Raw genomic sequence first — 227630 nt, 5'->3', positions numbered from 1 at the left:
CGACCAGGGCGTCTGGGGTGTTCCCGATGGCGTTTTCCCAGTCTATCCGTGCGCGCTGGGTGGCCAGGTTCACGCTGGCGCCGCTCACGCCAGGGACGGCGGACAAAGCGTTCTCCACGCGCCTGACGCAGGATGCGCAGCTCATGCCTTCGATGGCCAGTTCAATGCGGTGGCGGGGGAGTGCGGAATTCATGGGCGGCTCGGTTATGGAAGTCCTCGATGTGGGCAGTATTGACCTTCCCATGATGGCAAGGTCAATGGGTTCGAGTGATTTTCGTCGTATTGACCTTACCACGATGGCAAGGTGTAAGCTGCAGTCGTTCCTCGGGCAGTTCGGATTCGCCCGCTTTATTGAAGGAGTCATCATGGTGTTGCAATATCACGTACCGGACATGTCCTGCGACCATTGCGTCAAGGTTATCGGCGAGGCAGTCAGCCAGGCCGTTGAAGGCGCGACCGTGCAGGCCGACTTGCGCAGTCATACAGTGAGGGTCGCGGGCACGGAGGACAAAACCGCCGTGGAGGCGGCGATCCGGAGTGCGGGCTACACCCCGGCAGCGGTATAGTCGCCTGGCTTGCGCCTTGCCGTGGTCGTACCTGTTATCACAGTGGTGCGACAGTATCCGGGGCCCAATTGGCTAGGGCTATCGATTGATAAGAATAATTAAATTGGATATATCGATAGCAAATATTTATTATTCACATATGGCGATGACGCCGCAACCGATTGGAGAATCCCCGATGCTGCAAGCCCGCGAAGGACAACGTGTCCCGAACGTCACTTTCCCCGTCCGCGAGAACAACACCTGGAAGCAGGTTTCGTCGGATGACATCTTCAAGAACAAAACCGTTGTTGTCTTTTCGCTGCCCGGCGCCTTCACGCCGACCTGCTCTTCCACGCACCTGCCGCGCTACAACGAGCTGGCGCCGGCGTTCTTTGCCAACGGCGTGGACAGCATCGTCTGCGTTTCCGTCAACGACACTTTCGTGATGAACGAATGGGCCAAGGACCAGGAATCGGCGAATATCACCTTGCTGCCCGACGGCAATGGCGATTTCACCGACGGCATGGGCATGCTGGTCGACAAGCGCGACCTGGGCTTCGGCAAGCGCAGCTGGCGCTATTCCATGCTGGTGCGCGATGGCGTGGTCGAAAAGATGTTCATCGAACCGGAGAAGGAAGGCGATCCTTTCGAAGTCTCCGATGCCGACACGATGTTGAACTACCTCGCGCCCGAGGCCCGCAAGCCTGACCAGGTCGTCGTGTTTTCCAAGCCGGGGTGCCCGTTCTGCATCGAGGCCAAGGCTCTGCTGGAGAGCAAGGGCTACGCACCCATCGAGATTCCGCTCGAGAACAAGGTGCGCGGCCGGGTCATCGGCGCCGTGTCCGGCCAGTCCACCGCTCCGCAAGTGTTCATCAACGGCGCGCTGGTCGGCGGCCTGGAAGCGCTGCAGGCGCGCTTCGCCTGAGGCGCCGGCGTCCGCCATCCTGCCCGGGCGCCGTGCTCCCGGGCAGGGCACACAGTCCACAACGAGCCGTCCACGACAGCAAGTCCACAACGAGCACGAGTACCCGCGTTCGAGCACCAATAAGGGATTAAGCATGAAAACCTTGCATACCGATGTCGCCGTGATTGGCGCCGGCACTGCCGGCCTGGGCGCCTATCGCGCCGCCGTGGCCGCCGGCAAGCGCGCCGTCATCGTCGAAGGCGGGCAATACGGCACCACCTGCGCCCGCGTCGGCTGCATGCCCTCGAAGCTGCTCATCGCCGCCGCCGAGGCGGCGCACGCCGCCGCGCATGGCGCCCCCTTCGGCGTCCACCTGGATGGCAAGGTGCGCGTGGACGGACGCGAGGTCATGGACCGTGTCAAGCGCGAACGCGACCGCTTCGTGGGCTTCGTTCTGGAAGGCGTGGAAAACATCCCGGCCGAGGACAAGCTGCGCGGCTATGCAAGCTTCGTCTCCGATACGGTTCTGCGCGTGGGCGACCATACCGAAATCCATGCCAAGAGCGTCGTGATCGCCACCGGTTCGACGCCGGCGGTGCCGCCGCCGTTCCAGGCCCTGGGAGACCGCCTGGTCGTCAATGACGATGTGTTTTATTGGGATGACCTGCCGCGCAGCGTGGCCGTGTTCGGGCCCGGCGTGATCGGATTGGAGCTGGGGCAGTCGCTGGCGCGGCTGGGCGTGCGCGTGCGCGTCTTCGGCGTCAGCGGCAGCGTGGGCGGCATCACCGACCCGGTGGTGCGGCGCAGCGCGAAGAAGGCCTTCCAGGATGAGTTCTACCTGGATCCGGATGCGCGCGTGCTGGAAACGACGCGCGAGGGCGACCAGGTCCGCGTGCGTTACGTGGCCCTGGACAACACCGAGCGCACCGAGCATTTCGACTATGTGCTGGTGGCGACCGGCCGCCGTCCCAACCTGGGCGGGCTGGCCTTGCAGAACACCAGCCTGAAGCTGAGCCCGGCCGGGGTGCCGGAGTTCGACCGCTACACCATGCAGGCGGGCCGCTCATCCATTTTCGTGGCGGGCGACGCCAACAACGAATTGCCGCTGCTGCATGAAGCCTCGGACGAAGGCCGCATCGCGGGCGACAACGCCGCGCGCTTTCCGGACGTCCGTCCGGGACGGCGGCGCGCGCCGATGGCGGTGGTGTTTTCCGACCCTCAGATCGCGATAGTTGGAACGCCATTCAACCGCCTGCCCGAAGGCACGTTCGTGACCGGAGAAGTCGACTTCGCCAACCAGGGCCGTTCCCGCGTGATGCTGAAGAACAAGGGCCGCCTGCACGTGTACGCCGACCGTGCCACGGGCCGTTTCCTGGGCGCGGAAATGGTGGGCCCGAGCGTCGAGCACCTGGCGCACCTGCTGGCCTGGGCGTTGCAGCAGGAGCTGACCGTGGCGCGCATGCTGGAGATGCCGTTCTACCACCCCGTGGTGGAGGAAGGGCTGCGGACGGCGCTGCGCGATGCCGATGCGCAGGTGCGCGAGGGCGGTGTCGCGCTGGGTGCGGCCGCGTAGCCTGGCTGGCGTGGCGGCGTGCCGGCCCCGGCCGCGGCGGGCACGCCGGATGGCCCGCCGGCTGCCTCGAGCGGCGGCCGCATGCCGCCGCGGCAGGGCAGCCGCATGGGCGGGGCGAGCAGGCAATGTCAGAACCGGACGCCAAAAACAAAGCGCTGCCGGCGGCAGCGCTTTGGGTCGGGTACGGCGGCGAGCCGTCGATGTCAGGCGCGGCGACGCGTAAACATGCCGACCACGAAGAGCACAATGATGGCACCGACGACGGCGGCAATCCATCCTGCCGGCTCTCCGGGCCCGTACCAGCCCAATGTACGGCCGATGAAACCCGCCACCACGGCACCGACGATGCCTAGGATGGATGTCAGGATAATGCCCATGGATTGGTCGCCTGGCATGAGCGCACGCGCAATCAGCCCGACGATGAAACCCACGATGATCATGATGATGATGTCCATATGGTGCTCCTTTCGTGTACGCGTCAAAGGGAAAACAACAGGGGCATCATAGCGGCGGGGGACAGGGCCGGCGGTCCGGGGCGTGTAACAACTATTTGCCCTGTTGTTTTAACGCCGCGTACCCTCGATGAGTTTCCGCAGCGCATCAACAATTTGCTCCGTGGACCCGCTGTCCGACAGCAGCAGGCGGGCCTGGCCGCCGCGATCGAATACGTAAACCCCCCGGCTGTGCGTAACGTTGTAGTTCTCCGGCGAGGCGCCCGGCGCGGGCTTGTCGATCTGGTACGAGACGCGGTAGCGCCGCGCCAGGTCGGCGATCTGCCGTTCCGTACCGGTCAAGCCGATGGCATTGTTGTTGAACGCGTTCACATAAGCTTGCAATAGGTCGGGGGTGTCGCGATGCGGGTCCACGCTGACGAACAGGATCCGCACATCGCTGGCCGCGTCACCCAGGCGGGACAGTACGTCGGTGAGCTGCGCCATGGTGGTCGGGCAGACGTCAGGGCAACTGGCATAGCCGAAAAAGAGCAATACCGTCTTGCCCCTGACGTCGTCCTGCGTGACGGTGCGGCCATTGGCGCCCGACAGGCTGAACTTCAGGTCGGGCAGATGGTTGCGCACGTCATAGAAGGCGGGCGCCGCGGCGGCGACGTTGAGCGTCGCCGCCAGCGCCAGCCCGGCCATGGCGGCGAGCAGGCGGGTGCCGTACAGTGCCGCGAAGGGCCGGAGTATGCGGGCTGGCATGGCGTCAGTCCTGCAGGGTCGTCATGCCGCTATGGCGCAGCAGTGCGTCGATGCGCGGTTCGCGGCCGCGGAACGCCTTGAAGGAATCCGCCGCGGGACGGGCACCGCCCACCGCCAGGATCTCCCGCCGGAAGCGATCGCCCGTGGCCGCGTCCAGCGTGCCCCGCCCGGCGTCGGCTTGTGCGGACGCGGCTTCCTCGAAGGCCTCGTAGGCGTCCGCCGACAACACTTCGGCCCACTTGTAGCTGTAGTAGCCCGCACCGTAGCCGCCGGCGAACAGGTGCGAAAAGCTGTGCGGCATGCGGTGCCACGCCGGGGGCGTGAATACGGCAACCTCGCGGCGCACCTGCGCAAGCAGGTCCAGCACCGCCTGTATGCCGGCGCCTTCGCCACGGTCGTGCAGTAGCATGTCGAACAGCGCGAACTCGATCTGGCGCACGGTCTGCATGCCGCTCTGGAAATTGCGGGCGGCCAGCAGTTTGTCGAAAAGGGCGCGCGGCAGGGGTTCGCCGCTGTCGACATGCGCGGACAGGCGCTGCACCACCGGCCATTCCCAGCAGAAGTTTTCCATGAACTGCGAGGGCAGTTCGATGGCGTCCCACTCGACGCTCGCGAAGGCGGCCGCGCCGGGTTCGTCGACTTCGGAGAGCAGGGCATGCAGCGCATGGCCGGTTTCATGGAACAACGTGATCACGTCGTCATGGGTGAGCAGGGCCGCCTTGCCACCGTTGGGCCGCGAGAAGTTGCATGTCAGGTAGACGACCGGCGTATGCAGCGTGCCCGATGCCAGGCGGCGGCTGCGCTCGCTGTCGACCCAGGCGCCGCCCTGCTTGCCGGCGCGCGCGTAGAGATCCAGGTACAGGTAACCCACCAGTTCGCCGTCGGGCCGTTCCACGCGCACGCCTCGTACGTCCGCGTGCCAGGCCGATACCGGGAACTCGCGCAGCCGTACCGTGAACAGGGTCTCGATCACTTCGAACAGGCCCGCCAGGACGCGCGGCTCCGTGAAGTACTGCTTGATTTCGTCCTCCGAGTAGGCGTAGCGCGCTTCGCGCAGGCGCTCGGACGCATAGGCGATGTCCCAGGGTTGCAGGTCGTCCAGGCCCAGTTCCTGCCTGGCGTAGTCGCGCAATTGCGCCAGGTCGCGTTCGGCGTAGGGTTTGGCGCGGCCGGCCAGGTCGCGCAGGAAGCCGATCACCTGTTCGGCGCTGCGGGCCATGCGGGTCTGCAGGCGAAGTTCGGCGAAGTTGCGAAAGCCCAGCAGCCGCGATTCTTCCGCCCGCAGGGCAAGCAGCTCCTCGATCAGCGGCGAATTGTCGAAGCGGTCGTCGCCCTGTTCGGACGCCACGGTGCCGTAGGCGCGATACATCGCCTCGCGCAGCGTGCGATCCTGCGCGTATTGCATGACAGGCAGATAGCAGGGCATCTTCAGCGTCAACTGCCATCCCTGCTTGCCGGCCGCCTCCGCCGCCTGGCGTGCGGCGTCCTTCACGTCGGCGGGAACGCCGCGCAGCCGGGTTTCGTCTTCGATCACCAGGGACCAGGCGTCGATGGCGTCCAGGACGTTCTCGGAGAACTTCTGCGATGTCTGGGCCTCGCGGTCCGAGATCTCCGCGTAGCGCTCGCGCGCCTGGCCTTGCAACTCCACGCCGCTGAGACGGAAATCGCGCAATGCCAGCTCGACGATGCGTTGCCGCACCGGACTCCATTGCGCGAAGGCGGGCGTGGCGCGCAGCCGCTGGTACTGCTGGTACAGCCCTTCGTGCAGGCCCACCCAGGTCGAGAACTCCGTCACCTTGGGCAGCGCGGCGTTATAGGCCTCGCGCAGCTCCGGCGTGTTGACCACCGCGTTCAGGTGGCCGGCCACCGACCAGGCTCGCCACAGGCGCTCGGAGGTCGCATCCAGCGGCTCCACGACCGCCTCCCAGGTGGCGGGCAGCGCCGGGTCCGCGGCACGGTCCACCGCCTGGCGCGCCGTGGCCAGCAGGGCGTCCATGGCGGGCACGACGTGCTCCGGCTTGATGGCGGCGTAGTCGACCAGGTCTTCCACGGGGGCGAGTAGCGGATTGACGCTCATATTGGGCTCGATCAGAAAAACAACGATGCAGTTTAGATGGAGTCGCAGGCCGAAGGTTGCAAGGCCGCCTGCGCGGCAGTGTGGCGGTCGGTGATCCTGCAATGGCGCGGCGCCTCCGTGCGGGGAGCGTGGCGACAAGGCTCCCAACCACGCCGGTGCGCCTGCCGCGTCGATCCATCCCTGCAAGCCGGGGGATGAGGCGCCTCCGGTGCCGCGTTCGGCGCCGGGAGTGGCGCCGGTCAGCGCAGGCGTTCGGCTGCTTCGACCGTATTGACCAGCAGCATGGCGATGGTCATGGGGCCGACCCCGCCCGGCACCGGTGTGATGGCACCCGCCACCTGGACGGCGGAATCGAAGTCCACGTCGCCGCGCAGCTTGCCGTCCTCGCCGCGGTTGATGCCGACGTCGATCACCACGGCGCCCGGCTTGATCATGTCGCCGGTGACGATGCCCGGCTTGCCGGTCGCCACGACCAGCACGTCGGCGCGCCGCGTCTGCGCGCGCAGGTCGCGCGTCTTGGAGTTGCACAGCGTCACGGTGGCGCCGGCCGCCAGCAGCAGCATGGCCATGGGCTTGCCGACAATATTGCTGGCGCCGACGATGACGGCCTCGGCGCCGCGCAGCGGCACCCGTTCGGATTCCAGCATCTTCATGACGCCATATGGCGTGCAGGGGCGGAACAAGGGCTGCCCCGTCATCAGCAGGCCGGCATTGCTGATATGAAAGCCGTCGACGTCTTTCTCCGGCGCGATGGCTTCGATCACCTTGTGCGCGTCCATGTGCGACGGCAGGGGCAATTGCACCAGGATGCCGTGTATGGTGGGGTCGCCGTTCAACACCGCGATGCGCTGCAGCAGTTCGGCCTCGCTCATGGTGGCCGGATACTGTTCCTTCACGGAATGCAGGCCGGCCTTTTCGCAGGCCATCACCTTGTTGCGCACATAGACCTGGGACGCCGGGTTGTCCCCGACCAGGACCACGGCCAGGCCCGGGCGCACCCCTTGCTTCGCCAGTTCGACCACGCGGCGCGCGACGTCGTCGCGGATGCGCAGGGACAGCGCCGAACCATCGATAATGCGTGCGGTCATGCGTGCGCCTCGGGTTTGGCCAGGGCCACCTTCATCAGGTCGGCCACGGTCGTGACTTCCAGCTTCTCCATGATATTGGCGCGGTGCGCTTCCACGGTCTTGATGCTGATTCCAAGGTCGTCGGCGATCTGCTTGTTCAGGCGGCCGGCGACGATACGCTCCAGGACCTGCTGCTCGCGCGCGGTCAGGCGCGCCAGCATGGCCTCGTGGTCGCGTTGGGCCTGGAACTTGGACACGCGCTGCGTGGCCTGCTCCAGCATGCGGGCGACGATCTCGCGCAGGTCGGATTCGTTGAAGGGCTTTTCCAGGAAATCGATGGCGCCTTTCTTCATGGTGGTCACCGCCATGGGCACGTCGCCGTGGCCGGTGATGAACACGATGGGCAAGGGCGCCTTGCGCGCGATCAGCTGTTCCTGCAGTTCCAGGCCCGTCATGCCGGGCATGCGGACATCCGCGATGAGCACGCCGACCTGGTTGGGGTCGTAGTCCTCAAGGAAGCTTTCCGCGCTGGCATAGGCGCGCACGCGGTATCCGTTGGCCTCCAGCAGCCAGCGCAGCGAATCGCGCACCGCTTCGTCGTCATCGACTATGAATACCGTGCTCGACGGATTGGGGGTGTTCATGCGTGAAGCTCCTCGGACTGGTCAGTCTGCGACTGCGCTTGTGGCGCCGCGCAAGGCAGGGTGAAGCGGAAGATCGTGCCGCCTGCCGGGTTGGGATCCGCCCACAGGCGGCCGTGGTGCGACTCGATAATGGTACGGCAGATGTTCAGCCCCATGCCCAGACCCTGGGCCTTGGTGCTGAAAAACGGTTCGAACAGGCGCTCGGGATCGGCCAGGCCATGGCCGCGGTCCACGACGGCGACTTCGATATGTTGGTCATGCAGGATGACGGCGACCTTGAGCTCATCGGAGTCGCTGCCGTCCATCGCTTCCAACCCATTCTTCAGCAGGTTCAGCAGTACCTGCTCGATCAGGATGGGATCGGCCAGCACGTCGGGCGCGTTGGACGGCACGAAGCGTTCGATGCGTATGCGGCGCTTGCGCGCGTCGATGTCGGCGAAGCCGATGGCGTTGTCGACGATGCCGGCGATGGCCACGCGCTGGCGGCGCGGCTCGCTGCGCTTCACGAATTCGCGGATGCGGCTGATGATCTTGCCGGCGCGCTCGGCCTGGGCCGCGGCCTTCTCCAGCGCGGGCAGCAGCATCCGCGGGTTGGTATGGCCCGCCTTGACCAGCGCCACGGCGCCCATGCTGTAGTTGGAGATCGCGGTCAGCGGCTGGTTCAGCTCATGCGCCAGGGAAGAGGCCATTTCCCCCATGGTGGTCAGGCGGCTGGTCAGCTGGATCTTTTCCTGCTGGACGCGGGAAGCTTCTTCGTGCTGGCGCCGCTCGGTGATGTCGCGCGCGACCTGCAGGCGCACGCGCCGGCCATCGGTCCAGGCCAGCATGCGGTGGTGCACCTCGAACCAGCGCTGCACCGACGGCGAGAACACCTCGACCGACTCGTCGGTGAAGCGGCCGCGCCGGCCGGCCAGCAGTTCGTCGTGGCCGCCCGTCTGGGCGCCGAAGACGCGCCGGTACGTGCGGTTGGCGAACAGCAGCTCCAGCCCGTCGTGCGTATCGGCCGTCACGGAGATTGCGTCGTCCAGGCCTTCCAGCACCGTCATGAAGCGTTCGTGCGCCGCGGTCAGGGCTTCGCGGATGCGCTTGGGCTCGGTGATGTCGGTCATCGACGTCATCCAGCCGATCTGGTTGCCGTTCGGGTCCAGCAGCGGCGACACATACATGCGCGCCGTGAAGCGGGATCCGTCGCGCCGCTGGGCCTCGACCTCGAGGCCGCTGCTGGGCGTCTTGCCGGACATCAGGATGTCGAGGGTATGCTGGTGCTGGTCGTGCCGGCCCGGGACCCAGTACGGAAAGGGCGGGCTGCGGCCGAGCAGGTCGGCCTCGTTCCATCCGATCATGCGACAGAAGGCCGGGTTCACATAGGCGATGCGGCCTTCCATGTCGAGCACCCGCATGCCGGTGGACATGGAGTTTTCCATGGCGCGCCGAAAGCCGGTTTCGGCGATTAGAGCGGCCTCGGCATGCGAGCGGAAGCGCGTGTACCGCCACAGCATGAGCAGGCTGATGACGATGACGCAGGACAGCGCCAGCACGACCCATATCAGGCGCTGCTGCCGCATCTCCTGATCGATCGTCACGAACATGACGCTATCGTCGTGGATGCGTTGCAGCCAGAAGAATACGCCCATTACACATATATAGAGTATGAGCACCAGGACCGGCGTCAGCCAATACAGGCCGCGTCTGCGCAGTCGGGCATGGTCGTGGAACGGCGTGGGTATGTTCGACTTGGGTGCGCTTGCCATGGCTATGTCGCTAAGACTCCGCGCATTTTAGTCCCTGTTTCGTTTGGCGATATTTTCATAATATGAAATGCCGTACCGCAACATGAAATTTATCTTGCTACGGGTTACGCTTGTTTCCTAGAATGCGCCGCATAAGTTGCCCTGGCCAACCGCCGACCCCTGGGATCGCAGGGAATCCGGTTTTCTGCGGGCGTTTTTCCGTGCCCGCCGCGCCTGCACAGGCGCACGGCTACAACCTTCTCCGGAGACACACGATGTCTGCTAATCCCCTGCCTGGCGCCTACACGGCAGCCAACGATGAAGACACCCTTGAGACCCAGGAGTGGCTCGAAGCGCTGGCGGCAGTGCTCGATCGCGAAGGTCCCGAACGTGCCCATTATCTGCTGGAACGGTTGATCGACGAGGCGCGCCGCTCGGGCGCCCATATCCCGTTCTCGCCCAATACCGCGTATGTAAACACGATTCCGCCCGGCCTGGAGCCGGCGCATCCGGGCAACCTGGAACTGGAATCGCGCATCCGCGCCTATGTGCGTTGGAACGCCATGGCCATGGTGGTGCGCGCCAACCGCCATTCGCCTCCGGACGGCGGCGACCTGGGCGGCCATATCGCCTCCTTCGCTTCGCTGGCCACCATGATAGGCACCGGCCAGAATCACTTCTGGCACGCCGAGAGCGAAGGCCACGGCGGCGACCTGGTGTACTTCCAGGGCCACTCGTCGCCCGGCGTCTACGCGCGCGCCTTCCTGGAAGGCCGCATCACCGCCGAACAGATGGATCACTTCCGCCAGGAAGTGGATGGCAAGGGGCTGTCGTCCTATCCGCATCCCAAGCTGATGCCGGAGTTCTGGCAATTCCCGACGGTGTCCATGGGCCTGGGCCCGATCACCGCCATCTACCAGGCGCGCTTCCTGAAGTACCTGCATGCCCGCGGCATCGCCGATACGTCCAACCGCAAGGTATGGGTCTTCTGCGGCGACGGCGAAATGGACGAGCCCGAATCTCTGGGCGCGATCGCCCTGGCCGCGCGCGAAAAGCTCGACAACCTGATCTTCGTCATCAACTGCAACCTGCAACGCCTGGACGGCCCGGTGCGCGGCAACGGCAAGATCATCCAGGAACTGGAAGGCGACTTCCGCGGCAGCGGCTGGAACGTCATCAAGCTGATCTGGGGCGGCTATTGGGATCCGCTGCTGGCCCATGACAAGGAAGGCATCCTGCGCCGCGTGATGGAAGAGACCGTCGACGGCGAATACCAGGCCTACAAGGCCAATGACGGCAAGTTCGTGCGCGAGAATTTTTTCGGCAAGCATCCCAAGCTGCTGGAAATGGTCGCCCGCATGAGCGACGAGGACGTGTGGCGCCTGAACCGTGGCGGCCACGATCCGCACAAGGTGTACGCGGCGTTCGACTCGGCGGCCAACCACAAGGGCCAGCCCACCGTCATCCTGGCCAAGACCATCAAGGGTTATGGCATGGGCAAGGTCGGCCAGGCCAAGAACCCCACGCACCAGCAGAAGAAGCTGGACGTGCAGGCCGTGCGTGAATTCCGCGACCGCTTCGGCATTCCGATTCCCGACGACAAGCTCGAGGAACTGCCGTTCTTCAAGCCGGCCGAGGACTCGGCGGAGATGAAGTACCTGCACGAGCGCCGCCAGGCCCTGGGCGGATACCTGCCCAAGCGCCGCACCAAGGCCGACGAGCAGTTGAAGGCCCCGGCGCTGGACGTCTTCAAGCCGGTGCTGGAGCCGACTGGTGAAGGCCGCGAAATCTCCACCACGCAGGCTTTCGTGCGTTCGCTGAACCAGATCCTGCGCGACAAGCAGCTGGCGCCGCGCGTGGTGCCTATCCTGGCCGACGAGTCGCGCACTTTCGGCATGGAAGGCCTGTTCCGCCAGATCGGCATCTATGCGCCGGAAGGCCAGAAGTACACCCCGGTCGACAAGGACCAGGTCATGTACTACAAGGAGTCGGCCGACGGCCAACTGCTGCAGGAAGGCATCAACGAGGCGGGCGCCATGAGCTCGTGGATCGCGGCGGCGACGTCGTATTCCACGAACAACCGCATCATGATCCCGTTCTATGTGTACTACTCGATGTTCGGTTTCCAGCGCATCGGGGACCTGGCCTGGCTGGCCGGCGACATGCAGGCGCGCGGCTTCCTGATCGGCGGAACGGCCGGCCGGACCACGCTGAACGGCGAGGGCCTGCAGCACGAGGACGGCCACAGCCACCTGATGGCCGCGACCATCCCGAACTGCCTGCCCTACGACCCGACCTACGCGCACGAAGTCGCGGTGATCATCCAGGACGGCCTGCGCCGCATGGTCGAGAACCAGGAGAACGTGTACTACTACCTGACCGTGATGAACGAGAACTACCCGCACCCGGGCCTGAATCCGGGCGACGAGGAAGGCATCGTGCGCGGCATGTACAAGCTGAAGACCGTGGGCAAGGGCAAGCTGCGCGTGCAACTGATGGGCTCGGGCACCATCCTGCGCGAAGTGCAGGCCGCCCAGGATCTGCTGGACGCCGACTGGGGCGTGGCGTCGGACGTGTGGAGCGTGACCAGCTTCACGCTGCTGCGCCGCGACGGCATGGACGCCGAGCGCCACAACCTGCTGCATCCGGAGGCCAAAAAGCCGCTGGTGCCGTATGTCACGCAGCAACTGGAGAAGACGCAGGGCCCGATCATCGCGTCGACCGACTATATGAAGCTGTTCGCCGACCAGATCCGGCCATACGTGCCCAAGGGCCGCGAATACCGGGTGCTGGGCACGGATGGTTTCGGCCGCTCCGATTTCCGCTACAAACTGCGCGAGCATTTCGAGATCGACCGCCACTTCGTCGTGGTGGCCGCCCTGAAGGCGCTTGCGGACGAAGGCGCCGTGCCGGTGTCCAAGGTGGCCGAGGCCATCAAGAAGTACGGCATCAATCCCGACAAAGCCAACCCGCAATACGCCTGAGGCCCGAACGACATGAGCAATATGGTGGATATCAAGGTACCCGATATCGGCGACTTCAAGGAGGTCGAAGTCATTGAAGTGCTGGTGGCCGAAGGCGACACGATCCAGGCCGAACAAAGCCTGATCACCGTCGAGTCGGACAAGGCTTCGATGGAGATACCGGCCTCCGAAGGCGGGGTGGTGAAGTCGCTCAAGGTGAAGGTGGGCGACAAGGTGTCGATGGGCATGACCATCCTGCAAGTGGAAGCGGGCGAGGGCGCCGCGGCGCCCGCCGCCGCGCCGGCGCAGCAGGAGCAAAAGCCTGCGGCGCAGGCCCAGCCCGCGCAGGCGGCCGCGCAGCCGGCCGCCAAGGCGCAGCCCCAACCCGCGCAAGCCCCGGCCCCGCAGGGCGGCGGCGAGGCCACCATCGATGTCCCGGACATCGGCGACTTCAAGGAAGTCGAGGTCATCGAGGTCATGGTGAAGGTGGGCGACACCATCCAGGCGGAACAAAGCCTGATCACCGTGGAGTCGGACAAGGCGTCCATGGAGATCCCGGCTGCGCAGGGCGGCGTCATCAAGGAAGTGCGCGTAAAGGTGGGCGACAAGGTATCCAAGGGCACGCCGCTGGTCGTGGTCGAAGGCGGCGCGGCACCCAGCGCGCCGGCGCCGCAGCAGGCTGCGCCGGCACCATCGCAGCAGGAGGCCGCGCCTGCACCATCGCAGCCGCAGGCCGCAGCAACTCCCGCCGCCGCCTCGCGTCCCGCGCCGGCCGCCGCGCTGCCCGAAGCCGAGCTCAAGCCCGGCCAATTGCCGCATGCCTCGCCTTCGGTGCGCAAGTTCGCGCGCGAACTCGGCGTGGATCTCAAGCGCGTGCAGGGCAGCGGCGCCAAGGGCCGCATCACCCAGGACGACGTGCGCAACTTCGTCAAGCAGTCCCTGGCGGGCGGTGCGCCCGCCGCTCCGGGCGCGGGCGCCGCGGGCAATGTCGGTGGCCTGAACGTGCTGGCCTGGCCGCAGGTGGACTTCGCCAAGTTCGGGCCGATCGAGGCCAAGCCCCTGTCGCGCATCAAGAAGATCTCCGGCGCGAACCTGCATCGCAACTGGGTCATGATCCCGCACGTCACCAACAACGACGAGGCGGACATCACGGACCTGGAAGCGCTGCGTGTCACGTTGAACAAGGAGAACGAGAAGTCCGGCGTCAAGGTGACGATGCTGGCCTTCCTGATCAAGGCCGTGGTTGCGGCGCTGAAGAAGTATCCCGAGTTCAATGCGTCGCTGGACGGCGACAACCTGGTGCTCAAGCAGTACTACCACATCGGTTTCGCCGCCGACACGCCGAACGGCCTGGTCGTGCCGGTCATCCGGGACGCCGACAAGAAGGGCATCCTGCAGATCGCGCAGGAGACCTCCGACATGGCGAAGAAGGCGCGCGACGGCAAGTTGTCCCCGGCCGAAATGCAGGGCGGCTGCTTCTCGATTTCCTCGCTGGGGGGCATCGGCGGCACGCACTTCACGCCCATCATCAATGCGCCGGAAGTCGCCATCCTGGGCGTCTCCCGCTCCGAGCACAAGCCGGTATGGGACGGCAAGCAGTTCGTGCCGCGCCTGAAGCTGCCGCTGTCGCTGTCGTACGACCATCGCGTGATCGATGGCGCCGCCGCGGCCCGCTTCAACGCCTATCTGGGCGCCTTGCTGGCCGACTTCCGCCGCATCGCGCTGTAATCGGGGATCGACATGAGCAATACGGTGGAAATCAAGGTACCCGATATCGGCGACTTCAAGGAAGTGGAAGTCATCGAGGTGCTCGTGGCGCCCGGCGACACGATCAAGGCCGAACAGAGCCTGATCACGGTGGAGTCGGACAAGGCATCGATGGAAATTCCCGCTTCGCAAGGCGGGGTGGTGAAGTCGGTGAAGGTCAAGGTGGGCGACAAGGTCGCGATGGGTTCGGCCATTGTCGAAGTGGAAGCAGTGGAAGGCGGCGCGGCGCAGGCTGCGTCAGCGCCCGCCGGGGCGGCCTCCGGTGCCGGGGCCGCGCCTGCCGCGGCTTCGTCTGGCCAGGCCGCGCCAGCCGCTGCGCCCGCGCAGAAAGCCCCATCCCCGCCGCCCGCCGCCGGTGCTGCCACTGCCGCGCAGAGCGCCCCCGCGCCCAAGGCCGCCTCCTACCAGGGCAGCGCAGACCTGGAGTGCGACATGCTGGTGCTGGGCGCCGGCCCAGGCGGCTATTCCGCCGCCTTCCGCGCCGCGGACCTGGGCATGAAGACGGTCCTGGTGGAGCGCTATTCGACGCTGGGCGGTGTCTGCCTGAACGTTGGCTGCATTCCGTCCAAGGCGTTGCTGCACGTGGCCGCCGTGATGGAAGAAGCCAAGGCCCTGGCCGACCACGGCATCACCTTCGGCGAACCGAAGATCGACCTGGACAAGCTGCGCAGCTTCAAGGACAGCGTGGTGGGCAAGCTGACCGGCGGGCTGGCCGGCATGGCGAAGATGCGCAAGGTAACGGTGGTCACCGGCGTGGGCGAGTTCGCCGACCCCAACCACCTGAGCGTAAAAGCCGCCGACGGCAAGACGCAGACCATCCGCTTCAAGCACGCCATCATCGCGGCCGGCAGCCAGGCGGTGCGCCTGCCCTTTATGCCGGACGACGAACGGGTGGTCGATTCCACCGGCGCGTTGCTGCTGCGTAGCATCCCGAAGAAAATGCTTATCGTGGGCGGCGGCATCATCGGCCTGGAAATGGGCACGGTGTATTCCGCGCTGGGCGCGCGCCTGGACGTGGTGGAAATGCTGGATGGCCTGATGCAGGGCGCCGACCGCGACCTGGTGAAGGTGTGGCAGAAGATGAATGCGCCGCGCTTCGACAACATCATGCTGAAGACCAAGACCGTGGCAGCGGAAGCGCGCAAGGACGGCATCTACGTGACGTTCGAAGGCGAAGGCGCACCCAAGGAACCCCAACGCTACGACCTCGTCCTGCAGGCGGTGGGCCGTTCGCCCAACGGCAAGAAGATCGGGGCCGACAAGGCGGGTATCGCCGTCACGGAGCGCGGCTATATCGAGGTCGACAAGCAGATGCGCACGAATGTGCCGCACATCTTCGCGATCGGCGATATCGTGGGCAACCCGATGCTGGCGCACAAGGCGGTGCATGAAGGCCACGTGGCGGCGGAAGCGGCGTCCGGCGAGAAGTCGTTCTTCGACGCGCGCGTGATTCCGGCGGTGGCCTACACGGATCCGGAAGTGGCGTGGGTCGGGCTGACGGAAGACGAGGCGAAGAAGCAGGGCGTGAAGATCGAGAAGGGGGTGTTCCCCTGGGCGGCCTCGGGCCGCGCCATCGCCAACGGCCGCGACGAGGGCTTCACCAAGCTGATCTTCGACGCGGAGAACCATCGCATCCTGGGCGGCGGGATCGTCGGTACCCACGCCGGCGACCTGATCAGCGAGCTCGCGCTGGCGGTGGAGATGGGAGCGGATGTCGTCGATATCGCCAAGACCATCCACCCGCACCCGACCTTGGGGGAATCGGTGGGGATGGCTGCGGAAGTGGCCGAGGGCGTCTGCACGGACCTGCCGCCGGTACGCAGGAAGTAAGGAACTACAGGACGTTGCGCAAGAGTGAAAAGCGGCCCTCAGGGGCCGCTTCGGTTTTGTACGAGGCAGATGCGCCGGAGCGGCAAGCTGGGCCTCAGGCCTTATGGCAACAGGCCCCCCAGTTGATTGAGCGTCTCCTGCGTGCCGACTGTACCGCAGACGTCTGGGTTGAGCCCGACGCATTGGACGCTACAGTCGAGAGACGCATCCTGCATTTTTGCTTCCAGCAGCCATGATCCGAACCCACCGTCCACCAGATGATCCTCCAGCGTCATGATGCGGGAACGGGCACGCAGTTGGGCAGCCTGCGCAGCCTTGGATGCCATGGACCATAGGGGTAAGGTGTATACACTGTCCCCGGCGTGCTCCGGGTGCTTGATCCATTCCATGGCCAGCGCCAGGGCAGCGCCGGTAGTGAGGATCGCCTTGTCGTGCTGGCCGTCCCGGATCTTTGTCCACTCTCCAGGAGCGACCGCGGGCGGGGCTTCATGAAAGCAAGGTTCCCCCGTCTTGCCCAATCTCAAATAAGAAGGGCCTGGATGGGCCACCAAGTACCGCAGGCAGGCGCGAACTTCCATCGGATCCCCAGGCGCCGCAATCAACATGTTGGGGAACGTCCGCACCAGGGCGTAATCCTGTACGGCATGGTGGGAATACCCCAGGGCGCCATAGGCGAGCCCGCCACCGACGGAAACCACCGTGACTGGCAGGCCGTGGTACGCGACATCATTGCGGATCTGCTCTGCGCATCGAAAGAGCGGAAAGTTCGCAATCGAATATGTGAAGACGTGGTAGCCCTCGGACGCCATTCCGGCCGCCAAACCAGTCATGTTCTGCTCGGCGACGCCTGCGTTGATAAAGCGGTCCGGAAACTCGTCGGCGAATGGCTCGACCACCGAATAGCCCAGATCTCCAACAACCAGGGCGATCTGCGGATGGACCCGAGCCAGCTCGGCAAGTTCATGCATGAAGGTATTACGCATCGCCGAGTTCCTTGAGCGCTTGTTCCAACTGCTCGGCCGACGGAGATTTGTAGTGCCATGCCACGCTGTCTTCCATGAAACTGACGCCCTTGCCCTTGGTTGTGTTCGCTATCAGGACGTTGGGCTTTCCCGCCTTCCACGGCGTGGACGACAGTGATCTATAAAGGGCGTCATGGTCATGTCCGTCCAGTTCCTGCACAGCGCAGCCGAACGCCGCAAACTTGTCCATCAGCGGTTCGATCCGCAGCGTCTTCTCCACCGTGGTCAAACTCTGCAGTTTGTTGTAATCCACGATAGCGACCAAGTTGTCCAATCCATGATGGGCCGCAAACATCACGGCCTCCCAATTCGAGCCTTCATCGAGTTCGCCGTCGCTCAACTGCACGAAGGTACGCCATGACTGTTGCCGTCGCTTGGCCGCCAGGGCCTTTCCAACCCCGAAGGGCAGGCCGTGGCCCAGCGATCCTGTTGAGAATTCGACACCCGCAACCTTGTGGCTGATGTGGTTCATGAGGATCGAATGATCCTTCCCATAGGTCTGCAACGCCTCATGCGAGATGAAGCCTCGCTCCGCAAGCGCTGCATAGACCGCGACGCAAGCGTGCCCTTTGCTGAGAATGAATCGATCGCGCTCGGGCCAGCCGGGGTGGCCAGGGTCCAGCCGCATAATGCGGCCGTAGAGAACGGCCAGGATGTCGCAGATCGACAGAGCCGACCCGATGTGCGACGCTTTGGCCATGTGGACCATGCGCAGCGCGTGGGTCCGCATGCGCGTGGCCAGAGCCTGTGTTTGCTCGATACTCACTGCAGAGTCTCCAGCCTGCGGATCAGCGGGCGATGAGCGTCGCGGTGCACGAACGCGTAACCGGTTTCCACCGTTTCGTCGGTCACCTGCTCGATATGGCGCACACCCGTCGAACCGATCGCGTAGCATACATATCCCAGTTGCGCGAAGAAGCCCAGCACGTCATTGGGGTGGTATCCGAACGGCTTTGCCCACTTTCGCAGCAGTTCCGTGAAGACGACCGGTCGTGCCTGTGCGAGTGTCCGGCTTGCGCCCTGGAATACCAGAAGCTCCGCTCCCTCGACGTCGCATTTGATGAAGTCCGGCTGCAACCGTTGATTGGCGCACCATTGATCAAGCGTTAACGTCAGTCCGACGACGACGTCGGCATTCTTTGCGCCTGACACATTGCTCAGGGAGGCATTCACGCTGCCTGCCGGCGGCATGAAGAAATCGAAGCTGCCGCACTTGTCAGAGAGCCCGTAGTTGTAGCAGCGTACCTGATCTCCGACGTTGTTCAGCGCGACGTTGCGCTGTAGGAAGGCATGACTGACGGGCATCGGCTCGAAGGCATGGACCATGGCCATGGGAAGGCGCTTTGCAAACCGTATCGCATACCAGCCGATGTTTGAGCCGACGTCGAGGACGGCCTCCGCGCCATCGCTCAGCAGGTCCATGATCCGGGTCTCTTCCGGCTCATATCGCCCGAAATTCATCACTTCGATGGGAAGTACGCGTGCCTCGCCGGGCGGGGCATACAGCCAAACGTCCTCTTCGCCCACGCGGAAGCAGATGCCTTCCGCAGTGATGCGGATCTCCCGTACGTCGGTGCTGCGCGCGATGTCGACGTAGTCGAAAAGGGAGCGATGCATGGCCAGCGCCAGCTCGATAAAGTCCGGCTTGCTCAGGACCCCTTCGGCGTACTGGTCCTTCAGACTTTGGAGGGTGGCTCTCATGCGTTGTAAACCTCGATCATCCGTCGAAAGCCTTCGGCGGGACCAATATCGGCCCGCCAGCCCAACGCGGCCAGGCGTCCGACGTCGGGGATCAGCCGGCTGAATGTGCTGGCTAGATAACTGCTGGTTCCGTTGTCCTTCGGTTGGTGCAGGTACTCGACTTCAAGCTTCTTTTCCGGATAGAGCCCCACCAGTAGATGGGCCAGTTCTTTCACCGTAAGTTGGCCCTGGGGATTGGCGACGTTGTAAGGCGTAGCCGGTGATCCCTTCAGCAGCACGGTGAAGAATCCGGCGACGGCATCGGAGGCATAGCAGAAAGCACGTTGTGCGCTGCCGTCGCTACTCATGACGATGTTCTTGCCCTGGATTACGTTGAAGGCAAAGTCTGAGAAGACGCGCCCGTCATCGGGCTGCAGGCCCGGCCCGTAGGTATGGAACGGGCGGACGATGAAAGTAGGAAGCCCATGCTGGCGATGCCAGGCGACGCACAGTGTCTCGCCCAGACGCTTGCTTTCGGCGTAGCAAGCGCGCACCGTGGCAGGATCGAGTGTGCCGTACCGGTCTTCGGTCAATGCCTGCGTGTCGTGCACGTTTCCGTATACCTCGCTGCTGCTCACATAGAGCAGGCCGCGTGGATCAGTGCAGTTCTGCAATGCCTGTAGCAAGCCCGCTGTGCCGACGGTATTGGGCATCAGCGTGCCGACCGGATCGCTGCCGTAGAATCGAGGACTGGCTTGGCTGGCGGCATGAAGGACATAGTGGCAAGGCCCTAGATCCGGTGTGGCGATCCGATTCAGGTCCCACTGCATCCACTCGAGATGCCGGTGCCTTGCGATGTCCGGCATGCGGCCCTGGGCACGATCGACATTACGCACCAGGCACAGGACCCGTACAGGTTGGTCCACTTTGCCGGCTGCTTCCAGCGCTAGCAGACAACGTACCAGGTAGCCGCCAAGAAAGCCGCCCGCGCCCGTAACTGCGATTCTCAGCCCGCTGAGTTTGTGCCAGGGCAAGTCGCGGGATAGCACCGCGGCCACATCCTCGGTAAGGATGGCGTGGGGGAAAGGACGAGGCATCAGAATCCCACGCCGAAGAATTCCTGCACCTTCTGCACCATGTATTCCAGGTGTGCTTCCTGCAAGCCCGGGAAGACACCGAGCCAAAAGGTCTGGTTCATTACGATATCGGTATTTGTCAGCTCCCCGCTAATCCGGTAGTTCCTGCCGATCATATAAGGCTGGCGCGTCAGATTGCCCGCAAAGAGCAATCTGGTGCCGATGTTGCGCTGATTGAGATAGTCCAGGAGATCGACACGCTCGACCTCCGCGGATTCCTTGAGGACTATCGGAAAGCCGAACCACGACGGTTCGGAATGTAGGGTAGCTTCGGGCAACTGCAGGAATTCTTCACAAGACCGCAGACGTTCCTTCAGATAATCGAAATTCGCCTTGCGGGCAGCGATGAAGTCGTCCAGGCGATCCAGCTGCGCCAGCGCGCAAGCGGCCTGCATGTCGGTGATCTTGAGGTTGTACCCGAGATGGCTGTAGGTGTACTTATGATCGTAGCCCTGGGGCAGATCTCCCATTTTCCATTGGAAGCGCCTGCCGCAGGTATTGTCCTTGCCCGGGGGACAGTAGCAGTCGCGTCCCCAGTCCCGGAAGGACTCCGCAATCCGCTTGAGTTCCGGATCGTTGGTGAATACCGCGCCTCCTTCCCCCATCGTTATATGGTGTGCCGGATAAAAGCTGAGGGTGCCGATGTCACCGAAGGTGCCGACCTTTTTCCCCCGGTAGGTCGACCCGAGCGCGTCGCAGCAATCCTCCACCAGCCACAGCCCGTATTTCCTGCACAGCGCCGTGACGACATCAAGATTGAACGGGTTGCCCAGTGAGTGGGCCAGCATGATGGCCTTGGTCCGTGGACCGATGGCTGCCTCTATCTTGTTCGCATCGATATTGTGCGTGGCGAGGTCTACGTCCACAAATACGGGTACGGCGCCGAATTGCAGAATAGGGTTGACCGTGGTCGGAAAGCCGGCGGCCACACCGATGACCTCGTCACCGGGCTTGATCGCTCGTTCCCCCAGCCGCGCCGAGGTCAATGTGGAGAACGCCACCAAATTGGCGGAAGAGCCCGAATTGACGGTGATCAGGTGCTCGACGCCCAGGAACTGCGCCAGGCGCTGTTCGAACAAGGCATTGAAGCGGCCCGTGGTCAGCCAGCCATCCAGGGAGGCTTCGACCATCAGCTCCAGCTCCTTGCCACCAATCACCTTGCCGGATACCGGGACTGGAGACGTGCCTGGTACAAAGGGGGCCGGCGCATGCGCAAGCTCTGCGTATTGGTGTACCAGCTTCTGGATCTGGCCACGAAGCTTGTCGAGTTGCGGGTTGAAGGTAATGGTCGCGTTCATGGATCAGATGGATTGGTATTGCGAGATCTGCTCGAGGCAGAAGGTGCGCATGTCGCGGCCGTCGAGCCAGGCCTTATGCCACCGAATCGTCTCGGCAAGCGCGGTATCGAGAGACCAGCGCGGCAACCATTGCAGGCGTTGGCGCGCTTTCGAAATGTCCAGCTTCAGGGAGGCTGCCTCATGAGGGTGGTCGCCCGGCTGCATGGTCCAGCGGGCACCTGTGCCCCACTGCTGACACATGCGGTCCACTATCCATTGGACCGAGCGCGTATCTTCATCCCTTGGGCCGAAATTCCAGCCCTCGGCGACGGCATGTCCCTGCTCATACAGCCGCTGCGCCAGCAGCAGATAACCGGACAGCGGCTCCAGTACGTGTTGCCAGGGTCTCACCGCATTAGGACTGCGTATGAGAACCGGCTGAGCGTTTTCGAGCGCACGCAGGATATCCGGGACCAGGCGGGCCGCAGCCCAGTCACCCCCGCCGATCACATTTCCTGCCCGCGCCGTCGCCAAGGAGATGCCTTCGCGTGCCAGGAAGGATCTTCGATATGCCGCGCTGGCGAGTTCAGCGCAGCCCTTGCTGCTGGAATAGGGATCGTGCCCACCCATGGGGTCGCTCTCACGGTAGCCCCAAACCCACTCCTGGTTTTCGTAGCACTTGTCCGTTGTCACGTTGACGACGGCACGGACTGTCCGTGCGCGCCGGGCGGCTTCCAGAACATGCACGGTACCCATGATATTGGTCGCATAAGTCGCGATCGGATCTTCGTAGGACGCGCGCACCAGTGACTGGGCCGCCATGTGAATGACGATCTCCGGACGGAAGGCGGTCATCGTGGCCTCCACGATTCCGTAATCCCGGATGTCCCCGAATCGGCCCTGCGTTGCCTCGGCCACCCGTGCCGCGGTGTATAGGTTCGGTTCCGTGGGCGGCGCAAGCGATAGGCCCATGATGTCGGCACCCATGGATTGCAGCCACAGGGTCAGCCAACTGCCTTTGAAGCCGGTATGTCCGGTCAGCAGGACCTTCTTGCCTTGCCAGAATGCCTGATCAATGGCCATCTCAGTTCCAGCTTTTCCAGGGTGCCTTGCCGCTTGCCCACAGTTCCTCCAGCAGATTCTTGTCTCGCAGTGTGTCCATGGGCTGCCAGAAGCCATGATGCTCATAGGCCATCAGCTGGTTTTCCTCGGCCAACTGCATCAGCGGTCCCTCCTCCCATACTGTGTCGTCGCCGTGCAGCAGTGAGAGCACCTTCGGCGACAGGACGAAAAAGCCGCCGTTGATCATCGCACCGTCACCTTTCGGCTTTTCCTGGAAACGGCGGATCCGGCCTTCCTGAATGTCCAGGGCTCCAAAGCGGCCAGGTGGGTAGGTGGCCGTCAGCGTCGCGGCTTTTCCGTGAGCTTTATGAAAAGCGATGGTTGCGCCGATGTCGAGATTGCTCACCCCGTCCCCGTAGGTGAAGCAGAAGGCTTCTTCCTCTTTCACATAATGAGCGACCCTGGCCAGGCGGCCGCCGGTCATGGAGCCGTCGCCGGTATCGACCAGCGTCACTGTCCACGGCTCCGCTCGCATCTGATGAAAGTGCGTCGTGTTCGACTTCATGTCGAACGTGATGTCCGACATGTGAAGAAAGTAGTTGGAGAAGTACTCCTTGATCATGTATCCCTTGTGGCCACAGCATATGATGAAGTCCTGTATGCCGTGATGGGAATACATCTTCATGATGTGCCATAGGATTGGCTTCCCGCCGATTTCCACCATCGGTTTCGGTCTCACCAACGTCTCTTCGCTTAAGCGGGTGCCAAGACCCCCAGCCAGGATGACGGCTTTCATTGGACTGCAAGCCTCAATAGGTTTTTGCGTGCAAGAAGGGAAGCATTCCCACTATCTGCGGGCATTCCAGCATCACAGCTGGATGTACGAAATCCATGGCTCGAAGGGGAAGCGCCGTATCTCATATTTGCCGATCCCCACCACTTCCTGCAGTGCAGCCGTTTCTCCCGGAAAGGACTCGCAGTTCAGTTCGTCGAACGCAATGATGGCTCCCCTCGGCATCCTGGGCATGAACAGTTCCAGGGCCTTCTTGGTTGGCTCATACAGGTCGAAATCCAGGTAGAGCAGCGACACGACGATGTGCGGATTCGCTTCGAGGTACGCCGGCGCCGTTACATTGAAGTCGCCCTTGACGAGTTCGATGTTCTTGATATGAGACAAGTGCCGTTCGTTGTTGTATTTTTCTACCGACAGGCTGATGTCTTCGAGAGTGCTGCCTTTCAAGTCGCCCGTCGCGCTGACCCTCACGCCTGCGTTGTCCTTCGCCTCGTCGACACTGGGAAATCCTTCGAACGTGTCGAAGCCGACAATCTTCCTGTTGTAGTTGACGGGTTCATGAATGTTGGACAGCTGGGCCCAGGTAAAAAGCCCGGCGCCGTTGAAGACGCCACACTCGACGATGATCCCGTTGACCGGAAGGATCTTTTCGAAAATCCTCTCCTTTGCGATGAACCGGGCCATCGAGCGCTTGCTTATGAATCGGGGGAAGGATTCGAGCTTGTCCAGAATGGAGATGTCGGCACTCTGGAAGGCCTCTTCTGCCAAGCTGTAGACAGTCATGTCTTTGCTGCTATGCCGTCCCGAATGGGCATCCTTCGGCAATTTTGAATCTTCGGTGTGGCTCATTTGATCGCTCGACTTTACATGGTCAGGAGGCTGCGGCAGGTCGCGGCGTCGTTCGTCGTTCAGCCCGCTTTGGACGGATTCCGGGCGATCCGCACGATCGACTCATCGGCGCCGACAGCGCCCAATTTCTTTACCAGGGATGCCGAGAAAGTCGGAATCCTCGTGAACTCGGGGAACTTCATCAAGGCGCGCACATATCGATCGAGATGATCCTTGCCGTGGCCAAGGACGAACGGAATCTGTGCCAGCGCACGACCTGCAGTCGATTCCAGCATCTTCGCCAGATGGTCTGGCTGGCTCGCTAGCAATTCCTTGATCATGTCTATGACGCCGCCGTACATGTAGTCGTCGGGATATTCCCAGTGGATCTTGTTGAAGACCCGGTGCGTCACTACGTGGGTATTGGTATAGATCGTCGGGTGGTTCAGCAATGCCTTGCTGGTAATCCACATGGGGGAATACAGATGGCGGCCTATCTGCCTCCTGTACCCCGCGAGATCGATAACATCACGCCTCAATATCCAACGGGAAAATACGTGGCCATGCCAGAAGAGGGTGCGCAGAGACTCCGGACCGGCGGGGAAGCGGCGGAAATGATGTTGCTGCTCGGCCTTGTCTGGCAGCGGAAGAAGCAGGTGATCGGGCACGAGGCCGCCCTCGGCGTTGATTTGCCTTAGCGGAGACAGGATGAAGCCCACGTTCGGATCGCATCGCACGCTCTCGCGAATGACACTGACCGCCTGCGGCATAAGCCAGTCGTCGTCGGTAAGGGTGATCACCCATTCGCCGCTGGCCTTCTCGAATATGAACGCCATGTTCAACTCGGCGCCGACATTCTCGTCTTGCCTGTAGGCCTTGATGCGCGGATCCTTGAACTCCGCCAGAACGTCCTGGGTATGGTCGGGCGAGGCATTGTCGCTGACAATGATCTCCAGCTCATCGCAATCGACGGCCAGGATGCTATAGAGGCAGCGACGCAGATCGTCGGCCCGATTGTAGGATGGCACCACGACCGACACGAATGGCCTTTTCCCGCCCATAGGCGAACGTTTGGTCGCCTGACTGTCGGCCTTGCTGCTCGGGACATCGGACCCTGGTGGCACCCTGGGTGACGCGGTATGCGTTGGGTCGCGTTCTTGCGAAGATGGAACGGCCATGGCCGGACGGGGCAAGGCCTGCTGTGTTGGTTCCATAGCGGCAGCCTTCGACTCGCGCTCCTGTTCCCCGCTCTTAGGTAGCTGTGCAGCGAGATAGGCGTCTGCCGAGCTTTCTCCCGTAGCCTGCAAAACGCGGTGGGCCAGGTCGGTAGCGCGATAAGCGCCGTGAAGGATCAAAGCAAGTTTTGCACGCTGGTTGTTGTCAAGTGCTTTGATGCGCTGCTCGTCGGGCACGAAAACGGCGTCGCAGCTTAGCAGTTGGGATTGGACATCGCCGTACACTCTTCTGAGTGTCGGATCCGAGAAGAGGCTTCCCATCCGCTGGTTCTCCAGTCGAAGCAAGCGGAATCCGTATCGGGCCAGTTCCCTGCCAAGATCGGCCAGTTCGCTTTGTCCATTGAAGACGTCCGTGAATAGAACCCTGGCATGGACGATCAGGAGATTGGGCAGCAATCGTTCGGCGCCTTGCAGGAGCTTTACGTTGTCGTGCGATTCACTCAGAACCAGCCAGTCCAGCGTATCCAGGCCGTCAATGCGGTCCAGTCGGATGGTCGCGATGGGTAACTTGGCCAGCACAGTGGCGGCCTGTTGCATGAAGGTCTGCTGCCTGGCGGGGAGCAGGGGCTCCAGCGTCCCGGTCAATTCCGTGTCGAGGCATGTATAAAGCACGCCCGGCTCGCCGTCGCCGAGGGCGACGTGCGGCTGATGGTGGTGCAGGAGTTTGTCCGCCTTGAGCCGGGATACCTCCTGCAGCCTGCTGGCCGGATCGATGACAACGATGGTCAACGCTCCCGCCTGATTCAGTGTCTGCATTGCAGGCGCCGTGGCAAGGATTCCGCCATGATCCAGCGCAATAATCTTGCCCTGGATGCCGAAGTGAAAGTCGCCCCCTTCCTGTGTTTCCTGAAGCGAGGCATCGAAGTCGGGCTGCACTATTTCCATCGGCGCGTCCTCATCCTCGAACCACGGCTTGCCTTCGGCGGTGAAGGCCAGCGCGGCAGGATGCTTTCCGGAGCAATATCGCTGCCATATCGCACGCAGGGCATTGGCGAGGTTCCGCGCGAAACGAGGTCCGTCGCACACGGCAGACTGCAGCAGGATCTGGCGTAGGTGGGCCCGTATCGTGGACAAGCTATCCAGGTCGCCCACCAGCTCGAGCGCGCGTTGGCGATATTCGTCCCAGTCCTTGGCGACCAGTTCGGGCATGCCGGCGTTGACCAGGTGCGTGGCCGAATGACGGCCGGCGAAGGTAGGGCCGGGCAGGGTCACGACCGGCACGCCCATCAGCATGGCTTCGCAGGTCGTGAGGCCGCCAGAGTAGGGCCAAGGATCCAATGCGACGTCCACATCGTTGTAGCGCTCGAACACCTCGTAATGCGGCGAATGGCCTTCCAGTCGGATGCGATCTCCGGCAATCCCGTGGTCGGCGAAGATGCCGCGTATCCGTTCGCAGACTTCAGGGCTTTCGTAGGATCCGCCTTTCAGGAACAACTTCGAGCCAGGCACGGCGCTGAGCAGGCGCGCCCATTCGGCAAGCAAAACGCCGTTTATTTTTGTCGGGTTGTTGAAGCATCCGAAAGTGATATGGCCGTTGCGCCGCGCGGGCAGCGGACCGACGTCAGGCACCCGCGCCGGCGGCATATAGCAGATGTAGTCGTCCGGCATGCGGATCAATTTCTCGGTGTAGAGATGATCGCTTCCCGGCGGCGACTCGATGGCGTCGCTCAGCAGGTAATCGATGGCTTCCACGCCGGTCGTGTTGATCAGGCCGCCGACCCATTTCACTTGCACCGGCGCCGGCTGCAGCGTCATCGTCCGTATGCGGTTGCCGGCGTTATGGCCGGACAGGTCTATAAGAATGTCGATGCGGTCTTCCATCACCCGCTGCGCCAGCTGCTCGACGGTAAGGGTTGCAATGGGCGTCCATTGCTTGGCAACCCTCATCAGCCGACGCGTGACGCTGTCCACTACGTTGTTCGTGGTGTATGCATAAATCTCGATGCCGAGCTTGACCAGGTGCTCGAGCGCGGGCGTGGTCATGGCACCAACGGGATGCTGGCGAAAGCCGTCCGAATACATCCCTACACGCAATATCCGCCCGGGCGACAGATCGGCCGGAATTGGCCGCTTGCCCGTCTTGGGCGGCGCAAAGCGCGCACTCCAATCCTTGCACGCGTTGAGGATATCCTCGGCCGTCCGGTCCGGCATATAGTGAAGCAGCGTCAGCCGATTGGATAGCGGCACGGGGTCCGTGGCGGTCAACGATGCGGCTTTGCGATAGCATGCTTCCGCCTCGTCCAGATCGCCAAGGTCTCGGTTGATATTGCCCAGGTCGTTCCAATGGGTCCAGCCGTTCCTGGGGTCTTGCTGGATCAGCTTCTGGCAGATGACCGCGGCCTGGTCGAAACGCCGCAGGCGGGTCAGCAGTTGGACCTTGCGGGACAGCGCGGCGACATCGTTGGGCTTCTGTTCGAGCACGCGGTCCGCATAGGTAAGCGCGACTTCGTTCTCGTCGCTGCGGAACAGAATATCGGCCATGCCCTGGTTGGCTTCCGCAGCATCGTTATCCAGCGTAAGCGCGTGTTCGAAGTGATTCTTGGCCAGCCTGTCGTTGCCGGCGCTTGCCTCGAGTTGACCGAGCAATATCCATGAGCCGGCATCCTCGGGCGCCAGATCGGTCGCCTTTTGCAGCGCCTCGCGACCTTCATCCAGTTCGCCGGTCTTGCGCAGCAGCGCGCCCAGCTCCTTCCACCCCGTCGGTTCCCAGGGCAGGCGGCGGGTGCGCGCCCGCGCCTGCTGCAGGGCCATACGCTGCGCGGCGACGGCGGATACTTGGTTGCGTAGCGGGGGAAGCGAGGATTTTGCCATGGTGCCCGGCGGAGGTGTAGAGGTTCGCAGGTAGCTTACCTGCGAGGCCGGTGCTGCAATCGAGCAGTGAAACCGTGAAATTCGCCCCAGTTCGCCAAAAATGACAAACCCCTGGCAAAGGCCAGGGGTTTGTCCGGAAGGCGGGCCTCGCGGCCCGCTTCCATGCCCTTTTGGGGATCTACCGTGCGGCGATTAACGCAGCAGCGACAGAACCGTTTGCGGGACTTGGTTGGCTTGCGCCAGAACCGAGGTACCAGCCTGTTGCAGGATCTGGGCACGGGTCATGTTCGACACTTCGGTCGCGTAGTCGGCGTCTTGAATACGCGAACGGGCGTCGGACAGGTTGTTGACCGTGTTGTTCAGGTTCGCAATCGTTGACTCGAACCGGTTCTGGATCGCACCCAGGTCGCTGCGCAGCGAGTCGACGTCGGACAGGGCCTTGTCGATGGCGGCCAGCGGATCGGTCGTGGAGGCGTAGATCGGCTTGCTGGTATCGATCGTGAACTCGGCGGTGGCGCCCGCGGCCGTAGTGCCCGCAGCTGCGTCGGTCACCTTGACGTCGGCGGCGAAGTACGCCGTCGCGCCGGCGGCGTCGGTACCAACAACGAACCAGTTACCGTTCTCGTCCTGCAGAACGTCAGCGGCAGCGAAACCGGTGGTGCCGGCGGAGTCCGTAACCGTGACGTCGCCAGCGGTGACAGCGGCGCTGGAGCCAGTGTTGTCGAGACCCGACACCGAAGCGGCGGTGCTGCTGCCGTAGCTGGTGGTCGCGCCCTTCGGGCCGTTCAGGCTGAGGCTGTCCAGGCCCAGGGTGCCGGCATCGATCTTCTTCAGATTGATGTCGATGGTCTGGTTGTCGTTGGCGCCAACCTGGATGGACAGGCTGGTGTCCTTGGCCAGGACGTTCACGCCGTTGAACTGGGTCTGGGCCGAAACGCGGGTGATTTCGTCCAGGCGCTGGTTCACTTCAGCCTGGATCGAATCCAGGTCGGACTGCGAGTTCGTGCCGTTCTGGGCTTGAACCGTCAGTTCGCGGATGCGCTGCAGGTTGTTGTTGATTTCGTTCAGGGCGCCTTCGGTGGTCTGCGCGAGCGAGATACCGTCGTTGGCGTTACGGGCAGCCTGGGTCAGGCCGTTGACGTTCGCCGTGAAGCGGTTGGCGATGGCTTGGCCAGCGGCGTCGTCCTTGGCGCTGTTGATGCGCAGGCCGGAGGACAGGCGCTCGATCGCGGAGCCCAGAGCGGACTGCGACGTGTTCAGGTTGTTCTGAGCAACCAGCGAGAGGTAGTTGGTGTTGATGACTGCAGCCATGAATAGCTCCCAAGAGAGAAAGGCTTCTTCAAACCGGGCAGCTATGCCGCCCTGCGGTACGGATCCACCTGAAACGAGGCGTCAGGTGCACCGCTGCCTGGGTAACGGCAAGCTGGCCTAAACCTTTAGGGGGAGGGGGTGCGAAAAGTTTGCGGCGTCGGGGCGGCGCCCCGGTCAGGCGGCGTAGGCCGTGCGGAAATCTTCGGGGGCCTGGTGCCAGGCGCCATCCTTGAGGCGGGCGCGCAGGCGGGCCATGGCCTGCGAGCGCAACTGGCATACGCGCGCCTCGGTCACGCCCATGACGGCGCCGACTTCCTTCAGGTTCAGTCCCTGCTCATAGCACAGGGACAGCAACAGCTTTTCGCGGTCGGGCAGGGCGCCGATGGCGTCGATCAGCGCATGGCGGAAGTCCTGCGCCAGCAGGTTGTCCAGCGGGTTGCCGGTCGAACTGGTCTCGGAATTCGTGCCGGCCCAGTCGGCGTCGCGGGTCTCGCTGCCGTTTTCGGCGCCGAAATCCTCGTAATGCACGATCTGGGCACCCTGGGCGTCATATAGCAACTGGTGGTATTCCGGCAGGGAGACATCCAGGTGGGCGGCGATTTCGGCTTCGGTGGGCGGGCGCATCAATTGTTGCGCCAATTGGGCTACCGCCTGGTCGATGCGCTTGGCCTTGCTGCGCACGCTGCGCGGCAGCCAGTCTTGGTTGCGCAGTTCATCCAGCATCGCCCCGCGGATGCGCGACGTGGCATAGGTCTCGAACTGCGCATCGGCCACCTCCTGGTAGCGGCGCGCGGCGTCCAGCAGCCCGATCATGCCCGCCTGGATCAGGTCGTCCAGCTCGACGCTCGCCGGCAGGCGTGCCAGGAGCTGCAAGGCGAGCTTGCGCACCAGCGGGGCGTAATCGGCCAAACGGTCTTCTGAAAGAGGCATCGCAGTCGAGCGTGGAGGTTGGTCAGTTGGCCATCGGCCGGTGTTGCCTGGAGACGACAGTGGGACATTGCAACGACCCGGGCCTCTACAGGGGATCCGGGAGGCGGCGATTTCCGTCTTCAGGGTCCAATTGTGGGTAATTCACGCCGTTTCATTGGCACAAAGACACAACCTTTTAAATGCTTGTTTACGGAATTGCCATAAACTAGCGAAGTTCTTTGTTGCTATATATGTCGTTTAGGTGCGATATTTGACCTTAGACAAACATTTGTCATGTTTGACATACAAAATGACATTGCACATGGTAAATTGTATGACTTCTGGGAACAAAAGATACATTTCGACATTTTCCAGCAGTAATGGTTGACCAGCGTGGTCCCCAGACCGTCCAGGACAGTCCTAAAGATAGTGAACAAGGGAATGCAATGAACCAGCCTCCAAACTCTTTGCTCGCTGACATCCGCGAAGTCAACCTGTCCTATCTGCTGCTTGCGCAGCGGATGCTGCGCGACGATTACGCCGCCTCGATGTTCCGCCTGGGATTCAGCGAACAGGTCGCGGACATCCTGCTGCGCCTTTCGCCGGCCCAGCTTGTCAAGCTGGCCAGCTCCAGTTCGCTGCTGTGCCGCTTCCGCTTCGATGACTACAGCCTGCTGTCCGCGCTGACGCACGATGTGCTGGGCGGTGCGCTGCAACAGGCCCATGCCACCATCCTGCTCGCCAAGCAGCCCGTCGAACAGCTCGCGTGACTTTACCTGCATCTGCATAGGCTCATGGCTATCAAAAGCGTATCCCAAGAAGCCGACGAGATCCTGCTGGCGAGCGCCATGATCGGTCTCGGCGCCCGGCTCCAGGTCCTGGAATCGGAAACCAGCCTGAGCCACGACCGGCTGGCGCGGCTGTATCGCGAAATCCGCGGCTGCTCGCCACCGAAGGGCATGCTGCCTTTTTCGGTGGACTGGTTCATGACCTGGCTGCCGAATATCCACTCGTCCCTGTTCTACAACGTCTACAAGTTCCTGAACGAGAACACGGGCAGCAAGGGCGTGCGGGCGATCATCGACGCATATCGCCTGTACCTCGAACACGCCGGCGTGGCCGACCTGGACCAGAGCGAGCCGGTGCTGAGCTTCACGCGCGCCTGGATGCTGGTGCGCTTTTTCGACGGCAAGATGCTCCAGCTGTCGGAATGCCGCCAATGCGGCGGCCATTTCATCGCCCACGCGCACGATCCGCGCGCCGACTTCGTCTGCGCGATCTGCCGCCCGCCACCCCGCGCGGGCAAGACGCGCGCCGCCGCCAAGGAGCGTGCCGGCCGCCGTGCCGCCGCCGCGCCCGCGGCCGCGCTCCCGGTCTGACCGTCCGGACTCGATAACTCCAAAAAGCCACTGAAAACCCCCCGTAAACCACGCTTTCGTGCCGGGTGTATGGGGGGATCATGGGCGTTGGGTAAAACGTCTACGCTTGGCAGGGGCCTGATGTGTTGATTGTCATTGGTTACTTGGTGGTTATCGTGTCCGTCGTCGGGAGCTTCATTGCCCTGGGCGGACACATGGGCGCGCTGTACCAACCGTTCGAATTCACCTTGATCGCCGGTGCGGCCGCGGGTGCCTTCCTGGCGGGCAACAGCCGCAAGTCGCTCCAGCTGGTGAAGGTGGCGGTGCCCAACGCGCTGCGCGGCGGGCGCTACGGCAAGGACGTGTACATGGAACTCATGTCCTTGATGTACGTGATCCTGAACAAGGCACGCCGCGAGGGCCTGATGGCCATCGAATCGCACATCGAGGATCCCGCCTCCAGCCCGATCTTCACCGAGTGTCCGCGCATCATGAAGGACCAGAAGCTGATGGAGTTCATCACCGACTACCTGCGCATCATGATCAGCGGCAACATGAGTTCGTTCGAGATCGAAACGCTCATGGACGAGGAAATCGAAACCTTCCGGCATGAGCGCCAGGTGCCGGTGCAGGCCTTGCAGAACGTGGCCGACGCGATGCCGGCCTTCGGTATCGTGGCCGCGGTGCTGGGCGTGATCAAGGCGCTGGCGGCGGTGGACCAGCCGCCCGCCGTGTTGGGTGACCTGATCTCCAAGGCCATGGTGGGAACCTTCCTGGGCATCCTGCTGGCCTATGGCTTCGTTTCGCCGCTGGCTTCGCGCGTCGACCGCCAGACCAGCGAGGCCGTCAAGATCCTGGAATGCATCAAGACCACGCTGCTGGCCAGCATGAACGGCTACCCCCCGCAACTGGCGGTGGAGTTCGGCCGCAAGGTGCTGTTCTCCGGGGTGCGTCCGTCGTTCGCCGAACTGGAAGAGCACGTGCGCCAGGCCAAGACGCAAACGAGCGGCAAGGCCTGACGGAGGGTTCTGCGCATGGCGCCCGTCAACAACCACCGCGTGGTGATCCGCCGCAAGAAGGCGGCGCACGGCGGCTCGCACGGCGGCAGCTGGAAGATCGCCTACGCCGACTTCATCACCGCCATGATGGCGTTCTTCCTGGTCATGTGGCTGATCAGTGTCGTGCCGCGCGAGGAGCTCAAGGGCATCGCCGAGTACTTCCGCATGCCGCTGCGGGTCGCCCTGACGGGCGGGCCCAACAGTTCGGCGGAGACCAGCGCCATTCCCGGCGGAGGCGCCGATCCCCTGCGCAGCGAGGGCGATGTGCGGCGCGCCGACGGCAACCGCGTCCAGGCGCAGGTGCCGAACGAGGCCGAGCGGCGTGACCAGCGGCGCCTGGAGGATCTGAAGAAGCGCCTGGACAACCTGATCGAAAGCAGCCCGGTGCTGAAGAATTTCCGGCCGCAGCTGCTCATCGACATGACCACCGAAGGCTTGCGCATCCAGATCATCGACAAAGAGAACCGGCCCATGTTCGCCACGGGATCGGCCGAGGTGCGGCCCTACATGCGCGACATCCTGCGCGAGCTGGGCCCGGTGCTGAACGAGCTGCCCAACAAGATCAGTATTTCCGGCCACACCGACGCCAGCCAGTATGCGCGGGGAGAGCGCGCCTACAGCAATTGGGAGTTGTCGGCCGACCGCGCCAATGCGTCGCGCCAGGAACTGGTGGCCGGCGGCATGGCGGAAAACAAGGTTTCCCGGGTGGTGGGGTTGTCATCGAGCGCAAGCCTGATTAAGGATGACCCTTATGCTGCCGTTAACAGACGTATCAGCCTGGTGGTCTTGAACCGGGCCACGCAGGAGCGGCTGGATCGTGAAAGCGCGGCGGCGGCGGATATCACCGGCCGGGATGCGCGCCAGATCGGCGAGACGCTGGTGCGCCCGACAACAGCGGGGCAGGCAGCCGCGACGCCGGGCGCCAGCGCGCCCGCCGCCGCGCAGGCCCAATCCGCACAATAGGAGCTATGGACGATGACGGCGACGATACTGGTCGCGGACGATTCCGCGACGATGCGCATGATCGTGCAGGCCACCCTGACGGGCGCCGGCTGGACCGTGCTGGCCGCCGGCAACGGCAAGGATGCCCTGGCGCTCGCGCTGGAGCAGGCCGTGCCGGTGGACCTGGTGGTCAGCGACTGGAACATGCCCATCATGGGCGGCTTGGACCTGATACGGGGCTTGCGCGACGCCGACCGCTACCAGGACGTGCCGGTGCTGGTACTGACGACGGAAGACGATGTCGAAAGCAAGACCGCGGCGCGCGATCTGGGCGTGTGCGGCTGGTTGCAGAAGCCGGTGGATCCGGACCTGCTGATCGAAATGGCGTCCGAGCTGTTGGGCCAGCCCGGCGAGCAGGCGCGTTGAGAAGAAGAACGTCATGAGCGGTCTTGACCTGAGCCAGTTTTACGAGACGTTCTTCGATGAGGCGGACGAGCTGCTCGCCCAGATGGAGCAATTGCTGCTCGACCTGGACGCGGGCGCGCCGGACATCGAGCAGCTGAACGCCATTTTCCGTGCCGCCCATTCGATCAAGGGCGGGGCGGCCACTTTCGGCTGTTTCACCCAGCTGGCCGAGACGACCCATCTACTTGAAAACCTGCTCGATGCCATACGCCGCGGCGAAATGGCGTTGCGCACGGACATGATCGACATCTTTCTGGAAACCAAGGACGTGCTGAAAAGCCAATTGGACGCCTACCGCGCCTCCGAGGAGCCTGACGCCGCCGCCTACGAGCGCATATGCGAGGTGCTGCGGCAACTGGCGCTGGAGCACAAGGCCCAGCAGGAAGGCGGCACCCCAGCGCCAGCCGCGGCGCCTGCGCCTGCCGCCGCGCCTGCGGCCGCCCAGTCCGCGCCCGTACTCACGCCTGCACCCGCTGCACCTGCGGCCGTCCCGGACGGCGCGGCGCAGGATGGCCTGCCGCTGCGCGTGCGCATCAATCGCGTGTCCGCCAAGGACGGCCAGTCCCTGCTGGAAGAGATGGGCAACCTGGGCCAGGTACTGGCCAGCGACCCCAGCGGCGGCGGCCTGACGGTATGGCTGGAAAGCACCTGCTCGCCCGACGATATCGAGGCGGTGTGCTGCTTCATCGTGGACGCCGACCAGATCTCCATTGCACGCGAAGCGGCGCCGGCTGCCGAAACGCGTGACGTCGACGCCTTTGCCCAGGCCGCGGCCGAGTTCGCCGCCCAGGCCCAGGCCGCGCCCGCCGCCGCGCCGGCGCCGGCCGCGCCGCCTCCCGTGGCCGTCGCTCCCCCGGCACCGGCCGCCGAGCCGGCCAGGCCGGCGGGCGAGTCCGGCGCACCGGCACGCGCCGCCCGCCCCGGCGGCGGGGCCAGCGCGGACAAGGAATCCACCTCCATCCGCGTCGGCGTGGAGAAGGTCGACCAGATCATCAACCTGGTCGGCGAACTGGTGATCACCCAGGCCATGCTGGCGCAAACGGCGTCCACGCTGGACCCGGTGCTGCACGATCGGTTGCTCAACGGCATGGAGCAGCTGGAGCGCAATGCGCGGGACCTGCAGGAAGCCGTGATGTCCATCCGCATGATGCCCATGGACTATGTATTCAGCCGCTTCCCGCGCCTGGTGCGCGACCTGGCCGGCAAGATGGGCAAGCAGATCGAGCTGCAGACCTACGGCCGCGCGACGGAGCTGGACAAGAGCCTGATCGAGCGCATCATCGATCCGCTCACTCACCTGGTGCGCAACAGCCTGGACCATGGCATCGAGACGCCCGAAAAGCGGATCGCGGCGGGCAAGGAGCCCGTCGGCCAGCTGGTGCTGTCGGCGCAGCACAGCGGCGGCAACATCGTCATCGAAGTCAGCGACGACGGTGGCGGCCTGAACCGCGACCGCATTCTGAAGAAGGCCATCCAGCAGGGCATCGCGGTCAGCGAAAACGCCAGCGACGACGAAGTGTGGCAACTGATCTTCGCGCCTGGCTTCTCGACGGCCGAGCAAATCACGGATATCTCCGGCCGGGGCGTGGGCATGGACGTTGTCCGGCGCAATATCCAGGACATGGGCGGGCACGTGCAACTATCGTCCAATCCCGGCCGCGGCACCACGACCCGCATCGTGCTGCCGCTGACGCTGGCCATCCTGGACGGCATGTCGGTGCGCGTGGGCGACGAGACCTTCATCCTGCCTCTGAACCACGTGACCGAGTCTCTGCAGCCGACCAACGAACAGATCTATTCCGTGGCGGGCAACGAACGCGTGATGCATGTGCGCGGGGAATATCTGCCGCTGGTCGAGATGCACCGTGTGTTCTCGGTGCGCAATGCCCAGCTGGATCCCACTCAGGCGATCGCCGTCATCATGCAGGCGGAGGACCGGCGCTTCGCGCTGCTGGTCGACCATCTGGTGGGACAGCACCAGGTGGTGGTGAAGAATCTTGAATCGAACTACCGCAAGGTGCCGGGCGTGTCGGCCGCGACGATCATGGGCGATGGTAGCGTGGCGCTGATCATCGACGTGTTCGCCCTGGCCAGGGCCAACCGCGAGAAGTGGACCCAGCCCGAAGCGGTTCTGAATTGACGGAGAAAACAGCTATGGCAGCCAAACCCCAAGCCCAAGGCGCTCGTGCCGAGGATGTGGGCCGCGAATTCCTCGTCTTCACGCTCGGCGAAGAAGAGTACGGCATCGATATCCTCAAAGTGCAGGAAATCCGCGGCTACGACGCCGGCGGCGTCACGCGCATCGCCAACGTGCCTTCGTTCATCAAGGGCGTGACGAATCTGCGCGGGATCATCGTTCCCATCGTCGACCTGCGCATCAAGTTCAACCTTGGCAAGGTCGAATACAACGAGCAGACCGTCGTGATCATCCTGAACCTCGATCGCCGCGTGGTCGGCATCGTGGTGGACGGCGTGTCGGACGTGCTGATGCTGGGGGCCGCGCAGGTGCGGCCCGCGCCCGAGTTCGGCGCGACCCTGTCCACGGAGTACCTGACGGGCCTGGGCACCATCGACGACCGCATGCTGATCCTGGTGGATATCGAGAAGCTGATGACCAGCGACGAAATGGCGCTGGTCGAGAAAGTCGCCAGCTGAGCGACCCGCAAAGGGGAATGGGCGGAGGCCAACCTGTCCAATCGTAGGGAAGGATGTATGGGCCGTTTTTTTGCGAATATGACAATTCGCGCCAGCTTGCTGTGGGTGTTGGTCTTTTTCTCGGCGATGCTGGCCTTGGGCGCGGTGCTGGGCGTGGTGTCGCTGAAAGTCGGCGATACCGCCATGCGCGATATGCGCCGCAGCCAGGCCGTCAGCAATGCGCTGGACGAAATGGTCCGCGACTACAAGAATGCAATGATCGGCCTGGGCCGCGCCGCGGCGCTGCATCTGAACGACGTTATCAAGCAGGTCGGGCAACCCGGTATTCCGCAGCCAGGTCTGGGCGGCCCCGCCAGGAGCCTCGTCGATTTCGCGCGTATATCCTATGACAAGGCGATGGCCGATTTCAAGCGGTACCAGAACCTGCCCAAGCCGCCAGGACTGGAAAGCGAGTTCAAGGAAATCGATGACGCTTTCCTGGCCCTGATGCAGCAGGGGCTGCGGGTCATGTTCGACGACCTCGCCAGGGCCGACATACCGGCGTACCAGACGCATGCGCAGGTGGTGTCCGACGTGATGGACGATCGCCTGTCGCTCGCGATCGGCCAATACATGGCCTGGCGCATGCGTACCAACGACGCCGCCTTCGACCAGGCCGAACACCGCTTCGGCCTGGTGCTGACGGCCGTCGCGGCCGGCGGCGTCCTGGCCCTGCTGCTGGTGCTGGCCACCTATGTCTTCCTGCGTCGCCGCGTGGTGCGGCCGCTGGCGGGCGCCGCCGCGCACTTCGACCGCATCGCGGCCGGCGACCTGACCCAGCATGTGGACGTGCAATCGACCAATGAAATCGGCGTCCTGTACGCGGCCATGAAGCGCATGCAGGAATCCCTGACGCGCACCGTGTCGGCGGTACGCCGTGGCGTGGACGAAATCAATATCGGCGCGCGCGAAATTTCGGCGGGCAACACCGACTTGTCCAGCCGAACCGAGCAGCAGGCCGCGTCGCTGGAAGAAACCGCCGCGTCGATGGAAGAACTGGCCTCGACGGTGAAGCAGAACGCCGAGAACGCGCGCCAGGCCAACCAGTTGGCGGGCAGCGCTTCCGACGTGGCTGAGCGCGGCGGTTCGGCGGTGGCCGAAGTCGTGAGCACGATGCAGGAGATCTCCGGCAGCTCGCGCAAGATCTCGGAAATCGTCAGCGTGATCGACGGCATCGCCTTCCAGACCAATATCCTGGCGCTGAACGCGGCGGTGGAAGCGGCGCGCGCCGGCGAACAGGGCAAGGGCTTCGCGGTGGTGGCCGGGGAAGTGCGCTCGCTGGCGCAGCGCAGCGCGCAGGCGGCCAAGGAAATCAAGGCGCTGATCGAGGATTCCGTGAGCAAGGTCGGCGCGGGTTCGCAGCAGGTGGAGCGGGCCGGCGCGACGATGCAGGAAATCGTGGCCTCGGTGAAGCGGGTGACGGACATCATGGGCGAGATTTCGGCCGCATCGGAAGAACAGTCCAGCGGCATCGACCAGGTCAACCGCGCGGTCTCGCAGATGGACGAGGTGACGCAGCAGAACGCGGCGCTGGTGGAAGAGGCGGCCGCGGCGGCCGGCTCGCTGCAGGAGCAGGCCCAGCGCCTGGCCGAAGCCGTCGCCGTCTTCAAGATCAACGAAGGGCAGGTCATCGACGTGCCGGCGCAGCAATTGTCCGGTTCGCTCCTGGCGCGCGCGCCTATGCTTGCGGCCCAGGCCGCCTGAGAGGAAAAACGTGGCCACGGCGACGGCATCCGCGAACCCGGTCGAACGGCAATTCGAGTTCCGAGAGACCGACTTTTCGCGCGTGCGCAATATGATCCACGCCCGCGCCGGCATCTCGCTGGGCACCCACAAGCGGGAGATGGTCTACAGCCGTCTGGCCAGGCGGCTGCGCGCCCTGGGCCGCGTGGACTTCAGCAGCTATCTGGACCAGCTCGAATCCCGGCCGGACGACCCCGAATGGGAAGATTTCGTCAACGCGCTGACTACCAACCTGACCGCCTTCTTTCGCGAGTCGCACCATTTCCCCATCCTGGCCAAGTTCGCCGCCGCGCGGCCGCAGCCGGTGTCCATATGGTGCTGTGCCGCCTCGACAGGCGAGGAGCCGTACTCGATTGCCATCACGCTGATGGAGGCGCTGGGCGCGCGGGCCGCCACCAGCGCGACCGTACTGGCCACCGACATCGACACGAATGTGCTGCAGCGTGCCCGCACCGCTGTCTATCCTTACGAGCGCGTCGCCAAGGTCGAGGAGGCCCGGCTCAAGCGCTTTTTCCTGAAGGGCAAGGGCGCCGCGGCGGGACAGGTGCGGGTCCGGCCCGAAGTTGCCGGCATGGTGCGCTTCGACACCCTGAACCTGCTCGCGCCCAGTTGGCCGATCCAAGAGAAGTTCGACGCCATCTTCTGCCGCAACGTCATGATCTATTTCGACAAACCGACGCAGGCGCGGATCCTGGAGCGCTTTGCGCCGTTGTTGAAACCCGGTGGCCTGCTGTTTGCCGGCCACTCCGAAAACTTCAGCTATATCAGTCGCGATTTCCGGCTGCGCGGGCAGACAGTCTATGAATGCCTGGGGAGACCGTAAGGGCGCGCCCCATCGGCAAACGACATGCAGAAAAAAATAACGGTTCTATGCGTCGACGATTCCGCGCTGGTGCGCGGCCTGATGACGGAGATCATCAACAGCCAGCCGGACATGACGGTCGTCGCGACCGCGCCCGATCCGCTGGTTGCGCGCGAACTCATCAAGAAGCACAACCCGGACGTGCTGACGCTGGATGTCGAAATGCCGCGCATGGACGGCCTGGACTTCCTGGAAAAGCTGATGCGGCTGCGTCCGATGCCGGTCCTGATGGTGTCGTCGCTGACCGAACGTGGCTCCGAGATCACCTTGCGGGCGCTGGAGCTGGGCGCCGTCGACTTCGTCACCAAGCCCAAGCTGGGCATCCGTGATGGACTGCTCGAGTACACCGAGCTCATTACCGACAAGCTCCGTGCCGCCGCGCGGGCCCGTCCACGCGCGCTGGCGCCGGCCGCGCCGTCCCGGCAGGTGCTGCGTTCGCCGCTGTCCAGTTCGGAGAAGCTGGTGATCATCGGCGCTTCCACGGGCGGCACCGAAGCCATACGGCATGTACTGCAGCCCATGCCGCCAGACAGCCCGGCCATTCTGATCACGCAACACATGCCGGCGGGCTTTACCCGTTCGTTCGCCCAACGCCTGGATTCCCTCTGCAGCCTGACCGTGCGCGAGGCCACGCACGGCGAGCGGGTGCTTCCCGGCCACGTCTACCTGGCGCCGGGGGGCGACTACCACATGCGCCTGAGCCGCAGCGGCGCCAACTATGTGGTGGAACTGGACGCGTCGGAGCCGGTGAACCGCCACCGGCCGTCCGTCGATGTACTGTTCCATTCGGCCGCGGTCAGCGCCGGCCAGAACGCCATCGGTGTGATCCTGACCGGCATGGGCAAGGACGGCGCGGCGGGCTTGCTGGAAATGAAGCGGGCCGGCGCACGGACCCTGGCGCAGGACGAGGCCAGCTGCGTCGTGTTCGGCATGCCGCGCGAGGCGATCGCGCTGGGCGGAGCCGATGAAATCGTATCGCTGGACGGGATGAGCGAACGCATATTGGCCAACGCGGGAGACCGGGGTCACCGCGTGTGATGCCGGGCCGCGAAGCGCCCGGACGAATATTTATCTTTTGGAGTCGATGAGATGGTTGACAAAAATTTGAAGATTCTGGTGGTGGACGACTTTCCGACCATGCGTCGCATCGTCCGCAACCTGCTGAAGGAACTCGGGTTCGAAAACGTGGACGAGGCCGAGGACGGCCAGATGGCGCTGGACAAGCTGCGCACGGGAGGCTTCCAGTTCGTGGTATCGGACTGGAACATGCCCAACCTGGACGGCCTCTCGATGCTGCAGCAGATCCGCGCCGACGCCAACCTGTCCAAGCTGCCTGTCCTCATGGTGACGGCCGAGGCGAAGAAAGAAAACATCGTCGCGGCGGCCCAGGCCGGCGCCAGCGGTTATGTCGTCAAGCCTTTCACCGCAGCCACGCTCGAGGAAAAGCTGAACAAGATCTTCGAAAAACTCGGCAGCTGAGGGCAAGGCCATGGAGACCACGCAGAACCCGAACGGCGATCCCGGCGAGCTGATCCAACGCATCGCGTCGCTGACGCGGATGCTGCGCGACAGTATGCGCGAACTGGGCCTGGACCAGGCCATCAAGGACGCCGCGCAGGCGATCCCCGACGCGCGCGACCGTTTGCGCTACGTCGCCCAGATGACCGAGCAGGCCGCCCATCGCGTGCTCAACGCCATCGACCAGACCCAGCCTATCCAGGAAGAAATGTCCAAGCAGGCGCAGGCGCTGGACCACCGCTGGCGCGAGTGGTTCGACCAGCCCCTGGAACTGGCCGAGGCCCGCGAACTGGTGCAGGACACCCGCGGCTTCCTGCAGGCCGTCCCGCGCAACACGCAGGCGACGCAATCCAAGCTGCTCGAAATCATGATGGCGCAGGATTTCCAGGACCTCACCGGCCAGGTCATCATGAAGATGATGGACGTCGTCGGCGCCATCGAAAAGGAACTGCTCCAGGTCCTCATCGACAGCGTTCCCACCGAGCGCAGGGACGAAGCCAATTCCCTGCTCAACGGCCCCCAGGTGAACCCCACCGGCAAAGTGGACGTCGTCACCAGCCAGGACCAGGTCGACGACCTGCTGTCCAGCCTGGGCTTCTAGCAGCACCCAAACGGGGCGACCAGCAACCGGCCCGCGCCCCGCAATAATCTTCCAGGCCGCCCGTGCCTCCGGACGTCGGGAAAATCTGCCGATGCCCGCAATGTCACGGCCCGCGGGGCCGCGACTTTGCCACGCGCCGTGCGCCACGCGGGGTCCGCAGTCTACCCGGACCGCCACACCGTTGGACGTTGGAAAGTCTGCCGATGCCCGCAAAGTCACGGCCCGCGGGGTCCGCGACTTTGCTACGCGCCCTGCGCCCGCAGCGGCCGATGGAAGGCCCACGGCCACCGATATTTCCACGCGCCCTCAACATCCGCAGCACCGCAGCGGCACCACTACCCAGTACGCTGGTTCTGAAGCGCCACAAGGCCTCGAGCAACGTATGCCGATGGGCGGCCCCCGCGGGCCGTTCATCGGCGGGCGGGCCCAGACCTTCCATCAGCACGCCCCGCACAACGCAGCGGCAAGAACCCAGACGGTGGCAGCACCCGTGAATGAGAGACGCCGCAGGCCGGCGGGGTAGTCGCCTGCCGGGGACGGCGCGTAAGGGAAGAGCGAGCTGGCGCGAAGGGAAGCGAGCCGCACGGGTATGAACAAGAACCCCGCCGCGCAGCGGCCGCTGGACGAGCGTGCGTAGCGGTGTCCGGCGCCCCGCGGCGCCGGACCGACCGCCCGCGACGGCACCGGCAGGCGACTGCCCCGCCGGCCGTCCAAGAAACCAGCCGTCCCAGAAGCCAGACATCCCAGAAACCACACTCCCCAGAAACCACACTCCCCAGAAACCACACTCCCCAGGAACCGCCAGTCCCCAACCCGCCGGAAGACCTCCCACCACACCCCGAAAAGCGACGCTTTACCCGGTCTGATCGCGCATTCGCTTTCAGGCGCTTTTCCTACAATTCCGTGGGCACGTCCACGTCCGGATAAGCGTCAAGCATGGCCGAAGAAAGCGATCTCGAAAAAACCGAAGCTGCCTCACCGAGGCGCCTGGAAAAGGCGCGCGAGGAAGGGCAGGTTCCCCGTTCCCGTGAACTGAGCACATTCCTCGTGCTCGCCACCGGCGTTGCCGCCCTCTGGGGCGGGGGCGCCTACATGTATGCCACCCTCGATGGCGTCATGCGCAACTCCCTGGGCTTCGACCCCAAAGTCGCCCGCGACTCCAGCTACATGCTCGTCGGCGCCGCCGAAAGCGGCTGGCACGGGCTGCTCGCCCTGCTGCCCGTCCTCGGCCTGCTCGCCGTCGCCGGCATCTTCGCCGCCATGGCCCTGGGCGGCCTCGTCTGGTCCGGAAAACCGCTGGAATTCCAGCTCTCCAAGCTGAACCCCCTGTCCGGCATCGGCCGCATGTTCTCCTGGCAGACCGTCGTCGAGCTCATCAAGGCCGTCGCCAAGGCCCTGCTCGTCGGCTCCGTGGCCGCGGGCGCCATCTGGCACTACCACGACGACATGATCGGCATCATGCATGCCTCGCCCTCGGCCGCCCTCGCCACCATGCTCAACATCGTCGCCATGTGCTGCGCCATGGCCGTGGGTGCGCTCCTCCTGGTCGCCATGCTCGACGTCCCCTGGCAAATGTTCAGCCATGCCAAAAAACTTCGCATGAGCAAGGAAGACGTGCGCCAGGAATTCAAGGAAAGCGAAGGCGACCCCATGGTCAAGGCGCGCATGCGCCAACTCCAGCGCCAACTGGCGCGACGCCGCATGATGGCCGAGGTTCCCAAGGCCGACGTCGTCGTCACCAACCCCACCCATTACGCGGTCGCCCTGCGCTATACCGAAGGCGACATGTCCGCGCCCCGGGTCATCGCCAAAGGCATGGGCGAAATCGCCGCCCGCATCCGCGAACTGGCGCAGGAACACCGCGTCCCGATGTTGGAGGCGCCGCCTCTCGCGCGCGCCCTTTACCGCCATGTCGAGCTGGGACAGGAAATCCCCGCCGCACTGTATACCGCCGTCGCCGAAGTCCTGGCATGGGTTTTCCAGCTGCGGGCCTGGCGCCCGGGCTGGGCAGAACCGGTGCCGCCAGCCGACTTGCCGGTGCCCCAGGCGCTGGACCCGCACGCGGCCGCCATGGCCGCTCAAGGAGCTTAAGGAATGGGCGCGCTGATCGCCATGTTCAAGAACAACGGCGCGGCCCACGCGCGTCTTCTCGCCGGGCCGATACTGATCGTCATGGTCCTGGGGATGATGATCCTCCCCTTGCCGGCGTTCATCCTCGACCTGTTCTTTACCTTCAATATTGCATTGGCGATCATGATCCTGCTGGTCGCCATGTTCACGCGCAAGCCGCTCGATTTTGCCGCCTTCCCGTCGGTGCTGCTGTTCGCGACGCTGCTGCGCCTGTCGCTGAACGTGGCTTCCACGCGCGTCGTTCTACTGAACGGCCACACCGGCCCCGACGCGGCGGGCAAGGTCATCGAGGCCTTCGGCCACTTCCTGGTGGGCGGCAATTTCGCCGTCGGCATCATCCTGTTCGTGATCCTGACGATCATCAACTTCATCGTCATCACCAAGGGCGCCGGCCGTATCGCCGAAGTCGGGGCGCGGTTCACCCTGGACGCCATGCCCGGCAAACAGATGGCCATCGACGCGGACCTGAACGCGGGCCTGATCCGCGAGGACGAGGCCCGGCGCCGGCGCGGCGAAGTGGCGCAGGAAGCCGACTTCTTCGGTTCCATGGACGGCGCCAGCAAGTTCGTCCGCGGCGACGCCGTGGCCGGCCTGCTCATCATGGCGCTCAACATCATCGGCGGCCTGATCGTCGGCGTGGCGCAGCACGGTCTCTCGGTCGGCGAATCGGCCCGCGTGTACACGCTCCTGACCATCGGCGACGGCCTGGTCGCGCAGATTCCGGCGCTGGTCATCTCCACCGCCGCCGGTGTCGTGGTGTCGCGCGTGTCGAACGACCAGGACATCGGCCAGCAGATGATCGGCCAGCTGTTCTCGAATCCCAGCGTCCTGTTCCTTACCGCTGGCATCATCGGCGTGATCGGCCTGATCCCCAATATGCCGCACCTCGCGTTTCTGGCGCTGGCCGCGATGTTCGGCGGCGGCGGCTGGCTGTTGCACAAGAAACAGACGCGCACGGCGGTGGAGCAGACCCGGCAGCCTTCGGCCGCGCAGGAGCAGGCCAAGATCGCCGCGGCGGAGGCCAGTTGGGAAGACGTCTCCATGGTCGACCAGCTGGGCCTGGAAGTCGGATATCGGTTGATCCCCCTGGTGGACCATTCGCAGAATGGCGAGCTGCTGCATCGCGTGCGCAGCCTGCGCAAGAAGTTCGCGCAGGATGTGGGTTTCCTGCCGCCGGTGGTACATATCCGGGACAACCTGGAGCTCAAGCCCAACGACTATGTCATCCTGCTGTCCGGGGTGGAAGTGGGACGCGGCGTCGCCATGCCGGGCCAATGGCTGGCCATCGATCCGGGCGGCGTCACGGTCAAGCTCAAGGGCACGCCGACCACCGATCCGGCCTTCGGCCTGCCCGCCATATGGGTGGAAGCCGGACTGCGCGACCAGGCGCAGGTGGCCGGCTACACCGTGGTCGACGCCAGCACCGTGGTCGCCACACACCTGAACCACCTGATGCACCGCCATGGCGCTCAGTTGCTCGGTCGCCAGGAAGTCCAGCAATTGCTGGACCGCATCGGCCGCGACGCGCCCAAGCTGGTCGAGGACCTGGTGCCCAAGACCTTGTCCCTGACGGTGCTGCAGAAGGTGTTGCAAGGCCTGTTGGCCGAGGAAGTGCCGATCCGCGACATGCGCTCCATTGTGGATACGCTGTCCGAGCACGGCCCGCGCCTGGCCGCGCTGAACGCCACCGCGGGCGGACAGCCCGATGTCAACGAACTGATCGCCCTGGTGCGCCGCGCGCTGGGCCGCGCCATCACGCAGCAGTGGTTCCCGGGCGACGGGGAAGTCCGGGTCATCGCGCTGGATGTGAAGCTGGAACGCGTACTGTCGCAGGCCATCTCCACCAGCGGCGTGCTGGAGCCGGGCCTGGCGGATACCCTGCTGCGCGAGACCCGCGCCGCCGTCACGCGCCAGGAGGCGCAGGGCAATGCCCCGGTGCTTGTCGTGGCCCCGGTGCTGCGGCCGCCGCTTTCACGCTTCCTGCGCCACCACGTGCCCCAGTTGGGCGTCCTGGCGAATACGGAGATTCCAGATGAACGCATTGTGCGCGTTACCGCGCTGATCGGGGGCCAGGCTTGAAGATCACCCGTTTTTTCGCGGCGACGCACCGCGAAGTGTTGCGCGAAGTACGCCTTGTGCTGGGGCCCGACGCCCTGATCATTTCCAGCCGCAGCATCGATGGCGGCGTCGAGGTCATGGCCACGGACCCGTCGGCCATCGATGACGAAGGCCGTATCCGCGTCTCGCAGCCCGAAGCAGTCGAGGTCGCCACCGCGCCCCGGGCGCAGCCGGAGACCGTGGTCCGGACCGCGGCTGCCGTGGCCCCGCCGGCTGCGATGGCGCCGGCGGCCCCGCCCGCGCCGGCTCCCGTGGCGCGCGGCGCCTTGCACGGCGCGTCCCCGCCGCCTCCCCGCTATGTGCCCGACGATGCGGCGCTGGCCCTGGTGGACGAGGACAGCAGCCAGTACCAGCCGGCCGGCGCGGCAACCCCCGATGCAGCACAGGTCACCGAAGCCCTCAATGCGCTGCGCGGTGCGCTCGAAACGCGTATCGACGGACTGATGTGGGGCAAGGGCCTTAGCCGCGAACCGGTCCCCACGACCCTGTTCCGCACGCTGCTGGAGGCCGGCTTCAGCGCCAATCTGGTGCGTGCGATGTTGTCGCGCCTGCCGCCACGCCTGAGTTTCGCCGCCGCCCTGAGCTGGGCACGCAATGAACTGATTGCCCACCTGCCGGTTATCGGCGGTGAAGATGAACTGCTGGGCAACGGCGGCGTCTTCGCCCTGGTCGGCCCGACGGGCGTGGGCAAAACCACGACGCTGGCCAAGCTGGCCGCGCGCTGCGTCGAACGCGTGGGACGCGAGCAGGTCGCCATGCTGACCACGGACAATTTCCGTATCGGCGCGCACGAACAATTGCAGATTTACGGGCGCCTGATGGGCGTACCGACGCGGTCGGTGCGCGACGTCGACCAATTGCGCACCACGCTGGCCGAACTGGGCACGCGCAAGATCGTCCTTATCGATACCACCGGTATCAGCCAGCGCGATCGCCATGTCGCCGAGCAGGCCGCGATGCTGTGCGGCGCCGGCCGGCCGGTGCAACGCCTGGTCGTCCTGAACGCCGCCAGCCAGGGCGACACCCTGGACGAGGTGGCCCACGCCTATCGCAATGGCGCGGACGAGGATGTGCGCGGCTGCATCATCACCAAACTCGACGAGGCCTCGCGCTATGCGGCCGCGCTGGATACCGCGATCCGCCACCGCCTGCCGATCCATTATGTGTCGCGGGGCCAGCGCGTGCCCGAGCACCTGGACGTGCCGAGCGCCGCCGAACTGGTCGATGGTGCCTTCTCCTGTCTGCGGCGGCCGGCGCTCTACACGCCCAGCGAGGCCGACCTGGCCGCGCTGTGGTCGGCTTCGCGCGACGAGGCCGGCGGCTTGTCCATGGACCCGGTGCGGCGTCGCCAACTGCTTGCGTCCGCGGTGCTCAGGCCCCAGGGCAGCGATGCGGATACGGAACGCGATATGGACGCCGCGCTGGCGTGGATCAATACCGATCCGGCCTGCGTGCAGGCGCGCGAGCTCTGGCGCGGCTATGGCGGTGACCAGCCGCTGGCCACCGCGGCCCTGGCCCGTGCGCCGCTGGACATGGTAAGGACGGAGTTTCCGGCCACTTGCGCGCGTCATCTTCTGGCGATACACGGCCAGGTCGCGATGAGCGGGCAGGGCATGCCGGGCGGTACGCTGATGGCTTCTCTGCTGATGAGCGATCGCGGCGCGGCGCTGGCCGCGCCGGTGCAGCAGCTGGCGCTCGAGCATGGCATGGTGTCCAGCCTGGAATCCGGTGGCGCGGCGCGCGCCAACGTGGCGGACGCCCTGGCCGGGCGGGCCGCATGGCTGGCGCAGGCGCTCAAGCCGCTGCCCACCGTGCACCTGCTGGCCGCCGGTACCGCCGCGCTGTGGCAATCCCTGTCGGCGCAAGGCATGGCGTGGATGTCCCGCTGCACCGGCGCCCTGCGGGTGATCCAGGACGAGACCCCTACCACCTTGCAGGCGGTCGGCAAGACGCTCGGTTATGTGCCCGTCGGGGAAGCCGGCGACATGGTCGGCCTGAGCCAGGTCGTGGGGGACGCGGTCGTGCCGCTGCGCCTGTGGGCGGCAGGCACGGAAGTGGTCCTGGCCGGCCGCGGCGTCGACGCGGCGCCGGTGCGCCTGGTCTGCGCCAAGCTGATCGACCCCAGCGGCCGGGTCGTGCAGCAGTTGTACGGCCTGACCAACGTCGGCGTGGCCCAGGCCGATGCCGCCGCGGTGTCGCGCTGGCTGGTGTTGCACGACCACGCCAAAAGCACATTCCGCTACATGGCGCATGCCTGGCAGCCCTTGGCAGGGGGCTGCACCGGCGACGACTCCATGCTGCGCCAGTTGCTGATGGCGGGCCAGTTGGGCGCCGCCTGCTGGCAATTGGCCCACGCGCCCTCGGCCGCCGTTATGCGGCGCCTGCTGCAAAGCCTGATGGGACCCGAACGCAAGCTGCCCGCCCGGCTGGTGCCGCCGGCTTTGCTGCGCTTCTTCGCGATGGTGGAAATGGCGGGCTAGGGCTGCACCCGGAGGCGGCGGACCGGCGATGGCGCGGTCCGCATGTAAAGGGCCACGAAACGTGGCCCTTTTCCTTGGGTCCACCCGCGATGCGGGTGTGTGCAGGCGCGCCCTGGAAGGGGACGCCCCGTATGCGGCTTCAAGTCGCGACGATGGTCTTGCCCGAGCCGCCGCCCTGGCGCGAGCGGCCGTTGGCATCGTACAGGTTCGCGCGCTTGGTCAGCGCCTGCAGCGCGTCGAGCGCTTCCTCGGTGTAGCGCAGGTGCATGTCGATCAGCGCGCCGTTGCGGTCGTTGATGCCGGCCGCCGCCGCGCAGCGATCCAGCAACTGCGCCCAGATGCGCCCGACGTCCGGATCGCGTTCCGCGGCCTGGGTGGTGCCGCCGTGGCCCGGCGGCAGGCCCATTTCCGCCAGCAGCGCGTCGCGCCGTTCGCTCAGGGCTTGCAGCCGGCTGGCAATGCCGTGCTTGGATTCGGTAATCGCGTTCAGGGCCTGGAAGGATTGACGCTCCGTCAGGGCTACCGTTTCGGATCCCAGGAGTTCCGTGAATTCGACGACGAGCGCATCCTCTTCCAGCAGGCATTCATAGAGTTTTTCTGCGCTATTCATGATGGTCCGGATGAAATACGTGGAAGGACTCGGGTTACGGCTTGCGTTCGGAAAGGGCGCGGGCGGCCGCGGAAAGATGCTGGAACCGGCCCGACATGGCGGCGGTCCCGGCACGGCTACTTCAACAGTTCCTGGGCGCTGGCGATCAGCCCATCGGCGATGCGGGTGGGATCGATCTTGATCTGCCCCGAGGCGATGGCGTCGCGGATGGCGGCCACCTTGGCGGTATCGATGTCCGAACCGCCGCTCTGCATATCCAGCAGCTTGCGCGAGACCGGGCTCAAGTCCACCTGGGCGCTGCTCGACGCCGCGCCCCCGCCGCCGCCGTAGGCTTGGCCCAACGCGGTGCGCGTGCTGGCGGACTCGGCGGGCGTGGTCGTGGGCCGGGCGGTCGAGGTATTGATCTTCACGGTCGAAATCCCGCGGAGCGGGCTCCTGGCTGGGCAGGCGAAGCCGCCTGCTGATGCCTGTGTAACGGCAGAAAATCCCCGAACTTTAGGGGGGCTTCCGGGGTGTTATGAGCTTGTAACATCTGGGGCGTAAGGGCTCAAGAGGGGCCGGTTACAGGGGGACTTCCACCGTGCCGCGCGACTGCAGGATGCCGCTGACGATCTGCCCCGAGGAGGTCTTGACCTCCACCATGGCGCCCGGCGAGGCATTGCTCAAGACCTGGCCTTCGCTGCTGACGACGAACCCGGGCCCCCGCGCCATGATGCGCACCGTCTGGCCGCGCTGGACGGAACCGGCGCTGCGCAGGGTCGACGCGCGGATGGCCTGCCCCATGCCGATGCGGTTGCTGGCGGTCATGCCGACCACCGTCTGCGGATCGGTGATGGCGCCGGCCGGCAGGTTGATCAGGTCGCCGTCGCGCGGCGCCAGGTCGGTCAGCTCGATGGTCTCGCCGGCATTGATGGGGCGGGCCGCCACGTAGTATTGGCCGGGCAGGCTGACCGTGGCCTGGACATACACGTTCCAGGGGCGTGGCGCGGAACAGCGCACGCCCACGCTCATGCGCGTGCGCGGCCGTACCTGCCCAGCGATGGATGCCGACAGCGCCTCGCAGGCCGGCAGGCGGTCGGTATGCACCTCGTCCATCTGGATATTCGGTTGTCCCGGCAGGGAAGACAACTGCTGGCGCAGATAGTCCTCGGCGACCTGCTGGACGGCAGCGGGGTCCTGCGGGGCGTCGGCCGCGCCGCCGGCGCGCGCCTGGGCGTAGGCCTGCTGGGTCGGGGCGCCGAGGGCGGCCAGTGCCAGGGCCAGGGCAGGATAAAGAGAGCGTCGCGTCATGGAAGATCCCGCGGCAGGCCGCAAGGCATGGAAGATGGGGAGATTGTAGAAGCGCGCGGCGGCAAGCAATACGCGAATTGGCGGAGGAATGGCCGGTTATTTGGATGATTGTGGCCGACGCCCCGCACCTATGATTCCCGTCATGCAGAAATCCCCCACCACGCCGTGCCGACTGTGTCGGCTTGCCGCCCCGCGACAGGGCGGGTACAGGCTTGCCGCCCCGGGATGGGGCGCGTACAGGATACGACCCGCATGATAGATCGTCTCAGCCAGGATATCGGCTTCTTCCAGCAATCGCTCGGCCTGCGCGCGCAGCGCCAGGAAGTGCTGTCGGCCAATATCGCCAATGCCGATACGCCCAACTACAAGGCGCGCGATTTCGATTTCAGCGCGGCGCTGCAGAACGCGATGGGCTCGTCCATGAACCTGCCGGCCGTGAACCTCGCCTTGACTTCGCCGCGGCACATTCCCGCGCAGGGGCAGGGGCAGCCGACCGTCGACCTGCTGTACCGCGAGCCCTACCAGGCCAGCCTGGACGGCAATACGGTGGATATGGACGCCGAGCGCGTGCGCTTTGCCGACAACACGCTGCACTACCAGAGCTCCATGACAGTCCTCAGCGCCAAGCTCAAGGACATGTTGACGGCCATTTCCCAATAACGCGCGGACCAGGAAAACCATGGGATTGTTGAGCATCTTCGATATCGCGGGCTCCGCCCTGACGGCGCAGTCGCAGCGCATGAACGTGGCCGCCAGCAACCTGGCCAACGCGGACAGCGTGGCCGGGCCGGACGGCCAGGCCTACCGCGCCCGCCAGGTCGTGTTCCAGGTCAATCCGCCTGCCGGACAGCCGGCCGGCGCGGAGGTCGGTGGCGTGCGCGTGGCCGGCATCATCCAGGACAACGCGCCGATGAAGCGCATGTACGACCCCAGCCACCCGCTGGCCGACGCCCAGGGCTACATCACCATGCCCAACGTCGACCCCGTGGCGGAAACCGTGAACATGATTTCGGCGTCGCGTTCGTACCAGGCCAATGTGGAGGTGTTGAACACCGCCAAGGCCCTGATGCAGCGAACGCTGTCCATCGGCCAGTAGGCCGTGACCCCACGCCGATCCACGGACACCGGAGCCATCGATGACCACTACCAGCAACGTCAATAACAACAACCCCGCTTTCGGCGCATCCGGCAATTCCTCGGGTACGCCCGGCGCGTCCAGCGCCCAGTCCCTGCAGGACCAGTTCCTGACGCTGCTGGTCGCGCAGATGAACAACCAGGATCCCCTCAACCCGATGGACAACTACCAGCTGACCTCGCAGCTGGCGCAGATTTCCACCGTGCAGGGCGTGCAGGATCTGAAGAATGTCCTGCAGACCATCAGCGGCCAGGTCGACGTGTCGCAATCCATGGATGCCGTGTCGATGATCGGCAAGCATGTCCTGATCCCCGGCTCCACGCTGAAGATGGACACGGACGCCACCGGCACGCGCGTCACGACGCCGATCGGCATCGACCTGCAGGGCGACGCCAACAAGGTCGTCGTGAAGATCAGCGACAGTTCGGGGCGCGTGGTCCGCACCATGGATCTCGGCGCCCAGGACGCGGGCATCCTGACCCCCAGCTGGGATGGCAAGGACGACACCGGCAACGCCATGCCGGACGGCTCCTACACCATCGCGGTGGCGGCGACGGACGCCAACAACAACGCGGTCACGGCCGAGGCGCTGACCTACGGCAAGGTCGACGGCGTGGCGTATTCGACGCAAGGCGTACGACTGGATCTGGGCCTGGCCGGCCAGGTCAGCATACTGGATGTGCGCAAGGTATTGGGCAGCTGACGCGGTAGGGATGCCGCCCCTGAGTCGGCGCTTCGATCAACTGACTGGATAAGAGAGAAAACGAATGGGTTTCGGACAAGGATTGAGCGGCCTGGACGCCGCCTCGCAGAATCTGGACGTGATTGGCAACAACATCGCCAACGCGAACACGGTGGGCTTCAAGGCGGCCACGGCGACGTTCGCCGACATCTACGCCACGTCCCGCGTGGGCCTGGGCGTGAAGGTCGCGTCGATCGACCAGCGCTTCACCGTCGGCAATGTCTCGTCGACCGGCGGGCAGTACGACATCGCCATCGACGGAGCCAATGGCTTCTTCCGCCTGGTCGATGCCAGCGGCGCCGTCACCTACACCCGCAACGGCCAGTTCGGCATCGACAACCAGAACAACATCGTCAACGCCGCCGGCCAGCAGCTGACCGGCTATGGCCCCGGCGGCATCGGTACCGCCCCGGTTCCGCTGAGCCTGCCCACCGCGAATATCCCGCCGCAGGCCACCAACAACTCCGGGTTCGTCGCGAACCTGGATGCCAACGCGCCGGTGGTCACCACCATGCCGTTCGATCCGACGCAGACGGCCACCTACACGATCTCGCAGCCGATGACGGTGTACGACTCGCTGGGCAACGCGCACCAGCTGACGCAGTACTTCGCCAAGCGCCCGGCCAACGGCGCGGGCGAGAGCGTATACGACGTCTATTACACCCTGGACGGCGCCAACATGACGCCGGCGACCTCGCAGATGACCTTCGACCCGTCCGGCCGGCTGACCAGCGCAGCCACCGTGCCGCTGAGCTTCGCCAACCCGGGCGGCGCGACGTCGCCCGCGGCGCCGCTGAACATGGTCATGGACTACACGGGCACCACACAGTTCGGCGGCGACTTCAAGGCCGACTTCACGCCCAACGGCAATACGTCCGGCGAGTTCACGAACATCTCCTTCGGCAAGGACGGCAGCATCATCGCCAACTACACCAACGGCAAGACGCAGACCGTCGGTACGGTGGCGCTGGCCGACTTCAACAACGTGCAAGGCCTGCAGCCCATCGGCGACAACGCCTGGGTCGAGACCTCGGCATCCGGCCAGGCCGTGCTGGGCCAGCCCGGCACCAACGGCCTGGCGAACCTGCAGGGCCAGGCGGTGGAGGAATCCAACGTCAACCTCAGCACCGAACTGGTCAATATGATCGTCGCGCAGCGCACCTACCAGGCCAACACGCAGACGATCAAGACGCAGGACCAGGTGTTGCAGTCGCTGCTGAATATCCAGTAATAAGAGCCGCCAGGATACGCGCGCATGGACCGAGTCATCTATACCGCCATGAACGGCGCTGCCCGCATCAGCGAGCAGCAGTCCGTGTTGACCAACAACATGGCGAACGTCAACACGCCGGGCTTTCGGGCGCAGATCGCGCTCTATCGCTCGGTGCCGGTGAACGACGGCACCAGCCTGCCCACGCGCGTATCCACTGTGGCTTCCACGCCCGGCAACGATTTCCAGATGGGTTCGATGGCAACCACCGGGCGCAACCTGGACGTGGCCGTGACGGACAACGGCTGGATCGCCGTGCAGACCCCGCAGGGTGAGGCCTATACCCGCGCGGGGGACTTGCAGGTGGGCGTGAACGGCCTGCTGCAGACCGCGCAGGGCATGCCGGTGCTGTCGAACCAGAATGCCCCCATCGACGTGCCGCCGCAGGCGTCGCTGACCATCGCGTCGGACGGCACCATCACCGCCATCGGCGCGGGCGACCCGCCCAATACGGTGCTGAACCTGGGCGTACTGAAACTGGTCAGCCCGCCGCTGCCGTCCCTGGTGCACGGCGATGACGGCGTATTCCGCCGCGTCGCGGCCAACGGCCAGCCGGCGCCGCCCATGCCCGCCGATCCGACGCTGCGCGTCATGCCCGGCGTGCTGGAGGGCAGCAACGCCAACGCCGCGGCGTCCATGGTCGGCATGATCGAGAACTCGCGCCGCTTCGAAATGCAGATGCAGGTCATCCGCGACGCGCAGTCGAACGAGGACAAGGCCAACACCATCCTCTCGACCGTTTCCTAACCAAACATCGTGACGCGGCCCGGCCGCGCGCAGGAGCCCTTACCGCCATGCTACGTTCGCTCTGGATCGCCAAGACCGGCCTGGAAGGCCAGCAGACTTCCCTGGACGTCATTTCAAACAACCTGGCCAACGTCAACACCAATGGCTTCAAGCGCGGCCGCGCGGTGTTCCAGGATCTGATGTACCAGACGCTGCGCCAGCCCGGCGCGCAGGTCGGCGACGCCAACCAGTTGCCGTCGGGCCTGCAGCTGGGTACCGGTACGCGCGTGGCGGCCACCGAGCGCCTGCACACCGAGGGCAACCTGACCAGCACCGGCGACCCGATGAGCATCGCCATCCAGGGCCAGGGCTTCCTGCAGATCCAGCTGCCCGACGGCACCGACGCGTATACCCGTGACGGCGCCCTGGGCCTGGACCAGAACGGCCAGCTGACCACCGCCGGCGGCTATATCGTGCAGCCGCCGATCAACGTGCCGAACAACGCACTGACGCTGACCATCGGCAAGGACGGCACGGTGTCGGTGACCCAGCCCGCCGCGCCGGGCACCAGCGTGCAGATCGGCCAGTTGCAGTTGGCCAACTTCATCAATCCCAACGGCCTGCAGGCCGTGGGCGATAACCTTTACCTGGAAACGGACGCCTCGGGCGCGCCGAATATCGGCCAGCCCACCGTGGACGGCCTGGGCAGCATCCTGCAGCAGTACGTCGAAACGTCCAACGTCAACGTGGCCGAGGAACTGGTGAACATGATCACCACCCAGCGCGCCTACGAAATGAACAGCAAGGCGGTCGAGACATCGGACCAGATGCTCGCCCGCCTTACCCAGCTTTGACCCCGGCTTTGATCCCAGCCTTGATGAGCGTTGCCATGCGCGTCCTGCCTTTCCTCTGTTCCGTTTTGCTGGTCGCCGGACTGGCAGGCTGCGCACTCATCCCGCCCGAGCCGGTGGTGCTCGGGCCGACGTCGGCCTTGCCGCCGCCGCAGCCGGTGCTGGCGCCCGCGCCCGACGGCTCCATCTACCAGCCCACGGTCTACGGCAACTATCCGCTGTTCGAGGACCGGCGCCCGCGCAATGTCGGCGACATCGTCACCGTGGTCCTGGAAGAGCGCACCAACGCCGCCAAGAACGTCGCCACGGACACCAGCCGCACGTCCAGCACGCAGAACAGCATCGCTGCCTCGCCCGGCTTCATGAGCAGCTGGTTCAACGCCAAGCTCGACACCGAAACGTCGGGCAGCAACGTCACCAAGGGATCGGGCGACAGCAGCGCCAACAATACCTTCACCGGTACGCTGACGACCACGGTCATCGGTGTGCTGCCCAACGGCAACTTGCAGGTGGCCGGGGAGAAGCAGATCGCCATCAACCGCGGCAGCGAGTACATCCGCTTTTCAGGCGTGGTGGACCCGCGCTCGGTCACGGGCCTGAACACCGTGTCTTCCACCCAGGTCGCCGACGCCCGCATCGAATACCGCAGCAAGGGCATCATGGACGAGGTGCAGACCATGGGCTGGCTGCAGCGCTTCTTCCTGATTGCGAGCCCGTTCTGACATGAAGCATTCCACCGCCTATCCCGCGACGTTCCGCCTGCTGGGCAAGGCGCTGCTGGCGGCCGCCTTGCTGGCCGGCGCGGCCGCCGCCCACGCCGAGCGGCTCAAGGACCTGGCCTCCATCCAGGGCGTGCGCGGCAACCAGTTGATCGGCTATGGACTGGTCGTGGGCCTGGACGGCACGGGCGACCAGGTGCGGCAGACGCCCTTCACGCAGCAGAGCGTGACCAACATGCTGTCGCAGCTGGGCGTGACCATCCCGTCCAACAGCAATATGCAGTTGAAGAACGTGGCCGCCGTCATGGTCACGATGACCCTGCCGCCGTTCACGCGTCCCGGCCAGACCCTGGATGTGGTGGTGTCCTCCATGGGCAACGCCAAGAGCCTGCGCGGCGGCACCTTGCTGTTGACCCCGATGAAGGGGGCCGACGGCCAGGTCTATGCCCTGGCCCAGGGCAACTTGCTGGTGGGCGGGGCAGGGGCTTCGGCCGGCGGTTCGAGCGTGGCGATCAACCAGCTGAATGGCGGGCGCATCAGCAACGGCGCGGTCGTCGAGCGGGCCGTGCCGACCACCTTCGCGCGCAACGGCAACGTGTTCCTGGAGCTGAACGAGCTGGATTTCGGTACGGCGCAGAATGTTGCGGCGGCCTTGAACCGGCATTTCGGCGGCGGTGTCGCGCAGGTCGTGGACGGCCGCGTGATCCGCGTGCAGGCGCCGGTCGAGCCGGCGGCGCAGGCCGCCTTCCTGTCCCAGATGGAGAATCTCCAGGTCACGCGCGCTCCGGCGTCCGCCAAGGTCATCATCAATGCCCGCACCGGGTCGGTGGTCATGAACCGCACCGTCATGCTGGAAGAGTCCGCGGTGGCCCACGGCAGCCTGTCCGTCGTCATCAACCAGACCAACGCCGTGTCGCAGCCGAATACGCCGTTCGGCGGCGGCCAGACCGTGGTGGTGCCGAATACGCAGATCGATGTGCGCCAGCAGAACGGTTCCCTGCAGCATCTGCGCACCAGCGCGAACCTGGCCGACGTGGTGCGCGCGTTGAACGCGCTGGGCGCCACCCCGCAGGACCTGCTGGCGATCCTGCAGGCCATGCAGACCGCCGGCGCGCTGCGCGCGGAACTCGAGATCATCTAAATGGCTCTGGGATCCTCCCTCGCGTCGGGCACCGGGCAGGCGTCGATCTTCGACTTCGGCGCGCTGTCCACGCTGCACCACGACGTGACGAACCAGCCCGCGTCGGCGCAGAAGCAGGCGGAGGTCGCGCGCCAGTTCGAGGCCGTGTACATCCAGATGATGCTAAAGCAGATGCGCCAGGCCACGCTCAAGAGCGGCCTGCTGGATTCCAACGAGTCGCGCATGGTGCAGTCCATGGGCGATGAGCAGCTGGCCCTGCAACTGGCCAACCCCGGGATAGGGCTGGCCCAGGCGCTGCTCAAGCAGATGCAGGCCAACCAGCCGGGCGGCGCGGACGGCGACGGCGGGGCGGACGGGTCGACGGCGGGCCCGGGGCAACAGGCGCTCGACCTGGCGGGGCACACCTTGCGCGGCGGCCCGCCGCCCACGGAAATCACCGCCTTGCTGCGGGTGCTCAACCGCAACCGCGCCTCGGACCGCGCCCTGGCGGCCGCCGAAGGCGCGCCGGACCATGTGGTGGATTTCGTCTCCCAGATGGCCTCGGCCGCCAAGTCGGCCGAGCGCCAGAGCGGCGTGCCGGCCCGCCTGATCCTGGGGCAGGCGGCCCTGGAGTCCGGCTGGGGCCAGCGCGAGATCCGCTATCCGGACGGCCGCACCAGTTACAACCTTTTCGGCATCAAGGCGGGCGACAGCTGGAAGGGCAAGGTCGTCAACGTCATGACGACCGAATACGAGAACGGCGTGCCGCGCAAGGTAATGCAGCCATTCCGGGCCTACAACTCCTACGAGGAGTCGTTTGCCGACTATGCGCGGCTGCTGGGCGACAGCCCGCGCTACGAGGCGGTGGCCCTGGCGCGCGACGAATTCGAGGCCGCCCGCCGCATCCAGGCCGCCGGCTATGCCACCGATCCCCGTTACGCCGACAAGCTGATCGGCATCATGGGGCAGTTGCGCAGTTCGGCATTCGAAGGCAGCGCCGAGCCCTGACCGGGCAACGCTAAATTTCGCTGGGAAGTTGCCGTTAAGCCACTATCCAGACGTTTCGATAACGGTTAACCAAGAGGCATCCCGATCATGAGTTTGTACGGCCTGGGCCTGAGCGGCCTGAACGCGGCGCAAGCGGGGTTGACCACCACCGGCCACAACATCGACAACTCCGCGACCGACGGTTACACCCGCCAGCGCGTGCTGACGTCCACGGCCGGGGCCACCGCGACGGCCGCCGGATTCTATGGCCGCGGCATCCAGGTCGACACGGTCCAGCGCCAGTACGACAGCTTCCTGTACAAGCAGCTGGTCACCGCCCAGAGCAGCAGCGCGTCCTATTCGACCTACCTGGACCAGGTCTCGCAGATCGACAACATGCTGGGCAGCGAGACGGTCGGGATCTCGCCGGCGCTGGCCAGCTTCTTTTCCAGCCTGAACGCGGTGGCCAGTTCGCCGGCCGATGCCGCGACCCGCCAGGACCTGATCGGCAAGGGCCAGGCGCTGGTGTCGCAGATCACCTCCGCCTACCAGGACCTGCAGACCCAGCGTGACGGGCTGAACAGCCAGATCAGCTCGGCCGTGGGCCAGGTGAACGGCTACCTGAACCAGATCAACATGCTGAACCAGGAGATCGTGGTCGCGCGCGCCCAGGGCAATGGCAATGCGCCGAACGACCTGCTGGACCAGCGCGACCAGGTGCTGTCGCAGCTTTCGCAGACGGTCGGCATCCGCTACACCCAGCAGGGCGATATGGTCAGCGTGTCGCTGGCGTCCGGCCAGGCGCTGCTGTCGGGCACCACGGTGTACAGCCTGCAGGCCGTTCCATCAGCCGCCGATCCGTCCCGCACGGTGGTGGCGTACAACCTGCCGTCCGGACCGGGCGGTGCCACCACCCCGGTACCCCTGCCGGATTCGCAGATCACCACCGGCACGCTGGGGGGACTGCTGCAGTTCCGTAGCCAGTCGCTGGACGTACTGCAGAACCAGCTGGGGCAGATGGCCGTCGGGCTGGCCGTCACGTTCAATGCACAGCACACCCAGGGCGTAGACCTGCAGGGCAATCCGGGAACGGATTTCTTTTCGCTTTCGACGCCCACGGCCCTGACCGGCGCAGCCAACACCGGCACCGGCACCATAACGGCCGCGTACACGAACGTCAGCCAGCTCACCGCCAGCGATTACTCCATCACGTTTACCGGCGGCCAGTACGTGGCGACACGCCTGTCGGACAACACCACCTATACCTCCACCGGTACGCCGCCCACCCTGGCCTTCGATGGCTTGACGCTGAACTTCAGCGGTACCCCGGCCGAAGGCGATACCTGGACCTTGCAGCCGACGCGCAATGCGGCGCGCGACCTGGCCATGGCGATCTCCGATCCTTCGAAGATCGCCGCATCCAGCACGACCGATCCCGGCACCGCCAACGGCAAGAATGCCCTGGCCCTGGCGCAGTTGCAGACCTCCCGCAACCTGTCGGGCGGCACGCTCAGCGTGACCGACCTGTACGCCCAGATCGTCAACACGGTGGGCCAGCAGACCGCCAGCGCCAAGGCCAATGACAAGGCCCAGAGCACGGTGGTCAGCCAGCGCCAGGCGGCCAATGCGTCCGTGGCGGGTGTGAACCTGAACGAAGAGTACGTCAATCTTTCGCAGTACATGGAGCAGTACCAGGCCGCGTCCAAGATCATCGAGGTGGCCGGCACCGTGTTCGACACCTTGCTGGGCCTGAAGTAAACGGCGGCCCCTGCGTTCGCCATCGCACGACACGAGACATTCCGGAGCAACACAGCATGATTCGCCTGAGCACCTCGACGATCTACCAGAGTGGCCTGAACGGCATTTTGAGGAATGAGTCGGACGTCCTGTCGCTGCAGCAGCAGCTCAGTTCCGGCCGGCGCGTCGTCACGCCCTCGGACGATCCGCTGGCGGCCGGACAAGCCATCACGTCCAGCACCAACCTGTCGATGACGAACACCTATGCCAGCAACCGCGAGGCGGCCAACCGCTCGCTGGGGCTGGAATCGAACGCCCTTTCATCGGTGGTTTCCAGCCTGACCGACGTGCTGACCCGCGTCGTCCAGGCCGGCAACGGGACGATGGCCGATACGGACCGCAATACGCTGGCCACCGTGCTGTCGAACTCCCGCGACGCTTTGCTCGGACTGGCCAACAGCACCGACGGCAATGGGCAATACCTGTTCTCCGGCACCACCGGCGACGCGGCGGCCTACGTCAAGGACCCGGTATCGGGGCAGATCACCTACAACGGCAGCACCGGCCAGCGCCTGATCCAGGTCGAGCAGACGCGCCAGATGCCTGGCTCGGATATCGGTTCGGATATCTTCAACCGCGCGACGCCGGGCACCAGCGCCTATGTCGCGTCGGCCACCGGCACGCCGGCCGGCACCGCGCGCTTCGGGACGCCCACCGTGACGCCAGGCGGCGCCAATGTGGGGGATGATTTCCAGATCCAGTTTGCCGTCGACGGCGCCGGCGCGATCACCTACACCGTTACGAACCTCACGACCCCTGGCCCCGCGCCGACGCCCGTGCCTTATCAGGACGGCACGCCGATCGACATGGGCGGCGTGTCGGTCACGTTCACGGGCACGCCCGCCAACGGCGACACGTTCCAGGTGGAAACCGCGCAGAGCGCGGATCTCGATATGTTCGGCACGCTGGATTCGCTGATCAGCGCCTTGCAGCAGCCGGTGCAGGACGATCCCAACGCCGCCGCGAACCTGACCAACCTGCTGGCGACCGCGGGCAAAAAACTTTCCATCAACCTGGACAACGTCTCGACGGTGCAGGCCTCGGTCGGCGCGCGCCAGAATGAACTGGACGCGCTGGACGCCACGGGCGACCAACGCTTCCTGACCGACAAGAACACGCTGAGCAACCTGACGCAGATCGATTATTACTCCGTGGTGTCCGCCATGAGCATGCAGCAACTCGCGCTGCAGGCCTCCATGGCGGCCTTCTCGGCGATCAAGGGCACCAGTCTGTTCAGCATGAAATAGTAGTCAACCCATTCGGCATGTCCTTTCGCGGGGATGCCGGCTCGCTGGATCAAGATCGATGTTTGCCAATATGAAGGTCCGTACTTCCGTCATCCTGCTGCTGCTGCTGTATCTGGCGGCCATGCTGGTGTCCAATGCCGTGTCCTGGGTGGGGCTGCAGTCCAGCAACAACAAGCTCGACGCGGTCAACAACGTCTACAGCGACCAGGTCACCAACCTGTACGCCGCTTATGGCCAGGTGCTGCGCGCACGCCAGGTGTTGAACAATTCCAGCGAGATGTTGCAGAGCAACCGCATCGACGAGGCGATGAGCAACGTGACGCGCGCCGCCGGATTCAAGGCCGATGCCGACAAGCGCATGGACCTGTTCGCTCGCGCGCCCAAGCTGCCCGATACGGTCGAGATGGCGCAGACCATCCAGCGGAACTACAAGACCTATGCCGACCTGATCGACACGCAGCTGAACGCGTTGCGCGCCCGGTCGATCGAGGACTTCAACCGCTCGGCGCGGCCCTCGTCGGCCGCCAACCTGGAGCTGGACAAGTCCATGCAGGCCATGCTGGCGTACCTGGACAAGGCCACCGACAATATGGTGGACGCGGGCCACAAGGACTTTGAGCTTGCGCGCATGGTCACCGTGGTGATGGTGATCCTGGCCGTCGTGCTCAGCATCGCCTGCTGGCTGGTCTTGAGCCGCATGGTCCTGCGGCCGCTGCGCGAGGCAGGGGTGCATTTCGATCGCATCGCGGCCGGCGACCTGACCCAGCATGTGGACGTGCGGTCGACCAACGAAATCGGCATCCTGTACGCGGCGGTCAAGCGCATGCAGGAATCCCTGAGCCGCACCGTGTCGACGGTACGCCGCGGCGTGGATGAAATCAACGTCGGTTCCCGCGAGATCTCGGCCGGCAACACCGACCTGTCCAGCCGCACGGAACAGCAGGCCTCGTCGCTGCAGGAAACCGCCGCGTCGATGGAAGAACTGGCCTCGACGGTGAAGCAGAACGCCGAGAACGCGCGCCAGGCCAACCAGTTGGCGGCGAGCGCCTCGGATGTGGCCGAGCGCGGGGGTTCGGCGGTGGCCGAAGTCGTGAACACGATGCAGGAGATCTCCGGCAGCTCGCGCAAGATTTCGGAAATCGTCAGCGTGATCGACGGCATCGCCTTCCAGACCAATATCCTGGCGCTGAACGCGGCGGTGGAAGCGGCGCGCGCCGGCGAACAGGGCAAGGGCTTCGCGGTGGTGGCCGGGGAAGTGCGCTCGCTGGCGCAGCGCAGCGCGCAGGCGGCCAAGGAAATCAAGGCGCTGATCGAGGATTCGGTCAGCAAGGTCGGCGCGGGTTCGCAGCAGGTGGAGCGGGCCGGCGCGACGATGCAGGAAATCGTGGCCTCGGTGAAGCGGGTGACCGACATCATGGGCGAGATTTCGGCCGCGTCGGAAGAACAGTCCAGCGGCATCGACCAGGTCAACCGCGCGGTCTCGCAGATGGACGAGGTGACGCAGCAGAACGCGGCGCTAGTGGAAGAGGCAGCCGCGGCGGCCGGCTCCCTGCAGGAACAGGCGCAGCGCCTGGCCGAGGCCGTCGCCGTCTTCAAGCTGAACGAGGGCAGGGTGATCGACGTGCCGGCCCGCGAACTCGCTTCGACCAGCGTGCCACGTGTGGCGGCGCGTCCCGCGGAGAGCGCGGCGCCCGCCAAGCCGGCACGGCGCCTGGATCACGCCAGCGCGTCGGCTCCGGCCGCGGCGCGTGCCGCGGCCCGGCCCGCCACGCCGACGCCCGCCGCGCCATCGGCCACCCCCGCCGAAACCGGACGCGCGCCCGCGGCCAATGACGCGGCGCCCGTCCGTGCGGTCCGTCCCGCGCGCGCGCCTGCCGCCGCCTCCCCCGCGCCGGTCCGGCCCCGCGCCGTCGCCGGCGGGGCCGCGGTCCTGAACGACGACGACTGGGAATCCTTCTAGGACCGCCATGGCTTTCCTATCGCGACTTTCGCAACGATGCAGCCCTGGCCTGCTGGCCAGCCTGGCCGGCGCGCTCCTCCTGACGGGCTGCGCGGGACAGAATTTCAGCAGCGACCAGTTGGCCAGCCTGCAACCCGGCCGCAGCACGATGGCCGACGCGGTGCAGGCCTTGCAGGCCGTGCCGCAGCAGGTGTTGCCGCAGTCCGATGGGTCGACCGTTGCCTTGTGGCACTTCAAGGTGTCCGTGGTGACGGACGCGATCTACTACCGCAAAGAGGCGATCCTGCAATTCGGCCCGGACGGCCGTCTGGCACGGGTCCTCGATACCACCAATGTGCCGCTGTCGGGCGCCACCCGGCAGAAACTGCTGGGCGCCGCCTCCATTCCGCAGGAAACCCCGGCGCCCGGCGAAGCGCCGCAAGCCGTGCCGGCTGGGGCAACGGCGATTCCGCTGCCGTTGCCTTAGCGCGGCACACGCAGGCCGTGCATGCCGCCCCGGAAGGGACCGGCCCGGTCATTTTCGATACGAATTACAGGATAGTCTGGAGGCCCCATGGATACCACCATCAACGAGACGAGCCGCAACGCCAAGGCCAGCCGACGCAAGGCCGCCCGGCCGCCCAAGGTAAAACGCAAGTTCTCGGTACGCGATACGCGCGTCGGGACGCTGCTCATGCTCGTCCTCAGCATCTTCGCGCTGCTGATCATCGCGGTCGGCGGGATGGCGGCCTATTTCCTGAACCAGAACTATCGGGCCGTCATCGAACTGGGCGCGCTGACCGATCGCGCGACCCAGGTCCAGGTTATCAACGCCAATATGCTGCGCGCCCGCGTCGCCCTGCTGGTGTCGGCCCGCGACCTGCAGGAAGCCAGCGCGCCCAATGTGGCCGCCGACGCCGCAGCGACGGCGAAGAAGGATGCCGCCGACTCCCTGAAGGCCGCCAACGACCTGCTGAGCGCCGTGCGCAGCAGCTTCGGCGACTTCCAGAAGAATATGCTGGAAGACGATACCGGCCGCCAGTTGTCGATGAACCTGGTGCGTCGCTACCGCTCCTATATCGATGACGGCGTCGATACGATGGTGGAAGCCCTGCGCAGCCAGGACTACAGCACCTTCTACATGGTCAATACGGAGTACGGTACGCCGCGCAGCGCCGCCTTCGTCGACGCCATCGAGGACTTCTCCAAGTACATCAAGACGTCCCAGACCGAAACGGCGGCCCAGGCCAAGCAGAACCTGGATATGGCGCTGATCGCCGTCGTCGTCGCCGTGGGCCTGGCCATCGTGCTGATGATCCTGGCACGCATCGTGTTCGGCCGCATGGTGGTGCGTCCGCTGGTCGAGGCTGGACAGCACTTCGACAAGATCGCCAACGGCGACCTGACGCAGCGCGTCGATATCCGTTCGCACAACGAGATCGGCGTCCTGTATGGAGCGGTCAAGCGCATGCAGGAATCGTTGACGCGCACCGTGTCGACGGTACGCCGCGGCGTGGATGAAATCAACGTCGGTTCCCGCGAGATCTCGGCCGGCAATACCGACCTGTCCAGCCGCACGGAACAGCAGGCCGCGTCGCTGGAAGAAACCGCCGCGTCGATGGAAGAACTGGCCTCGACGGTGAAGCAGAACGCCGAGAACGCGCGCCAGGCCAACCAGTTGGCGGCGAGCGCCTCGGATGTGGCCGAGCGCGGGGGTTCGGCGGTGGCCGAAGTCGTGAACACGATGCAGGAGATCTCCGGCAGCTCGCGCAAGATTTCGGAAATCGTCAGCGTGATCGACGGCATCGCCTTCCAGACCAATATCCTGGCGCTGAACGCGGCGGTGGAAGCGGCGCGCGCCGGCGAACAGGGCAAGGGTTTCGCGGTGGTGGCCGGGGAAGTGCGCTCGCTGGCGCAGCGCAGCGCGCAGGCGGCCAAGGAAATCAAGGCGCTGATCGAGGATTCCGTGAGCAAGGTCGGCGCGGGTTCGCAGCAGGTGGAGCGGGCCGGCGCGACGATGCAGGAAATCGTGGCCTCGGTGAAGCGGGTGACGGACATCATGGGCGAGATTTCGGCCGCATCGGAAGAACAGTCCAGCGGCATCGACCAGGTCAACCGCGCGGTCTCGCAGATGGACGAGGTGACGCAGCAGAACGCGGCGCTGGTGGAAGAGGCGGCCGCGGCGGCTGGCTCGCTGCAGGAACAGGCCCAACGCCTGGCCGAAGCCGTCGCCGTCTTCAAGATCAACGAAGGGCAGGTCATCGACGTGCCGGCGCAGCAGTTGTCCGGCGCCTATGCACCGATGGTCACGCAATAGGTACAAGAACAAGAAAACGGCGGGTTTGCCCGCCCAGCTTCAATGCTGCAACGCTGTGCGCAACGCCGCCAGTCGCAACGTCCGGATCTCCAAGCCGTAGCGGAGCCGGACAATGCAGCGGGTAAGGCAGCACCTGCAACGCAGCACCCGTATCGCGGCGCCGCTTTTTGAAAGCGCAATGCCGGGACGACCGCCACCTCAGAGAGGTGGCGTTTTTTTTGCACGATGACGCGCGTGCTCAAGGACGCTGGCGTGCCAGGCAGCGGCGCGCAGCGTCAATGCGTTGATGACGGCCAGCTATTGGGAGATTGGTCGCCGGATCGTCGAAGCCGAGCAAAAAGGCAGGCGGCGGGCCGGTTACGGCGAGCAGTTTATGGAGCGGTTGTCCGCCGATCTGACGGCCCGATTTGGGCGTGGTTCGGCGTCAACAACCGGGAAAGCATGCGGCGTTTCTTCCTCGCCTGCCCTCAGCCCCACATTTCCCAGACACTGTCTGGGAAATTGGGAAACGAGCCGCCCGCTGAGAGATCCCAGACAGTGTCTGGGAAATTGAGCCTGTCCGAATTGGCCCAGGTCTTCACTCTGCCGTGGTCGGCCTATGTCCGGCTGTTGTCGGTCAAGGATGACCATGCCCGCCAGTTCTACGAAGCCGAAGCACTGCGTGGTGGCTGGAGCGTGCGTCAGCTCGACCGACAGATCGGCAGTCAGTTCTACGAACGCACGTGCTTTTCCAAGGACAAAGCGGCGATGCTGGTCAAGGGTTGTTCACCTTCGTCGGGCGGCAGCGCCGGTTGCGCATCGACCAGACCTGGTATCGGGTGGATCTGTTGTTCTTCCATCGCAAGCTGCGTTGCCTGGTCATCATCGACCTGAAGCTAGGCAGCCTGACCCATGCCGACGTGGGGCAAATGCATATGTACTGCAACCATGCCAAGGAGCATTGGGCCTACCCGGATGAGAATCCGCCGGTGGGGCTGATCCTGTGTGCCGACAAAGGCCATGCCTTGGCGCGGTACGCGTTGGACGGCTTGCCGACCAAGGTGATGGCGTCCAACTATCGGATGGTGCTGCCGGACGCCGAGTTGTTGCAAAAAGAGCTGGAGCACACGCGCCGTCTGCTGGAAGCTCGCGGGGCTCTTTCGCTCAAGGACGACAAGCCGTAGTTGTTACGTCCCGGCGCTTGTTTCGCTGTCAGCCTCTCGGCTACGCCCCTGCGCCTCAGGCGGAGATCTACTGTCTCAGGTCCCCGCCAGCACATTGGCGATCCGGCCCATCGTATTCACGGTCTCTTCGAAGAACGCCGACAGGAAGCCCGTACTTTGCGGCAGGGCAACCGCCAGCAGTACTACCCCGGTCAGCAGGGTGATGGGAAAGCCCACCGCGAACACCGACAACTGCGGCGCGGCGCGGTTCAGGATGCCCATCACCAGGTGTATCGTCAGCAGCGCCGCGATCAGCGGCAAGGCCAGCAGCAGGCCGGAGGAGAAAATCTTGCTGCCCAGTTGCGCCACCATCGCCCAGCCCTCGGGATTCAGCACGGGCGTGCCGATCGGCAGGATGGTGAATGTCTTCATCAGCAGCGCCAGCATCATCAGGTGTCCATTCACGCTCAGGAAGACCAGCATCGCCAGGATGTTGAACAGCCGCGCCAGCACTTCGGTGTTGGCCTGCGTCGTCGGGTCGAAAATCGTCGCCAGGGACAGGCCCATCTGCAGCCCGATGAAGTCGCCCGCCGTCTGCACGGCGGCGAAGCAGAGTCGCATGCAGAAGCCCATCGCAATGCCGATGAATATCTGCTGCGCCAGTATCCACAGTCCCTGGTAGGAATCCGGCGGCACCGCCGGCATGGGGGGCAGGGAAGGCGCGATGGCGACCGCCAGGACGGCGGCCAGGCCGATCTTGGCCAGTGCGGGCGCCGAGGACTCACCAAAAACCGGCGCGACGCCGATCAGCGCCAGCAGCCGCGCGAACGGCCACAGGAAAGCCGTGATCCAGGCATGCCACTGGTCCAGCGTGAAGTTGATCATGTCCCTGGCCCGCGACGTCCGTCAGGACACCATGGTCGGTATCTGCTCCATGATCTGCCGGATGTAATCGACCATCATCCCGATCAGCCATGGTCCCAGCAGCACCAGCGTGGCCGCCACGGCCAGCAGCTTGGGTATGAAGGACAAGGTCATTTCATTGATCTGCGTGGCGGCCTGGAAGACGCTGATCAGCAGGCCCACCAGCAGCGTGACGAGCAGCAGCGGGCCGGCCACGATCAGTACCATGCGCATGGCCTGGTACGTCAGCGTCATTACGGTTTCGGCATCCATGGTCGCGCTCCGGTCACTGGTAGAAACTGCGGGCCAGCGAACCCAGCAGCATGTGCCAGCCATCGGCCAGCACGAACAGCATCAGCTTGAAGGGCAGCGACACCGATATCGGTGGAACCATCATCATGCCCAGGCCCATGAGCACGCTCGCCACCACCAGGTCGATGATGAGGAAGGGAATGAAGATGGTGAAACCGATCTGGAACGCCGTCTTCAGCTCGCTGGTGATGAAGGCCGGGATCAGCACCTTCATCGGCACCGCGGCCGAGCTTTCCATAGGCGGCTGGTTCGTCAGGTTCGCGAACAGCGACAGATCGCTTTCGCGGGTCTGGTGCAGCATGAAGGTCCGCAACGGTTCGGAGCCCCGCTCGATGGCGGTTTCGAACGAGATCGTGCCGTTCGACAGCGGCTGGTAGGCGTCCTTGTAGATCTGGTCGAACACGGGCGACATGGTGTACGCCGTGAGGAACAGCGCCAGGCCCACCAGCACCATGTTGGGCGGCGTGGTGGGCGTGCCCAGCGCGCTGCGCATCAGGCCCAGAACGATGATGATGCGCGTGAACCCCGTCATCATCAGCAGCGCCGCCGGGATGAACGTCAGCGACGTCAGCATCAGCAGCGTCTGCACGCTCAGCGAATAGGTCTCCGCGCCGTTGGGACCGGGCGTGGTGGTCAGCGCGGGCAGCGTAGCCTGCGCCAGCGTGGCCGCCGGCAGGCAGGCGAGGCAGAACAGGGCGGCGATGGCGGCGGTGCGGCGCATGGCGCTGGAGCAGCCGGTCCATCGGCTAAAGAAACGTGTCATGGGTACATCCATCCGCGGCGGCGTTCAGCCGCGCCGCAGGGCCTGGCCGAGCCGGGCCGCGAACGTCCCGGCCAGGGGGCCGGGCGTCTGCGCCACCACGGGCTCGCCGGGAGGCAGGGTATGCAGCAGGTTCATCTGCCCTGGGGTCACGCCGACCAGCAGCCGGGCGTTTTCAACTTCGACCAGCACGATGCGCTGGCGGGGGCCCACGTTCAGGCTGTGGACCACGCGCAAGGCGCCGCCCTGTGCCCGGCCGGCCAGCCCGGCCCGGCGCGCGATCCATCCGCACAGCAGGATCGCGCCGATGACGACGATCAGGCCCAGGAATACGCGCAAGGGAGCGGCGTCGGCCATGGTCGTGTCAGCGGCGGCTGTTGAGCCGGTTGATCCGTTCGGAAGGCGTGATGATGTCGGTCAGCCGGATGCCATACTTGTCGTCCACCACCACGACTTCGCCCTGGGCGATCAGGTAGCCGTTCACGAAGATGTCCATCGGTTCACCGGCCAGGCCGTCGAGCTCGACCACGGAGCCCTGGCCCAGCTGCAGCAGGTTCTTGATGGTCAGGCGGGTACGGCCCAGCTCGACCGTCAACTGGACCGGTACGTCCATGATGAGGTCGATATCCGCGTTCGATTTCTCGCTTGAACCGGCCAGTTGCTTGAACACGGAAGCGCCGGCCGGCTTGGCCGCGGGCGCGGCGGCAGTTGCCGGGGCCGCGGGGGCGGCCGCGGTCTGTTCGGCCAGGGCATCGGCCCAGTCGTCGGCCGGCTTCAGGCCGTCGGCCTGCGTGGGCGGCGCCGCGCGTGATTGCTCGGCCAGCGCGTCGGCCCAGTCGTCGCTCGCGCTGGACGATGCGGCAGCTTTGTTTTGATCGGGCCGCTCGGCGTTCTGATCAGTCATGGTCGGGGGCCTCGTTCTCGGGATCCACAGGGGTAAGCAGTTGCTGTACGCGCAGTGCGTACTGGTTATTGAAGACGCCGTATCCGCATTCCATGACCGGAACGGAATCGACGTTGGCGATGACCGTCTCCGGCACTTCGACCGGCAGCACGTCGCCCACCTTCAGGTTCATCAGTTGGCGGATCGACGAGGGGATGCGTGCGAATTCGCATATCAGTTCGACGTCGGCGCTGCGGATCTGGCGCGTAAGCTGGCGCGCCCAGCGCTGGTCGACCGCTTCCAGCGTGGTTTCCTGCAAGGGTCGCGTCAGGATGTCCCGCACCGGCTCGATCATGGAGTAGGGCAGGCAAATGTTCAGGTCCCCACCCGTGGCGCCGAATTCGATGTGGAAAGGCGTGACCACGACGATTTCGTTCGACCCCGTGATGCTGGCGAACTTGGTGTGCATCTCCGAGCGCACGTATTCGAACTCGACCGGGTAGACCGCTTCCCATGACCGGCCATAGCTTTCCAGCGTCAGGTTCAGCAGCCGGCGGATGATGCGCTGTTCGGTGGTCGTGAAGTCGCGGCCTTCCACGCGCGTGTGGTAGCGGCCGTCGCCGCCGAACAGGCTGTCGATCACCAGGAAGACGAGGTTCGGGTCGTAGCTGAACAGGGCGGTGCCGCGTAGCGGCTTCATCTGCACCATGTTCAGGTTGCTGGGGACCGGCAGGTTGCGCTCGAAATCCGAGTACTTCAGGATGCGGATCGACCCGACCGTGATGTCGGCGTTACGGCGCATGAAGTTCAGCAGCACGTTGCGCATGTGGCGCGCGAACCGCTCGTTGATGAGCTCCAGCGTCTGCATGCGGCGGCGCACGACGCGCTCGGGAGAGCTCAGGTCGTACGTGCGTACGCCGTCCGCGCTTTCCTGGCTGGGCCCCTTGCCGTCGCTTTCGCCGGTGACGCCCGCCAGCAGGGCGTCTACCTCGTCCTGCGATAGGAACGCCTCGTAAGCCATGCTTATTGCACCACGAATTCGGTGAACAGCACGTCGGTGACGTATTGCCCGTCAGGCAGCGGCGAGAACGGCTTGTTGGCGGTCTTCATGATGGCCGCGGCCAGGTCGACCTTCCCTTGCGGGGTCTGGACGCTTTCCGGCGTCTGCGCCGACAGCAGCATCAGGATGCGGCTGCGCACTTCGGGCATGTATTTTTCCAGCCGCTGGCGCGACTGCTCGTCGGCCACGCGCAGCGTCAGGGCCAGATGCACGATGCGCTCGCGGTCGGCGCTCTGCAGCGTGACGGTGAAAGGCGTGATCGGGATGAAGATGGGCGCAGGCACCGCTTGCGGAACGGCCGGCGGCGCGACGAAGGTCGTCGGCGTCGCGCCCGCCGGCGGCTGCGGCTGCCCCACGTTGATCTGCACGGCGGAATTGGCGGCCGTGCGTTGCGAACGCGTCGTGATCATCCAGGTCGTCGCGACACTGGCGGCGGCAACGATCAGGAGAACCAGCAGGCCGATGATCGGGCGCAGAAAGCGCGACGAGCCGCCGGTACGCATCGGCAGGGTGCTGCGCGTCGGCAAAGTGGGGTTTTTGGTTGTCGCCATCTCGGATGGGTGGTGGTTTACCGGGGAAACGGATATCGATTGTGCGTAGGCATTTTGCCTGACTTACGCAGGCGCAAGGGGCGGGAAAAACAGGGCGAAAACTGGGTATCTCCAGCTATTGCCGGGCGGCATCGCCGGGCCGCCCGGGCACCCTTGCGGCGCCGTCGGCGCGCGGCGCTGCCGCGGACCGTGCGTCGTCATGCGAAGGTGTCCACGATGCCGGCGCCGGCACGTCGCGTCGGCACGGCGATCTGCACCACGTCGCCGGCCGTATCGGCCGAGGCGTTCGCCGTCTGGCCGCCGCCTTGCCCGGATGCGTGCTCATTACCCTGTTGCATGCCGCCAAAACCGGCCTGGGCGCCCTGGTCGCTGACCGATGTCTGCCCCAGCGAGATGCCGGCCTGCGCCAGGGTCTGCTGCAACTGGGGCAGGGCCGACTCCAGGGCCTGGCGCACGGCCGCATGGGCGGACACGAAGGAAGCCTGGGCGACGCCGTCCGTGATCTTGATCGTGACCTGCAGCGGGCCGAGGTCGGGCGGGTCCAGCCTGAGCTGTGCGGTCTGGGCGTCCTCGCCCGCGCGGTGCGTCAGGGTGACGAGTTGGCCGCCCAGTTCAGCGCCCCACTGCGGCTGTCCGACCGGCGTGCGGATGGCGGGCGCGGAGGCCGGTCCGCCGGTGGACGCGGCCGGGGCCTGCCATGCGCCGGCGAGGGCCTGCGCCATGTCGCTCGGGGCCACCGGGGCCGTATCGGGCCGGCTGCTCGCGAAGCTGGTATCGGCCACGGCATCCTTGTCGGCGGACAAGGCCTTGGGCGTGTCGACCGGGGTGTGGGACCCGGACGCCTGTGCGCGCGCGTCCGGCCGGCTGTCCGTCCCGGTGCGCGTGTCGACCATGGCCGCGCGCGCGGATACGGCCTCTTCGTCCTGCCGCGCCGCGTTGCGCGCATCGACGGCGGACGGGGCGGCGGTGTCGTGCGTAGCGCCAGCGGGGTGTGCGGACGCCGCTGGGGCGGCGCCTGGCGTCCCGGCGCCAGGGAGCGCTGCCGGCAGGCCGTTCGCGGCGACCTGTGAGGATGCGCGGGCGCCGTCGGTGGACGCCGAAGCTGCCTGGGACGCATCGCCCGGGGTGGCGGGCAGGAGCGCGGCCGGCGTGGTTGCCGAGGTGCCGCCCGCCGCGGCCGGTTGGCCCGGCAGCGGCTGGCCCGCCCCGCTGGCATCGCCTGTCGTGGATGGCGGTGTTGCTGCAGATCCGCCGCCTTGCAACTCTGCCGCCATGGTCGCCAGGGCCAACGCCTGTTGCGCCAGAGTCAGTTCGGCGGGCGTGGCGGCCGCGACGCCGGTCTTGTCGTCGTGCTTGCCGTCCGCCGTGGCGCCGCCATCGGCATCCGCGACGGGATCGGCGGCGCCGGCCGCCGGGGGAGACGCGGGCGCGCCCGTACCCGCCGATGTGGCGGCGGCGTCCTGGCCGGCGCGCTGGCGCGCCATGATGTCGGAGAAACGTGATGCATCGTCGCCGTCGCGCGACGCGCCCGCTTCAGGCGCGGACGCGCCGGACGGCCGCCCGGCAGGGGCGGGGGCTGCAACAGCCAGCATGGCAAGGGGCGAGGTCATGGTGAGCTTCCTGTTTCCTGTGCGGGGTCAGTGCAGCCCCGTTGCGCCCCGTACCAGGCGGGCGGAGTATTCGTCGTTGAGCCGTTGTTCGCGCCGGGCGTCCTGGCGCGCCAGTTCGCGGTTCTGCCGCTGCGCCAGCGCATCGAAGGAATTGAGCTTGCGGCGCTCCTCCTGCCAGCGCACCTTGCCCTGCGCCAGGTGCGAGTCGGCCTGTTCGAGCACCGCGCGTTGCTGGTCGATGGCGTCGTCCAGCGTCGCGATGAAGCGCTGGTAGTTGTGGCAGTCGGCCGCGGACATACCGCTTACCATCGCATGCTGCAGGCGCTGCAGGTAGTCTGCCCGGTAGTCATGCAGCATGGCCAACTGGCGTTCGGCGTCGTTGCGGACGGTATGCAGGGTGCCCAGGCGCCGGGCAGCCTCGTCGGTCTGATCCTTGGCCAGCCCGATCAACGTATCCAGGGGAAGTTGGCTAGGCATGCGGTTCACCTGTGTGGAGCGTGGATTGCAATTGGGCGATGGCCGTGGCGTAGTCCACCTTCTCGCCCACGTTCTGTTGCAGGAAGGCTTCCAGGCGCGGATAGCGCGCGATCGCATCATCCAGCGCCAGGTCATGGCCGGGGGCGTAGGCACCCACGGCGATCAGGTCGCGATTGCGCTGGTAGCGCGACACCACCTGCTTGAAGCGACGTACCGTGGCGAATTGCTCCGGCGTGATCAGCGAGGTCATGGCGCGCGAGATCGACGCCTCGATGTCGATGGCGGGGTAATGGCCCGCCTCGGCCAGATGGCGGGACAGTACGACGTGCCCGTCCAGGATCGCGCGGGCAGAGTCGGCGATGGGATCCTGCTGGTCGTCGCCTTCGGCCAGCACCGTATAGAAACCGGTGATCGAGCCCGCCTTGCCGTTGGGACCGGGCGCCCCGTTGCCGGCCCGTTCCACCAGCGCGGGCAGGCGCGCGAACACGGAAGGCGGATAGCCCTTGGTGGCGGGCGGCTCGCCGATGGCCAGGGCGATTTCCCGCTGCGCCATGGCATAGCGCGTCAGCGAATCCATGATCAGCAGGACATCCAGGCCCTGGTCGCGGAAGTGCTCGGCCACGCGCGTCGCGTAGGCGGCGCCCTGCAGGCGCAGCAGCGGCGATACGTCGGCCGGCGCGGCCACCACCACCGATCGCGCCAGGCCCTCCGGGCCCAGGTTGTGTTCGATGAATTCCTTGACTTCGCGTCCCCGTTCGCCGATCAGGCCGACCACGATGACATCGGCCTTGGTATAGCGGGCCATCATGCCCAGCAGCACGCTCTTGCCGACGCCCGATCCGGCGAACAGGCCCATGCGCTGGCCGCGTCCCACGGTCAACAGGCCATTGATGGCGCGCACGCCGACATCCAGCACCGTATCGATGGGGGCGCGCTGCAAGGGATTGATCGGCAGGGCCGATAGCGGCGCCTGGTCCGCGCCTTCCAGCGGGCCCAGATCGTCCAGCGGCCGGCCGCCCCCATCCAGCACGCGCCCGAGCAGGGCGTTGCCGACGGGAAGGTGGCGGCCCAGCGCCGGCTTGGCGTTGCCGTTCAGGATGGCCTTGCGGGGCAGGGGAATCGGACGCTGCAGCGGCGGTTCCCCCGGCACGACGCGGGCGCCGGGCGGCAGTCCGGAGATATCCGATTGCGGCATCAGGTACAGCGTATGGCCGTCGAAACCGACGACTTCGGCGTCGGCCCAGTGATCGTGTCCCGGCGCGATCTCGATACGGCACACCGCGCCCACGGGCAGGCGCAGTCCGGTGGCCTGCAACACCAGTCCGGTGGCGCGGGTGATGCGGCCGGTCGCCAGCCAGGGGTCCGTGGAACTGGCGCGTATCGAGCCGATCTGCAACTGCGTGACCCAGCGGTCCACAACCGGCACGGCCGGAAGGGCGGGGATGGCAGGGGCCGAGGTATCGGCGGTCATGGCTGCACGCTCACTCGGCGTCCTCCAGCGGCATGTCGCGTCCCAGCGAGGCGGCCACGCGGCGCCAGCGGGTCTGCAACGTCGCGTCGATCTCGCCGAACGAGGTTTCCGCGCGGCAGCCGCCGCGCATGATGGATTCGTCCGCCAGCACGCGCCAGGGCGCGCCCTTGAGGTCCTCGGCCAGATGCAGCCGGACCAGCTCCAGGTCCAGGGGATGCAGCCACAGGCGCAGGGGCGCCCCCGCCGTGGGGTTCATATGAAGGACTTCGCGCACGGCGGTAAGCAGCGCTTCGGGCTGCATCGCCACCGTGGTGCGCACCACCTGCCGCGCGATATCCAGGGCCAGGGTCAACAGCGCCTGGCCGGTTTTTTCTTCGAGCTGCGTCAGCGATGCGGCCGTGGCCTGCGCCAGGGCGCGCAATTGCGCGGCTTCCTCGGCGCCCTGCTGGCGCGCCTGCGCCAGCCCTTCGGCGTATCCGGCCGTCCGGCCTTGCTCCAGCCCTTCGTCGTAGCCGCGCGCGCGGCCTTCGGCGACGCCCAGGTCGTAGCCTTCGGCACGGCCTTCGGAAACGCCTTGCGCATGGCCCGCGCGGCGGGCCTCCTCCAGCACGACCTGCGGATCGGGCCCCGGTTGCGGCGCCTCTTCCTGTTCCTGCACGCTGGCGTCCTGTTCCTCGAACGACGCCATGCGCCAGCGACGCCAGGTCGCGGCGCTGGGCATCGACGCCGGAACGGCGCGGCGTTCAGACATACGCGTCGTCCCCCGGGCCGCCCAGCACGATCTGCCCGCTTTCGGCCAGGCGGCGGGCCACCAGCAGGATCTTCTTCTGCTCGGCTTCCACCTTCGACATGCGGATGGGGCCCTGGGCCTCCAGGTCCTCGCGCAGCATCTCGGCCGCGCGGCTGGACATATTGCGCAGGAACTTGTCGCGCAACTCCTCGACGGCGCCCTTCAGTGCGACCATCAGGGTGTCGTTGTCGACTTCCTTCAGTATGAGCTGGATGCCGCGATCCTCGACTTCGAGCAGGTTCTCGAACACGAACATTTCGTCGACGATCTTCTGCGCCAGGTCCGCATCGCGTTCGCGCAGGCTGGTCACGACGTTTTCCTCGTCCGCCGAGTTCATCATGTTGAGGATTTCGGCCGCCGTGCGCACGCCGCCCATCTTGCTGCGCTTGGCGCCCTGGCCGGCCAGCACCGCGTTCAGCGTCTCGGTCAGTTCCGACAGGGCCGCGGGCTGCACGCCGCCGAAGGTGGCGATGCGCAGCATCACGTCGTTGCGCAGGCGCTCGGTCAGGCGGGTCAGCACGGCCGCGGCGCGGTCGCGCTCCAGGTGCACCAGGATGGTGGCGATGATCTGCGGATGCTCGTCTCCGATGAGTTCGGCGACGATGTGGGGATCCAGCCAGTTCAGCGCGTCGATGCCGCTGCCGCCATCGCCGGCTTCCAGGATGTCCTCGATCAGGCCTGCCGCGCGGTCGCTGCCCAGGGCTTTCGTCAGGACGGAACGGATGTAGTCGTCCGAGCCCAGCGTCACGGCGATGAACTGGTCGGCCTCCTGGCGGAATTCTTCCAGTACGTCGCCGACGTCTTCGCGTGTCACCTGCTTGAGGGTGGCCATGGCCGCGCCCACCTGCTGCACCTCGCGGGCGGTCAGGTAGCGGAACACCTCGGCTGCGGCGTCCTCGCCCAGGGACATCAGCAATACCGCGGCGCGGGTCATGCCGTCGATGGGTTTATCACTTGCCATCTTTGCTCATCCAGGTACGCAACACCATGGCGACCGCGCGCGGATCCTTGGTCGCCATATCGCGCGCGCGCTTCATGTTGTCGTCGAAACGGTCCAGTTCCTTGGCGCGCGCCTGTTCCTGAGCCTCCCGCAACGCTTGCTGGCGCTCCAGTTCGGCGACTTCGGGGTCGACCACCGGGTTCATATAGCGCTGGAAGATCGGGCGCACCAGGGAGCGCCACACCCACAGCGCGGCCACGGCGATCACGAGCCAGCCGAAGATGGTCTTGGCCAGGGCGATGTTGTCCGGATCCTTCCACCACGGCGTGCTGGGTTCGCTGTCGTTGAACTGGCTATTGACCACGTTCAGCGAATCGCCGCGCGTTTCGGAATAGCCCATCGCTTCCTTGACCAGGGTCGTCAGCTTGTTCAACTGCTCGGGCGGCATGGCCTTGGCTTCGCCGTCCTTGTCCTGCAGGTAGTTGATGACGACGGCGACCGACAGGCGCTTGACCGCGCCGACCGGTTGCTTGACATGGCTGATGGTGCGGTCGACTTCGTAATTCGTCGTGGCTTCGCGACGCGTGGACGCAGGACCCTGCTGGACGGCCGCCTGGGCGGCCTGCTGGCCGTTTTGCTGTCCGTTTGGTCCGGCCGGGGGGGGCGCGGCCTGGCCGGGGGCGGGCTGCACCGCCGGCGGGTTGGCGATCGGCGCCTGCGCGGTCGCCGGGGGCTGGTTGCTCAATGCGCCCGGCACGCCTTGCGCCGGGTTGATGCCAAGCTGCTGCGAATCGTTGGTTTGCTGGCTGCGCACCGCCGATTGGCCCGGTTCCTGATTAGGACGGTAGACCTCGGAGGTCTCCTCGCGCCGGGAGAAGTCCACGTCGGCGCTGGCCTGGGCGTGGACGTTGCCCGGGCCGACCAGGGGATTGAGGATGGCCAGGATGCGTTCCACGGTGCGCTGTTCGGTCTCGCGCACGAAACGCATCTGGTCGGCGTCCATGCCGCGGCCTTCGCCCGACGGCGACGACAGCAGGCGACCGTTCTGGTCGACGATGGACACATTGGTAATGGTCAGGTCCGGTACGCTGGAAGCGACCAGCCAGGAAATCGCCGACACCTGGGAGTCGCCGATGCTGCGGCCCGGGTACAGCGTCAGGATGACCGAAGCAGTCGGCGGACGGCGGTCGCGCACGAACAGGGTCTGGCGCGGCAGGGCCAGGTGTACCCGGGCGTGCTGCACCGCGTTCATCGATTCGATGGAACGGGCAAGTTCGCCTTCCAGCCCGCGCTGGTAATTGATCTGTTCGGTGAACTGGCTGGCGCCGAAGCGCGCGTTGTCCATCAGCTCGAAGCCGACCGAGCCGCCACGCGGCAGCCCCTGGCCTGCCAGTTGCAGCCGCGCGTCGTAGACTTTCTCGCCCGGAACCAGGATGGCCGTGCCGGTTTCGTTGAACCGGTAGGGCACGTTCATCTGGTTGAGCGCGGCGACGATGGCGCCGCCGTCCCGGTCGTCCAGATTGGAGAACAGCACCTTATAGTTGGGATCGCGTCCCCACATCACCGCGGCGATGACAATGGCGACCACCGCCGCGGCCGTGCCGATCAGCAGCGGTTTCGGGACGGTGCGCAGCCTTTCCAGCATCGGAAACCGCGCGAGCAAGGACGAAGTGAGGGTGGCCTGCTGATTCATCGGCTGCCCCTGCTCGGCGAACGTCGCGAGTTCCGGGGATCTAGAGTGGAGGTGGGCAAGTTACACATGCAACGTGCTTCGGGTATCGGAGCGTGGATTATGGCGGCGTGGCTGCGCATCCCAAGCGCCGAAAAACCTGGGTTTTTGGCGTCATTTGCCTTTTATGTTTTCCCGGATACAGGGGTCGAGCCTCAAGCAGCCGAAATGTCGGGTTTTTTGCCGTCATTTGTTCCGTATGGTCCCAGGCGCATGGCGGTAGTCTCTCGTGGCGGCGAAAAACGCGATTCGAGAATAGGAAAGACTTGCTATGGCAATATCCGGACTGGCTGGTATAGAAGGCATGCTCGAGCAGATGCGCTCGGTGGTGCGTGCGGCAGAGGGCGGCGGCCCGGATGGCGTGGGCGGCGCGATGCCGGCCGGTGAAGGTTTCGCCGCGGAGCTCCAGCGCTCGCTCAGGCGGGTGTCCGGGGCGCAGAATGCCGCGGTGGCGCAGGCCAAGGCCTTCGAACTCGGTGCACCCAATGTTTCCCTGAACGACGTCATTGTCGATATGCAAAAGGCCAACGTCGGTTTTCAGACCGCGGTGCAGGTGCGCAATCGTCTGGTCGCGGCGTACAGGGAAATCTCGTCCCTGTCGGTGTGAGTCTTGCCGGTTTTGTGCAAGAATCCTGCCCGTGCGGCACGCTTCGGACTAATTCCGTTATCGCCGTCCACGGTGTGCGATGCTTGACACTCTTACATTGCTTGTCGTAGCCGTAATCCAGTTTGAGATCATCGGGGTCGTGCTGCTGACGACGTGGTTCATCTCCCGGCGTGCCCGTGGCGCGTTGGGGGGCGGCGGAGCCGTGGCCCTCGTGGCCGCGTTGTGCCTGTTGCCGGCCTGGTATGTGTGGGACGCCGGAATCGCGCAGATCGCGGGCTTTCATTGGATACTTCTCGCGCTTATCGTGCTGGTGCCCACCGGGCTGCTGCTGTTCCTGGCCTTGCACCTGGTGCGCTCGGAAGCCATCCTGCGTGCGGTCCGCATCACGCGCAGCGGCCAGAGCGTGTTGGGCCTGTCCCAGGTCGCCGACTCGGAAGCCCTGGAAGAAGACCTGCGCCAGGCCATGCAGGAGTCGGGCCAGCTCTACGTTCATTACCAACCCATCTATAGCGCGGGCACGCGCAGCCTGGTCGGTTTCGAAGCCCTGCTGCGCTGGAACCATCCGCATCGCGGCCTCGTCGCGCCCATGCAGTTCATCCCGCTGGCCGAGCAGACCGAACTGATCGTGCCGCTGGGCGCCTGGGTATTGGAAACGGCATGCGCCGAGGCCGCCAGCTGGCCGGAACCCTGGTATCTGTCGGTGAACCTGTCGCCGGTCCAACTGGAGAAGATCCACCTGGTGCGCGATGTACGCAACGTGCTGGAACGTACCGGCCTGGCGGCCGAGCGGCTGGAGTTGGAAATTACGGAAGGCGTGCTGGTCGCTGCCGAAGGCGGTGAAATATCGCGCTTGGCGGAGTTACGGCGGGCTGGCGTGCGTATTGCCATCGACGATTTCGGCACCGGCTACTCCAGCCTGGGCTACCTGCGGCAACTGCCCTTCGACACCATAAAGATCGACCGTTCCTTCGTGCGCAACCTGGAAAGCGACTCCAGCGCCCAGGCCATCGTCGGCACCATCGTGGAGCTGTCGCGCAGGTTGGAGCGGGAAATCGTCGCGGAGGGCGTGGAGACGGAAGGGCAGTACGCCATTCTCAATGCCCTGCAATGCCACCGCGTGCAGGGCTGGCTGCTCGGCAAGCCCATGCCGCCCGAAGAGATCGCGGTGCACTACTTTCCTTCGCCGGCCGAAAAGGCCGAGGGACGGGACCTGCCCTGGGTCGATAACGCCGGGGCGGAGTAGCAGGAGGCGTGGTCGGGTTGAACAGCCCGGTCGGAGTGGCCGGGCGCCCGCTTCAGCCGGCGGTGCGGATCTTCTCCAGGCGCCAGACCACCTGTTGCAACCACGCTTCCTGGCGTCCGCTCAGGGCCGGGAAGACCGCACCGATGTGCGTGAGCGGATCCTGTCCGCCCAGTCCGGGCCTGGCCGCGGCCGGCACCGGTACGGACGACACGGCCGCGTCCGTACCGGTCGCGATGTCGGCGGATGGGGCAGCCTCTTGCGGTTCCAGGGGCTGCCCGGACAGCGGGATCACCGTGCGGATCTGCAGATCGGTGGTGATGTTGCCGAAGTCGCCGAAATCCAGGTAGACCTCTTTCATGATGGTCTGCGCGGGCGGAAGCTCAAGTGCCGGACGGTTCACCCGCAGCCCGATGCCTTCCACGGAAATGTCGCGGATCGCGAACAGGATGGGCTTGACCGCCGCATCCGGCCGCCACTGGCCGGCGCAACGCACGGCCGTGCCCACGATAGAGGCCCGGAACAGTTTGCGGCGCTGGATGCGCGTGACGCGCTCCGGCAAGGGGGATACGAAAGCGGCGCTGCCGTCGTCGAAGCGCACCAGCTCCGGCCGCGGCACGCGGAAATGGATCTGTACGCCGCCATAGCCGTTGCCATGGAACTGGAGCACCATGCCGACGCGCAGTCCGCGGCTGTCGTTGGTGGCGAAGTCCGATCCCGCGAAATCGCGCGGGCGCCAGAAAAAATGCCCCGTCTGCTTGTCGATGCCAAGCACCAATACCGCGGTTTCGCGGTCGGCGGCATCGCGGACCAGCACTTGGCAGTCCTGGTGGGTCAGTTCGAAAACGGCGGAACGGACTTCCTCCGGCCGCGTCAACAGGAAGTCCGAGTCGGGCTCTTTCAAGGGCATGGCGATTCCAGGATTCAGCGAAGATTTTCCGGCGAGGGCTCGCGCGCCGGGTCCGCGGACCCGGCTTCCAGCCGGTAGAGCCATGCCAGCAGCTCCGCCACCGCCAGGTAGAGCTGCGGCGGAATGTGGGCGTCCAGGTCGACCTGCATCAACAGTCCGACGAGCTCCGGCGACTGATGCACGTACATACCGTTCTCGCGGGCGGTACGGATGATCGTCTCGGCCAGGGTGCCGTAGCCCTTGGCGACAACGCGCGGGGCGGTTTCGCCTTCCTCATACGACAGGGCGACGGCCGCGTGGCGTGCCGGCTCATGCCCGGGCGCCGGCGTGGTGGCGGTCATGGGATCGGCTCCAGTGCCGGTGCATGCGCGCTGACGGTCAACTGTGAGAGTTCCAGCCCGGCCGCCTGCAGGCGTTGGCGCAAGGCTGCGCCGCCCGCGGCGATCTCGCTTTCGCCCTCGGGAGCCACGATCTGCAGCCCCAGCGTCTGCCCCGACAAGGACAGGCGCGCCTCCACCGTACCGAGGCGGGGCATGGTCAGGACCAGGCGCGTCGCCCAGGCGGCCGGGGCTTCCGGCGCGGTCGCCTGCCCCGGTTCGCGCGGCTCGCGCCGGATTTCCCACCACATATCGGTGCCCGGCCAGGCCGTGCCCTCCCAGGCCAGGGTCTGGTTGGCCAGCACTTCGAGCTGCTGGCGCACCAGCAGCGCCGCATCGGGATGGATACCCGGCGGCGGAGCGGGGGGCGTGGCGGGCATCGATGCCGACCAGGTCGGTGCCGTGCCGGTGGACGGCAGCCCGTCGGCCTGCGCCATCAGCGGCGCGGCCTGCGTCGGCAGATTGAAGCGGGGGTTGTCCGCCAGGATGGATTGCTTGGGCACCGGCGTGTTGATGGGCGGGGCCTGCGATGCGTCGAGGCGTGCCTGCGGTTCCGCGCGCACTTGGCCTGCGCTGCGTTGCCCGTAGGCGACGTCGCTCAGGTGCGATTCGTAAAACAGGCCGCTGCCTTCGATGGCCTGTCTCAGTGCCTGTGCCAACGCGCCGGCTTGCGGCGTGCCGGGCTGCAACGCCGCTGCGCTGGCCGCCGCGGCGGCTTGCGATGCGTTGCCCGGTTGCCCTGCGCCGGTGCGTGCTGCCGAGGGGTCCGCGCCTTCGGGCAGCGTGGCGCCCGGAGCCTGCGCGGGGGCCGCGGCGCCCTTGGCCTGGCCGGCCGCGCCGCCGGCACCGGCCGATGCACCGTGCTGCCCCAGGTCGGGTTGCGCGCCGTCGTCCGCGCCGGGTCCCTGAATGGCACGCGGTTCGCCCGCTTGCGGGCCGGGGGCCGCGCCGCGCGCCGGGGCACCGGCGGCGCCGTCCTGCGCACCGTCCGGATCTCCCGCGCCTGCCCAGAGAGGCGCCTTGCCGGCCAGCGCGGGCGCGGTATCGGGATACTGGGCGAGCAGGGTCAGGATGACGCGGGCCGTCTGGCCCAGCGTGGTGGGCGCCGAGGGGGTGGTATCGGTGCTGACGAAGCGGCTGCGCAGCGCCGCCGCCAGTTCGGCCTGCTGCGCGGCTTCGCGCAGGGCCGCGCGGTCCTGGATGCTGAGGTTTTCCAGCAAGTCGGCGCCGCGGCCTTGCGGGCCCGGACGCAGCCCGTCCGATCGGCCGGGCGGTATCACCGCGTCCTGGCGTGTCGCGGCGTTGGAGCCGCCGTGTTGCGCGAGCTGCGTCCCCAGCACGGCGTCCAGCCGCTGCACCAGCAGCGAGCTGAGCGCGGTAGGCCCTACGCCGCTCATTTATGCACCCCTGGCGCTTGCGCGGGCGGGGGTTCTCATGCCGCCGGGACCTTGAACCCGTACGTGTTCAGCAGCGCCTGCTGCCGCTTCATGCGGCCAAGGAGCTCGCCCATGCGGGCCAGTTCCGGAATGGCCAGGTCCCGCGTATTGGCGTCGTTCTCCAGGATCTGCACCAGCAGATCGTGCTTCTGGCGGCGTTCCATATCGTCCAGCGGTTCGGTCACGCCGATGGTGCGCAGGCGCTCGACGATTTCACAATAGGTCTGGCCGAACTTCAGCACACCGGTCCAGTCCTGCGCGCGGGCGGCATTCAGCATTGCCGCGGTAACCGCGACGATCTCGCGATAAAGCTCAAGAATGATTTGCGAGGACTGGGACGTCATAAGAGGCCTTGTAGGCGCGGAAAATGTGGGTTGTGTCCGGTTGCTCTCAGGACCGGACGGCGTCGCCGGGGCGATCCACGGACGTCTGCCACGCTTCCTGGAGCTCGGCGAGCAGGGTATCCGCCGTTTGCAGCAGCGCGGCATCCCCTTTCAGGTTCGCGGTCACCAGGAGGCGGAGCATATAGTCGTACAGGCTGTTCAGGTTGCCGGCGATTTCACCGCCGGCTTCCAGGTCGAGCGCCTGCTTCAGGCCTTCGTCGATCAGGCGGGCGGCCTTGCTGATCGCCGCTGCGCGCCCTTGGACATTGCCCTGTTCGATATGGATGCGAGCCTGCCCGATGGCGGCACGCGCCGCGGTATAGAGCAGGGTGATGAGTCTTTCCGCACTGGCGCTCATGACCTGCGTTTCGATGCCGACATCGGCATAGGAACGCACGGAGTAAGCGTTGTCGGGACGGCGCGATGCGTAGGCCATTATTTGCTGTTCGAGAGCGAGGCGAACTGTTGCGTCAGGTACGTACTGGTGCTGTTCATCTGGGCGACGAAGGCGTCCAGTTGCACGAACTGCGCGCGAATGTTGGCGATATCGGCGTCGATACGGTCGGACGTCCGGTCGTAGGTATCCTGCAGGGTGTCCACGGTGGCATTCAGGCCGTCGATGCGCGTCTGGATCAGCCCCTTGGAGCCGGTGATCCCATTGATGGCGTTGCTTACGTTGGTGCCCAGCGCGGTCAGGATATCCTCGACGTCCTGCGGATTCGTCTTCAGGGAATCGTTCAGCGAATGCAGGTGGTTGCTGTCGATCGTGCCGACGTTCAGATCCAGGGTGCCGTCCGTCGGGTCGGTTGTGATGCCCAGGTCCTGGATGGTTTTCAGGGTCGACGCGCCGGTGGACAGCACGCGCAGGGCGCCGGAAAGCGTGGAGGTGATCGAGCGCGTCGCGCTGTCACCGGTCAGCGGCGAGCCCTTCTCCGTGTCGGCATCGTAGGCGGTCAGCGATTTGACCAGGTTCTGCAGGGTGTTGTAAGCGCCGACGAACGTCTGCACGGCCGTCGATATGCCGGACGTGTCGGAGGCCACCGTGAAGGACTGCGTGCCGGTCGTGATCTGGTTCAGCGTGATCGTCACATTGTCGATGATGCCGTCCACCGTGTTCGACTGGCTGGTCACCGCGACGTCGTTGATCGTCAGCTTCGCGTTGGCGGCGGCCTGGGTCTGCGTCAGCGGGCTGCCGGGCACCGAGCTGTCGTAGCCGACGACGCCCTGGATGGCCGAATTGCTGGAGGTGATCTTCGTGACTGCCGCATCGGTGCCGGTATCGCTGGCCGTAAGGATCAGATAGCTCTGCCCGCTGCCGTTATTGACGATGCTGGCGCTGACGCCAATGTCGTCGCTGGCATTGATGGCCTTGGCGATCCCGTTGAGCGAGGTGTCATTGCCGACATCCACCGTCTTGGTGGTGCCGTCGGCCAGCGTCACCGTGATATTGCCGCCGCCGCCCATGGACGCCGTGCGGTCGGCGATCACGCCGGACTTCAATTGTTGCGAGGTGGCCAGCGCGTCGACCTTGACGTTATAGGTGGCCGGCGTCGCGCCCGTCTGGGTGCTGACGGAAAACTCCGTGGCGCCGCCATTTACGGTGGCCTTCGTCACGTTGTAGGTCTTGGAATCAGCCAGGGCCTTGGCCGCGGTCTGCAGCGTGTCCACGGCTGACTTCAGCGTGCCGTAGGCGGAAATCTGCGTCTTGACGTTGGTCTGCTGCGTCTGGATGAGCGTCAGCTGCTGCTTTTCATTGGCCGCGAGGCTGTCCAGGATGCCCTGCAGATCGAGCTTGGAGCCCGATCCGAGCGAGGTAATGGGGGGCAGAGTAGAGGTAGCCATCGTGTTTTTCCTGATTTCCGTATTCTGTCAAAGGCGGCGCTGGCCCGATACGTCGGGCAAGCGTCATAAGGCGGCGTTGTTCGGCGCTTTTCAACCACGCGGTCGCGCGGTGGGTCAGGCGCTGGTTTCGACGCCGCCGCCCTGCAGTTTGGTGATCATTTTGGCGATGTTCAGCACCGTTTCGCTGGGAATGGTGCGGATGACGTCCCCGGATTTCGTATCCTTGATGGAAATCACCACGCGCTGGGTATCGGGATCGATATCGAACTGCATCTGGGTGGACCAGGCCTCCATCTGCTCGTTAATCTTCTTCAGCGCGCGCTCCAGGGGCAGTTCCTGCCCGGGCGTGGACTGCTGCGAGGACCCATCCGCCCCCGCGCCATGGGCGCCGGCGCCTCGCTGGGCGTCCCCGGTCGGAGTGACAAGTACGGCGGCGTCGGGCACCGGAGCCGGGTTCACCTCGAAGGGCTGAACCGGAAGGGCCGCGGGGGCGATAGGGCTGACAGCCATATGGGCTCCACTTTCAGTGCGTCGACGACGCAGGTTTCCTGGGTTTGCAACTCCGTAACGGCACGCCGGGCGAAAACTTTAGGATTGCGCCGCCATCGCCTCGGGGGCGCCACCGCCGCAGTCGGAACCGACGGCCTCGGCGCGTTAGAATCCGGCTTGCCTCAGTTTCATCGCTCGCCATGTCTCCCCATACCAAGCCGGACGCCGCCGCCACGCTTTCCCAGTGGTTGGCGTACCTGGAATCGCTGCACCCCAAGACCATCGACCTGGGCCTGGGCCGGGTCCGCCAGGTGGCGGCAAGGCTGGGACTGACGCTGGACTGCGTCAAGATCGTCGTCGGCGGCACCAACGGCAAAGGCTCGACCTGCGCCATGCTGGAGGCCATCCTGTTGGCCGCCGGCTTCAAGGTCGGCCTTTACACCTCCCCGCACCTGATCGATTTCAACGAGCGGATAAGAGTCAACGGCGAACTGGCGTCCGACGCCGCCCTGGTTGCCCAGTTCCAGGCCGTCGAGAGCGCGCGAGGAGATGTATCGCTGACATATTTCGAATTCACCACGCTGGCGGCCCTGCGCCTGTTCGCCGGCGCCGGGCTGGACGCCGTCGTCCTGGAGGTGGGATTGGGCGGCCGGCTGGACGCGGTGAATATCGTCGACGCCGATTGCGCGATCGTCACCAGCGTCGACCTGGACCATATGGACTGGCTGGGCGACACCCGCGAGAAGATCGGCTATGAAAAAGCCCACATCTATCGCCCGGGCCGGCCGGCCATCTGCGCCGACCCCGTGCCGCCGCAAAGCCTGCTCGACCATGCCGCCGCGATCGGTGCGGACCTGTGGCTTTTCGGCCGCGACTACAACTATTCGGGCGATCGCCAGCAGTGGGGCTACGGCGGCCGCAACCAGCGCCGCGCCGCGCTGGCCTACCCAGCGCTGCGCGGCGCCAACCAGTTGCTCAACGCTTCCGCCGCGCTGGCCGCCCTGGAGGCCCTGCGCGATCGCCTGCCGGTCCCGCAGCAGGCGGTGCGCCAGGGGCTGTCGCAGGCCACGCTGCCGGGCCGGTTCCAGATCCTGCCCGGGCAGCCGACCGTCATTCTGGACGTCGGCCACAACCCCCATGCCGCCGCGGTCCTGGCGCAGAACCTCGACAACATGGGGTTCCACCCCTATACGCACGCGGTGTTCGGCATGCTTTCCGACAAGGACATCGCGGGCGTGGTGGCCAAGCTCGGCAGCCGTATCGACAACTGGTACTGCGCCGGCCTGCCGGGTCCGCGTGGCGGACCGGGGGAAGCCCTGGCCGGCCAGGTGCGTGCGGCGCTGCCGAACACCGCGCCGGGTGCGGATGCACCCCTCGTTTCCGCCTATGCGGACCCGGGCCAGGCGTACGCGGCGGCGCGCGCCCGGGCCGGGGAGAATGATAGAATCGTGGTGTTCGGATCGTTCCTCACCGTTGCCGCCGTGCTCCAGTCGTTGGGGCGTAAATCCTGATCGCGGTATGCATCGACGTCACACTGTGTCCAGCGTCATAGCGACTGTGCCAAGCGTCAGGCCGTGCCAAGTGCCATAACGCGCCGGGCGGTGGCGGACGCGATGCTGTTCTGGCAGTTCACCTGGGTCTCAAACGCGCATCGGCGCGCCGGCTGCAAGGAATTCGTGCTTCATGGGTTTGTTTAATCGGAAAGATTCCGCGCCCGATACGCCGACGGGCCGGCCGCGTCCATCCGTGTCCAGCGAGGCCCAGGCCGTGGAACTGCGTGCGCGGGCCCGGCGCCGGCTGGCCGGGGCGGTGGCGCTGGTCCTCGCGGCGGTCATCATCCTGCCCATGGTCCTCGACTCCGAACCTACCCGGGTGAGCGACGACATCCCCATCCGCATTCCGGATCGCAATTCGCCGTACCAGCCGTCCGTATCGGAGCCGCAGCAGGCGCCGGCGGCTGCCGATCCAGGCGCGCAGTCCGGGGCAACTGCGGGCGTCGCCGGTCCGGTGGCCGTTGCGCCGCAACCGCCTGCCAGCGGTACGCCGGCGCCCGGCCCGGATACCGGCAAACCGGCGCCGGCCAAGCCGGAAAGCGGCCGCGCGGGCGATCCCGCCCATGCCGACCCTGCCCGGCCCGAATCGCCGCCACGGACGGAAACCCGTAGCGAGCCTGCCCGGACGGAGACGCGTCCGGAGAGCCGTGCGGAAACCAAGCCGGAGACCAAGCCCGCGGCCAAACCGGAACCGGGTCCGCGCAGCGACGACGGCAGCCGTGCCCTCGCCCTGCTGGAAGGCCGCAACGTTGCCGCGTCCCCGGCGAAACCTGCTGCCGACACCCGCGCCGCGGCGGATGCCAAGGGCAACTTCGTATTGCAGATCGCGGCCTATACCACCCAGGCGGACGCCCAGGCGCGCCGGGACAAGCTGCACGGTGCCGGCGTCACCAATGCCTTCGTGCAGGAGGCCAGCGTCGGCGGCAAGCATCAGTATCGTCTGCGGGTCGGGCCTTTCCCATCCCGCGAGGCGGCCCAGGCGGCCCAGGCGAGGCTGCGTACGCTGGGCTACGACAACGGTTTCATTGCCGCGCAGTGACCGGGTTCGATTTCGTCGTGTTGGCGGTCATCGCCGTCTCCGGACTTCTCGGGCTGGTGCGTGGCTTGTTGAAGGAGGTGCTGTCCCTGCTCGCCTATGTGCTGGCTTTCGTGGCGGCGATCTGGTGGGGTCCCACGGTCTATGGCTGGTTGACGACCTGGATCGAAACCACCGTCCTGCGCATGGGGGTGGCTTATGCGGCCGTCTTCCTGATCGTATTGCTGGGGGTCGGGCTGGTGAACATGACCCTGGCCGCGCTCATCCGGACCACGGGCCTGTCGCCCGCCGACCATGGGCTGGGCGGGCTGTTCGGGCTGGTGCGCGGCACGCTGATAGTGCTGGTGCTGGTCGCCGTCGCGGGCTATACCCCGCTGCCCCAGGAAGCCTGGTGGCGTGACGCGATGTTTTCCCATACGGCCACAGAAGCCGTCAAACATACCAAAGTGTGGCTGCCGCCATCGCTGGCGTCATTGCTGCCGTATTGAGCGCAGTCGGATTTGAACGCAGTCGGATACAGGAAATTGCCATGTGTGGAATCGTAGGGGTCGTGGGGCGCGGGCCGGTGAACCAGCTGCTCTATGACAGTCTGCTGCTTTTGCAGCATCGGGGCCAGGATGCCGCGGGCATCGCCACCGAGCAGGGCAGCCAGTTCAACCTGTACAAGGCACATGGCCTGGTGCGGGACGTGTTCCGCACGCGGAACATGCGCGCCTTGCCGGGCACCAGCGGCGTGGCCCAGGTGCGGTATCCCACGGCGGGCTCCAGCGCGAGCGAAGAAGAGGCGCAGCCCTTCTACGTGAATGCGCCGTTCGGCATCATGATGGCCCACAACGGCAACCTCACGAATTGGCGCGAGCTGCGCGAGTCGCTGTTTCGCGTCGACCGCCGCCATATCAACACGAATTCGGATTCGGAAGTCCTCCTCAACGTCCTGGCCCACGAGCTGCAATCGTCGGCCAACGGCGTCTCGCTGGACGACGACGCCATTTTTCGCGCCGTCTCCGCGGTGCATCGCCGTGTGCGCGGCGCGTATGCCGTGGTCGCGCAGATCGCCGGTTACGGCCTGCTGGCGTTCCGCGATCCCTACGGTATCCGCCCCCTCTGTATCGGCAGGCAGGATACCGACCAGGGCACGGAGTGGATGGTGGCCTCGGAATCCGTGGCGCTGGAAGGCAGCGGCTTCAACTTCGTGCGCGACGTCGCCCCGGGCGAGGCCATATTCGTCGACCTGGACGGCCGCTTCGTCAGCCGCCAGTGCGCGGACAACGCGCAGCTGGTGCCGTGCATCTTCGAATATGTCTATTTCGCGCGGCCCGATTCGCTGATGGACGGGGTGTCGGTCTACGATGCCCGGTTGCGCATGGGGGAATACCTGGCCGACAAGGTCGCGCGCGGCATGCGCCTGGGCGACATCGACGTGGTCATGCCCATTCCCGATTCCTCCCGGCCGGCCGCCATGCAGCTGGCCGCGCGCCTGAACCTGGATTACCGCGAAGGGCTCATCAAGAACCGCTACGTGGGCCGCACCTTCATCATGCCGGGCCAGGCGGTACGCAAGAAATCGGTACGGCAGAAGCTGAACGCCATCGGCCGCGAATTCAAGGGCAAGAACGTGCTGCTGGTGGACGACTCCATCGTGCGCGGCACGACCAGCCGGGAAATCGTCGACATGGCGCGCGCCGCCGGCGCCAACAAGGTGTTCTTCGCCTCGGCCGCGCCACCGGTCCGATTCCCGAACGTCTACGGCATCGACATGCCGACCCAGCGCGAATTGATCGCCACCGGTCGCAGCGATGCCGAGATCGCGCAGACTATCGGCGCCGATGCATTGATCTACCAGGACCTGCAGGATATGCAGCAGGCAGTGCGCGACCTGAACCCGGCGATGAGCCGCTTCGAGGCTTCCTGCTTCGACGGCGACTACATCACCGGGGACATCACGCCGGAATACCTGGAGCGCCTCGGCCAGAGCCGCGGCGAACCGGATGAAGAGCAGCGCGGCGGGCTGCAGTTCAACATGGGCTACGCCGCCAACGACGCGTAATTGCCGGTGGACTGACTTGTCCAGGGGCCCGGCTTCATGCCGGGCCTTTGCCATTCAAGCCAGGCATGCAGGGGAAAGGGGCAGTTCGAGCGGGCGGGGCGGTCCTGCGCGGATGCGCAGAACGCGCTCAAGCGTGCTTGAATAGGCCCCGCAAGGCCAGCAACAGCAGGATCGCGAAGAGCGCCAGGCTCCACACCGCGTATTCCACACCGAGCACCTTCACCACCGCGTCCATGCAGGTCGCGTAGATGCCGAATACCGACGGCACGGCGCCGTCCAGTCCCGTCGCCGAGATGAATTTATCTGCGAAGGTCTGGTCGCACGACAGCAGCTTGGCGGCGACCGTGTACTGGTAATAGGCCGCGGCCACGCCGCTGGCGGCCAGCAGGAGCACCAGCACGGCGCCGACACGACGCAGCAGTGGCGGCGCCCACGCCGTCAGCAGGCAGATGGCCGCGATGGCCAGGTAGACCAATCGTTGCAGCACGCACCATGCGCACGGCTGCATGTCGAACACATACTGTGAAACCAGGGCGACTCCGACCGCGCCCAAGGCCAGGATGGCGACCAGGACGAGCGTGCGTTGCAGGGTGGACATCATGAGGCGGCGATCCTGTATCGGGAAAAAGGTGCGAGGGACCGCAGCCATCAAGGCGCGCGCGGTACCGGAATGTGGTTCATCGCTTCGACCAGGACGCTCAGCAGGAGTTCATGCGCGCCGTCCCAGACGATCTGTACGCCGAGGCACAGCATCACGAAGGCCGATAGCCGCATGAAGACGGTGGTGCCGTTCTCGCCCAGCTTGTAGAGGAATTGCGCGGCGAAGCGCAGGCATACATAGAGCGTGAGCGAAGTCACCAGGATGCCGGGCAGGGAACCGGCCAGCTTGACGAGGCTGATGAGATGGTCTTCTTCGCGCAGCGACGCGCCGACCGTGATGGCGGCCGCGATGGAGCCCGGGCCGCAGCTGATGGGAAAGGTCAGCGGGTAGAAGGCGCGCGCCTTGGCCATCTCGGGCGTGAAGGATTCGGCCATTCTTGCCGCACGCTCGGCGCCGGCGTCGGGCGAATTGACCAGCCGCCAGGCGCTGGCGATCACCAGCACGCCGCCGCCCACGCGCACGATGGCCAGCGACAGGCCGAAGAAACTCAGCAACACGTTGCCCGCCACCATGGCGATGGTGAGCATCACGCCCACGTTCAGGGCCACGCGCTTGGCCAGGGCAAGCCGCGTGGCGCCGGAGGCGCCTTCGGTCAAGGTCCAGAATATGGGGGCAACCGCGGGAGGATTCAGGAAGGGCAGCAGCGTGGCGAGCGCGAACAGGAAGCTTCGGCCGAAGATCAGCAGATATTCGTGCAGCAACATGGGGACGTGTGCCTTGACCGGCGGACGGAAAAACCGATTGTAAGCGTGCCGCAATATCTGCGGCTACGCGCTTGCGACTCGGGTACTGGTCCGAGCCATCGGCTCAAGCCGCGACGCGTTGCCCGGTATCGCCGGCCAGCGCATCGAGGATCGCGCGCTCGAACTGCATCTGCGAACGAGGCCGCTCCAGCGCCTGTCCTTCGATAATGAAGACGTCCTCGACCCGATCGCCCAGCGTCATGATCTTGGCCATCTGCAGATTGACGCCGTGCGCGACGAAGACCCGGGCCAAGGCGTGCAGCAGCCCGGACCGGTCCGTCGCCGTCACCGACAGGCGCCACGACTTGCTGCGTTCGTCGGGTTGCAGTTCGGCTTGCGGCGGAACCGGGAACACCCGGGACATGCGCGACTGGCGCGGGCGGCCGTAGGCGCCGACCGGCGTGCTGCCCGCCTCGCCGCGGGCCTGCGGGTCCTTCAGGCGCTGCGCCAGTTCATGTTCCACCAGCGCGGCCTGTGCGCGCAGGTCGCTGGCGCCTTCGGGCAGCAGCACGATAAAGCTGTCCAGGGCCCAGCCGTGGCGCGTGGTATGGATGCGGGCGTCCTGGATGCCCAGCGCCTTGGCGTCGAAATAACCGCAGATGGCGGCGAACAAGTCGGGCACGTCCCGCGTGTACACCATCACCTGCAGGCCTTCTCCCTGTTCGGTGGGGCGCGCCTTGACGACCGGCTGCGGCGGCGCGGGCCGGTGGTACAGGTGCCGCGTGTGCCAGGCAATGTCCGACGCATCGTGGCGCAGGAAGTAGGCGACGTCGAGCTGCCGCCAGAAAGATTCGCGCGCATCGTCGCGCAGGCCGGCCAGCCGTGTGAGCCGGGCCGCCTCGGCCTTGCGGTGATTGAGCACCGTGTCCGCGTCGTGGTGCGCGCCGCCCAGCGCGCCCAGCGTCAGGCGGTAGAGGTCTTCCAGCAGTTTGCCTTTCCAGGCGTTCCACACCTTGGGGCTCGTGCCGCGGATATCGGCCACCGTCAGCAGGTAGAGCGCTGTCAGGTGCCGTTCGTCCTTGACCGTATCGGCGAACTCGCGCACCACGTCGGGATCCGACAGGTCGCGCTTCTGCGCCACGGTGGACATCAGCAGATGCTGGCGTACCAGGAATTCGACGAGCTCCGCGTCTTCCGGCGCCAGGCCATGGTCCTGCGAGAACTTGCGCACCTCGCGCGCGCCCAGCTCGGAGTGGTCGCCACCCCGCCCTTTGGCGATGTCGTGGAAGAGGGCGGCGACGTACAGCAGCCAGTGCCGGTCCAGTTCGGAGATCAACTGGCTTGCCAGCGGATATTCCTGCGCGTGCTCCGGCATGGTGAAGCGCCGCAGATTGCGGATTACCGTGAGCGTGTGCTGGTCGACCGTATAGACATGGAAAAGGTCGTGCTGCATCTGGCCTACGATGCGGCGGAACACCGGCAGATAGCGCGGGAGGATGTTCAGCATGGTCATGCGCCGCAGTTCGTGAACGATGCCGGTGGGCTGTTGCAGGATCTGCAGGAACAGCCGGCGGTTGACCGGATTGCGGCGGAATTGCGCGTCGATGCGATGGCGCGCGTGCCAGATCGCGCGTAGCGTGCGGGCCGACATCCCGCTCAGGTGCGGATGCTGCTGCATCGTCAGGAAGGCGCGCAGCAGCAGCGTCGGATTGCGCTCGAAGCCGTCGTCCCGGATGATGTCCAGGCGGTCGTGCAGGCTGCGGAAATCGTCGTCGATGACGCGGGCGTCGGATGCCGGCCGCGGGAACAGCCGTTCCTCGATGTTCTGCACCAGGATGGAGTTGAGCTGCGTGACCAGGCGCGCCGCCCAGTAGTAACGCTGCATCATCAGTTCGCTGGCGCGTCGCGTCGCGGTGGCCTTGATGCCATAGACCTCGGCCAGCGCCGGCTGCAGGTCGAACAGCACGCGGTCCTCGCGCCGCTTGGACATCAGGTGCAGTTCGATGCGCAGCCGCTTGAACGCCTGTTCGGCGCGCCGCAGGCCGCGCGCCTCGGACGCCGTCAACAGCCCCGCCTTGGCGATCTTGCGCCAACTGTCGCCGAAGCCGGCCGCGCGCGCCATCCACATGATGACCTGCAGGTCGCGCAGGCCGCCGGGAGACTCCTTGCAGTTCGGCTCCAGGGCGTAAGGGGTGTCCTGGTAGCGGGCGTGGCGTTGCTGCATTTCCACCCGCTTGGCGCGGAAGAACGGCGCCGGATCGAGGCGCGCGCGCATGGCCGTATCGAAGGCCTTCATCAGGGTGCGGTTGCCGGCCAGCCAGCGCGATTCCAGCAATGCGGTCTCGACCGTGATGTCCGCATCGGCCTCGCGTTCGCATTCGGCGATGGTGCGCACGCTGTGGCCAGGTTCCAGGCCCAGGTCCCACAGCGCGGCGACCAGCCTTTCGATGGCGCCTTCGTCCTCGGCGGAGGGGGCGTGCGGCAGCAGGATCAGCAGGTCGACGTCGGAATGCGGGTAGAGTTCGCCGCGTCCGTATCCGCCCACGGCCGCCAGCGCGGCGCCGGCCGGCAGGGGACAATGCCGGACCAGTTCGCGCAGCGTCTGGTCCGTGATCCTGCGCAGCTCGTGCAGCAGGGGATCGGGGCGCTCATGCTCGCGAAAGGCCGCCAGCGCAGCCAGGCGCTTTTCACGCAGGCGCGCACGCAGCGAGGGCAGGTCCGCGGAATTCATGTCGCTTGCGCTGGTCGGGGGCGAGGTCGCCGGCAGGGCGCTCAAGCCGCGGGCACGGCGATGTTTTCGGTCACGAAGGCGGGCGGCGCCGGCATGTTGGGCGACACCGTCAATACCTCGTAGCCGGTTTCGGTGACCAGCACGGTGTGCTCCCATTGCGCCGACAGGCTGTGGTCGCGCGTGACCACCGTCCAGCCGTCCGACAACTGGCGGATCTCACGGCGGCCGGCGTTGATCATGGGCTCGATGGTGAAGATCATGCCGGGGACCAGTTTCACGCCTGTGTCCGGCTTGCCGTAATGCAGGACCTGCGGGTCCTCATGGAAGCGCCGGCCGACGCCATGGCCGCAGAATTCGCGTACCACGGAAAAGCCGTTGCCCTCGGCGTGCTTCTGGATGGCATGGCCCACGTCGCCGAGCGTCGCGCCGGCGCGCACCTGCCGGATGCCCAGCCACATGCATTCGTAGGTGACGTCGGTCAGGCGGCGCGCCAGGATGGACGGCTCCCCCACATAGAACATGCGGCTGGTGTCGCCGAACCAGCCGTCCTTGATGATCGTGACGTCGATATTCAAAACGTCCCCGTTTTTCAGGACCTTGTCGCCCGGGATGCCGTGGCAGACCTGATGGTTCACCGAGGTGCAGATGGCGCCCGGAAACGGCGGGTATCCCGGCGGCGCGTAGCCCACGGTCGCCGACTTGACCTGCAGTTCGCTGGTCAGGTAGTCGAGGGCGAGGCGATCGAGTTCGCCGGTGGTGACCCCCGGCTTGACGAACGGCGTCAGGTAGTCCAGTACGCGTGCGGCGTCCTGGCAGGCCAGGCGCATGCGGTCGAGATCGGCGGGGTCGGTGACTATGCCCATGTATCAGCTTGAGAAGTGGGTCGGAAAAATAGTAGAATTATAGGCTTCCCTGGAAAAGCAGGGGAGCTGCCCCGGCCTTTACCGGTTCGGGGTCGCTGGTTTGATGGTTTGTGTGGTCGGTTTGTTCAGCCGCTTTTTCAAGTGTGTTCTTCAAATCGATTGTCCAAGTCGTAAGCCAGGCCAAGGCCAAGGCCAGATTAGGTCAAGTCGTTTTTAAATCGCGTGCTACGCCACCCAGGGTGTCGACGGCGATGTTCGGCGGGCTGCCACAGTGAGAGTGCAGGGTGCACGTTATCGCACCTTTTGCGCGATCGGGGTGGAAGTCGCCGGTGCCGTGCGATGCAGGCGTAGCGCAAGACCCAACCCTCGGAGAATACTATGTCCCTGATGCGCGAAATGCTCGAAGCCGGTGTCCACTTCGGCCACCAGACCCGTTACTGGAACCCGAAGATGGCGCCGTTCATCTTCGGTCAGCGTAACAAGATTCACATCATCAACCTCGAACAGACCGTCAACAAGTACGTCGAGGCCACCAAGTTCATCAAGCAGATCGCCGCCCGCGGCGGTTCCATCCTCTTCGTCGGCACCAAGCGCGCGGCGCGCGAGCTCATCGCTGCCGAAGCCGCCCGTGCCGGCATGCCCTACGTCGATGCCCGCTGGCTCGGCGGCATGCTGACCAACTTCAAGACGGTCAAGACGTCCATCAAGCGCCTGAAGGACATGGAAGCCGTCGTCGCCGAAGGCGGCGCCGAGCGCATGATCAAGAAGGAAGGCCTGCTGTTCCAGCGCGAACTGGAAAAGCTGAACAAGGCCATGGGCGGAATCAAGGACATGAACGGCCTGCCCGATGCCCTGTTCGTCATCGACGTCGGCTACCACAAGATCGCCATCGCCGAGGCCCGCAAGCTGGGTATCCCGATCGTGGCCGTGGTCGATACCAACCACTCGCCGGACGGCATCGATTACGTCATCCCGGGCAACGATGACTCGGCCAAGGCCATCGCGCTGTACGCCAAGGGCGTCGCCGACGCGGTGCTGGAAGGCCGCGAGCAGAACCTGAACGGCCTGGTGGAAGAGCCCGGCGAAGGCCACGAGGAATTCGTGGAAGTGCAGGACGGACAGGCCTGATTCCGGCCTTCCTATCCTGCCCGGTGGTGTCCGTAACCGTTGCCCGACACAGTCGGCTGCAACGGCGTCGGGCAGGATATCCCCGCCTCGCCTGAGCTGCCTGGCCCGGGATCGGCGCCACGGCGCGGCCCGGGGGGGGCATGCAGGTGCTTCCCGTATCGAAACGACATGCCCCGGCTTGCCGGGGCGTGCTTTAGCAAGAAATGGAGCGAACATGGCTGAAATTACCGCCTCGATGGTCAAGGAACTGCGCGAAAAGACCGACGCGCCCATGATGGAATGCAAGAAGGCGCTGACCGAAGCCCAGGGCGATCTGGCTCGCGCCGAGGAAATCCTGCGCGTGAAGCTGGGCAACAAGGCCAGCAAGGCTGCCGCCCGCGTCACGGCCGAGGGCCTGATCGGCCTGTACATCGCCCCCGACGCCAAGCAGGGCGCCGTGGTCGAAGTCAACTGCGAAACGGATTTCGTGGCGAAGAACGACGACTTCGTCGCCTTCGTCAACAAGCTGGCCGAACTGGTCGCCACCAAGAATCCGGCCGACGTGGCCGCGCTGTCCGAGCTGCCCCTGCAAGAAGGCACGGTCGAAACGACGCGTACCGCATTGATCGGCAAGATTGGCGAAAATATCTCGGTGCGTCGCTTCCAGCGCATGGAAACCGCCAACAAACTGGCCAGCTATGTGCACGGCGGCAAGATCGGCGTACTGGTCGATTTCAACGGCCCGGACACGGTAGGCAAGGACCTGGCCATGCACATCGCCGCGACCAAGCCCAAGGCCCTGAGCGCCGAAGGCGTGGCGGCCGCCGATATCGCTGCCGAGCGCTCCGTTGCGGAACAGAAGGCCGCCGAATCGGGCAAGCCGGCCGAAATCGTCGCCAAGATGGTCGAAGGCTCGGTACAGAAATTCCTGAAGGAAGTCACCCTGCTGTCGCAGCCCTTCGTCAAGAATGATAAACAGTCGGTTGAGCAGATGCTGAAGGCCGAAGGCGCCGGCATTGCCCGCTTCGCGCTGTTCATAGTCGGCGAAGGGATCGAAAAGAAGACCAGCGATTTCGCCGCGGAAGTGGCGGCAGCCGCCGCCGGCCGCGCCTGAGCACCGCTTCTTTCGTCCGCGTTTCAGCTTTTTTATTACAGGCCGGCCGTAGACCGGCCTGTTTCTTGTCTTACACTTCCGTCGGATCGTTTCTAGGGGATATCGCCTATGGCCAGCAGATCGTATAAGCGGGTTCTTCTCAAACTGTCCGGCGAAGCCCTGATGGGTGACGATGCCTTCGGGATCAACCGCGCCACCATTGCGCGCATGACCGAGGAAATCGCTGAAATCGTCGAACTGGGCGTGGAGCTGGCCATCGTCATCGGCGGCGGGAATATTTTCCGCGGCGTCGCGCCGGGCGCGCAAGGCATGGATCGGGCCACGGCCGATTACATGGGCATGATGGCCACCATCATGAACGCGCTTGCCCTGCAGGATGCCTTGAAACACCGCAGCGTCGATACGCGCGTGCAGTCGGCGCTGAATATCGAGCAGGTCGTCGAACCCTATATCCGCCCGAAGGCCCTGCGCTATCTGGAAGAGGGCAAGGTCGTGATTTTCGCGGCCGGTACCGGCAACCCGTTCTTCACCACAGACACGGCGGCCGCCTTGCGCGGGGCGGAAATCGGCGCGGAGATCGTCCTCAAGGCAACCAAGGTCGACGGCATCTACAGCGCCGACCCCAACAAGGATCCGACCGCCACGCGCTACGCCCGCATCAGCTTCGACGAGGTCATCGTGCGCCGCCTCGAAGTCATGGATGCCACCGCGTTCGCGCTGTGCCGCGATCAGAAACTGCCCATCAAGGTGTTTTCCATCAACAAGTCCGGGGCGTTGAAGCGCGCGGTCACGGGCGAAGATGAAGGTACCCTGGTACACGTTTGAATCGAAGGAGTCGCAATGAGCGTCGCAGACATCAAGAAATCGGCCGAGTCCCGGATGGACAAGTCCATCGAAACGCTCAAGGTCAATCTGTCCAAGATCCGCACCGGCCGTGCGCATACCGGTATCCTGGACCACGTCCAGGTCGAATACTACGGTTCGCCCGTGCCGATCAGCCAGGTTGCCAACGTCAACCTGGTCGATGCGCGCACCATCAGCGTGCAGCCGTATGAAAAGAACATGGCAGGCCCGATCGAAAAGGCTATCCGTGAATCCGACCTGGGCCTGAACCCTGTATCCATGGGCGAGACCATCCGCGTGCCGATGCCGGCGTTGACGGAAGAGCGCCGCCGCGACCTGACCAAGGTCGTGAAGAACGAAGGGGAAGACGCCAAGATCGCCGTGCGCAACCTGCGCCGCGAGGCCAACGAAGGCCTGAAGAAACTCGTCAAGGACAAATCCATCTCCGAAGACGACGAGCGCCGCGCCCAGGACGACATCCAGAAACTCACCGATCGCCGCGTGGCCGACATCGACAAGATGATCGCCCAGAAAGAAGCGGAGATCATGACCGTCTAGCGCGGAGCCCGCGACGCACCCATCCTCATGACTATCAGTTCCACGCAGGCCATTCCGCAGACGTCCGCCATTCCCGAGCACGTTGCCATCATCATGGATGGCAACGGCCGCTGGGCCACGCGGCGACACCTGCCGCGCACCGCCGGCCATGCCAAGGGCGTGCAGGCGGTGCGGCGGGTGGTGGAGGCCTGCGGACGCCGCGGCGTGCGCTACCTGACGCTGTTCGCGTTCAGTTCGGAGAACTGGCGCCGTCCGGCCGAGGAAGTCTCGCTGCTCATGCGCTTGTTCGTGCAGGCGCTGGAGCGGGAGGTCGGCAAGCTGGATGGGCAGGGCGTACGGCTGCGCGTGATCGGCGACCTCAGCCCCTTCGAACCGCGCCTGCGGGATCTCATCGAACAGGCCCAGGCGCGCACGGCGCACAATGACCGCCTGCACCTGTCCGTATGCGCCAACTATGGCGGCCGCTGGGACATCCTGCAGGCGACGCGCCGCATGCTGGCCGACAATCCGGGCCTGGTACAGACGCCGGAACGCATCGACGAAGCCACGTTGAGCCGGTATCTTTCCATGGCATGGGCGCCCGAGCCGGATCTTTTCATCCGCACCGGCGGCGAGCAGCGCATATCGAACTACCTCATCTGGCAGTTGGCCTATACCGAACTGTTCTTCACCGATCGTTATTGGCCGGATTTCGGTGCTCAGGAACTCGAGGAAGCCTTCGAGTGGTATCGGACGCGCGAGCGGCGCTTCGGTCGTACCAGCGCCCAGGTCGACGCCGCGGACAAACGCTAGCGTCCGCGCATCGAGCGCCGGCCCTACACAAGGAGAGTGCATGCTGCGCCAGCGTATCGTCACCGCCGTCATCCTGCTGCTGGTGCTGGCCGCCGCGATGGCTGCGCCCACCCCATGGCCCTTCATGGTCCTGCTCGCCGTGGCCACGGCCTGCGCCGGCTGGGAGTGGACGCGGCTGACGCTGCCGGCGGGGCGGGGCGCGACAGGCGCCGTCGCCATCGGCGTAATGCTGGGCGTGGCGGCGCTGTGCCTGACGGCATGGTGGTCGAACGCCGGCCCGGCGGCGACGCTCTCCCAGGCGGCCATGTTCAAGGTCGTCGTGCCGGTGGCTGCGCTGTTATGGATCTTCGGCGCCAGCACGGCGGTCGTGCGCGGCCGCGCGGACGCGGCGCCGGCCAGCGCGGCCTTGACGCTGTTCTCGATTCCGGCACTGCTGGCGGCATGGTCGGTGCTGGCGCTGCTGTTCATGACCCAGGGCGCCATATTCGTTCTGTCGCTGCTGGCCCTGGTCTGGGCCGCGGACATTGCCGCGTATTTCTGCGGGCGCGCATTCGGGCGGCGCAAGCTGGCGCCCCGGGTCAGTCCGGGCAAGACCATCGAAGGCGCGCTCGGCGGTATCGCCGCGGCGGTGCTGTGGATCGGCGTCAGCAGCATGTGGCCGGGGACTTTCGGCCATGCGCTGGTGGAGCGCTGGACGATCTGGGGCGCGCTGCCCATCGCCGCGCTGCTGGCCGTATTGTCCATCGTGGGCGACCTGTTCGAATCGCTGCTCAAGCGACGTGCGGGCCGCAAGGATTCCAGCGCGCTGTTGCCCGGCCACGGCGGCGTCTACGATCGCATCGATGCGATCCTCCCGGTCGCCCCGGTGGCCTTGATCTTGAGCGGAGTGCTGTTTTGAGGGCGTTTCAGCGTATTGCCGTGCTCGGTTCCACGGGCTCCGTCGGGGAGAGCACGCTCGACGTCATCGCGCGCCATCCGGACCGGCTCGGCGTATTCGCCTTGTCGGCGAACACCCGCATGGAAAAGCTGGCCGCGCAGGCGCAGGCCAGTGGCGCCCGCGTCGTGGTCGTGCCGGACGCCGACGCCGCCTCGCGCTTTCGGGTCGCCTGGGCCGGTACCGCGTCCTCGCCCGAAATCCGCGTCGGCGCCGCCGCGCTGGCCGACACCGCCGCTGACGCCGGTTGCGACACCGTCATGGCGGCCATAGTCGGCGCCGCCGGGCTGCCTTCGGCGCTCGCCGCCGCGCGCGCCGGCAAGCGTGTCCTGCTGGCGAACAAGGAAGCCCTGGTCGCCGCCGGCTCGCTCTTCATGGCCGCGGTGCGCGACCATGGGGCGGAACTGCTGCCCATCGACAGCGAGCACAACGCCATATTCCAGTGCCTGCCGCACGGCGACCGCGCCGCGGCGCCGACGCGTCCCGCGGCAGGCGTGCGAAGACTGATACTTACCGCTTCGGGCGGCCCGTTCCGGGATCGTGACCCCGAGGATCTGCACAGTGTCACGCCGGCCCAGGCCTGCGCCCATCCGAACTGGAGCATGGGGCGCAAGATCTCGGTCGACTCGGCCACCATGCTCAACAAAGGCCTGGAAGTCATCGAGGCGCACTGGCTGTTCGCCATGCCGCCCGATCGCATCGAAGTCCTGGTGCACCCGCAGAGCGTGGTGCATTCCATGGTGGAGTACGACGACGGCTCCGTGCTGGCTCAGCTGGGCTTGCCCGATATGCGCACACCCATCGCGTACGGCCTGGGCTTCCCGGACCGGCTGGCCAGCGGCGTCGGACTGCTAGACCTGGCGCGCTGGGGGCGGCTCGATTTCGAAAAGCCGGACCTGCGCCGCTTTCCCTGCCTGGCGCTGGCATTCGATGCCTTGTCGGCCGGGCAGGGCGCCTGCATCGCCTTGAACGCCGCCAACGAGATCGCGGTGGAAGCCTTCCTGCAGGGCGCCTTGCCGTACACACGTATCGCCGCAGTCACCGCGGCGACGCTGGAGTGGCATGCCGGTCTTCCATCTGTTACGCTGAACGGCCTCGACGACGTCCTCGCGCAGGACGCCGCGGCGCGCGCCCACGCGGCTCGCGCCGTCCTTGCGGACCGGTAGCCGTCGCGCGGCGTCCGCAGGCCGCCCGGATGCCGCCTCCCGGTGCGGGTCCCCGATCACACCCTAGGTAGTCGATTCATGCTTTTTACGCTGCTTGCCTTCGCTGTCGCGCTGGGCATCCTCATTACCTTCCATGAGCTCGGTCACTATTGGGCCGCACGGCTGTGCGGCGTACGGGTGGTGCGGTTTTCCATCGGTTTCGGCAAGGTGCTGCTGCGCCGCGTGGATCGGCAAGGCACGGAATGGGCCGTATCGGCGATCCCGCTGGGCGGTTACGTGAAGATGCAGGACGATGCCCCGGCCGGTGCATCGACGGCCGAGAAGGCGGCATCCTTCAACAGCCAGCCGGTACGCAACCGTATCCTTATTGTCGCCGCCGGCCCCGTCTTCAATCTGATCCTGGCGGTGCTGCTGTATGCCGGCCTGAACCTGGCCGGCGTGGAAGAACCTGCGGCCCTGCTGGCGCAGCCGACGGTCGATACGCCGGCCGCGCGCGCCGGCTTCCAGGCGGGCGACCGCATCGTGGCCATCGATGGCGAGCCGGTCTCGTCCTGGAACGACGCCCGCTGGCTGCTCATGGACCATATTTCCGGCGGCGGACGCGTCGATATCGACGTCCAGGCCGCACAGGGCGGAACGCACGAGCGCGTCCTCACGCTGGGCCAGAACAGCCTCGATCCGGCCCAGGGCGACCCCCTCGCCGTCGCCGGCCTGCGGCTCCAGGAGCCCAAGCCCGTAGTGCGCGGCGTCGTGTCCGGCAGCGCCGGCGAGCAGGCCGGCCTGCGCAACGGGGATGTCATCCTGGCCGTGGGAGACCAGCCGGCCCAGGATGTCAGCACAGTAGTCCAGACTGTGCAGCAGCATGCCGGGCTGCCGCTTCCCATGCTGGTGCGGCGCGACGGCGCAGCCGTCACGCTGACCGTGACCCCGAAGGCGGAACGCGCGGAAGGCGGCGGTACGGTCGGCCGCATCGGCGTGCAACTGGGCGGCGACGTGCCCATGGTGACGGTGCGCTATGGCCTGGGCGAAAGCCTGTGGCGCGGCGCGACCCGCACCGCCGATACGGCCTGGTTCTCGCTGCGCATGATGGGCCGCATGATTACCGGCGCGGTTTCCTGGCGCAATATCAGCGGTCCGGTCACCATCGCCGATTACGCCGGCCAGACCGCGAGGGTGGGATTGGCGGCCTACATCGCCTATCTTGCCCTTATCAGCATCAGTCTGGGCGTTTTGAATCTGCTGCCCATTCCCATGCTGGATGGCGGACACCTGCTGTACTATCTGATCGAAATCGTGCGCGGCAGCCCGCCGCCTTCCCGCTGGCTCGACTTCGGGCAGCGTGCCGGCCTGGGTCTGCTGGCCGGTCTGATGGGGCTGGCGCTCTTCAACGATTTTGTCCGGCTTTTCACTTAGGCGGCTTTTGCCTTTCACTTAGGCGGGTTCTGTCTTAAAATCCTCCGCCATTTGCACCACCAAGGATCCCCCAGGATGTTTTTCCGCTGGATGTTGAAGCCCAAGAAGGGTATGTGGGCGGGCCTTCTAGCCATGCTGCTGTTGCCGGCGCTGGCTCACGCCTTCGAACCCTTCGTCGTGAAAGACATTCGCGTGGAAGGTATCCAGCGCATCGATGCGGGTACCGTCTTCGGCTATCTTCCTGTAAAGGTGGGGGATACGTTTACCGAGGAAATGGCCACCGAGGCGGTGCGCCGTTTGTACGGCAGCGGCTTTTTCAGTGACGTTCGCATCGAGACGAACAACAATGTCGTCGTCGTCGTGGTGCAGGAACGTGCGACCATCGCGTCGATCACCTTCAACGGCATGCGCGAGTTCGACAGCAAGGCCATCACGGACTCGCTGCGCAATGTCGGCTTCGCTGAAGGGCGGATCTTCGACCGTTCCATGCTGGAGCGCGCGGAACTCGAGCTCAAGCAGCAGTACATGTCCAAGGGCAAGTACGGGGTGGAAGTCACCTCCACCGTGACGCCGCTGCCGCGCAACCGGGTGGGTATCAGCTTCGACGTCTTCGAAGGCGACGTGGCACGCATCCGCGAAATCCATTTCGTCGGCAACAAGGCATTTTCCGAAAGCGAACTGCTGGATCAGGTCCAGCTGACGACGCCCGGGTGGCTGACCTGGTACACCGATACCGACAAGTACTCCCGCGAGAAGCTGGAAGGCGACGTCGAACGCATCCGGTCGTTCTACCTGGACCGCGGCTATCTGGAAGTGGTGGTGGAACCGCCGCAGGTGACCATCTCGCCGGATCGCAAGGACATCTACATTACCTACACGCTGCATGAGGGCGAGCCCTACAAGGTGCGCAGCGTCAAGCTGGCGGGCAACCTGCTGGGCCTGGATACCGAAATCAACCGGCTGGTGCAGGTCAAGCCGGGCGAAACGTTCTCGGCGGCCAAGACCAATGACAGCGCCAAGGCCATCACGGATTATCTGGGCGAACTGGGCTATGCCTTCGCCAACGTCAATCCGAACCCGCAGCTCGATCGCGCCACGCACGAGGCCGATCTGACCTTCTACATCGACCCGAGCCGGCGTGTGTACGTGCGCCGTATCCAGATCGGCGGCAACACCCGCACCCGCGACGAAGTCATCCGCCGCGAAATGCGCCAGGAAGAGGCCGCGTGGTATGACGCCGGCGACATCAAGATGTCCCGCGACCGTATCGACCGGCTGGGCTATTTCAACGATGTCAACGTAAAGACCGACCCCGTGCCCGGCTCGCCGGACCAGGTCGACGTCAATGTCGACGTCAAGGAAAAGCCCACCGGCATGGTCAACCTGGGTGTCGGTTACGGTTCCACCGACCGCGCCATCCTGTCGGCCGGCATCAGCGAGGACAACGTCTTCGGCAGCGGGACCAACCTGACGCTGCAGTTGAATACCAGCAAGACCAACCGCGCCGCCGTGCTGTCGCACACGGATCCCTACTGGACCAAGGACGGCATCAGCCGTACCACTTCGTTGTACTACCGCCAGACGGAGCCGTTCATCGACAACGACGGCGAGTACAAAGTGAAGACCATGGGTCTGGGCATGAACTTCGGCGTGCCCATCTCGGAATACGACCGCATCACCCTGGGCGGCTCCTTCGAGCGCAACCAGGTCGACCTGCAGAGCGATTCCCCGCTGGCCTACCAGCAGTTCGTCCAGCAGTACGGCGATGCGACCAACGCGTTCATCTTCACGACCGGCTGGAACAAGGACACCCGCGACAGCGCGCTGGCGCCGACCAAGGGTTCGTTCACCAAGCTGCAGGGCAATGTGTCGACCATGGACCTGCAGTACACCATGCTGTCGGCCCAGCACCAGATCTTCCTGCCCTTGAGCCGCAACTACACCCTGGCCCTGAACGGCATGATGGATTGGGGCCATAGTTACGGCAGCAAGGACTTCCCGGTGATCAAGGACGTCTATGCCGGCGGTATCGGTTCGGTGCGTGGCTACGCGGGTTCGTCGCTGGGTCCGCGCGACCTGACGACCGGCGATTACCTGGGCGGTGCGCGCCGTATCGTGGCCAATGCACAGCTGTACCTGCCGTTCCCCGGCGCCACCAAGGACCGCACCCTGCGCTGGTTCGTGTTCACCGACGCCGGGCGCGTGCAGCCGGGCAATGGCATGACCTGCACCGGCGGCAAGGGTGGGGACGAGGTCGAGGATCCGTGCGGATGGCGCTATTCGGCCGGTATCGGCCTGTCGTGGCAGTCCCCCCTGGGACCGCTGCAGCTATCCTATGCCAAACCGCTCAATGCCAAGTCGGGTGACGACTCGCAAAGCTTCCAGTTCCAGATCGGCACTGGTTTCTAAACGGCCGGCAAAGGTGGCGGGATGTTTCCGCCCGCCTTTGACGTCCGGCGTTTAGTGGCACAATAACGTTTTGCTTTGACCTTATCGGAAGGTGAAATTTTCATGATGTCTATTTTCGTACGCAATCTGTCCCGCTCATCGCGCACGGCATCCGTCAAGCTGACGACTGTGCTGGCGCTGGCGGGCGCGCTGCTGTTGGGCGCGGCATACGCGGCCCCGGCAACGGCGCAAGGGACGAAAATCGGCTTCGTCAATACCGAGCGGATTCTGCGCGAGTCCGGTCCGGCCAAGGCGGCGCAAGCCAAGATCGAAGCGGAATTCAAGCAGCGTGACGCAGAACTCCAGCGTCTGGCGACCAGCCTGCGTGCCCAGGCCGAGAAGTTCGACAAGGACGCGCCCGTGTTGTCAGAGTCCGATCGCATGAAGCGCCAGCGCGACCTGAGCAGCATGGACACCGACCTCCAGCGTCGTCGCCGCGAATTCCAGGAAGACTTCAACCGTCGCCGCAACGAAGAGTTCTCGGCCATCGTGCAGAAGGCCAACGCGGCCATCAAGAACATCGCCGAAAAAGAGAACTACGATCTGATTCTGCAGGATGCGGTCACCGTCAGCCCGCGCGTGGACATCACCGACAAGGTGATCCAGGCATTGGGCAAGTAAGCGTCACCCATGCCGGTCCTGCTGGATCCAACTCGTGCGCCGTTGCTTGACGAGCTTTTAGCGGACACCGATACACAGGGCCTGAATTGGCAGATCAGCGCGCCGCCTGGCGGCGCGCTCCCCCGGATTCAAGGGTTGGGCACGCTTGCATCCGCCGGGCCCGGCGAACTCAGTTTCCTGTCCAATCCGCGGTACCAGAGCCAGCTCTCTGCCACCCAGGCCGGCGCGGTCATCGTGGCGCCGGAGGTGGAGCAGGCACTGGCGGCCCAGGCGCCGCCTCCCGCGTTCGCCCGCGTCGTCGCCGCGAATCCCTACCTGCTGTATGCGCGCATAGCCCAGTGGTTCGATCGGGCGCGTCGTCCCTCCCTGCCGCCGGGTGTGCATCCGTCCGCGGTGGTCGCGGACGATGCGGTGGTGGAAGCCGGGGCCAGCGTCGGTCCGCATTGCGTGGTGGAGTCGGGCGCCCGTATCGGGCGCGGAACCGTGGTGGGGCCGGGCTGCGTCATCGGTCGGGGCTCGTCCCTGGGGCCGGACGGTGTGCTGCACGCCCGGGTAACGTTGTATGCAGGCGTAACGGTGGGGGCGCGTGCCATCATCCATTCCGGCGCCGTGCTGGGCGCCGATGGCTTCGGCTTCGCGCCGGATCCCGTGCTGGGCAAGGGCGCCTGGGGCAAGATTCCGCAATTCGGCGGAGTGACGGTAGGCGATGACGTCGAAATCGGCGCCAATACCACCATCGACCGTGGCGCCCTGGAGGACACCCTGATCGGCAATGGGGTCAAGCTGGACAACCAGATCATGGTGGCGCACAACGTCCGGATCGGCGCGCATACCGCCGTCGCGGCCTGCGTGGGCATTGCCGGTTCGACGACCATAGGCGAACGCTGCACCATAGGCGGGGCTTCTATGCTGTCCGGACACCTCACGCTGGTGGACGACGTGCATATTTCCGGTGGCACGGCCATTACGTCGAATATCTCGGCGCCCGGCCGTTACACCGGCGTGTTCCCCTACGCGGAACATGGCGACTGGCAGCGTAACGCCGCTGTCATCCAACAGTTGGGCCAATTGCGCCGCCGTGTGCGCGCGCTCGAACAGGAATAAGGCGGTAGGCCCCACGGTGGCGGGGGTGGTTACGCCAGAGAATTTGCAATGCAGGAACACACTCATGGAATTGGACATTAAGGGGATCCTGGCTCGTTTGCCGCATCGATATCCGATGCTGCTGATCGACCGCGTGATCGACATCCAGCCGGGCAAGTCCATCGTCGCCCTCAAGAACGTATCGATCAACGAACCGTTCTTCACGGGACACTTTCCGCATCACCCGGTCATGCCGGGGGTTCTGATCCTGGAAGCCATGGCCCAGGCCGCGGCGCTGTTCTCGTTTTCGGACGAGGCGGCTCTGAAGAACGAGGAATCGTCCACGGTGTATTACTTCGTGGGCATCGATGGCGCGCGTTTCCGTCGTCCCGTCGTGCCGGGAGACCAGTTACGCATCGAAGTCGACGCGGAACGGTTGAGCCGCACCATCTGCAAGTATGCCGGCCGTGCCGTCGTCGATGGCCAGCTCGTCGCCGAAGCCAAACTCATGTGTGCCATCCGCAGCCTGGAAGCATAAATGACCGGTCACATCCATCCCACCGCCCTGGTCGATCCGGCCGCAGAGATCGACAGCTCCGTCGTCATCGGACCGTACAGCATCGTCGGACCCCAGGTCCGCATTGGCGCGGGGACCGAGATCGGACCGCATTGCGTCATTGACGGTGTCACGACCATCGGTCGCGACAACCGTTTCTACCGCTATTGCTCCATCGGCGGCATGCCGCAGGACAAGAAGTACAGCGGCGAGCCCACCCGCCTGGAGATCGGCGACCGCAATACCGTGCGGGAGTTCACCACCTTCAATACGGGCACGGTGCAGGACGGGGGCGTGACCACGCTGGGCAATGACAACTGGATCATGGCCTATGTTCACATCGCGCACGATTGCCATGTGGGCAATAACACCATCCTGGCCAACGGGGTGCAACTGGGCGGCCATGTTTCCGTGGGCGACTGGGCGATCCTGGGCGGGCTGACCGGCGTGCATCAGTTCAGCACCGTCGGCGCGCACAGCATGACGGGCGGCAACAGCTCGCTGATGCAGGATACGCCCCCCTATGTCCTGGCCGCGGGCAATCCCTGCCGGCCGGTGGGCATCAATATCGAGGGCCTGAAGCGCAGGGGCTTTTCGCCGGCGGTGATTTCCGCGCTGCGCGACGCGTACAAGGCCATCTACCGCCGCGGCTTGTCCCTGGACGAGGCCCGTGCGGAACTGCGCGAGCGCCAGCGCACCGAACCGGAAACCCAGGAGGTGCTGCAGGTATTGCTGGACTTCCTCGACAAATCCCGCCGCGGCATCATCCGGCCGTGAGCAGGCGTATCGGCATGGTCGCCGGCGAGCCCTCCGGGGATCTGCTGGCCGGCCGCATCATCCAGGGTTTGCGGGAGCAGGACGCCTCGACGTCCTGCTACGGGATAGGCGGGCCGCACATGCAGGCCCAGGGCTGCGAAAGCTGGCACCCCATGCATGCCTTGACCGTGTTCGGCTACGTGGACGCGCTCAAGCGTATCCCCAGCCTGTTGGCCATCTACGGCGACGTAAAGAAGCGCATGCTGGCCGAGCCACCCTCGGTTTTCGTCGGCATCGACGCGCCCGACTTCAACCTGAAGCTGGAACTGCAACTGCGCCAGGCGGGCATTCCGACCGTGCACTTCGTCGGTCCCTCCATCTGGGCCTGGCGCTACGATCGCATCCACAAGATCCGGCAGGCCGTATCGCACATGCTGGTGCTGTTTCCTTTCGAGGTCGATATCTACCGGAAGGAAGGCATCCCGGTGACCTACGTGGGCCATCCCCTGGCCGCTGCCATTCCCATGGAACCGGACCGCGCCGCCGCGCGCGCGCGCCTGGGGCTGGATCGCGATGCCCGCGTGCTGGCCATGCTGCCGGGCAGCCGGTCGTCGGAGATACGCATCCTGGCGCCACGCTTCCTGGCCGCCGTCCAGCAACTGCAGCATCGCGACCCCGACCTGCAATGCGTCGTGCCCATGGTGAACGCGACGCGCCGCGCGGAATTCGAAGCCATCCTGCGTCAGCACCCCGTGCGCAACCTGCGCATCGTCACGGCCGATGACGTCGCCCCGCCCGAGCGCGGCCCCGCCGTTCCGGTGGCCTGGAGCGTGATGGAAGCCGCCACCGCGGTGCTGGTGGCCAGCGGCACCGCGACGCTCGAGACCGCGCTCTACAAGCGCCCCATGGTTATCTCTTATGTATTGACGCCCTGGATGCGCCGTATCATGTCGTGGAAATCGGGCCAGCAGCGTCCCTATCTGCCGTGGGTGGGGCTGCCCAACGTGCTGTTGCGCGACTTTGCCGTTCCCGAACTGCTGCAGGAAGACGCCACGCCGGACAAGCTGGCCGAGGCGACCTGGCGCGCACTCACGGACGACGCCAACGCCGCGCGGATCGAGGCGCGTTTCAAGGGCCTGCATGCGGATCTCCTGCGCGACACGCCGGCCTTGGCCGCGCAGGTCATAAGCGAGGTGGCGGGTGGAGCAAGTTGACATGTTCGGCGATGAGGGCCTGGCGGACGTCGTCATTGCCGGCGTCGACGAAGCGGGACGGGGCCCCCTGGCGGGCGCCGTCTATGCCGCCGCGGTAATACTGGACCCGGGCCGTCCCGTCGGTGGGCTGGCGGATTCCAAGGTATTGACTGCGCCGCGGCGCGAAGAGCTGGCGCTCCAGATCCAGGAAACGGCCTTGGCCTGGTGCGTCGCCCACGCCAGCGTGGACGAGATCGACACATTGAACATCCTGCGCGCAACGCTGCTCGCCATGCAGCGCGCCGTGCGCGGGCTGGGGCTCAAGCCCGGCCTCGCGCTGGTGGACGGCAACCAGGCGCCCAAGCTGTCCTGCGGGGTAAAGACGATCGTGCAGGGCGATGCGCTGGTGCCATCGATATCCGCAGCGTCGATCCTGGCCAAGACCGCACGGGACGCGGACCTGGTGCGCCTGCACGGCATTTATCCCCATTACGGTTTCGACCAGCATAAGGGCTATGGCACCCTGATGCACCTGGAACGCCTGCGCGAACACGGCCCATGCCCGGAACATCGGCGCAGCTTTTCGCCGGTGCGGGACATGTTGATCGTTCCATGAAACACATCGCTTCGCGCGATAACCCGCTGTTCAAGGCATTGCATCGGGTCGCCGCGGCGGCGGGCCGGCGCGAGGCGCAGGTGTTGCTGGATGGCGTGCACCTGTGCCAGGCCTGGCTGGCGCGGCACGGCCCGCCGGTGCGGGCGCTGTTCGATGCTGCCCGGTTGGACCATCCCGAAATCGCGGCCCTGGTTCGCGCTGTGCCGGACGGGGTCTGCACCAGCCTGGATACGCGGCTGCTCCACGGGCTGGCCAGCGTGGAAAGCGACCAGGGCGTGGTTTTCCTGGTGCAGCCGCCGCAGCCCGTGCTGCCCGATCGCATCGACGAAAACTGCCTGTTGCTGGACCGCGTGCAGGATCCCGGCAACGTCGGCACCTTGCTGCGCACCTGCGCAGCCGCCGGCATCCGGCGCGTGCTGTTGTCCGAAGGCTGCGCCGCGGCCTGGTCGCCCAAGGTGCTGCGCAGCGCCCAGGGTGCGCATTTCGCCTTGGCCCTGCACGAACGCGTGGCCTTGCAGCCGGCCTTGGTGCGGCTCGACGTCCCGCTGGTCGCGACGGCCCTGGAGGATGCGGTGTCGCTCTACGACGCCGAGCTGCCTCCGCGCTGCGCGTGGGTGTTCGGCCATGAAGGGCAGGGCGTGTCCGCTGAACTGTTGCGCGCGGCGGCGCTGCGTGTGCGCATTCCGCACGATACCGCCGCCGTGGAATCGCTCAACGTCGCCGCGGCGACCGCAATCTGCCTGTTCGAGCATCGGCGCCGATGCATGAAGGGCGAGGCCGCCTCGACAGCCAGGACGACCTGACAGCAGTCCGGTGCCTGTCGCCGGGACGAGGCGGCGCGCGCGGCGCCTCCCCGCGAGTCGCCGGCGTCAGTACGCGCCAGGGTCCAGTCCCACTTCCTGCAGGACCGTCGTGGAGATCTCTTCGATGGATTTGGTCGTCGTGGATAGCCACTCGATGCCTTCGCGGCGCATCAGGCGTTCCGCCTCCGCAACCTCGTACCGGCATTGCTCCAGCGAGGCATATCGGCTGTTGGGACGGCGCTCGTTGCGCACTTCGGCCAGGCGGTCGGGCTGTATCGACAGGCCGAACAGCTTGTCGCGGTGGGGCACCAGGGTGGACGGCAGGACGCCGCGTTCGAAATCGTCCGGCACCAGGGGAAAATTGGCGGCTTTGACGGCGTATTGCATGGCGAGGTACAGGCTGGTCGGCGTCTTGCCGCAGCGCGATACCCCCACCAGGATGACATCCGCCTGGCCCAGGTTTGTAACGAACTGGCCGTCGTCATGGGACAGGCTGAAGTTGATCGCGTCGATACGATTGCGATATTTCTCGCTGTTGGCCGCCATATGGGAACGGCCGATGGAATGGCTGGACTTCAGGCCGAGCTCCTGCTCGATATGGCTGACGAAGGTCCCGAACAGGTCCAGGAAAATCCCGTTGGCCTGCCGCACCCTTGCCATGATCTCCGGATGCACCAGGGTGCTGAAGACGATGGGCTGCATACCCGTCTCGGCCGCATTGCGGTCGATGCGCAAGGCCGCTTCTTCCGCCTTCTGCAAGGTGTCGACGAAGGGCAGCCGGATCTGGCGGAAGTTTACGTTTTCGAACTGCGCCAGAACCGAATGGCTGAAGGTTTCGGCCGTGATGCCGGTGCTGTCCGAAACGATGTAAACCGTCCGTTCGATAGGGGATGTCATATGTAAAAAATTCCGACGAGGCTGGAGGGGAGGCGGAGCCGACCGGGTACAATCAGCCCCCGATAAGTCACCCCAATGCGGTCCCAAGGCCAGTTTGGCCAGCGCGCACGACGTGCCCTGACCAAACTCGCTTTCTTTCCATTGTAAAAGGTGACTTCAATGTCGTACGTCGTTTCGTTCGAGCAGCTCCGCATGGCGGACGTGGACTCGGTAGGAGGCAAGAACGCATCACTTGGAGAAATGATCAGCCAGCTGTCCGGCGCCGGTGTACGGGTGCCTGGCGGCTTCGCGACCACGGCCCAGGCCTTCCGCGATTTCCTGAAATCGTCGGGCCTGGACAAGCGCATCGCCGATCGCCTCGCTACTCTCAATCCTGAAGATGTACGTGAACTGGCCGCCGCGGGTGCCGAAATCCGCCAATGGCTGGTCGATGCGCCGTTCTCGCCGGAGTTCGAGCAGGAAATCCGTACTGCCTTTGCCAAGCTGGATGCGGATGGCAAGGGTTCGTTCGCCGTGCGTTCGTCGGCGACCGCCGAAGACCTGCCCGATGCCTCTTTCGCCGGCCAGCAGGAAACCTTCCTCAACGTGGTCGGCGTCGACGACGTGCTGGACAAGATCCGCCACGTTTTTGCCTCGCTCTACAACGACCGCGCCATTTCCTACCGCGTGCACAAGGGCTATGCCCACGCCGAGGTGGCCTTGTCCGCCGGCGTGCAGCGCATGGTGCGCTCGGACAAGGGCAGCGCCGGGGTGATGTTCACCATCGACACCGAATCCGGGTTCAAGGACGTGGTTTTCATCACCTCCTCGTACGGCCTGGGCGAAACGGTGGTGCAAGGGGCCGTCAATCCGGACGAGTTCTACGTCTTCAAGCCGACGCTCGAACAGGGCCACTACCCCATCGTGGGGCGCCGTATCGGTTCCAAGCTCATCAAGATGGAGTTCGACCCCGAGCGTCCGCAGGGCCGCGCGGTCCGTACCGTCGATGTGCCGGTGTCCGAGCGCAACCGCTACTCCTTGACCGACGACGAGGTCATCGAGCTGGCACGCTACGCCGTCATCATCGAAAAGCACTACGGCCGCCCCATGGACATCGAATGGGGCCGTGACGGCGTCGACGGCAAGCTGTACATCCTGCAGGCCCGTCCGGAGACCGTGAAGTCCCAGCAGAACAGCAACGACGTCCAGCAGCGCTACCGCCTGAAGGCCACCGGCCGCGTGATCGTGACCGGCCGTGCGATCGGCCAGAAGATCGGCTCGGGCCGGGTGCGCATCGTCGGCGACGTCTCCGAGATGGACAAGGTACAGGCGGGCGACGTCCTGGTCACCGATATGACCGATCCCAACTGGGAGCCGGTGATGAAGCGGGCGGCGGCGATCGTCACGAACCGCGGGGGCCGTACCTGCCACGCCGCCATCATCGCGCGCGAGCTGGGCATTCCGGCCGTGGTGGGCTGCGCGACCGCCACGGACGACCTGAAGGAAGGCCAGGCGGTCACCGTGTCCTGCGCCGAAGGCGACGAAGGCCGCATCTATGACGGCCTGATCGAAACCGAAGTCGAGGAAGTGCGCCGCGGCGAGATGCCGCCCATCGACGTGAAGATCATGATGAACGTCGGCAACCCGCAGCTGGCTTTCGACTTCGCGCAGATTCCGAACGAAGGCGTGGGGCTGGCGCGGCTGGAATTCATCATCAACAACAACATCGGCATCCATCCCAAGGCCGTGCTCGACTATCCCAATGTGGACCCCGAGCTGAAGAAGGCGGTGGAGTCGGCGGCGCGCGGCTATGCCAGCCCGCGTGCGTTCTTCGTCGAAAAACTGGCCGAAGGCATCGGTACCATCGCGGCGGCGTTCTGGCCCAAGCCGGTCATCGTCCGCCTGTCCGACTTCAAGTCGAACGAATACCGCAAGTTGGTCGGCGGGTCGCGCTACGAGCCGGAAGAGGAAAACCCCATGCTGGGTTTCCGTGGCGCGTCGCGCTATATCGCCGCCGAATTCGACGACTGCTTCCGCATGGAATGCGAGGCATTGAAGCGCGTGCGCGGGGATATGGGGCTGAGCAACGTGGAAATCATGGTGCCCTTCGTCCGCACGCTGAACCAGGCGGCGCGCGTGGTCGAGCTGCTGGGCAAGAACGGCCTGGTGCGCGGCAAGGACGGCCTGAAGCTCATCATGATGTGCGAGGTTCCCTCCAACGCGATCCTCGCCGAAGCCTTCCTGGAGTACTTCGACGGCTTCTCGATCGGCTCCAACGACATGACGCAACTGACGCTGGGGCTGGACCGCGATTCCGGCATGGAACTGCTCGCGGCCGATTTCGACGAGCGCGACGAGGCGGTGAAGTTCATGCTGCGCCGTGCCATCCAGGCTTGCCTGGCCAAGGGCAAGTATGTCGGCATCTGCGGGCAGGGGCCCAGCGACCATCCGGATTTCGCCCAGTGGCTCAAGGACGAGGGCATCCTGTCCATGTCCTTGAACCCCGACACGGTGGTCGACACCTGGCAGCGCCTGGCGGTTTGAGCCGCCGGTTGTCCGGCATGCTGGACAACCGGCCGCTGTCGTAGCGGGATGTCGTGACGAAGGCCGCGCCGCAAGGCGCGGCCTTTGTTCATGGGTAGCGGCGTAACGCCGCCTCCCGGGGGCGCTTGCGTCCAATTTTCAGTAATACCGGAACCGAGGATCGAGTACAGGCACTAGTCCGTGCGCTGTTTCTTGCATACCCGCCGCCACCGCTCCGGTGATGGCATTGATCCAGGACTTTCCGGCAATGTGCAGTCCCGAGACCATCCGACCCGCGCGGGCGTTGCCGCGCTTCGTGCGCCGCTCGATATTCAGCGCGCTGCTTTGTCCCACGGTGTTGAATGCCAACCCGGCGGCCGATGCCTTCCGCACAGGCGAGTATCGGGCGATGTGGGGGCTCGACATGATTCATGCGGCGGACGCCTATGCCCTGGGCTATACCGGCAAGGGCGTGCGCGTGGGCGTGGTGGATGACGGTAGCGTCCTGGATCATCGGGAGTTCGCGGGACGCACGATGCCGCGACGCGATGGCGTGTCCCAGGCCGGCAAACAGACGGGTGCGGTCGGGGATCACAGCACCAACGTCGCGGGTTTCATCGCGGCGGCAAGGGATGGCCGCGGCATGCACGGCGTGGCGTATGAGGCAAAGCTGGCGCCGCTTCTGGGTTGGACCAGCGAACCCCCGGCGTTCGCCACCGATCGCGCCTTGCGCGAAGCCGTCGACATCGGCGCCAGGGTGATCAATGGCAGCTATGCGCCGCCGGTATATCCGTCGCGAGAGACCGAAGACGGCGAAGTCAATCCCGCCTACGCGCCGCAGTCATTGCAGGCCCTGTTCTACGATCCGGTTGCGGGAAAGCTGCAGTTTTTTTCCGATGAGGCGGCGGCGCTGCGCCATGCCGCCCGCCATGACGTGGTCACGGTCTATGCGGCGGGCAACGAATATGGCGAGCACCCCGTCGCCGCGTCCCACCCGGGGGGCCATGGCTTGCTGCCGTATATCCGGCCCGGGAACCACGATGCCGGCGTTTATCGCATCGTCGAAGGCGCGCTCACCCCGGATGAACTGGGCAGTGACCTGTATGGCGTCGATGGCTATCCGGCTGTCGACCGGCGGGACGACCGCTTGCGGGCTCTGGACTACAGCGACTTGCAAGGCAGCCTGGTCGTGGTGGTGGCGGTAGGCCACGATAAACGGATCAGCTCGTACAGCAACCGTTGTGGCGTTGCATGGCAGTGGTGTATCGCCGCGCCGGGGGGCGATGTCCCGGTCGATGGCCAGACCTCCGGAGCAGCCTATTTGCGCACCACGACTCCGGATGGCGACTATGGCGTGGACGGCATGGCCGGCACGTCGTTCGCGGCTCCCATGGTTGCCGGGTCGGCGGCCGTACTGCGCCAGGCCTTCCCCTACATGACGGCCCGCCAGGTCATCGAAGTAATCCTGACGTCGGCGGACCGATCGGGACATTTGGCCGACCGGGCCGTGTACGGGCGGGGTTTGCTCGACCTGGGACGCGCGGCGCGCGGCCCCGTCGAATTCGGTGCTCCCGGGTTCGCGCCGGTGTTCGATGTGGACACCCGCGGCCACGATTCGTGGTGGCGCAATGACATCGGCGGCAGTGGGGGCTTGACCAAGCGCGGCGATGGCACGCTGGTCCTCACGGGCAACAACAGCTATACAGGGCGAACCGCCGTCAAGGGCGGCACGCTGGCCGTTCCGGGCTCGATCGCGCAGTCGGCACTGGTCGTCGAGCGTGCCGGCACCCTGACCGGCACGGGCAGGGTCGGATCGACGGAGATCTCGGGCACGGTGGCGCCCGGCGAGCCCGGCCGGCCGCTGCGCGTGGCGGGCGACTATGTGCAGCGCAAGGAAGGCGTGTACCGCGTCCGGATCAGCGACGACGGCCAATCTTCAGACCGGATCGAGGCCAGCGGGACGGCCCGCGTGGAGAGCGGCACGCTGCAGGTGCAGAATCTCGGTCCCCAGGCAGTCAATCGCGAGTACACGGTGCTGCGGGCGGAAGGCGGGGTGCAGGGGCGGTTCGCGGCGGTCGCCGATCCTTATGTGTTCCTGGATATCGAGCAAGGGGTGCGGACGGATGATGCCACCCGGTATGGCTTGCGGGTTGCCCGCAATGCCACGCCGTTCGCGGCGCCCGCCGCAACGGCCAACCAGCGTGCGGTCGCGGGCGCCCTGGACACCGCGGCCGCCGGTCTGGCGCCGTACGACGCGGTCGTCATGGCGACCTCCGTTCAAGGGCTCGGGCCGCAGTTCGACCGCTGGTCCGGCGAAGCACATGCCAGCACGCTCGGCGTCTTGTCGGGGCAGGCGGTCCAGGTGCGCGACGCCGCGCTGCTGCGTGCGCGCAGCATGCAGGCCGATGGCGGCGTGCTGGCGCCCGCCGGACAGGCCGTGGTTCGAGACCAGCCGGGCAAGGCGCTGTGGGCCCAGTACACCGGATCGCTGGACCGGCAATCGGGTGACGGGAACGCCGCCGCGGTCCGGGCCGCGAGTTCCGGAATCCTGTTTGGCACCGACCTGGCCCCGTCGCCGGACATGGGCCTGGGCATGCTGGCCGGCTTCGGCAGTGGCCACGTGGACGTGGATGCCCGGCGCAGCAAGTCCAAGGTCGATAGCTATGTACTGGGCGGCTATGGCTGGCGCCGAGTGCAGGCCGTGCGGCTGCGCTACGGTGCTTCGTATAGCTGGCACTCCGTGTCCGCCCGGCGCGATACCGGCGGGTTCGGCAGCGCGCAAGGGCGCTACAAGGCCGGGACCGGACAGGTGTTCGCGGAGGCGGGGCTGCCAGGGCAATGGGGAGGCGTGACCCTGGAACCCTATGCCGGCCTGGCCTACGTCGATACACGGCGCCGCGCCTTCACGGAGTCGGGCAAGGCGGGCTTGCGCGTGGGCTCGGGCACGCAGCAGCTGGGCTTTACCACACTGGGGGTCCGCGGGTCCAGGCAGGCGGAACTGCAGGACGGCACCCGCTTGGGCTTGATTGCCGGCGCCGGCTGGCGCCATGCCTATGGCGATACCCGCCCCGGCGTCCGAATGCGCTTTGCGCAGGGCGAGGGTTTCGATATACAGGGCGTCGCCGTGGCGCGCGACGCCCTGCTGCTGACCTTGGGCACGACCCTGCAGTCCAAGGACACCATGCGGTTGGGCCTGGCCTACGACGGGCAACTGGCCAAGGGCGCGCGTTCGCATGCCGTCAGAATGAACGCGAGCTGGGCGTTTTGAGCCTTCCCCGGACAGCGCAGGGTTTTTGCCTGGCGCTAGGCGTTGCCGGCCTTGCCTTCGCGGGCCAGCAGCTCGAGCTTGCGCGCCAGGCCCCAGCGGTAGCCCGACGGCGCGCCATCGGTTCTGACCACCCTGTGGCACGGGATGGCCAGGGCAATGGCGTTGCTGCCGCACGCACGGGCCACCGCCCGCACCGCCGTCGGAGCCCCTATCCTGCGGGCAATCTCCGCATAGGTCGCGGTGCTGCCGGCGGGGATCTCCTGCAGGGCCTGCCACACCCGCTGCTGGAAGGCCGTGCCACGTACGTCCAGGGGCAGGCATAAGCCCACCCGGGGGTCTTCCACGAAACCGACCACGGCGGCGACCCAGCGTTCGAACTGTTCGTCGCCGCCTTCGAGGCGTGCCTGCGCGAACCGGTCCTGCAGATCATGCAGCAGCGACTGCGGATCGTCGCCCAGCGAGATCTCGCACACGCCCTTGTCCGTGGCCGCGACCAGCAGGGCGCCCAGCGAGCACTGCGCCAGCGCGAAACGGATGCGCACGCCCGCGCCGTGCCGGCGGAATTCCGTCGGGGTCATGCCGAGGATGCCGGTCGCCGTCTCGTAGAAGCGTCCGCTCGAATTGAAGCCGGCTTCATACATCGCGTCCGTGACATTCCGAGCCCGGTCCAGTTCGCGGCGGGCGCGCGAGGCCCGCACCGCCTTGGCGTAGGCCTTGGGGGTGATGCCGGTCAGGGCCTTGAAAACACGGTGGAAATGGAACCGGCTCAGTCCCGCCTGGTCCGCCAGCGTGGCCAGGTCGAAAGCCTCGCCCGATTCGATGGCGCGGCACGCCTGTTCCACCAGGGCGGCGTGCGCGCTGGCGGATGGGGCCGGGAGGCTGATCGTGTGCTTCATCGCGCGAAGTTCCAGAACCGGAAGCTCCATCATCGTACCTTCCATCGGTGTACCCCCAATCGTCGTACCCTGATACGGCGCGCGACAGGCGCCGCGCAATGCATGTATGGTGGCAGCTTGCGTGGGCAGGGGCACTCCGGTTATTGCGATATCGCGGCCGCGCCGCTAAGGCTCACGCACAGCCCGTGGCGATGGCGCGGTGCCCGAGGGCCCGCCCGATACCGGGGCATACTCATCCAGGAAGCGCCGCAGCAGGCCCGCGGCGTGCGGCGTGGGACGGACGCCGCGCACCAGCGCGGCGACATCCAGGTTTTCGCGGGCGTAGGCGTCGGCGTAGCGTTGCAGGTGGGCGCGGACGAACTCCGGGGAAAATTCGGGATGGAACTGGGTGGTCACGATATTTTCGCCGATGCGCAGCATCTGGTGGGGATCCATGGCGGACCTGGCCAGCACCACCGCGCCCGGCGGCGGCGACATGACGGACTGGGCATGCATCGTCTGCGCCGGGAAGTCGCGCGGCACGCCGGCCAGCAGGGGATCATCGCCGAGGTGCTCGACGGCATGCGTGCCGATCTCGCGGCCGGCCGGGTTGTAGCCGACCAGTCCGCCCAGGGCATGCGCCAGCAACTGGTGCCCATAGCAGATGCCGAACATGGGCAAGCGGTGTGCGGCGGCATCGCGCAGCCATTGTGCGGCCTGCTCGCTCCACGGTTCGCGGTCGGTGACCATGGAGGGCGACCCCGTGATGAAGGCCGCCCGGTATAGATCCGGGGCGGCGGGTTGTTCGCCCAGGAAGACCGGCACCGCCTGGACATCGCGGGCGCTCAGGCCCGCCGTCCGGCAGATGAAGTCGACATAGCTGCCGTAGGCAGCCCTGAGGCTCTCCTCAGGGTCGCCGGTATGCAGGATGAGTATGGGAAGATCGGTGGCAGTCATGGAAGGTCTACAGCGGCACGATGCACGGCTTTGACGATGATAATGCAGCGTCGCGGCCGACCGTTGAACAAGTGTTGGTCCGTACCGCTGTGTTGCGGCGCCGGCGTGGGCGGTGGCCCGGGAGGGCGGGCGCGCCCGATTCCTGCCCAAGCCCGTACAATCGGTCCCCATAACACTAAAAGGCGCACGAGATGTGGATATGGTTCGGTCTGGCCGTCCTGGCCCTTATCGGCGAGGTCGCCACGGGGACGTTCTACCTGCTGCTCGTGGCTGTCGGCCTCGCGGCGGGTGGGCTGGCTGCCGTGGCGGGCGTGGGAATCGAAACCGAACTGGCCATTTGCGGCGTGGTGGTGGTGGCCGGGCTGCTGGTCCTGCGCGCGACGGGCGTGCTGAAAAAGCGCGGAATCGATTCGGCGCGCAATGCCGACGTCAACCTGGATATCGGACAGGTCGTGACGGTCGACGATTGGGGCGGCGCGCATACGGCACGGGTGTGGTACCGCGGCGCCAGCTGGGAGGTTGCGCTGGCGCCCGGGGCCGAGCCCGTCGCAGGAGAACACGTCATCACCGAAATCCGCGGCAGCCAATTGATCGTGACGCCGCGTCGCCCCGTGCACCCTCCGCGCTGAACCCGCTCCTTCCACCGCTTGCCCGCGCGATTGCGCATCGATCGATACACATTACAAGGCGCTGCCATGCTGGATTCATCCACTATCGTTTTGATCGTCGTCGTCGTCCTCGCGATACTCATCGTCGTCAAGTCCATTGCCATCGTGCCGCAGCAGCATGCCTGGGTGGTGGAGCGCCTGGGCAAGTTCGACCGCGTCTTGTCGCCGGGAGCCGGCTTCGTCATTCCGTTCATTGAGCGCGTCGCGTACAAGCATTCGCTGAAGGAAATTCCGCTGGACGTGCCGAGCCAGGTCTGCATTACCCGGGACAACACGCAGCTGCAGGTGGATGGCGTGCTGTACTTCCAGGTTACCGATCCCATGCGGGCGTCGTATGGCTCGTCCAACTACATTTCCGCCATCACGCAGCTTTCCCAGACGACGCTGCGCTCGGTGATCGGCAAGCTGGAACTGGACCGGACCTTCGAAGAGCGGGCGTTCATCAATACCACCATCGTGGCGTCGCTTGACGAAGCGGCGCTGAATTGGGGCGTGAAGGTGCTGCGCTACGAAATCAAGGATCTGACGCCGCCGGCGGAGATCCTGCGCGCCATGCAGGCCCAGATCACCGCCGAGCGGGAGAAGCGTGCCCTCATCGCGGCATCGGAAGGACGCCGGCAGGAACAGATCAACATCGCCACCGGCCAGCGCGAGGCCTTCATCGCACGTTCGGAAGGGGAGAAGCAGGCTCAGATCAACCAGGCCCAGGGCGAAGCCGCCGCCGTGCTGGCGATTGCCGAGGCCACGGCGCGAGCCGTCACCCAGGTTGCCGAATCAATACGCCAGCCGGGCGGCATGGAAGCCGTCAACCTGCGCGTTGCCGAACGCTATGTCGATGCCTTCGGCAACGTTGCCAAGGAGGGCAACACGCTGATCCTGCCGGCCAACCTGGCCGATGTAGGCAGCCTGATCGCCTCCGCCATGTCCATCGTGAAGTCGTCCTCGAAGTAGGGCGCCCGCGCCCTGTGTGACCCGGGAGCCTATCTCCGGCGCAACCGTCGATGCCTGCTGCCATCGTCCTGCTCGCTGTCACCGCGCTGGCCAACCTGCTGATGCTGGCTGTGCTGGGCTCGCTCGCGCGCAGCGGCATCGCCGGCATACGCGAATGCATACGCGGCGCGGTGCTGGTCTTCGTTTCACTGGTGCTGTTCGCCGGCCAGGTGGTGCTGCATCCTGTCCTGGGCGTCCTGGCCGCCAATCTGCTGATGGCCATCGGCACGGCGTATTACCTTGCCGCGGTGCTGCGCTTTTTCGGCAGGCCGGTGCCGCTGGCATGGCTGGCGCTGGCCGTGGGCGCCCAGACCCTCGTCATCGTGCTGTTCTGGCATGTATGGCCGGACACCGACATGCGGATCGCCGCCGTGTCGGTGTTGCAGGCGATCTTCACGGGCGCGACCGCGGTGGTGATCCATCGCTACCGTCCCCGGGAGCGCGCGGCGTATCCATACCTGTTCGCGCTTGCCGTCGCGGGCTTCGAGTCCGCGGGCCATGCGCTGCGGGCCCTGGTCTACGCCATGCGGTGGGAAAGCATGCCGAGCCTGGCACAGGCCACGCCGGCGCATATCGTGTTCCTGTCCATCGGTGTGCTGGCGGTGCCGAGCCTGATACTCGGCATGATCGTCATGGTCCACGACCGCATGCTGGCAGAGCGCGAGAGCGAAGCCAATATCGACTCGTTGACCGGCGTGCTGGCGCGCAAGGCCTGGTGGCTGCTGGCCGACCGGACGGTGGCCCGCGCCGTGCGCGGGGATCAGCGCTTGTCGCTCCTGATGGTGGATATCGACCGTTTCAAGGACGTCAACGACACCCACGGCCACGCGGTGGGCGACGCGGTGCTGCAGCACTTCGGCAAGGTGGCCACGTCCGTCCTGCGCCAGGAAGACATCCTGGGGCGGCTCGGCGGCGAGGAGTTCGCGGTGCTGTTTCCCGACACGCGCATCGACGCGGCGGCGTTCGCGACCAATCGCCTGCTGGGCGCGGTACGCGGGACGGCCTGCGTCACCGGCCAGCGCACGATCTCGTATACCTTCAGCGGCGGGCTGGTCGAATGGGACGGCGAGGAAAGCGCCGAAGCCCTGGCCCAGCGGGCGGATCGCGCCCTGTATGCCGCCAAGCAGGACGGTCGCGATCGCGTGGCGGTGCAGTACTGAGAACGCGCTACTCGCCGCGCCGGGATGCGCGCGTGTCGTGCTTCATGATGCGTTCCTTTTCCCGCGCCCAGTCCTTGTCGCGCGCGGTGTCCCGCTTGTCGTGCAGCTTCTTGCCGCGTCCCAGGGCGAAGTCGAGTTTGACCCTGCCGTCCTTGTAGTGGAGGTTCAGGGGGACGAGGGTGTAGCCGCGCTGTTCGACCTTGCCGATCAGCTTGCTGATTTCTTCCGCGTGCAGCAGCAGCTTGCGGGTGCGCGTCGCATCGGGATGGATGTGCGTGGAGGCAGTCGGCAGCGGACTGACGTGCATGCCCACGATCCAGAGCGCGCCATCGCGCACGATGACGAAGCTTTCCTTGAGTTGGACGCGGCCCTCGCGTATGGCCTTCACTTCCCAGCCCTGCAAGACCAGCCCGGCCTCGAAGCGGTCTTCGATGAAGTACTCGTGGGACGCCTTGCGATTGTCGATAATGCTCATGTGGTTTCCGCCAGCTCCCCGCCAGCTTGCGCGCCAGGCGGCGCTGTGTTTGGCCCTGCGGCGTACCCCGGAGTCCTGCACGCGGAACGCGTCGCGTGGAGCCGGCCCGGACTGGATGCCATGCCCACGGAATGCCATGCCCTGGGGTACAAGTGCCGGCTGCGGAAGGTGCCGCTTGCGCGTAGCCGGTAAAATCCTAGCATTCTAGCTATTTGCGACCACTGATGCACAAAGTCCAGCGTTCCGTCCTTGTTCCCTACAGCGACGCGCAGATGTTCGACCTGGTGGCCGGTGTCGAGCATTATCCCGAGTTCATGCCATGGTGCGGCGGCGCGGAAGTGCGCTCGCGGGACGAACATGGCATGCAGGCGTCCATCACCATCAGTTTCGCTGGCATGAAACAGCGCTTCACCACACGCAACACCCACGTGTTTCCCAGTCGTATCGACCTGGAACTGGTGGACGGGCCGTTTTCCACGCTGGTGGGCCATTGGCACTTCCAGGCGCTGGCGCCGGATGCCTGCAAGGTGCTGTTCACCATGGAGTATGAATTCTCCAACCGGGCGCTGGAGGCCCTGGTGGGCCCGGTGTTCAATCGCATCGCCACCAGTTTCATCGATTCGTTCACCAAGCGCGCCCAGGCGGTATATGGGGAATGAGGCCGCCGGCACCGTGGCTGTGTCGGTATGCCATGCGCGGCCTCATGAAGCCTGGCTCCGTGAAGTGACGCTGCCATGCGGGGCCACCGCTGCGGATGCCGTCGCGGCCAGCGGATTCGCCGAGGCCTTTCCCGGCCTGGACCCGTGGCAGGCCGGCGTCGGCGTGTTCGGGCGCGCCGTGGCGCCGGGCCATGTGCTGCGTGACGGCGACCGTGTCGAGATCTACCGGCCGCTGGCCTTCGATCCCATGGAGTCGCGGCGGCGCCGGGCCGCCCATCGGGCGCGCGCCGTGCCGGGGCCCCGCCCGCCGCGCACGCCCAAGGCGCCCCGCTGAAGGCAGGCCTCTTGAAGGGGCCTTTTGGAGACGCGCCCGCTCAGAGAGGCCCCTGAAGCGACTGGGTGAAGGCACCTGTTGCAAGCACCTCGTTGCAAGCAGCCGTTGAAGACCTCTGCGGACCGCCAACGGAAAGGGCTGGCTTGTCATGCTGTTTCCGTTTACGTTAACGTAAAGCGCGGGCACGCCCGCAACCGGACAGGAGACAGCAGACATGGACGTGGAACTGAGCGAGGAACAGCGGGCCTTTGCGCAGGCTGCGCGCGAATTCGCGCAAGGGGAGCTGGCGCCCCATGCGGCGCACTGGGATGCGCAGGGCATCTTTCCCCGGGATGCCTTTACGCGAGCGGGGGAATTGGGTTTCTGCGGGCTGTACGCGCCGCAGGACATCGGTGGCCTGGGGCTGCCGCGCATCGACGCGACGCTGGTGTTCGAAGAGATGGCGGCCGTCGACCCGTCGACCACGGCCTTCCTGACGATCCACAACATGGCGGCGTGGATGGTCGGCACCTGGGCGCAGCCCGCGCTGCGCGCGGAATGGGGCCCGCTGCTGTGCGCGGGCAGCCGGCTGGCGTCGTACTGCCTGACGGAGCCGGGTTCCGGTTCGGATGCCGCGTCGCTGCGCACGCGCGCCGACGAAGCAGGCGCGGAGTATGTACTGAATGGATCCAAGGCCTTTATCTCCGGCGGCGGCGATACCGACCTGCTTATCGTCATGGCGCGTACCGGCGGAGGGGGCGCGGGGGGCGTCAGCGCCTTCGCGGTGCCGGCCGACAGTCCGGGCATCACTTACGGCCGCAAGGAAGAGAAGATGGGCTGGAACAGCCAGTCGACACGGGCCATCGCGTTCGAGAACGTGCGCGTGCCGGCCGCCAATATGCTGGGCGAGCCGGGTCAGGGTTTCAAGATCGCCATGCGCGGGCTGGACGGCGGCCGCATCAATATCGCCACGTGCTCGGTGGGGGCCGCCCAGGGCGCCCTGGACGCCGCGCGCCAGTATATGCGCGAGCGCCGCCAGTTCGGCGCGCCGCTCGCCGATTTCCAGGCGCTGCAGTTCAAGCTGGCCGATATGGCGACCCACCTGGTGGCGGCGCGCCAGATGGTGCGCCTGGCGGCCTGCAAGCTGGATGGCGGCGCCCCCGACGCCAGCGCCTACTGCGCAATGGCCAAGCGCTTCGCCACGGACATGGGCTTCCAGATATGCCTGGATGCGCAACAGATCCATGGCGGCTACGGCTATTTGAAGGACTATCCATTGGAGCGGCTCGTGCGCGATACTCGCGTCCATCAGATCCTGGAGGGCACCAACGAGATCATGCGTGTGATCGTGGCTCGCCAGCTGTTGGAGAAGGGAGCGGACCTACGATGAACGAGCCGGTGCTTTTCGAGGAACGGGCTGCCCAAAATGGCATGCGCCTGGCGATTGCGACGCTGAATGCGCCGCAGATGCTCAATGGACTTTCGCTGGAAATGGCGCACCGCCTCGACGAGCGGCTGGTGAAGTGGGCGGACGACCCGGCGATCGCGGTGGTGGTATTGCAAGGCGCCGGCGACAAGGCATTCTGCGCCGGCGGCGACTTGCAAGGCCTGTATCGCAGCATGCGTGAGTCCCCCAAAGGAGACGCCTGGGCCAATCGCTATGCGCGCGAGTTCTTCGAGGTGGAGTACCGCCTGGATTACCGCATCCACACCTATCCGAAGCCCGTACTGTGCTGGGGGCATGGATTCGTCATGGGCGGCGGCATCGGGTTGATGATGGGCGCCAGCCACCGCGTCGTGGACGAGACATCCAAGCTGGCGATGCCGGAAATCACCATCGGGCTTTTTCCCGATGTCGGCGGCAGCTGGCTGCTCAACAACATGCCGGGCAGTACGGGCGTGTTCCTGGCGCTGACCGGGGCACAGCTCAACACATCCGATGCCTTCTATGCCGGCCTGGCGGATTTCCGCCTGCGTGCGGCGGATTGGCCCAGGCTGATGGACGCCTTGCTGGCGCAGCCCTGGGCCGGCAGTACCGGCGCGATAGGCGGCGAAGAAAAAGGTCCTGCCTTCGCGCCGCGGTCCATGAACGACGGCCTGCTGCGCCAGGCCCTGCTGGCCATGGAACCGGCGGATGTGCTGGAGCCGGGGCCGCTGCGGCAGCACGCCTTCCAGATCAACAACCTCTGCGCTGGCACGCAGCTGGAGGAGATCTACGCCGATGTGGCGGCCTTGAAGGATCATGCCGATCCCTGGCTGTCCAAGGCGGCGCGCACGATGCTGGCCGGCTCCCCGGGTACGGCGCGGCTGGCGTTCACGCTGTTGCAACGTATGCGCCAGCGTTCGCTGGAAGACGTTTTCCGTGCCGAATACATCGCCGCGCTTCATGCGGCGGCGCACGGCGATTTCGCCGAAGGGATACGCGCCTTGCTGATCGACCGGGACCGGCAGCCGCGCTGGAACCCGGCCACGCTGGAAGAGGCCAGCCGGGACTGGGTACAGAAATTCCTCGTGGAGCCGTGGCCGCCGGAGCAGCCGCATCCCCTGGCGGACCTCGGCGCGGTGTAGTACCGGCCGCCGCGCCCGGCGGGGCTTCGCAAGGCTATCCAACGATCAAGGAGACAGCAATGAACAGGATCGCGTTCATCGGCTTGGGGAACATGGGTGCGCCCATGGCCCTGAACCTGGCCAAGGCCGGCCACGCGCTGGTGGTGTACGACCTGCTTCCCGCCGGGGTGGCGCAATTGACGACGGCCGGCGCGCAGTCCGCGGGCTCGGCCAAGGAGGCCGTGGCGGGCGCGGACATCGTGATCACCATGCTGCCGGCCAGTCAGCACGTGGAAGGGCTGTACCTGGGCGAAGACCTGCTGGCGCACATCGATCCGAAGGCGCTGGTGATCGACTGCAGCACGATTGCGCCGGAGGCCGCGCGCAAGGTTGCGGCCGCGGCCCAGGCGCGCGGCATATCCATGCTGGACGCGCCCGTGTCCGGCGGCACGGCGGGCGCGGCCGCCGGCACGCTGACTTTCATCGTGGGCGGCGATGCGGGCGCGCTCGCGCGCGGCAGGCCGGTGCTGGAGCAGATGGGCAGGAATGTGTTCCATGCCGGGCCCGCCGGCTCGGGGCAGGTGGCGAAGATCTGCAACAACATGCTCCTGGGCGTCCTGATGGCGGGGACGGCGGAGGCGCTGGCCCTGGGGGTCGCCAACGGCCTGGATCCCAAGGTGCTGTCGGAAATCATCGCCAAGAGCTCGGGCCGCAACTGGGCGACGGAAGTCTACAACCCGTGGCCAGGCGTGATGGACAACGTGCCGGCCTCGAGGGGCTATGCGGGAGGATTCGGGACCGACCTGATGCTCAAGGATCTCGGCCTGGCTTCCGAGGCGGCGGTGGCGACGCGCTCGTCGACGCCGCTGGGGGCGCTGGCGCGGAATCTCTACGCCATGCATAGCGCCGGCGGCCATGGCAAGCTGGATTTCTCCAGCATCGTGCGGCTGTTCAAGGGTGGGGATTAAGGCGCTGCCGGGATGGCGTAGTATCTCGGGCGTCCATGCGATTCGAGATTCCAATGCCGGCTCCAGAACATCACCGCATACACCGTAGTGGCTGGTTGCGCGCCGCCGTGCTGGGCGCGAACGACGGCATCGTCTCCACGGCCAGCCTGATCGCCGGAGTCGCCGCGGCGCAGTCCAGCCACGGCGCGATATTGACCGCCGGGCTGGCCGGATTGGCGGCCGGGGCGCTGTCGATGGCGGCCGGCGAATATGTATCGGTCAAATCACAAGCCGATGTAGAGCGCGCGGACTTGAAGCTGGAACAGTATTCTTTGAAGCGCAACTCCGCGGATGAGCTGCAGGAGCTGACGCAGATCTACGTCCGGCGCGGGCTCGATCCGGCGCTGGCCAAACAGGTGGCCCGGGCATTGACCGCGCATGACGCCCTGGACGCGCATGCGCGCGACGAGCTCGGCATATCGACGCAGACGCGGGCCAGGCCCTTGCAGGCGGCCGTCGCGTCGGCCATGAGTTTCGCCGTGGGTGCGGCCTTGCCGCTGTTGCTGGCCTTGCTGGCGCCCGGGTCGGCGATCCAGATCCCGCTGGTGGCGGCGGGTTCCATCGCCTGCCTGGCCTTGCTCGGTGCCGTCGCCGCGTGGGCGGGGGGCGCGCCGAAGACGGCGGCGATGCTGCGTGTGTCGACGCTGGGCGCGCTTGCGATGGCATTGACGGCCGCCGTCGGAGCCCTGTTCGGGGCGGCCGTTTGATAGCGGGGCGGCGGGCATCTGTCTCCCTATATCCTATTTTGCTCGATATTGGGGAATACACCCAGTGACAGGCTGACAGCGTCCTTCCAGAATACGCGCCACATCGTGATTTGCCCAAGAAGCCGGTGATGCACGATAGGCCACGGAATATCCTTCCGCACGGCTGTCGGTGCCGTGCCGCTCAACCCTAGCGGAGATTGCTCGCATGAATTTGCTCCAACGCCTTACCCCTGTCGCGCTCGCACTGGGTGCGCTTACTTTGGCGGGCGCGGTGCATGCCGCCGATACCATCAAGATCGGCATTCCCCAGCCCATGACGGGTCCCAACACGCAGTATGGCGACCAGATCCAGGCTGGCGCCCTGACGGCGATCGAAACCATCAACGCCAAGGGCGGCGTGAAGGGCAAACAACTCGAACCCATCCTGATCGACGACGGCTGCGAACCGAAGCAGGCCGTCCCGGCGGCCAACCGGGTCGTCAATTCGGGCGCCAAGTTCGCGGTGGCGCATGCCTGCTCGGGCGTGACGGTGCCGGCGGTCAATGTCTACGAACAGGAACATATCGTCGCCATCACCCCGGGGGCGACCTCGCCGCTGGTGACCGACACCATCAAACCGCATTACTTCTTCCGCACCATCGGGCGCGACGACCAGCAGGGCCCTTACGCGGCGAACTATATCGCCAAGACGGTCAAGCCCAAGAAAGTCGCCGTACTGCATGACAAGCAGACCTATGGTTCCGGCGTGGCGACGCAGGTGCGCGATACCCTGAAGAAAGATGGCGTCAACGTGGTGCTTTTCGAAGGCATCAACGTCGGCGACAGCGACTATTCGGCGGTGATCACCAAGCTGAAGTCGGCGGGCGTGGACTTCGTCTATTTCGGCGGCTACCACCCCGAACTGGGCCTGCTGCTGCGCCAGTCCCGCGAACAGGGCCTGAAAGTGCAGTTCATGGGCCCTGAAGGCACGGCCAACCAGGATCTGGTGGCGATCGCCGGTCCCGCCATCGAAGGCCTGCTCGTGACGCTTCCGTCGGACTTCACCAAGCTGCCCGGCAACGAGGGCATCGTAAAGGCCTTCAAGGACAAGAAGCGCGACCCGGACGGCGCCTTCCAGATGCCGGCCTACGCCGCGGTGCAGATCCTGGCGGACAGCATCACCGCCGTGGGCGAAGACCCCAAAAAGGTCGCCGACTATATGCATCAACACTCTTTCAACACTGCCATCGGCAAGGTCGAATACGATGCGAAGGGCGACCTGAAGAACTTCGAGTTCGCCGTGTTCAAGTGGGACAAGGACGGCAAGAAGACGCAGCTGTAATGGTGCGCCCCGTTTTGCAGCGGGGTTCCATCCGAACGCCCAGGTTTCCGGCTCCGGGTCGTATTACCGGGGCCGGAACTATTTGGAGCCTGAATAAGATATGTCTGACCTTCTTCCGCAATTGACGCAACAGTTCTTCAATGGACTGTCGCTGGGCGCGATCTACGCCTTGATCGCGATCGGGTACACGATGGTGTACGGCATCATCGGCATGATCAATTTCGCCCACGGCGAAATCTATATGATCGGCGCCTATGTGGGGCTGGTGACGCTGACGGCGATCGGCACGCAGAGCGGTTTGCCGGTGCCGCTGATCGTGGCCGCCATGTTGATCGTCGCGATGGCGGTGACCGGTGTGTACGGCTTTACCGTGGAGCGCGTGGCGTATCGCCCCCTGCGCGGCAGCCCGCGGCTGGTCGCGTTGATCTCGGCGATCGGCATGTCCATCTTCCTGCAGAACTGGGTGGCCCTGGGGCAGGGCGCGCGCGATATGGCGGTGCCCAACATCATGAGCGGCGCCATCAGTTTCGGCATGGGCAGCAACTTCGACGTGACGGTGCCGTATTCGCGCATCATGATCATCGTCGTCACGGTCGTCCTGATGATCGCGCTGTCGCTGTTCATCAAGTACTCACGCATGGGCCGTGCCTCCCGCGCCTGCTCGCAGGACATGCACATGGCCAATCTGCTGGGCATCGATACCAACCGCGTCATCTCGTTCACCTTCGTGCTCGGCGCGGTGCTGGCCGCGGTCGGGGGCGTGCTGATCGCCTTGACCATCGGCAAGCTGAACCCCTTCATCGGCTTCATCGTGGGCATCAAGGCCTTCACGGCGGCGGTGCTCGGCGGCATAGGCAGCATTCCGGGTGCGATGCTGGGCGGGGCGCTGCTGGGCCTGGTGGAGACCTTCGCCGCTGCCTATATTTCTTCGCAGTACAAGGACATCGTCGCCTTCCTGCTGCTTGTGTTGATCCTCCTTTTCCGGCCCACCGGTCTGTTGGGTAAACCCGAGGTGGAAAAAGTCTGATGGCGAACCAAATCAAGAATGCATTCATCGCCGCCATATTGACGGCGTTCATCGTGACGCCGGTCTTCGGCCTGCAACTGGTGCGCCAGGGGGCGCGCACGCTGATGGACCCGCATTGGAGCAATGTGCTCATCGCCATGGCGGTCGTCTTCGTCGGGCAGTTGTTCCAGCCCTGGCTGGCGCTGCCGTTCAAGCGCATGAAGTCCGCGCTGCCCACGCTGCCCGCCGCGCCGGTGCAGCACCACAAGTGGCTGATCGTGCTGGTCGTGGCGGTGGCCGTGCTGTGGCCGTTCTTCAGCGATCGCGGGTCGGTGGACATCGCCACGCTGGTGCTGATCTACGTCATGCTGGGCCTGGGCCTGAATATCGTCGTGGGGTTCGCGGGCCTGCTGGACCTGGGGTTCGTCGGCTTCTATGCCGTAGGCGCCTATACCTACGCCCTGCTGTATCACTGGGGCGGCTGGAGCTTCTGGGAAGCCCTGCCTTTTTCCGGCGCGATGTCGGCGCTGTTCGGTTTCCTGCTGGGTTTCCCGGTGCTGCGTTTGCGCGGCGATTACCTGGCTATCGTGACCCTGGGTTTCGGCGAGATCATCCGCCTGTTGCTGATCAACCTGAACTGGCTGACCGGCGGTCCGGACGGCATTTCCGGCATACCCAAGCCTACGGTGTTCGGATTCGAGATGACCCGCACCGCCAGTGTGGAGGGGCAACGGACCTTTCACGAACTGCTGGGCCTGACGTTCCAGAACCAGCACGTCATCATCTACCTGTACCTGATGGCCTTGATGCTGGCCCTGATCACGCTGTTCGTGTCGACCCGGCTCAAGCGCATGCCCGTCGGTCGCGCCTGGGAGGCCTTGCGCGAGGATGAAATCGCGTGCCGGTCGCTGGGGCTGAACCCGACCCGCATCAAGTTGTCGGCCTTCACGCTGGGCGCCATGTTCGCCGGTTTCGGCGGCGCCTTTTTCGCGGCGCGCCAGGGCCTGGTCAACCCCGAATCGTTCACCTTCATCGAGTCCGCGCTCATCCTGGCCATCGTGGTCCTGGGCGGCATGGGCTCGCAGGTGGGCGTGATCCTCGCCGCCATCCTGCTCACGGTCCTGCCGGAAGTGGCGCGGGAGTTCGCCGAATACCGCATGCTGATGTTCGGGCTGGTCATGGTGCTGATGATGATGTGGCGGCCGCAGGGCCTGCTGCCGATGAAGCGTCCTCATGTGGAGCTGGACAAATGAGCGACGTCCTGTTGAAGGTATCCGGACTGTGCATGCGGTTCGGCGGCCTGCTGGCCGTGGACCATGTCGAATTCGACGTCAAGAGCGACGAAGTGTTCGCCATCATCGGGCCCAATGGCGCGGGCAAGACTACCGTCTTCAATTGCGTGGGCGGCTTCTACAAGCCCACGGCCGGCGAGATCACCATGGACGGGCGCGGCATCACCGGCCTGCCCAGCCACGGCGTGGCGCGCCATGGCCTGGTGCGCACGTTCCAGAACGTGCGGCTCTTCAAGCAATTGACAGTGCTCGAGAACCTGCTGGTGGCGCAGCACACCCAGGTCGATACGCGGCTGTTGTCCGGGTTGTTGAAGCTGAAATCCTATCGGCAGTCCGAGGCCGACGCACTCGCCCGCGCCGCGCAGTGGCTGGACTTCATGGGCCTGCGGCAGTACGCCAACCGCGAGGCCGGCAACCTGGCCTACGGCCATCAGCGCCGCCTGGAAATTGCCCGCTGCATGATTACCAAGCCGCGGCTGCTCATGCTGGATGAGCCGGCCGCTGGCCTGAATCCCCAGGAAAAGCAGGACCTGCAGCGCCTGATCGACCGCCTGCGCCGTGAATTCGGCGTGGCGGTGCTGCTCATCGAGCACGACATGAGTCTGATCATGGGCATCTCCGACCGCATTCTGGTCATGGAGCATGGCAAGCCCATCATGACAGGCACGCCGCAGGCGGTGCGCAGCGATGAGCGCGTCATCAAGGCGTACCTGGGAGAAGAATAATGCTGAAGCTGGAGAACGTGCACACCTATTACGGCGCCATCCAGGCGCTCAACGGTGTGTCGGTGGAAATCAACAAAGGCGAGATCGTCACCTTGATCGGCGCCAACGGCGCGGGCAAGACCACCTTGCTGATGACGGTCTGCGGCAACCCGCGCGCGCGCTCGGGCACGATCACGTTCGAAGGCCAGGACATCACGAACCAGCACACGCATCACATCATGCGCAGCGGTGTCGCGATTTCCCCGGAAGGACGCCGGGTCTTCAAGGACCTGACGGTGGCGGAAAACCTGATGATGGGCGGTTTCTTCGCCAGCCGGGCGGAGGTGCAAGCCGGACTGGAGCATGTGTACGGCCTGTTCCCGCGCCTGAAGGAGCGGGCCGACCAGCGCGCAGGCACCATGTCCGGCGGGGAACAACAGATGCTGGCCATCGGCCGGGCGCTGATGACGCGCCCACGCCTGCTGCTGCTCGACGAGCCCACGCTGGGCCTGGCGCCGCTGATCATCGCGCAGATCTTCGACATCATCCGCACCATACGCGACCAGGGCGTGACCGTCTTCCTGGTCGAGCAGAACGCCAACAAGGCCCTGCAGGTGGCAGATCGCGGCTATGTGCTCGAGAACGGCAGGGTAGTGCTGCAGGACACCGGCGCCAACCTGCTCGTGAACCCGGATGTCCGCAAGGCGTACCTGGGTGGGTGAGGTGGCCCGCATGCCGCTGCATGCATGCGGCTGCGCCGCTGGAGCCCCGCGGTCATGAGACCGGCCTCCGGGCTATCGTCATGCGGCTGGGGCGTTCGCGTCGGGTCATGAGGCCGCGCGGGCGGCCTGGGCCTAGGCGGCCGCGGATGCCGGCAGGCAGTCGGCCTGGTAGCGCTGGATCACCGCCAGGGCCAGCGCGTCGATGGAATCCGTCAGGACCACGTCGAATTCCGGACGGCGGTCGTGCGGAATGGCCAGGGGCAGTTCCGTGCATCCCAGCACGACTGCCACGGCTCCACGCGAAGCCAGCAAGCGCACGCCGGCCGCGGCCGGTTCGTAGGCTTCGGCCAGCCTGTTCGCCTTGACGGCCAGAATGGATGCGGTGCAATACGCCGCGATTTCGTCTTCCGTCGGCACCACGCATTCGTAGCCGTGCTGCGCCAGGTGCCGTTGGTACAGGCCCAGGCGCAGGGTCGCCTCGGTGCCCATCAGTCCGATCCGTCCGCTGTGTATGCCGCGGCGGCGCAGGTCTTCCACGACGGACTCCACGATATGCAGCACCGGCGCGCGCGAGGCCTTGGCCATGGCCTCGTACCAGAGATGCGCGGTGTTGCAGGGCACCGCGATCAGGCGCGCGCCGCTCGTGTTGAGGAACTCCACGCCGTGCAACAGGTAGGGCAGCGGATCCTCGCCGCCGCGCGTGGCGGCCGTGCGGTCCGGCACCCGTGGGTCGTTCAGCAACAGGGCGGGGATGTGGTCCTGGTCGCGGTCGGCGGGGGTCAGGGCGGACAGGCGCAGCGCGAAGGCGGCGCCGGCCATCGGGCCCATGCCGCCCAGGATGCCCAGATAGCAGCCAGGATGCCGGTAATTCACGCAATCACTCCGTGGTTCGGGTAGGGGTCAGGACCATGCCGGGGCGCGCCGTGCCGGCCGCGCCGTCCTGCCACACCCGGCGCCCGTTGACCCAGACGCCCTGGATGCCCTGACTGATCTGTATCGGATCCTCGAAGGTGGCGCGGTCGGCCACGCGGTCGGGATCGAACAGGACCAGATCCGCATAATAGCCCGGCTGCAGCAATCCACGCTCCGCCAGGCCATAGTTGCGGGCGGCCAGTCCCGTCATCTTGTGCACGGCCTGCTCCAGCGACAGCACCTCCTGCTCGCGCACCAGGGTGCGCAGGACATTGGTGAACGTGCCCCACTGGCGCGGATGCGGATGCGGATCGAAGGGCAAGCCATCCGAACCCACCATGGCCAGGGGATGGGCCATGATGCGGCGCACGTCCTGTTCGTCGAGCAGGAAGTAGATCGCGCCGGCGGGCGATAGGGTCTGCAGGGTTTCCTCGTCGCCCAGGCCGAGTTCGCGCATGACATCGGCGAAGTCGCGTCCCTTGGCCTGCGGGTATCCCTTGGACCACGTAATCATCGCGCGCCGCGAAATGCGCACGCGGTCCAGCCGCAGCATGGTGGAGGTGGCCGGATACGGATGGCAGTCCAGGCAGACCGGCTGCATGCCGCTGGCGCGTTCGATCATGGCCAGTGTTTCGGCCGAGCGGCCATGGTTCTTCCCGCCGGCCAGCTTGTGGTGCGAAAACACCACCAGGCAATCCAGCGCGCGGCCGATGTCCAGGGCCTCCTGCATGGCGGGCACGATGTGGTCGGCCTCGTCGCGCAGATGGGTGGCGTACAGGCCGCCGCGCGCGCGGATGGGCGCGCCCACGTCGATGATTTCCTGGGTCGGAGCGTGCGCGGCCGGCGGGTAGAAGGTGCCGGTGGACATGCCGAAGGCGCCCGCCTGCATCGCTTCCTCCATCAGGTCGCGCATGGCGGCGATTTCCTCGGCGGTGGCGGGGCGCTGCGTGTCGGCCATCGCCGCCACCCGCAGGGTGGTATGCCCCACCAGCGGAATGACATTGACGGCCGGCGGAGCGGCGCGCAAGGCGTCCAGCCAGGCGGCGAAGCTGCGGAAACGGAACAGCGACGGCGGCCCCAGCAAATCCAGGGGCTGCGGGACCTGTTCGCGAACCAGGGGCGCCAGGCTCACCCCGCAATTGCCGGTCACCACGGTAGTGATACCTTGCGAGACCTTCGGCGTCATATCCGGGTGGGCCAGCAGGTAGCCGTCATCGTGGGTATGCGAGTCGATGAAGCCCGGCGCCAGCACCTGACCCCGCGCGTCCAGGACGGGAAGGTCCGGATGCTCGAAGCGGCCGATGCCGGCGATGCGGTCGCCAGCGATGGCGACGTCGGCCGCGTAGCGAGACTTGCCGCTGCCGTCGATGACGGTGGCGTTGCGCAGGATCAGGTCGGGCTGCATATCAATCCAGTTTTTCGATCTTGGCCGTTTCGATGATATCGCGCCATTTGGCGGTTTCGCGGTCGATCAGCTTCCTGAAATCGGCGGGACTGCCGCCGGCCGGTTCGGCGCCCAGGGTGGCCAGGCCCTCGCGGACTTCGGGAGCCTTCAAGGCCTGCGCGATGTCGGCGTTGATCTTCTGGACCACGTCCTGGGGCGTGCCGCGCGGCGCGACGACGCCGCCCCAGGCCACGGTCTCGTAGCCTTTCAGGCCGGATTCGTCCAGCGTCGGGATGTCGGGAAACAGGGCCAGCCGCTTCAGGCTGCTCACGCCCAGCGCGCGCACCTTGCCGCTCTTCACCAGGGGACCGGCTTCGGACGAATTGGCGAACAGGTAGTCGATACGTCCGCCCAGCAGGTCCTGGATGGCCGCGGGGCCGCCGTTGTAGGGAATGAACATGACATCGATCTTCGCCATGCTCTTGAAGAGTTCGCCGCCCATGTGGCCGGTGGTGCCGACGCCCGGGGCGCCGTACGACAGCCGGCCCGGGTTCTTGCGCGCGAGGGCGATCAGGTCCGCCACGCTGTGGGCTTGGGAATCGGCCGGCACAATCAGCACGTTGTACAGGTCGAACATGTGGATCACGGGCTCCAGGTCCTGGTCCACGTCGTAGGGCAGCTTCTTGAATAAGGAGCGGTTCACGGCCAGGGTATTGATGTTCCCGTAGCCGATGGTGTAGCCGTCCGCCGGCGCCCGCTTGATCACATTGATGCCGATGTTGCCGGCCGCGCCGGGGCGGTTTTCCACCACCACCGTGCCGCCTGTCTGCTTGGCCAATTGCGTGGTGACCAGGCGCGACAGCACGTCGGGCGAACCGCCCGCGGCGGACGGCACGACGAACGTCACCGGCCGCTGGGGCCAGTCCGATGCGGCGAGCGCGCTGCCTGCCAGGGTGGTGATGACCGCGGCGGCGGCCCATCGGCGAAACTGCTTGAATGTGGACATTGTCCATCCCCTTGTGTGATATGGGCCGCGCGGGGCGGCCCGAAGCCGGATCGTCCCGCCGTGGCGCCGCGCAGCGCATGCGGGCCATGCGCTGCGTGTGCCGCATGTGCCCGACGTGCCGATGTGCGCCATGTGCCGCCTCGGACAGGACCGGACAGCACACTAACACCGCCGTCGCGCGCCCCGCATATCAAAAAATATGGAAAACCTATAATCCCGTGTTATCCAAGGGCAAGGCCAGGAGCCACCAACGGCATGCGGGAAGAGGGGATGACGCAAGGCGGATTGGCGTCGCGGGTCGCGGATGCGGGACAGCGGCCGCCGCTTAATCTTCGCCAGATCGAGGTGTTCCGGGCGATCATGCTGTCGGGGTCCATCAGCGGCGCGGGGCGCATGCTGCATGTGTCCCAGCCGGCTGTCAGCCGGGTGCTCAGCCTGATGGAAAGCCGGCTGCGCTATGCCTTGTTCGACCGGTCGCGCAGCCGCCTGACCCCCACGGCGGAGGCGCGTCGCCTGTATGCCGAGGTCGAGCAGGTCTACAGCGGCATCCACCGCGTCAACGAGCTGGCCAGCAGCCTGGGAGAGTCGGGCGCCGGCATGCTGCGCGTGGTGTCCAGCGCCAGTTTCGGCCAGCGCATGATTCCCTGTGCCTTGCGCGAACTGCGGGCGCTGCGCGAGCAGGTCCGTGTGGATTACCGCAGCGCGACCTTCGACGAGCTGGCCGGGCACTTTCTGGGGGGGCATGCCGATATCGCGGTGTCCATGCAGCCGCCCGACCATCCCAATCTGGTCGCGGTGGAGCTGGGCCGGGTCGACGTGGTGTGCATCATGCCGCCGGACCATGCCCTGGCCACGCGTCCCGCCGTGCGGCCCGAGGATTTCGCCTCGGTGGCATGGGTGGGCTATCCGGCAGCTACGCCGCTGGGAAAGGTACTCGCGGCGTTTTTCGGTGCGACGGCACCCCAGCCCGCGGCTGTCGAGGTGCATTCGCCTGTGACGGCCGCCGCCTTCGTCCAGCAGGGCCTGGGCGCGGCCTTTGTGGATGCCTGGTGTGTCGACCCGGACCTGCGCCGCTCCATTGTGGTGCGCCCGATCGAGCCGGCGGCGCAGACCGGCATCTGGGCCACGTACTCGGCGCTGCAGCCGCTGCCGCTGATGGCGCGCCGCTTCCTGGAGGTTTTGCGCAAGGTCATCGAAGACGAGCCGGCGCCCGTGTTCGGGCTCCCGTCCTGAGCCTTGCGGCCGCGCGGCCCGCACGGGCGGCGGCGGATCCCGTTACGTCCTGATGCCTTGCGCACCGGTGCGCCGGTGTACAGTTTGCGCAGAAGTCGGTCGCCACGCGGGCCCGCAGGGGGATACTTGCAGGGGGAGCCACGCCATGACGCACTACGAATTGATCGGTTCGCGCGGTTGCGGTTCCGCCATTGTCGAGGCGGCCCTGCGCCTGGCGGGGTTGGATACCCACTTGACCGACCTGCCTTATCTGAAGCCGGGGCCCGGACGCGACCGGTTGCTCCGGCTCAATCCATTGGGCCAGGTTCCCACGCTGATACTTCCGGGTGGCGCCGTGCTGACGGAAAGCGCGGCGATGATTCTGCACCTGAACGATGTCGCCCCGCATGCCAACCTGGCGCCGGCGCCGGGCAGCTTCCAGCGGGTACGCTTTTTCGAGCTGTTGGTGCGCCTGACATCGGCGGTGTATCCGACCTTCACGTATGGCGATGAGCCGGAGCGCTGGACCGGGCCCGGCGATGCCGCGCGACGCCTGCGGGCGGCCACGGACGAACGCCGCGAAACGCTCTGGCGCAGCATCGATCAGCAGGTCGGAGCGCCGCACGTGCTGGGAGACCAGTTCAGCGCGCTGGACCTGTATGTGGCTGTCATGACGCGGTGGCGGCCGCGCCGGGCGTGGTTCGACCAGCACTGCCCGCGGCTGGCGGCGGTGGCGGAGCAGGCAGCCGGCCATCGCCAGGTGCGCGATGTGCTCCATCGGCATTTCTCCGGCGCTGGGGATTGAGGCGAGGTTGCCTTGGCGCGACGCAAGCGCGCCGCAGGGCGTATCCGACGTGGGCGCCAGGCAGGCCCCAGCCGCTCGCATCCAGGCGCCGCGCTCAGCGCCTGACGAAGGTGCCCAGCCGGTTTTCGTCCAGCAGCTCCACCGTCAAGGCGCAGGCATTGCCCGATGCGGCGACGATGAAATCCACGGCTGAAACCGATCCTTCGTTGGCGTTCTCGCCGTGCATGTCCATGACGAAGCGGTTGCCGTCCCAATGCCGCAAGGGGTATCGGGTTTGCTTCGGTCCCAGGACCAGCGCCAGGCCGCCGTTGTCCGCGACCACGGTGGCGTCGCCGAAATAGTCGTTGGCGTAGCGCCCCGCATAGGCATCGGCGTTCGCGGCAGGCGTCGGCTGCGCGGGCGGCGTCCTGCCCGCCAGGCTGCCGGAGGGGTCGGCAAAATGCGCGAAGACCTCGCCATAAGCGGCGCGCCAATCCCGGGTGATCGCGCCGAACTGGACCAGGTCGTTGAACTGCGCGATCAGCGTTTCGGGAACGCCGATGGGGGCGGCATTGGTCAGGACCACGATGCCTACGCCCGCCGAGGGAATGACGGCGAAGGCGGTGGCGGCGCCCAGCGCGAAGGCGCCGGAATGGCTGATTTCCGTGCGGCCGGACGGCTGCACGCCGACATTGAAGCCATAGCCGTAGAAACCGGCGCGGGCGTTCGGCGAGGCGGCGGGCGCCGATATCATTTGGGGTGTCATGGCGGCCAGCAGGGCGGCCGGCGCGACGATCTCGCGTCCGTCGACGCTACCTTGCCCCAGCAGCATGGCGAGCCATTTGGCCATATCGTTCGCGCTGGAGCTGACCCCGCCGGCGGGCGACTGCGCGTCCGGCTGGCGCTGGTACTTCGCCTGGTAGACGCCGCCGCTTTTGACATGGCCGTACGCCCGATTGGCGCGGCCCGCGAAATCCTCGAAGCGCGAACTGGTGGACGTCATCTGCAACGGGGCGTAGAGCGCCTGCTCGGACAAGGTGGCCCAGTCGCTTCCCGATGCGAGCGCCACGGCCTCGGCCGCAGCGGTCACGCCGAAGTTGGTATAGGCATAGGTCGCGCGGAACGGGGCCAGGGGCAGGAATCGCAGCCGTTGCAGGATCTCCGGCCGGCCATAGCCCAGGTCTTCCAGATCGTCGCCTGCATGGTCCGGCAGGCCGGAGCGATGCGCATAGAGATCCGCCAGCGTCAGGTTGTGCGTGACCCACGAGTCCGCCAGGGCGAAGCCCCGCATGGAACGGATGACGGGCTGGTCCCAGCCGACCGCGCGGATGCCCACCTGGCGCGCCACCACGGTGGCGCCCACCGACTTGGACAGCGACGCCAACTGGAAGACCGTATCGGCGTCCACCGGCGCGTCTTCGCCCGTCTTGCGCACACCCAGGCCCTTGGCGTATGCAACCCTGCCATCGCGCACCACGGCGATGGACATGCCCGGGATGCCGGTCTTGTCCATCAGGTCCTGGGCCAGCGCGTCCAGGCTCGCCACGGCGGCGTCGATCTGGCCGGGGGGAATGGGCAAGGCCGAGACTTCATTTGGCGGTATCGAAGCGGCGGGCGGGTCCGCCATTGCCGCAGCAGCGGCAAGCGCGCATACGATCGCCGACGTGAAGCGGGTCCAGCGTTCTGCCATGATGCGGCTCCGGTGTCCAGGGAACTGGGACGATGCGCCAGGCAAGCAGCCTGGACCGAGGCGCGATCCGCCCCGTGCGCCACCATATCGTTGCCGGCCGCGCTCCACAAGGCCTATTGCGGCCGAGTGCGATGCCGGCGTCGTTTCCCCCGCGACGTGGGCGCCTTAAGTGGGAAGCGGCCTCACGCCAGGCAAGCCCGGATGGTGGCCAAGGGCGCACACCGCCAGCTCACCCCGACAGGCGATCCAGCCGCAGGCGCGCGCGTCCGTCCGTCAGCCGTCGCATCGCGGCATAGGCGGTGCCGATCGCGGCCATGGCGCTGGCCCCGGCCAGCAGGAACATGATGAGGATCTGGTACTTCACGGCCTCCACGGGATCCATGCCGGCGATGATCTGGCCGGTCATGATGCCGGGCAGGGTAATGATGCCGGCCGCCGACATCTGGTTGATGGTCGGCACGATGCCGCGCCTGACGGAGGCGCGCAGCAGCGGCGAGAAGGCTTCGTAGGCGGTCGCCCCCAGTGCCAGTCGCGCCTCGATGCCGGCCTTGTCGCGGCGTACGCCCGAAAGCATGCCGTCCAGCGCCAGGCTGGCGGCGTTCAGGACGCTGCCCAGCACGATGCCTACCAGGGAAATCACGTAGCGCGGGTCATACCACGGGTCAGGCCGCAGCGCCGTATGCAGGATGAACAAGGCGGTGACCACGGTTGCCGTGCCCACCGTCAGCGCGCCCACCCACGCATTGCCATGGCCGCGCAAGCGCGCCTGTGGCCGGGCGGCCACTTCGCGCGCGGCCAGGGCCATCATCAGCGCCACCAGGGCGGCCGTGATCCAGGGTGTGTCATGGATGAATACCAGGCGCAGCAGGTGGCCGACCAACAGGAGCTGGGCCACGGTGCGCGCCGCGGCCCACACGATCTGCCGCTCCATCCGCAGCCGCAGCAGCAGCGATACCAGGGCGCTGAGCGCCACCAGGCAGGCCGCGATGGCAAGGTCGGAGGCATCCAGCCGTATGGCGTTCATGGATTCTCCCGGGTGCCCGCCTGGCTTGGGCCGCCCACGATCGCCTGGAGCGGCCCGCCCCGCACCGCTTCCTCCAGCCTTCCCTCGACGATGTGAAAGGTGCGATGGGCCAGGCGGCGGGCCTGCGCGGCGGCATGGGTGACGATGAGCGCGCTGGTTCCGGCGTCCAGGCGGGCCTGCAGTTCGGCCTCCACGCGGGCGGTCGCGTCCTCGTCCAGCGCCGCCGTGGGTTCGTCCAGCAGCAGGACGGCCGGCTCGTTCAGCAGGGCGCGCACCAGTCCCATGCGCTGCCGTTCGCCGGTGGACAGTTCGTGCACCTGGCAGCCCATCAGGCGCGCGGGCAGGCTCAGGCGTTCCATGAGGGCCAGGGCGTCCCCCATGCGGGCGCTGGTGGATGCGGGAAAGTGGGGCGCCACGCGGTCGTCCCACCAGCCGGCTTCCGCCTGGCAATACACCACCTGACGCCGCCAGGCCGGGCCGGACATGCCGCTGCGGGGCCGGCCGTCCAGCCGGACTTCCCCGGCCCCCGGGTCCAGGTCGGCCACCTGCCGGAGCAGCAGCGACTTGCCGGCGCCGGATGGTCCCATGATGGCCACGCATTCGCCCGCCGCCAATGTCAGGTCAACGGGCCGCAGCCCCGCTGGCGCTATGCCTTCCAGCGCGAGGCGCGCGGAAGGCGTGCAGGCCATACAGGGAGCAGAAAGCGGCGCGTGCGCGATACGTTTAAGATATTGGGTCATCCGGTCCGATATATTGGGCAGATCAATTGATCCTGTCTACGTGGCGGGCCAGGGGAGCACAGGCCGCTTTCTTTGTCTGGAGACGTCTTCGGACCGGCATCGCTCCGCATCGCTTTTCATCATGACCTCCTCATCGACCAACCCGGCCGCCATCGGTTCCCGCGCGGCGCCGGCGGCACGACCCGCCCCGCAGTTGACCCGCGGAACAGCGGGTTATCGCAACGCCAACTGGGCCTTGTTCGCCGCGGGTTTTTCCACCTTTTCGCTGATGTACTGCGTGCAGCCGCTGCTGCCGCTGTTCGCCGAGCACTTCGGCGTATCGCCCACCCAGAGCAGCCTGTCGCTGTCGCTCACCACGGGTTCGCTGGCGCTGGCGATATTCGCGGTGGGATTCTGGTCCGGCCGGCTGCCGCGCAAACGCATTATGGCGGTGTCGTTGTTCGCTTCGGGCCTGTTGACCCTGGCGGCGGGGCTGACTCCGGATTGGCATGCGCTGCTCGTCGTCCGCGCCTTGCAGGGCCTGGCGCTGGGCGGCGTGCCGGCTGTCGCCATGGCGTATCTGGCCGAAGAGGTGGCCCCGTCGGACCTCGGTTTCGCAATGGGGCTTTATATCGGGGGCAGCGCCTTCGGCGGCATGGCCGGCCGCGTCATGGCGGGGCTGGTCGCCGACCATGCCGACTGGCGCATCGCGATGGTGGTGGTCGGCCTGGTCGGCATCGCGGCCGCCGTGCTATTCGTGTTGCGCCTGCCGCCGTCGCGCCATTTCACGCCCCGGCGCGGCGGCGGGTGGCAGGCGGCGCGCGAAGGCATCGCCACGCATCTGGTCGACGTCAACCTGCTTTCGCTGTTCACGCTGGGCTTCCTGCTCATGGGCGGCTTTGTCACCATCTACAACTATGCCGGCTTCCGCCTGCTGGCGCCGCCGTACAGCTTGAGCCAGTCGGTGATCAGCGCGATCTTTACCGTGTATGTGGTCGGGATATTCGCCTCCGCGCTGTTCGGCCGCCTGGCCGATCGGCATGGCCGTGGGGCGATGCTATGCCTGGGGGTGGCGACCATGCTCGGCGGGACGCTGCTGACGCTGTCGTCGATGCTGGCCCTCGTGGTCGGCGGCGTGGTGCTGGCCACCTTCGGTTTCTTCGCCGCGCATTCGGTGGCGAGCGGCTGGGTGGGGCAACTCGCGCGCGGCCACAAGGCGCAGGCGGCGTCGCTGTACCTGCTGGCGTACTACCTGGGGTCCAGTGTGCTGGGCTCGCTGGGCGGCAAGTGCTGGGAAGCCGGCGGCTGGAACGGCGTGGCGGGCCTGATCGGTACGCTGCTGGTGCTGGGGCTGGCCCTGGCGTGGCGGCTGCATGTGGTCACGGGCGGGTCCAGACGCCAGAAGGCCGGGAGCGCCTAGGGCGGACGGCGCGGGCCGGCGTCGGGCAGGCGCGTTTTCAGGATGGCCGTGCGCGGCGTCCACGTATGGTTTCGTGCAGCGCGATGGTCAGTCCGCCGGAGACGATGACGGCCGCGCCGATGTAGGCGACCGCATCCGGGGCTTCCTTCCAGAACACCCAGCCCAGCAGCGTGGCCCATACCAGCCCGGTGTAGTCGAAGGGCGCGACCACGGAAGCGGGCGCGATACGGAAGGCCTGCGTGATCAGCGTCAAGCCCAGGGTGCTGAACAGGGCCACGCCGGCGAAGAAAGGCCAATGCCCGGCTTGCGGCGTATGCCAGAACCACGGCAGCGTGACGGCGCTGCAAAGGCATTGCGCCACGACGATATACAGGCCGGTCGTCAGCACGCTTTCCCCGGGGCCGATCCGGCGCGCCGTCACCATCATCACGGCGTAGAGCATCGCCGTGACCAGGGGCAGCAGGGCGGCGGGCTGGAAGCTGGCCGTGCCGGGCCGCACGATCAGCACCACGCCCAGGAAACCCAGCACGATGGCTCCCCAGCGCAGTGCATCGACACGTTCCTTGAGGACGAAGACCGACAGCAGGGTGACGCACAGCGGCGCGGCAAACGAGATGGCCGTGGCTTCCGCGAAGGGCAGGTAGCGCAGGCTCGAATAGAACGCCGTGGCCGAGACCACGTTGATGGCTCCGCGCAGCAGGTGCAGCCCGGGATGGCGGCTGCGCAGCGCGCGGCGGCTGCCGAGCAGGCATACCAGCGCCACGACGAAGGGCAGGGCGATCGCCGCGCGCATGAACAGGATCTGGGTCGGGGGATAGGTTCCGCCCAGCCATTTCGCGATGGCGTCGCTGATCGTCAGGCACAACATGCCGAACACGATGCAGACGATTCCGGCGCCCGTGGCGGAACGGGGCGCTTCGGCGGCGGACATACCGGGGGCCCGTTCAGGAAGCCGCGGTGGCGCGCCAGGCGGCCCACGCGACCATGGCCCACGCCACGAGGAAAGCGGCGCCCCCCAGCGGCGTAATGGCGCCCAGCCAACGCGTGTTGGTGGCAGACAACAAATACAGGCTGCCGCTGAAGACCACGATGCCGCCGAACATGACCCAGCCGGCGGCGCTCCACAACGGCGAACCGAAGCGCTGGCTCAGCGCGGCGAGCGCGAGCAGGCCCAGGGCGTGGGCGATCTGGTACGTCACCGCGGTCTGCCAGACCGCGAGCATGTCGGCGGACAGCACGCGCTTGAGCCCGTGCGCGCCGAAGGCGCCCGCGCCCACCGCGAACAACATATTGAGTGCGCCTAGAAAAACGAATACCCGGTCAGTCATTGCAGGCCCTTTCACGGACAACGAGCACATCGCCCGCCGGTATTAGACACCAGCCCGCGGTCGCATCCCCGCGCGATGGCGTTGAACCCAGCCGCGTTTGATATGCGCAACGGCGCAGCGGGATGATGACAAGTGGCTGAAAGCTGTTTAGATTATCGGCACATATGGCAAGACCCGGTTTCATAAGCACACGATTGCATCACGACTACCGCAACGGCACATGAGGACAAACGGCAACGCGGATAACGGGCGTCTGCGCATCGCTTTGCTGGTCGACCGGTTCGGCCGGCACTTCGGCGGCGCGGAAGCTTATGGTGTGGAGCTGGTGCGGGAGCTCGCGCAGCGGCACGACGTCACGGTGATCGCGCGCGACTACGCCTGCGACCTGCAATTGCCCTATCTGCCGATACGCGTCTCGCGCTTGCCGGGGTGGCTGCGCCTGCTGTACTTCGCCTGGCGCGCGCGCCGCCTGACGCGGGGGCGTTTCGATATCGTGCATTCCCACGTTTCGGCCGGGGTGGGTAACGTACAGGTCGTCCATGTGACGCCGGTGCGCTACAAGCGCTTGAACGGCGCGGGCGCGGCGAAGCGTTTTTTTGCCTGGCTCAGCCCACGGATCGCCACCTATTTGTGCCTGGAGCGGCAGCGGGTCCGCGCTGTGCCGGGGCGGGGCCCCGGCCTGGTGGCCGTATCCGGGCTTATCGCGCAGCAGATGCGCGACAGTTACGGCAGCGACCTGGCCATCGATGTCATTCCGCCCGGCGTATGCCCCGCGGGTCCGCCGGATCCAGACCGGCGCCGCGCGACGCGGCGCAGGCTGGGTTGGGACGACGACACCATCGGATGCCTGCTGGTGGCGCGCAACCCGCTGCGCAAGGGGCTGGCGGCGTTGCTGGACGCGCTGGACGCATTGCCGCAGGCTTACCGGCTGCTGGTCGTGGGTACCGCGGAGGATGCGGCGCGCGCGGCCTGCGCGGCACGCGTCTCCGAGGGACGCGTCGTCCTGCTGGGACCGACCCCGGACGTCGCCACCTACTACGAGGCCGCCGACCTCTACGTGCATCCGACCCTGGGCGACAGCTTCGGCATGGGGCCGCTGGAAGCCATGGCGCATCGGCTGCCGGTGGTGTTGAGCGGCGCGGCGTACTGCGGCTTCGCGGCTTATCTGCGCCACGAGGAAGATGCGCTCATCCTCGACGATCCCCGCGACGGCGCCGCGCTGGCGCGGGCCCTGCATCGCCTGGCCACGGACCCGGCGCTACGCGACAAACTGGTGCGCCGCGGCGCGGAAGTGGTCGGCCGCCACAGCTGGAAGGCGATCGCCGAGCACTATGAGGCGCTCTACGCGAATATCCTGCGCAGGCAGCGAGGCCGCCGCCGGGCGGTCAACCATTAGGCACGTTGTGCAGCGAGCGCAGTTTGCGCAGTTCCGGGTACCACCACATCCACAGGGCGGCCACGACGATGGTGCCCACCCCGCCCACCACCACGGCCGGCACGGCGCCTGTCGCGGCGGCCATGACGCCCGCGCGGAATTCACCCAGCTGGTTCGACGTGCCGACGAAAAGCGTGTTGATGGCGCTGACCCGCCCCAGCATCTCGTTGGGCGTATTCAGCTGGACCAGCGATGAACGCACCACCACGCTGATCGCGTCGGCCGCGCCCAGCACCACCAGCGCCGCCACCGATACGGGTATGGACCGCGAATAGCCGAATACCACCGTCGCCAATCCGAAGACGAAAAGCGCGCCGAACAGCGTCATGCCGATATTGCCGGTCAGGTTCTTGCGCCCGAGGACCAGCGCCATGGCGACGGCGCCGCAGGCGGGCGCCGCCCGCAGGGCGCCCAGCGCCCACGGCCCGGCCTGCAGGATGTCCTTGGCGAAGACCGGCAGCAGCGCCGTGGCGCCGCCCAGCAGCACGGCGAACAAGTCGAGCGAGAGCGTACCCAGCAGGATGCGGCGGCTGGCAATGAAGGTGAAACCGGCGAACAAGGTGCGCCAGGTGGTCGGTTCCTTGCGGGCCGGCGCGCCTTCGGTCTTCATGCTCAGCATGGAATACAGGCCGGCCAGATAGCACGCCGCCGCCAGCGCATATACCCATCCCGCGCCCAGGCCATAGCCGACGCCGCCGAGCGCCGGGCCGGCGATCTGCGCGACCTGGTTCGAAGACGTGGACATGGCCGTGGCGCGTGGAATCAGGTGGCGCGGCACGACCGCCGGGATCAGGGCGGGCAAGGTCGGCGCCTCGAATGCGCGTGCCGAACTGATGATGATGATCGCCGCGTACACGATCAACTGGTCGGCATGGCCGGTCAGCGACACGGCGGCCAGCACGCCGGCCGCCACCGCCTCCAGCCCCATGCATACGGCGACGATCTTGCGCCGGTCGTAGCGGTCGGCGACATGGCCCACCAGCAACGTCAGCACCAGCATGGGGCCGAACTGCGCCAGTCCGATCAACCCCAGGTCCAGCGCGCTGCCGGTCAGCGCGTAGATCTGCCAGCCGACGGCAACGGAGACGATCTGGTATGCGAGGGAAGCGGCGAAACGCGCCAGGAGAAAGTGGGCGAAGGCCGGCCGGGTGGCTAGACGGTCGGCACTGTCGGGCGTGGCCATTGGAGCTGGATCGCTCTTGAGTCGGGAGGAAGCGGCAGATCGTAAACCAAAATCGGCATGCCGTCGTGGCGGCCTGGCCGGTGTTCAGCCCGCTGTCAAGCGGCCGCGGTGGACGCTCGTCCGCGCGCGTGATACCGTGCGCACGCCTTCGAGGGCGCTCCTCCGCGCGAAGGTTGCCATCGTCGTTTTTGCCTGTGGGAGCGGGGCATGTACCCGATTTTGTTTTCCAAGCGCGCAAGCCGGCCATCCGACGGCCGCGGCCCCAACCGTTGGGATTGGGCCTTGTTGCCGCTGGTGCTCGGTGTCCTGGCCGCACTGGCTTTCGGCGCGTCGCAAATGGCAAAGCCCTTCGCCGTGGGGACGCCGCTGCCGATCTCGCTGGACCCCACCTACCTGCCGTATTACCTGCTGCGTACGACGCTGCGCATGTTCATGGCGCTGGCCGCCTCGTTGCTGTTCAGCTTCGTTTTCGCCGCCGTTGCCTCGAAATCGCGCATCGCCGAAAAAGTGCTGGTGCCCATGGTGGACATCCTCCAGTCGATACCCATCCTGGGTTTCCTGTCCATTACCGTCACCGGCTTCATCGCGCTTTTTCCGGGCAGCCTGCTGGGCGTCGAATGCGCCGCCATCTTCGCCATCTTCACGTCACAGGCCTGGAACATGGCGCTCAGCCTGTACCAGTCGATGCGTACCGTGCCGTCGGAGTTGAACGAGGCCGCGCGGGTGTTCCGGCTGAACGCCTGGCAGCGCTTCTGGCGCCTGGAATTGCCGTATGCCACGCCCGCGCTGCTATGGAACATGATGCTGTCGATGTCCGGCGGCTGGTTCTTCGTGGTGGCCTCCGAAGCCATCACGGTGGCCAACCAGGACATCAAGCTGCCGGGCATTGGCTCGTACATCGCGGTGGCGATCGACCAGCAGAATGTCGCGGCCATCGTCTATGCCATCATCGCCATGGCCATCGGCATCCTGCTGTATGACCAGCTTTTCTTCCGGCCCTTGCTGGCCTGGGCCGACAAATTCCGCTTCGAGGATACCCAGGGCAATACCGCGCAGCAGTCCTGGCTGCTGGACTGGCTGCGCCGGGGCCGGCTCACCCGCGCAGGCAGCGAAACCCTGGCGCGATGGGGGCAGGGCGCGCTGGGCTGGTTTCGCAGCGCCTACGACGGCACGTCGGTACGCGCCCGCGTGCGCGGCCCCAATCCGCATATCGAGCGCGTCTTCGATGCCTTCCTGGCTGCCCTGGCGCTGATCGCCGTATGGCGGCTGGCCATTTTCGTCCACACGGAGGTAGGCTGGGCCGAGGTGCTGCGCGTATTCGGGCTGGGATTGATCACCCTGACGCGCGTGCTGGTGCTGATCGCGCTGGCGTCCCTGGTGTGGGTGCCCGTCGGCATCGCCATCGGCCTGCGGCCGCGCTGGTCTCAGCGTATCCAGGCCCTCGCGCAATTGCTGGCGGCCTTTCCGGCCAACCTGCTGTTCCCGCTGGCCGTCATGGCCATCGTTGCCCTGCACCTGGATCCGGAAATCTGGCTCAGCCCGCTGATCATCTTCGGCACGCAGTGGTATATCTTGTTCAACGTGGTGGCGGGCGCGACCACCATTCCCAGCGAGTTGCGCTACGCCGCCGACAACCTCGGCCTGAAGGGCTGGCTGAAGTGGAAGCGCTTCTATCTGCCCGCGGTCTTCCCCAGCTTCGTCACCGGTGCGATCACCGCCAGCGGCGGATCCTGGAATGCCAGCATCGTCGCCGAGGTCGTCACCTGGGGCAAGACGACGCTGACCGCCACGGGCCTGGGCGGCTACATCGCGGCAATGACTTCGCAGGGCGATTTCCCGCGCATCGCGCTGGGCATAGGCGTCATGTGCGTTTTCGTGATGGGCTTGAACCGGTTCTTGTGGCGCCGCCTGTATGTACTGGCCGAAAAGTGGAGTAGATAGCGATGATGGCCGAGAACAATCTCCTGGACCTGCGCGGCGTCAGCAAGATGTTCCGCACCGCCGACGGCGCGGCGCGTTCGGTGCTGGAGCACGTGGACTTCCATTTGCGCGAGGGCGAAATCGTCGCCTTGCTGGGCAAGTCCGGCTCCGGCAAGTCCACCTTGCTGCGCATCATGGCGGGCCTGATTCCGGCGGACCACGGCACCATACGCTATCGCGGCCAGCCCTTGTACGGGCCGGCCGCCGGCATCGCCATGGTGTTCCAGTCCTTCGCGCTGTTTCCCTGGCTGACGGTGCGACAGAACGTCGCCCTGGGCCTGGAGGCGCAGGGCGTTCCCACCGCCGAGCGCGAACAGCGCGCCGAGGCCGCGCTGGAGCTCATCGGCCTGGCCGGCTTCGGCGGCGCGCTGCCGCGCGAACTGTCCGGCGGCATGCGGCAGCGCGTGGGCATTGCCCGCGCCCTGGCGACCAATCCCGATGTCCTGTTGATGGACGAGGCTTTCTCGGCGCTGGACGTGCTGACCGGCGAATCGCTGCGCGACGACATGCTGGAGCTCTGGGAAGAACGCCGCATCGGCACGCGCGGCATCCTCGTGGTTTCCCACAACATCGAGGAAGCGGTCATGATGGCCGACCGTATCCTTATCTTCGCCAGCGACCCGGGCCGGGTGCGCGATGAAATCCGCGTGACCTTGCCGCGCCCGCGCAATGCGGATTCCGCGGAAGTGCGCGCGCTGGTCGACCAGGTCTATTCAATGATGACGGCCAAGCCGGCGCCGGCCAGCGCGCCGGGCGCGCCGGCCCCGGCGGTGCACCAGGCCTACCGCCTGCCGGACGCCAATGTGGGCACGATGGAAGCAGTGCTGGAGCTGCTCGCCGAACCGCCCTTGAACGGGCGCGCCGATCTGCCGCGCCTGGCCGAGGAAGCCGGCTTGCCCGACGAGGAGCTTTTCCCCGCCTACGAAGCGCTGGGACTGCTGGGCCTGGCGGTGGTCGAACAGGGCGATATCGCGCTGACCGTGGTGGGCCGTCGCTACGCGGCGGCCGAACAGCAGGAGCGCCAGGAGATTTTCGGGCGGCAATTGCTGGCCCATATTCCGCTGGCGGCGAATATCTGCCATTCGCTGCGCCAGGAGTCCACCGGCGAACTGCCCGACACGCAGTTCCTCGACATGCTGGAGGAATTCCTGAAGGCGGACGAGGCCGAGCGCGTCCTGAAGGTCGCCGTCGAATGGGGCCGTTACGGCGAAGTCTACGGCTACGACTACCACACCGGGCGGTTGCACCTGCCCTCCGTGCCGGCGGAATGACATCGGGAAGGCCCGCGTTCCGCCGTGCCGACGGAACGACCTCAGGACGGCCGGCGGTCCGCCATCCCTGTCGCGGCCTCCCCGGCGTCCGGCACCAGCCGTATCCGCGTGATCTCGGAAGGGGCGCCGACCCGCTTGGGCGGCCCCCAGTAGCCCGTGCCGCGGCTGGTATAGACCCACAGCCGGCCCATCCGTTTCAATCCCGCGGTGAAAGGCTGTTGCAGGCGCACGAAAAAATTCCAGGGAAGGAACTGGCCGCCATGCGTGTGGCCGGACAACTGCAGCGTATAGCCGGCGGCCTCGGCGGCCACGGCCGTGCGCGGCTGGTGCGCCAGCAGAATGCGTACGGTGGCGTCCGCCGGGGCGCCCAGCAGCGCGCCGCGAGGGTCGCTGCGTTGCTCCGGATCGAACTGTCCCGCCGTGAAATCGGTGACACCGGCCAGTACCAGCCGCGCGCCGCCATGCGCGATGACGACGTGCCGGTTGGACAATACCTGCAGGCCCAGCCGCTCGAACTCGGCGACCCATTCGCGCGCGCCGGAGTAGTACTCGTGGTTGCCGGTCACCAGATAGGCGCCATGGCGCCCGGCCAGCTGCCCGAGCGGCTCGGTGTGGCGGGAAAGCTGGTCGACGGGACCGTCCACGACGTCGCCCGTTACCGCCACCACGTCGGCGTCGAGCCCATTGACGGCGTCGACGATGGCCTGGACGTAGGGGCGCCGGATCGTGGGGCCGACATGCACGTCGCTGATCTGGGCGATGGTGAAGCCCGACAGGGCCTGCGGCAGGCCCGCGATGGGGACGTCCACGGTTACGATGGGCGCGCGGCGCCGCGCGTTGAACAAGCCCAGCAGCGTGATCAGCAGGGCCAGTACGGGGACGGCCATGGCCGACACGCCGTGCAAGGCAGCCGTGTCATGCGACAGGCCGGCGACGGCGTCGACCGCCCACACCGCGAACAGCAGCAGGTCGCGCAGGACGGTCAGCACCAGCAGGGACGAGAAAAAACCCATCGCCAGCAGGCCCGTCCAGGCAACCAGGCGGGGATACGACGGCGCCAGCTGGCGCGCGCGGACGCCCAGGGGGATCAGTACGCAGGATGCCGCCAGATACAGGACGGCCGCCCAGCGCACGGCGGCATGGACCGGGGCATCCGGGATGAGGCGTAAGGCGATATAGAGATGAAGCAGAATGCCAATGGCAAGGAAGCGGGTAATGATGGGAGCACGACGCATGCGGATCTCCGCCGATTTGAAAAATAACCGGCGCGCCCCCATTATGGGACATGGCGGCGCGCCGGGGGCGGCGTCGCCGCTGAGCCGGCCCGCGCCGGCATCCCGCATCGCCAACGGACGACAACCTTGAAAGACATCGAGTCCCTGCTGCTGGCCTATGGTCCGCTGCTGGTTTTCCTGAACGTATTGCTGGAGCAGGCGGGCCTGCCGATTCCAGCCTATCCCATCCTCATCATCGCCGGGGCACTGGTCGTCCATGGCGACCTGTCGTGGGAACTGACCTTGTTGGCGGCGGTACTGGCCTGCCTGATCGCCGACGCCGGCTGGTATGCCGGCGGCAAGCGCTTCGGCGCGGGGCTGCTCAATACGGTGTGCCGGGTGTCGATTTCGCGCGATTCCTGCATACGCCAGACGCAGGCGCTGTATTGGCGGACGGGTCCGCGCATCCTGCTGGTGGCCAAGTTCCTGCCTGGCGCCAGCGCGCTGTCCACGGTGATGTCGGGCTTCGCCGGCCTGCGGTGGCGCACCTTCGTCGCCTATGACGCCGCCGGCGCGGCCATCTGGGCCGGTTCCGCCCTGATCATCGGCGTGGCCTTCAACGACATGGTGGGCGATGTGCTGGATATGGTCGCCGTATACGGCGGCTACGGCCTGCTGGCCGTGGGGGTGCTGCTGGTCCTGTACCTGGCGTATCGCTGGATCCGGCGCAAGCGCACCATCCGGCGCTTCAGCCACGTGCGGCGCGTTACGCTGGATGAGCTCGACGAACTGTGCGCGCAGGGCTGCGAGGTGGTGTTGCTGGATGTGCGGGCGAGCAGCGCCGATCCGCTGCCGGGCGCCATATCGGTCGACCCGCGCGGCGTCATCGGCACGCCGCCGTTCCAATGGCCGCTGGACACGCCCATCATCGTGTACTGCGCGTGCCCGGAAGAAATCTCCGCCGCGGTGCTTGCCGATCGCCTGCTGAAGGCAGGCTACCGCAATGTTTCCGCGTTGGCCGGTGGCTATGACGGCTGGGTGGCGCGCATGCAGGCCACCGCTGCAAGGGGTTGATCCGCATGCCGCGTCCGCCGCGCGCCGCCGGCGAGCCGCCCTCGCTGCAGAGCCGCCGCGACATCGATGGCTCGATCGCCGAGTTCCTGGACGTCCTGTGGCTGGAAGACGGATTGTCGAAGAACACGCTGGGGGCGTACCGCAACGACCTGGCGGGCTTCGACGTCTGGCTGAAGGAGCGGGAAGGGCGCCGCATTTCGGAGGCGCGCACCGGCGATATCGAAGCCTGGTTCGCCGCCGTGCATGGCGACACGCGGCCGACCACCGCCAATCGGCGCCTGTCCGCGCTGCGGCGGTATTTCCAGTGGGCGCTGCGCGAGCGGCGCATCGGCCACGATCCCTGCCTGTCGGTACGCTCGGCGCGCCAGCCGCTGCGCATGCCCAAGACGCTGTCGGAGGCGCAGGTGGACGCGCTGCTGCGCGCGCCGCGCGTCGAGACTGAACTGGGCCTGCGCGACAAGGCCATGCTGGAAACGCTCTACGCGACCGGGCTGCGGGTATCCGAACTGGTGAACCTGGCGGCGCTCGATGTCAGCCTGAACGAGGGCGTGGTGCGGGTGGTGGGCGGCAAGGGCGGCAAGGACCGCCTGGTGCCGCTGGGCGCGGAAGCCGCGCACTGGATCGACCGCTACGTCAAGCAGGCGCGCCCCCTGTTGCTGGCCGGGCGGTTGTCCGATGCGCTGTTCGTCACCGTGCGCGGCGAAGGGATGCACCGCCAGACATTCTGGCTGATGGTGGGGCGCTACGCCAAAGAGGCCGACATCCATGCCCCGATCTCGCCGCATGTGTTGCGCCATGCCTTCGCGACGCACCTGGTGAACCATGGCGCCGACCTGCGCGTGGTGCAAATGCTTTTGGGTCACGCGGACATCTCCACCACGCAGATATACACCCATGTGGCGCGCGAGCGGTTGAAGACCTTGCATGCGCGGCATCATCCGCGCGGCTGACACCACGGCAGCGCTTGCCCGTGCCGCCATCGCGCGGTGCCGCACCCGGAGGCGTCCGGCCTTCGCGGCGGCCGATATCAGCGCGTCTTGCGAAACGTCAGGTTCACGCGGGTGGCGCCCGTGGCCGGGTGATGGCCGTCGCGCAGCGGCGCCACGCCGTGGAAGGCCAGGCGCGAAGGGCCGCCCCAGACCGCGATGTCGCCATGCTGCAGCGGGAACCGGCGGGTGGGGTCGCTGCGCTGGCCTCCGCCGAACAGGAATACGGCGGGCAGGCCCAGCGAGATCGATACGATGGGCGCGCGCAGGTCCAGTTCGTCTTTATCCTGGTGGAGTGTCAGGCGGGCGCCGGGCCGGTAGAGATTGATCAGGCAGGCCTGCGGGGCGAAATCGGGATAGCCGGCACCGGCCGCGGCCTCGCGCGCCAGCGTGGCGAAGCATGCCGGCATGGCGGGCCAGGGCTTGCCGCTGATGGGATCCTCGGCGCCGTAACGGTATCCGCGGCGATCCGATATCCAGCCCTGCGCACCGCAGTTGGTCATGGCCACCGACATGCGCTTGCCGCCGGGGGTTTCCAGGTGCCGGAAAGGCGCCGCGGCGGCGATGGACCGGACCTCGGCGAGCAGCTCGCCGGCGCGGGCGCAGGCAAAGCGGCGCAGCAGCACGGCGCCCGGCGCGATCGTCTCGGTCCAGGGCGTTTCCTGGTCCGGATCGCCGAACAGGTCGCCGGATGCCCGGGCGGAAAAGGGGTCGGTGGACATGGCACGATTGTATGTCGCGGGCCGAATGCGGGCCGCGCCGCAGTCCGCACCTGCGGCCCGCACCCGCGGCGCGGCCCGCCGGCCGGCTGTCCACGCCCCCCCGGCGGCGGTGGGCAGCCCGACCGGCCATGACAGCCGGGCGCGCCTGTACCGCGCGCCGCGGAGTTAAAATGCAGCCTCCCTAGCTTCGCCGATCACGATGGACCACACACCCGAATTCCCCGAACGACTCACCAGCGGCTATCAGGCCTTTCTTTCCGGACGTTTCCACAGCGAACGCAGTCGGTTCCGGCGGCTGGCCGAACTGGGCCAAAGCCCGGAGATCATGGTCATCGGCTGCTGCGATTCACGCGTGGCGCCGGAATTGATCTTCGACGCGGGTCCCGGGGAGATGTTCGTGTTGCGCAATGTGGCGGCGCTGGTGCCGCCCTATGAACCGGATTCCCACTACCACGGGACGAGTTCGGCGATCGAGTTCGCGGTAAACGGCTTGAACGTGCGCCACATCGTCGTCATGGGCCATGCGTCCTGCGGCGGCATCCGCTCGTACTACGACGATGCCGAACCGCTGGCCAAGGGCGATTTCATCGGCAAGTGGATGTCCCAGATCAACGATACGGCCCAGCGCCTGAAGCTGCCCGGCGTTGACCCGCAGGCCGACCTGCGCCGCCTTGAGCTGAGCGTGGTCGAGCACAGCCTGAAGAACCTGATGACCTTTCCCTATATCCGCCAGCGCGTGGAGCAGGGACAACTGCAGTTGCACGGCGCCTATTTCGGCGTCGCCACCGGGCTGCTTTTCGTTCGCGACCCCGTATCGGGCGATTTCGTGCCGGTCGGCGAAGGTCCGGGCGAGGACATCGTCGACTGACGGAACCGGCGCCTGCCGTCGCCCCGCTGGGGCGGCGGGCATCCTGCCACGGGCCCGGGCATCCCACCGCTTTGGGAGACAGCATGTCGCAGCCTATCGTTCCACCGCGTCGCCGTGTGCTGCGCGCCATCGGCGCAGCCGCCGGCGCGGCCTTGGCCCCCGCCCGCCGGGTGCGCGCGCAACCGGCGCCCCTGCGGGTTGGCGTGATCGCCAGCGTCGCCAACGAAGCCACCGAAATCGCCATCGACCAGGCGCGCAAGGAAGGCGTCAACGCGCGGCTGGTGGAGTTCAGCGACTGGGTGATGCCCAACGTGGCGGTGGCCGACGGCTCCATCGAGGCCAATTTCTTCCAGCACGAGCCTTTCCTGGCGCTCTTCAATCGCACGCGCGGCGCAAGCCTGGTCCCCATCGCCTACGGTTATTCGACGACGATCGGCCTGTTCTCCAAGAAGCTCAAGCGGGGCGACGCCATCCCGCCAGGGGCGGCCATCGGCATACCGGCCGACCCGGTCAATACCGGCCGCGCCTTGCTGCTCCTGCAATCCATGGGGCTGATCGAGCTGAAGGACGGCGTCGCCGAGCGCGCGACCCTGCTGGACGTGCGGGCGAATCCACGCGACCTGAAGTTCGTCGCCATCGAAGGTTCGCAGGCCGCGCGCACCTTCGACGATGTGACCGCGTCGGTGACCTACACCACGTTCGCGAAGCACGGGGGGCTGGACGAAAAGGACGGACTCGCCTTCGACAACGGGGATCCGGCCAATGTGCGCAGATATGCCATCCGCTGGGTGGCCGCGCCCGAACATGCGCAGGACGCGCGCTTGTTGAAGCTTATCGCGGTGTACCAGGGTTCGCCGGAGGTCAAGGCGACGCTGCGCCGCCTCTATGGCGACCTGATCGATTTTCCCTGGTGAGGCCTCGCCGCGCCGGACTGCTGCACGTGAACGCGTCTCGCCTCGTTGGCGGCCGGGCTACTCCGCCGGCATTTCGCCCTCCGCCGAGAACAGGTCCCACACCGCGGTGAACAGGGCGGCGATCAGCGGGCCGATCACGAAGCCGTTCAGTCCGAACAGGGCCATGCCGCCCAGCGTGGAGATCAGCACGACATAGTCGGGGAGTTTCGTGTCCTTGCCCACAAGGATGGGGCGCATGATGTTGTCCACCATGCCGATCACCAGCACGCAGAACGCGATCAGCGCCACCCCCTGCCATAGCGCGCCGGTTACCAGGAAGTACACCGCGACCGGGACCCAGATGATGGCCGCGCCCACCGCGGGCAGGAGCGACAGGAACCCCATCAGCACGCCCCACAGCAGCGAGCCCTGGATACCCAGGAACCAGAACGCCAGGCCGCCCAGCAGCCCCTGCGTGGCGGCCACCGCCACGTTGCCCTTTACCGTGGCGCGGATCACGGTCGTGAACTTGCGCGTCAGGTGCTGCTTGTAGGCTTCGCTCAGCGGGATCGCGCGGCTTACGCTGCGCGACAGCGCCGGCCCGTCGCGCAGCAGGAAAAACAGCAGGTACAGCATGACGCCGAAGCTGATGACGAACTGGAAGGTGTCCTGGCCGATGCTGAATGCCTGTGTCGCGAGGAACTGGCTGCCCTGGACCGCGCCGGCGGACAGTTTCTGCTGCAGGCTGCGTATGTCGCCGACGTCGAATCGATCCAGCAGCGAATGTACGGAGGGGGGCAGGGCGTTTATGACCCGCTCGAAATACAGGCCGAAGTTCAGTTCGCCGGAACGGATCTGCTGGTATAGCGCCGTGCCTTCCTGCACCAGCGAGCCCGTGATCACGATCACCGGTACGATGGCGATCACGACGCACAGCAGCAAGGTAATCAGCGCGGCCAGGTTGCGGCGCTTGCCCATGCGAGCCAGCAGGCGGCGGTGCAGGGGCGCGAAGATGATGGCCAGGATGGTGCCCCAGAACACCGCGCCGTAGAATGGCCACAGGATCCACCCGAATGCGATCGATACGACGATCAGCAGGAACAGGAAGGTCCGGTAGTGCAGATTCGAATTGCTCATATGTGGTTCCCGCGAGGAAGCGAACGGCCCGGAGGGCGGGCGCAATGCGCATGATGCCATTGTCGCCGGTCCTCGGGGTCGGAGCAGGGCGGCTCTCCCCGGCGCGCCGCGCGGTCGTGCCGACGCCGGTGTCGGGGCGGCCGGTAGCGCTGGGCGACGCCCGGACGGGAGCGAGACCGCGGGCCCGGCCCGCCATTCATGCCAGGTGGAGGCAAAGCCATGACCGATTCCGTCGACCTGAAGGGCATAGGGCTGAAGGTCACATTCCCGCGCCTGAAAATACTGGACCTCTTTCGCAACAGCGAGCAGCGCCACCTTAGCGCCGAAGACGTCTACCGCCATCTGATGCACGAAGGCGTCGAAATGGGCCTGGCGACCGTCTATCGGGTGCTGACGCAGTTCGAGCAGGCCGGACTGCTCAAGCGCAGCCAGCTGGGCGGCAACAAGGCGGTGTTCGAATTGAACGACGGCGAACGCCACCATGGCCATCTGGTCAGCACCCCGACGGGCGACGTCAAGGAGTTCTATGACCCCGATATCGAGCGGCGGCTGCGCCAGATCGCCGACGATATGGGCTTCAGCCTGACCGAGTACACCATCACCATCTTCGCCACGCCCAAATAGCGGCACGGCGGCCTTTCACGTCCGGGGCCGCTAGCGCGTCGCCGCGGCCGTCTGGAAAAAGCGCGTAAGCAAAGGCGTATCGTCGTCGCTGCGGTGGGCCAGCAGCACCTGGCTAGCGGCGTCCTGCGTGTCCAGCGGCCGGTACACCACGCCGGGTATACCCGTCTTGGCATAGGTTTCCGGTAAAACGGAAACGCCCATGCCGGCCGCCACCAGCCCGATGATGGTCGCGCCTTCCCGCGCTTCCTGGCCCAGTTGCAGGGCGAAGCCGGCCCGGCTGGCCAGCACGCCCACATGCTCGAACAAGCCGCAGCCCAGGCCGCGCGGGAACAGGATGAAGGCCTCGGTCGACAGCGCCGCCATGGGCAAGGGCGTGTGTTTCTGGGCCAGGCGGTGTGTGGCCGGCAGGACCGCCACCAGGCGGTCGCTCCATAGGGTCAAGACGCGGATATTGGGAGGCGGACAGAACAGGATCGAAGGGCGCAGGAAGCCCACGTCGATGGTTTTGTCCATCAGCGCCTGCAACTGCAGGCCCGTCGACATATGCAGCAGGTCGACCTTGGCCGAAGGATGCTTGCTGCGGAACGCCTGCACGATCTGCGGAAATGCCTCGAACATCGGCACGGAGGCCGTGAAGGCCACGCGGATCTCGCCCGCTTCCCCTTGTACGGCCTGGCGCACCACATCGCCGGCGCGTTCCAGGTGTTGCAGGGCGCGCCGCGCCTGGTCCAGGAACAGGGTGCCGGCTTCCGTCAGTTGCACACGGCGCTTGGTCCGGTGCAGCAGGGCGGCGCCCAACTCGTCTTCCAGCGATTTCACCTGGGTGCTCAATGGCGGCTGGCTGATATGCAGCCGGCGGGCAGCCGCGCTGAAGCTGAGCTCCTCGGCGACCGCCACGAAGTAGCGGAGTTGGCGGAAATCCATACTTATCTGGAAAACGAATGAATAAACAATGGAAAAAGTATTGGACGGTATGACTAAGGGTAAACCATTATAGAGCCCGAAACATTACGTCTTTTTTTGTAATCCACAGGAGACCAGAATGCGAGCCTACAGCGCGCTTTCCAAATTGATACGCGGCTTCGGCCTGGCGGCCAGCCTGGCCGCGGTCGTCGCGCCCGGGGCCAGTCATGCGCAGGCGGACTATCCGTCCAAACCCATCAAAATCGTCGTCCCATACGCGCCGGGCGGCGGCGTGGATATCGTGACCCGCCTGGTCACCCAGAAAATGGGCGAGACGCTGAAGCAAAGCATTATCGTTGACAACCGTCCGGGCGGCGCGACGAATATCGGCATGGACATCGTTGCCCGCGCGCCGGGCGATGGCTACACCCTGCTGACCTCGTCCAATACCCTGGCAAGCAACGCGGCGCTGTTCACGCACCTGAATTTCGATCCCGCCAAGGACCTGATTCCCGTCGGCGCCATCGGCTACGCGCCCTTGGTCGTGGTCGTGCCGGCGACCTCCGATTTCAAGACGCTGCAGGACTTGATCGCCTATGGCAAGGCCAACCCGGACAAGCTGACCTACGCGTCGGCCGGCAACGGCAGCTCGGGCCACCTGGCCAGCGAGCTGCTCAAGGACGAAGCCAAGTTCAACGCGCTTCACGTCCCGTACAAGGGCGGCGCGCCGGCGATCACCGACCTGCTGGGCGGCCGCATTTCGTTCATGTCGATCAACCCGCTCGAAGTCATCGCCCATATCAAGGCGGGCAAGATGGTCCCGCTGGCCGTGATGGACAGCAAGCCTGCCGCGATGTTGCCCGGTGTTCCGACGGTGGCCTCCCTCGGCCTCCCGGGCGCCGCGGCGACCGTATGGTGGGGCCTGAACGTCCCGAAGGGCACGCCGCCCGAGGTCATCGCCAAGCTGAATGACGCGCTGAACAAGGCCCTGGCCGATCCGGCCGTGCAGGCGCGGCTGTCCGAACTGGGCGCGGTGTCGACGCCGGGCAGCGCCGACGATTTCGGCAAGTTCGTGCAGGCCGAGACCGTCAAGTGGGCTCGCGTCATCAAGACGGCCAACATACAGGCCGACTGATACAGCGCTGCCGCCGCTGCGTTGCCGTGGCGGCAGATTCCCGCAGTGTCGTATCGCGAACGGGCGGCCCAGGCCGCCCGTTCGCTTTCGGCGTTCGCTTTCGGCGTTCGCTTTCATCCCTCGGCTGTCCATCGGCGGCCCGCGCCGCGTGCAACGGCGTCGCCCCGTGGCCGGTCCCTCTGTGGAACCGGGACGATCTCGCGTACCGGGCGCATGCCCCCGGCAGGGACAACTCTTATATAATACATAAGACGTAAATGCCCGTTCCGGGCCCTGGCGCCGGGCCAGCGACGCAACTATCTACAAGGACACCTTCGGCATGAAGCCCGCAGCGAATCCTGCAGTGCAAGCGGCGGAGCCGCCCCTAGCCGATCCCCCGACCCTGGGGCAGTTATTCATGGGTTTCTTCGTGCTGGGCATGACGGCCTTCGGCGGCGCCTTGCCGCTCGCGCGCCGCATGATGGTGGAAAAGCACCGCTGGATATCGGGCGAGGAATTCACCACGCTGCTGGGCCTGTGCCAGTTCCTGCCGGGCGGCAACATCATCAACCTGTCGGTGGCCATCGGCATGCGCTTTCGCGGGGTGACGGGCGCGGTGACCGCGATGATGGGCTTTGTGCTGGTGCCCACCATCGTCGTCATCATGCTGGGCGTGGTGTACGAACACTACCAGCATGATCCCTATGTCCGGCACCTGTTCGCGGGCCTGGCTGCTGCGGCGGCGGGCCTGCTCATATCGCTGGCGTTGAAGATCGGCGCGCCACTCTTGAAGAACGCCGGGGGAATCCTCGTGGCGGTGCTGTGTTTCGTCGCGATTGCCGTGCTCAGGCTGCCCCTGCTGCCGACCATGCTGGTGCTGACGCCGATCAGTATCCTGTTGACCTGGAGGGCGCGCCGATGATTCCGACCCTTATCGCGCTGGCGATCCTGTTCTCGCAGTTGTCGCTGCTGGCCTTCGGCGGCGGCAACACCATCCTGCCGGAAATGCAGCGGCAGGTGGTCGACGTCCACCAGTGGATGACCGCCGAAAGTTTCACGTCGCTGTTCGCGCTGGCGCAGGCCGCGCCGGGGCCGAACCTGATGATCGTGCCGCTGATCGGCTGGCACATCGCCGGGTGGCAGGGCATGCTGGTAAGCAGCTTCGCGAAATTCGGGCCGTCGTCGCTGGTCACCATCCTGGTCCTGCGCCTGTGGGACCGCTTCAAGGACAAGCCGTGGCGCGCGGTGGCGCAACAAGGGATTTTTCCTGTCACCGTCGGCCTAGTGGCGGCCAGTGCGGCGCTGATCACGGAGGCTTCCGTGGACGGATGGCTGCTGGGTGCGATCGCCGCGGCGGTGGCCGTGCTGGGCTGGCGCACCCGCCTGCATCCCTTGTGGCTGCTGCTGGGTGGCGCCGTCGTGGGCCTCGTCGGCTTCGGGCATCCCTAGGTCACCATCCCGACGCGCGGGCAATACGCTTCCAGGGAGTCCAGCGGCATGTCGTAAAATCGGACGGCTGGCATATGCCTGTCCGCCGCTTTTCTTGAGCGCTGATTCCTCGCAGCCCTGTGGTATCCCATGTCATCGCCTTTGACCGCCGACCAGCTCGATGCCTTGCGCGAGCAGGGATTCGTGGTGGCCCGCGCTTTTGCCCCGGCCGTCCTCTGCGACACCTTGCGCGCGCTCGCCTTGCGACATCTCGAACAGGCGGTCGCTCCCGTCGAATACGAGGCAGACCTGGCCTATCCCGGCGCACCACCGTCGCGGCAGGCGGCGGGCGGCGCAACGGTAAGGCGGCTGCTTGACGCCTATGCGCGTGATCCGGCCTTTGCGGACTGGGCGGCCGCACCCGCTGTCGCCGCGTCCTTGCAATCCTATTTCGGCGAAGCCGTTATCCTCTCGCGCGCGCACCATAACTGCGTCATGACGAAGCACCCCCGCTTCGGCAGCCTGACGGGCTGGCATCGGGATATCCGGTATTGGTCGTTCGATCGCGAGGAACTGGTGTCGACCTGGCTGGCCCTGGGCCGCGAGACCAACCACAACGGCGGCCTGTGGCTGGTGCCCGGCTCGCACAGGATGGATCTGCCGGCGGACCGCTTCGATGCCGCGCAGTTCCTGCGCGAGGACGTGCCGGAGAATGCGGCGCTGATCGGCACGGCCGTCTCGCCGGTGCTGGAACCGGGCGATGTTTTGTTTTTCCACTGCCGCACCCTGCATGCCGCCAGCCGCAACCATGGCGAGCAGGTCAAGCTGTCCGTCGTGCACACCTACCACGGCGCCGGCACGCATCCACGGCCGGGGACCCGCTCGGCCAGCAAGCCCGAGGTGCCGGTGAGTCTCGCGACCGGATGAAACCTAATCCACCGTGGCCGGTCAGAAAGGTATTCGGTCACGAGTGCACAACCATGGTTTCAGACGACGAAAAGCAGGGCAGCGCCACTCCGCCGGAGATGACCGGCTTGTTTCCCGCTACCGGCAGGCGTCTGTCCGCCTGGCAATTGATCCGCCCTTACTGGTTCTCCGTGGATCGCCACAAGGCGCGTGGACTGCTGGCGCTGGTGCTGGCCCTGAACCTGGCCATCGTGTACCTGAACGTCCGGATCAACGTCTGGTACGCCACTTTCTATGACGCCCTGGAGAAGCACAACCTGCCGGCGTTCACGCATCTGATTTTGGTTTTTACCCTGCTGGCGTTCATTCTGATCGCGTTGAGTACCGCGCGTACCTATTTTCGCCAGATGCTGGAATTCCGCTGGCGGCAATGGCTGACCGACGTCTACCTGGAGCAGTGGCTGCGCAGCCGGTCGTATTACCGCATGGAGCGCGACCATGTGGTCGACAACCCGGACCAGCGTATCGCCGAGGACCTGGGCGGCATGGCGACCAACACGCTCGCCCTGTCGATCGACCTGATCTCCACCATCGTGACGCTGTTCTCGTTCGTGACGATATTGTGGACACTGTCGGGCGCCATCAGCTTTGCCGTGTTCGGCCATTCCGTCACCATACCCGGGTATATGGTCTGGGCCGCCTTGCTGTACGCCCTGCTGGGCTCCTGGGTCATACACAAGGTCAGCAAGGGCTTGGTGAGCGTGGGATATCGGCAGCAGAAGGTGGAAGCCGATTTCCGCGTGCTGCTGGTGCGGTTGCGCGAGAACGCCGAGCAGATCGCCTTCTATGATGGAGGGGCGGCCGAAGGGCGGCGCGCCCGCGCGGCCTTCGGCGCGGTGCGCCAGAACTGGCGCGAAGTCATGCGCTATACCAAGCGGCTGGTATTCGCGAGCTCCATCTATGGGCAGGCCGCGCTTATTTTCCCCCTGGTCGCGGCCGCTCCGCGCTATTTCGCCAGCGCCTTCACGATCGGCGTGCTGATGCAACTGGTCAATGCCTTCGGCCAGGTCAGCGACGCCTGTTCCTGGTTCATCAACAGCTATGCCACGCTGGCGAACTGGCGCGCCACCATCAACCGCCTGCGCGAATTCAGCATGCGCATGGCGCAGGGCGAACCGGACCGCCTGACGCGTGTGCAGGGCCCCGAAGTCGCCGCCGACAATCTGCGGGTGTTCCGGCCCGACGGGGCGGCACTGCCTGTGCCGGCGGCGTTTCGCATTCTCCCCGGGGAGCGCTGGCTGATACGCGGCCCTTCCGGCGCGGGCAAGAGCACGCTATTGCGCACGCTGGCGGGACTGTGGCCGCACGCCTCGGGTGACTTGACCATGCCGCAGGCGCTATCCGCGCCATCCCGCTGCGCCTTGTTCCTGCCGCAATCCAATTACGTTCCTGACGGTACGCTGAAGGATGCCCTGTGCTATCCGGATGGGGCGCAGGACCACAGCGACGCCGACTGCCTCCAGGCCCTGCGCGATTGCCGCCTGGGCGCGTATGTCGAGCAGCTGCATGTGCGCGATGCCTGGTCCCATCGCCTTTCGCCCGGCGAGAAGCAGCGTCTTGCCTTTGCGCGGGCCTTGCTGCTGAAGCCGGACTTCCTGTTCATGGACGAGTCGACCTCCTCGCTGGACGTGGACACGGAACGGCATCTGTATGAAACGCTGTTGGCGCGGCTGCCGCGCGCCGCGGTGGTCAGCATCGCGCATCGCGATACGCTGGCCCGATTCCACACCCATGAAATGCGCGTGGGGGCGCAGCCGGACGTACGGCCGCTGGCGCTCGCCCCCGTAGGAACATAAGTTTTGCCCACGATAGGAATACAGGGTGGCCACGCGCCGGAGCGGGCAAACCGGGGCCGCCGACCGGCGGCTTTCACGCGGTGCTCGCCGGCGGGTTTTCCGTTTTCATTTGCCGCAGGGCTTGCCCAGGTGGTGCGCAGCCTGCCCGGCAAGGCCGGCATCGCGGTCCTGCTGTTGGCGGCGGCGCTCGCGATACCGGCAGGCCACGTGCACGCGCGCGCCGGAACGGCCGAAGCACCGCACGCGCCGTCCGCCGTCATCGGCAGCGAAGGCATAGGGCAGACCGACTCGGACCTGGAACACGCCCTGGCTCGCACCGGCCCGGCGGGTGAAGCGAAAACCTGCGGCCCCGTGCCGGCGGACAATGCGCGCGACCTGGGCTGGGCGGGCGGATACCAGTCGTCGACCATACCGCCGGACGTTTTCTGGCTGCAGATTTTTCCCGGCATGCTGCTGCTGCTGGCGACGGCCGTGGGCGTGTCCTTCGGCTATGTGCAGTTGCGCCGCGAGGTGATGCGCCGGCGCGCCGCCGAGGTGCGGCTGGAAACGGCTCGCGACCTGGCCGACAGCGCCATGCTGTCGAAGTCGACGTTCTTCGCGACGATGAGCCACGAGATCCGGACTCCGCTCAGCGGGATCATCGGTATGCTGGAATTGCTCAAGCGCGGCGCCATGGTGGCCGAGCAGCGGCAGATGCTGCTGGCCGTCGATACGGCGGCCAATTCCATGCTGCAGATACTGGACCAGGTCATGGACTTCACGAAAGTCGAAGCGAACCGCATGAGCCTGGAGTGCATCCCGGTGGACTTGCGCCCGATGGCGCAGAGCGTCGTCATGGTCATGGGCGAGCCCGCACGCCGACGCGGCGTGAAGACGACATGCCAGGTGGACGACGCGGTGTGTGGCGAGATCCTCGGCGACCCGCTGCGCATCCGGCAGATCCTGACGAACCTGGTGAGCAACGCGGCCAAGTTCACCGCGCAGGGCGAGGTGAGGCTGACCCTCCACGCCGAAGAAACGACCGCGGACCATCAGCTTCTGCGTTTCGTCGTGACCGATACCGGCATCGGCATCCCCGACGACAAGGTCGCGCAGGTCATGATGCCTTTTCGCCAGGCCGATACGTCCACCACACGGCAGTATGGCGGGACTGGGTTGGGGCTGCCGGTGTCCAGCCGGCTGGCCGCGCTGATGGGTGGGCGCCTTACGCTGAGCAGCGTGCCGGGACAAGGCACCCGGGCGGAGTTCATCTGCCGTTTCGCGGTGCATCGCGCGGATCCCGCGGGCACGCCGGTTCCGGTGTCGGCGCCGGCATCCGCCAGTCCCGCCGCCGCGGCGGTCCTGCGAAGTGGCGACACGCAGGCGCCCGACTCGCCTGGTCCAAATGCCGCCAGGACCGCGGGTACGCGTCCGGCGCGCGTACTGGTGGTGGACGACCACGAAATCAACCGCGACCTCATGCGCCGGCAGCTCACCAGCCTGGGGTATGCCTGCGATGTGCGGGCGGACGGCCCCGGCGCCATGGCCGCACTGCAGACCGGCGACTACGCCTTGCTGCTGACCGATTGCCAGATGCCGGCCATGAGCGGCGAGCAACTGGCGTCCGCATGGCGGGAACGGGAACGGCAGGGCGGTGTGCCGGTCGATGCGCGGCTGCCCATCGTCATCGTCACGGCCAAGGCCTTCGCCGACAAGCCGCTGAGCCCCGACGTCGACGCCCGGCTGCGCAAGCCCGTGCAGCTCGAGATCCTGCGCAAGGTACTACACGACGCGCTGGGGCGGTCCGGCGCGGCGCCGGCGGGTGCGGGGCCCGACCCGGACCGTACTCGATCCGCCCGGGACGGCGGCCTGGCCCTGTCCACCCTGCGCGAACAGTTTGCCGGCAACGATGACGGCCTGCGGCAATTCCTGCGGGCCTCCGTGGAAGCGCTGCGCGCGGACCTGGCGCAGGCGCACCGCATGTCGACGCCTACGGATGCCGCGGCGGATGCCCTGCTTGCGGAGCGCATGGCGGCCTGGCTGCACCGCGCCGTCGGCGCGCTCGGCATGCTGGGCCATTGGCCCGTGGTGGACGAGGGCGCCGTGCTGGAGGACACCCTGCAGCGGCCGGGCGGGGCGCAGGCGCTGGCGCGCATGCAGGCCTTCCTGCGGCGTTTCGAGGATGCGATCGACGACATCGACCGGCATATCGACGGCGTGCGCTAGAAAGGCATGTCGCTGCGCGCCGCGCCCAGCAGTCCCATCATCCTGTCCGGTGCGCCGGACTCCGTGCTCGCGCGCGAGCCGGTCATTTCAACCGCATGGTAGCGGTCGTCCGCCCCGCGCAGCCGGAACTGCAGCGGGCGCGCATACGGGGCGTCCATGCCGTGCAGCCATGCGCGCACCTTGTCCCGGTCTTGGGGATGCGTGCGCTCCAGCCATTCGTCCAGGGTCATTTCATCACGCTCGCCGGCGAGCCCCAGCGGCCATTGGCCCAGCCATTGCAGCCGGCCCGCGGCTGGCCAGAACTCCCAGGCGACCTGCCCGCTGACGCGCAATGCCGCCTGCAATTGGGCCTTTAGCGTGCCGTTCCGGTGCAGGGCCCGCTCGCGGTCGGCCGACAGGGCATTGATGATGAGGTTCAACACCGCCGCGCAGCCCACGTAGCCTTGGACTGCCAGCAGCGGTTCGCCCGCGAAGTGCAGGATGTTGGCGTAGGGACCCATGCCGCTCATGGTGTAGGACCCGGCAACGATGGCCAGCCCCGCGACTGTCAGCGAGCCGCCCGGGGCGCCCCAGCACAGGGCCACCACGGCAAGGAAAAGCAGCGGTCCGTAGCTCATGCCGAAGCCATCATGCCAGACCAGGGCGGTGGCGCGCGGCGGATCGTCGAAGACGATGGTGGTCCCGATGAGCAGCGCGAACGCCGCGATCAGGCCGACCCATAGATGGAGCAGGTTCTGGTCGGCCAGGCGACGAAAACGGAAGTTCGCCCAGGCCACGACCAGCGGTGTAATGATCATGCAGCTGACAAAGCCGGCCATGCTCCATACGTACCAATGGTCCACCGATGTGGCGGGTTGGACGAGGCGCAGGACCTGGGCGACCAGCGCGCCCGCCAGCGCCGCGCAGGTGGAGAGCACCCCGATGAACCACAAGGCGCCGGGCAGGGTGGCCAGGTTGGCCGGGTCGCGCTGCCGCAGCCGCAGCAAGGCCGCGACCGTGGCGCAAAATACCAGGTCCGCCGTCGCGAAGACCAGGGCGATGCCGGGCGTGCGATGCGCGACCAACATGCCGATCGCGGTATGGGGCACAGCGGCCAGCGCCATCCAGACGGGCCAGCGTCGCGGCGGGTTCAGCAGCAGGGCGGCCATCAGCAGCCCGACCGGAGGCCAGAACAGCGTGGATAGCGTCGTCGCGTCAAGGTGGCGCATGCTGACCAGGGCCAGGCCCGAGTAGGCGACGACGTATGCAAGGTGGCTCAGGACGCGATGACGGATCATGGAGTGGTGACGGCTGCCGTTCCGGTCATGAGGGTTCGGGAGGCGAAGATACCGTGTCGCCCACGGGTACGCAAGGCAGTTTCCCGTCATCTTTCATGCAGGTTACGCATGCAGTTTTGCGTTTAACGCTTGCGTGGGGGCCGTGCGCTCGCCGACAGTCCTACAATGCCCAGTCGTCGGCAAGGACCGCTACAACTGCCAAAAAGGGGCGAGCATGCGCATCGGAAAATGCATCAAATCATGGACAGCCGCCGTGCTGTGCGCGGGATTCTGGCTCAGCGCGGGGGCCGCGTCGCCGCCGGCGGTCGAAGCGCGCAACGGCATGGTCGTCACTTCGCAGCACCTGGCATCGCAGGTCGGCGTCGATATCCTGAAAATGGGCGGCAACGCCATCGACGCGGCGGTGGCCGTGGGCTATGCGCAGGCCGTGGTCAACCCATGCTGCGGCAATATCGGCGGCGGCGGCTTCATGACGATACACCTTGCCGACGGGCGCGACACCTTCATCAATTTCCGGGAGACCGCGCCCGCCGGCGCGTCGCCCGATATGTACCTGGACGCGAATGGCCAGTTGATCAAGGGCGCCAGTCTCTATGGTTACCGCGCCGTCGCCGTGCCCGGCACGGTACTGGGCATGGACACCGCGCTGCGCAAGTACGGCCGGCTGACGCGCGAGGCCGTCATGGCGCCGGCCATCGCGCTGGCGCGCGACGGTTTTGTCCTGACCCGCGCCGACACGGACATTCTCGATACCAGCACCGCCATGTTCCGTCGTGACCGGGATGCCGCCCGCATCTTCCTGCGGCCGGACGGCACGCCCCTGCAGCCCGGCGACAGGCTGGTGCAGCCGGACCTGGCCCGCACCTTGCAAGCGATCGCGCGCCAGGGGCCGGATGCCTTTTACAAAGGGCACATCCCCGCGGCCGTGGAGCGTGCGTCCACGCAGGGCGGGGGTGTCATCAAGGCGGCCGACTTCGCCTCGTACAAGATCACGGAAAGCGCCCCCATCACTTGCAACTACCGGGGCTACGTCTTCGTGTCCGCGCCACCGCCGAGTTCCGGCGGGACAACGCTGTGCCAGATCCTGAATATCCTTTCCGGCTACGATCTGCGCGCCATGGGTTTCGGTTCGGCGGCTTCCGTCCATGTGATGGCCGAGGCGATGCGGCACGCGTATATGGACCGCAATACCTACCTAGGCGATCCGGCCTTCGTCGACAACCCCATAGGCCGGCTGCTGAGCAAATCCTATGCGGCGTCCATCCGCGAGCAGATCGCCGCCGACCGCGCGACGCCTTCGGCGCAGGTCCAGCCCGGCATGGGTCCCCACGAGAAAACCGAGACGACGCATTACTCCATCGTGGACAAGGACGGCAATGCCGTGTCCACGACGTACACGGTGAACGGCCGTTTCGGTGCCGGTGTGATCGCGCCGGGGACCGGTTTTTTCCTGAACGACGAGATGGACGACTTCACCACCAAGATCGGCGAACAGAATCTCTTTGGCCTGGTGCAGGGCGCTACCAACGCGATCGCGCCGGGCAAGCGCCCGTTGTCGTCCATGGCGCCGACGCTGGTCACCCGCGATGGCAAGACCTACATGGTCCTGGGATCGCCGGGCGGTTCGCGCATCATCACCATTACGCTGGAGACGGCGATCAACGTCATCGACCACGGCATGGCGCCGCAGGAGGCGGTCGACGCGCCGCGCGTACATCATCAATGGCTGCCGGACGAGGTCTACTACGAAAGGTTCGGGCTATCCCCCGATACGCTGCGCATCCTGCAGGGAATGGGCTACAAGATGGTCGAGCAGACGCCCTGGGGCGCGGCCGAATTGGTACTGGTGGGCCTGCCGGACAACGCGTCCAGCGGCGGCACGGCCAGTTCCGGCAATGACGCGTCGGTGTCCGGGGCGGTGCGTCCGGGATATCTGTATGGCGCGAACGACGTGCGCCGGCCGGCCGGCGCGGCACTGGGGTATTGAGGACATACAAGACATGCAAGACATGCAAGACATGCCGGACATCGACCAACTGGCCCGGCGCGTGAAGGAACTGGAAATAAAGACGGGCTTCGCGGAAGATCTGCTGGAACGCCTGGACGAGGTGGTGCACAGGCAGCAATCGCAGATCGAAAGGCTGGCGCAGCAACTTGGCCGGTTGCGCCAGCAGGCGGCCGAGGCGGATGCCGACAAGGGAGAATTCCGCAGCTTGCGGGACGAACTGCCGCCGCATTACTAGGCCATGGAACCGGCGGTGACGGCAGGCTCCGAGCCGGTGGCCCGCTCGCCGCACGGCCGCGATGCGCCGTTTTTTCACGGCGTTTATACGGTCTCTGCCCCGGCTTGGCGGACATTGCATGCATCGTGCGGTAGCGGCGGCGCGGCGCGGCCTTTCCGAGGGTGGCGCCCGGGGGAACCGGAACGGCGGGTGAAGCACTCAACGCACCCGGAATGGATAGCGCCATTCCCGCTTGCATTGATCTCCATGGCCGATACCCACGCTTCACTCAGTCCTCCTTCCCGCAGCCCCCTCGCCGTATTCCCGGCACAATCTCCGGCGCTTCGTTTTCCTTCCGATCTGGGAGCGGAGCAGGCAGGCCTGTATGTATTGCTGGCGCTTCACGCCCTTGTATGGACGCTGGCGTCGGGGCTTTATCGCAGCAACCTCGACTGGGCGGGGGACATGCTCGAAAACTACGTATGGGGGATCGAGTGGCAGGCCGGGTACCATAAGCACCCACCGCTGTTCGCCTGGATCACGGCCGCGTGGTTCAGCGTCTTTCCCCGTACGGACCTGGCGTATTTCGCCTTGTCCAACGTCAATGCCCTGGTCGGCCTGTGCGGCATCGCCGCGCTGGCCCGGCGTTTCATTCCGCCGGGGCAAGCCGCGGTCGCGGCCTTGGCCATGGCGGTCTCGCCCATCTATACCACCCTGGCCATCAAATTCAACGCCAACACCGTCCTGCTGTCGGTATGGCCGTGGGTTGCGTACTGCTTCGTACGCTATGTGCAGGAGGGCACCAGGAAACTGGCCCTGGCGCTGGGGGCGGTCGCGGCACTGGCCATGCTGGGCAAGTACTTTTCGGTCGTCGTGCTTGCCGGCCTCGCCGCGGCGGCGATGGCGCGGCCGGCGTGGCGCGCGCGGGTGCTGCGCCCGGAATCGCTGCTCGTCATCATGGCGGGGACGATCGTACTCTTGCCGCATGTGCGCTGGCTGTTGCAGTCGGGCATGCCGACATTCACCTACGCGCGCGAACGCATGGCGGAAATCGAACATCCGCTGGCCGTCGTAGCCGCCGACATGCTCGCCTACGCCTTGACGCAATGGGCATATCTGCTCCCCTGCATGGCATTCGTATTGCTCATGGCGCGCCAGAAACGTGGCCATGCCGCCCGGCTGATGCTGCTGGGCTTCCTGCGTCGGTCGACGGACCGGGACTTGTGGTGGTTGTCCATGGGGACGCTGCTGGCCATCGGCGTGCTTGCCCTGGCCACGCGTACACGGGTTTCCGTCCTGTGGGGCAATGCGCAGTGGTTCGCGATCGTGCCGCTGTGGCTGGTCATCCTGCGCAACGGGGGCGTCGCACTGGACACGCGCCGCATTCCCCGGCTGATGGCCGCCTACTGGGTCGTGGTGCTGGGTGTGTCCGCACTTGCCGGTTACATGCGGGTCGCCAGCCATGAGCGCCTGGCCGTCGAGCCCCGTGCCGAACTGGCGCAGGCGGCGCGCGCGGCCTGGAGTCGGCACATGGGTACGCCGCTGGCGATCGTCGCCGGCAACGACAAGGAAGCGCGTTCGATCGCCTTCTATGGCGCAGGCTTGACGCGCTACTGGGAGCTCTTCGATCCAGCCACGACGCCGTGGCTGTCCGCCGCGGATGTCCGGCGCCAGGGCGCGCTGTTCGTCTGTCGCGCCGCCGACGAGAGCTGCCGGGACGCCGCCACCTCCTTCAGCGGAGTTGGGCCGGTGGCCGTGGACGTCGCCAAGCGGCGCTGGGGCGTGCCCCTTCCGGCACGGCGCTATCTCTTGTACATGATGCCGGGGCAGTCCTCGTAGCAGGCGGGCATCGCGGTTCGCCGACGCCGCCGGCCGCCGAGGCGACGCGGCGCACCTCTTGGCCGCGGGCGACAGGCCAGGCTCATTCCACCGGGCCCGCCTGGCCAGCGTTCGGCGCGATCCGGGTCAGGCCCGGCGGACCGTCCCGGCCGTCCTGGCCGTCCGGGCCTTGAGCGCATCAAAACCGGCCTGGAAGACGTCCTGCCCGATCAGCCGGCGCAGTTCCGCTTCTCTCTCCGCGGGACAGCCGAATTCGGCCGTCCATTCCGCGAAGCAGCGATCGCCGTCGGTGACCGGCGTCAGCTTCAGGGTGGCAACGTAGTCGGACACCCCCATGGGGCTTTCCAGGATGACGTAGGTGAAGGTGTAGTCGTAGTCCGACAGCGCCAGCAACTGCTCGCGTATCAGTCCGCCATCGCGGGTATGAAAGTAGCGCACGCAGCCGATGCGGTCCGGCGTCAGGCCGTTCTCTATCATGGAATCGGCGATCAGCGGATGCCACTGCGGCATGGCGTTGAAATCGCGCACGATGCTCCAGACGTCGGCAGCAGGGGCGTCGATGACACTCGATACGAAGACGGTGGTCACGGCGGGTCTCCTGTCAGCGCGCCGTGTCCGACGGCTTCTTGTCCGCGGTGGGCGCAGCCAGGCTGCCGGCGGCGCCCAGGCGGTTGATATCCGCGCTGTCCAGCCCGATCTCCTTGAGCAACTGGTCCACGATGGGAGCCTGGGCACGGAAGCGCAGCGCCGAATTCACCACCGAATCGGAAATATTGCCCCCATGGTCGTGGCCGCCGACGCCGCCGGCCAACCCGTCCACATGCATGATGCGGATGCTGTCGATCTTCTCCATGGGTTTGACCGATTCGCGGATAATGCCTTCGACCTTGTCCAGCAGCTTCAGGCGCATGGCGGAGGCGCGCGCATCCGGCGTCAGGATATTCGAGGACTCGTTCATCATGCGCAGGCCTTCGGCTTCGACCTCATGGCGGATCCGGGCCGCGGCCAGCCGGATGCGTTCGGCATCGGCCTGCGCCTCGGCCTCTGCGCGCAGCGCATAGCCGCGGTCCTCGCTGGCGGCACGTTCCGCCTCGGCGGCCACCCGGATGGCCAGCGCCTCGCGCTCCGCGGCCTGCGACGCCGCGACCAGTTCGATGCGCTTGCGGCGTTCGGCCATTTCCAGCTCGCGCGCGGTGAAGATCTTCTCTTCGGCGGCCACGGCGAGGGCACGCGCTGCATCGGCGGCGGCCTGGGCCTCCGACTGCGATTTCGACTGCATGGCGACGGCGATGGAGCGTTGCTGTTCCGCCAGCTCGATGGCCTTGCGGCGCTCGATCTCGGCGGCCTGCAGCTCGCGGTCCTTGCCGATGCGGCCGGACTCGATGATCTGCTCGGCGCGCAGGCGCGCTTCCTCCACCGCCTGGTGTGCGCTGATCTGTGCGCGCTGGCCTTCCTGGTCGCGTTCCGCGCGTTCGCGGGCGAGGGTGGCGCGTTGCTCGGCGCGGGCGATCTCCAGTTCGCGCTCCTGCGTCAACCGGGCGCTTTCCGATTCACGGTCGATGTCCAGCGACAGCTTTTCCGCTTCCAGGTTCTTATTGCGAATCGCGATCAGCGTGTCCTGTTCGATGTCGTTGCGCTGCTTCTTGCGGCGCTCGATTTGCTCCGTCAGCCGCGTCAGGCCTTCCGCGTCGAAGGCATTGCTGGGATTGAAGAATTCCATGGACGTCTGGTCGAGCTGGGTCAGCGAAGCGGCTTCCAGTTCCAGGCCGTTCTTGGTCAGGTTGTCCGCGACGGCCTCGCGCACGCGCCGCACGTAATCCCCGCGGCGCTCGTGCAGTTCTTCCATGGTCATCTCCGCCGCGACCGTGCGCAGCGCGTCGACGAACTTGCCTTCCAGCAGCTCTTTGAGCTGTTCCGGCGCCATGGTGCGCTGGCCCAGGGTCTGCGCCGCGTCGGAGACCGCTTGCGCGCCGGCCTGTACCCGTACATAGAACTCGGCGATCACGTCCACCCGCATGCGATCCTTGGTAATCAGCGCCTTGTCCCGCCCGCGCGAGACCTCCAGGCGCAAGGTGTTCATGTTGACGGGAATCACATCGTGGACGATGGGCAGCACCAGGGCGCCGCCGTCCAGGACGACGCGTTGGCCGCCCAGCCCGGTCCGCACGAAGGCACGCTCCTTCGACGCGCGCAGATACAGCCAGTGCAGCAGTCCCACCACGATGGCCGCGACGATCGCGATCGCGACGACGACCAGGAGGAAAGTGCCGAATTGTGAGCCTGTCATGATGAGCCTCTTCTATCGTGTAATGTTCTTGAACTGCCGCGTGGTCTCGGTGAGCGCAATTTCCGTGGGCAGGCGCTCCATGCTCGATGCACCGAAAAAACCATGGCATGGCGGGCAGCGCGACAGGATGTAGGCGGCATCCTCCGGCGTGGCGATGGGCCCGCCGTGGCACAGCACGATGACGTCTTCCCGAACCGCCAGGGCGGCCTCGGCCCAGGCCTGGATGCGCGGCACGCAATCGTCCAGGGTCAGCGCGGTCTCGGCGCCGATGTTGCCTCCCGTGGTCAATCCCAGATGGCAGACGACCACGTCGGCGCCGGCGCGCGTCATGTCGGCGGCGTTCTCCGCGCTGAACACATAGGGCGTGGTCAGCATATCCATGGCGTGCGCCTGGGCGATCATGTCGACCTCCAGGCCGTAGCTCATCCCGGTTTCCTCCAGATTGGCCCGGAACGTGCCGTCGATCAGGCCGACGGTCGGGAAGTTCTGCACGCCGGAGAACCCCAGCGCCTGCAGCCGGCGCAGGAAGGCATCCGGGATCATGAACGGGTCGGTCCCATTGACCCCGGCCAGCACGGGCGTGTGCCGCACCACGGGCAGCACTTCGTGCGCCATTTCCAGCACGACCTCGTTGGCGTTGCCATAGGCCAGCAAGCCGGCCAGCGAACCGCGGCCGGCCATGCGGTAGCGGCCCGAGTTGTAGATGACGATCAGGTCGATGCCGCCGGCCTCTTCGCAGCGCGCGGACAACCCCGTGCCGGCGCCGCCGCCGATGATCGGTTCGCCGCGGGCGATCATGCCGCGCAGGCGGTCGAGTATCGTTTCACGCGCGATGCGCGGCATGGCGGGTCTCCTGGGGTGGGACGGGCGCGCGGGTCTGCCCGCCCGGTTCGATTTCATGGAAGGCCTGCACCAGCGCGTCGGCGAAGCGCGGGTCGTTGATGTGATACGGCAGCTTGCGCAACTGCCGGTGGACGGAGGCGCGAAACCCCTGCTCGATGGTGTCGAACAGGGCGCGATCGGCCGCCGCGTCCCAGAACGGTTTGCCCGGCATGTCGACGGCCGACACGCCGCCCTCGGGCAGCAGGAAGCGCACCGGGCCCGGCATGCGATTCAGCTTGTCGACCAGGAAGGCGCCGATGCGGCGGTTTTCCTCCACCGTGGTGCGCATCAGCGTGATGTTGTCGTTGTGCTTGTAGAGCCGGCGGTTGCGGAATCGCTCCGGCACCGTGTCCATCGCCATGAAGTTCACCATGTCCAGCGCGCCGCATGAGCCCACGTAGGGGATGCCGGTGTCGATGATCGCGTCCAGGCGCGCCGGGCCCGCGGAGAACACGCCTCCGACGATATGGTCGGCGATCTCGGTGGTCGAGACATCGATCACCGCGTGCATCAGGCCCGACTCGACCAGCTTCTCCATGGAGTTTCCGCCGATGCCGGTGGCGTGGAACACCATGCAGTCGTAGTCCGCGTCCAGCGTCCGCGTGACCGCCTGCACGCAGGGCGTCGTAACGCCGAACATGGTCAGCCCGAGCGCGGGCCGCTCGGCCGCGACGGGCGCCTGGCGATACAGGATCATGCCAGCCATCGCGTGCGCGGCGTTGCCCAACACCTGCATGCTGATGCGGTTGATACCCGACACGTCCGTGACGGAATACATCATGCAGATATCGTTGGGGCCGACGTAGGGCCGTACGTCGCCCGAGGCGACCGTGGAGACCAGCACCTTGGGCACGCCGATCGGCAGCGCCCGCATGCCGGCACTGGCCAGCGCGGTGCCGCCGGAGCCCCCGGCGCTGATGACGCCGCCCAGGTCGCGCCTGGCGGGCAGGTAGCGGGCGAGCGCCTCGGCCATGGCGGACACCGCCGAGCCGCGGTCTCCGGTGAAGACCGCCCGTTCCCCGCCGGGGTGGTGGCGCGCGACTTCCCGTGGATGGACATTGGCGGGCGACAGGCGCTCGGACGTGGACACGTCCACGGTCACGGTGCGCACGCCCAGCCGCTCCAGGCAGTCACGCAGCAACAGCAGTTCACGGGCCTTGGTGTCGAAGGTCCCGACGACATAAGCGGCCCGATCCACTGAACGGGACCCCGGTTGGGGGGTCGCGCGGGGCATGCGCGGTGCGGTATCCGCCGGCTCCATCCATGCGCCGTCCGCGTGGGCATTGCCGGCCGCCGCGCCGCCATGGGCGTGCGCGGCATTCCCGCCCGCTGCCCTGGCCGTGCCGTCGCCTGCGCCGGCCGGCCCCGGGAGGCCTTGCCATCGGTTCAGTCCCTCCGCCATGCGGGGCAGCGGCACCGCGATATCCTCGGTATGCGAACGCCGTACCGTAAGGACTTCCACCACGCCGGATCGGGCAGGGGGCGGCGCGGCGTCGGCGGCGCCGGTCGCGGCGCTGGCGCCGGACTTCACGCCCAGCAGCCGCTGTTGCAGCTCGCGGTCAGCAGCCAGTTCGGGCGCGGGCATGACGCGCGCGACCTGGCCATTGACCAGCACGGCCACCGTATCGGCGACGTCGATGGCCACGCCCAGGTTCTGTTCGATCAGCAGCACGGCAATTTCGCCGCCGCTGGCCAGGGACTTGAGCATCGTCGCCACCTGGTCGACGATGACGGGCGCCAGGCCCTCGGTCGGCTCGTCCATGACGAGCAGCTTGGGGTTGAAGAGCAGGGCGCGCCCGATGGCCAGCATCTGCTGCTCGCCGCCGGACAACTGCGCCCCGCCGTTGTGGCGGCGTTCCGCCAGGCGCGGGAAGGTGGCGTACACGCGGTCCACCGTCCAGTCGCCGCGCCGGGCGCTGCGGGCGGCGAGGCGGAAGTGTTCGTCCACGGTCAGGGACGGCCAGACGTGGCGTCCCTGCGGCACGTAGCCGATGCCCAGGTCGGTAATGGCGTGCGCCGGCTTGCCCAGGATCTCCTGGCCGTGCAGCCGGATGCTGCCGCGCGCCGGCACCAGGCCCGCCACCGCATTGCACAGCGTGGTCTTGCCCATGCCATTGCGGCCCACCACCGCCAGCACGCCGCCGGGCAGCGCCAGCGAGACATCGTGCAGCGCGTGCGCGCTGCCGTAGAAGACGTTCAGGTCCGTGATCTGCAGGACCGGCGGTGTCGCGCCCGGGCCTGCCGGAGGCGCGCGGCGCGCATCAATGGCCATGCTGGCGTTCCCCCATGTAGATGGACTGCACCTCGGCGTCGGCCTCGATCTCCTGCGGCGTGCCGTGCTTGAGCACGCGGCCGTTGTGCATCACGGTGACATGGGTGGCCACGGACAATGCGATCTCCAGGTCGTGCTCGATAATGACGTAGCCGATATGGCGCGGCAGCCCTTCAAGCAGGATGACCAATTCCCGCCGCTCGGCCGGGGACAGGCCTGCGGCCGGCTCGTCGAACAGGATCAGGCGCGGCGCGCCGGCCAGGGCCATGCCGATTTCCAGCTGGCGCTGCTGCCCATGCGACAGCGAGGCCACCAGGGTATCCGCGAGGTGGGCCAGCCGCGCGTGCTCCAGCAGTTCGGCGGCCGCGACGTCGGAAGCGGAAGACGGGCCCGTGCGCAAGAGGCTGAAGCGTCCGCGCGACACGCCCCGCACGGCGAGGTACAGGTTGTCGCGTACGCTCAGGTCGCGAAACAGCAGCGAAGACTGATACGTGCGGCGCAGGCCGCGGCGTATCCGTTCCCAGGGCGCCAGCTCGGTCACATCCTCGCCGAACAGGCGCACGCGGCCGCTCGTCACCGGAAAATCGCCGGTGATCATATTGAACAGGGTGGTCTTGCCCGCGCCGTTCGAACCGAGCACGGCGTAGCGCTGCCCGGCTTCCACATTGAAGGAGACATTGTCGATCGCCTTCAGCGCGCCGAACGCACGGGATATCCCATGCAGTTCGAGCGCATTGCCGGACGAAAAACCCGTGGCCGCGCGCATGCCGTTCACTTGCATTCCGGATTGGTGCGCGAGCCCAGGCCCATCTTGTCGAACTCGGCCTTGCTCAATCCCAGGCGTTGATTGACATTGGGAATGACCTTGACGAACTTGTTGTAGAGGCTGCCGTCGCTATTCTTGGCCACTTCGGTCAGGAAGATATTGGCAATGGCGTTGCGGTTCTCATCCAGCTTGACGTCGCCCGTCGGGGTCGACACCGTCATCGTCGACAGCGTCTGCCGCAGCTTGGCCTGGTTGTTCGACAGATCCGCTTTCTCCTGCTCCAGCGCGTCCAGGACGGCCTTGGTGTTGACGTAGTAGGCGTGGGCGAACAGGCTGGGGCTGGGCAGTCCATCCTTGAACGCGGCGCGGTAGTCCGCGACGAACTTCTTCCAGGCGGGATCATCGTAGTTGTCCGCGATGGGTCCGGCGGACGGCGTGCCGATCAGCGCATCGCGGCGCTTGCCCTTGTAGCCCAGCACGGACTGGTCGATGGTGATGGAGCCGGCGATCAGCGGCTTGTCGCCGCCGGCCTGCTCGTATTGCGAAAAGAAGTTCACCGCGTCGGATCCGCCCAGCGCCACGTAAATGGCGTCGATGTTCTCGGGCAGGCGGGCGATCACGGACGAATAATCCTTGGTGCCCAGCGGAACCCAATGCTTGTCGATCACCTTGCCGCCGGCCTTGCAGAACTCGATCATGAAGCCCTGCAGCAGCGAGTACGGAAAGGAGTAGTCCTCCGCCACGGATACGATGCGCTTGTAGCCCTTGTCCTGGTAGGCATAGGTGCCCAGTCCGGCCTGCCACTGGGCGCCGTCGGTGGAGAAGCGGAAGAAGTTGGGCGCCGGTTCGTTCAGCGTGGTGCCCTGGGCGGCGGAGGAACCATTCACGAAAGTCACTTCGGGATGGGTCTTGGCGTAGTTCTTGACCGCGATGCCTTCCGAACCGGACAGCGGCCCGATCAGGATTTGCACGCCATCCTGCTCGACCAGCTTGCGTGCCGCGTTGACGGCGGTATCCGGGTTGCCGTTCGACGATGCCTTGATGATCTCGATCTTCTTGCCGGCCACCATGCCCTTGTGTTGCGCCACCGCCAGGTCCACCCCGCGCATGCCGTCCTGGCCAGGCACGGCGAAGGGGCCTTCCAGCGTGGCCAGCGCGCCGATCTTGATGACTTCCTGCGCCTGCGCGCGGCCGCCGATCGCGGCGGCCAGGGCCAGGGCGCCTATGCCCAGCATGATGCGCAGCGGACGCTGTCCGAGGCGGGGGATGTGTATCGCGTGTGTCATGGATGTCTCCTGGTTTTCGTCGTTATGTCGGTGGATAGCGCGTGACGCATGGAAGCATGCACGGCGGGGCGAGCCGGCCCGCGCAAGCGACGCCAGACGCCCAGCAGGCCATCCGGCGAAACCATCAAAACCAGGAGGAACACGCCGCCGATCACCAGGTTGAACCGCTCGCGGTCCACCAGATCGATGGCGAAGTTCTGCAGCAGTACGAACAGCAGCGCGCCGACGAAGGCGCCCGCGGGATGCCGCATGCCGCCCAGCACGGCCACGATCAGGATGTTGATCATCGCCGTCGTATTGACCGAACCGGGGGATATCTGCGAGTTGTACCAGACCAGCAGCACGCCGCCGACACTGGCGATCAGGCCGGCCAGCGCGTGCGCGGCCACGCGATGCCAGGTCACATGAAAGCCCAGCGCGCGCATGCGGCGGGGGTTGTCGCGTATGCCCTGCAAGGCGATGCCGAAGGGCGAGCGTGCGATATACGCGACGCCCGCGTAGCCCAGCACGGCGCAGGCCAGGCTCAAGTAGTAGAACGGCATCGGGCTGCGCATATCGATGCCGAACAGCGACGGCGGAAGTATCCGCGCCAAGCCCTGGAAGCCGTTGAACACCGTGTAGTTCTGCTGGACCAGGTAGAAGAACGCGACCCCGATGGCCAGCGTGATCATGATGGTGTAGATGCCTTCCGTGCGTACCGCCAGCATGCCGATCAGGGTGGCCGCCAGCGTGCCGAGCAGCAGCGCGGCCAGCACGGCCAGCCACCACGGCCATCCCAGGCTGTGCGCGGCGTCGGCATTCACCCCCAGCAGCGCCACCGCGTAGCCGGCCAGGCCGGCCACCGTCATCTGCGACAGCGTGACCATGCCGCCGTAGCCGGCCAGCAGCGCCAGCGAGAGCGCGATCAGGCCCAGCACGAGCGATTGCGCGCCCACCTGGAAGGTGAAGAAAGGCGAGGCGACGGCGGGGTAAAGCAGCAGCGCCGCGGCCACGCATGCGTGTACCGCCCACAGCGGGCGGGATGCCGCGCGCGCGGCGGCGCCGCTGCGCGCGCCGGCAGGCGCGCCATCGCCCGCGCGCGCCACGCCGGCGAGCGGCGCTCCCGCCGATACCGTGCCGTCCGCACCCGGGCGCGTCGGCATGCCGGGCACGGGATAGGCCACGGTGGCCTGGGACATGACACGCCGCCATTTCGCCGCACTCATACTGTGCCCTTGTCCGTATCGTTATGCGCGCTTGCCCATCAGCCCTTGCGGACGGAAGGCCAGCACGGCGACCATGATGAGAAAGGTGAACACCACCCCATACGTAGGCGCGTAGGCCAGTCCGAAGGTTTCGGCCAGGCCGATCAGCAGCGCGCCCACCGCGGCTCCGGTGATGCTGCCCATGCCGCCGACGATCACCACGATGAGCGAGGCCAGCAGATAGCGCACATCCTCGCCCGGCGCGATCGACAAGGCCGTTCCGCCCATCACGCCGGCGAAGCCGGCCAGGCCCGCGCCCACGGCGAACGTAATGGCGAACACCTTCTGCACGTTGACGCCGCTGGCCGACAGCATGCGCTTGTTGTCCACGCCGGCGCGTATCATCATGCCCACGCGGGTGCGGTTCAGGAACAGCCACAGCGTCAGGCCGATGACGATCGCCGACAACAGCACGACCAGCCGGAAGCCCGAGTACTTGCCGACCCCTGGCACGCTGACGACGCCCAGCAGCCAGCGTGGAGGGTCGAACTGGTACGCTTCTCCGCCCCATATCCACAGGAAGATGTCCGCCAGCACGATGGACAGGCCCAGGGTCACCAGGGTCTGCCGCAGGTCCTGCCCCTCCATGTGCTGGAACACCAGTACCTGCAGCAGCAGGCCGGCCAGCGCGGTCGCCAGGAAGCCGGCCAGCAAGGCCAGGAACCATGAACCCGTCGCGTCGCCCACCGTGTAGCCGATGTAGCCGCCCAGCAGGAATAGCGAGCCGTGCGCCAGGTTGACATTGCGCATCAGTCCGAACACCAGCGTGAAGCCGCTGGCCACCAGGAAATACAAGGCGGCCAGCGTCAGCCCGTTCAGCAGCGACAGGCCGAACAGCCGCGCGTTATCCCGGACGGCGGCCCCGGCCAGCGCCAGCAATACCGCCAGCACCGCGACGACCAGTATGGCTTGCGCGTAGCGCTTCACGCGGCGCCCCTTCAGGCTGCCCAGCGGGTATTGCGGGCGCTGGCGATCTGCGGCGCGCGATGGAATTCGCCGTCCTTCATGACCGCCAGGATCCGGTTCTTGTCCTGCAGGATACGGATGTCGGCCAGGGGGTCGCCGTCGACCAGAAGCAGGTCGGCCAGATAGCCATCCCGGATCTGGCCAAGTTCGTCGCCCTGCATCATGATCTGGCCACCCAGGGTGGTTGCCGACAGCAGGGCTTCCTGGGTGGTCATGCCGAGGTACTTGACGAAGTACTCCAGGTCGGTGGCGTTGGTGCCGTGGGGCGTCCAGGCGAAGCCGTAATCGCCGCCGGGCAGGATGCGGATGCCGCGCCGATGCATCTTCTTGAGCGACTCGATGGCCACTTCCAGCTCGCGGTGGTAGCCCATCTTGGCGGTGATCTCCGGTGTCAGGCCCCATTCGCTGGCGTGGTACGAGGTATTTACCAGCCAGGCCAGGCCGGGCGCCACGAAGATGCGGTCCTTCTTGGCTTCCATCATGTCCAGCGCTTCCTCGTCGGTGAAGCTGGCGTGGTAGATGATGTCGATGCCATGGCGGATGCATTGCTTGATCGATTCGCACGAACGCGCGTGCGCCGCGACCCGCTTGCCGAAGCGCTTGGCTTCGGTGACGCACATCGCCACTTCCTCTTCGGAGAACTGCGTCATCTCGGCCGGCAGCCCGGCGATGTATTCGCCCGAAAGGTTGATCTTCAACTGGTCCACGCCGTACTTCACGAACTGCCGCACCATCTTGCGCATTTCCTCCGGCCCGCTGACCAGGGCGCCGAAGCTCAGTTCGGGATAGGGCAGGTGCGGAGGCGTCGAATCGCCGAGCCCGCCGGTGGTGGTGATTTCCTGGCTCGCCGCCAGGTAGCGCGGTCCGGGAATATGGCCTTCGCGGATGGCGTTGCGCGTCACCACGTCCAGGCGCGGCTTGGCGGTGGCTGCGCCCACACAGGACGTCCATCCCATGTCGAGGTAACGGCGCGCGACGTTGACGCACCAGACCACATGCTCTTCCACCGGCATGCGCTGGATGGCGTCCAGCGACGGCTGGTCATTCCAGGAGAAATGCGTGTGGGCTTCGGTCATGCCGGGCATGAGGAAGGCGCCCGCGCCGTCGACCACGGTGACGCCGCCCACGGGCAGCGACCGCGTGGAGCGCGATACCCGCGCGATGCGGTTGCCCTGCACCAGCACTTCGCCTGTATAAGGCAGCGCGCCCGTTCCGTCGAACACGCGCACATTCGTGAACAGCACCTGGGCCATGGCGGTCTCCTGGCGTTTGGGTGTGAGGAAAAGCCTTCAGCGCGCGTGCGCCGAGTAGAAGTCCTTCAGCTCGCGCAGGCATTCGTCCGGGCGTTCGAAGGTGGTCCAGTGCCCGCAGCGCGAATACACCACGACGCGGCTGCCCGGAATCCGATCGCCGATGGCGCGCACCGATTGGGGCGGCGCCACGCCGTCCTCGTCGCCGGTCACCAGCAGGGTGGGGCAGGTGATGGACTCCACGGCGGCGGGCTGGGCATCCGCCAGCGCGTCGCAACTGCGCGCGTAGCCGTCGGGGTCCTGGCGCATAACGCTTTCGCGTACCAGGGCCACGGCGATGGGACGGTGCTGGCGGGTGTCGGCCGAGGTAGCGCCCGCGACGATGGCGTCGGCGATGGCCTGCATGCCCGCCACGCCTTCGTCGCGGGCGCGCTGGCCGCGAGCGCGGATATTGGCGCGCGCGCCGTCGGGCGGGCAGAGCAGGGGGCCGAACAACGCCAGGCTGCGCACCAGCTCCGGCGATTCGGCGGCCAACTTGAAGCAGACGATGGTGCCCAGGGAATGTCCCAGCAGATGGGCGCGCTCCACGCCGAGCCGCGCGCACACATCGCGCACGGCCTGCGCCAGGCCGTCGATGGACAGCGGGCCGCTGACGGAAGCGGAGCGGGCGCTGCCGGGCATGTCGATGCGCAGCGTCCTGAAGCGCGACAGCGCGCTCATCACGGTAGTCCAGTTATTGGACGAGCCGCCCAGGCCATGGATGCAGACGGCGGCTTCGCCTTCGCCGTCGACCTCGACGGCAATGCGGCTGACGAATTGAGTGCTCATGCCGGCACGCCCCCGGGCCAGCGGCCACCAGGACAACAAGGCGGCGCGAGCGCGGGCATCGCGCCGGCCGGGCATGGCCCCGCCGATCGCAGGACAGCAATCGTCATGGATGTCTCCTCACCGAGGATTTTTTTATCGGGTTCCGGATCAGGAACCCAGGTGAGACACGCGATCCGATTTAAGATACGTGTCTCGTTTTGTCGAATCATGCTAGAAGACGGTTTTTGCACTGTCAATAAAAATCTGGACATACGACCATGGGATATTCCCCTAACGCCATCACCGCCGTTCCCGAGGCGCCCACGCGCGGACCCCGTGCGCGTACCTGGAAGCTCCTGCTCGAAGCCGCCAGCGGCATGATCGAGGAAGGGCACACGCCCACCGTCGCGGAAGTCGCCAAGCGCGCGCAGGTCTCGCGCGCCACGGCCTACCGCTATTTCCCTACGCGCAGCCGCCTGATCACGGCGATGGTCGACACGGCGCTGGGCCCGGTGCGGTCCTGGTCTTCGTCGCAGTCCGATGGCCGGGCCCGCATCATGGAGCTCTTCCAGTCCACATTCATACGGTTCAAGGAATTCGAACCGCACATGCGGGCCGCGGCGCAACTCGCCTTGGAGCACCAGGCACTGGAGCGCGCCGGCATCCTGGAGGAAGAGCCCTACCGCCGCGGGCACCGCATCCGCATCCTGGCGCACGCGGTGCAACCTTTCCAGGCGCAGGTAGCGTCCAAGGGGGTGGATCGCCTGCAGAAGGCCCTGTCCATCATTTATGGCATCGAGCCGCACATCATCCTCAAGGACATCTGGGGCGCGAAGAACAAAGAGGTGGAAAGCATCGTCTTCTGGATGGTGGAAGCGCTGATCGAGGCCACCGTCCGGGATGCCAAAAGCGCGCCGGCGGGCCGCCGCGCCGCGCGTCGTCCCCCATCCGGCGCCAACGGCGATTCCCGCAAGAAGCCGGCGCGTGGAACAGATCGCGCTTAGGCGGCGCGGCGGAACACCGCCGGACTTCGCGGGAAGGCGAACCCATGGCGGCCCGTGGACGGGCGGCTTGCCGATGCGTCACAATGTGGAGGCCGCCGGCTGATCCTTGCGGCGCCGGGTTGCCCATCGCGGGCCCGGGTGGTTCCCTCGGTATTCATACCCTTCTTCCGTCGGATTGACATGATTCCGCTCAACGACCTGCTGCTGTTCGCCGGCGCCTGCCTGCTGCTGGTGCTCACCCCCGGCCCCAACATGATCTACCTGATCTCGCGCTCCTTGTGCCAGGGGCGCATGGCGGGCGTCATTTCGCTGTTCGGCGTGGTGGTGGGCTTCCTGGTTCATATGCTGGCCGCGGCGGTCGGCCTGTCGGCCGTCTTCAAGACCGTGCCGCTGGCCTACGAGATCCTGAAGTGGGCAGGCGCCGCCTACCTGATGTGGCTGGCGTGGCAGGCCGTCAAGCCCGGCGCGCGCTCGCCCTTCGAGCCGCGCGCCTTGCCGGCCGACACGCCGCGCAAGCTGTTCACCATGGGCTTTCTGACAAATCTCCTCAATCCCAAGGTGGCCATTTTCTATGTCTCTTTCTTCCCCCAATTCATCGATCCCGAACGCGGCTCGGTGTTCATGCAGAGCGTTACGCTGGGCCTGACGCAAACGGCCGTCAGCTTCATGGTGAATCTGCTGATCGCCATCTCGGCGGCCGGCATCGCCGCGTGGTTCGCCCGCAACCGGACCTGGATGGCGGCGCAGCGCTACCTGATGGGTGGGGTGCTGGCCGCGCTCGCGGTACGGATGATGATGGAACCGAGGCGATAAGGCGCGGTCGAACCGGCTCTTACCCTAGAGGCGAGGCGGGCCGCCGCGCCAGCGATCCGCACAAAGCGCCCGCTTCGCCGCCATGCCGGCATGCTGGCCGGTGTGCCACCTTTCAAAGGACGCGAAAATGGATCTCGGCTTAAAAGGCAAGACCGCCATGGTGACCGGCGGCAGCAAGGGCATCGGCCTGGCGGTGGCCAGGGCATTGATGGCCGAGGGCGTACGCGTGGGTATCGTCGCGCGCGGGCAGGCAGGCCTGGATGCGGCCCTGGCGCAACTGTCGGGGCAGGGCGGTCAGGCCTTCGCGGTCGCGGCCGACCTGATCGATCCGGGCCAGGCCGCCCAGGCGGTCGCGCGCATCGAGGAGGCGCTCGGCCCCATCGACATCCTGGTCAACAGCGCGGGCGCGGCGCGCCGGCACGATCCCGAAACGCTGACGGCGGATAAATGGCGCGCCGCCATGGACGCCAAATTCTTCACCTATATCCATACGCAGGACGAGGTGCTCAAGCGCCTGCGGGCACGCGGCGCCCAGGGCGCCATCGTCAATATCATCGGGTCCGGTGGCAAGACGCCCACGACCACCCATCTGGCCGGCGGGTCGGCCAATGCGGCCCTGATGCTGGCCACCGTGGGCTCGGCCCATCATTATGCGCAGTACGGCATACGCATCAACGCCATCAACCCCGGCGGCACGGTGACCGAGCGCGTGCAGGAAGGCCTGGCCGTGGAAGCCAAGACCCATGGCATCAGCAAGGAAGAGGCGCGCAGCCGGGCGGAAGCCAGTATTCCGCTCGGCCGGTATGCGGAACCGGAGGAAGTCGCCGACGTGGCGGTGTTCCTGGCCAGCGCCCGGGCAAGCTATGTCGTGGGCGCCGTCGTGCCGATGACCGGCGGCCTGGCGCCGGTCATCTAGCGTCCGTCGCGGCGCGTCAGGCGCCGATGTCGACGCACAGGTACTTCAGCTCGACATATTCGTCCAGGCCATGGCGCGAGCCCTCGCGACCCAGGCCGGACTGCTTGACGCCGCCGAACGGCCCGACTTCGTTGGAGATCAGGCCGGTATTGATGCCCACGATTCCATACTCCAGGCCTTCCGATACCCGCCAGACGCGGGCGTTGTCGCAGGTATAGAAATAGGCCGCGAGGCCGAAGATCGTGTCGTTGGCCAGTTTCAGCGCCTCGGCCTCCGTCGAAAAGCGGAACAGCGGGGCGACCGGGCCGAAGGTCTCCTCGCGCGCGAACAGCATCGACTGCGTGACACCGCTGACCACCGTCGGTTCGAAGAACGTACCGCCCAACGCATGCGCCTTGCCGCCCACGATGACCTTGGCCCCGGCCCGGGTGGCGTCGTCGATGTGTTCGCGCACTTTCTTCACGGCGTGCTCGTCGATCAGCGGACCTTGCACCACGCCTTGCTCGAAGCCATCGCCCACCTTCATCGCCCCGACCTTTTCGGCCAGGCGCCGCGCGACCTCGTCGTAGACGCCATCCTGCACGTAAATGCGGTTGGCGCAGACGCAGGTCTGGCCGGCGTTGCGGAACTTGGAGGCCAGGATGCCGTCCACGGCCTTGTCCAGGTCGGCATCGTCGAAAACGATGAACGGCGCGTTGCCGCCCAGTTCCAGCGACAGTTTCTTGATCGTCGGCGCGCATTGGGCCATCAGCTTGCGGCCGACTTCCGTCGAGCCGGTGAAGCTGAGCTTGCGCACCGTTTCGCTTTCGCAGAGCGCGGCGCCGATATCGCTGGAGCTGCCCGTGATCACATGCATCACGCCCGCCGGTACGCCGGCTTCCTCGGCGAGAACTGCCAGCGCCAGCGCGGTGAGCGGGGTCTGCTGGGCCGGCTTGACGATCATGGTGCAGCCGGCCGCCAGGGCGGGGCCCAGCTTGCGCGTGATCATCGCAGCGGGGAAATTCCAGGGCGTGATGGCTGCGCACACGCCCACGGCCTGCTTCAGCACCATGATGCGCTGGCCGGCCTTGGGGCTTTGCAGGACTTCGCCGTCCATGCGCTTGGCTTCCTCGGCGAACCATTCCAGGAAGGAGGCGGCGTAGGCGATTTCCCCCGCTGCCTCGGTGACCGGCTTGCCCTGTTCGGCGGTCATGATGGCGGCCAGGTCGCCCTGGTTCTGCATCATCAGGGCGGCCCAGCGTTGCAGGATGGCGGCGCGTTCCTTCGCGGGACGGCCGGACCACGCCGGCAAGGCGGCTTCGGCGCGCTGGATGGCATGTTCGGTCTCCGCGCGCCCCAGCTTGGGAATCGACACGATGGTCTGGCCCGTCGAAGGATTCGTCACCGCGAGGGTGGGGCCGCTGCCCGCTTCATGCCACTTGCCGTCGATATAGCAGGCGTCGCGCAGCAATTCGGGACGTTGCAGGCGTTGGGATAGGGAGGTCACTGCTTGCTCCTGGGAATGAGCGGCGGCGCCGATGGCACAGCGCGGCGCGCCGTCGCGGGAAATACGGAATGCGCAGGCCGGATGGGTTGCTGTCTATCGTAAGCCCAAACCTATGCCGTGCCCTTGCTGCGAACCGCCAGGTTTGCACGAGGATTTTTTGTATGCAAAGATATGCATAACTTGAATCGAACGGACGTCGCGCGCCCGGCGTGACGCCTACAGGAGACACCCCGTGTTCAAACCGCGCCTCGAAACCCTGCGTGCGTGGCTGCTCGCCACGGCGACCTTGCTGCCTGCGCTGGCTGGCGCGCAAGGCTTTCCCGAAAAGCCCATACGCCTTATCGTGCCGTTTGCCGCGGGCGGCGGGACCGACAGCATCGCCCGCGACATGGCCCGCAGCCTGGGGGAAAAGCTGGGCCAGGCCGTGGTCGTGGAAAACCGCGGTGGGGGAGGCGGCTCGATCGGGGCCAATGCCGTGGCCCATGCCGCGCCCGACGGCTATACCCTGCTGTTCGCCACCTCCACGTTCGTGACCAACGCCGCGGCGGAAGCCTCGACCAGCTATGACGTCGAGAAGTCCTTCCAGCCCATCGCCCTGATCGGCCGCGGCCCGTTGCTGGTGGTGACCACCAGGGACCTGGGCGTGGACAGCGTGGCCCAGTTGCGCGATCTGGCCTCGAAAAAACCGGGAACGATCAATTTCTGCTCTGCCGGCAACGGCAGCATCAACCATTTGTCCGGCGAACTCTTCAAGCAGCGCGCCGGTGTGCAGATGACGCATGTGCCCTACAAGGGCAGCGGGCCGGCGACGATGGATCTGCTGGCGGGCCGCGTGCAGGTGTTCTTCGCCACCGTGCCGACCATCCTGCCGCAGGTCAAGGACCAGCGCGTGCGGTTGCTGGCCGTGACAAGCAAGACCCGTTCGCCGCTCTTTCCCGATACGCCGACCATGGCCGAGGCCGGGATTCCGGACTTCGACATCAGCACCTGGTGGGGCGTGCTGGCTCCGGCGGGCACGCCGAAGGACATCGTCGAGAAGCTGAATGTGGCGGTCAATGATGCCGCGGCCGCCGACCTGACGCGGCGGCGCCTGACCGACGAAGGCGCGGACCTGTTCAAGGGCACGCCGGCCGATTTCGCGCAGGTCTTGCATAACGAGCTCACGCTCTGGCGCGGCGTGGTGAAGCAGTCCGGCATCAAGCTGGACTGAATGCCATTTTCCGCAGACGTGTCGAATCTGCTGTTTCTTTCAAGGAAAAATTCATGAAAATCGTAGTGCTGCCCGGCGACGGGATCGGACCGGAAACCATGGCCGTGACGGTCGACGCCCTGCATGCGGCGGATCGCCGCTTCGGCCTGGGCCTGCAGCTGGATCACGATATCGCCGGCCACGAGAGCCTGCAGCGCCACGGTGCGACGGTCACTCCCGCGTTGCTGGAAAAGGTGCGCGCGGCCGACGGCCTGATGCTGGGCCCCATGGCGACGTACGACTTCAAGGACGAGGCCAAGGGCGAGATCAATCCCTCGAAGTTCTTCCGCAAGGCGCTGGACCTGTACGCCAATATCCGGCCGGCACGTACCTATCCCGGCATTCCCGCACGCCTGGGCGAGTTCGACCTGGTAGTGGTGCGCGAGAACACCGAAGGCTTCTACGCCGACCGCAATATCGAGTCGGGCCCCAGCGAAATGCTGATCACCCCGGACCTCGTGATATCGCTGCGGCGGATCACGCGGCTCTGCTGCGAGCGCATCGCCCGCTCGGCCTTCGAGCTGGCCATGACCCGCAAGAAGCATGTGACCATCGTGCACAAGGCCAATGTCCTGAAGCTGGGCGATGGCATGTTCATCGACATGTGCCACCAGGTGGGCAAGGAGTTCCCGGATGTCCGCATCGACGAGGTCATCGTGGACGCCATGATGGCGCACGTCGTGCGCGCGCCGGACCGCTACGACGTCATCGTCACGACGAATATGTTCGGCGACATCCTGTCGGACCTGACCGCCGAGCTGTCGGGCAGCCTGGGCCTGGGTGGTTCCTTGAACGCCGGACGCGAACATGCCATGGGGCAGGCGGCGCATGGCTCCGCGCCCGACATTGCCGGGCAGAACATCGCCAACCCCGCCTCGCTGATCCTGTCGGCCGCAATGCTGCTGAACTGGTATGGCCAGCGCAAGGGCAAGCAGGCTTTCATGGAGGCCAGTGCCGCCATGGAAAAAACGCTGGCCGACACCATCCAGGCGCGCGAGTGCACGGTCGATGTGGGCGGCAAGCTCGGTACGCGCGAGGCGGGCGCCGCGTTCGTGAAGCGGCTGGAAGCTGCCGCGAATTGATCGGGTCCTGCGAGCGCTTCGGCCATGCCTGCGGCTTGCGGCAAGGGCCTGGCGCCTCGCCAGCGAGCAGGGCCGGTGGCCTCCGGCTCGGCCATTCCAACCCCGCCATCCATTGATGAAGCGAGTTCAGCGGTGTCCTGACGACGGCGGCGATTGACCGCGTCGCCACCGCTCATTAGACTGCTCCGGCCCCCCATCCCGAACCGAAGCAGGAGACCCATCATGAGTGAAACAACCAAACAGCGCCTGCGTCGCCGGATAGAGCAGCGCGACGGCCTGGTCGTGCCAGGCGCCTTCAACGCGATGAGCGCGCGCGTGGTCGCGGACCAGGGCTTCGAGGCTGTTTACCTGACGGGCGCGGGCCTGACCAATATGCACTATGGCGTGCCCGACCTCGGCATTATCGGGCTGCGCGACGTGGCCGACGCCACTGCCCGCATCCGCGATGCGGTCGATATTCCCTTGCTGGTCGATGCCGACACCGGCTTCGGCAATGCGGTGAATGTGTGGCATACCGTGCGTGCGCTCGAACGCGCCGGCGCGGACGCCATCCAGCTGGAAGACCAGGTGTTCCCCAAGCGCTGCGGCCATTTCTCCGGCAAGGAGGTCGCGCCGCTGCCCGAGATGCTGGGCAAGATACGCGCCGCGGCCGACGCGCGCGTGGACCCGGACTTCCTTATCATTGCGCGCACCGATTCGCGCGCCGTGCTGGGTTTCGAGGCGGCGGTCGAACGCGCGCAGGCCTTCGCCGACGCGGGCGCCGACGTGCTGTTCGTCGAGGCCACGGAAAGCCTGGATGAGGTGCGGCGCCTGCCCACCCTGCTGAACCGGCCGCAGCTGGTGAACATCGTCATCGGCGGCAAGACGCCGCCGCTGCCCGCGGAGGAACTGGGCAAGATGGGCTATGGCATCGTGCTGTATGCCAACGCCGCCTTGCAGGGCGCGGTGGCCGGCATGCAGCGCGCCCTGGGCGTGCTCAAGCGGGACGGCCAGCTCAAGGAAGACCCGGCGCTGGTCGCGCCCTTCCAGGAGCGCCAGCGGCTGGTGCAGAAGCCGCTGTACGACGACCTGGAAAAGCGCTACGCGGAATAGGGCGCGGGAGTAGAAGGGCGCGGCGGTCCTCCAGTATGCCGGCCTGGGCATCGCTGTCCCTTCACGGCTGCGGGTTCCCGTCCTTCTTCCGGAACGTCGCCTCGCCGGCATCGGAGACCTCGACCCATTTCCTGTCCGGCGCCGCGCCCGGCACGTAGCTGTCATGCCAGTTCCACCACTTGTAGGTCGGCGTCTGCGGATAGCCCGGTGGTGAATCTTCCCAGACTTCCTGGCGCCCCAGCGGCGTGATGTCCAGATAGTTCCAGGTGCTGCCCATCTGCTCGTCGCCACGGTTGTTGAGGAAGTACGTGCGGAAGATGCGGTCGCCATCGCGATAGAACACGTTCGTTCCATGCCACTCGTCCACGCCGAAGTCGGCATCGAAGCGATCGGTCAGGGTGAACCACGGAATGTCCCCCCAGCCCATGCGCGCCTTCAGCCGGGCGATATCCGCCTGCGGCGCGCGCGACACGAACACCAGGGTGGTGTCGCGGGCGTTCAAGTGCGCCAGGTGGGCCACCTGGTCGGCCACCATGGAGCAGCCTCGGCAGGCGTGGTCGGGCCAGCCGTAAACGCCCGGTTCGTAGAACGCGCGGTAGACGATCAACTGGCGCCGGCCCGCGAACAGATCGGGCAGGCTCAGCCTGCCTTCGGGCCCTTCGAATGCATAGGCGTCGGCCACCGCCATCCATGGCATGCGCCGGCGCTCGGCGGCCAGGGCGTCACGGGCGCGGGTATGTTCCTTTTCCTTCACCAGCAGCCGCTGGCGGGCGGCTTCCTAATCCTGCGGCGACACGACGGGCGGCGTCTGCATGGCAGGCTGTCCGTCGCCGTTGCGTCCGTTTTCAGGTGATGCGGTCATGGTCGTTCTCTCCGAATGTGAGCGGTGCCCAAGCAGCGGTGCCTCGAAGCGTGATGCCCGCCCACGCCGTTGGCCCGTTCCTGGTTCCGGCCAGTGTGACGCCGGACGCCGCGTGCGCGGGAGTAACAAGTGTGGCGGCATTCCGCCGCTGGTGGACCGATATGCGCCGGCGGTTGCGGCCGGCCGCTTCATTGTTGTCCGCGCGACAACACGGCGAGTCCTTGTGCGAGGCTACTGCGGCCGGACCGCCCCGTCTACGATTCGCCTGCGCGCAGAGCACGCCCGTGGCCGGGCCCGGGCGGCGTCTTCAGATTCGCGCGCAACGCATTGCACCATGCGCTCGCATCACGCGTCGAGGCCATACCACCATGCATTTGGGCAGATCCTACCGCTTGTTCGAGTTCGTCCTTTGGACGAGACGAAAGATCTACCGGCTGCTGGTGCTGGGCTTGGTGCCGGTGCTGTTGTATCAGGTACTGGGCCTGAAATGGCTGACGCTGCCCTTGACGGTGGTGACGCTGTTGGGCACGGCCACGTCATTCGTGGTCGGTTTCAAGAACGTGCAGACCTATACCCGTACCGTGGAAGCGCAGAAGATCTGGATGGCCATCGTCAACACCAGCCGCTACTGGGGCATGATCAGCCGGGATTTCGTAGGGGATGTGGCGCGCTCCGGCGCATTATTGAACGGGCACCTGGCCTGGTTGACGGCGCTGCGTTACCAGTTGCGGACGCCGCGGGTCTGGGAGACGGTGGAAACCGCTTCGAACGCCGAGTATCAGAAGCACTACGTGATCCCGGAAAGGCAGCAGCCGCTGCAGGCCGCCTTGTCCCGGTATCTGTCTCCCGAAGACCTGCGGACGGTGTCGGACGCGGACAGTATTTCCGTGCAGTTGCTGGGTATGCAGGGCCAGGCGGTCCGGCGACTGTACGACGAAGGCCTTATCGCGTCTTCCGAGTACACCGAGTTCAATAGCCGCATCCGCGAGTTCCTCGATCTGCAGGGCCAGGCCGAACGCATCAAGAATTTTCCCTATCCGCGCCAGTACGCCATTATCAACACCTTCTTCGTACGATCGTTCTGCCTGCTGCTGCCGTTTGGGCTGATGGGGGAATTCGACCGCCTGAACGACAGCGTGGGCGGGATCATGCATGGCGAGATGATCTGGCTGGCGGTGCCTTTCAGCGTCATGATCTCGTGGATCTACACGGCGCTGGAACAGGTGGGCGAGGGCACCGAGAATCCATTCGAGGGCAGCGCCAACGACGTGCCGATCAGTCATTTGAGCCTGGTGATCGAACGCGACATCAAGCAGATGCAGGGACGGGCCGATCTTCCGGGCCTGCCTCCATCTCGCGAGATCGTGCTGTAGCGTCGGGTCAGGCATGGCGCATCGGCGCATGGCGCGCGGGTGGGCGGATGCTTGCCCTTTTCGGGATGCCCCAGCAAAATAGCGCAGGTTTCAACCGGTCCGCGCTCTGGCGGCGTCCTTCTCCCATGACCGACTCCACCAGCCTGTTCAATAGTCATCGCCCCCGCTTGCTCGCCATTGCCTACCGCATGCTGGGCGCGGTCGCGGAGGCCGAGGACGTGGTGCAGGATGCCTGGCTGCGCTGGCACGACGCCGATCCATCGAAACTGGACAATCCCGAAGCCTGGCTGGTTACGGTGACGACGCGCCTGTCCATAGACCGCCTGCGCGCACTCAAGGCGCAACGGGAAAAGTACGAGGGCGTCTGGCTGCCCGAACCTTTGCTGATGCCCCAGCCGGCCACACCGGAGGAAATCCACGAATTCTCCGACGATGTGTCCGTGGCGTTCCTGTTCCTGCTGGAGCGGCTGTCGCCGGAGGCGCGGGCGGCCTTCCTGATGCGCGAGGTCTTCGACGCCGATTACGACGAGGTCGCTCGAACCCTGGGCAAGACGGAGGCGGCCTGCCGCCAACTGGTAAGCCGGGCGAAGCAGCAATTGCGCCAGGAATCGCCTCGCCGGAAGGTCTCGCGCGAAACGCACCGCCACCTCATGGCGCGCTTCGCCGATGCCATGCAGCGCGGCGATTTCCACGGCCTGCATGCCCTGCTCAATGACAATGCCGAACTGATCGGCGACGGCGGCGGCAAGGCCACGGCCTTCCCCTACCTGGCGGGCGGGAAAAGGCTGGCGCAGTTGTTCTATGCCGGCGCGCGGCGCTATGGCGACAATGTGCGGGTGGAACTGGCGCTTGTGAACGGACAGTGGTCGCTGCTGCGCTACATACACGGTTCCCTGGAATCGGTGCAGTCATACGAAACGGACGGCCGCCGCATCGTCCGTGTGCTGGTGCAACGCAATCCGGACAAGCTGGCGCGCGTCGCGGCCGCGTTGCCACGGCACTGAATCGGCCATGCGGATGCGCCGGGCGCCGGCGCATTGGTGTCGCGCCGGCAACATTGTGATCCCCCGCGCGGATCTACCGCGCCCATGCCGGGCTGCCTACGATAGACCTGTTCCAATCACCCCAAGGAAAGGTCATGCTGAAGATCACCAAAACCGGATTTCCCTTCATCGCCGCAGGCGCGCTGATGGTGCAACTGGCCCACGCCGCCCCGCCGGCCGGTCATGCGTCCCACGCCGCCGCCGCGCCCGAAGCCATCGTCACGTCGCTCATGGCCAAGCCGCTGCCCGATATTCCCGGCAAGGAAGGGGTGATGATTACGGTGGATTATCCGCCGGGCGCGGTCGATCCCGTACACCGCCACGATGCGCACAGCTTCGTCTACGTACTGGAAGGCAGCATCGTGATGCAGGTGAAAGGCGGCAAGGAGGTCACGCTCACCCCCGGCCAGACGTTCTACGAAGCACCGGACGACATCCACACCGTCGGCCGTAATGCCAGCCAGACCCAGCCGGCGAAGTTCATTGTGTTCCTGATCAAGAAACCAGGGGCGCCCATCCTCACACCCCTGCAGTAAGGATTCGCCCTTGGGTCCATGACGCGGACCTCGGTACGGACGTACACGAGCGTCCACGCCGTGATCCGGCCGGCCACGGCACCGTCCGGCGGATTTTTTTCCAGGCGGTGTCACAGGGCGCGCGGCTCCAACGTCTTAGGAGCATGGATAACAGACCATCCCCCCCTGACTCGCCTGCGTCCTGCGCGCCATCCCCATGCAGCGCCGCGGATTCCCTCGCGCACAGTTTCGCCACCAGTTACGCCGGCGTCGTCGCCTTCATCGCGGTCGCCTCGGAAGGCAATTTCGCCAAGGCGGGCGACCGCCTCGGCATCGGGCGGTCCGCCGTCAGCCGCAGCGTGCAGAAGCTGGAAGATCAACTGGGCACCCGCCTGTTCGTGCGTACTACCCGCAGTACATCCCTGACGCGCGAGGGCGAGCGGTTCTACGAAAAATGCCACGCGGGGGTCGAACGCATCGTGCAGGCGCTGGACGACATGCGCGAATTGCGCCAGGGACCGCCTTCCGGCCGGCTGCGCGTCTGCTCGACCGTGGGATTCGGCCGGAAAGTCGTCGCGCCCTTGTTGAGCGGCTTCCAGGCCGCTTATCCCGGGATCTCGGTCGAACTGGTGCTGGACGACGGCGTAACCGATTTCACGACGGACCGGATCGACGTTTCGTTCCGCAACGGTCGCATGGAGGACAGCCAGGTCATCGCCAAGCAGTTGATCCCGATGCAAATGCATGTATGCGCCGCGCCGGCCTATGTCGCGATGCATGGACTGCCGCAAGACATCGATGAACTGGCCGGCCATCGCTGCGTGGATTTCCGCCTGGCGTCGGGACGGGTGTACGAATGGGAGTTCAAGGTCGGCGGGCAGATGCGCAAATTCGCGCCGCGCGCCATGCTGACCTTCAACGATGCCGATCTCGTCCTGCAGGCGGTGCTGGGTGGACAGGGCATCGCGCAAATGGCGGGCTACCAGATCAGCGATCACCTGCGTGCCGGCAGCCTGGTGGCGTGCCTGCCGCAATACGCGCCGGACGATCGAGGCCATTACATCTGCTATCTCAGCCGGGACCACCTGCCCGGGCGCATGCGTGTGTTCATCGACTATATGACGACGCATATCCGCGCGCTCGACCTGCAGACGCTGGACAGTTTCCTGCCCAAGCAGGGCTAGGTGCCGGTGGACCTGCGGGGCGCCGGCCACCCTATGGCGCCAGGGCGACCGCGCTTTCCATGCCGCGCCGCGTCATTTTGGTGTACGGACATAAGCGCTCGGTATTGCGCACCAGTTCTTCGGCGGGCGCCTGGTCCAGCCCCGGGAGGCGGACCTCCACCTTCGCCCTGAGCGCATAAAGGCCGTCGACCGGGTCTCGGCCGAATGTCACGGAAACCTTGACCTCCGCGTCGGGGATGGCCAGGCCCGCCTTCGCTGCGAGCAGGCTAAGCGCGCCATGGAAACAGGCGGCGTAGCCGGCGGCGAAAAGTTGCTCGGGGTTGGTGCCCCCGCCGGGACCGCCCAGCTCCGGGGGCAGCCTCAGGTCCACCTCCAGCTGGCCGTCCTCGGACCGCGCGATGCCGGACGCCCGGCCATGGGCGGCCGCGCCTCCCTGCACGGTGACGGAGGCCGTGTACAGGGGAGCGAACTCATCCCCCCGGAATTTATCCAGCAAGCTAGAGGACGGCGGGTGCAGTTCGCTCATGGGGGTCTCTCGCCCGGCGCGGGCATGGGAAAATGACGGCGTCGCTGCCGACGCCGTCATCCTGGACCGGCTGCGCTTATTTTCTCGGCGTGCGCGCGAACCAGGTTTCGAAGTCGATCCTGCCCAGGCGGGGGTTGGGTCCCGGCACCAGCGTATCGTCTTCCAGCACCGCGCCGAAATATGGCGTTTGCGCACTGGCGACGACCTTGCGGGTATTGCCCGTTTTCTGCATATAGCGTTGGACCAGGGCTCCCATGCGTTCGCGCACAGGCCCGGCGATCTCTATGGTGCCATTGAGCGGCGCGCCCAGCGTGGCGTCCGCCATGGCCAGCGCCACGTCGTCGGAGGCGATGGGCTGGACATACCCCGCAGGCAGCCGCACCACATCGCCGTCGGTGCCGGACTGCACGATCCCGCCCAGGAACTCGAAGAACTGCGTGCTGCGTACGATGGTGTAGGGGATATTGCCGGCCTTTATCAGCTTTTCCTGGGCAATCTTGCCGCGGAAGTAGCCGCTGTCGGCAAGGCGGTCCGTGCCTACCACGGACAGCGCCACATGATGGTCCACGCCGGCATTGGCTTCGGCGGCCAGCAGGTTCCGCCCGGAGGTTTCAAAGAAGTCGAGCACCGCCTTGTCCTCGAAAGAAGGCGAATTGGCGACATCCACCACGACCTGCACACCCGCGAGCGCGTCGGCCAGGCCTTCACCGGTGATCGTGTCGACGCCCGTGCCCGGCGACGCGGCGATGGCTTCATGGCCGCGTTGGACGAGGAGCTGGACCAGCTTCGAACCGATAAGGCCGGTTCCACCTATGACGAGGATCTTCATGACGGTTGTCCCTGGTCGAATTTGGCCTTGTCCAGGCCGTAGGCCTTGTCGGCCGAGCCAGGAACCGTCTGGAAACCCACATTCAGCCGGTTCCAGCCATTGATGGCCATGATGGCGAAGCTCAGGTCGGAGATCTCTTTTTCCGACAGCTCCCCGCGCACGCGTTCATAGATCTCGGTCGGCACGCCCTGCGCGGGGAGATGCGTCAGGACTTCCGTCCAGGCCAGCGCGGCGCGCTCGCGCGGCGAGAACAGGGTGGATTCGCGCCAGATGGCGACGTGGTGCAGGCGCAGTTCCTTTTCCCCGTGTATCTTGGCCTGCTTCACGTGCATGTCCAGGCAGAAGCCGCAGCCATTCATCTGCGAAGCACGGATCTCGACCAGAGCGAGGATGGGCTGTTCGATGGCGCCCGATTTCAGCAGCATGCCGAATTCGACGAATTTCTTGAAAAACTCGGGCGATTGCGCAAAGGCGTTGACGCGTTGGGTCATGGTGAATTTCCTCGGAGGTTGGCGCCGCCGGCCAGGGCGGTTGAAAAGTGCGTTGCAACTGTTCAGGCAACGGACAGATGGTAGGCGTGGGGCGAATGCAGCGGTAGACGCGGCGAGGGGACCATGGTGTTGCCCGCAGGGAACCAATTCTGCCGCGGGAGACCGGATTGTGCCGTGCCGTGCCGTGCCGTGCCGTGCCGTGCCGAGTGCGGGGGGGACGGCGCCCCGCTCCGAATCGGAAAGCATGACTGGCCCCCGTTGCCTGGCATGGCCGTTGCTCCGCACAACCGTTCTGGCCATTACGCGACAAAGGAAAGGAAATCGCCATGGATTTGCAACTTGCGAACAAAACTGCCCTGGTAACCGGATCGACCGCGGGCATAGGCCTTGAGATCGCCCGCCGTCTGGCGCTCGAAGGCGCGGAGGTCCTGATCTGCGGACGCTCGCAGCAGAAGCTCGACGCCGCCGTTGCCGAAATCGGCGCGAACGTGCGTGCGGTGCAGGCCGACCCGGCGACCGGGGAGGGCGCGGCCCTTCTGACCCAGGCCGTGCCCGAGATCGACATCCTGGTCAATAATCTGGGCATCTATGAATCCAAGCCCTTCGACGCGATCAGCGACGAGGACTGGCGGCGGTTCTTCGATGTGAACGTCCTTAGCGGCGCGCGCCTCGCGCGCCATTATTTGCCCGGCATGATGAAACGCAACTGGGGCCGGGTCATTTTCATTGCCAGCGACTCCGCCCTGGTCATTCCCTCCGACATGATCCATTACGGCATGACCAAAACCGCCCAGCTCGCCATCTCGCGTGGCTTGGCCGGCACGACCAAGGGCACCCGGGTCACCGTGAATGCCGTGCTGCCCGGCACCACGCGGTCGGCCGGCATCGAGGACTTCATGCGCAGCGTGGCCAGCAATCCTGATCTGGCCCCGGAAGAAATGGAGCGCGAGTACTTCGCGAAGGAACGACCAAGCTCCCTGATCCAGCGCATGATCGAACCCGAGGAAGTCGCCAGCCTCGTCGCTTATGTCGCCAGCCCGCTTTCGGCCGCGACCAATGGCGCGGCCTTGCGCGTTGACGGCGGTATCACCCCCACGATCATATGAGGCTGCAATCGATGACCGAGCACAAGCGCTACATACCGACGCCCACCGGCTTCCTGATGGTGCTGCGCCAGGGCGACGATGCCTTTGCCAGGCTCGAAGCACTGATGGAGCAGGAATCCGTTCCATCGGCCGTCATCAGCGGCTTCGGCTTCGCCGGCACGGTGACCTTCGGCTTCTTCGATTTCGAGAAGAAGGCGTACCGGCCGAAAACGATGGAGACGTTGGAGCTGACCAATATCACCGGCACCCTGGCGTGGAAGGAAGGCAAGCCGGCCATCCATGCCCACGGCGTGGCTGGCGACGAGAGTTTCAGGACCTTCGGTGGCCATCTCCTGGCGCTTGAGGTGGGTCGCGGCTCGCTGGAGATCAGTATTACCGTCATGCCGGTCCGCCTGGAGCGGGCGGTGGACCCGGACATCGGGGCGAATGTGCTTCAGCTTTGAAGGGCAGCGCGGCCCGGAGATTGCGCTCCGCGAAAGGTCTCTTTGACCGTCTGTTAGCCGGCCGGATCCATCGTGCTGCCTATAATTGACGCGATTCCCGCTTCGGCGGCAGCCTTGCCGTGCTTCATGTCCACCTTGCCTTTACGCGTGTTGTCCGTCATTCCGCCGATGACGCAGTTGAACACGCCTTATCCTTCCACTGCGTACCTGACGGGCTTTTTGCGCTCGCGCGGCGTTGCGTCTTTCCAGGAGGACCTCGCGCTCGCGCTCGTGCTGCGGCTGCTTTCGGCCGAAGGCCTGCGTGCCGTGGCCGAGCGCATCGCCACGCTGCCGGTGCAAAAACACAGCCGTACCGTCCAGGCCTTCATGGCGCAGCAGGCCCGCTACCTGGCCACGATAGGACCGACGATCGGGTTCCTGCAAGGCCGCGATTCCACCCTGGCCCACCGCATCGTAAGCCGCAACTTCCTGCCCGAGGGACCGCGTTTCAAGACCTTGGACGTGTACGTGGACGAAGAAGGCGGCGACCCGCTGGGGTGGGCATTCGGCGCCCTCGGCCTGCAGGATCGCGCCAAGCACCTGGCGACCCTGTATCTGAACGATCTGGCCGACGTGCTGCGAGACGCAGTGGATACGCGTTTCGAATTCGTGCGCTATGCCGAGTCGCTGGCCGGCAGCCAGCCCACGTTCGACCCCTTGGCCCAGGCACTGGCAGCCGCGCCGACCTTGGTGGACGAGACGCTGCGCGAGCTTACGGTGGAGACGCTGGCGCGGCATGCGCCGACCGTGGTGCTGTTGTCCGTGCCGTTTCCCGGCTCGGTTTATGCGGCTTTCCGCATCGCCCAGACGATCAAGGCACAAGACCCGGACATCGTCACCGTGCTGGGTGGGGGATTCGTCAATACCGAACTGCGCGAATTGAAAGACCCGCGCGTGTTCGATTATTTCGACTATGTCACCCTGGATGCCGGCGAACGCCCTTTGCTGGCCTTGCTGGAGCATGTCCAGGGCCGGCGCTCGCGCCAACGCCTGGTACGAACCTTCCTGCGCGACAAGGACACCGGGGAAGTACGGTACGTGAACATGGCCGAGCCCGATGTCGCGTTCGCAGAAGTGGGCACCCCGACCTGGGACGGCCTGCCCCTGGACCGCTACCTGTCGCTGCTGGACATGCTGAACCCGATGCATCGCTTGTGGAGCGACGGACGCTGGAACAAACTGACCGTGGCGCACGGCTGCTATTGGAAAAAATGCAGTTTCTGCGATGTCAGCCTGGACTATATCGGCCGATACGAGGGCGCGTCGGCCAAGGTGCTGGCCGATCGCATCGATGCGATCGTGCGCGAGACCGGGCAGACCGGTTTTCATTTCGTGGACGAAGCGGCGCCGCCCAAGTCCCTGAAGGCGCTGGCGGCCGAACTCATCGAGCGCAACGCCGGTATTTCCTGGTGGGGCAATATCCGTTTCGAGAAAACCTTCACTCCCGAACTATGCGAGTTGCTGGCCGATAGCGGCTGTATCGCCGTATCGGGCGGGTTGGAAGTCGCTTCGGACCGCCTGTTGAACCTCATGAAAAAAGGCGTTTCGGTCGACCAGGTGGCGCGGGTCACGCGCGCCTTCACCGATGCCGGCGTGCTGGTGCACGCCTACCTGATGTACGGTTTCCCCACGCAGACGGTGCAGGATACGGTGGATGCGCTGGAGTACGTGCGCCAGCTGTTCGAAAACGACTGCATCCAGAGCGGCTTCTTCCATCGCTTCGCCTGTACCGTCCATTCGCCGGTGGGGATGAATCCCGAGCAATACGGCGTAACGCTGCAAGCCTTGCCGCCGGTCACATTCGCCAAGAACGATATCGGATTCCACGATCCCACGGGCGTGGACCATGACGCCCTGGGCAAGGGGCTGAAGAAGGCCATCTACAACTACATGCATGGCATCGGCCTGGACGAGGACGTGCGCAGCTGGTTTCCCTTCAAGGTGCCGCGCACCACGGTGGCGCGCAACCGCATTAGCCATGCCTTGCGCCAGCGCGGGTAGCTACCGGGACACGACAGTTTTATGAAATCTCCACTGTTCGTTGGCGACACCCTTGTCACCCGTCGACGCCTCCTTGGGGCATCGTTGTCGCTGGGACTGGGCGGTGTGCTGTTGTCGGGCTGCGCGCCCGCTGTCCGACGCCGGAATGGAGCCGATACGCCGGCCGGGGATCTATCGTCGTCGCTGCCGGCTAGTGGCTACGCGCGTCCTGTCCCGGCCTTCCGGGCCGGAAGCCTGGTCGCCATCGTGGCGCCGGCGTCGGCGGCTCCCGACGCCGCCGACGAGGCTGCGCTATGGTTGCAGGCGCGTAACGTACCGGTGCGCGTCATGCCGGCATCGCGCATGCGCCTGCCCGCGCCGCTGGATTACCTCGCCGGCCCTGACGCCGCGCGCGTGCAGGACCTCCACGACGCCTTCGCCGCACCCGACGTTGGTGCGGTGTGGTGTCTGCAAGGCGGCTTCGGTTCATGGCGTCTGCTGGACGCGGTCGATTTCGGGCTGCTAAGCCGGCATGCCAAGCCCTTCATCGGATACAGCGATATCACGGCGCTGCACCTGGCGATCCAGCGGCACGCTGGCTTCGTGACCTTCCATGGCCCCATGCTCGGACAGGATTTCCTGGCGGGCCGCGAGCCGCCCACCGAGTCCGCGTTGTGGCGCATGATAGGCGGCGCCGCGCGGCCTGGGGATCCGGTCGCCCCTGCTCCGTCGCCCATGCTCACCACCTTGCTGCCCGGGCGCGCGTCCGGACGGCTCGCGGGCGGCAATCTGGCGATGATCGCCGCCTTGATCGGTTCGCCGCACGAAATCGATACGCGCGACGCCATCCTGTTCATCGAGGATGTGAACGAGTCGCCGCCGCGCATCGACCGCCTGCTGTCCCAACTGCGGGCGGCCGGCAAGTTCGAGGGCTTGCGCGGGGTCCTGGCGGGCAACTTCACCCGGCAGGGCACGAACGCGCCGGACGAGATCGCGCAGTTGGCCGTTCATATGCTGCTACAGGCTTATTTCCAGGGACTGGGCATTCCCGTGCTGGCCGGCTGGCCCAGCGGCCATGGCGATCCCAATCTGACGCTGCCGCTCGGTGCGCGAGTGACGCTGGACGCGGAACGGGGTTTGATATTGGAACAGGCGGTCACGGTGTAGGCATGATGATCATGCAGAATCCTGGCTCGCTGCGACGGGCTCGAACGGCGTGCGGGCTCTCGGTTCGAGTTCATCGACGACGCGCCGCAGCAGCTTGAGCAGTCGCAGGCGCTCCGGCTCCGAGAGGGGCGCCATCTGCTGCGCATAGGTGGCCTCCGCCATTTCCGCCGTTTGATCCAGGGCGCGCTGTCCCGCCGGCGTAAGGATAAGCCGGCGCCGCCGGCGGTCGATGTCCGCCTTCTTGCGTGTGATCCAGCCGCGCGTCTCCAACGCCTGGACGATTTGCGATACCGTGACCTTGTTCATCCCGATCGCCTTGGCCAGGTCGCTCTGGTTCACGCCGCGCAGGTCATGCAGGGCGATCATGACGGAATACTGCGCGGGAGACAGGGCCAATTGCTCGAAGTTCGCTTCGAAGATGGCGACGTAAATCTGGTGCGCCCGACGCAGCAGGAAGCCGGGGCGGGAGTAAAGCTGGGACAGGCGTTCGACGGGTTGGGCGGGCATGTGAATGGCGAGGTGGGGCGCATCGCGCCTGATCGTGCACGGAGGCCGGCATCGGATGCACCATCATCGCGTACGGCTCTGCCGATTTCGCTGCGCGCGATCAGCCGGCCCGGTGGCCGCTGAGTTCTGCGCCGGCGCGCGCGGATAGCGCACGGTAGCAGGGCATGGCGGCGCAGGCGAACAGTGCGAGGAGGATGAAGGCGACCGAATAATCCGTGGCGGCGGGCGCGTTGCGGGCGCCTAGATTAGCAGACCATTGCACGGTCAGCGCCGACAAGGAGATGCCGACCATGACGGCCAGTTGCCACGCCATGGTGTTCAGCGTGGTGGCCGGTGCCACTTTGCCGGGAGGCAGATCGGAATAGGACACGGCGGTCAGCGCATTGAACTGCACCGCCCGGAAGAAACCGGCCATGGACACGAAGCCCGTGATGCCGGCCAGGCCCCAGTGCGGCAGCGAGAACAGCGCGCAGCCGGCAAGCGCCGTCGCGCAGGCCACACCGTTGTAGCAAAGCACCCGCCGGAATCCCCACCGTCGCAGCAGGCGGGTGGTCTGCGTCTTGGTGAAGAAGGCCACCGAGCCGCTGATCAGCAGCACGACGCCGCTTTGCAGCGCGGTGTAGCCCAGGCCCAGTTGCAGCATGAGAGGCAGCAGAAAGGGCAAGGCGCCATAGCCGACGCGCACCAGCGATCCGCCCCAGAATCCCGCGGCGAAGGTCGGCAACCGCAACAGCCGGAAGTCCAGCATGGGCGCGGACAGGCGACGAAAGCGGCGAACATAGAACACCACGCATAGCGCGAGGGCCGCCAGCAGGCCACCGAGCAAGGGCAGGCTCGCTCCGTGCCTCGCGCGCTCGATCAGCAGGATCAGCAGGGCCAGCGCGGCCGCCGCGAGCAGCCATTCCCGCACGTCGAAGGCCAGGTCGGCGCGCTGGTGCAATTGCGGCATGAGGCTGCGCGCCGCCCATAGGCCGGCCACGCCCACCGGCACATTGATCAGGAATACCCAATGCCACGATAGATATGCGGAGAACAGGCCACCCAGCGGCGGGCCCAGCATGGGGCCGACCATGGCCGGCGTGATGAACCAGGCCAGCGCCTCCACCAGTTGCGCCTTGCTGGTGGTGTGCACAATGGCCGTGCGGCCTACCGGGACCATCATCGACGCCGCCGCGCCCTGCAGGGCGCGGCATACGGTCAGCACCGCCAGGCTTGGCGCCACGGCGCACAGCACCGAACTGGCCGTAAACAGGGCGACGGCGCAGGAGAATACCGTGCGCGTGCCATAGCGCGCCGCCACCAGGCCGCTCAGCGGGACGAACACCAGCGAACACAGCAGATAGATGGTCATCGTCACGTTCAGGCTCAACGGATCGACGCCGAAGTCGCGGGCGATGTCGGGGATGACCGGGCTGATGATGGTGGCGTCCAGTTGCTCCATGAAATAGGCGGAGCCCACCAGGATCGACAAGGGGCGAAAGCTGGTGTTCCGGGCGTCCGCCTTCGTGGCGTGGGGCGGATCCGCAGGGATCGTCTTATCGATGTCGTTGGCGTCACGGATGGAAGAAGACATGTGTCTCGGGCCGGTGTGCGAAGAAGGGGGCAGGCCGTCATTCTGCGCGCTCGAACGGCGCGCCAAAAGTGTGAATAGTAAATAAGCTAACAAATTAATGTGCGTTTGAGGGCGAGCCCGTCGACGATACGATGCCGTCCATACCGATCCCGAAATGGAGCAGGGCAATGGCAACATTCGAACTGGCCACGCCAGCATCGTTGATGAAGGACATCAGCCAGCCGGACTTGGCGCTTATCGATACGCGTCCCGCCGGCGATTATTGGTCTGGCCATATCGCGGGCGCGCGCCACCTCGATCCCTCGCTGTTCGCGACTCCCGGAACCGACGCCGCATCCCTGGCGCGCCTGCATGCCGTCCTGGCCTGGAGCCTGTCCGCGCTGGGCATTACGCAGGATGCCCGTGTCGTTGTCGCGGGCATGCGGAACGAGGTCAACGCAGCCCGGGTGGCATGGGCACTGGCCTATGCAGGCGTGCGGCATATCGCACTGCTGGACGGGGGTGTGGAAGCCTGGGAGGGCGAACGCGTGACGGCCGCGCCTGCTGTAACGGCCACCGCTTTCACCCTGGACCCCCAGCCCGCCTATCTGGCCACGGCAGAGGAGGTCCTCGCCGCCGCTGGAGACGGCGGTGCGCGCATCCTGGACGCCCGCACCCGGGAAGAATACGCAGGCGAGCGCAGCAATGCCGGACGCACCGGCCGCGTGCCTGGCGCGCGATTCTGGGATACGAGCCGCGAACTCGACGCCGATGGACGCTACGCGGCTCCCGGCCAGTTGGCGTCCGCGGTGAAGGACTTGGTCGCCGCGGACGAGCGGGCCATCATCTATTGCGGCGGCGGCGGTCGCGCGGCCCGCACCTTCATCGCCTTGCAACTCGCGGGGCATCGCGGCGCGGCGGTCTATCCGGCGTCCTGGAATGAATGGGGCACCTCCGAGAGATATCCGGTCGACACGGCCGGCGCCTAGGCCCAGCACGACACAAGGATGGAAGACACCATGTACGGCATCGTCGTCGACAACGAAAAACTCGACCGGATCCAACCCAGGATCCTGGATATATCCCGCTATCTGGGCAGTCCGGCCGAGGTGGGCCGCGTGACCGTGACGCCCTATTCGCCAACGGTGGGCGCGCGTGTCAGCGGACTGCGCATCGACGAGGATGGTGATGTCACGCCCGCGGTTAGAACGCTGCTGTACGACGCGCTGCTGCGCTACGGGTTCCTCAGTTTCGAGCCGGGCACCGTGGACGTCGCACGGTTCGAGCGGCTGGTGTCCCTGTTCGGCAAGGCAAAGCTGATGAACACGCCGTATACGCCGGAGACGGGCAAGAGCGGGCAACTCAACACCATAGATGCGTCGACGAAGAAAACGCGCATGAACTATATCTGGCACATGGACCAGGTGTTCCAGCCGACTTCGCCGCCGTACACCGCGCTGCTGGGCGAGACGATGCCTGCGCTGGGCGGCGACACGCTGTTCGCCAATGCGACGGCCGCCTACGACCTGCTCGATCCGCTGCTAACGGCCTACCTGGAAACGCTGACCGCCGTGCATGACGCGGACACCATGGGCTATTTGACCCTGGCATATCACGACCTCGATGCGCGCGCGGAGCAGCGGCGCAAGTATCCGCCTATCGAAGTGCCGCTCATTCGCACGCATCCGGAGACCGGGCGCAAGCAGATCTTCGTCAACGAGCTCTATACGCACCGCATCCTGGGTGTCAGCCGACGCACCAGCCAGTCCTTGCTGGACGTCCTGTTCGATGCGCTCAGCGCGCCGGAGGTACAGGCGCGCCATCGCTGGGAGGACGGCACCGCCCTGATCTGGGACAACCGTACCGTGCAGCATCGCGGCGTTCCGGATTTCGGCACGCAGCGGCGCATCATGCATCGTGCGCTGGTGCTTCCGGACTAAGGCCGTATTTCGATCCCGCCCACCTCGTTGCGGCGGGCGGTGTTCACCCGATGATTTTCAGTTGCAGGCAGGATATGAAACGCAGAGATTTCCTACAAATGGCGGCTGGCGCGGCTGGCATCGGCATGCTGCCGGGCGCGGCCCGGGCGCAAGACAGGCAGAAGGTGCGCATAACGCTGCCATCGCCGGGCAGCGCCGGCTCGGCCTGGAGGCCGCTGGTCGCCCGGTACAGGCTCGACCAGGACCTGGCGCTGGAGTTGGAATGGGTGACGGCGGACCCGGGGAAGATGCAAGTGCAATTGAGCGCCGGTTCCCTGGATGTGGGGGTGTTCGGGTCCATAGGCCTGGCGACGCTGGCTAATCGTGGCAGCGATATTGTGCTGTTCGGCCCGGCGCTGAACAATCACGGCCGCTGGATCGTGCGCGGCGACAGCGCCTTCAGGTCGCCCAAGGACCTGATCGGCAAGCGCATCGCCACCACCGCCGAAACCAGCGAAACATATCAGCAGGCGCGCATCGCTGCATCGCTGACGGGCCTGGACCTGAAGAAGGACATCAAGGTGATCTTCGGATCCCCGACGGCGAATCTGGCGCTGTTCGAGCGCGGCGACGTGGAAGGCATCATTACCCTGGAGCCGACCGCGACGCGCCTGGTGGGACGCGGCGCGCTGGAAATCGCCCGTGTCGCCGATATCTGGAAAGAGGCGACCGGACAGGCCGACGATCCCTTCCTGGTTGGCCTAGCCGCCAGTCGGGGCTGGTATGAACAGAACCGTGAGACTGCCGCCAAGCTGGCCACTTTGTTCGAGCGGATCGGCGCCACCATTGCCCAGGACCCCGACAGGCTGAAGCCGATCGCAGGCGAACTGGGCCTGAAGGCCGACGAGACCCAGGCCATCGATCTGCTGCCGCGGCGCTTGGCGCCCGCCTATGCCACCAAGTGGGACACGGGCGTCTTCGCGACCATCGACAAGCAAGTCGACGTGGCGGTGAAGCTCGGCCTGGTGGGGGCCGCGCCGCCCCGCAAACTCTACGCGCAGGCCTGAATGAGCTCCGACAACGCGATCCTGCGAAGCGGCGGCGTGGCGCCGCCACCTTCCGCCGCGAAGGCCTGGAGGCTGCGCGCATTCCTGGTCCGGGCCTGGCCACCGGCGGCTTTTTTTCTGCTGCTTGCTGCATGCTGGGAGGCCATGGCGACCTGGCTTCATTCCCCCTTGGTACCGGACTGTGCGGCCATTCTGCGCGAACTCGTGGATATCGTGCGCAGCGGAGCGGGATTCACGCAAATCGGCATTACGTTCTTGCGCATGTCGCTCGGCTTTCTGCTGGCGCTGCTGTTCGCCATGCCCGTCGGCATTCTGAGCGCGGTCTCGCGCACCGCTGAACGCTTCTTCGAACCGGGCGTCATATTGGGCCTGACCGTACCCGGCCTGGTGTGGGCCTTGCTGTGCGTCATCTGGTTCGGCGTATCGCTGGCCTCGCCGGTTGTCGCGGTGGCCCTGGGGGTGCTGCCCGCTATGGTGATCGCGGTGCACCAAGGGGTGCGTTCGCTGGAGCATGAGCGTGTGGAAATGCTGCGGGTATTCCGGCTTCCGCCGGTACTGGTCCTGCGCAAGGTATGGCTGCCGCTGCTTTACAGCTTCATCGTGTCGGGTTGTCGCGTCGGATTTTCCATCGCCTGGAAGGTCATTGTGCTGGTGGAGATATTCGGGATGTCGGACGGGGTGGGTTACCAGCTGAATTCCAAGTTCAGCACCCAGGACGTAGAGGGCGTGATTGCCTGGACGCTGGCCTTCTGGGTCGCGATGCTGGCCATCGAACACGGCATCTTCGGGCCGCTGGAGGTCCACGCCAATCGCTGGAAGCGGGGAAACCCGCGATGAGCAGCCATATCCGGCTTCGTGGCATCACCAAGAGCTTCCCGCCCTTGGGAAGCGCCTCGCAACGCATCGTGATCGCCCAATTGGACCTGGACGTGCACGCCGGCGAATTGCTCGCCCTGGTGGGGCCTTCCGGCTGCGGCAAGTCCACGCTGCTCAACCTGATTGCCGGACTCGATCTGCCCACGCAAGGCGATGTGCGCTTCGACCGGCCCTTCGAAGGGATCAATCTTGGCGTGGTGTTCCAGCAGCCCCGCCTGCTGGATTGGCTGAGCGTGGCCGAAAATATCGGCATCGTCCTGGCCGGTCGGGGCAAGACGGCGGAAGACGTCGCGCGTACGGTGCGTCAGTTGATCCAACGCGTCGAACTGCCCGACCATGCGCAGTCCTATCCGCAGTTTCTTTCCGGCGGCCAGCGCCAGCGGGTTTCCATCGCGCGTGCCTTCGCGGTGCAGCCCGACGTGCTCTTGCTCGACGAGCCGTTCAGCGCACTGGACGAGCTCACTGCCCGGCGGCTGCGGCTGCTGCTGCAGGCAATGTGGATGGCCGGGGAGGGCCCCCGGCCCACCGGCGTGCTGGTGACTCACAACATGCTGGAGGCCGCATTCCTGGCCGACCGTATCGCGGTGATGGGCGGATCGCCAGCCGAAATCGTACGTGTCATCGAGGTGGATGTGCCGCGGCCCCGCGATCCTGACGATCCGGCCTTGTTCGAGGTCCACAGGCAGGTGATGCGGGCGCTGCAGGGGTAAGTCTCAGCGCTCGAGGGAGATCATCCGCTTGCCGGCGCAACTCGGCGGAGTGAGGCCGAATAACGCTGGCCGCGCATTGGATAACATGGGCGTTGGAATGATGGCGACGAGGCGCACGGTCGATCGACGCGCCACTTTGCGCGGCGCGATTCTATAAATCGCGCGCCAGCCGTACCACCGTCACCCCGGGCTTCAGTTGCCGGAGCGACGGCATGACCAGCGTGCATCGATCGTAGGGCGTAACAATGGGCTTGCCGTCCGCCCAGCCCAACACCGTGCCGGCGTGCGGCAGGGTTTCCAGGCCCTGCCAAGGCTCGCTGAATCGCACTTCCATGGACGGGGCGACCACTGCATCGCTTACTTCGAGCACCCGCTGGGTCGGCGGGTCGGGCAGCAGCCATTCCGCAGGAATGTCATCGGCGCCGACGACACCGGACGCCGACAGCATGCGCGCCGTCATGTCCCGCGCCACGCCGTGGGAAGACGGGTCGCCATGGAAGCCGCATTCGATCAGCAAGGCACAGGCGTCCTCGCGCGACGCATCGCCGAATTGGGCGAAATCGCGCATGCGTACGCCGTCCTTGTGGCCGGCATCCACGATAACGTGGCCGGGGGCCTTCAGGCTGCGCGCCAGGGCGATGTTGCGTGGCAGCACGCCGGTCAGGAGAAGCGGGGCGCCGGGTTCGTGCATCGAGTGCAAATCCAGCAGCCAGTCCGCGCGTTCCACCCATGGGCGCAATGCCGCGGCGCGCCGGCAGTCGGCGGTCTGTGGGTTTTGCAGGCGACCGTCGCTCCATACGCGGTTCATGTCTTCCTCCACGAAGCGCGCGGCGTCGGGGCGGAAAGGGTCGAACCGGTCGAAGGCCTCCAGGTTGCAGAACGCGAGGGTGAGGCTGCCACGGCGCGGGCGTAGCCCCGTGGCGAGCAGGTCTTTCAGCGCCCAGGCGCCGCATAGCTCGTTGCCGTGCAGCAGCGCCGTAATCAGGAGGCGGCGGCCCGGCATCCCGGAGTCGAAGTGCCATACGCCTGGGGTGCCAGTGTTGCCGATGCGTTCGGTACCCAGATCGGGCGTGGAGAGTTTGAAGTCCATGAAGCTGTCCGTGAGGTCATGATCGCCGACCGGGGGCGGGTGGAACCCGGCGCGGCTAGAAACGCCGCCCGCTGTCAATTGGCCTCGATCCTGGCCGCCTTGACCAGCCCGCGGTACTTCTGCGTCTCGGCGGCCTGGAACGCCGCGAGATCCACTCCCGGTCGCGCGACCTCGGCGCCTGCGTCCCGCATCCTGGCGCGGAACTGCTCGGAGGCCAGCGTGTCGTCCAATGCCGCGCGTAGCCTGGCCACCACGGGTTGGGGAAGTCCTGCGGGACCATACAGAGCAAACCAGACATTGATATCCACGGACTCGAAGCCCGGAGTGGCCGCCAGCGGTGCAATCTCCGGCGCGGCGGTCGAGCGCTTGTTCTCGGTCAGGCCCAGCGCGACGATCTTCCCGGCGCGGACTTGCGGCAGCGCGGATGACAGCACCAGGACGCCGAAGTCCAGCTGGCCGCTTATCAAGTCGGTGACCATGGGCGCCACGCCCCGGTAGGGGACATGGCCGACCTGGGTGTGGGTGGACTCGTTCACCATTTCGCCTGCCAGATGAAGCGCGGTGCCCACGCCAGAGGACCCATAGTTGTAGGTGCCGGGCGTCGCGGCGCGCACCTTCTGCAAGTAATCCGCAGCGGTCTTCACCTCCGATCTGGGGCTGGCGGCCAGCACCATCGGCTGGGAACCGACGAGGCCTACGGCCGTGAAGTCCGAGCTGCCGTTGTATTGGACGGCGGTGTTGATCATCCGGGCGATGACCATTTCGTTGGTCGAGCCCAGGAGCAGGGTATAGCCATCCGGTTCGGCGCGCGCCACGCGTTGCGCGCCGATGGTGCCGCCGGCGCCGCCCAGGTTCTCGACCACTACGGCCTGATCGAGGCGCTTCGCCATTTCCTCGGCCAGCAGCCGTGCGGTCAGGTCGACGCTTCCACCCGCGGGATAGCCGACGACCAACGAGATGGTGCGCGCGGGATAGGCAGCCGAGAAAGCCGCGGCGGGTACGGCGAGCGCGGAGCCGGCGCATAGAACGGCAAATACCTTGGACATCCGGTGGGTGATCGCTTTCATCAGTTTCTCCCTGGGGGCGGTTTGGACGGCTTGGCCGTCTTCTTGGACTCAGGGCGTATTGTCCGGCGCCAATGTGCGATCGCCGTGCCGAAGCGGCACGTTGTCGTGCCTTTTTGGTCAGGGGAGGAATGCTGTCAGGCGGTGCGGCGGGCAGTCGCTGCCCAGGCCGCTTCGGCGAGTTCGGCCATGCGCGCGCGTGGCCGATAAAGGCGTACTTCGAATGCCACCTCGTCGTTGCGCCCGCCCAGGGCCGCCAGCACGCCACGCCGGCAGTCGGCGACCACCATGGACCAGGGTAGCCACGCCACGCCCAGCCCATTGGCTACCGCGCCATGTGCGGCGTCCAGTGAATCGCTGCGCATGAACGGCGCCAACGCGTAGGGCGTGGTCTCGAGGCGATCGCCCAGGATGCGCGCCATCGCCAGCCCACCCGCGTAGGCAATCAGGGGTGTGGGGCGGCCGCCTTCGCGCAAGGCATAGCGTGGGTGCCCTCGCGTGTCCACCTGGGTGACCGGCACCAGCTTGTCGGTGGCCAAGGTCATGTACCGATAGCGTTGCGGGCTTAGCGAGATCGACATCGCGGGGTGCTCGTAGCAGCACAACATGTCGACCTTGCTTTGCTCGAGCCTGACGACGAGGTCCTGCATGTGTCCCGTCGATATTTCGACCTGGGCGCCGCCGCTAAGCACCTTGGGGGTACGGTGCCGCAGCCGGGCCACCCAGTCGGTGACCAGCGTCCGGGCCAGACTCCGCCCCGTCGCGATACGCAGCACCGCATCGCCTTCCGCGCGGGATCCGCGCATGCGCTGGCGCACCAGGCCCATGTGCTCGACCACCTGTATCGCGGCTTTCAGCAGCGCGTCGCCTTCCGGCGTCAGCGTCGCGGGATGTTGGCCACGATGCACCAGGGGAGCGCCCGCCCAGGCTTCCAGCGCCCGGATACGGCGGCCAAAGGCGGGATGCGTGACGTGCCGCGATTCCGCCGCCCGGACGAAGCTGCCGGTCCGCGCCAGTGCGATCAGGTCTTCGAAAAGTTTCAGGTCGGACATCGGGTTCGTTGGAGAGAAGACACATCTGCCTGAGTGGCATCCGGACTATACGATCGGGCGGACGCGAGGACGTCCATGCCGCCTTGCTGCGACAACCTCGGCGTCCTATCGAGTCGCTGCCGCGGGCACTCCGGCAGACCCAGGTGCGGCCCCGGCTGCCACACCATGACTCACCGCCGACCGCGCCTGGGCATCCGCATTTACCCAATCGCCACCCAGTGCCTTCACCAGCAGCACCGACACCAGCAATCGCTGCCCGGTCAATTGCGCCGCCTGCCGCTCGGTATTCAGCACCGCCTGCTGCGCGGTGATCACATCCAGGTAGGTGGTGGCGCCGCCGCCATATCGGTCGGCCGCCATATCCAGCACCCGCCGCGCATCGGCCACCGCCGTCTGCGACTGGGCGGTCGCCTGGTCCAGCGCGGCCAGCCCCGTGATGCCATCCTGGACTTCCTGCATCGCGCCCAGCACCACACGCCGGTAATTGCCCACCGTGGCTTCATAGCCGGCGCGGGCAAAGTCGACGTTGGCGCGCGTGCGTCCGGCATCGAACAACGATTGGGTGGCGGACACGCCGATCGACCATAGCAGGCTGGGCGCATCGAACAGCGTGGCGATTTCGCGGCTGTCGAACCCTACGCTGGGATTCAGGATCACGCTGGGGTAGAACGCCGCCGTGGCGACGCCGATCTGCGCGTTGGCCGCGGCCATCGCGCGTTCGGCGGCCGCGATGTCCGGCCGGCGCTCCAGCAGGTCGGACGGCACACCCAACGGAATGGCCGGCGGTGTCATGGCCTCGGACAGCGGCTGCGGCGGCAAGGAAAACACCGGCGCCGGCGTGCCCGTCAGCGACGCGATCGCATGTTCGAACTGCGCACGCTGCTTGGCCAGGATATGGGTCTGCGTCAGGGTGTTGTCGAGCAATGCCTGCTGCTGCGCGACTTCCAGCCCGGAGGCAGCGCCGCCGTCATAGCGCGCCGTGATCAGGTCCAGCGCCCGGCGTTGCAAGGCCACGGACCGGTTGACCACGTCGATTTCGGTGTCGAGCGCGCGCAGGTTGACGTAGTTGGCCGCCAGCTCGGTCGTCAGCAGCAGGCGCGTGTTGGCCAGGTCGGCGGCCGACTGTTCAGCCGATGCCCGCGCGCCTTCCAGCGAGCGCTGCACCCGGCCGAACAGATCGACCTCATAGCTGGCGTTGAAGGACAGGGCGTAGTCGTTCTGTACGGTCGAATATTGCGGCGACGCGTAGTTGGTCAGCGGCCGGTTGCCGCTGATCTTGAAACGCGAGGCACGGGTGCCGGCCGTCAGCGCGGGGAACAGGCCGGCGGAACTGGCGTCCGCGGCGGCGCGCGCCTGGGCCAGCCGCGCCGTGGCGATGGCCAGGGTAGGGTTGGCCGCGAGCACCTGTTCCTGCAGGCGGTCCAGCGTGGGGTCGCCAAAGCGACGCCACCACGCGCCCTTGTCGGAGGCATCGCTGGGCCGGGCCTGCCGCCATGGCGCCTCCACGTTCCAGGTAACCGGTATGTCCACCTGCGGACGCTGGTAATCCGGACCGGCGGCACATGCGGACAACAGGGTCGCGATGGCCGCGCCGTGGAGGGCGCATTTGATCCCGCGCCGCTGCGTCATTGCGAGCTGCCTTCGCCGTGGCCCGCGTTGCCTCCCGGGGCGACGATTACCGGCGTGACGGCCGGTGTTGGCGCCGGGGTGGCTGATTCCGCGACCTGGACCATGTCTCCGGCCGCCAATGAGTCCGCCGGATTGAGGACGATGCGGTCGCCCGCCTGCAGGCCGTCGGATATCTCCACGCTCTGGCCGTAATTGCGGCCCACGGTCACACGCCGCATGTCGATGCGTCCGTTCGGCTCCACCAGGGCGACCATGGTGCCTTCGCGGCGAAAGAGCAGGGTGTTGGTGGGCACGGCCAGCGTATCGCCCGCGGGCAGGTCGAGCGCCACCTGGACGTAGGCGCCCGGCATGAGGACACCCTCGGGGTTCGGCAAGGCGACCTCGACCTGCATGGTGCGGGTGGCCAGGTCGATGGATGCCGCCGTGCGGGCGATCTTGCCCGGGAAGCGCCGGCCGCTGAGTTCGGTCTGCGTGACGGTCACCGGTGCGCCAATCTTCACCGACTGCGCGTAGCGCTGCGGCACATTGATGTAGACGCGCAGCGGATCGGTCTGCGACAACAGGAACAGGGGCCGTCCGCTGCCGGCGTCGATCAGGTCGCCCACGTCGACGTTGCGGCGCGTGATGATGCCCGAGAAGGGCGCGACGATGCGCTTGAAGCTTTCCAGTTGGCGCAGACGCTGCACGTTGGCCTCGGCCGCCGCCAGGTTGGCATTGGCTTGCGCGGCCGCGCCGCGCCGTTCGTCCAGATCCTGTTGGGACACGACGTCCTTGCGCCGCAGCGCTTCCCAGCGTGTCAGGGTGCTGGTGGCCAGCCCCAGGGCGGCCTTGGCCTGTTCGCGCGAGGCGATGGCTTGCGACAACTGCTGGTCGATCTCCGGCGTTTCGATCTCCGCCAGCAACTCGCCTTTTTCGACGCGGCTGCCGATGTCCTTGGTCCAGCGTTTCAGGTAGCCGCTGGCGCGCGCGGACAGCGGCGCCTGCACATAGCCTTGCAGCGTGCCCGGCAGGGCCAGGGACTGGCCGGTCTTGGGCACGCTGGGCAGCACCGTCTGCACATACTGCATGGCGCGCGCGTGGGTGCCGGCTTCCAGTTCATCGGCGGTCTGGATGCGGCTGACCACGGTGCGCGCCGCGCCCAGGGCCAGCAACACCAGGACCACCAGGGTCAGGATGCGGGTACGCCGCACCATCTGGTCGCGCTTGAGCAATTCGCCGGACCCGGCTTCGCCGGGGCTGAGCGGGTGTATGCCCAATTGATTGTGTCGCTGCTCCGACATGTTCCTAGATCTCCCGCGGCGCGGTATCCGGCGCCAGGGGCGCGGCGTCAGGGCGCGCGTCCCCGGCCTGCGCCTTGCGGCGTCCCAGGCGATGATGTACGCCGGCAAAGACCACCGGCACGAAGAAAAGCGTCGATACGGTGGCGAACAGCAGCCCGCCGATCACGGCGCGCCCCAGGGGCGCATTCTGCTCGGCGCCTTCGCCGATGCCGAGCGCCATGGGGATCATGCCGATAATCATGGCCAGCGCCGTCATCAGGACCGGCCGCAGGCGCGTGGCCCCGGCCTCCAGCGCCGCGGACAGCACGGGTGCGCCTTCCTCGCGCCGTTGCCGGGCGAAGGACACCAGCAGGATGCTGTTGGCGGTAGCCACGCCCATGGTCATGATCGCCCCGGTCAGCGCCGGGACGCTGAGCGTGGTGCCGGTGATGAACAGCATCCAGGCGATGCCGGCGAGCGCGGCCGGCAGGGCGGTAATGATGATGAAGGCGTCGATCCAGGACTGGAAGTTCACGACGATAAGCAGGTAGACCAGCACGATGGCCATCAGCAGCCCGACCCCCAGGCCGATGAAGGACGACTGCATGGTCTGCACCTGTCCGCGCAGCGTCACCTGGCTGCCGCGCGGCAGCTTGTGGCGGATTTCGTCGACCTTGCGGGATACATCGGCCGCCACGCTGGCCAGGTCCCGGCCCTGCACGCCGACGTAGACGTCGATGGCGGGCTGGATGTTGTAGCGCGACATGACGGCGGGTTGCCGCGAGGGCTGGACGTCGACCAGGTTGCCCAGCAGTTGCGTGTTGCCGCCCCCAGGCGCGCCGGGCGCGCCCACGGGCAAGGCCAGCAGTTGGTCCATGCCGTCGATCTGGTACTGCGGGGCCTGGATGGCGACGTTGTACACCACGCCGTTCTGCGGATTCAGCCAGAAGGCGGGCGAGGTCTGCGTACTGCCCGAGAGCGCGATCAGCACGCTTTGGCCCACGTTGGCCGGACTGAGGCCGACCTGCTGCAGGCGGGTGCGGTCCATCACCATGTTCAGTGTCGGCGTATCCAGGCGCTGGTGCACATGGGCGTCCACCGCACCCGGGATCTGCCGGATGGACTTGGTCAGTTCGGCTGCCAGCTCCGCGTTGGCGTTCATATTGCTGCCCGTGAACTGTACGTTGATGGCCGCGGGCAGGCCGAAGTTGAGGATCTGCGTGACGATGTCGGCCGGCTGGAAGAAGAACTCGATCCCGGGAAAGCGCTTGGGCAGCTCGGCGCGCAGCAGTGAGATGTAGTCCTCGGTGGGTGCATGCCCGTCGCGCAGCGACAGCAGGATTTCTCCGTCCAGCGTGCCGATGGTGCCGGCGTTGCTGTACGAGAGATTGATGCCGCTGTTCGGCACGCCGAGGTTATCCAGGATGGTCTCGAGGTCCTTCGGGGGAATCATTTCACGGATGGCGGTCTCGACCTGGTCTGCCAGGCGGGCGGTCTCCTCGATCCGCGTGCCGGTGGGCGCGCGCATGTGCAGGCGGATCTGGCCCGCGTCCACGGTGGGGAAGAAGTCCCGTCCCAGGAAGGGATACAGTAGGCAGGACAGCAGGCAGAAACCCAGGAAGAGCAGGGCGAAGGCCTTGCGCCGGGCCAACTGCGCCGACAGCACCAGCGTGTACGCGCGCCGCATGCGCTCGAAACGCTGGTCGAAGGCGCGATACACGCGCTGCAGGGCGCTGGGCCGGGCATCGGGGTCGCCCTTGCCGTGGTTCTTCATCAGCAACATGACCAGCGTCGGCACCAGGGTGCGCGACAGCACGTACGAGGCCAGCATGGCGAAGACCACGGCCTCGGCCAGGGGGACGAAGAGGTAGCGCGCCACGCCCGACAAAAAGAACATCGGCACGAATACGATACAGATGCACAGCGTCGACACGAAGGCCGCCATGCCGATCTCGTTGGCGCCCGTCAGGATGGCCTGCTTGAGTTCGGTCCCCAGGTGCAGGTGGCGTTCGATGTTCTCGATGGTGACGATGGCCTGGTCCACCAGGATGCCCACCGACAGCGCCAGCCCCCCCAGCGTCATCAGGTTGAGCGTCTCGCCCATCATGTGCAGGGCCAGGATGGACGCCAGGATGGACAGCGGGATGGTCAGGGCGATGATCAGCGTGCTGCGCCAGTTGCCCAGGAACAGCAGCACCATGGTGGCGGTCAGCAAGGCCGCGATCAGGGCTTCGATGATGACGCCCTTGACGGCGGCCTTTACGAAGACCGACTGGTCGAACAGCGGCGTGACCTTGATGTCGGCCGGCATGGTCTGGATCACGCTCGGCAGAAGCTCCCGCAGGTTCGCCACAATGTCCAGGGTCGAGGCGCCGCCGTTCTTCAGCACCGACAGCAGCACGCCGCGCACGCCGTCCTGGCGCACGATATTGGTCTGCGGATTGAAGCCGTCGCGCACATACGCCACGTCGCGCACATAGGTGGTGGCGCCGCCGGGCACGGTGCGCACCGGCAGGTTGTTCAGCCCGGCGATGGTTTCGGGCGAACTGTTCATCTTGATGCTGAACTCGGTATCGCCGAATTTGGCGGTACCCGACGGCAGGATAAGGTTCTGCAGGTTGACGGCGTTGACCACGTCGGCTGGCGACAGCCCGCGCGCCTGCAGCGCCTGCAGGTCCAGGTCGACCGAGATCACCCGGTTCTTGCCGCCGTAGGGAAAGGGCACCGCCACGCCGGGAATGGTGATCAGCCGTGGGCGCAGGGTGTTCAGCGCGGCGTCGAACAAGGACGGTTCGGGCAGCGTGGCGCTGGACAGGGCCAGTTGTATGACCGGAATGCTGGACGCCGAATACTTGATGACCAACGGCGGCGTGATGCCGGGCGGCAGCTGGCGTACCTGGGTCTGTTCGGCGGCCACGACCTGGGCGATGGCGGTCTGGATGTTCGCCGTGGGCTGGAAGAAGATCTTGATGACGGTGATGCCCGCCAGCGATTGGGACTCGATGTGCTCGATGTCGCTGACCGTCGTGGTCAGTCCGCGTTCGTTCTGCGCCGCGATGCGTTGCCCCATCTCCTGCGCCGACAAGCCGTTGTAGTTCCAGATGACGCTGATGACGGGTATGTCTATTTCGGGAAAGATATCCGTCGCCATCCTCATCAACGCAAAGGGCGTCGCCAGGATGATCAACAGCGCCATCACGATGAAAGTATAGGGACGGCGCAAGGCCAGTTGGACCACCGACACAACTTATCCCCAGAGCGGAAGAGGGTGCTGCAGCATCATGATGCGGGCGCCCTGTGGCGGGCGTGAGTGGGACGGCACGCGGGCCCTGTCCCACGCCCCGCGCGCCGGTGGCGCACGCGGGATGGAGCAGGGCCGGGATGTCCGACAATTTCAATACAGAACGTAACAGCTATTTTTGGGCATGGCGCGGGAAAGCGCAAGGCGGATAAACGAGGGGTTTGCCCCTATTTCGGTGGATACCTGGCGTAAACGGTGCGAAAGCGTGCGCGGCCATACCGATGTTGCGGCGCAACCGGCATGGCCGCGCACGCTGGGTTAAGCTTCCGCCTCGTTGAATCAGAACCCCAGACGCTGCCAATACGACCATGCCTTTGCCGTCCCGATCCTTTATCGCAACCATCGAAGACATGCGCGTGCTTGCGGAAAAGCGCGTGCCGCGCATGTTCTACGACTACGCGGATTCCGGTTCATGGACTGAATCGACCTACCGGGCCAACGAAGCCGACCTGCAGAAGATTCGTTTCCGGCAGCGCGTGGCGCGGAATATGGAGAACCGCAACATCGCCACCACCATGGTGGGTATCCCCGCCGCCATGCCGGTGGCGCTGGCGCCCACCGGCCTGACCGGCATGCAGCACGCGGACGGCGAGATCCTGGCCGCGCAGGCGGCCGAGGCCTTCGGCGTTCCATTCACCTTGTCGACGATGAGCATCTGCTCCATCGAGGACGTGGCCGCGCACACCACCAAGCCGTTCTGGTTCCAGCTGTACGTGATGCGGGACCGCGACTTCATCGAACGCCTGATCGACCGGGCCAAGGCCGCCAACTGCTCCGCCTTGATGCTGACCTTGGACCTGCAGATCCTGGGCCAGCGCCACAAGGACCTGCGCAACGGCTTGACCGCGCCGCCGCGCCTGACGCTGCCCAACCTGTTGAACCTGGCCACCAAGCCGGCGTGGTGCTATCAGATGCTGCGCACCGGCCGGCGCACTTTCCGCAATATCGTCGGCCATGCGAAGGGCGTGGGCGACCTGTCGTCGCTGTCATCATGGACGGCGGAGCAATTCGATCCGCGCCTGAGCTGGGACGACGTGGAATGGATCAAGAAGCGCTGGGGCGGCAAGCTGATCCTGAAGGGCATCCTGGATCCCGAGGATGCGCGCCTGGCGGCCGACACGGGCGCCGATGCGCTGATCGTCAGCAACCACGGCGGCCGGCAACTGGACGGCGCGATGTCGGCGATCAGCATGCTGCCGCGCATCGTCGACGCGGTGGATTCGAAGATCGAAGTATGGATGGACAGCGGGATCCGGTCGGGCCAGGATATCCTGCGCGCGGTCGCGCTGGGCGCGCGCGGCACGCTGATCGGCCGGGCTTTTCTCTACGGCTTGGGCGCGGGCGGCAGGGAAGGCGTGACCAAGGCCCTGCAAATCCTGGCGAATGAACTGGATGTGACGATGGCCTTGTGCGGGCATCGCGATATCCACGATATCGATCGCGACATCCTGGTGCCGGGTACGTATCCCACGGCTTGAGCCCATGCCGGCGTACCCCGGCCGCGTTAGCCATGCGCGCGCAGGATGAAATCGTAGAAGCGCTGCGCCGCCGCGGATAGCGCGCGGCCCCGGCGTTTGATCAGGCCCAGCGTGCGCGATATCGACGGGTCGACCAGCGGGACGCTGACCAGGGTCGCGTGCGCGCCGCGCGGCATGCCGAGCTTGGGCACCACGCCTACCCCCACGCCCGCTTCCACCACGCTGACCAGCGCGGGAACGTGCTGCACCTCGCAGAACCAGCGCGGCAACTGCGCGGTGTGGGCGAGCGCCTGGTCGATCAGCATGCGGTTGCCGCTGCCTTGCGCCACGGCCACATAATCATGGTTGGCCAGTTCGGCCCAGCGCACCTTGCGCTTGCGCGCCAGCGGATGCTCGCGCGAGCAGGCCAGCACGAAGGGGTCTTCGATCAGGGGCTGGAATTCGATGTCCGGCTCCTGGGTGCCGATGTAGGTCAGGCCGAAGTCCGCTTCGCTGCGGGCCACCGTGGTCAGGATCTCCGCCGACGTCTCGTCGCGGATGCGCAGCCGGATCCGTGGGTATTCGTCGTGGTACGCCTTGACCACGGGCGGCAGGAAGTAGCCCACGGCGGAGGGCACGCAGGCGATGGTCACTTCCCCCGACAGGCGGTCGGCCAGGTCGCGCGTGCCCAGCAGCGCGCTTTCCAGTTCGTTCAGGACGTGCCGGGCCTTGTGGACGAACCCTCGTCCGGCCGTTGTCAATTCCAGCCGCCGGGTGGTGCGCTCGAACAGGCGCAGGCCCAGCGCGCCTTCCAGTTTTTCGATGCGCCGGCTCAGCGCCGATTGGGAGATGCACAGGACGTCCGCCGCGGCGCGGAAACTGCCGTGGTCGCTGGCCGCCACGAAGGCGCGCAGGTCTGCAAGGTCGAAGTTCACGGGGCGATGTGGCGTAACGCATCATTGGCCGCCCGAGGTCCGATGTCGTCGGGGACACCCCGGAAAGGCGCCACCGGCGTCGGCCACCGCGGGCTGCCGTTGATGCGCTAGGCGCAATAATCACAGTAATCCGTGCACTCTACACTACTGGCCGTATTCTTCCGCGTCCAGGAAATCGCTTAGTACATCGTCGCGCAGTTGTATGAAACGCGGGTCGCTGCGGTCGCGCGGATGCGGCAGATTCACCCGTATCGTGCGATGGATGCGGCCGGGATGCGGCTGCATGATGACCACTTCGTCGCCCAGGAAGACGGCTTCGTCGACGTCATGCGTGACCAGGATCATGGTGATGCGCTCCTGTTGCCAGATGCGCTGCAACCGCTGCTGCATGCGCGACCGGGTCAACGCGTCGAGAGCGCCGAACGGTTCGTCCAGCAGCAGGATGCGCGGCCGGTTCACCAGCCCGCGTGCGATGGCGACACGCTGCGCCATGCCCCCGGAGAGCTGGTGCGGATAGGCGTTGTCATAGCCTTGCAGGCCCACCAGGGAAAGGTGTTCGGCGACCCGCTGGCGCTTCTCCGAATTCGAGATCGCGACGTTGCGCAGCGCCACGGCGACATTGCGCGCCACGGTCAACCAGGGGAACAGGCGATGGTCCTGGAATACGATGCCGCGATCGCCGCTCGGGTCTCCCACCGGCAGGCCATCCAGCAGAATGGCGCCCTGGTAGTCGCTGTCCAGGCCCACGATCAGGCGCAGGAGGGTGGACTTGCCGCATCCGCTGGCGCCGACGATGCTGATGAATCGGCCCGCCGGAATGTCGAGGTTGATGTTGTCGAGGACGGGCAGCGCCTGCCGGCCCGGCGCGCCGGGATAGCGCTTGCCCAGCGCGCGGATTTCGAGTGTGGAGGTGGCGGTCATAACGGTACGGAGAACGACGTTTGTTGATCGGGCGGCGGATGGACGGCTGGGGGCAATGCGCCCGCATGCGATTCCAGCGACGCGAGGCGGCCGAGTACGGCCGTCGCCTGGAGGAAAACGGTGTGGCCGCGGCTGCGTTCGGCCGGACCTGTGGCGGCTCATGCCACGCGCCAGCGGGCGAGGCGGCGTTCCGTCCAGCGCGCGATGGCGTTCAGGCCCCAGCCCACCAGCCCGATGACGACCATGCCGAAGATGACCAGGTCCATGCGAAAGTGTTCGCTGCCGTCGATGAGGGTGTTGCCGATTCCCAGGCCGGCCACCAGCAGGTATTCCGCGCCGATGGTGGCCAGCCACGAATAGATCAGGGCCAGGTAGATGCCGGTGAAAATGGACGGGATGGCGCAGGGCAGGATTACCGAGAAGACCCGCTGCATCCGGCTGTGGCCGTGCACGCGGGCGACTTCGAGCAAGCCGATCGGGGCAGAGCGTATTCCGTCACAGGTGTTCACCACGACGGGCACCAGGGCCGCCAGTGAAAGAAACACCACCTTGGCGGTATCGCCCAGGCCGAACCAGACCGAAATCAGGGGAATCCACGCGAAAAGCGAGACCTGCTTGAACGTATTGAAGCTGGGACCCACGATGCGCTGGAAATGTCGTGACAGCCCCAGCGCGGCGCCCAGCAGCAGGCCCAGCGTGGTGCCGATGCCGAAGCCCGCGAGTTCACGGGCAAAGCTGGCCCCGAGCGCGCGCCACAGTTTTCCGGTCGACACCTGGTCCAGGGTGGTCTGCCATACCTGTCCGGGCGACACCAGCATCGGAGACTGATGCAGACCGCTGTACGACAGCAGGCACCAGATCGCCACCAGCATCGCGGGCAGCACCCAGCCGCGCCAACGTTTGGCCGGCGCCGTCATGCCGACCCCCACGCCGGCGCGGGCCGGCCGCGGCAGAGGCGCCGCTCGGCGCCATCCAGCAGCCGGTCTATCGCAAAGCCGATGGCGCCTACGACGACGACGGCGGCCATGACGAGATCCAGCTGGAACAACTGCCGTCCGTAGACGATGAGATAACCCAGGCCCTCGCTGGAGGCGACCAGCTCCACGACCACGAGCGAAAGCCAGGCCTTGGTGAAGCCCAGCCGCAGGCCGGTGAACAACGTGGGAATGGCGTGGGGCAGCACGACCCGCAGGACTTGCTGGCGCTGCGAGTAGCCATATATGCGGGCGACCTCCAGCAAGGCGAGCGGCGTCTGCCGGAACGCTTGCAGCGTATTGAGCGTGACGGGAACCAGCGCGGCCTTGGCGATCAGGATGTACTTGAGCGGTTCGCCGATGCCGACCAGCAGCAGGACGAAGGGCAGCCACGCCAGTACGGGGATCTGCACCAGCGCATTGAAGGTCGGCAGCAGATACGCCTCGACCCGGCGCGACAGGCCCATGACGCTCCCCAGGGCAACCCCAAGCGCGGCGCCAGCCAGGAAACCCACGGCCACGCGCGTCATGCTGGCCCGGGCGTTGAGCCAGAGATCGCCGCTGCCGGCCAGGTCCCACAGCGTGTCGAACACGAAGCGCGGCGACGGCAGCACCTGCGGCGATATCCACCGGTACGAATCGCAGACCTGCCACACGGCCAGCAGGGCGGCCGGCAGCAGCCACCCCCATCCCCGGGATCCTGCCCAGGCAAGCAGGTCCCGGGGCGCAACGGTGCGGCGCGGGCGGTTTACGCCGGACAGGATGGACGGCGATGCGCTCATGGCCTATTCTCCCTGGGTCCGGCCTGGGCGGTCGAGGCTGGGCCATTGACACGGGTGATGCCGTCGGTGGCATAGCGCGGCCAGTAGTCCTCCAGGCCCTGGTCCTTCAGCGCCCGCTCCAGGTAACGCGTGTCGAACCAGTCGTCCACGCTGATCTCGCGTCGTATCAGCCTTTGCCGCAAGGCGTCGGCCGCCACGGCCTTGTAGCGGCCGACGATGAATGCGTCGACCACCGGCGAGTTGCGTGACTTCAGCGTCTGGTCCTGGAATTCCGCCTTGAACGACGCATAGGGAATACCGCTGCGCGCCCATAGCTGGAACAGGGCGTCGCGGTTCTCTTCGTCGGAGGCCCAGCACGCCGCCCGCACGAAGGCGTCGACCACGGTCTGGGTGGCTTGCGGATTGTCCTGGGCGAACGCGGCCCGGACCAACAGCGCGGCCTGCCGCGTGTAGGCCGGGTTCCCGCGCTGGGTCGAGAACACCATGCGTACCAGTCCCTGGTCGCGCAGCTTGAAGTATTCGATGCCGCCGAACGCGGCCTGCACACCGTTGGAGACGATGGCCGCCTGCGCGCTTCCGGTGTCCAGGTTGACCACCTTCAGGTCGCGCTCGGCCAGCCCATGCGCAGCCAGCACGTTGATGGCCACCAGATGGCCGTTGGTTCCGCGAAAGAGCGCTACCGTGCGGCCCTTCAAGTCTTCCAGGGTGCGCAGGGGCGACGCCGGGGGCACCGCCACATACAGGTTGTTGCGCGCGCCGCTGACCAGCAGCAGCCGCGTGTCGAGGCCGTTGGCGCGTCCCACGACGGAGGGCAGGTCCCCCTGGTAGGCGAAGTCGATCTGCCGGTTGGACAGCGCTTCGTTGACGGCCGGCCCGGCGCCCTTGAAGAACAGCCATTCCACCTTGGTGCCCTGGCGGGCGAAGGCGTCTTCCAGCCAACGATTGGCGCGGACGACGGCGCCCGGCGATCCGCCCCAGGTGATGGGATCGCCGCCGCCGGCCGTGGCCACGCCGATGCGCACGACGTCCGGGCCCGGCCAGGCGGTGCCGGCCATCGCCACCATGAAGGCCCCCGCCAGCCCGGCAAACAGCCGCCGCCGCAAACGAGACGTACCGGTCATCGTGCCTGCTCCGCACGGGACGCCTGCGCCCGTTCAATGGCCGTGCCCTTGAAGAAGCCGGGATTGGCTTCTGTGTAGAAGCGATAGGGGTTGTCGAAGACCCAGGACTTGAAGTCCGCGGCCGCGATGACGCCGTTTTCCACCAGATCCCAGCTTTCCGCGAGCGGTTCGGTGAATTCGGGCACATCCCAATGGCCCACATCGGAGGACCAGATGGCGTTCACCTTGGCGCCCAGCGGCAGGGCACGGCTGTTGAATGCCGACGCGACCGTGCGGTCGTCGGCCTCCGACCCGAAGTAAAAGCTGTCCAGCCAGCGCGTCCTGATGTCGTGCGGACTTTCGATGCCGGCGGCGGCGAAGTCGTCCAGTTCATCGGCGTTCGGCTCGCGGCTGTGATGCAGGGCCGAGATGCCCAGGCTGTCGCGCAGCAGCGTCTCGCGATTCAATTCGCGACCTTGCAACAGCGGGTGGCCATAGCGCCTGAACAGATCTTCCAGCAGGTCAAGGTCCGCGTTGGCGGGGTTGTAGTTCTGCACCGCATTGCGGTTGCGCTTTTCCCAGCGGTCGATCAGGTGGGTGTACACATGGGCGCCCCAGTCCGCGCCGCCTTCCAGCAGGGCGACGCGCAGCCCTGGGAAGCGCCGCGTCACGCCGCCGAAGAACAATGCCTTCGCGAATGCCTGCGAGCCATCGGCGAAATGGCCGATGTGGTTGAACATGTAGTTGCTGATCGATTGCCGGCCTGTCCAGCCCTGGCTGCCGTAGTGGGTGGTGACCGGCACGCCGAGTTCGACGACTTTGGCCCAGAACGGGTCGTAGTCATATTCGCTGTCGATGCCCAGGAAGTCGACGTAGCCGGCGTGGCGCGCGACGTCCGGATACTCGCTGGCGGGATACTTGTCGGCGATGGCCCGGATGGGGCGGCGAATGCCGCCCGGGATGTTGATGACCTTCAGTCCCAGCGTCTTGACGGCGAATTCCAGTTCTTCGATGCCTTCCTGCGGCGTGTGCAGGCCGATGCCGGCGACAGGCGTCAGGCGGTCGGCATAGGGGCGATACAGGTCGGCATGGAAATGGTTGATCGCCCGCTGCAGTGCCTGGCGGTTGTCCGCGCCAGCAGCCAGCGGCGCCAGGACATCGTTCGGGAACAGCACCGAGTAATCGGATCCCTGTTCGGCGAGGCGCTCATACAGCAAGGCGGGCAGGGTGTATGTCGCCAGGTCCAGCGTGTTGCGCGTGACGCGCGCCCACCACGGCGAGCGCAGCGTACGGTGATACTGGCGCTCCTGCGGCGTCTGCTGGTACCAGTCCTTGCCGCCGGCACTGCGGTTGGCGAAGCGGCCGCCTTGCGCGCGACGCAGCGCGTCCACGAGCTTGCTGCCGCCGTAATGCTGAACGTAGTCCTCCAGCGCGGGGGCGTAGTCATTGACGTGGACGTCCGTGTCGATGACGGGATGATCCAGCCGTGCCTTGACGGCGGCGGAGCGGGAGCCCTGGACTTGCTTCAAGCGGTCGTTCATGCGGTGTCTCCGGTAGGTGCGTGATGCGTACACTACCGGCGCGACCTGCTCACCCAAACGATTTCATACTCATTAGTTTTTGGCGCATTTCCTTATGGGCGATGTACTTATTCGCGTGCAGGGCCGAGGCGGTCCCGTGCGATCCCGTAGAGCACGCCTTATTCCGTCCTGATGTCCAGCCGCTGGATGATGTCGGCGAAGCGCTTGATTTCCGACTGGTAGAAAGCACGCAGCTGGTCGGGCGTCATGTACTCCGGGTCCGCGCCCTGCGTGGCCAGGCTTTTCTTCACGTCGTCGCTGGCCAGCACGACCTTGGTGGCGTGATTGAGTTTCTCGATGGCGCCAGCGGGCGTGCCGGCGCGGGCGAAGAGCGCATACCACTGGGCGAACTGCAGGTCCTTGTAGCCGGCTTCGGCCATGGTGGGAACGTTGGGCAGCGAGCCGGACCGGTGCGTGCTGGCGACGGCGAGGATCTTGATCCTGCCTGATGCGAGCAGGGGCGCGGCGGAAGCCACGCCGACGAAGGCCATGGAGACCTGCCCGCCCATGGCGTCCGCGACGGCCGGCGCATCGCCCTTGTAAGGAACGTGGACCATATCCAGGCCGGTCGCGGCCTTGAAGGCTTCCCCGCACAGATGCCCGGTGCCGCCGACGCCGCTGCTGCCGAATGCGAGCTTGCCCGGATGCGATTTGCCGTAGGCGATCAGTTCCGCGACGCTATTGACGCCCAGTTTGCTGTCGACCGCCAGCACGATGGGGACGGACGCCACCATGCCCACCGGCGCGAAGTCGGCCGTGGGGTCATAGGGCAGGGCCTTGTACAGCGTGGGATTGGTGCCATGCGTGGCGCTGTTTCCCATCAGCAGCGTGTAGCCGTCGGGTGCGGACTTGGCGACGAAGCCCGCGCCCACGATGCCATTGGCGCCCGCCTTGTTTTCCACCACGATGCTGGTCTTCAGCACTGCGCCCATGTTCTGCGCCATCAGGCGCGTGAGGAAATCGTTCGCGCCGCCGGCGGCGTAGGGAGAGACGGCCTGGATCGGCCGGTCGGGGTAATCCGCATGCGCCGCCACCGCGCACAGCGACAAGGCGAACAGCGCCGTCAGGCGGCGCGCGCCGGCGCCGAATCGTTTGTTCATCATCATCCTCCGTTGCCGCGGGTGGCGGCTATTCTTCTGGGTTCCACACATCCGCCTTGCAGTCGGCGCGTGCATGGAAAAAGTCTACGGAGTTACGCGGCGCAGTTGACGCCTTGATGCGCTGCGGCGTGAAGATTCAGGTCCATAAATTGGACTTCGGCGAGGCCTCTGGCCGTGCGCGGCCCGATCTGCGGATGGGCGCTAGACCAGGCGTCCTCGTTCCATTTGCCTGCGCAGGTCGGCTTCGATCGATCCGACGGCGTCGCCCAGGCAGCGCACCACCATCTCCAGGCGGTCCTTGCCCAGCCTGGACGCCAGCGTCGATACGCTGATCCCCGCGGCCGGTGTACCGTCCGGATAGCGGACTACCAGCCCGACGGAATGCACCGGCGGCTCGTCCATGACCTTGTTCGTCGCGTAGCCGCGCCGGCGTGTCGCCGCGATGCTGGCGCGCAGCTGCGCTTCGGTGTATCGCGGATTCTTGCGTTGCGTGCGTTCGACGTTGATGCGGGATATGCGCTGGATATCGTCGTCGGGT

At 66.2% G+C, this 227630-nt stretch carries 207 protein-coding genes and 2 pseudogenes (2 of these 209 only partly in view); 114 read left to right on the top strand and 95 right to left on the bottom strand.

Annotated elements, in window-relative coordinates:
- Positions 1 to 193: the beginning of a heavy metal translocating P-type ATPase gene (locus tag BAU07_RS15545; RefSeq protein WP_066659372.1), read on the bottom strand. 2132 nt of this gene lie to the left of the window's left edge; the window shows 193 of its 2325 coding nt (coding positions 1-193); the start codon lies at positions 191 to 193; its stop codon lies beyond the left edge, outside the window.
- A 13-nt stretch (positions 194 to 206) separates the two neighbouring features.
- Here BAU07_RS15545 and BAU07_RS27735 point away from each other — a divergent pair, with 13 nt between their 5' ends.
- The 3 genes from BAU07_RS27735 (at position 207) to BAU07_RS15530 (ending at position 3022) form a co-directional block, all read left to right on the top strand.
- On the top strand, positions 207 to 566 hold the full coding sequence (locus BAU07_RS27735; RefSeq protein WP_335617517.1) for a heavy-metal-associated domain-containing protein: 360 nt from the start codon (positions 207 to 209) through the stop codon (positions 564 to 566).
- A gap of 175 nt (positions 567 to 741) precedes the next feature.
- Positions 742 to 1470 carry a glutathione peroxidase gene (locus tag BAU07_RS15535; protein ID WP_066659370.1) on the top strand — a complete coding sequence of 243 codons (729 nt, stop codon included), beginning with the start codon at positions 742 to 744 and terminating at the stop codon, positions 1468 to 1470.
- Positions 1471 to 1603: 133 nt separating this feature from the next.
- Complete coding sequence (locus BAU07_RS15530; RefSeq protein ID WP_066659368.1) at positions 1604 to 3022, top strand: dihydrolipoyl dehydrogenase; 1419 nt, start codon at positions 1604 to 1606, stop codon at positions 3020 to 3022.
- Between the two features lie 203 nt (positions 3023 to 3225).
- On the opposite strand, the gene BAU07_RS15525 is transcribed toward BAU07_RS15530, so the two are convergent.
- The 6 genes from BAU07_RS15525 to BAU07_RS15500 all read right to left on the bottom strand — a co-directional run bounded on the left by BAU07_RS15525 (position 3226) and on the right by BAU07_RS15500 (position 9760).
- Positions 3226 to 3477, bottom strand: coding sequence for a GlsB/YeaQ/YmgE family stress response membrane protein (locus BAU07_RS15525; RefSeq protein ID WP_066659366.1), 252 nt, complete (start codon positions 3475 to 3477; stop codon positions 3226 to 3228).
- Positions 3478 to 3585: 108 nt separating this feature from the next.
- Complete coding sequence (locus BAU07_RS15520; RefSeq protein WP_084025789.1) at positions 3586 to 4221, bottom strand: SCO family protein; 636 nt, start codon at positions 4219 to 4221, stop codon at positions 3586 to 3588.
- Positions 4222 to 4225: 4 nt separating this feature from the next.
- Positions 4226 to 6298: a M3 family metallopeptidase gene (locus tag BAU07_RS15515; protein ID WP_066659364.1), complete on the bottom strand. Its 2073-nt coding sequence runs from the start codon at positions 6296 to 6298 to the stop codon at positions 4226 to 4228.
- A gap of 239 nt (positions 6299 to 6537) precedes the next feature.
- Positions 6538 to 7386 carry a bifunctional methylenetetrahydrofolate dehydrogenase/methenyltetrahydrofolate cyclohydrolase FolD gene (gene folD / locus BAU07_RS15510; RefSeq protein WP_066659363.1) on the bottom strand — a complete coding sequence of 283 codons (849 nt, stop codon included), beginning with the start codon at positions 7384 to 7386 and terminating at the stop codon, positions 6538 to 6540.
- Positions 7383 to 8009, bottom strand: coding sequence for a response regulator transcription factor (locus BAU07_RS15505; protein ID WP_066659362.1), 627 nt, complete (start codon positions 8007 to 8009; stop codon positions 7383 to 7385). The genes folD and BAU07_RS15505 overlap by 4 nt, the downstream gene beginning before the upstream one ends.
- Complete coding sequence (locus BAU07_RS15500) at positions 8006 to 9760, bottom strand: PAS domain-containing sensor histidine kinase (protein WP_066659361.1); 1755 nt, start codon at positions 9758 to 9760, stop codon at positions 8006 to 8008. Before BAU07_RS15500 ends, BAU07_RS15505 begins: the two co-directional genes overlap by 4 nt.
- A 254-nt stretch (positions 9761 to 10014) precedes the next feature.
- Here BAU07_RS15500 and aceE point away from each other — a divergent pair, with 254 nt between their 5' ends.
- From aceE to lpdA, 3 genes are read left to right on the top strand one after another with little or no spacing between them, the layout of a single operon-like run.
- Entirely contained in the window at positions 10015 to 12723 is a 2709-nt protein-coding gene (gene aceE / locus BAU07_RS15495) for a pyruvate dehydrogenase (acetyl-transferring), homodimeric type (RefSeq protein ID WP_066659360.1), read from the top strand.
- A gap of 12 nt (positions 12724 to 12735) precedes the next feature.
- Positions 12736 to 14430 (top strand): dihydrolipoyllysine-residue acetyltransferase, encoded by a 1695-nt coding sequence (gene aceF, locus BAU07_RS15490; RefSeq protein ID WP_066659359.1) that lies wholly within the window; start codon positions 12736 to 12738, stop codon positions 14428 to 14430.
- 12 nt (positions 14431 to 14442) lie between these two features.
- Positions 14443 to 16299 (top strand): dihydrolipoyl dehydrogenase, encoded by a 1857-nt coding sequence (lpdA, locus tag BAU07_RS15485; RefSeq protein ID WP_066659353.1) that lies wholly within the window; start codon positions 14443 to 14445, stop codon positions 16297 to 16299.
- Positions 16300 to 16400: 101 nt separating this feature from the next.
- On the opposite strand, the gene BAU07_RS15480 is transcribed toward lpdA, so the two are convergent.
- From BAU07_RS15480 to BAU07_RS15430, 11 genes are all read right to left on the bottom strand, one after another.
- A complete protein-coding gene (locus BAU07_RS15480) occupies positions 16401 to 17282 on the bottom strand; it encodes a transketolase family protein (RefSeq protein ID WP_066659351.1) in 882 nt (293 codons plus the stop codon).
- Positions 17275 to 18087 carry a transketolase gene (locus tag BAU07_RS15475; protein WP_232338139.1) on the bottom strand — a complete coding sequence of 271 codons (813 nt, stop codon included), beginning with the start codon at positions 18085 to 18087 and terminating at the stop codon, positions 17275 to 17277. Before BAU07_RS15475 ends, BAU07_RS15480 begins: the two co-directional genes overlap by 8 nt.
- Positions 18084 to 19022, bottom strand: coding sequence for an FkbM family methyltransferase (locus BAU07_RS27570; protein ID WP_066659349.1), 939 nt, complete (start codon positions 19020 to 19022; stop codon positions 18084 to 18086). Before BAU07_RS27570 ends, BAU07_RS15475 begins: the two co-directional genes overlap by 4 nt.
- Positions 19019 to 20098, bottom strand: a complete 1080-nt coding sequence (locus BAU07_RS15465) for an NAD-dependent epimerase/dehydratase family protein (protein WP_066659347.1) — start codon at positions 20096 to 20098, stop codon at positions 19019 to 19021. The genes BAU07_RS27570 and BAU07_RS15465 overlap by 4 nt, the downstream gene beginning before the upstream one ends.
- On the bottom strand, positions 20098 to 21435 hold the full coding sequence (rfbH, locus tag BAU07_RS15460; protein ID WP_066659346.1) for a lipopolysaccharide biosynthesis protein RfbH: 1338 nt from the start codon (positions 21433 to 21435) through the stop codon (positions 20098 to 20100). The genes BAU07_RS15465 and rfbH overlap by 1 nt, the downstream gene beginning before the upstream one ends.
- Positions 21436 to 21438: 3 nt before the next feature.
- Positions 21439 to 22497 carry a CDP-glucose 4,6-dehydratase gene (rfbG, locus tag BAU07_RS15455; RefSeq protein ID WP_066659345.1) on the bottom strand — a complete coding sequence of 353 codons (1059 nt, stop codon included), beginning with the start codon at positions 22495 to 22497 and terminating at the stop codon, positions 21439 to 21441.
- 1 nt (position 22498) lies between these two features.
- Complete coding sequence (gene rfbF / locus BAU07_RS15450) at positions 22499 to 23272, bottom strand: glucose-1-phosphate cytidylyltransferase (RefSeq protein ID WP_066659344.1); 774 nt, start codon at positions 23270 to 23272, stop codon at positions 22499 to 22501.
- 72 nt (positions 23273 to 23344) lie between these two features.
- Complete coding sequence (locus tag BAU07_RS15445) at positions 23345 to 24118, bottom strand: TylF/MycF/NovP-related O-methyltransferase (RefSeq protein WP_066659342.1); 774 nt, start codon at positions 24116 to 24118, stop codon at positions 23345 to 23347.
- Between the two features lie 59 nt (positions 24119 to 24177).
- Positions 24178 to 28143 carry an O-linked N-acetylglucosamine transferase family protein gene (locus BAU07_RS15440; protein WP_066659340.1) on the bottom strand — a complete coding sequence of 1322 codons (3966 nt, stop codon included), beginning with the start codon at positions 28141 to 28143 and terminating at the stop codon, positions 24178 to 24180.
- A gap of 192 nt (positions 28144 to 28335) precedes the next feature.
- Positions 28336 to 29454 (bottom strand): flagellin FliC, encoded by a 1119-nt coding sequence (locus BAU07_RS15435; RefSeq protein ID WP_066659338.1) that lies wholly within the window; start codon positions 29452 to 29454, stop codon positions 28336 to 28338.
- A gap of 174 nt (positions 29455 to 29628) precedes the next feature.
- Positions 29629 to 30384, bottom strand: coding sequence for an RNA polymerase sigma factor FliA (locus BAU07_RS15430; RefSeq protein ID WP_066659336.1), 756 nt, complete (start codon positions 30382 to 30384; stop codon positions 29629 to 29631).
- Between the two features lie 425 nt (positions 30385 to 30809).
- On the opposite strand from BAU07_RS15430, the gene flhD reads away from it, so the two are divergent.
- The 15 genes from flhD (at position 30810) to flhF (ending at position 48332) form a co-directional block, all read left to right on the top strand.
- Positions 30810 to 31133 carry a flagellar transcriptional regulator FlhD gene (gene flhD, locus BAU07_RS15425; RefSeq protein ID WP_066659334.1) on the top strand — a complete coding sequence of 108 codons (324 nt, stop codon included), beginning with the start codon at positions 30810 to 30812 and terminating at the stop codon, positions 31131 to 31133.
- Between the two features lie 24 nt (positions 31134 to 31157).
- On the top strand, positions 31158 to 31742 hold the full coding sequence (gene flhC / locus BAU07_RS15420; RefSeq protein WP_066659333.1) for a flagellar transcriptional regulator FlhC: 585 nt from the start codon (positions 31158 to 31160) through the stop codon (positions 31740 to 31742).
- A 122-nt stretch (positions 31743 to 31864) separates the two neighbouring features.
- Complete coding sequence (gene motA, locus BAU07_RS15415; protein WP_066659331.1) at positions 31865 to 32740, top strand: flagellar motor stator protein MotA; 876 nt, start codon at positions 31865 to 31867, stop codon at positions 32738 to 32740.
- Between the two features lie 15 nt (positions 32741 to 32755).
- Complete coding sequence (motB, locus tag BAU07_RS15410; protein ID WP_066659330.1) at positions 32756 to 33742, top strand: flagellar motor protein MotB; 987 nt, start codon at positions 32756 to 32758, stop codon at positions 33740 to 33742.
- 12 nt (positions 33743 to 33754) lie between these two features.
- Positions 33755 to 34147 carry a response regulator gene (locus BAU07_RS15405; protein WP_066659329.1) on the top strand — a complete coding sequence of 131 codons (393 nt, stop codon included), beginning with the start codon at positions 33755 to 33757 and terminating at the stop codon, positions 34145 to 34147.
- Between the two features lie 13 nt (positions 34148 to 34160).
- Positions 34161 to 36326, top strand: coding sequence for a chemotaxis protein CheA (gene cheA / locus BAU07_RS15400; RefSeq protein WP_066659328.1), 2166 nt, complete (start codon positions 34161 to 34163; stop codon positions 36324 to 36326).
- Positions 36327 to 36340: 14 nt separating this feature from the next.
- Positions 36341 to 36841: a chemotaxis protein CheW gene (gene cheW, locus BAU07_RS15395; RefSeq protein ID WP_066659327.1), complete on the top strand. Its 501-nt coding sequence runs from the start codon at positions 36341 to 36343 to the stop codon at positions 36839 to 36841.
- A 57-nt stretch (positions 36842 to 36898) separates the two neighbouring features.
- Positions 36899 to 38584, top strand: coding sequence for a methyl-accepting chemotaxis protein (locus BAU07_RS15390; protein WP_066659326.1), 1686 nt, complete (start codon positions 36899 to 36901; stop codon positions 38582 to 38584).
- A gap of 10 nt (positions 38585 to 38594) precedes the next feature.
- On the top strand, positions 38595 to 39446 hold the full coding sequence (locus BAU07_RS15385) for a CheR family methyltransferase (protein ID WP_066659325.1): 852 nt from the start codon (positions 38595 to 38597) through the stop codon (positions 39444 to 39446).
- A gap of 24 nt (positions 39447 to 39470) precedes the next feature.
- Positions 39471 to 40523: a protein-glutamate methylesterase/protein-glutamine glutaminase gene (locus BAU07_RS15380; protein ID WP_066659324.1), complete on the top strand. Its 1053-nt coding sequence runs from the start codon at positions 39471 to 39473 to the stop codon at positions 40521 to 40523.
- Positions 40524 to 40574: 51 nt separating this feature from the next.
- Entirely contained in the window at positions 40575 to 40964 is a 390-nt protein-coding gene (gene cheY, locus BAU07_RS15375; RefSeq protein WP_066659323.1) for a chemotaxis response regulator CheY, read from the top strand.
- 10 nt (positions 40965 to 40974) lie between these two features.
- Complete coding sequence (gene cheZ / locus BAU07_RS15370) at positions 40975 to 41604, top strand: protein phosphatase CheZ (RefSeq protein WP_066659321.1); 630 nt, start codon at positions 40975 to 40977, stop codon at positions 41602 to 41604.
- 936 nt (positions 41605 to 42540) lie between these two features.
- Positions 42541 to 43695 (top strand): flagellar biosynthesis protein FlhB, encoded by a 1155-nt coding sequence (gene flhB / locus BAU07_RS15365; RefSeq protein WP_066659320.1) that lies wholly within the window; start codon positions 42541 to 42543, stop codon positions 43693 to 43695.
- Between the two features lie 3 nt (positions 43696 to 43698).
- Positions 43699 to 45813: a flagellar biosynthesis protein FlhA gene (gene flhA, locus BAU07_RS15360; protein WP_066659317.1), complete on the top strand. Its 2115-nt coding sequence runs from the start codon at positions 43699 to 43701 to the stop codon at positions 45811 to 45813.
- On the top strand, positions 45810 to 48332 hold the full coding sequence (flhF, locus tag BAU07_RS15355; protein WP_066659314.1) for a flagellar biosynthesis protein FlhF: 2523 nt from the start codon (positions 45810 to 45812) through the stop codon (positions 48330 to 48332). The genes flhA and flhF overlap by 4 nt, the downstream gene beginning before the upstream one ends.
- A 139-nt stretch (positions 48333 to 48471) precedes the next feature.
- Here the strand turns inward: flhF and BAU07_RS15350 are convergent, their stop codons facing one another.
- From BAU07_RS15350 to flgA, 3 genes are all read right to left on the bottom strand, one after another.
- Positions 48472 to 48942: a flagella synthesis protein FlgN gene (locus BAU07_RS15350; protein WP_066659312.1), complete on the bottom strand. Its 471-nt coding sequence runs from the start codon at positions 48940 to 48942 to the stop codon at positions 48472 to 48474.
- Positions 48943 to 49058: 116 nt separating this feature from the next.
- On the bottom strand, positions 49059 to 49352 hold the full coding sequence (gene flgM, locus BAU07_RS15345) for a flagellar biosynthesis anti-sigma factor FlgM (protein WP_066659310.1): 294 nt from the start codon (positions 49350 to 49352) through the stop codon (positions 49059 to 49061).
- Positions 49353 to 49503: 151 nt separating this feature from the next.
- The gene (gene flgA, locus BAU07_RS15340) at positions 49504 to 50232 is read right to left on the bottom strand and encodes a flagellar basal body P-ring formation chaperone FlgA (RefSeq protein ID WP_066665469.1); all 729 of its coding nucleotides are present in this window, start codon (positions 50230 to 50232) and stop codon (positions 49504 to 49506) included.
- A 252-nt stretch (positions 50233 to 50484) separates the two neighbouring features.
- Between flgA and flgB the strand changes: the two genes are divergently transcribed.
- The 15 genes and pseudogenes from flgB (at position 50485) to BAU07_RS15265 (ending at position 66245) form a co-directional block, all read left to right on the top strand.
- Positions 50485 to 50892 carry a flagellar basal body rod protein FlgB gene (flgB, locus tag BAU07_RS15335; RefSeq protein WP_066659308.1) on the top strand — a complete coding sequence of 136 codons (408 nt, stop codon included), beginning with the start codon at positions 50485 to 50487 and terminating at the stop codon, positions 50890 to 50892.
- 19 nt (positions 50893 to 50911) lie between these two features.
- A complete protein-coding gene (gene flgC, locus BAU07_RS15330; RefSeq protein ID WP_066659306.1) occupies positions 50912 to 51328 on the top strand; it encodes a flagellar basal body rod protein FlgC in 417 nt (138 codons plus the stop codon).
- Positions 51329 to 51368: 40 nt separating this feature from the next.
- Positions 51369 to 52070, top strand: a complete 702-nt coding sequence (locus BAU07_RS15325; protein WP_066659304.1) for a flagellar hook capping FlgD N-terminal domain-containing protein — start codon at positions 51369 to 51371, stop codon at positions 52068 to 52070.
- Between the two features lie 64 nt (positions 52071 to 52134).
- Positions 52135 to 53340, top strand: coding sequence for a flagellar hook protein FlgE (flgE, locus tag BAU07_RS15320; RefSeq protein ID WP_066659303.1), 1206 nt, complete (start codon positions 52135 to 52137; stop codon positions 53338 to 53340).
- A gap of 24 nt (positions 53341 to 53364) precedes the next feature.
- Positions 53365 to 54126 (top strand): flagellar basal body rod protein FlgF, encoded by a 762-nt coding sequence (locus BAU07_RS15315; RefSeq protein WP_066659302.1) that lies wholly within the window; start codon positions 53365 to 53367, stop codon positions 54124 to 54126.
- A gap of 47 nt (positions 54127 to 54173) precedes the next feature.
- Positions 54174 to 54959 carry a flagellar basal-body rod protein FlgG gene (gene flgG, locus BAU07_RS15310; RefSeq protein ID WP_066659301.1) on the top strand — a complete coding sequence of 262 codons (786 nt, stop codon included), beginning with the start codon at positions 54174 to 54176 and terminating at the stop codon, positions 54957 to 54959.
- Positions 54960 to 54994: 35 nt separating this feature from the next.
- Positions 54995 to 55678, top strand: coding sequence for a flagellar basal body L-ring protein FlgH (locus BAU07_RS15305; RefSeq protein ID WP_415830402.1), 684 nt, complete (start codon positions 54995 to 54997; stop codon positions 55676 to 55678).
- Position 55679: 1 nt separating this feature from the next.
- The gene (locus BAU07_RS15300; protein WP_066659296.1) at positions 55680 to 56816 is read left to right on the top strand and encodes a flagellar basal body P-ring protein FlgI; all 1137 of its coding nucleotides are present in this window, start codon (positions 55680 to 55682) and stop codon (positions 56814 to 56816) included.
- On the top strand, positions 56817 to 57803 hold the full coding sequence (gene flgJ, locus BAU07_RS15295) for a flagellar assembly peptidoglycan hydrolase FlgJ (protein ID WP_066659295.1): 987 nt from the start codon (positions 56817 to 56819) through the stop codon (positions 57801 to 57803). It abuts the gene before it with no gap.
- Between the two features lie 87 nt (positions 57804 to 57890).
- Complete coding sequence (gene flgK / locus BAU07_RS15290) at positions 57891 to 59540, top strand: flagellar hook-associated protein FlgK (protein ID WP_066659294.1); 1650 nt, start codon at positions 57891 to 57893, stop codon at positions 59538 to 59540.
- Positions 59541 to 59596: 56 nt separating this feature from the next.
- Entirely contained in the window at positions 59597 to 60826 is a 1230-nt protein-coding gene (flgL, locus tag BAU07_RS15285) for a flagellar hook-associated protein FlgL (protein ID WP_335617516.1), read from the top strand.
- A 58-nt stretch (positions 60827 to 60884) separates the two neighbouring features.
- Positions 60885 to 62786 carry a methyl-accepting chemotaxis protein gene (locus BAU07_RS15280; protein ID WP_066659292.1) on the top strand — a complete coding sequence of 634 codons (1902 nt, stop codon included), beginning with the start codon at positions 60885 to 60887 and terminating at the stop codon, positions 62784 to 62786.
- 7 nt (positions 62787 to 62793) lie between these two features.
- Complete coding sequence (locus BAU07_RS15275) at positions 62794 to 63252, top strand: hypothetical protein (protein WP_066659287.1); 459 nt, start codon at positions 62794 to 62796, stop codon at positions 63250 to 63252.
- An 87-nt stretch (positions 63253 to 63339) separates the two neighbouring features.
- The gene (locus BAU07_RS15270) at positions 63340 to 65082 is read left to right on the top strand and encodes a methyl-accepting chemotaxis protein (RefSeq protein WP_066659285.1); all 1743 of its coding nucleotides are present in this window, start codon (positions 63340 to 63342) and stop codon (positions 65080 to 65082) included.
- 286 nt (positions 65083 to 65368) lie between these two features.
- Positions 65369 to 66245 (top strand): annotated as a pseudogene (locus BAU07_RS15265) (PDDEXK nuclease domain-containing protein).
- A gap of 75 nt (positions 66246 to 66320) precedes the next feature.
- Here the strand turns inward: BAU07_RS15265 and fliR are convergent.
- The 13 genes from fliR to fliF all read right to left on the bottom strand — a co-directional run bounded on the left by fliR (position 66321) and on the right by fliF (position 77674).
- Positions 66321 to 67109, bottom strand: a complete 789-nt coding sequence (gene fliR, locus BAU07_RS15260) for a flagellar biosynthetic protein FliR (RefSeq protein ID WP_066659280.1) — start codon at positions 67107 to 67109, stop codon at positions 66321 to 66323.
- A gap of 21 nt (positions 67110 to 67130) precedes the next feature.
- Positions 67131 to 67400: a flagellar biosynthesis protein FliQ gene (gene fliQ / locus BAU07_RS15255; protein ID WP_066659279.1), complete on the bottom strand. Its 270-nt coding sequence runs from the start codon at positions 67398 to 67400 to the stop codon at positions 67131 to 67133.
- Positions 67401 to 67413: 13 nt separating this feature from the next.
- On the bottom strand, positions 67414 to 68160 hold the full coding sequence (gene fliP, locus BAU07_RS15250) for a flagellar type III secretion system pore protein FliP (RefSeq protein WP_066665467.1): 747 nt from the start codon (positions 68158 to 68160) through the stop codon (positions 67414 to 67416).
- A 66-nt stretch (positions 68161 to 68226) separates the two neighbouring features.
- Entirely contained in the window at positions 68227 to 68556 is a 330-nt protein-coding gene (fliO, locus tag BAU07_RS15245; RefSeq protein WP_066659278.1) for a flagellar biosynthetic protein FliO, read from the bottom strand.
- Between the two features lie 7 nt (positions 68557 to 68563).
- Positions 68564 to 69103 (bottom strand): flagellar motor switch protein FliN, encoded by a 540-nt coding sequence (fliN, locus tag BAU07_RS15240; protein WP_066659276.1) that lies wholly within the window; start codon positions 69101 to 69103, stop codon positions 68564 to 68566.
- A complete protein-coding gene (fliM, locus tag BAU07_RS15235; RefSeq protein WP_066659274.1) occupies positions 69096 to 70103 on the bottom strand; it encodes a flagellar motor switch protein FliM in 1008 nt (335 codons plus the stop codon). The genes fliN and fliM overlap by 8 nt, the downstream gene beginning before the upstream one ends.
- Positions 70104 to 70105: 2 nt before the next feature.
- Entirely contained in the window at positions 70106 to 70693 is a 588-nt protein-coding gene (locus BAU07_RS15230) for a flagellar basal body-associated FliL family protein (protein ID WP_066659272.1), read from the bottom strand.
- A 197-nt stretch (positions 70694 to 70890) separates the two neighbouring features.
- On the bottom strand, positions 70891 to 72303 hold the full coding sequence (locus BAU07_RS15225; RefSeq protein WP_066659270.1) for a flagellar hook-length control protein FliK: 1413 nt from the start codon (positions 72301 to 72303) through the stop codon (positions 70891 to 70893).
- Positions 72304 to 72330: 27 nt separating this feature from the next.
- Positions 72331 to 72780 (bottom strand): flagellar export protein FliJ, encoded by a 450-nt coding sequence (gene fliJ, locus BAU07_RS15220; protein ID WP_066659268.1) that lies wholly within the window; start codon positions 72778 to 72780, stop codon positions 72331 to 72333.
- Positions 72773 to 74251 (bottom strand): flagellar protein export ATPase FliI, encoded by a 1479-nt coding sequence (gene fliI, locus BAU07_RS15215; RefSeq protein WP_066659267.1) that lies wholly within the window; start codon positions 74249 to 74251, stop codon positions 72773 to 72775. Before fliI ends, fliJ begins: the two co-directional genes overlap by 8 nt.
- Positions 74252 to 74261: 10 nt before the next feature.
- Positions 74262 to 75002, bottom strand: coding sequence for a flagellar assembly protein FliH (gene fliH / locus BAU07_RS15210; RefSeq protein ID WP_066659266.1), 741 nt, complete (start codon positions 75000 to 75002; stop codon positions 74262 to 74264).
- The gene (gene fliG, locus BAU07_RS15205; RefSeq protein ID WP_066659265.1) at positions 74995 to 76002 is read right to left on the bottom strand and encodes a flagellar motor switch protein FliG; all 1008 of its coding nucleotides are present in this window, start codon (positions 76000 to 76002) and stop codon (positions 74995 to 74997) included. The genes fliH and fliG overlap by 8 nt, the downstream gene beginning before the upstream one ends.
- Complete coding sequence (gene fliF, locus BAU07_RS15200) at positions 75992 to 77674, bottom strand: flagellar basal-body MS-ring/collar protein FliF (protein ID WP_066659263.1); 1683 nt, start codon at positions 77672 to 77674, stop codon at positions 75992 to 75994. The genes fliG and fliF overlap by 11 nt, the downstream gene beginning before the upstream one ends.
- 307 nt (positions 77675 to 77981) lie before the next feature.
- On the opposite strand from fliF, the gene fliE reads away from it, so the two are divergent.
- Complete coding sequence (gene fliE, locus BAU07_RS15195) at positions 77982 to 78317, top strand: flagellar hook-basal body complex protein FliE (RefSeq protein WP_066659261.1); 336 nt, start codon at positions 77982 to 77984, stop codon at positions 78315 to 78317.
- A gap of 79 nt (positions 78318 to 78396) precedes the next feature.
- A complete protein-coding gene (locus BAU07_RS15190) occupies positions 78397 to 79560 on the top strand; it encodes a putative bifunctional diguanylate cyclase/phosphodiesterase (protein ID WP_084025785.1) in 1164 nt (387 codons plus the stop codon).
- A gap of 52 nt (positions 79561 to 79612) precedes the next feature.
- On the opposite strand, the gene BAU07_RS15185 is transcribed toward BAU07_RS15190, so the two are convergent.
- The 7 genes from BAU07_RS15185 to BAU07_RS15155 all read right to left on the bottom strand — a co-directional run bounded on the left by BAU07_RS15185 (position 79613) and on the right by BAU07_RS15155 (position 85015).
- Complete coding sequence (locus tag BAU07_RS15185) at positions 79613 to 80467, bottom strand: hypothetical protein (RefSeq protein WP_066659256.1); 855 nt, start codon at positions 80465 to 80467, stop codon at positions 79613 to 79615.
- A gap of 14 nt (positions 80468 to 80481) precedes the next feature.
- On the bottom strand, positions 80482 to 80808 hold the full coding sequence (locus BAU07_RS15180) for an EscU/YscU/HrcU family type III secretion system export apparatus switch protein (protein ID WP_066659251.1): 327 nt from the start codon (positions 80806 to 80808) through the stop codon (positions 80482 to 80484).
- On the bottom strand, positions 80805 to 82241 hold the full coding sequence (gene fliK, locus BAU07_RS15175; protein WP_066659250.1) for a flagellar hook-length control protein FliK: 1437 nt from the start codon (positions 82239 to 82241) through the stop codon (positions 80805 to 80807). The genes BAU07_RS15180 and fliK overlap by 4 nt, the downstream gene beginning before the upstream one ends.
- A 35-nt stretch (positions 82242 to 82276) precedes the next feature.
- Positions 82277 to 82624 (bottom strand): flagellar protein FliT, encoded by a 348-nt coding sequence (locus BAU07_RS15170; RefSeq protein WP_066659249.1) that lies wholly within the window; start codon positions 82622 to 82624, stop codon positions 82277 to 82279.
- A gap of 46 nt (positions 82625 to 82670) precedes the next feature.
- Complete coding sequence (fliS, locus tag BAU07_RS15165; RefSeq protein ID WP_066659247.1) at positions 82671 to 83099, bottom strand: flagellar export chaperone FliS; 429 nt, start codon at positions 83097 to 83099, stop codon at positions 82671 to 82673.
- On the bottom strand, positions 83099 to 84505 hold the full coding sequence (gene fliD, locus BAU07_RS15160) for a flagellar filament capping protein FliD (protein WP_066659245.1): 1407 nt from the start codon (positions 84503 to 84505) through the stop codon (positions 83099 to 83101). The genes fliS and fliD overlap by 1 nt, the downstream gene beginning before the upstream one ends.
- Positions 84506 to 84619: 114 nt before the next feature.
- Positions 84620 to 85015 (bottom strand): flagellar protein FlaG, encoded by a 396-nt coding sequence (locus BAU07_RS15155; protein WP_066659243.1) that lies wholly within the window; start codon positions 85013 to 85015, stop codon positions 84620 to 84622.
- A gap of 179 nt (positions 85016 to 85194) precedes the next feature.
- Here BAU07_RS15155 and folC point away from each other — a divergent pair, with 179 nt between their 5' ends.
- The 4 genes from folC to purF all read left to right on the top strand — a co-directional run bounded on the left by folC (position 85195) and on the right by purF (position 89630).
- Positions 85195 to 86505 (top strand): bifunctional tetrahydrofolate synthase/dihydrofolate synthase, encoded by a 1311-nt coding sequence (folC, locus tag BAU07_RS15150; RefSeq protein WP_066659241.1) that lies wholly within the window; start codon positions 85195 to 85197, stop codon positions 86503 to 86505.
- A gap of 172 nt (positions 86506 to 86677) precedes the next feature.
- On the top strand, positions 86678 to 87586 hold the full coding sequence (locus tag BAU07_RS15145) for an SPOR domain-containing protein (RefSeq protein ID WP_066659237.1): 909 nt from the start codon (positions 86678 to 86680) through the stop codon (positions 87584 to 87586).
- Entirely contained in the window at positions 87583 to 88071 is a 489-nt protein-coding gene (locus BAU07_RS15140; protein WP_066659235.1) for a CvpA family protein, read from the top strand. Before BAU07_RS15145 ends, BAU07_RS15140 begins: the two co-directional genes overlap by 4 nt.
- A gap of 41 nt (positions 88072 to 88112) precedes the next feature.
- Entirely contained in the window at positions 88113 to 89630 is a 1518-nt protein-coding gene (purF, locus tag BAU07_RS15135) for an amidophosphoribosyltransferase (protein ID WP_066659233.1), read from the top strand.
- 127 nt (positions 89631 to 89757) lie between these two features.
- Here purF and BAU07_RS15130 read toward each other — a convergent pair whose 3' ends face one another.
- From BAU07_RS15130 to map, 4 genes are all read right to left on the bottom strand, one after another.
- On the bottom strand, positions 89758 to 90231 hold the full coding sequence (locus BAU07_RS15130; protein WP_066659231.1) for a disulfide bond formation protein B: 474 nt from the start codon (positions 90229 to 90231) through the stop codon (positions 89758 to 89760).
- A gap of 47 nt (positions 90232 to 90278) precedes the next feature.
- The gene (locus tag BAU07_RS15125; RefSeq protein WP_066659230.1) at positions 90279 to 90995 is read right to left on the bottom strand and encodes a MarC family protein; all 717 of its coding nucleotides are present in this window, start codon (positions 90993 to 90995) and stop codon (positions 90279 to 90281) included.
- Positions 90996 to 91098: 103 nt separating this feature from the next.
- On the bottom strand, positions 91099 to 93705 hold the full coding sequence (locus BAU07_RS15120; RefSeq protein ID WP_066659229.1) for a [protein-PII] uridylyltransferase: 2607 nt from the start codon (positions 93703 to 93705) through the stop codon (positions 91099 to 91101).
- A 41-nt stretch (positions 93706 to 93746) separates the two neighbouring features.
- Positions 93747 to 94568: a type I methionyl aminopeptidase gene (map, locus tag BAU07_RS15115; RefSeq protein ID WP_066659228.1), complete on the bottom strand. Its 822-nt coding sequence runs from the start codon at positions 94566 to 94568 to the stop codon at positions 93747 to 93749.
- Between the two features lie 378 nt (positions 94569 to 94946).
- On the opposite strand from map, the gene rpsB reads away from it, so the two are divergent.
- The 16 genes from rpsB to BAU07_RS15035 all read left to right on the top strand — a co-directional run bounded on the left by rpsB (position 94947) and on the right by BAU07_RS15035 (position 110571).
- On the top strand, positions 94947 to 95696 hold the full coding sequence (gene rpsB / locus BAU07_RS15110; RefSeq protein ID WP_066659227.1) for a 30S ribosomal protein S2: 750 nt from the start codon (positions 94947 to 94949) through the stop codon (positions 95694 to 95696).
- A 214-nt stretch (positions 95697 to 95910) separates the two neighbouring features.
- Complete coding sequence (tsf, locus tag BAU07_RS15105; protein WP_066659222.1) at positions 95911 to 96789, top strand: translation elongation factor Ts; 879 nt, start codon at positions 95911 to 95913, stop codon at positions 96787 to 96789.
- A gap of 108 nt (positions 96790 to 96897) precedes the next feature.
- Positions 96898 to 97614, top strand: coding sequence for a UMP kinase (pyrH, locus tag BAU07_RS15100; RefSeq protein WP_066659220.1), 717 nt, complete (start codon positions 96898 to 96900; stop codon positions 97612 to 97614).
- Between the two features lie 15 nt (positions 97615 to 97629).
- Positions 97630 to 98190 carry a ribosome recycling factor gene (frr, locus tag BAU07_RS15095; RefSeq protein WP_066659218.1) on the top strand — a complete coding sequence of 187 codons (561 nt, stop codon included), beginning with the start codon at positions 97630 to 97632 and terminating at the stop codon, positions 98188 to 98190.
- A 27-nt stretch (positions 98191 to 98217) separates the two neighbouring features.
- On the top strand, positions 98218 to 98982 hold the full coding sequence (uppS, locus tag BAU07_RS15090; protein ID WP_066659216.1) for a polyprenyl diphosphate synthase: 765 nt from the start codon (positions 98218 to 98220) through the stop codon (positions 98980 to 98982).
- A gap of 40 nt (positions 98983 to 99022) precedes the next feature.
- Positions 99023 to 99880, top strand: a complete 858-nt coding sequence (locus BAU07_RS15085) for a phosphatidate cytidylyltransferase (protein ID WP_066659215.1) — start codon at positions 99023 to 99025, stop codon at positions 99878 to 99880.
- Positions 99877 to 101082 (top strand): 1-deoxy-D-xylulose-5-phosphate reductoisomerase, encoded by a 1206-nt coding sequence (locus tag BAU07_RS15080; RefSeq protein WP_066659214.1) that lies wholly within the window; start codon positions 99877 to 99879, stop codon positions 101080 to 101082. Before BAU07_RS15085 ends, BAU07_RS15080 begins: the two co-directional genes overlap by 4 nt.
- A gap of 78 nt (positions 101083 to 101160) precedes the next feature.
- On the top strand, positions 101161 to 102495 hold the full coding sequence (gene rseP / locus BAU07_RS15075; protein ID WP_066659213.1) for an RIP metalloprotease RseP: 1335 nt from the start codon (positions 101161 to 101163) through the stop codon (positions 102493 to 102495).
- A gap of 75 nt (positions 102496 to 102570) precedes the next feature.
- A complete protein-coding gene (bamA, locus tag BAU07_RS15070; protein ID WP_066659211.1) occupies positions 102571 to 104904 on the top strand; it encodes an outer membrane protein assembly factor BamA in 2334 nt (777 codons plus the stop codon).
- 102 nt (positions 104905 to 105006) lie between these two features.
- The gene (locus tag BAU07_RS15065; protein ID WP_066659209.1) at positions 105007 to 105564 is read left to right on the top strand and encodes an OmpH/Skp family outer membrane protein; all 558 of its coding nucleotides are present in this window, start codon (positions 105007 to 105009) and stop codon (positions 105562 to 105564) included.
- A 9-nt stretch (positions 105565 to 105573) separates the two neighbouring features.
- On the top strand, positions 105574 to 106668 hold the full coding sequence (lpxD, locus tag BAU07_RS15060; RefSeq protein ID WP_066659208.1) for a UDP-3-O-(3-hydroxymyristoyl)glucosamine N-acyltransferase: 1095 nt from the start codon (positions 105574 to 105576) through the stop codon (positions 106666 to 106668).
- A gap of 64 nt (positions 106669 to 106732) precedes the next feature.
- Positions 106733 to 107185, top strand: a complete 453-nt coding sequence (gene fabZ / locus BAU07_RS15055) for a 3-hydroxyacyl-ACP dehydratase FabZ (RefSeq protein ID WP_066659206.1) — start codon at positions 106733 to 106735, stop codon at positions 107183 to 107185.
- Positions 107186 to 107980: an acyl-ACP--UDP-N-acetylglucosamine O-acyltransferase gene (lpxA, locus tag BAU07_RS15050; RefSeq protein WP_066659201.1), complete on the top strand. Its 795-nt coding sequence runs from the start codon at positions 107186 to 107188 to the stop codon at positions 107978 to 107980. It abuts the gene before it with no gap.
- Entirely contained in the window at positions 107977 to 109173 is a 1197-nt protein-coding gene (lpxB, locus tag BAU07_RS15045; RefSeq protein ID WP_066659199.1) for a lipid-A-disaccharide synthase, read from the top strand. Before lpxA ends, lpxB begins: the two co-directional genes overlap by 4 nt.
- Positions 109160 to 109768, top strand: a complete 609-nt coding sequence (rnhB, locus tag BAU07_RS15040; RefSeq protein ID WP_066659196.1) for a ribonuclease HII — start codon at positions 109160 to 109162, stop codon at positions 109766 to 109768. The genes lpxB and rnhB overlap by 14 nt, the downstream gene beginning before the upstream one ends.
- Complete coding sequence (locus BAU07_RS15035; RefSeq protein ID WP_066659185.1) at positions 109765 to 110571, top strand: TrmH family RNA methyltransferase; 807 nt, start codon at positions 109765 to 109767, stop codon at positions 110569 to 110571. The genes rnhB and BAU07_RS15035 overlap by 4 nt, the downstream gene beginning before the upstream one ends.
- A 66-nt stretch (positions 110572 to 110637) precedes the next feature.
- Here the strand turns inward: BAU07_RS15035 and ppsR are convergent, their stop codons facing one another.
- On the bottom strand, positions 110638 to 111468 hold the full coding sequence (gene ppsR / locus BAU07_RS15030) for a posphoenolpyruvate synthetase regulatory kinase/phosphorylase PpsR (RefSeq protein ID WP_066659184.1): 831 nt from the start codon (positions 111466 to 111468) through the stop codon (positions 110638 to 110640).
- 159 nt (positions 111469 to 111627) lie between these two features.
- Between ppsR and ppsA the strand changes: the two genes are divergently transcribed.
- Entirely contained in the window at positions 111628 to 113991 is a 2364-nt protein-coding gene (ppsA, locus tag BAU07_RS15025; protein WP_066659183.1) for a phosphoenolpyruvate synthase, read from the top strand.
- A gap of 247 nt (positions 113992 to 114238) precedes the next feature.
- Positions 114239 to 117238, top strand: coding sequence for an autotransporter domain-containing protein (locus BAU07_RS15020; protein WP_198168807.1), 3000 nt, complete (start codon positions 114239 to 114241; stop codon positions 117236 to 117238).
- Between the two features lie 35 nt (positions 117239 to 117273).
- On the opposite strand, the gene BAU07_RS15015 is transcribed toward BAU07_RS15020, so the two are convergent.
- Both BAU07_RS15015 and BAU07_RS15010 read right to left on the bottom strand, forming a co-directional pair.
- Positions 117274 to 118134: a bifunctional transcriptional activator/DNA repair enzyme AdaA gene (locus tag BAU07_RS15015; RefSeq protein WP_232338137.1), complete on the bottom strand. Its 861-nt coding sequence runs from the start codon at positions 118132 to 118134 to the stop codon at positions 117274 to 117276.
- A gap of 165 nt (positions 118135 to 118299) precedes the next feature.
- The gene (locus tag BAU07_RS15010) at positions 118300 to 119070 is read right to left on the bottom strand and encodes a glutamine amidotransferase (RefSeq protein ID WP_066659174.1); all 771 of its coding nucleotides are present in this window, start codon (positions 119068 to 119070) and stop codon (positions 118300 to 118302) included.
- Positions 119071 to 119261: 191 nt separating this feature from the next.
- Between BAU07_RS15010 and BAU07_RS15005 the strand changes: the two genes are divergently transcribed.
- The 3 genes from BAU07_RS15005 (at position 119262) to BAU07_RS14995 (ending at position 121888) form a co-directional block, all read left to right on the top strand.
- A complete protein-coding gene (locus BAU07_RS15005; protein WP_066659169.1) occupies positions 119262 to 119699 on the top strand; it encodes an NfeD family protein in 438 nt (145 codons plus the stop codon).
- A gap of 66 nt (positions 119700 to 119765) precedes the next feature.
- Complete coding sequence (locus BAU07_RS15000; protein ID WP_066659167.1) at positions 119766 to 120689, top strand: SPFH domain-containing protein; 924 nt, start codon at positions 119766 to 119768, stop codon at positions 120687 to 120689.
- Positions 120690 to 120739: 50 nt separating this feature from the next.
- Positions 120740 to 121888 carry a GGDEF domain-containing protein gene (locus BAU07_RS14995; protein ID WP_066659166.1) on the top strand — a complete coding sequence of 383 codons (1149 nt, stop codon included), beginning with the start codon at positions 120740 to 120742 and terminating at the stop codon, positions 121886 to 121888.
- Between the two features lie 7 nt (positions 121889 to 121895).
- On the opposite strand, the gene smpB is transcribed toward BAU07_RS14995, so the two are convergent.
- Positions 121896 to 122363 carry an SsrA-binding protein SmpB gene (smpB, locus tag BAU07_RS14990; RefSeq protein ID WP_066659165.1) on the bottom strand — a complete coding sequence of 156 codons (468 nt, stop codon included), beginning with the start codon at positions 122361 to 122363 and terminating at the stop codon, positions 121896 to 121898.
- A gap of 224 nt (positions 122364 to 122587) precedes the next feature.
- On the opposite strand from smpB, the gene BAU07_RS14985 reads away from it, so the two are divergent.
- The 11 genes from BAU07_RS14985 (at position 122588) to BAU07_RS14935 (ending at position 132641) form a co-directional block, all read left to right on the top strand.
- Positions 122588 to 123022 carry a type II toxin-antitoxin system RatA family toxin gene (locus tag BAU07_RS14985; RefSeq protein WP_066659163.1) on the top strand — a complete coding sequence of 145 codons (435 nt, stop codon included), beginning with the start codon at positions 122588 to 122590 and terminating at the stop codon, positions 123020 to 123022.
- Positions 123012 to 123356 carry an RnfH family protein gene (locus BAU07_RS14980; RefSeq protein ID WP_066659161.1) on the top strand — a complete coding sequence of 115 codons (345 nt, stop codon included), beginning with the start codon at positions 123012 to 123014 and terminating at the stop codon, positions 123354 to 123356. Before BAU07_RS14985 ends, BAU07_RS14980 begins: the two co-directional genes overlap by 11 nt.
- 214 nt (positions 123357 to 123570) lie before the next feature.
- On the top strand, positions 123571 to 124725 hold the full coding sequence (locus BAU07_RS14975) for an acyl-CoA dehydrogenase family protein (protein ID WP_066659159.1): 1155 nt from the start codon (positions 123571 to 123573) through the stop codon (positions 124723 to 124725).
- The gene (locus BAU07_RS14970) at positions 124722 to 125903 is read left to right on the top strand and encodes an enoyl-CoA hydratase/isomerase family protein (RefSeq protein WP_066659157.1); all 1182 of its coding nucleotides are present in this window, start codon (positions 124722 to 124724) and stop codon (positions 125901 to 125903) included. The genes BAU07_RS14975 and BAU07_RS14970 overlap by 4 nt, the downstream gene beginning before the upstream one ends.
- 59 nt (positions 125904 to 125962) lie before the next feature.
- On the top strand, positions 125963 to 126850 hold the full coding sequence (mmsB, locus tag BAU07_RS14965; protein WP_066659151.1) for a 3-hydroxyisobutyrate dehydrogenase: 888 nt from the start codon (positions 125963 to 125965) through the stop codon (positions 126848 to 126850).
- Between the two features lie 53 nt (positions 126851 to 126903).
- A complete protein-coding gene (locus BAU07_RS14960) occupies positions 126904 to 127596 on the top strand; it encodes a VIT1/CCC1 transporter family protein (RefSeq protein WP_066659149.1) in 693 nt (230 codons plus the stop codon).
- A 205-nt stretch (positions 127597 to 127801) separates the two neighbouring features.
- Positions 127802 to 128917: a branched-chain amino acid ABC transporter substrate-binding protein gene (locus BAU07_RS14955; protein ID WP_066659147.1), complete on the top strand. Its 1116-nt coding sequence runs from the start codon at positions 127802 to 127804 to the stop codon at positions 128915 to 128917.
- A gap of 100 nt (positions 128918 to 129017) precedes the next feature.
- Positions 129018 to 129944 carry a high-affinity branched-chain amino acid ABC transporter permease LivH gene (gene livH / locus BAU07_RS14950; protein ID WP_066659140.1) on the top strand — a complete coding sequence of 309 codons (927 nt, stop codon included), beginning with the start codon at positions 129018 to 129020 and terminating at the stop codon, positions 129942 to 129944.
- Positions 129944 to 131176 carry a high-affinity branched-chain amino acid ABC transporter permease LivM gene (locus tag BAU07_RS14945; RefSeq protein WP_066659138.1) on the top strand — a complete coding sequence of 411 codons (1233 nt, stop codon included), beginning with the start codon at positions 129944 to 129946 and terminating at the stop codon, positions 131174 to 131176. The genes livH and BAU07_RS14945 overlap by 1 nt, the downstream gene beginning before the upstream one ends.
- A complete protein-coding gene (livG, locus tag BAU07_RS14940) occupies positions 131173 to 131940 on the top strand; it encodes a high-affinity branched-chain amino acid ABC transporter ATP-binding protein LivG (RefSeq protein WP_066659136.1) in 768 nt (255 codons plus the stop codon). Before BAU07_RS14945 ends, livG begins: the two co-directional genes overlap by 4 nt.
- Entirely contained in the window at positions 131940 to 132641 is a 702-nt protein-coding gene (locus BAU07_RS14935) for an ABC transporter ATP-binding protein (RefSeq protein ID WP_066659134.1), read from the top strand. Before livG ends, BAU07_RS14935 begins: the two co-directional genes overlap by 1 nt.
- Before the next feature lie 132 nt (positions 132642 to 132773).
- On the opposite strand, the gene cuyB is transcribed toward BAU07_RS14935, so the two are convergent.
- Genes cuyB through BAU07_RS14920 form a run of 3 tightly spaced genes read right to left on the bottom strand, consistent with a single transcriptional unit; the run spans position 132774 to position 135943 of the window.
- Positions 132774 to 133460 (bottom strand): cysteate racemase, encoded by a 687-nt coding sequence (gene cuyB / locus BAU07_RS14930; protein ID WP_232338350.1) that lies wholly within the window; start codon positions 133458 to 133460, stop codon positions 132774 to 132776.
- A 58-nt stretch (positions 133461 to 133518) separates the two neighbouring features.
- A complete protein-coding gene (locus tag BAU07_RS14925; RefSeq protein WP_066659131.1) occupies positions 133519 to 134958 on the bottom strand; it encodes an N-acyl-D-amino-acid deacylase family protein in 1440 nt (479 codons plus the stop codon).
- 1 nt (position 134959) lies between these two features.
- The gene (locus tag BAU07_RS14920; protein ID WP_066659130.1) at positions 134960 to 135943 is read right to left on the bottom strand and encodes a Bug family tripartite tricarboxylate transporter substrate binding protein; all 984 of its coding nucleotides are present in this window, start codon (positions 135941 to 135943) and stop codon (positions 134960 to 134962) included.
- Between the two features lie 255 nt (positions 135944 to 136198).
- On the opposite strand from BAU07_RS14920, the gene BAU07_RS14915 reads away from it, so the two are divergent.
- Both BAU07_RS14915 and BAU07_RS14910 read left to right on the top strand, forming a co-directional pair.
- Positions 136199 to 137176 carry a LysR family transcriptional regulator gene (locus tag BAU07_RS14915; RefSeq protein WP_415830301.1) on the top strand — a complete coding sequence of 326 codons (978 nt, stop codon included), beginning with the start codon at positions 136199 to 136201 and terminating at the stop codon, positions 137174 to 137176.
- 145 nt (positions 137177 to 137321) lie between these two features.
- The gene (locus tag BAU07_RS14910; RefSeq protein WP_066659128.1) at positions 137322 to 137960 is read left to right on the top strand and encodes a glutathione S-transferase family protein; all 639 of its coding nucleotides are present in this window, start codon (positions 137322 to 137324) and stop codon (positions 137958 to 137960) included.
- Positions 137961 to 138054: 94 nt separating this feature from the next.
- Here the strand turns inward: BAU07_RS14910 and BAU07_RS14905 are convergent, their stop codons facing one another.
- The 3 genes from BAU07_RS14905 to BAU07_RS14895 all read right to left on the bottom strand — a co-directional run bounded on the left by BAU07_RS14905 (position 138055) and on the right by BAU07_RS14895 (position 141342).
- A complete protein-coding gene (locus tag BAU07_RS14905) occupies positions 138055 to 139629 on the bottom strand; it encodes a serine hydrolase (RefSeq protein ID WP_066659126.1) in 1575 nt (524 codons plus the stop codon).
- A 229-nt stretch (positions 139630 to 139858) separates the two neighbouring features.
- On the bottom strand, positions 139859 to 140653 hold the full coding sequence (locus BAU07_RS14900) for an ABC transporter permease (RefSeq protein ID WP_066659124.1): 795 nt from the start codon (positions 140651 to 140653) through the stop codon (positions 139859 to 139861).
- Positions 140650 to 141342: an ABC transporter ATP-binding protein gene (locus BAU07_RS14895; RefSeq protein WP_066659122.1), complete on the bottom strand. Its 693-nt coding sequence runs from the start codon at positions 141340 to 141342 to the stop codon at positions 140650 to 140652. Before BAU07_RS14895 ends, BAU07_RS14900 begins: the two co-directional genes overlap by 4 nt.
- 172 nt (positions 141343 to 141514) lie before the next feature.
- Between BAU07_RS14895 and BAU07_RS14890 the strand changes: the two genes are divergently transcribed.
- Positions 141515 to 142792 (top strand): MFS transporter, encoded by a 1278-nt coding sequence (locus tag BAU07_RS14890; RefSeq protein ID WP_066659119.1) that lies wholly within the window; start codon positions 141515 to 141517, stop codon positions 142790 to 142792.
- Between the two features lie 37 nt (positions 142793 to 142829).
- Here the strand turns inward: BAU07_RS14890 and BAU07_RS14885 are convergent, their stop codons facing one another.
- The gene (locus BAU07_RS14885) at positions 142830 to 143723 is read right to left on the bottom strand and encodes a DMT family transporter (protein ID WP_066659114.1); all 894 of its coding nucleotides are present in this window, start codon (positions 143721 to 143723) and stop codon (positions 142830 to 142832) included.
- 13 nt (positions 143724 to 143736) lie between these two features.
- Positions 143737 to 144120 carry a DUF423 domain-containing protein gene (locus tag BAU07_RS14880; RefSeq protein ID WP_066659112.1) on the bottom strand — a complete coding sequence of 128 codons (384 nt, stop codon included), beginning with the start codon at positions 144118 to 144120 and terminating at the stop codon, positions 143737 to 143739.
- 220 nt (positions 144121 to 144340) lie between these two features.
- Between BAU07_RS14880 and BAU07_RS14875 the strand changes: the two genes are divergently transcribed.
- A complete protein-coding gene (locus BAU07_RS14875; protein WP_066659110.1) occupies positions 144341 to 145516 on the top strand; it encodes a glycosyltransferase family 4 protein in 1176 nt (391 codons plus the stop codon).
- On the opposite strand, the gene BAU07_RS14870 is transcribed toward BAU07_RS14875, so the two are convergent.
- Complete coding sequence (locus BAU07_RS14870; protein ID WP_066659108.1) at positions 145506 to 146738, bottom strand: MFS transporter; 1233 nt, start codon at positions 146736 to 146738, stop codon at positions 145506 to 145508. The two genes, BAU07_RS14875 and BAU07_RS14870, sit on opposite strands and share 11 nt — an antisense overlap.
- 207 nt (positions 146739 to 146945) lie before the next feature.
- Here BAU07_RS14870 and BAU07_RS14865 point away from each other — a divergent pair, with 207 nt between their 5' ends.
- Both BAU07_RS14865 and BAU07_RS14860 read left to right on the top strand, forming a co-directional pair.
- Positions 146946 to 148679: an ABC transporter permease gene (locus BAU07_RS14865; RefSeq protein WP_066659105.1), complete on the top strand. Its 1734-nt coding sequence runs from the start codon at positions 146946 to 146948 to the stop codon at positions 148677 to 148679.
- Positions 148680 to 148684: 5 nt separating this feature from the next.
- Complete coding sequence (locus tag BAU07_RS14860; RefSeq protein ID WP_066665466.1) at positions 148685 to 149989, top strand: ABC transporter ATP-binding protein; 1305 nt, start codon at positions 148685 to 148687, stop codon at positions 149987 to 149989.
- A 41-nt stretch (positions 149990 to 150030) separates the two neighbouring features.
- Here the strand turns inward: BAU07_RS14860 and BAU07_RS14855 are convergent, their stop codons facing one another.
- Positions 150031 to 151224 (bottom strand): metallophosphoesterase, encoded by a 1194-nt coding sequence (locus BAU07_RS14855; protein ID WP_066659103.1) that lies wholly within the window; start codon positions 151222 to 151224, stop codon positions 150031 to 150033.
- Between the two features lie 126 nt (positions 151225 to 151350).
- On the opposite strand from BAU07_RS14855, the gene BAU07_RS14850 reads away from it, so the two are divergent.
- Both BAU07_RS14850 and xerD read left to right on the top strand, forming a co-directional pair.
- Positions 151351 to 152277, top strand: a complete 927-nt coding sequence (locus BAU07_RS14850) for a rhodanese-like domain-containing protein (RefSeq protein WP_066659101.1) — start codon at positions 151351 to 151353, stop codon at positions 152275 to 152277.
- A gap of 5 nt (positions 152278 to 152282) precedes the next feature.
- The gene (gene xerD / locus BAU07_RS14845) at positions 152283 to 153227 is read left to right on the top strand and encodes a site-specific tyrosine recombinase XerD (protein WP_066665465.1); all 945 of its coding nucleotides are present in this window, start codon (positions 152283 to 152285) and stop codon (positions 153225 to 153227) included.
- 77 nt (positions 153228 to 153304) lie between these two features.
- Here the strand turns inward: xerD and alkB are convergent, their stop codons facing one another.
- Positions 153305 to 153985, bottom strand: coding sequence for a DNA oxidative demethylase AlkB (gene alkB / locus BAU07_RS14840; RefSeq protein ID WP_066659099.1), 681 nt, complete (start codon positions 153983 to 153985; stop codon positions 153305 to 153307).
- A gap of 199 nt (positions 153986 to 154184) precedes the next feature.
- On the opposite strand from alkB, the gene BAU07_RS14835 reads away from it, so the two are divergent.
- A complete protein-coding gene (locus BAU07_RS14835) occupies positions 154185 to 154853 on the top strand; it encodes a carbonic anhydrase (protein WP_066659098.1) in 669 nt (222 codons plus the stop codon).
- 83 nt (positions 154854 to 154936) lie between these two features.
- Positions 154937 to 155767, top strand: coding sequence for a MetQ/NlpA family ABC transporter substrate-binding protein (locus BAU07_RS14830; protein ID WP_066659095.1), 831 nt, complete (start codon positions 154937 to 154939; stop codon positions 155765 to 155767).
- Positions 155768 to 155824: 57 nt separating this feature from the next.
- On the opposite strand, the gene BAU07_RS14825 is transcribed toward BAU07_RS14830, so the two are convergent.
- A complete protein-coding gene (locus tag BAU07_RS14825; RefSeq protein WP_066659093.1) occupies positions 155825 to 156883 on the bottom strand; it encodes an AI-2E family transporter in 1059 nt (352 codons plus the stop codon).
- A 219-nt stretch (positions 156884 to 157102) separates the two neighbouring features.
- Here BAU07_RS14825 and BAU07_RS14820 point away from each other — a divergent pair, with 219 nt between their 5' ends.
- A complete protein-coding gene (locus BAU07_RS14820) occupies positions 157103 to 157507 on the top strand; it encodes a transcriptional repressor (protein ID WP_066659091.1) in 405 nt (134 codons plus the stop codon).
- A gap of 30 nt (positions 157508 to 157537) precedes the next feature.
- On the opposite strand, the gene BAU07_RS14815 is transcribed toward BAU07_RS14820, so the two are convergent.
- A complete protein-coding gene (locus tag BAU07_RS14815) occupies positions 157538 to 158431 on the bottom strand; it encodes a LysR substrate-binding domain-containing protein (protein ID WP_066659088.1) in 894 nt (297 codons plus the stop codon).
- A gap of 118 nt (positions 158432 to 158549) precedes the next feature.
- Here BAU07_RS14815 and BAU07_RS14810 point away from each other — a divergent pair, with 118 nt between their 5' ends.
- The 6 genes from BAU07_RS14810 (at position 158550) to BAU07_RS14785 (ending at position 165919) form a co-directional block, all read left to right on the top strand.
- Entirely contained in the window at positions 158550 to 159545 is a 996-nt protein-coding gene (locus BAU07_RS14810; protein WP_066659086.1) for a Bug family tripartite tricarboxylate transporter substrate binding protein, read from the top strand.
- A 319-nt stretch (positions 159546 to 159864) separates the two neighbouring features.
- Positions 159865 to 160446, top strand: coding sequence for a chromate transporter (locus BAU07_RS14805; protein WP_066659084.1), 582 nt, complete (start codon positions 159865 to 159867; stop codon positions 160444 to 160446).
- The gene (locus BAU07_RS14800; protein WP_066659082.1) at positions 160443 to 160973 is read left to right on the top strand and encodes a chromate transporter; all 531 of its coding nucleotides are present in this window, start codon (positions 160443 to 160445) and stop codon (positions 160971 to 160973) included. Before BAU07_RS14805 ends, BAU07_RS14800 begins: the two co-directional genes overlap by 4 nt.
- A gap of 129 nt (positions 160974 to 161102) precedes the next feature.
- Positions 161103 to 161879 (top strand): phytanoyl-CoA dioxygenase family protein, encoded by a 777-nt coding sequence (locus BAU07_RS14795; protein ID WP_066659080.1) that lies wholly within the window; start codon positions 161103 to 161105, stop codon positions 161877 to 161879.
- Positions 161880 to 161977: 98 nt separating this feature from the next.
- Complete coding sequence (locus BAU07_RS14790) at positions 161978 to 163714, top strand: ABC transporter ATP-binding protein/permease (RefSeq protein ID WP_066665464.1); 1737 nt, start codon at positions 161978 to 161980, stop codon at positions 163712 to 163714.
- Between the two features lie 129 nt (positions 163715 to 163843).
- Positions 163844 to 165919, top strand: coding sequence for an ATP-binding protein (locus tag BAU07_RS14785; RefSeq protein WP_066659075.1), 2076 nt, complete (start codon positions 163844 to 163846; stop codon positions 165917 to 165919).
- Here the strand turns inward: BAU07_RS14785 and BAU07_RS14780 are convergent.
- Complete coding sequence (locus tag BAU07_RS14780; RefSeq protein WP_066659074.1) at positions 165916 to 167196, bottom strand: MASE1 domain-containing protein; 1281 nt, start codon at positions 167194 to 167196, stop codon at positions 165916 to 165918. The two genes, BAU07_RS14785 and BAU07_RS14780, sit on opposite strands and share 4 nt — an antisense overlap.
- 322 nt (positions 167197 to 167518) lie before the next feature.
- Here BAU07_RS14780 and ggt point away from each other — a divergent pair, with 322 nt between their 5' ends.
- The 3 genes from ggt to BAU07_RS14765 all read left to right on the top strand — a co-directional run bounded on the left by ggt (position 167519) and on the right by BAU07_RS14765 (position 171257).
- Positions 167519 to 169183, top strand: a complete 1665-nt coding sequence (ggt, locus tag BAU07_RS14775; RefSeq protein WP_232338349.1) for a gamma-glutamyltransferase — start codon at positions 167519 to 167521, stop codon at positions 169181 to 169183.
- A 22-nt stretch (positions 169184 to 169205) separates the two neighbouring features.
- A complete protein-coding gene (locus tag BAU07_RS14770) occupies positions 169206 to 169439 on the top strand; it encodes a SlyX family protein (RefSeq protein ID WP_157122520.1) in 234 nt (77 codons plus the stop codon).
- A 246-nt stretch (positions 169440 to 169685) separates the two neighbouring features.
- The gene (locus BAU07_RS14765) at positions 169686 to 171257 is read left to right on the top strand and encodes a glycosyltransferase family 39 protein (protein WP_198168805.1); all 1572 of its coding nucleotides are present in this window, start codon (positions 169686 to 169688) and stop codon (positions 171255 to 171257) included.
- A gap of 126 nt (positions 171258 to 171383) precedes the next feature.
- On the opposite strand, the gene BAU07_RS14760 is transcribed toward BAU07_RS14765, so the two are convergent.
- From BAU07_RS14760 to BAU07_RS14715, 11 genes and pseudogenes are all read right to left on the bottom strand, one after another.
- Positions 171384 to 171845 (bottom strand): SRPBCC family protein, encoded by a 462-nt coding sequence (locus tag BAU07_RS14760; protein ID WP_066659068.1) that lies wholly within the window; start codon positions 171843 to 171845, stop codon positions 171384 to 171386.
- A 13-nt stretch (positions 171846 to 171858) separates the two neighbouring features.
- Positions 171859 to 173544 carry a flotillin family protein gene (locus BAU07_RS14755; RefSeq protein ID WP_066659066.1) on the bottom strand — a complete coding sequence of 562 codons (1686 nt, stop codon included), beginning with the start codon at positions 173542 to 173544 and terminating at the stop codon, positions 171859 to 171861.
- A 12-nt stretch (positions 173545 to 173556) separates the two neighbouring features.
- A complete protein-coding gene (locus BAU07_RS14750; protein ID WP_066659064.1) occupies positions 173557 to 174387 on the bottom strand; it encodes a phosphoenolpyruvate hydrolase family protein in 831 nt (276 codons plus the stop codon).
- Positions 174368 to 175660: a Tm-1-like ATP-binding domain-containing protein gene (locus BAU07_RS27730; RefSeq protein ID WP_415830307.1), complete on the bottom strand. Its 1293-nt coding sequence runs from the start codon at positions 175658 to 175660 to the stop codon at positions 174368 to 174370. The genes BAU07_RS14750 and BAU07_RS27730 overlap by 20 nt, the downstream gene beginning before the upstream one ends.
- Positions 175661 to 176233: 573 nt before the next feature.
- Positions 176234 to 176536, bottom strand: a pseudogene (locus tag BAU07_RS27725) (ATP-binding cassette domain-containing protein); the annotation flags it as partial.
- A 151-nt stretch (positions 176537 to 176687) separates the two neighbouring features.
- Positions 176688 to 177464, bottom strand: a complete 777-nt coding sequence (locus tag BAU07_RS14740) for an ABC transporter ATP-binding protein (protein WP_066665461.1) — start codon at positions 177462 to 177464, stop codon at positions 176688 to 176690.
- 5 nt (positions 177465 to 177469) lie between these two features.
- Entirely contained in the window at positions 177470 to 178750 is a 1281-nt protein-coding gene (locus BAU07_RS14735; RefSeq protein WP_198168803.1) for an ABC transporter substrate-binding protein, read from the bottom strand.
- Positions 178747 to 179928 carry a branched-chain amino acid ABC transporter permease gene (locus BAU07_RS14730; RefSeq protein ID WP_066659062.1) on the bottom strand — a complete coding sequence of 394 codons (1182 nt, stop codon included), beginning with the start codon at positions 179926 to 179928 and terminating at the stop codon, positions 178747 to 178749. The genes BAU07_RS14735 and BAU07_RS14730 overlap by 4 nt, the downstream gene beginning before the upstream one ends.
- A 48-nt stretch (positions 179929 to 179976) precedes the next feature.
- Positions 179977 to 180921 (bottom strand): branched-chain amino acid ABC transporter permease, encoded by a 945-nt coding sequence (locus BAU07_RS14725; protein ID WP_198168802.1) that lies wholly within the window; start codon positions 180919 to 180921, stop codon positions 179977 to 179979.
- Between the two features lie 11 nt (positions 180922 to 180932).
- Positions 180933 to 182213, bottom strand: a complete 1281-nt coding sequence (locus BAU07_RS14720; protein ID WP_066659060.1) for a metal-dependent hydrolase family protein — start codon at positions 182211 to 182213, stop codon at positions 180933 to 180935.
- Positions 182214 to 182249: 36 nt separating this feature from the next.
- Positions 182250 to 183038, bottom strand: a complete 789-nt coding sequence (locus BAU07_RS14715; RefSeq protein ID WP_066665458.1) for an alpha/beta fold hydrolase — start codon at positions 183036 to 183038, stop codon at positions 182250 to 182252.
- A gap of 257 nt (positions 183039 to 183295) precedes the next feature.
- Here BAU07_RS14715 and BAU07_RS14710 point away from each other — a divergent pair, with 257 nt between their 5' ends.
- The 3 genes from BAU07_RS14710 (at position 183296) to BAU07_RS14700 (ending at position 185750) form a co-directional block, all read left to right on the top strand.
- Entirely contained in the window at positions 183296 to 184021 is a 726-nt protein-coding gene (locus tag BAU07_RS14710) for a TetR/AcrR family transcriptional regulator (RefSeq protein WP_066659059.1), read from the top strand.
- A gap of 180 nt (positions 184022 to 184201) precedes the next feature.
- A complete protein-coding gene (locus BAU07_RS14705; protein WP_066659058.1) occupies positions 184202 to 184834 on the top strand; it encodes a LysE family translocator in 633 nt (210 codons plus the stop codon).
- 127 nt (positions 184835 to 184961) lie between these two features.
- On the top strand, positions 184962 to 185750 hold the full coding sequence (locus tag BAU07_RS14700) for an SDR family oxidoreductase (RefSeq protein ID WP_066659054.1): 789 nt from the start codon (positions 184962 to 184964) through the stop codon (positions 185748 to 185750).
- 16 nt (positions 185751 to 185766) lie between these two features.
- Here the strand turns inward: BAU07_RS14700 and BAU07_RS14695 are convergent, their stop codons facing one another.
- Positions 185767 to 187236, bottom strand: coding sequence for an NAD-dependent succinate-semialdehyde dehydrogenase (locus BAU07_RS14695; RefSeq protein WP_066659052.1), 1470 nt, complete (start codon positions 187234 to 187236; stop codon positions 185767 to 185769).
- A gap of 232 nt (positions 187237 to 187468) precedes the next feature.
- Here BAU07_RS14695 and BAU07_RS14690 point away from each other — a divergent pair, with 232 nt between their 5' ends.
- From BAU07_RS14690 to BAU07_RS14680, 3 genes are all read left to right on the top strand, one after another.
- On the top strand, positions 187469 to 188446 hold the full coding sequence (locus BAU07_RS14690) for a tripartite tricarboxylate transporter substrate binding protein (RefSeq protein WP_415830298.1): 978 nt from the start codon (positions 187469 to 187471) through the stop codon (positions 188444 to 188446).
- A 53-nt stretch (positions 188447 to 188499) separates the two neighbouring features.
- Positions 188500 to 189567 carry an isocitrate/isopropylmalate dehydrogenase family protein gene (locus tag BAU07_RS14685; protein ID WP_066659050.1) on the top strand — a complete coding sequence of 356 codons (1068 nt, stop codon included), beginning with the start codon at positions 188500 to 188502 and terminating at the stop codon, positions 189565 to 189567.
- Between the two features lie 222 nt (positions 189568 to 189789).
- Positions 189790 to 190659: an isocitrate lyase/PEP mutase family protein gene (locus tag BAU07_RS14680; protein ID WP_066659048.1), complete on the top strand. Its 870-nt coding sequence runs from the start codon at positions 189790 to 189792 to the stop codon at positions 190657 to 190659.
- A 61-nt stretch (positions 190660 to 190720) separates the two neighbouring features.
- Here the strand turns inward: BAU07_RS14680 and BAU07_RS14675 are convergent, their stop codons facing one another.
- Complete coding sequence (locus BAU07_RS14675; protein WP_232338348.1) at positions 190721 to 191419, bottom strand: DUF899 domain-containing protein; 699 nt, start codon at positions 191417 to 191419, stop codon at positions 190721 to 190723.
- Positions 191420 to 191889: 470 nt separating this feature from the next.
- Between BAU07_RS14675 and BAU07_RS14670 the strand changes: the two genes are divergently transcribed.
- The 4 genes from BAU07_RS14670 (at position 191890) to BAU07_RS14655 (ending at position 195636) form a co-directional block, all read left to right on the top strand.
- Complete coding sequence (locus BAU07_RS14670) at positions 191890 to 192894, top strand: bestrophin family protein (RefSeq protein ID WP_066659046.1); 1005 nt, start codon at positions 191890 to 191892, stop codon at positions 192892 to 192894.
- Between the two features lie 125 nt (positions 192895 to 193019).
- Complete coding sequence (locus BAU07_RS14665) at positions 193020 to 193898, top strand: RNA polymerase sigma-70 factor (protein ID WP_066659044.1); 879 nt, start codon at positions 193020 to 193022, stop codon at positions 193896 to 193898.
- A 134-nt stretch (positions 193899 to 194032) separates the two neighbouring features.
- Positions 194033 to 194473, top strand: coding sequence for a cupin domain-containing protein (locus tag BAU07_RS14660; protein ID WP_066659042.1), 441 nt, complete (start codon positions 194033 to 194035; stop codon positions 194471 to 194473).
- Between the two features lie 143 nt (positions 194474 to 194616).
- Positions 194617 to 195636, top strand: a complete 1020-nt coding sequence (locus BAU07_RS14655; RefSeq protein WP_066659040.1) for a LysR family transcriptional regulator — start codon at positions 194617 to 194619, stop codon at positions 195634 to 195636.
- Positions 195637 to 195667: 31 nt separating this feature from the next.
- On the opposite strand, the gene BAU07_RS14650 is transcribed toward BAU07_RS14655, so the two are convergent.
- From BAU07_RS14650 to BAU07_RS14640, 3 genes are all read right to left on the bottom strand, one after another.
- The gene (locus BAU07_RS14650; RefSeq protein WP_066659039.1) at positions 195668 to 196162 is read right to left on the bottom strand and encodes an Ohr family peroxiredoxin; all 495 of its coding nucleotides are present in this window, start codon (positions 196160 to 196162) and stop codon (positions 195668 to 195670) included.
- A gap of 76 nt (positions 196163 to 196238) precedes the next feature.
- The gene (locus BAU07_RS14645; RefSeq protein ID WP_066659037.1) at positions 196239 to 196991 is read right to left on the bottom strand and encodes an SDR family oxidoreductase; all 753 of its coding nucleotides are present in this window, start codon (positions 196989 to 196991) and stop codon (positions 196239 to 196241) included.
- Positions 196988 to 197482, bottom strand: a complete 495-nt coding sequence (locus BAU07_RS14640; protein WP_066659035.1) for a carboxymuconolactone decarboxylase family protein — start codon at positions 197480 to 197482, stop codon at positions 196988 to 196990. Before BAU07_RS14640 ends, BAU07_RS14645 begins: the two co-directional genes overlap by 4 nt.
- Positions 197483 to 197808: 326 nt before the next feature.
- On the opposite strand from BAU07_RS14640, the gene BAU07_RS14635 reads away from it, so the two are divergent.
- From BAU07_RS14635 to BAU07_RS14620, 4 genes are all read left to right on the top strand, one after another.
- A complete protein-coding gene (locus tag BAU07_RS14635) occupies positions 197809 to 198588 on the top strand; it encodes an SDR family NAD(P)-dependent oxidoreductase (protein WP_066659029.1) in 780 nt (259 codons plus the stop codon).
- An 11-nt stretch (positions 198589 to 198599) separates the two neighbouring features.
- A complete protein-coding gene (locus BAU07_RS14630) occupies positions 198600 to 199031 on the top strand; it encodes a PPC domain-containing DNA-binding protein (protein WP_232338136.1) in 432 nt (143 codons plus the stop codon).
- A gap of 126 nt (positions 199032 to 199157) precedes the next feature.
- Positions 199158 to 201071: a B12-binding domain-containing radical SAM protein gene (locus BAU07_RS14625; RefSeq protein WP_198168801.1), complete on the top strand. Its 1914-nt coding sequence runs from the start codon at positions 199158 to 199160 to the stop codon at positions 201069 to 201071.
- A gap of 21 nt (positions 201072 to 201092) precedes the next feature.
- The gene (locus BAU07_RS14620; RefSeq protein ID WP_084025772.1) at positions 201093 to 202217 is read left to right on the top strand and encodes a S66 peptidase family protein; all 1125 of its coding nucleotides are present in this window, start codon (positions 201093 to 201095) and stop codon (positions 202215 to 202217) included.
- Positions 202218 to 202226: 9 nt separating this feature from the next.
- Here the strand turns inward: BAU07_RS14620 and BAU07_RS14615 are convergent, their stop codons facing one another.
- Complete coding sequence (locus BAU07_RS14615; protein ID WP_066659021.1) at positions 202227 to 202724, bottom strand: MarR family winged helix-turn-helix transcriptional regulator; 498 nt, start codon at positions 202722 to 202724, stop codon at positions 202227 to 202229.
- 100 nt (positions 202725 to 202824) lie between these two features.
- Positions 202825 to 204297 (bottom strand): MFS transporter, encoded by a 1473-nt coding sequence (locus BAU07_RS14610; RefSeq protein WP_084025769.1) that lies wholly within the window; start codon positions 204295 to 204297, stop codon positions 202825 to 202827.
- 167 nt (positions 204298 to 204464) lie between these two features.
- On the opposite strand from BAU07_RS14610, the gene BAU07_RS14605 reads away from it, so the two are divergent.
- The 5 genes from BAU07_RS14605 (at position 204465) to BAU07_RS14585 (ending at position 208848) form a co-directional block, all read left to right on the top strand.
- Positions 204465 to 205265 carry a sulfurtransferase gene (locus tag BAU07_RS14605; RefSeq protein WP_066659019.1) on the top strand — a complete coding sequence of 267 codons (801 nt, stop codon included), beginning with the start codon at positions 204465 to 204467 and terminating at the stop codon, positions 205263 to 205265.
- Positions 205266 to 205283: 18 nt separating this feature from the next.
- Complete coding sequence (locus tag BAU07_RS14600; RefSeq protein ID WP_232338135.1) at positions 205284 to 206216, top strand: TauD/TfdA dioxygenase family protein; 933 nt, start codon at positions 205284 to 205286, stop codon at positions 206214 to 206216.
- Positions 206217 to 206290: 74 nt separating this feature from the next.
- Positions 206291 to 207262, top strand: a complete 972-nt coding sequence (locus BAU07_RS14595; protein ID WP_198168800.1) for an ABC transporter substrate-binding protein — start codon at positions 206291 to 206293, stop codon at positions 207260 to 207262.
- Positions 207263 to 208099, top strand: coding sequence for an ABC transporter permease (locus BAU07_RS14590; protein WP_066659010.1), 837 nt, complete (start codon positions 207263 to 207265; stop codon positions 208097 to 208099). It abuts the gene before it with no gap.
- A complete protein-coding gene (locus BAU07_RS14585) occupies positions 208096 to 208848 on the top strand; it encodes an ABC transporter ATP-binding protein (RefSeq protein WP_066659008.1) in 753 nt (250 codons plus the stop codon). Before BAU07_RS14590 ends, BAU07_RS14585 begins: the two co-directional genes overlap by 4 nt.
- A gap of 151 nt (positions 208849 to 208999) precedes the next feature.
- Here the strand turns inward: BAU07_RS14585 and BAU07_RS14580 are convergent, their stop codons facing one another.
- The 6 genes from BAU07_RS14580 to BAU07_RS14555 form a co-directional block, all read right to left on the bottom strand.
- The gene (locus tag BAU07_RS14580; RefSeq protein ID WP_066659006.1) at positions 209000 to 209938 is read right to left on the bottom strand and encodes a M14 family metallopeptidase; all 939 of its coding nucleotides are present in this window, start codon (positions 209936 to 209938) and stop codon (positions 209000 to 209002) included.
- A gap of 74 nt (positions 209939 to 210012) precedes the next feature.
- Positions 210013 to 211005 carry a Bug family tripartite tricarboxylate transporter substrate binding protein gene (locus BAU07_RS14575; protein ID WP_066659005.1) on the bottom strand — a complete coding sequence of 331 codons (993 nt, stop codon included), beginning with the start codon at positions 211003 to 211005 and terminating at the stop codon, positions 210013 to 210015.
- Positions 211006 to 211139: 134 nt separating this feature from the next.
- Complete coding sequence (locus tag BAU07_RS14570) at positions 211140 to 212054, bottom strand: LysR family transcriptional regulator (RefSeq protein WP_066659000.1); 915 nt, start codon at positions 212052 to 212054, stop codon at positions 211140 to 211142.
- 105 nt (positions 212055 to 212159) lie between these two features.
- Positions 212160 to 213683, bottom strand: a complete 1524-nt coding sequence (locus tag BAU07_RS14565; protein WP_066658998.1) for an efflux transporter outer membrane subunit — start codon at positions 213681 to 213683, stop codon at positions 212160 to 212162.
- The gene (locus tag BAU07_RS14560; protein WP_066658993.1) at positions 213680 to 214963 is read right to left on the bottom strand and encodes an efflux RND transporter periplasmic adaptor subunit; all 1284 of its coding nucleotides are present in this window, start codon (positions 214961 to 214963) and stop codon (positions 213680 to 213682) included. Before BAU07_RS14560 ends, BAU07_RS14565 begins: the two co-directional genes overlap by 4 nt.
- 4 nt (positions 214964 to 214967) lie before the next feature.
- Positions 214968 to 218186 (bottom strand): efflux RND transporter permease subunit, encoded by a 3219-nt coding sequence (locus BAU07_RS14555; protein ID WP_066658991.1) that lies wholly within the window; start codon positions 218184 to 218186, stop codon positions 214968 to 214970.
- Between the two features lie 365 nt (positions 218187 to 218551).
- Here BAU07_RS14555 and BAU07_RS14550 point away from each other — a divergent pair, with 365 nt between their 5' ends.
- Complete coding sequence (locus tag BAU07_RS14550; protein WP_066658989.1) at positions 218552 to 219721, top strand: alpha-hydroxy acid oxidase; 1170 nt, start codon at positions 218552 to 218554, stop codon at positions 219719 to 219721.
- A 26-nt stretch (positions 219722 to 219747) separates the two neighbouring features.
- Here the strand turns inward: BAU07_RS14550 and BAU07_RS14545 are convergent, their stop codons facing one another.
- From BAU07_RS14545 to BAU07_RS14510, 8 genes are all read right to left on the bottom strand, one after another.
- Entirely contained in the window at positions 219748 to 220635 is an 888-nt protein-coding gene (locus BAU07_RS14545; protein ID WP_066658987.1) for a LysR family transcriptional regulator, read from the bottom strand.
- Between the two features lie 144 nt (positions 220636 to 220779).
- On the bottom strand, positions 220780 to 221556 hold the full coding sequence (locus tag BAU07_RS14540; RefSeq protein ID WP_066658986.1) for an ABC transporter ATP-binding protein: 777 nt from the start codon (positions 221554 to 221556) through the stop codon (positions 220780 to 220782).
- A gap of 158 nt (positions 221557 to 221714) precedes the next feature.
- Entirely contained in the window at positions 221715 to 222473 is a 759-nt protein-coding gene (locus BAU07_RS14535) for an ABC transporter permease (RefSeq protein WP_066658985.1), read from the bottom strand.
- Positions 222470 to 223312: an ABC transporter permease gene (locus BAU07_RS14530; protein ID WP_066658984.1), complete on the bottom strand. Its 843-nt coding sequence runs from the start codon at positions 223310 to 223312 to the stop codon at positions 222470 to 222472. Before BAU07_RS14530 ends, BAU07_RS14535 begins: the two co-directional genes overlap by 4 nt.
- The gene (locus BAU07_RS14525) at positions 223309 to 224433 is read right to left on the bottom strand and encodes an ABC transporter substrate-binding protein (protein ID WP_066658982.1); all 1125 of its coding nucleotides are present in this window, start codon (positions 224431 to 224433) and stop codon (positions 223309 to 223311) included. The genes BAU07_RS14530 and BAU07_RS14525 overlap by 4 nt, the downstream gene beginning before the upstream one ends.
- The gene (locus BAU07_RS14520) at positions 224430 to 225953 is read right to left on the bottom strand and encodes an amidohydrolase family protein (RefSeq protein WP_066658980.1); all 1524 of its coding nucleotides are present in this window, start codon (positions 225951 to 225953) and stop codon (positions 224430 to 224432) included. Before BAU07_RS14520 ends, BAU07_RS14525 begins: the two co-directional genes overlap by 4 nt.
- Positions 225954 to 226111: 158 nt before the next feature.
- Entirely contained in the window at positions 226112 to 227092 is a 981-nt protein-coding gene (locus BAU07_RS14515; RefSeq protein ID WP_157122245.1) for a Bug family tripartite tricarboxylate transporter substrate binding protein, read from the bottom strand.
- 201 nt (positions 227093 to 227293) lie between these two features.
- A protein-coding gene (locus BAU07_RS14510) for an IclR family transcriptional regulator (protein ID WP_066658976.1) crosses the window boundary here: on the bottom strand, positions 227294 to 227630 show its end. The gene runs 482 nt beyond the window's last position; 337 of the gene's 819 nt are visible here — the last part of the coding sequence; its start codon lies off the right edge, out of view — the gene reads right to left on this strand; it ends in the stop codon at positions 227294 to 227296.

Source organism: Bordetella flabilis (assembly GCF_001676725.1).
Lineage (GTDB): Bacteria > Pseudomonadota > Gammaproteobacteria > Burkholderiales > Burkholderiaceae_B > Bordetella_C > Bordetella_C flabilis.
Note: the sequence above shows the minus strand (reverse complement) of the source record. Positions and strands in the feature narration are given on the sequence as shown.

What these genes read in the sequence shown, in the direction of transcription:
- flgE (WP_066659303.1), top strand. Translation starts at nt 52,135, where the DNA reads ATGGGTTTCGGACAAGGATTGAGCGGCCTGGACGCCGCCTCGCAGAAT.
- BAU07_RS15020 (WP_198168807.1), top strand. Translation starts at nt 114,239, where the DNA reads ATGTGCAGTCCCGAGACCATCCGACCCGCGCGGGCGTTGCCGCGCTTC.
- BAU07_RS15015 (WP_232338137.1), bottom strand. Translation starts at nt 118,134, where the DNA reads ATGAAGCACACGATCAGCCTCCCGGCCCCATCCGCCAGCGCGCACGCC.
- BAU07_RS14755 (WP_066659066.1), bottom strand. Translation starts at nt 173,544, where the DNA reads ATGACAGGCTCACAATTCGGCACTTTCCTCCTGGTCGTCGTCGCGATC.
- BAU07_RS15350 (WP_066659312.1), bottom strand. Translation starts at nt 48,942, where the DNA reads ATGAATAGCGCAGAAAAACTCTATGAATGCCTGCTGGAAGAGGATGCG.
- BAU07_RS14740 (WP_066665461.1), bottom strand. Translation starts at nt 177,464, where the DNA reads ATGCGCGCGGCCACGGGTTTTTCGTCCGGCAATGCGCTCGAACTGCAT.
- BAU07_RS15430 (WP_066659336.1), bottom strand. Translation starts at nt 30,384, where the DNA reads ATGCCTCTTTCAGAAGACCGTTTGGCCGATTACGCCCCGCTGGTGCGC.
- BAU07_RS15535 (WP_066659370.1), top strand. Translation starts at nt 742, where the DNA reads ATGCTGCAAGCCCGCGAAGGACAACGTGTCCCGAACGTCACTTTCCCC.
- BAU07_RS14970 (WP_066659157.1), top strand. Translation starts at nt 124,722, where the DNA reads ATGAACGAGCCGGTGCTTTTCGAGGAACGGGCTGCCCAAAATGGCATG.
- BAU07_RS14975 (WP_066659159.1), top strand. Translation starts at nt 123,571, where the DNA reads ATGGACGTGGAACTGAGCGAGGAACAGCGGGCCTTTGCGCAGGCTGCG.
- BAU07_RS14895 (WP_066659122.1), bottom strand. Translation starts at nt 141,342, where the DNA reads ATGGCCTGCACGCCTTCCGCGCGCCTCGCGCTGGAAGGCATAGCGCCA.
- BAU07_RS15520 (WP_084025789.1), bottom strand. Translation starts at nt 4,221, where the DNA reads ATGCCAGCCCGCATACTCCGGCCCTTCGCGGCACTGTACGGCACCCGC.
- BAU07_RS27735 (WP_335617517.1), top strand. Translation starts at nt 207, where the DNA reads ATGGAAGTCCTCGATGTGGGCAGTATTGACCTTCCCATGATGGCAAGG.
- lpxD (WP_066659208.1), top strand. Translation starts at nt 105,574, where the DNA reads ATGCCGGTCCTGCTGGATCCAACTCGTGCGCCGTTGCTTGACGAGCTT.
- fliQ (WP_066659279.1), bottom strand. Translation starts at nt 67,400, where the DNA reads ATGGATGCCGAAACCGTAATGACGCTGACGTACCAGGCCATGCGCATG.
- BAU07_RS14890 (WP_066659119.1), top strand. Translation starts at nt 141,515, where the DNA reads ATGACCTCCTCATCGACCAACCCGGCCGCCATCGGTTCCCGCGCGGCG.
- xerD (WP_066665465.1), top strand. Translation starts at nt 152,283, where the DNA reads ATGCCGCGTCCGCCGCGCGCCGCCGGCGAGCCGCCCTCGCTGCAGAGC.
- BAU07_RS14575 (WP_066659005.1), bottom strand. Translation starts at nt 211,005, where the DNA reads ATGAAAGCGATCACCCACCGGATGTCCAAGGTATTTGCCGTTCTATGC.
- BAU07_RS14885 (WP_066659114.1), bottom strand. Translation starts at nt 143,723, where the DNA reads ATGTCCGCCGCCGAAGCGCCCCGTTCCGCCACGGGCGCCGGAATCGTC.
- BAU07_RS15390 (WP_066659326.1), top strand. Translation starts at nt 36,899, where the DNA reads ATGGGCCGTTTTTTTGCGAATATGACAATTCGCGCCAGCTTGCTGTGG.
- BAU07_RS15500 (WP_066659361.1), bottom strand. Translation starts at nt 9,760, where the DNA reads ATGGCAAGCGCACCCAAGTCGAACATACCCACGCCGTTCCACGACCAT.
- BAU07_RS14540 (WP_066658986.1), bottom strand. Translation starts at nt 221,556, where the DNA reads ATGACCGCCACCTCCACACTCGAAATCCGCGCGCTGGGCAAGCGCTAT.
- BAU07_RS14585 (WP_066659008.1), top strand. Translation starts at nt 208,096, where the DNA reads ATGAGCAGCCATATCCGGCTTCGTGGCATCACCAAGAGCTTCCCGCCC.
- BAU07_RS14550 (WP_066658989.1), top strand. Translation starts at nt 218,552, where the DNA reads ATGCCTTTGCCGTCCCGATCCTTTATCGCAACCATCGAAGACATGCGC.
- motB (WP_066659330.1), top strand. Translation starts at nt 32,756, where the DNA reads ATGGCGCCCGTCAACAACCACCGCGTGGTGATCCGCCGCAAGAAGGCG.
- BAU07_RS14870 (WP_066659108.1), bottom strand. Translation starts at nt 146,738, where the DNA reads ATGGCCACGCCCGACAGTGCCGACCGTCTAGCCACCCGGCCGGCCTTC.
- BAU07_RS15480 (WP_066659351.1), bottom strand. Translation starts at nt 17,282, where the DNA reads ATGCGTAATACCTTCATGCATGAACTTGCCGAGCTGGCTCGGGTCCAT.
- cheZ (WP_066659321.1), top strand. Translation starts at nt 40,975, where the DNA reads ATGGAGACCACGCAGAACCCGAACGGCGATCCCGGCGAGCTGATCCAA.
- BAU07_RS14835 (WP_066659098.1), top strand. Translation starts at nt 154,185, where the DNA reads ATGGACCACACACCCGAATTCCCCGAACGACTCACCAGCGGCTATCAG.
- BAU07_RS14665 (WP_066659044.1), top strand. Translation starts at nt 193,020, where the DNA reads ATGACCGACTCCACCAGCCTGTTCAATAGTCATCGCCCCCGCTTGCTC.
- BAU07_RS15120 (WP_066659229.1), bottom strand. Translation starts at nt 93,705, where the DNA reads ATGAATTCCGCGGACCTGCCCTCGCTGCGTGCGCGCCTGCGTGAAAAG.
- flgK (WP_066659294.1), top strand. Translation starts at nt 57,891, where the DNA reads ATGAGTTTGTACGGCCTGGGCCTGAGCGGCCTGAACGCGGCGCAAGCG.
- BAU07_RS14960 (WP_066659149.1), top strand. Translation starts at nt 126,904, where the DNA reads ATGCCGGCTCCAGAACATCACCGCATACACCGTAGTGGCTGGTTGCGC.
- BAU07_RS15170 (WP_066659249.1), bottom strand. Translation starts at nt 82,624, where the DNA reads ATGACGTCCCAGTCCTCGCAAATCATTCTTGAGCTTTATCGCGAGATC.
- BAU07_RS14920 (WP_066659130.1), bottom strand. Translation starts at nt 135,943, where the DNA reads ATGTCCACATTCAAGCAGTTTCGCCGATGGGCCGCCGCCGCGGTCATC.
- BAU07_RS14570 (WP_066659000.1), bottom strand. Translation starts at nt 212,054, where the DNA reads ATGTCCGACCTGAAACTTTTCGAAGACCTGATCGCACTGGCGCGGACC.
- rfbH (WP_066659346.1), bottom strand. Translation starts at nt 21,435, where the DNA reads ATGAACGCGACCATTACCTTCAACCCGCAACTCGACAAGCTTCGTGGC.
- fliO (WP_066659278.1), bottom strand. Translation starts at nt 68,556, where the DNA reads ATGGCCGACGCCGCTCCCTTGCGCGTATTCCTGGGCCTGATCGTCGTC.
- rfbG (WP_066659345.1), bottom strand. Translation starts at nt 22,497, where the DNA reads ATGGCCATTGATCAGGCATTCTGGCAAGGCAAGAAGGTCCTGCTGACC.
- BAU07_RS14925 (WP_066659131.1), bottom strand. Translation starts at nt 134,958, where the DNA reads ATGCAGCCCGACCTGATCCTGCGCAACGCCACCGTCATCGACGGCAGC.
- BAU07_RS14945 (WP_066659138.1), top strand. Translation starts at nt 129,944, where the DNA reads ATGGCGAACCAAATCAAGAATGCATTCATCGCCGCCATATTGACGGCG.
- rseP (WP_066659213.1), top strand. Translation starts at nt 101,161, where the DNA reads ATGCTTTTTACGCTGCTTGCCTTCGCTGTCGCGCTGGGCATCCTCATT.
- BAU07_RS15185 (WP_066659256.1), bottom strand. Translation starts at nt 80,467, where the DNA reads ATGCCCTTGAAAGAGCCCGACTCGGACTTCCTGTTGACGCGGCCGGAG.
- BAU07_RS14830 (WP_066659095.1), top strand. Translation starts at nt 154,937, where the DNA reads ATGTCGCAGCCTATCGTTCCACCGCGTCGCCGTGTGCTGCGCGCCATC.
- BAU07_RS14620 (WP_084025772.1), top strand. Translation starts at nt 201,093, where the DNA reads ATGAAATCTCCACTGTTCGTTGGCGACACCCTTGTCACCCGTCGACGC.
- BAU07_RS14865 (WP_066659105.1), top strand. Translation starts at nt 146,946, where the DNA reads ATGTACCCGATTTTGTTTTCCAAGCGCGCAAGCCGGCCATCCGACGGC.
- BAU07_RS15065 (WP_066659209.1), top strand. Translation starts at nt 105,007, where the DNA reads ATGATGTCTATTTTCGTACGCAATCTGTCCCGCTCATCGCGCACGGCA.
- flgG (WP_066659301.1), top strand. Translation starts at nt 54,174, where the DNA reads ATGCTACGTTCGCTCTGGATCGCCAAGACCGGCCTGGAAGGCCAGCAG.
- BAU07_RS14595 (WP_198168800.1), top strand. Translation starts at nt 206,291, where the DNA reads ATGAAACGCAGAGATTTCCTACAAATGGCGGCTGGCGCGGCTGGCATC.
- flhD (WP_066659334.1), top strand. Translation starts at nt 30,810, where the DNA reads ATGAACCAGCCTCCAAACTCTTTGCTCGCTGACATCCGCGAAGTCAAC.
- rfbF (WP_066659344.1), bottom strand. Translation starts at nt 23,272, where the DNA reads ATGAAAGCCGTCATCCTGGCTGGGGGTCTTGGCACCCGCTTAAGCGAA.
- BAU07_RS14820 (WP_066659091.1), top strand. Translation starts at nt 157,103, where the DNA reads ATGACCGATTCCGTCGACCTGAAGGGCATAGGGCTGAAGGTCACATTC.
- mmsB (WP_066659151.1), top strand. Translation starts at nt 125,963, where the DNA reads ATGAACAGGATCGCGTTCATCGGCTTGGGGAACATGGGTGCGCCCATG.
- BAU07_RS15515 (WP_066659364.1), bottom strand. Translation starts at nt 6,298, where the DNA reads ATGAGCGTCAATCCGCTACTCGCCCCCGTGGAAGACCTGGTCGACTAC.
- BAU07_RS14655 (WP_066659040.1), top strand. Translation starts at nt 194,617, where the DNA reads ATGGATAACAGACCATCCCCCCCTGACTCGCCTGCGTCCTGCGCGCCA.
- BAU07_RS14650 (WP_066659039.1), bottom strand. Translation starts at nt 196,162, where the DNA reads ATGAGCGAACTGCACCCGCCGTCCTCTAGCTTGCTGGATAAATTCCGG.
- BAU07_RS14980 (WP_066659161.1), top strand. Translation starts at nt 123,012, where the DNA reads ATGGGGAATGAGGCCGCCGGCACCGTGGCTGTGTCGGTATGCCATGCG.
- tsf (WP_066659222.1), top strand. Translation starts at nt 95,911, where the DNA reads ATGGCTGAAATTACCGCCTCGATGGTCAAGGAACTGCGCGAAAAGACC.
- cuyB (WP_232338350.1), bottom strand. Translation starts at nt 133,460, where the DNA reads ATGGCCGGCGCCGCCTTCGCGCTGCGCCTGTCCGCCCTGACCCCCGCC.
- BAU07_RS15315 (WP_066659302.1), top strand. Translation starts at nt 53,365, where the DNA reads ATGGACCGAGTCATCTATACCGCCATGAACGGCGCTGCCCGCATCAGC.
- purF (WP_066659233.1), top strand. Translation starts at nt 88,113, where the DNA reads ATGTGTGGAATCGTAGGGGTCGTGGGGCGCGGGCCGGTGAACCAGCTG.
- fabZ (WP_066659206.1), top strand. Translation starts at nt 106,733, where the DNA reads ATGGAATTGGACATTAAGGGGATCCTGGCTCGTTTGCCGCATCGATAT.
- flgB (WP_066659308.1), top strand. Translation starts at nt 50,485, where the DNA reads ATGATAGATCGTCTCAGCCAGGATATCGGCTTCTTCCAGCAATCGCTC.
- smpB (WP_066659165.1), bottom strand. Translation starts at nt 122,363, where the DNA reads ATGAGCATTATCGACAATCGCAAGGCGTCCCACGAGTACTTCATCGAA.
- BAU07_RS15300 (WP_066659296.1), top strand. Translation starts at nt 55,680, where the DNA reads ATGAAGCATTCCACCGCCTATCCCGCGACGTTCCGCCTGCTGGGCAAG.
- fliS (WP_066659247.1), bottom strand. Translation starts at nt 83,099, where the DNA reads ATGGCCTACGCATCGCGCCGTCCCGACAACGCTTACTCCGTGCGTTCC.
- BAU07_RS15225 (WP_066659270.1), bottom strand. Translation starts at nt 72,303, where the DNA reads ATGACCTCGCCCCTTGCCATGCTGGCTGTTGCAGCCCCCGCCCCTGCC.
- BAU07_RS14780 (WP_066659074.1), bottom strand. Translation starts at nt 167,196, where the DNA reads ATGATCCGTCATCGCGTCCTGAGCCACCTTGCATACGTCGTCGCCTAC.
- BAU07_RS14900 (WP_066659124.1), bottom strand. Translation starts at nt 140,653, where the DNA reads ATGAACGCCATACGGCTGGATGCCTCCGACCTTGCCATCGCGGCCTGC.
- BAU07_RS15275 (WP_066659287.1), top strand. Translation starts at nt 62,794, where the DNA reads ATGGCTTTCCTATCGCGACTTTCGCAACGATGCAGCCCTGGCCTGCTG.
- lpdA (WP_066659353.1), top strand. Translation starts at nt 14,443, where the DNA reads ATGAGCAATACGGTGGAAATCAAGGTACCCGATATCGGCGACTTCAAG.
- BAU07_RS14680 (WP_066659048.1), top strand. Translation starts at nt 189,790, where the DNA reads ATGAGTGAAACAACCAAACAGCGCCTGCGTCGCCGGATAGAGCAGCGC.
- flhB (WP_066659320.1), top strand. Translation starts at nt 42,541, where the DNA reads ATGGCCGAAGAAAGCGATCTCGAAAAAACCGAAGCTGCCTCACCGAGG.
- BAU07_RS15180 (WP_066659251.1), bottom strand. Translation starts at nt 80,808, where the DNA reads ATGACCGCCACCACGCCGGCGCCCGGGCATGAGCCGGCACGCCACGCG.
- uppS (WP_066659216.1), top strand. Translation starts at nt 98,218, where the DNA reads ATGACTATCAGTTCCACGCAGGCCATTCCGCAGACGTCCGCCATTCCC.
- pyrH (WP_066659220.1), top strand. Translation starts at nt 96,898, where the DNA reads ATGGCCAGCAGATCGTATAAGCGGGTTCTTCTCAAACTGTCCGGCGAA.
- BAU07_RS14600 (WP_232338135.1), top strand. Translation starts at nt 205,284, where the DNA reads ATGGAAGACACCATGTACGGCATCGTCGTCGACAACGAAAAACTCGAC.
- BAU07_RS15280 (WP_066659292.1), top strand. Translation starts at nt 60,885, where the DNA reads ATGTTTGCCAATATGAAGGTCCGTACTTCCGTCATCCTGCTGCTGCTG.
- BAU07_RS15305 (WP_415830402.1), top strand. Translation starts at nt 54,995, where the DNA reads ATGCGCGTCCTGCCTTTCCTCTGTTCCGTTTTGCTGGTCGCCGGACTG.
- BAU07_RS15440 (WP_066659340.1), bottom strand. Translation starts at nt 28,143, where the DNA reads ATGGCAAAATCCTCGCTTCCCCCGCTACGCAACCAAGTATCCGCCGTC.
- BAU07_RS14530 (WP_066658984.1), bottom strand. Translation starts at nt 223,312, where the DNA reads ATGAGCGCATCGCCGTCCATCCTGTCCGGCGTAAACCGCCCGCGCCGC.
- BAU07_RS14730 (WP_066659062.1), bottom strand. Translation starts at nt 179,928, where the DNA reads ATGTCCCAGGCCACCGTGGCCTATCCCGTGCCCGGCATGCCGACGCGC.
- BAU07_RS15445 (WP_066659342.1), bottom strand. Translation starts at nt 24,118, where the DNA reads ATGAGCCACACCGAAGATTCAAAATTGCCGAAGGATGCCCATTCGGGA.
- BAU07_RS27730 (WP_415830307.1), bottom strand. Translation starts at nt 175,660, where the DNA reads ATGCCCCGCGCGACCCCCCAACCGGGGTCCCGTTCAGTGGATCGGGCC.
- BAU07_RS14625 (WP_198168801.1), top strand. Translation starts at nt 199,158, where the DNA reads ATGTCCACCTTGCCTTTACGCGTGTTGTCCGTCATTCCGCCGATGACG.
- aceF (WP_066659359.1), top strand. Translation starts at nt 12,736, where the DNA reads ATGAGCAATATGGTGGATATCAAGGTACCCGATATCGGCGACTTCAAG.
- BAU07_RS14905 (WP_066659126.1), bottom strand. Translation starts at nt 139,629, where the DNA reads ATGGCAGAACGCTGGACCCGCTTCACGTCGGCGATCGTATGCGCGCTT.
- fliR (WP_066659280.1), bottom strand. Translation starts at nt 67,109, where the DNA reads ATGATCAACTTCACGCTGGACCAGTGGCATGCCTGGATCACGGCTTTC.
- BAU07_RS14520 (WP_066658980.1), bottom strand. Translation starts at nt 225,953, where the DNA reads ATGAACGACCGCTTGAAGCAAGTCCAGGGCTCCCGCTCCGCCGCCGTC.
- fliN (WP_066659276.1), bottom strand. Translation starts at nt 69,103, where the DNA reads ATGACTGATCAGAACGCCGAGCGGCCCGATCAAAACAAAGCTGCCGCA.
- BAU07_RS14825 (WP_066659093.1), bottom strand. Translation starts at nt 156,883, where the DNA reads ATGAGCAATTCGAATCTGCACTACCGGACCTTCCTGTTCCTGCTGATC.
- flgA (WP_066665469.1), bottom strand. Translation starts at nt 50,232, where the DNA reads ATGACGCGACGCTCTCTTTATCCTGCCCTGGCCCTGGCACTGGCCGCC.
- BAU07_RS15010 (WP_066659174.1), bottom strand. Translation starts at nt 119,070, where the DNA reads ATGACTGCCACCGATCTTCCCATACTCATCCTGCATACCGGCGACCCT.
- BAU07_RS14735 (WP_198168803.1), bottom strand. Translation starts at nt 178,750, where the DNA reads ATGACACACGCGATACACATCCCCCGCCTCGGACAGCGTCCGCTGCGC.
- BAU07_RS14860 (WP_066665466.1), top strand. Translation starts at nt 148,685, where the DNA reads ATGGCCGAGAACAATCTCCTGGACCTGCGCGGCGTCAGCAAGATGTTC.
- BAU07_RS15145 (WP_066659237.1), top strand. Translation starts at nt 86,678, where the DNA reads ATGGGTTTGTTTAATCGGAAAGATTCCGCGCCCGATACGCCGACGGGC.
- BAU07_RS14750 (WP_066659064.1), bottom strand. Translation starts at nt 174,387, where the DNA reads ATGCCGCGCATCGCGCGTGAAACGATACTCGACCGCCTGCGCGGCATG.
- frr (WP_066659218.1), top strand. Translation starts at nt 97,630, where the DNA reads ATGAGCGTCGCAGACATCAAGAAATCGGCCGAGTCCCGGATGGACAAG.
- BAU07_RS14535 (WP_066658985.1), bottom strand. Translation starts at nt 222,473, where the DNA reads ATGACGGCGCCGGCCAAACGTTGGCGCGGCTGGGTGCTGCCCGCGATG.
- BAU07_RS14515 (WP_157122245.1), bottom strand. Translation starts at nt 227,092, where the DNA reads ATGAACAAACGATTCGGCGCCGGCGCGCGCCGCCTGACGGCGCTGTTC.
- BAU07_RS15130 (WP_066659231.1), bottom strand. Translation starts at nt 90,231, where the DNA reads ATGATGTCCACCCTGCAACGCACGCTCGTCCTGGTCGCCATCCTGGCC.
- folC (WP_066659241.1), top strand. Translation starts at nt 85,195, where the DNA reads ATGTCTCCCCATACCAAGCCGGACGCCGCCGCCACGCTTTCCCAGTGG.
- BAU07_RS14815 (WP_066659088.1), bottom strand. Translation starts at nt 158,431, where the DNA reads ATGGATTTCCGCCAACTCCGCTACTTCGTGGCGGTCGCCGAGGAGCTC.
- fliI (WP_066659267.1), bottom strand. Translation starts at nt 74,251, where the DNA reads ATGACCGCCGATACCTCGGCCCCTGCCATCCCCGCCCTTCCGGCCGTG.
- livH (WP_066659140.1), top strand. Translation starts at nt 129,018, where the DNA reads ATGTCTGACCTTCTTCCGCAATTGACGCAACAGTTCTTCAATGGACTG.
- BAU07_RS15270 (WP_066659285.1), top strand. Translation starts at nt 63,340, where the DNA reads ATGGATACCACCATCAACGAGACGAGCCGCAACGCCAAGGCCAGCCGA.
- BAU07_RS15230 (WP_066659272.1), bottom strand. Translation starts at nt 70,693, where the DNA reads ATGGCGACAACCAAAAACCCCACTTTGCCGACGCGCAGCACCCTGCCG.
- cheA (WP_066659328.1), top strand. Translation starts at nt 34,161, where the DNA reads ATGAGCGGTCTTGACCTGAGCCAGTTTTACGAGACGTTCTTCGATGAG.
- alkB (WP_066659099.1), bottom strand. Translation starts at nt 153,985, where the DNA reads ATGTCCACCGACCCCTTTTCCGCCCGGGCATCCGGCGACCTGTTCGGC.
- cheY (WP_066659323.1), top strand. Translation starts at nt 40,575, where the DNA reads ATGGTTGACAAAAATTTGAAGATTCTGGTGGTGGACGACTTTCCGACC.
- flhC (WP_066659333.1), top strand. Translation starts at nt 31,158, where the DNA reads ATGGCTATCAAAAGCGTATCCCAAGAAGCCGACGAGATCCTGCTGGCG.
- BAU07_RS14660 (WP_066659042.1), top strand. Translation starts at nt 194,033, where the DNA reads ATGCTGAAGATCACCAAAACCGGATTTCCCTTCATCGCCGCAGGCGCG.
- BAU07_RS14995 (WP_066659166.1), top strand. Translation starts at nt 120,740, where the DNA reads ATGCCTGCTGCCATCGTCCTGCTCGCTGTCACCGCGCTGGCCAACCTG.
- BAU07_RS14605 (WP_066659019.1), top strand. Translation starts at nt 204,465, where the DNA reads ATGGCAACATTCGAACTGGCCACGCCAGCATCGTTGATGAAGGACATC.
- BAU07_RS15005 (WP_066659169.1), top strand. Translation starts at nt 119,262, where the DNA reads ATGTGGATATGGTTCGGTCTGGCCGTCCTGGCCCTTATCGGCGAGGTC.
- BAU07_RS15505 (WP_066659362.1), bottom strand. Translation starts at nt 8,009, where the DNA reads ATGAACACCCCCAATCCGTCGAGCACGGTATTCATAGTCGATGACGAC.
- BAU07_RS15125 (WP_066659230.1), bottom strand. Translation starts at nt 90,995, where the DNA reads ATGTTGCTGCACGAATATCTGCTGATCTTCGGCCGAAGCTTCCTGTTC.
- BAU07_RS14985 (WP_066659163.1), top strand. Translation starts at nt 122,588, where the DNA reads ATGCACAAAGTCCAGCGTTCCGTCCTTGTTCCCTACAGCGACGCGCAG.
- BAU07_RS14715 (WP_066665458.1), bottom strand. Translation starts at nt 183,038, where the DNA reads ATGAGCACTCAATTCGTCAGCCGCATTGCCGTCGAGGTCGACGGCGAA.
- ggt (WP_232338349.1), top strand. Translation starts at nt 167,519, where the DNA reads ATGGTCGTCACTTCGCAGCACCTGGCATCGCAGGTCGGCGTCGATATC.
- bamA (WP_066659211.1), top strand. Translation starts at nt 102,571, where the DNA reads ATGTTTTTCCGCTGGATGTTGAAGCCCAAGAAGGGTATGTGGGCGGGC.
- BAU07_RS14670 (WP_066659046.1), top strand. Translation starts at nt 191,890, where the DNA reads ATGCATTTGGGCAGATCCTACCGCTTGTTCGAGTTCGTCCTTTGGACG.
- livG (WP_066659136.1), top strand. Translation starts at nt 131,173, where the DNA reads ATGAGCGACGTCCTGTTGAAGGTATCCGGACTGTGCATGCGGTTCGGC.
- fliH (WP_066659266.1), bottom strand. Translation starts at nt 75,002, where the DNA reads ATGTCTGAACGCCGCGCCGTTCCGGCGTCGATGCCCAGCGCCGCGACC.
- BAU07_RS15525 (WP_066659366.1), bottom strand. Translation starts at nt 3,477, where the DNA reads ATGGACATCATCATCATGATCATCGTGGGTTTCATCGTCGGGCTGATT.
- BAU07_RS15465 (WP_066659347.1), bottom strand. Translation starts at nt 20,098, where the DNA reads ATGCCTCGTCCTTTCCCCCACGCCATCCTTACCGAGGATGTGGCCGCG.
- BAU07_RS14790 (WP_066665464.1), top strand. Translation starts at nt 161,978, where the DNA reads ATGACCGGCTTGTTTCCCGCTACCGGCAGGCGTCTGTCCGCCTGGCAA.
- fliM (WP_066659274.1), bottom strand. Translation starts at nt 70,103, where the DNA reads ATGGCTTACGAGGCGTTCCTATCGCAGGACGAGGTAGACGCCCTGCTG.
- map (WP_066659228.1), bottom strand. Translation starts at nt 94,568, where the DNA reads ATGGGCATAGTCACCGACCCCGCCGATCTCGACCGCATGCGCCTGGCC.
- BAU07_RS14855 (WP_066659103.1), bottom strand. Translation starts at nt 151,224, where the DNA reads ATGCGTCGTGCTCCCATCATTACCCGCTTCCTTGCCATTGGCATTCTG.
- BAU07_RS15325 (WP_066659304.1), top strand. Translation starts at nt 51,369, where the DNA reads ATGACCACTACCAGCAACGTCAATAACAACAACCCCGCTTTCGGCGCA.
- fliF (WP_066659263.1), bottom strand. Translation starts at nt 77,674, where the DNA reads ATGAATCAGCAGGCCACCCTCACTTCGTCCTTGCTCGCGCGGTTTCCG.
- aceE (WP_066659360.1), top strand. Translation starts at nt 10,015, where the DNA reads ATGTCTGCTAATCCCCTGCCTGGCGCCTACACGGCAGCCAACGATGAA.
- BAU07_RS14700 (WP_066659054.1), top strand. Translation starts at nt 184,962, where the DNA reads ATGGATCTCGGCTTAAAAGGCAAGACCGCCATGGTGACCGGCGGCAGC.
- BAU07_RS14705 (WP_066659058.1), top strand. Translation starts at nt 184,202, where the DNA reads ATGATTCCGCTCAACGACCTGCTGCTGTTCGCCGGCGCCTGCCTGCTG.
- BAU07_RS15530 (WP_066659368.1), top strand. Translation starts at nt 1,604, where the DNA reads ATGAAAACCTTGCATACCGATGTCGCCGTGATTGGCGCCGGCACTGCC.
- fliP (WP_066665467.1), bottom strand. Translation starts at nt 68,160, where the DNA reads ATGCGCCGCACCGCCGCCATCGCCGCCCTGTTCTGCCTCGCCTGCCTG.
- BAU07_RS15155 (WP_066659243.1), bottom strand. Translation starts at nt 85,015, where the DNA reads ATGGCTGTCAGCCCTATCGCCCCCGCGGCCCTTCCGGTTCAGCCCTTC.
- lpxA (WP_066659201.1), top strand. Translation starts at nt 107,186, where the DNA reads ATGACCGGTCACATCCATCCCACCGCCCTGGTCGATCCGGCCGCAGAG.
- ppsR (WP_066659184.1), bottom strand. Translation starts at nt 111,468, where the DNA reads ATGACATCCCCTATCGAACGGACGGTTTACATCGTTTCGGACAGCACC.
- folD (WP_066659363.1), bottom strand. Translation starts at nt 7,386, where the DNA reads ATGACCGCACGCATTATCGATGGTTCGGCGCTGTCCCTGCGCATCCGC.
- BAU07_RS14805 (WP_066659084.1), top strand. Translation starts at nt 159,865, where the DNA reads ATGAAGCCCGCAGCGAATCCTGCAGTGCAAGCGGCGGAGCCGCCCCTA.
- BAU07_RS15000 (WP_066659167.1), top strand. Translation starts at nt 119,766, where the DNA reads ATGCTGGATTCATCCACTATCGTTTTGATCGTCGTCGTCGTCCTCGCG.
- BAU07_RS14935 (WP_066659134.1), top strand. Translation starts at nt 131,940, where the DNA reads ATGCTGAAGCTGGAGAACGTGCACACCTATTACGGCGCCATCCAGGCG.
- fliK (WP_066659250.1), bottom strand. Translation starts at nt 82,241, where the DNA reads ATGAGCGGCGTAGGGCCTACCGCGCTCAGCTCGCTGCTGGTGCAGCGG.
- fliE (WP_066659261.1), top strand. Translation starts at nt 77,982, where the DNA reads ATGGCAATATCCGGACTGGCTGGTATAGAAGGCATGCTCGAGCAGATG.
- BAU07_RS15085 (WP_066659215.1), top strand. Translation starts at nt 99,023, where the DNA reads ATGCTGCGCCAGCGTATCGTCACCGCCGTCATCCTGCTGCTGGTGCTG.
- BAU07_RS15435 (WP_066659338.1), bottom strand. Translation starts at nt 29,454, where the DNA reads ATGGCTGCAGTCATCAACACCAACTACCTCTCGCTGGTTGCTCAGAAC.
- BAU07_RS14685 (WP_066659050.1), top strand. Translation starts at nt 188,500, where the DNA reads ATGAAAATCGTAGTGCTGCCCGGCGACGGGATCGGACCGGAAACCATG.
- BAU07_RS14910 (WP_066659128.1), top strand. Translation starts at nt 137,322, where the DNA reads ATGACGCACTACGAATTGATCGGTTCGCGCGGTTGCGGTTCCGCCATT.
- BAU07_RS14645 (WP_066659037.1), bottom strand. Translation starts at nt 196,991, where the DNA reads ATGAAGATCCTCGTCATAGGTGGAACCGGCCTTATCGGTTCGAAGCTG.
- flgC (WP_066659306.1), top strand. Translation starts at nt 50,912, where the DNA reads ATGGGATTGTTGAGCATCTTCGATATCGCGGGCTCCGCCCTGACGGCG.
- BAU07_RS15405 (WP_066659329.1), top strand. Translation starts at nt 33,755, where the DNA reads ATGACGGCGACGATACTGGTCGCGGACGATTCCGCGACGATGCGCATG.
- BAU07_RS14800 (WP_066659082.1), top strand. Translation starts at nt 160,443, where the DNA reads ATGATTCCGACCCTTATCGCGCTGGCGATCCTGTTCTCGCAGTTGTCG.
- BAU07_RS14615 (WP_066659021.1), bottom strand. Translation starts at nt 202,724, where the DNA reads ATGCCCGCCCAACCCGTCGAACGCCTGTCCCAGCTTTACTCCCGCCCC.
- BAU07_RS14635 (WP_066659029.1), top strand. Translation starts at nt 197,809, where the DNA reads ATGGATTTGCAACTTGCGAACAAAACTGCCCTGGTAACCGGATCGACC.
- fliJ (WP_066659268.1), bottom strand. Translation starts at nt 72,780, where the DNA reads ATGCCTAGCCAACTTCCCCTGGATACGTTGATCGGGCTGGCCAAGGAT.
- flgJ (WP_066659295.1), top strand. Translation starts at nt 56,817, where the DNA reads ATGGCTCTGGGATCCTCCCTCGCGTCGGGCACCGGGCAGGCGTCGATC.
- BAU07_RS14810 (WP_066659086.1), top strand. Translation starts at nt 158,550, where the DNA reads ATGCGAGCCTACAGCGCGCTTTCCAAATTGATACGCGGCTTCGGCCTG.
- cheW (WP_066659327.1), top strand. Translation starts at nt 36,341, where the DNA reads ATGGCAGCCAAACCCCAAGCCCAAGGCGCTCGTGCCGAGGATGTGGGC.
- BAU07_RS15380 (WP_066659324.1), top strand. Translation starts at nt 39,471, where the DNA reads ATGCAGAAAAAAATAACGGTTCTATGCGTCGACGATTCCGCGCTGGTG.
- ppsA (WP_066659183.1), top strand. Translation starts at nt 111,628, where the DNA reads ATGTCGTACGTCGTTTCGTTCGAGCAGCTCCGCATGGCGGACGTGGAC.
- BAU07_RS14875 (WP_066659110.1), top strand. Translation starts at nt 144,341, where the DNA reads ATGAGGACAAACGGCAACGCGGATAACGGGCGTCTGCGCATCGCTTTG.
- BAU07_RS14640 (WP_066659035.1), bottom strand. Translation starts at nt 197,482, where the DNA reads ATGACCCAACGCGTCAACGCCTTTGCGCAATCGCCCGAGTTTTTCAAG.
- BAU07_RS14560 (WP_066658993.1), bottom strand. Translation starts at nt 214,963, where the DNA reads ATGTCGGAGCAGCGACACAATCAATTGGGCATACACCCGCTCAGCCCC.
- BAU07_RS15190 (WP_084025785.1), top strand. Translation starts at nt 78,397, where the DNA reads ATGCTTGACACTCTTACATTGCTTGTCGTAGCCGTAATCCAGTTTGAG.
- flgL (WP_335617516.1), top strand. Translation starts at nt 59,597, where the DNA reads ATGATTCGCCTGAGCACCTCGACGATCTACCAGAGTGGCCTGAACGGC.
- fliG (WP_066659265.1), bottom strand. Translation starts at nt 76,002, where the DNA reads ATGGCAAGTGATAAACCCATCGACGGCATGACCCGCGCCGCGGTATTG.
- BAU07_RS27570 (WP_066659349.1), bottom strand. Translation starts at nt 19,022, where the DNA reads ATGAGAGCCACCCTCCAAAGTCTGAAGGACCAGTACGCCGAAGGGGTC.
- BAU07_RS14880 (WP_066659112.1), bottom strand. Translation starts at nt 144,120, where the DNA reads ATGACTGACCGGGTATTCGTTTTTCTAGGCGCACTCAATATGTTGTTC.
- BAU07_RS14610 (WP_084025769.1), bottom strand. Translation starts at nt 204,297, where the DNA reads ATGTCTTCTTCCATCCGTGACGCCAACGACATCGATAAGACGATCCCT.
- fliD (WP_066659245.1), bottom strand. Translation starts at nt 84,505, where the DNA reads ATGGCTACCTCTACTCTGCCCCCCATTACCTCGCTCGGATCGGGCTCC.
- BAU07_RS14710 (WP_066659059.1), top strand. Translation starts at nt 183,296, where the DNA reads ATGGGATATTCCCCTAACGCCATCACCGCCGTTCCCGAGGCGCCCACG.
- BAU07_RS14915 (WP_415830301.1), top strand. Translation starts at nt 136,199, where the DNA reads ATGCGGGAAGAGGGGATGACGCAAGGCGGATTGGCGTCGCGGGTCGCG.
- BAU07_RS14565 (WP_066658998.1), bottom strand. Translation starts at nt 213,683, where the DNA reads ATGACGCAGCGGCGCGGGATCAAATGCGCCCTCCACGGCGCGGCCATC.
- BAU07_RS14770 (WP_157122520.1), top strand. Translation starts at nt 169,206, where the DNA reads ATGCAAGACATGCCGGACATCGACCAACTGGCCCGGCGCGTGAAGGAA.
- BAU07_RS14720 (WP_066659060.1), bottom strand. Translation starts at nt 182,213, where the DNA reads ATGGCCCAGGTGCTGTTCACGAATGTGCGCGTGTTCGACGGAACGGGC.
- BAU07_RS15035 (WP_066659185.1), top strand. Translation starts at nt 109,765, where the DNA reads ATGAAACACATCGCTTCGCGCGATAACCCGCTGTTCAAGGCATTGCAT.
- BAU07_RS14765 (WP_198168805.1), top strand. Translation starts at nt 169,686, where the DNA reads ATGGCCGATACCCACGCTTCACTCAGTCCTCCTTCCCGCAGCCCCCTC.
- BAU07_RS14580 (WP_066659006.1), bottom strand. Translation starts at nt 209,938, where the DNA reads ATGGACTTCAAACTCTCCACGCCCGATCTGGGTACCGAACGCATCGGC.
- rpsB (WP_066659227.1), top strand. Translation starts at nt 94,947, where the DNA reads ATGTCCCTGATGCGCGAAATGCTCGAAGCCGGTGTCCACTTCGGCCAC.
- flhA (WP_066659317.1), top strand. Translation starts at nt 43,699, where the DNA reads ATGGGCGCGCTGATCGCCATGTTCAAGAACAACGGCGCGGCCCACGCG.
- BAU07_RS14630 (WP_232338136.1), top strand. Translation starts at nt 198,600, where the DNA reads ATGACCGAGCACAAGCGCTACATACCGACGCCCACCGGCTTCCTGATG.
- BAU07_RS14955 (WP_066659147.1), top strand. Translation starts at nt 127,802, where the DNA reads ATGAATTTGCTCCAACGCCTTACCCCTGTCGCGCTCGCACTGGGTGCG.
- BAU07_RS14590 (WP_066659010.1), top strand. Translation starts at nt 207,263, where the DNA reads ATGAGCTCCGACAACGCGATCCTGCGAAGCGGCGGCGTGGCGCCGCCA.
- BAU07_RS14525 (WP_066658982.1), bottom strand. Translation starts at nt 224,433, where the DNA reads ATGACCGGTACGTCTCGTTTGCGGCGGCGGCTGTTTGCCGGGCTGGCG.
- BAU07_RS14795 (WP_066659080.1), top strand. Translation starts at nt 161,103, where the DNA reads ATGTCATCGCCTTTGACCGCCGACCAGCTCGATGCCTTGCGCGAGCAG.